The 214,057-nt window shown below is 64.3% G+C and carries 250 protein-coding genes, 2 tRNA genes, 1 other RNA gene, 2 pseudogenes and 1 riboswitch (1 of these 256 cut by a window edge); of the genes and pseudogenes, 129 read left to right on the top strand and 126 right to left on the bottom strand.

Annotated features, from left to right (window positions below):
- Window positions 1–9 precede the first annotated feature (9 nt).
- From KUL97_RS13705 to KUL97_RS04765, 3 genes are all read left to right on the top strand, one after another.
- Window positions 10–345, top strand: coding sequence for a hypothetical protein (locus KUL97_RS13705; protein ID WP_254896186.1), 336 nt, complete (start codon window positions 10–12; stop codon window positions 343–345).
- A complete protein-coding gene (locus KUL97_RS13700) occupies window positions 335–577 on the top strand; it encodes a hypothetical protein (RefSeq protein ID WP_254896185.1) in 243 nt (80 codons plus the stop codon). Before KUL97_RS13705 ends, KUL97_RS13700 begins: the two co-directional genes overlap by 11 nt.
- 204 nt (window positions 578–781) lie before the next feature.
- Window positions 782–973 carry a Nif11 family protein gene (locus tag KUL97_RS04765; RefSeq protein WP_217795819.1) on the top strand — a complete coding sequence of 64 codons (192 nt, stop codon included), beginning with the start codon at window positions 782–784 and terminating at the stop codon, window positions 971–973.
- Here KUL97_RS04765 and KUL97_RS04760 read toward each other — a convergent pair.
- Window positions 967–1,113: a hypothetical protein gene (locus tag KUL97_RS04760; protein ID WP_217795818.1), complete on the bottom strand. Its 147-nt coding sequence runs from the start codon at window positions 1,111–1,113 to the stop codon at window positions 967–969. The two genes, KUL97_RS04765 and KUL97_RS04760, sit on opposite strands and share 7 nt — an antisense overlap.
- Before the next feature lie 25 nt (window positions 1,114–1,138).
- On the opposite strand from KUL97_RS04760, the gene KUL97_RS13695 reads away from it, so the two are divergent.
- Both KUL97_RS13695 and KUL97_RS04750 read left to right on the top strand, forming a co-directional pair.
- Window positions 1,139–1,909, top strand: coding sequence for a hypothetical protein (locus tag KUL97_RS13695; RefSeq protein WP_254896184.1), 771 nt, complete (start codon window positions 1,139–1,141; stop codon window positions 1,907–1,909).
- Window positions 1,906–2,835, top strand: coding sequence for a carbon-nitrogen hydrolase family protein (locus KUL97_RS04750; RefSeq protein ID WP_217795817.1), 930 nt, complete (start codon window positions 1,906–1,908; stop codon window positions 2,833–2,835). Before KUL97_RS13695 ends, KUL97_RS04750 begins: the two co-directional genes overlap by 4 nt.
- Window position 2,836: 1 nt before the next feature.
- Here the strand turns inward: KUL97_RS04750 and KUL97_RS04745 are convergent, their stop codons facing one another.
- Window positions 2,837–3,040, bottom strand: a complete 204-nt coding sequence (locus tag KUL97_RS04745) for a hypothetical protein (RefSeq protein ID WP_217795816.1) — start codon at window positions 3,038–3,040, stop codon at window positions 2,837–2,839.
- A 548-nt stretch (window positions 3,041–3,588) separates the two neighbouring features.
- Between KUL97_RS04745 and KUL97_RS04740 the strand changes: the two genes are divergently transcribed.
- A complete protein-coding gene (locus KUL97_RS04740) occupies window positions 3,589–3,909 on the top strand; it encodes a hypothetical protein (protein WP_217795815.1) in 321 nt (106 codons plus the stop codon).
- On the opposite strand, the gene KUL97_RS04735 is transcribed toward KUL97_RS04740, so the two are convergent.
- Window positions 3,906–4,400, bottom strand: coding sequence for a hypothetical protein (locus tag KUL97_RS04735; RefSeq protein ID WP_217795814.1), 495 nt, complete (start codon window positions 4,398–4,400; stop codon window positions 3,906–3,908). The two genes, KUL97_RS04740 and KUL97_RS04735, sit on opposite strands and share 4 nt — an antisense overlap.
- Window positions 4,401–4,460: 60 nt before the next feature.
- Here KUL97_RS04735 and KUL97_RS04730 point away from each other — a divergent pair, with 60 nt between their 5' ends.
- A complete protein-coding gene (locus KUL97_RS04730; protein WP_217795813.1) occupies window positions 4,461–4,850 on the top strand; it encodes an MAPEG family protein in 390 nt (129 codons plus the stop codon).
- Window positions 4,851–5,012: 162 nt separating this feature from the next.
- On the opposite strand, the gene KUL97_RS04725 is transcribed toward KUL97_RS04730, so the two are convergent.
- The 4 genes from KUL97_RS04725 to KUL97_RS04710 are packed head-to-tail and all read right to left on the bottom strand — an operon-like array spanning window position 5,013 to window position 7,049.
- Window positions 5,013–6,368 (bottom strand): glycosyl hydrolase family 57, encoded by a 1,356-nt coding sequence (locus KUL97_RS04725; protein WP_217796036.1) that lies wholly within the window; start codon window positions 6,366–6,368, stop codon window positions 5,013–5,015.
- A gap of 47 nt (window positions 6,369–6,415) precedes the next feature.
- Window positions 6,416–6,589 (bottom strand): hypothetical protein, encoded by a 174-nt coding sequence (locus KUL97_RS04720; protein ID WP_217796074.1) that lies wholly within the window; start codon window positions 6,587–6,589, stop codon window positions 6,416–6,418.
- Window positions 6,590–6,618: 29 nt separating this feature from the next.
- Entirely contained in the window at window positions 6,619–6,816 is a 198-nt protein-coding gene (locus tag KUL97_RS04715) for a hypothetical protein (protein ID WP_217796073.1), read from the bottom strand.
- Window positions 6,813–7,049, bottom strand: a complete 237-nt coding sequence (locus tag KUL97_RS04710) for a hypothetical protein (RefSeq protein WP_217795812.1) — start codon at window positions 7,047–7,049, stop codon at window positions 6,813–6,815. Before KUL97_RS04710 ends, KUL97_RS04715 begins: the two co-directional genes overlap by 4 nt.
- 86 nt (window positions 7,050–7,135) lie before the next feature.
- On the opposite strand from KUL97_RS04710, the gene KUL97_RS04705 reads away from it, so the two are divergent.
- Window positions 7,136–7,825, top strand: a complete 690-nt coding sequence (locus KUL97_RS04705; RefSeq protein ID WP_217795811.1) for a superoxide dismutase — start codon at window positions 7,136–7,138, stop codon at window positions 7,823–7,825.
- Entirely contained in the window at window positions 7,822–8,040 is a 219-nt protein-coding gene (locus KUL97_RS04700) for a hypothetical protein (RefSeq protein ID WP_217795810.1), read from the top strand. The genes KUL97_RS04705 and KUL97_RS04700 overlap by 4 nt, the downstream gene beginning before the upstream one ends.
- 5 nt (window positions 8,041–8,045) lie before the next feature.
- On the opposite strand, the gene KUL97_RS04695 is transcribed toward KUL97_RS04700, so the two are convergent.
- Together KUL97_RS04695 and KUL97_RS04690 are read right to left on the bottom strand one after the other, a co-directional pair.
- Entirely contained in the window at window positions 8,046–8,270 is a 225-nt protein-coding gene (locus tag KUL97_RS04695) for a hypothetical protein (RefSeq protein WP_217795809.1), read from the bottom strand.
- A 97-nt stretch (window positions 8,271–8,367) separates the two neighbouring features.
- Window positions 8,368–8,592 (bottom strand): hypothetical protein, encoded by a 225-nt coding sequence (locus KUL97_RS04690; protein ID WP_217795808.1) that lies wholly within the window; start codon window positions 8,590–8,592, stop codon window positions 8,368–8,370.
- Window positions 8,593–8,722: 130 nt separating this feature from the next.
- On the opposite strand from KUL97_RS04690, the gene KUL97_RS04685 reads away from it, so the two are divergent.
- The 7 genes from KUL97_RS04685 (at window position 8,723) to KUL97_RS04660 (ending at window position 11,524) form a co-directional block, all read left to right on the top strand.
- Complete coding sequence (locus KUL97_RS04685; protein ID WP_254896235.1) at window positions 8,723–8,914, top strand: hypothetical protein; 192 nt, start codon at window positions 8,723–8,725, stop codon at window positions 8,912–8,914.
- Between the two features lie 227 nt (window positions 8,915–9,141).
- The gene (locus KUL97_RS04680; protein ID WP_254896183.1) at window positions 9,142–9,528 is read left to right on the top strand and encodes a hypothetical protein; all 387 of its coding nucleotides are present in this window, start codon (window positions 9,142–9,144) and stop codon (window positions 9,526–9,528) included.
- Window positions 9,509–9,691, top strand: coding sequence for a cytochrome P450 (locus KUL97_RS13690; RefSeq protein WP_254896182.1), 183 nt, complete (start codon window positions 9,509–9,511; stop codon window positions 9,689–9,691). Before KUL97_RS04680 ends, KUL97_RS13690 begins: the two co-directional genes overlap by 20 nt.
- A 66-nt stretch (window positions 9,692–9,757) precedes the next feature.
- The gene (locus KUL97_RS04675; protein ID WP_217795807.1) at window positions 9,758–10,414 is read left to right on the top strand and encodes a L,D-transpeptidase; all 657 of its coding nucleotides are present in this window, start codon (window positions 9,758–9,760) and stop codon (window positions 10,412–10,414) included.
- 51 nt (window positions 10,415–10,465) lie between these two features.
- The gene (locus KUL97_RS04670; RefSeq protein ID WP_217795806.1) at window positions 10,466–10,768 is read left to right on the top strand and encodes a hypothetical protein; all 303 of its coding nucleotides are present in this window, start codon (window positions 10,466–10,468) and stop codon (window positions 10,766–10,768) included.
- Window positions 10,769–10,889: 121 nt separating this feature from the next.
- Entirely contained in the window at window positions 10,890–11,159 is a 270-nt protein-coding gene (locus KUL97_RS04665; RefSeq protein WP_217795805.1) for a hypothetical protein, read from the top strand.
- Complete coding sequence (locus KUL97_RS04660; RefSeq protein WP_217795804.1) at window positions 11,159–11,524, top strand: hypothetical protein; 366 nt, start codon at window positions 11,159–11,161, stop codon at window positions 11,522–11,524. The genes KUL97_RS04665 and KUL97_RS04660 overlap by 1 nt, the downstream gene beginning before the upstream one ends.
- Here KUL97_RS04660 and KUL97_RS04655 read toward each other — a convergent pair.
- The 3 genes from KUL97_RS04655 to KUL97_RS04645 form a co-directional block, all read right to left on the bottom strand.
- A complete protein-coding gene (locus KUL97_RS04655) occupies window positions 11,487–12,080 on the bottom strand; it encodes a PAP/fibrillin family protein (protein ID WP_217795803.1) in 594 nt (197 codons plus the stop codon). The two genes, KUL97_RS04660 and KUL97_RS04655, sit on opposite strands and share 38 nt — an antisense overlap.
- Window positions 12,077–12,751 carry a hypothetical protein gene (locus KUL97_RS04650; RefSeq protein ID WP_217795802.1) on the bottom strand — a complete coding sequence of 225 codons (675 nt, stop codon included), beginning with the start codon at window positions 12,749–12,751 and terminating at the stop codon, window positions 12,077–12,079. Before KUL97_RS04650 ends, KUL97_RS04655 begins: the two co-directional genes overlap by 4 nt.
- Window positions 12,752–12,881: 130 nt before the next feature.
- Window positions 12,882–13,142, bottom strand: a complete 261-nt coding sequence (locus KUL97_RS04645; RefSeq protein ID WP_217795801.1) for a hypothetical protein — start codon at window positions 13,140–13,142, stop codon at window positions 12,882–12,884.
- A gap of 122 nt (window positions 13,143–13,264) precedes the next feature.
- Here KUL97_RS04645 and KUL97_RS04640 point away from each other — a divergent pair, with 122 nt between their 5' ends.
- The gene (locus KUL97_RS04640; RefSeq protein ID WP_217795800.1) at window positions 13,265–13,708 is read left to right on the top strand and encodes a hypothetical protein; all 444 of its coding nucleotides are present in this window, start codon (window positions 13,265–13,267) and stop codon (window positions 13,706–13,708) included.
- Here the strand turns inward: KUL97_RS04640 and KUL97_RS04635 are convergent.
- The 4 genes from KUL97_RS04635 to KUL97_RS04620 all read right to left on the bottom strand — a co-directional run bounded on the left by KUL97_RS04635 (window position 13,665) and on the right by KUL97_RS04620 (window position 16,053).
- Window positions 13,665–14,240, bottom strand: a complete 576-nt coding sequence (locus KUL97_RS04635; RefSeq protein WP_254896181.1) for a thermonuclease family protein — start codon at window positions 14,238–14,240, stop codon at window positions 13,665–13,667. The two genes, KUL97_RS04640 and KUL97_RS04635, sit on opposite strands and share 44 nt — an antisense overlap.
- 11 nt (window positions 14,241–14,251) lie before the next feature.
- A complete protein-coding gene (locus tag KUL97_RS04630; RefSeq protein WP_368656087.1) occupies window positions 14,252–14,917 on the bottom strand; it encodes an HD domain-containing protein in 666 nt (221 codons plus the stop codon).
- The gene (locus KUL97_RS04625; RefSeq protein WP_217795798.1) at window positions 14,914–15,141 is read right to left on the bottom strand and encodes a hypothetical protein; all 228 of its coding nucleotides are present in this window, start codon (window positions 15,139–15,141) and stop codon (window positions 14,914–14,916) included. Before KUL97_RS04625 ends, KUL97_RS04630 begins: the two co-directional genes overlap by 4 nt.
- Before the next feature lie 462 nt (window positions 15,142–15,603).
- Complete coding sequence (locus KUL97_RS04620; RefSeq protein ID WP_217795797.1) at window positions 15,604–16,053, bottom strand: CopD family protein; 450 nt, start codon at window positions 16,051–16,053, stop codon at window positions 15,604–15,606.
- A 72-nt stretch (window positions 16,054–16,125) separates the two neighbouring features.
- On the opposite strand from KUL97_RS04620, the gene KUL97_RS04615 reads away from it, so the two are divergent.
- Entirely contained in the window at window positions 16,126–16,947 is an 822-nt protein-coding gene (locus KUL97_RS04615; protein WP_217795796.1) for an SDR family NAD(P)-dependent oxidoreductase, read from the top strand.
- Window positions 16,948–16,951: 4 nt separating this feature from the next.
- Here the strand turns inward: KUL97_RS04615 and KUL97_RS04610 are convergent, their stop codons facing one another.
- A complete protein-coding gene (locus KUL97_RS04610; protein WP_217795795.1) occupies window positions 16,952–18,622 on the bottom strand; it encodes a protein adenylyltransferase SelO family protein in 1,671 nt (556 codons plus the stop codon).
- A 248-nt stretch (window positions 18,623–18,870) separates the two neighbouring features.
- Between KUL97_RS04610 and KUL97_RS04605 the strand changes: the two genes are divergently transcribed.
- On the top strand, window positions 18,871–19,209 hold the full coding sequence (locus tag KUL97_RS04605; RefSeq protein WP_217796033.1) for a phenylpyruvate tautomerase MIF-related protein: 339 nt from the start codon (window positions 18,871–18,873) through the stop codon (window positions 19,207–19,209).
- 6 nt (window positions 19,210–19,215) lie between these two features.
- Here KUL97_RS04605 and KUL97_RS04600 read toward each other — a convergent pair whose 3' ends face one another.
- The 3 genes from KUL97_RS04600 to KUL97_RS04590 form a co-directional block, all read right to left on the bottom strand.
- Window positions 19,216–21,606 (bottom strand): glycogen/starch/alpha-glucan phosphorylase, encoded by a 2,391-nt coding sequence (locus KUL97_RS04600; RefSeq protein WP_254896179.1) that lies wholly within the window; start codon window positions 21,604–21,606, stop codon window positions 19,216–19,218.
- Window positions 21,607–21,702: 96 nt separating this feature from the next.
- A complete protein-coding gene (locus KUL97_RS04595) occupies window positions 21,703–21,891 on the bottom strand; it encodes a hypothetical protein (protein WP_217795793.1) in 189 nt (62 codons plus the stop codon).
- Window positions 21,892–22,035: 144 nt separating this feature from the next.
- Window positions 22,036–22,275: a hypothetical protein gene (locus KUL97_RS04590; RefSeq protein ID WP_217795792.1), complete on the bottom strand. Its 240-nt coding sequence runs from the start codon at window positions 22,273–22,275 to the stop codon at window positions 22,036–22,038.
- A gap of 182 nt (window positions 22,276–22,457) precedes the next feature.
- On the opposite strand from KUL97_RS04590, the gene KUL97_RS04585 reads away from it, so the two are divergent.
- Window positions 22,458–24,626: a glutamine synthetase III gene (locus tag KUL97_RS04585; RefSeq protein WP_217795791.1), complete on the top strand. Its 2,169-nt coding sequence runs from the start codon at window positions 22,458–22,460 to the stop codon at window positions 24,624–24,626.
- A gap of 31 nt (window positions 24,627–24,657) precedes the next feature.
- Window positions 24,658–25,056, top strand: a complete 399-nt coding sequence (locus KUL97_RS04580; RefSeq protein ID WP_217795790.1) for a tellurite resistance TerB family protein — start codon at window positions 24,658–24,660, stop codon at window positions 25,054–25,056.
- 9 nt (window positions 25,057–25,065) lie between these two features.
- Here the strand turns inward: KUL97_RS04580 and KUL97_RS04575 are convergent, their stop codons facing one another.
- The 3 genes from KUL97_RS04575 to KUL97_RS04565 all read right to left on the bottom strand — a co-directional run bounded on the left by KUL97_RS04575 (window position 25,066) and on the right by KUL97_RS04565 (window position 26,138).
- A complete protein-coding gene (locus tag KUL97_RS04575; protein ID WP_217795789.1) occupies window positions 25,066–25,248 on the bottom strand; it encodes a hypothetical protein in 183 nt (60 codons plus the stop codon).
- An 87-nt stretch (window positions 25,249–25,335) separates the two neighbouring features.
- Entirely contained in the window at window positions 25,336–25,620 is a 285-nt protein-coding gene (locus tag KUL97_RS04570) for a 2Fe-2S iron-sulfur cluster-binding protein (protein WP_217795788.1), read from the bottom strand.
- Window positions 25,621–25,775: 155 nt separating this feature from the next.
- Window positions 25,776–26,138: an AbrB family transcriptional regulator gene (locus KUL97_RS04565; RefSeq protein ID WP_217795787.1), complete on the bottom strand. Its 363-nt coding sequence runs from the start codon at window positions 26,136–26,138 to the stop codon at window positions 25,776–25,778.
- Between the two features lie 73 nt (window positions 26,139–26,211).
- Between KUL97_RS04565 and KUL97_RS04560 the strand changes: the two genes are divergently transcribed.
- A complete protein-coding gene (locus KUL97_RS04560) occupies window positions 26,212–26,373 on the top strand; it encodes a hypothetical protein (protein ID WP_217795786.1) in 162 nt (53 codons plus the stop codon).
- Between the two features lie 4 nt (window positions 26,374–26,377).
- Here KUL97_RS04560 and KUL97_RS04555 read toward each other — a convergent pair whose 3' ends face one another.
- Window positions 26,378–26,845 carry a nucleoside 2-deoxyribosyltransferase gene (locus KUL97_RS04555; RefSeq protein ID WP_217795785.1) on the bottom strand — a complete coding sequence of 156 codons (468 nt, stop codon included), beginning with the start codon at window positions 26,843–26,845 and terminating at the stop codon, window positions 26,378–26,380.
- On the bottom strand, window positions 26,845–27,228 hold the full coding sequence (locus tag KUL97_RS04550; protein ID WP_217795784.1) for a phosphoribosyltransferase: 384 nt from the start codon (window positions 27,226–27,228) through the stop codon (window positions 26,845–26,847). Before KUL97_RS04550 ends, KUL97_RS04555 begins: the two co-directional genes overlap by 1 nt.
- Before the next feature lie 97 nt (window positions 27,229–27,325).
- Between KUL97_RS04550 and KUL97_RS04545 the strand changes: the two genes are divergently transcribed.
- Complete coding sequence (locus KUL97_RS04545; RefSeq protein ID WP_217795783.1) at window positions 27,326–29,014, top strand: SulP family inorganic anion transporter; 1,689 nt, start codon at window positions 27,326–27,328, stop codon at window positions 29,012–29,014.
- A gap of 353 nt (window positions 29,015–29,367) precedes the next feature.
- Here KUL97_RS04545 and KUL97_RS04540 read toward each other — a convergent pair whose 3' ends face one another.
- The 5 genes from KUL97_RS04540 to KUL97_RS04520 all read right to left on the bottom strand — a co-directional run bounded on the left by KUL97_RS04540 (window position 29,368) and on the right by KUL97_RS04520 (window position 35,239).
- The gene (locus KUL97_RS04540) at window positions 29,368–29,772 is read right to left on the bottom strand and encodes a YccF domain-containing protein (protein WP_217795782.1); all 405 of its coding nucleotides are present in this window, start codon (window positions 29,770–29,772) and stop codon (window positions 29,368–29,370) included.
- A 16-nt stretch (window positions 29,773–29,788) separates the two neighbouring features.
- On the bottom strand, window positions 29,789–29,980 hold the full coding sequence (locus KUL97_RS04535; RefSeq protein WP_217795781.1) for a hypothetical protein: 192 nt from the start codon (window positions 29,978–29,980) through the stop codon (window positions 29,789–29,791).
- Window positions 29,981–30,060: 80 nt separating this feature from the next.
- A complete protein-coding gene (locus KUL97_RS04530; RefSeq protein WP_217795780.1) occupies window positions 30,061–32,547 on the bottom strand; it encodes a ligase-associated DNA damage response DEXH box helicase in 2,487 nt (828 codons plus the stop codon).
- Window positions 32,544–34,190 (bottom strand): ATP-dependent DNA ligase, encoded by a 1,647-nt coding sequence (locus KUL97_RS04525; protein WP_217795779.1) that lies wholly within the window; start codon window positions 34,188–34,190, stop codon window positions 32,544–32,546. Before KUL97_RS04525 ends, KUL97_RS04530 begins: the two co-directional genes overlap by 4 nt.
- A complete protein-coding gene (locus KUL97_RS04520; protein ID WP_217795778.1) occupies window positions 34,190–35,239 on the bottom strand; it encodes a ligase-associated DNA damage response exonuclease in 1,050 nt (349 codons plus the stop codon). Before KUL97_RS04520 ends, KUL97_RS04525 begins: the two co-directional genes overlap by 1 nt.
- 121 nt (window positions 35,240–35,360) lie before the next feature.
- Between KUL97_RS04520 and KUL97_RS04515 the strand changes: the two genes are divergently transcribed.
- Window positions 35,361–36,443, top strand: coding sequence for a class I fructose-bisphosphate aldolase (locus KUL97_RS04515; protein ID WP_217795777.1), 1,083 nt, complete (start codon window positions 35,361–35,363; stop codon window positions 36,441–36,443).
- Here the strand turns inward: KUL97_RS04515 and nadA are convergent.
- The gene (nadA, locus tag KUL97_RS04510; protein WP_217795776.1) at window positions 36,440–37,408 is read right to left on the bottom strand and encodes a quinolinate synthase NadA; all 969 of its coding nucleotides are present in this window, start codon (window positions 37,406–37,408) and stop codon (window positions 36,440–36,442) included. The two genes, KUL97_RS04515 and nadA, sit on opposite strands and share 4 nt — an antisense overlap.
- Window positions 37,409–37,425: 17 nt before the next feature.
- On the opposite strand from nadA, the gene KUL97_RS04505 reads away from it, so the two are divergent.
- The 3 genes from KUL97_RS04505 to KUL97_RS04495 all read left to right on the top strand — a co-directional run bounded on the left by KUL97_RS04505 (window position 37,426) and on the right by KUL97_RS04495 (window position 40,529).
- Window positions 37,426–38,316 carry a TIGR04168 family protein gene (locus tag KUL97_RS04505; RefSeq protein WP_217795775.1) on the top strand — a complete coding sequence of 297 codons (891 nt, stop codon included), beginning with the start codon at window positions 37,426–37,428 and terminating at the stop codon, window positions 38,314–38,316.
- Window positions 38,310–39,395 (top strand): hypothetical protein, encoded by a 1,086-nt coding sequence (locus tag KUL97_RS04500; protein WP_217795774.1) that lies wholly within the window; start codon window positions 38,310–38,312, stop codon window positions 39,393–39,395. Before KUL97_RS04505 ends, KUL97_RS04500 begins: the two co-directional genes overlap by 7 nt.
- 327 nt (window positions 39,396–39,722) lie before the next feature.
- Complete coding sequence (locus tag KUL97_RS04495; protein WP_217796032.1) at window positions 39,723–40,529, top strand: glycoside hydrolase family 104 protein; 807 nt, start codon at window positions 39,723–39,725, stop codon at window positions 40,527–40,529.
- Here KUL97_RS04495 and KUL97_RS04490 read toward each other — a convergent pair whose 3' ends face one another.
- On the bottom strand, window positions 40,530–41,336 hold the full coding sequence (locus KUL97_RS04490) for a TPM domain-containing protein (protein ID WP_217795773.1): 807 nt from the start codon (window positions 41,334–41,336) through the stop codon (window positions 40,530–40,532).
- 48 nt (window positions 41,337–41,384) lie between these two features.
- On the opposite strand from KUL97_RS04490, the gene KUL97_RS04485 reads away from it, so the two are divergent.
- Window positions 41,385–42,575 (top strand): class I SAM-dependent methyltransferase, encoded by a 1,191-nt coding sequence (locus KUL97_RS04485; protein ID WP_368656086.1) that lies wholly within the window; start codon window positions 41,385–41,387, stop codon window positions 42,573–42,575.
- Between the two features lie 41 nt (window positions 42,576–42,616).
- Here the strand turns inward: KUL97_RS04485 and aroB are convergent, their stop codons facing one another.
- Window positions 42,617–43,735, bottom strand: coding sequence for a 3-dehydroquinate synthase (aroB, locus tag KUL97_RS04480; protein WP_217795772.1), 1,119 nt, complete (start codon window positions 43,733–43,735; stop codon window positions 42,617–42,619).
- 25 nt (window positions 43,736–43,760) lie between these two features.
- The gene (gene recQ, locus KUL97_RS04475) at window positions 43,761–45,602 is read right to left on the bottom strand and encodes a DNA helicase RecQ (RefSeq protein WP_217795771.1); all 1,842 of its coding nucleotides are present in this window, start codon (window positions 45,600–45,602) and stop codon (window positions 43,761–43,763) included.
- A gap of 57 nt (window positions 45,603–45,659) precedes the next feature.
- Between recQ and KUL97_RS04470 the strand changes: the two genes are divergently transcribed.
- From KUL97_RS04470 to KUL97_RS13870, 5 genes and pseudogenes are all read left to right on the top strand, one after another.
- Window positions 45,660–46,583: a carbohydrate ABC transporter permease gene (locus tag KUL97_RS04470; protein ID WP_217795770.1), complete on the top strand. Its 924-nt coding sequence runs from the start codon at window positions 45,660–45,662 to the stop codon at window positions 46,581–46,583.
- Between the two features lie 61 nt (window positions 46,584–46,644).
- Window positions 46,645–47,916, top strand: coding sequence for a 5-(carboxyamino)imidazole ribonucleotide synthase (locus KUL97_RS04465; protein WP_217795769.1), 1,272 nt, complete (start codon window positions 46,645–46,647; stop codon window positions 47,914–47,916).
- A gap of 6 nt (window positions 47,917–47,922) precedes the next feature.
- Window positions 47,923–48,105: non-coding RNA, 6S RNA (gene ssrS, locus KUL97_RS04460), on the top strand.
- 397 nt (window positions 48,106–48,502) lie between these two features.
- Window positions 48,503–49,045 (top strand): reprolysin-like metallopeptidase, encoded by a 543-nt coding sequence (locus KUL97_RS04455; RefSeq protein WP_217795768.1) that lies wholly within the window; start codon window positions 48,503–48,505, stop codon window positions 49,043–49,045.
- Window positions 49,046–49,214: 169 nt separating this feature from the next.
- Window positions 49,215–49,340: pseudogene (locus KUL97_RS13870) on the top strand (excalibur calcium-binding domain-containing protein); the annotation flags it as partial.
- Window positions 49,341–49,565: 225 nt separating this feature from the next.
- Here the strand turns inward: KUL97_RS13870 and KUL97_RS04445 are convergent.
- The 8 genes and pseudogenes from KUL97_RS04445 to KUL97_RS04410 form a co-directional block, all read right to left on the bottom strand.
- A complete protein-coding gene (locus tag KUL97_RS04445) occupies window positions 49,566–50,504 on the bottom strand; it encodes an IS481 family transposase (RefSeq protein ID WP_217795767.1) in 939 nt (312 codons plus the stop codon).
- Between the two features lie 458 nt (window positions 50,505–50,962).
- Window positions 50,963–51,133 carry a hypothetical protein gene (locus tag KUL97_RS04440; protein WP_217795765.1) on the bottom strand — a complete coding sequence of 57 codons (171 nt, stop codon included), beginning with the start codon at window positions 51,131–51,133 and terminating at the stop codon, window positions 50,963–50,965.
- Between the two features lie 458 nt (window positions 51,134–51,591).
- Window positions 51,592–51,846 carry a Nif11-like leader peptide family natural product precursor gene (locus KUL97_RS04435; protein WP_217795763.1) on the bottom strand — a complete coding sequence of 85 codons (255 nt, stop codon included), beginning with the start codon at window positions 51,844–51,846 and terminating at the stop codon, window positions 51,592–51,594.
- A gap of 209 nt (window positions 51,847–52,055) precedes the next feature.
- Window positions 52,056–52,217, bottom strand: a pseudogene (locus KUL97_RS04430) (Nif11-like leader peptide family RiPP precursor); the annotation flags it as partial.
- 290 nt (window positions 52,218–52,507) lie between these two features.
- On the bottom strand, window positions 52,508–52,780 hold the full coding sequence (locus KUL97_RS04425; protein ID WP_217795762.1) for a Nif11-like leader peptide family RiPP precursor: 273 nt from the start codon (window positions 52,778–52,780) through the stop codon (window positions 52,508–52,510).
- A gap of 176 nt (window positions 52,781–52,956) precedes the next feature.
- Window positions 52,957–53,919, bottom strand: coding sequence for a tyrosine-type recombinase/integrase (locus KUL97_RS04420; protein WP_254896178.1), 963 nt, complete (start codon window positions 53,917–53,919; stop codon window positions 52,957–52,959).
- Window positions 53,877–54,251: a hypothetical protein gene (locus KUL97_RS04415; RefSeq protein WP_217795760.1), complete on the bottom strand. Its 375-nt coding sequence runs from the start codon at window positions 54,249–54,251 to the stop codon at window positions 53,877–53,879. The genes KUL97_RS04420 and KUL97_RS04415 overlap by 43 nt, the downstream gene beginning before the upstream one ends.
- 132 nt (window positions 54,252–54,383) lie before the next feature.
- Window positions 54,384–54,662, bottom strand: a complete 279-nt coding sequence (locus tag KUL97_RS04410) for a hypothetical protein (RefSeq protein ID WP_217795759.1) — start codon at window positions 54,660–54,662, stop codon at window positions 54,384–54,386.
- Between the two features lie 42 nt (window positions 54,663–54,704).
- Between KUL97_RS04410 and KUL97_RS04405 the strand changes: the two genes are divergently transcribed.
- Window positions 54,705–55,553 carry a sulfotransferase domain-containing protein gene (locus tag KUL97_RS04405; RefSeq protein ID WP_217795758.1) on the top strand — a complete coding sequence of 283 codons (849 nt, stop codon included), beginning with the start codon at window positions 54,705–54,707 and terminating at the stop codon, window positions 55,551–55,553.
- 12 nt (window positions 55,554–55,565) lie between these two features.
- On the opposite strand, the gene KUL97_RS04400 is transcribed toward KUL97_RS04405, so the two are convergent.
- Window positions 55,566–55,844, bottom strand: a complete 279-nt coding sequence (locus KUL97_RS04400; protein ID WP_217795757.1) for a DUF2103 domain-containing protein — start codon at window positions 55,842–55,844, stop codon at window positions 55,566–55,568.
- Window positions 55,845–55,888: 44 nt separating this feature from the next.
- Here KUL97_RS04400 and KUL97_RS04395 point away from each other — a divergent pair, with 44 nt between their 5' ends.
- Window positions 55,889–56,134 carry a hypothetical protein gene (locus KUL97_RS04395; protein WP_254896177.1) on the top strand — a complete coding sequence of 82 codons (246 nt, stop codon included), beginning with the start codon at window positions 55,889–55,891 and terminating at the stop codon, window positions 56,132–56,134.
- Here the strand turns inward: KUL97_RS04395 and clpS are convergent.
- Window positions 56,131–56,412 carry an ATP-dependent Clp protease adapter ClpS gene (gene clpS / locus KUL97_RS04390; protein ID WP_217795756.1) on the bottom strand — a complete coding sequence of 94 codons (282 nt, stop codon included), beginning with the start codon at window positions 56,410–56,412 and terminating at the stop codon, window positions 56,131–56,133. The two genes, KUL97_RS04395 and clpS, sit on opposite strands and share 4 nt — an antisense overlap.
- A gap of 76 nt (window positions 56,413–56,488) precedes the next feature.
- Here clpS and petN point away from each other — a divergent pair, with 76 nt between their 5' ends.
- From petN to KUL97_RS04370, 4 genes are all read left to right on the top strand, one after another.
- Window positions 56,489–56,590 carry a cytochrome b6-f complex subunit PetN gene (gene petN, locus KUL97_RS04385; protein ID WP_217795755.1) on the top strand — a complete coding sequence of 34 codons (102 nt, stop codon included), beginning with the start codon at window positions 56,489–56,491 and terminating at the stop codon, window positions 56,588–56,590.
- 2 nt (window positions 56,591–56,592) lie between these two features.
- Entirely contained in the window at window positions 56,593–56,781 is a 189-nt protein-coding gene (locus tag KUL97_RS04380) for a hypothetical protein (RefSeq protein ID WP_217796072.1), read from the top strand.
- 170 nt (window positions 56,782–56,951) lie between these two features.
- A complete protein-coding gene (locus KUL97_RS04375) occupies window positions 56,952–58,025 on the top strand; it encodes a CofH family radical SAM protein (RefSeq protein ID WP_368656103.1) in 1,074 nt (357 codons plus the stop codon).
- Window positions 58,016–59,296 (top strand): hypothetical protein, encoded by a 1,281-nt coding sequence (locus KUL97_RS04370; RefSeq protein WP_217795752.1) that lies wholly within the window; start codon window positions 58,016–58,018, stop codon window positions 59,294–59,296. The genes KUL97_RS04375 and KUL97_RS04370 overlap by 10 nt, the downstream gene beginning before the upstream one ends.
- Here KUL97_RS04370 and psb29 read toward each other — a convergent pair.
- Complete coding sequence (gene psb29 / locus KUL97_RS04365; protein WP_217795750.1) at window positions 59,289–59,963, bottom strand: photosystem II biogenesis protein Psp29; 675 nt, start codon at window positions 59,961–59,963, stop codon at window positions 59,289–59,291. The two genes, KUL97_RS04370 and psb29, sit on opposite strands and share 8 nt — an antisense overlap.
- Window positions 59,964–60,062: 99 nt before the next feature.
- Between psb29 and clpP the strand changes: the two genes are divergently transcribed.
- Window positions 60,063–60,653, top strand: coding sequence for an ATP-dependent Clp endopeptidase proteolytic subunit ClpP (gene clpP, locus KUL97_RS04360; RefSeq protein ID WP_217795749.1), 591 nt, complete (start codon window positions 60,063–60,065; stop codon window positions 60,651–60,653).
- Between the two features lie 70 nt (window positions 60,654–60,723).
- Window positions 60,724–60,852: a DUF2256 domain-containing protein gene (locus KUL97_RS04355; RefSeq protein WP_217796029.1), complete on the top strand. Its 129-nt coding sequence runs from the start codon at window positions 60,724–60,726 to the stop codon at window positions 60,850–60,852.
- Window positions 60,853–60,855: 3 nt separating this feature from the next.
- Here the strand turns inward: KUL97_RS04355 and KUL97_RS04350 are convergent, their stop codons facing one another.
- From KUL97_RS04350 to pyk, 5 genes are all read right to left on the bottom strand, one after another.
- The gene (locus KUL97_RS04350) at window positions 60,856–62,427 is read right to left on the bottom strand and encodes an amidase (RefSeq protein ID WP_217795748.1); all 1,572 of its coding nucleotides are present in this window, start codon (window positions 62,425–62,427) and stop codon (window positions 60,856–60,858) included.
- 115 nt (window positions 62,428–62,542) lie between these two features.
- A complete protein-coding gene (gene ftsH, locus KUL97_RS04345) occupies window positions 62,543–64,501 on the bottom strand; it encodes an ATP-dependent zinc metalloprotease FtsH (RefSeq protein WP_217795747.1) in 1,959 nt (652 codons plus the stop codon).
- Between the two features lie 86 nt (window positions 64,502–64,587).
- The gene (locus KUL97_RS04340) at window positions 64,588–64,896 is read right to left on the bottom strand and encodes a DUF1830 domain-containing protein (RefSeq protein ID WP_217795746.1); all 309 of its coding nucleotides are present in this window, start codon (window positions 64,894–64,896) and stop codon (window positions 64,588–64,590) included.
- A gap of 130 nt (window positions 64,897–65,026) precedes the next feature.
- A complete protein-coding gene (locus KUL97_RS04335; RefSeq protein ID WP_217795745.1) occupies window positions 65,027–66,256 on the bottom strand; it encodes an ABC transporter permease in 1,230 nt (409 codons plus the stop codon).
- Window positions 66,257–66,300: 44 nt separating this feature from the next.
- Entirely contained in the window at window positions 66,301–67,758 is a 1,458-nt protein-coding gene (gene pyk / locus KUL97_RS04330; protein ID WP_217795744.1) for a pyruvate kinase, read from the bottom strand.
- A 60-nt stretch (window positions 67,759–67,818) separates the two neighbouring features.
- On the opposite strand from pyk, the gene KUL97_RS04325 reads away from it, so the two are divergent.
- Both KUL97_RS04325 and KUL97_RS04320 read left to right on the top strand, forming a co-directional pair.
- Window positions 67,819–68,148: a nucleoside triphosphate pyrophosphohydrolase family protein gene (locus KUL97_RS04325; RefSeq protein ID WP_010308843.1), complete on the top strand. Its 330-nt coding sequence runs from the start codon at window positions 67,819–67,821 to the stop codon at window positions 68,146–68,148.
- Between the two features lie 38 nt (window positions 68,149–68,186).
- Complete coding sequence (locus KUL97_RS04320; protein ID WP_368656102.1) at window positions 68,187–68,678, top strand: hypothetical protein; 492 nt, start codon at window positions 68,187–68,189, stop codon at window positions 68,676–68,678.
- On the opposite strand, the gene KUL97_RS04315 is transcribed toward KUL97_RS04320, so the two are convergent.
- The 3 genes from KUL97_RS04315 to ilvA form a co-directional block, all read right to left on the bottom strand.
- Complete coding sequence (locus KUL97_RS04315; protein WP_217795743.1) at window positions 68,672–68,962, bottom strand: YggT family protein; 291 nt, start codon at window positions 68,960–68,962, stop codon at window positions 68,672–68,674. The genes KUL97_RS04320 and KUL97_RS04315 overlap by 7 nt on opposite strands.
- A gap of 67 nt (window positions 68,963–69,029) precedes the next feature.
- Window positions 69,030–69,599 carry an SMC-Scp complex subunit ScpB gene (gene scpB, locus KUL97_RS04310; RefSeq protein ID WP_217795742.1) on the bottom strand — a complete coding sequence of 190 codons (570 nt, stop codon included), beginning with the start codon at window positions 69,597–69,599 and terminating at the stop codon, window positions 69,030–69,032.
- 24 nt (window positions 69,600–69,623) lie between these two features.
- Entirely contained in the window at window positions 69,624–71,207 is a 1,584-nt protein-coding gene (ilvA, locus tag KUL97_RS04305) for a threonine ammonia-lyase, biosynthetic (protein ID WP_217795741.1), read from the bottom strand.
- A 118-nt stretch (window positions 71,208–71,325) separates the two neighbouring features.
- Here ilvA and dxs point away from each other — a divergent pair, with 118 nt between their 5' ends.
- Both dxs and KUL97_RS04295 read left to right on the top strand, forming a co-directional pair.
- Complete coding sequence (gene dxs / locus KUL97_RS04300; RefSeq protein ID WP_217795740.1) at window positions 71,326–73,233, top strand: 1-deoxy-D-xylulose-5-phosphate synthase; 1,908 nt, start codon at window positions 71,326–71,328, stop codon at window positions 73,231–73,233.
- Window positions 73,226–74,422, top strand: coding sequence for an NAD(P)/FAD-dependent oxidoreductase (locus KUL97_RS04295; RefSeq protein ID WP_217795739.1), 1,197 nt, complete (start codon window positions 73,226–73,228; stop codon window positions 74,420–74,422). Before dxs ends, KUL97_RS04295 begins: the two co-directional genes overlap by 8 nt.
- A 4-nt stretch (window positions 74,423–74,426) precedes the next feature.
- Here KUL97_RS04295 and psaK read toward each other — a convergent pair whose 3' ends face one another.
- The 14 genes from psaK to KUL97_RS04225 all read right to left on the bottom strand — a co-directional run bounded on the left by psaK (window position 74,427) and on the right by KUL97_RS04225 (window position 84,302).
- Window positions 74,427–74,684 (bottom strand): photosystem I reaction center subunit PsaK, encoded by a 258-nt coding sequence (gene psaK / locus KUL97_RS04290; protein WP_217795738.1) that lies wholly within the window; start codon window positions 74,682–74,684, stop codon window positions 74,427–74,429.
- Window positions 74,685–74,764: 80 nt separating this feature from the next.
- A complete protein-coding gene (locus KUL97_RS04285) occupies window positions 74,765–75,094 on the bottom strand; it encodes a DUF3593 domain-containing protein (RefSeq protein ID WP_217795737.1) in 330 nt (109 codons plus the stop codon).
- Entirely contained in the window at window positions 75,091–75,384 is a 294-nt protein-coding gene (locus KUL97_RS04280; protein WP_217795736.1) for a DUF2499 domain-containing protein, read from the bottom strand. The genes KUL97_RS04285 and KUL97_RS04280 overlap by 4 nt, the downstream gene beginning before the upstream one ends.
- Before the next feature lie 22 nt (window positions 75,385–75,406).
- Entirely contained in the window at window positions 75,407–75,592 is a 186-nt protein-coding gene (locus KUL97_RS04275) for a hypothetical protein (RefSeq protein WP_217795735.1), read from the bottom strand.
- 80 nt (window positions 75,593–75,672) lie between these two features.
- Window positions 75,673–76,212 (bottom strand): DOMON-like domain-containing protein, encoded by a 540-nt coding sequence (locus KUL97_RS04270; protein WP_217795734.1) that lies wholly within the window; start codon window positions 76,210–76,212, stop codon window positions 75,673–75,675.
- On the bottom strand, window positions 76,190–77,320 hold the full coding sequence (locus tag KUL97_RS04265) for a phosphotransferase enzyme family protein (RefSeq protein WP_217795733.1): 1,131 nt from the start codon (window positions 77,318–77,320) through the stop codon (window positions 76,190–76,192). The genes KUL97_RS04270 and KUL97_RS04265 overlap by 23 nt, the downstream gene beginning before the upstream one ends.
- A 105-nt stretch (window positions 77,321–77,425) precedes the next feature.
- A complete protein-coding gene (locus tag KUL97_RS04260; RefSeq protein WP_217795732.1) occupies window positions 77,426–77,683 on the bottom strand; it encodes a DUF3136 domain-containing protein in 258 nt (85 codons plus the stop codon).
- A 103-nt stretch (window positions 77,684–77,786) separates the two neighbouring features.
- On the bottom strand, window positions 77,787–79,514 hold the full coding sequence (locus tag KUL97_RS04255) for a ShlB/FhaC/HecB family hemolysin secretion/activation protein (protein ID WP_217795731.1): 1,728 nt from the start codon (window positions 79,512–79,514) through the stop codon (window positions 77,787–77,789).
- Window positions 79,511–79,759 (bottom strand): hypothetical protein, encoded by a 249-nt coding sequence (locus tag KUL97_RS04250; RefSeq protein ID WP_217795730.1) that lies wholly within the window; start codon window positions 79,757–79,759, stop codon window positions 79,511–79,513. Before KUL97_RS04250 ends, KUL97_RS04255 begins: the two co-directional genes overlap by 4 nt.
- 105 nt (window positions 79,760–79,864) lie before the next feature.
- Window positions 79,865–80,668 (bottom strand): ABC transporter permease, encoded by an 804-nt coding sequence (locus KUL97_RS04245; protein ID WP_217795729.1) that lies wholly within the window; start codon window positions 80,666–80,668, stop codon window positions 79,865–79,867.
- Window positions 80,665–81,456, bottom strand: coding sequence for an ABC-2 family transporter protein (locus KUL97_RS04240; protein ID WP_217795728.1), 792 nt, complete (start codon window positions 81,454–81,456; stop codon window positions 80,665–80,667). The genes KUL97_RS04245 and KUL97_RS04240 overlap by 4 nt, the downstream gene beginning before the upstream one ends.
- A gap of 1 nt (window position 81,457) precedes the next feature.
- The gene (locus KUL97_RS04235) at window positions 81,458–82,432 is read right to left on the bottom strand and encodes an ATP-binding cassette domain-containing protein (protein ID WP_217796027.1); all 975 of its coding nucleotides are present in this window, start codon (window positions 82,430–82,432) and stop codon (window positions 81,458–81,460) included.
- A gap of 5 nt (window positions 82,433–82,437) precedes the next feature.
- Window positions 82,438–82,794 (bottom strand): hypothetical protein, encoded by a 357-nt coding sequence (locus KUL97_RS04230; RefSeq protein ID WP_217795727.1) that lies wholly within the window; start codon window positions 82,792–82,794, stop codon window positions 82,438–82,440.
- Between the two features lie 20 nt (window positions 82,795–82,814).
- Complete coding sequence (locus KUL97_RS04225; RefSeq protein WP_217795726.1) at window positions 82,815–84,302, bottom strand: bifunctional orotidine-5'-phosphate decarboxylase/orotate phosphoribosyltransferase; 1,488 nt, start codon at window positions 84,300–84,302, stop codon at window positions 82,815–82,817.
- A 172-nt stretch (window positions 84,303–84,474) separates the two neighbouring features.
- On the opposite strand from KUL97_RS04225, the gene KUL97_RS04220 reads away from it, so the two are divergent.
- Entirely contained in the window at window positions 84,475–84,633 is a 159-nt protein-coding gene (locus tag KUL97_RS04220) for a hypothetical protein (protein WP_217795725.1), read from the top strand.
- A 6-nt stretch (window positions 84,634–84,639) separates the two neighbouring features.
- Window positions 84,640–85,449, top strand: a complete 810-nt coding sequence (locus KUL97_RS04215) for a glutathione S-transferase family protein (RefSeq protein ID WP_217795724.1) — start codon at window positions 84,640–84,642, stop codon at window positions 85,447–85,449.
- Here the strand turns inward: KUL97_RS04215 and KUL97_RS04210 are convergent.
- The 6 genes from KUL97_RS04210 to KUL97_RS04185 all read right to left on the bottom strand — a co-directional run bounded on the left by KUL97_RS04210 (window position 85,439) and on the right by KUL97_RS04185 (window position 88,954).
- A complete protein-coding gene (locus tag KUL97_RS04210) occupies window positions 85,439–86,557 on the bottom strand; it encodes a zinc peptidase (protein ID WP_254896176.1) in 1,119 nt (372 codons plus the stop codon). The two genes, KUL97_RS04215 and KUL97_RS04210, sit on opposite strands and share 11 nt — an antisense overlap.
- A 26-nt stretch (window positions 86,558–86,583) precedes the next feature.
- Entirely contained in the window at window positions 86,584–87,159 is a 576-nt protein-coding gene (locus KUL97_RS04205; RefSeq protein ID WP_217795723.1) for a rhomboid family intramembrane serine protease, read from the bottom strand.
- Entirely contained in the window at window positions 87,152–87,721 is a 570-nt protein-coding gene (locus tag KUL97_RS04200) for a hypothetical protein (RefSeq protein ID WP_217795722.1), read from the bottom strand. The genes KUL97_RS04205 and KUL97_RS04200 overlap by 8 nt, the downstream gene beginning before the upstream one ends.
- Entirely contained in the window at window positions 87,714–88,286 is a 573-nt protein-coding gene (locus tag KUL97_RS04195; RefSeq protein WP_217795720.1) for a DUF296 domain-containing protein, read from the bottom strand. The genes KUL97_RS04200 and KUL97_RS04195 overlap by 8 nt, the downstream gene beginning before the upstream one ends.
- A 6-nt stretch (window positions 88,287–88,292) precedes the next feature.
- Window positions 88,293–88,451 (bottom strand): hypothetical protein, encoded by a 159-nt coding sequence (locus KUL97_RS04190; protein ID WP_217795719.1) that lies wholly within the window; start codon window positions 88,449–88,451, stop codon window positions 88,293–88,295.
- Window positions 88,452–88,717: 266 nt separating this feature from the next.
- A complete protein-coding gene (locus KUL97_RS04185; RefSeq protein WP_217795718.1) occupies window positions 88,718–88,954 on the bottom strand; it encodes a hypothetical protein in 237 nt (78 codons plus the stop codon).
- Between the two features lie 136 nt (window positions 88,955–89,090).
- Here KUL97_RS04185 and KUL97_RS04180 point away from each other — a divergent pair, with 136 nt between their 5' ends.
- From KUL97_RS04180 to KUL97_RS04130, 11 genes are all read left to right on the top strand, one after another.
- Window positions 89,091–89,681 carry a hypothetical protein gene (locus tag KUL97_RS04180; RefSeq protein WP_217795717.1) on the top strand — a complete coding sequence of 197 codons (591 nt, stop codon included), beginning with the start codon at window positions 89,091–89,093 and terminating at the stop codon, window positions 89,679–89,681.
- An 86-nt stretch (window positions 89,682–89,767) separates the two neighbouring features.
- A complete protein-coding gene (locus KUL97_RS04175) occupies window positions 89,768–90,181 on the top strand; it encodes a hypothetical protein (protein WP_217795716.1) in 414 nt (137 codons plus the stop codon).
- Entirely contained in the window at window positions 90,178–90,648 is a 471-nt protein-coding gene (locus KUL97_RS04170; protein ID WP_217795715.1) for a hypothetical protein, read from the top strand. The genes KUL97_RS04175 and KUL97_RS04170 overlap by 4 nt, the downstream gene beginning before the upstream one ends.
- Entirely contained in the window at window positions 90,645–90,821 is a 177-nt protein-coding gene (locus KUL97_RS04165; RefSeq protein WP_217795714.1) for a hypothetical protein, read from the top strand. The genes KUL97_RS04170 and KUL97_RS04165 overlap by 4 nt, the downstream gene beginning before the upstream one ends.
- A gap of 25 nt (window positions 90,822–90,846) precedes the next feature.
- A complete protein-coding gene (locus KUL97_RS04160) occupies window positions 90,847–92,361 on the top strand; it encodes an alpha/beta fold hydrolase (RefSeq protein WP_217795713.1) in 1,515 nt (504 codons plus the stop codon).
- A 156-nt stretch (window positions 92,362–92,517) separates the two neighbouring features.
- Window positions 92,518–93,318, top strand: coding sequence for a PAS domain S-box protein (locus KUL97_RS04155; RefSeq protein WP_217795712.1), 801 nt, complete (start codon window positions 92,518–92,520; stop codon window positions 93,316–93,318).
- Window positions 93,319–93,412: 94 nt separating this feature from the next.
- Window positions 93,413–93,580 (top strand): hypothetical protein, encoded by a 168-nt coding sequence (locus KUL97_RS04150; protein ID WP_217795711.1) that lies wholly within the window; start codon window positions 93,413–93,415, stop codon window positions 93,578–93,580.
- Window positions 93,581–93,713: 133 nt separating this feature from the next.
- A complete protein-coding gene (locus KUL97_RS04145) occupies window positions 93,714–93,863 on the top strand; it encodes a hypothetical protein (protein ID WP_217795710.1) in 150 nt (49 codons plus the stop codon).
- Between the two features lie 45 nt (window positions 93,864–93,908).
- A complete protein-coding gene (gene csaB / locus KUL97_RS04140; RefSeq protein WP_368656085.1) occupies window positions 93,909–94,952 on the top strand; it encodes a polysaccharide pyruvyl transferase CsaB in 1,044 nt (347 codons plus the stop codon).
- 75 nt (window positions 94,953–95,027) lie between these two features.
- Complete coding sequence (locus tag KUL97_RS04135; protein ID WP_217795708.1) at window positions 95,028–95,207, top strand: hypothetical protein; 180 nt, start codon at window positions 95,028–95,030, stop codon at window positions 95,205–95,207.
- A 5-nt stretch (window positions 95,208–95,212) separates the two neighbouring features.
- Entirely contained in the window at window positions 95,213–95,803 is a 591-nt protein-coding gene (locus KUL97_RS04130; RefSeq protein ID WP_217795707.1) for a C39 family peptidase, read from the top strand.
- On the opposite strand, the gene KUL97_RS04125 is transcribed toward KUL97_RS04130, so the two are convergent.
- Genes KUL97_RS04125 through KUL97_RS04115 form a run of 3 tightly spaced genes read right to left on the bottom strand, consistent with a single transcriptional unit; the run spans window position 95,769 to window position 97,690 of the window.
- Window positions 95,769–96,341 carry a peroxiredoxin gene (locus KUL97_RS04125; RefSeq protein WP_217795706.1) on the bottom strand — a complete coding sequence of 191 codons (573 nt, stop codon included), beginning with the start codon at window positions 96,339–96,341 and terminating at the stop codon, window positions 95,769–95,771. The genes KUL97_RS04130 and KUL97_RS04125 overlap by 35 nt on opposite strands.
- Before the next feature lie 23 nt (window positions 96,342–96,364).
- Complete coding sequence (gene rpmB, locus KUL97_RS04120; protein WP_010308706.1) at window positions 96,365–96,601, bottom strand: 50S ribosomal protein L28; 237 nt, start codon at window positions 96,599–96,601, stop codon at window positions 96,365–96,367.
- A 60-nt stretch (window positions 96,602–96,661) separates the two neighbouring features.
- The gene (locus KUL97_RS04115; RefSeq protein WP_217795705.1) at window positions 96,662–97,690 is read right to left on the bottom strand and encodes a mechanosensitive ion channel family protein; all 1,029 of its coding nucleotides are present in this window, start codon (window positions 97,688–97,690) and stop codon (window positions 96,662–96,664) included.
- Between the two features lie 86 nt (window positions 97,691–97,776).
- On the opposite strand from KUL97_RS04115, the gene glpK reads away from it, so the two are divergent.
- Entirely contained in the window at window positions 97,777–99,291 is a 1,515-nt protein-coding gene (gene glpK / locus KUL97_RS04110; RefSeq protein ID WP_217795704.1) for a glycerol kinase GlpK, read from the top strand.
- Entirely contained in the window at window positions 99,278–100,816 is a 1,539-nt protein-coding gene (locus KUL97_RS04105) for a glycerol-3-phosphate dehydrogenase/oxidase (RefSeq protein ID WP_254896175.1), read from the top strand. Before glpK ends, KUL97_RS04105 begins: the two co-directional genes overlap by 14 nt.
- On the opposite strand, the gene KUL97_RS04100 is transcribed toward KUL97_RS04105, so the two are convergent.
- Both KUL97_RS04100 and stpA read right to left on the bottom strand, forming a co-directional pair.
- On the bottom strand, window positions 100,723–102,459 hold the full coding sequence (locus KUL97_RS04100) for an alpha-amylase family protein (protein ID WP_217795702.1): 1,737 nt from the start codon (window positions 102,457–102,459) through the stop codon (window positions 100,723–100,725). The genes KUL97_RS04105 and KUL97_RS04100 overlap by 94 nt on opposite strands.
- A 70-nt stretch (window positions 102,460–102,529) precedes the next feature.
- Window positions 102,530–103,732: a glucosylglycerol 3-phosphatase gene (gene stpA / locus KUL97_RS04095; RefSeq protein WP_217795701.1), complete on the bottom strand. Its 1,203-nt coding sequence runs from the start codon at window positions 103,730–103,732 to the stop codon at window positions 102,530–102,532.
- A 65-nt stretch (window positions 103,733–103,797) separates the two neighbouring features.
- Between stpA and KUL97_RS04090 the strand changes: the two genes are divergently transcribed.
- Window positions 103,798–105,345, top strand: coding sequence for a hypothetical protein (locus tag KUL97_RS04090; RefSeq protein ID WP_217796025.1), 1,548 nt, complete (start codon window positions 103,798–103,800; stop codon window positions 105,343–105,345).
- Here the strand turns inward: KUL97_RS04090 and KUL97_RS04085 are convergent.
- The 12 genes from KUL97_RS04085 to KUL97_RS04030 all read right to left on the bottom strand — a co-directional run bounded on the left by KUL97_RS04085 (window position 105,326) and on the right by KUL97_RS04030 (window position 116,671).
- Window positions 105,326–106,366, bottom strand: coding sequence for an ABC transporter ATP-binding protein (locus KUL97_RS04085; protein ID WP_217795700.1), 1,041 nt, complete (start codon window positions 106,364–106,366; stop codon window positions 105,326–105,328). The two genes, KUL97_RS04090 and KUL97_RS04085, sit on opposite strands and share 20 nt — an antisense overlap.
- Window positions 106,363–107,160 (bottom strand): carbohydrate ABC transporter permease, encoded by a 798-nt coding sequence (locus tag KUL97_RS04080; protein WP_217795699.1) that lies wholly within the window; start codon window positions 107,158–107,160, stop codon window positions 106,363–106,365. The genes KUL97_RS04085 and KUL97_RS04080 overlap by 4 nt, the downstream gene beginning before the upstream one ends.
- Window positions 107,160–108,035 carry a carbohydrate ABC transporter permease gene (locus KUL97_RS04075; RefSeq protein WP_217795698.1) on the bottom strand — a complete coding sequence of 292 codons (876 nt, stop codon included), beginning with the start codon at window positions 108,033–108,035 and terminating at the stop codon, window positions 107,160–107,162. The genes KUL97_RS04080 and KUL97_RS04075 overlap by 1 nt, the downstream gene beginning before the upstream one ends.
- On the bottom strand, window positions 108,035–109,288 hold the full coding sequence (locus KUL97_RS04070; protein WP_217795697.1) for an ABC transporter substrate-binding protein: 1,254 nt from the start codon (window positions 109,286–109,288) through the stop codon (window positions 108,035–108,037). The genes KUL97_RS04075 and KUL97_RS04070 overlap by 1 nt, the downstream gene beginning before the upstream one ends.
- The gene (ggpS, locus tag KUL97_RS04065; protein WP_217795696.1) at window positions 109,288–110,787 is read right to left on the bottom strand and encodes a glucosylglycerol-phosphate synthase; all 1,500 of its coding nucleotides are present in this window, start codon (window positions 110,785–110,787) and stop codon (window positions 109,288–109,290) included. Before ggpS ends, KUL97_RS04070 begins: the two co-directional genes overlap by 1 nt.
- A 170-nt stretch (window positions 110,788–110,957) precedes the next feature.
- A complete protein-coding gene (htpG, locus tag KUL97_RS04060; RefSeq protein ID WP_217796024.1) occupies window positions 110,958–112,865 on the bottom strand; it encodes a molecular chaperone HtpG in 1,908 nt (635 codons plus the stop codon).
- Between the two features lie 82 nt (window positions 112,866–112,947).
- A complete protein-coding gene (locus KUL97_RS04055) occupies window positions 112,948–113,136 on the bottom strand; it encodes a hypothetical protein (RefSeq protein WP_217795695.1) in 189 nt (62 codons plus the stop codon).
- Entirely contained in the window at window positions 113,129–113,932 is an 804-nt protein-coding gene (locus KUL97_RS04050; RefSeq protein ID WP_217795694.1) for a DUF3598 family protein, read from the bottom strand. The genes KUL97_RS04055 and KUL97_RS04050 overlap by 8 nt, the downstream gene beginning before the upstream one ends.
- A 14-nt stretch (window positions 113,933–113,946) precedes the next feature.
- Window positions 113,947–114,171 carry a ferredoxin family protein gene (locus KUL97_RS04045; protein ID WP_217795693.1) on the bottom strand — a complete coding sequence of 75 codons (225 nt, stop codon included), beginning with the start codon at window positions 114,169–114,171 and terminating at the stop codon, window positions 113,947–113,949.
- 26 nt (window positions 114,172–114,197) lie between these two features.
- Window positions 114,198–115,376 carry an ATP phosphoribosyltransferase regulatory subunit gene (locus KUL97_RS04040; RefSeq protein ID WP_217795692.1) on the bottom strand — a complete coding sequence of 393 codons (1,179 nt, stop codon included), beginning with the start codon at window positions 115,374–115,376 and terminating at the stop codon, window positions 114,198–114,200.
- A gap of 30 nt (window positions 115,377–115,406) precedes the next feature.
- Window positions 115,407–116,309 carry an inositol monophosphatase family protein gene (locus tag KUL97_RS04035; RefSeq protein ID WP_217795691.1) on the bottom strand — a complete coding sequence of 301 codons (903 nt, stop codon included), beginning with the start codon at window positions 116,307–116,309 and terminating at the stop codon, window positions 115,407–115,409.
- Window positions 116,306–116,671, bottom strand: coding sequence for a 2Fe-2S iron-sulfur cluster-binding protein (locus KUL97_RS04030; protein ID WP_217795690.1), 366 nt, complete (start codon window positions 116,669–116,671; stop codon window positions 116,306–116,308). The genes KUL97_RS04035 and KUL97_RS04030 overlap by 4 nt, the downstream gene beginning before the upstream one ends.
- 96 nt (window positions 116,672–116,767) lie before the next feature.
- Between KUL97_RS04030 and KUL97_RS04025 the strand changes: the two genes are divergently transcribed.
- Window positions 116,768–116,854, top strand: a tRNA-Ser gene (locus tag KUL97_RS04025).
- Between the two features lie 77 nt (window positions 116,855–116,931).
- Here the strand turns inward: KUL97_RS04025 and pstB are convergent.
- Genes pstB through pstC form a run of 3 tightly spaced genes read right to left on the bottom strand, consistent with a single transcriptional unit; the run spans window position 116,932 to window position 119,604 of the window.
- Window positions 116,932–117,726, bottom strand: a complete 795-nt coding sequence (gene pstB, locus KUL97_RS04020; RefSeq protein WP_217795689.1) for a phosphate ABC transporter ATP-binding protein PstB — start codon at window positions 117,724–117,726, stop codon at window positions 116,932–116,934.
- Window positions 117,727–117,763: 37 nt separating this feature from the next.
- Entirely contained in the window at window positions 117,764–118,645 is an 882-nt protein-coding gene (gene pstA, locus KUL97_RS04015) for a phosphate ABC transporter permease PstA (protein ID WP_217795688.1), read from the bottom strand.
- 5 nt (window positions 118,646–118,650) lie between these two features.
- Window positions 118,651–119,604, bottom strand: a complete 954-nt coding sequence (pstC, locus tag KUL97_RS04010) for a phosphate ABC transporter permease subunit PstC (protein WP_217795687.1) — start codon at window positions 119,602–119,604, stop codon at window positions 118,651–118,653.
- A 91-nt stretch (window positions 119,605–119,695) separates the two neighbouring features.
- Between pstC and dnaK the strand changes: the two genes are divergently transcribed.
- From dnaK to murQ, 4 genes are read left to right on the top strand one after another with little or no spacing between them, the layout of a single operon-like run.
- A complete protein-coding gene (dnaK, locus tag KUL97_RS04005) occupies window positions 119,696–122,041 on the top strand; it encodes a molecular chaperone DnaK (RefSeq protein WP_217795686.1) in 2,346 nt (781 codons plus the stop codon).
- 5 nt (window positions 122,042–122,046) lie between these two features.
- Entirely contained in the window at window positions 122,047–122,988 is a 942-nt protein-coding gene (locus KUL97_RS04000; protein ID WP_368656084.1) for a DnaJ domain-containing protein, read from the top strand.
- A 48-nt stretch (window positions 122,989–123,036) separates the two neighbouring features.
- A complete protein-coding gene (locus tag KUL97_RS03995; protein ID WP_217795685.1) occupies window positions 123,037–123,459 on the top strand; it encodes a DUF3110 domain-containing protein in 423 nt (140 codons plus the stop codon).
- Window positions 123,456–124,367: an N-acetylmuramic acid 6-phosphate etherase gene (gene murQ, locus KUL97_RS03990; RefSeq protein ID WP_217795684.1), complete on the top strand. Its 912-nt coding sequence runs from the start codon at window positions 123,456–123,458 to the stop codon at window positions 124,365–124,367. Before KUL97_RS03995 ends, murQ begins: the two co-directional genes overlap by 4 nt.
- Here the strand turns inward: murQ and KUL97_RS03985 are convergent.
- Complete coding sequence (locus tag KUL97_RS03985; RefSeq protein WP_217795683.1) at window positions 124,353–125,264, bottom strand: S-methyl-5'-thioadenosine phosphorylase; 912 nt, start codon at window positions 125,262–125,264, stop codon at window positions 124,353–124,355. The two genes, murQ and KUL97_RS03985, sit on opposite strands and share 15 nt — an antisense overlap.
- Before the next feature lie 68 nt (window positions 125,265–125,332).
- On the opposite strand from KUL97_RS03985, the gene KUL97_RS03980 reads away from it, so the two are divergent.
- Entirely contained in the window at window positions 125,333–125,773 is a 441-nt protein-coding gene (locus KUL97_RS03980) for a peptidylprolyl isomerase (RefSeq protein ID WP_217795682.1), read from the top strand.
- A 20-nt stretch (window positions 125,774–125,793) separates the two neighbouring features.
- Here the strand turns inward: KUL97_RS03980 and ribBA are convergent, their stop codons facing one another.
- The gene (gene ribBA, locus KUL97_RS03975; protein WP_303246107.1) at window positions 125,794–127,491 is read right to left on the bottom strand and encodes a bifunctional 3,4-dihydroxy-2-butanone-4-phosphate synthase/GTP cyclohydrolase II; all 1,698 of its coding nucleotides are present in this window, start codon (window positions 127,489–127,491) and stop codon (window positions 125,794–125,796) included.
- Between the two features lie 6 nt (window positions 127,492–127,497).
- On the opposite strand from ribBA, the gene argC reads away from it, so the two are divergent.
- On the top strand, window positions 127,498–128,562 hold the full coding sequence (gene argC, locus KUL97_RS03970; RefSeq protein WP_217795681.1) for an N-acetyl-gamma-glutamyl-phosphate reductase: 1,065 nt from the start codon (window positions 127,498–127,500) through the stop codon (window positions 128,560–128,562).
- On the opposite strand, the gene purN is transcribed toward argC, so the two are convergent.
- A complete protein-coding gene (gene purN / locus KUL97_RS03965) occupies window positions 128,559–129,119 on the bottom strand; it encodes a phosphoribosylglycinamide formyltransferase (protein WP_254896174.1) in 561 nt (186 codons plus the stop codon). The two genes, argC and purN, sit on opposite strands and share 4 nt — an antisense overlap.
- Window positions 129,120–129,227: 108 nt before the next feature.
- Here purN and KUL97_RS03960 point away from each other — a divergent pair, with 108 nt between their 5' ends.
- The 3 genes from KUL97_RS03960 to KUL97_RS03950 are packed head-to-tail and all read left to right on the top strand — an operon-like array spanning window position 129,228 to window position 132,175.
- Window positions 129,228–129,584 carry a DUF1257 domain-containing protein gene (locus KUL97_RS03960; protein ID WP_217795680.1) on the top strand — a complete coding sequence of 119 codons (357 nt, stop codon included), beginning with the start codon at window positions 129,228–129,230 and terminating at the stop codon, window positions 129,582–129,584.
- An 8-nt stretch (window positions 129,585–129,592) separates the two neighbouring features.
- Window positions 129,593–131,332 carry a PDZ domain-containing protein gene (locus KUL97_RS03955; protein ID WP_217795679.1) on the top strand — a complete coding sequence of 580 codons (1,740 nt, stop codon included), beginning with the start codon at window positions 129,593–129,595 and terminating at the stop codon, window positions 131,330–131,332.
- Window positions 131,333–131,371: 39 nt separating this feature from the next.
- Window positions 131,372–132,175: an N-acetylmuramoyl-L-alanine amidase gene (locus KUL97_RS03950; RefSeq protein WP_217795678.1), complete on the top strand. Its 804-nt coding sequence runs from the start codon at window positions 131,372–131,374 to the stop codon at window positions 132,173–132,175.
- Window positions 132,176–132,201: 26 nt separating this feature from the next.
- On the opposite strand, the gene KUL97_RS03945 is transcribed toward KUL97_RS03950, so the two are convergent.
- Window positions 132,202–132,939, bottom strand: a complete 738-nt coding sequence (locus KUL97_RS03945) for a helicase DnaB (RefSeq protein ID WP_217795677.1) — start codon at window positions 132,937–132,939, stop codon at window positions 132,202–132,204.
- Window positions 132,940–133,193: 254 nt separating this feature from the next.
- Between KUL97_RS03945 and KUL97_RS03940 the strand changes: the two genes are divergently transcribed.
- The gene (locus KUL97_RS03940) at window positions 133,194–134,798 is read left to right on the top strand and encodes a glucose-6-phosphate isomerase (RefSeq protein WP_217795676.1); all 1,605 of its coding nucleotides are present in this window, start codon (window positions 133,194–133,196) and stop codon (window positions 134,796–134,798) included.
- A gap of 9 nt (window positions 134,799–134,807) precedes the next feature.
- On the opposite strand, the gene leuS is transcribed toward KUL97_RS03940, so the two are convergent.
- On the bottom strand, window positions 134,808–137,453 hold the full coding sequence (gene leuS, locus KUL97_RS03935) for a leucine--tRNA ligase (RefSeq protein WP_217795675.1): 2,646 nt from the start codon (window positions 137,451–137,453) through the stop codon (window positions 134,808–134,810).
- 48 nt (window positions 137,454–137,501) lie between these two features.
- Entirely contained in the window at window positions 137,502–137,729 is a 228-nt protein-coding gene (locus KUL97_RS03930; protein WP_254896173.1) for a hypothetical protein, read from the bottom strand.
- 56 nt (window positions 137,730–137,785) lie between these two features.
- Between KUL97_RS03930 and dapF the strand changes: the two genes are divergently transcribed.
- The 5 genes from dapF to KUL97_RS03905 are packed head-to-tail and all read left to right on the top strand — an operon-like array spanning window position 137,786 to window position 142,692.
- A complete protein-coding gene (gene dapF / locus KUL97_RS03925; RefSeq protein ID WP_217795673.1) occupies window positions 137,786–138,970 on the top strand; it encodes a diaminopimelate epimerase in 1,185 nt (394 codons plus the stop codon).
- Window positions 138,971–138,974: 4 nt separating this feature from the next.
- Complete coding sequence (locus tag KUL97_RS03920; RefSeq protein ID WP_217795672.1) at window positions 138,975–140,171, top strand: cysteine desulfurase family protein; 1,197 nt, start codon at window positions 138,975–138,977, stop codon at window positions 140,169–140,171.
- 24 nt (window positions 140,172–140,195) lie between these two features.
- Window positions 140,196–140,831, top strand: a complete 636-nt coding sequence (locus KUL97_RS03915) for a DUF1995 family protein (protein WP_217795671.1) — start codon at window positions 140,196–140,198, stop codon at window positions 140,829–140,831.
- A 51-nt stretch (window positions 140,832–140,882) separates the two neighbouring features.
- On the top strand, window positions 140,883–141,395 hold the full coding sequence (locus KUL97_RS03910) for a DUF4330 domain-containing protein (protein WP_217795670.1): 513 nt from the start codon (window positions 140,883–140,885) through the stop codon (window positions 141,393–141,395).
- 1 nt (window position 141,396) lies between these two features.
- Window positions 141,397–142,692, top strand: a complete 1,296-nt coding sequence (locus KUL97_RS03905) for a D-alanyl-D-alanine carboxypeptidase (protein ID WP_217795669.1) — start codon at window positions 141,397–141,399, stop codon at window positions 142,690–142,692.
- On the opposite strand, the gene KUL97_RS03900 is transcribed toward KUL97_RS03905, so the two are convergent.
- Both KUL97_RS03900 and coaD read right to left on the bottom strand, forming a co-directional pair.
- On the bottom strand, window positions 142,689–143,627 hold the full coding sequence (locus tag KUL97_RS03900) for a hypothetical protein (RefSeq protein WP_217795668.1): 939 nt from the start codon (window positions 143,625–143,627) through the stop codon (window positions 142,689–142,691). The genes KUL97_RS03905 and KUL97_RS03900 overlap by 4 nt on opposite strands.
- A gap of 9 nt (window positions 143,628–143,636) precedes the next feature.
- On the bottom strand, window positions 143,637–144,122 hold the full coding sequence (gene coaD / locus KUL97_RS03895) for a pantetheine-phosphate adenylyltransferase (RefSeq protein WP_217795667.1): 486 nt from the start codon (window positions 144,120–144,122) through the stop codon (window positions 143,637–143,639).
- Window positions 144,123–144,230: 108 nt separating this feature from the next.
- Between coaD and KUL97_RS03890 the strand changes: the two genes are divergently transcribed.
- Genes KUL97_RS03890 through KUL97_RS03855 form a run of 8 tightly spaced genes read left to right on the top strand, consistent with a single transcriptional unit; the run spans window position 144,231 to window position 150,680 of the window.
- On the top strand, window positions 144,231–144,713 hold the full coding sequence (locus tag KUL97_RS03890) for a flavin reductase family protein (RefSeq protein ID WP_217795666.1): 483 nt from the start codon (window positions 144,231–144,233) through the stop codon (window positions 144,711–144,713).
- Window positions 144,714–144,723: 10 nt separating this feature from the next.
- Window positions 144,724–146,757 carry an excinuclease ABC subunit UvrC gene (gene uvrC, locus KUL97_RS03885; protein WP_217795665.1) on the top strand — a complete coding sequence of 678 codons (2,034 nt, stop codon included), beginning with the start codon at window positions 144,724–144,726 and terminating at the stop codon, window positions 146,755–146,757.
- Window positions 146,758–146,774: 17 nt separating this feature from the next.
- Entirely contained in the window at window positions 146,775–147,065 is a 291-nt protein-coding gene (locus KUL97_RS03880; protein ID WP_217796020.1) for a hypothetical protein, read from the top strand.
- Window positions 147,062–148,612 (top strand): cryptochrome/photolyase family protein, encoded by a 1,551-nt coding sequence (locus KUL97_RS03875; protein WP_217795664.1) that lies wholly within the window; start codon window positions 147,062–147,064, stop codon window positions 148,610–148,612. Before KUL97_RS03880 ends, KUL97_RS03875 begins: the two co-directional genes overlap by 4 nt.
- 48 nt (window positions 148,613–148,660) lie before the next feature.
- On the top strand, window positions 148,661–148,894 hold the full coding sequence (locus KUL97_RS03870; protein ID WP_217795663.1) for a DUF2811 domain-containing protein: 234 nt from the start codon (window positions 148,661–148,663) through the stop codon (window positions 148,892–148,894).
- A complete protein-coding gene (gene hemJ, locus KUL97_RS03865) occupies window positions 148,891–149,484 on the top strand; it encodes a protoporphyrinogen oxidase HemJ (RefSeq protein WP_217795662.1) in 594 nt (197 codons plus the stop codon). The genes KUL97_RS03870 and hemJ overlap by 4 nt, the downstream gene beginning before the upstream one ends.
- A 3-nt stretch (window positions 149,485–149,487) precedes the next feature.
- Window positions 149,488–150,138, top strand: a complete 651-nt coding sequence (locus KUL97_RS03860; protein WP_217795661.1) for a PHP domain-containing protein — start codon at window positions 149,488–149,490, stop codon at window positions 150,136–150,138.
- A 26-nt stretch (window positions 150,139–150,164) separates the two neighbouring features.
- Window positions 150,165–150,680 (top strand): hypothetical protein, encoded by a 516-nt coding sequence (locus tag KUL97_RS03855; protein ID WP_217795660.1) that lies wholly within the window; start codon window positions 150,165–150,167, stop codon window positions 150,678–150,680.
- A gap of 4 nt (window positions 150,681–150,684) precedes the next feature.
- On the opposite strand, the gene cobN is transcribed toward KUL97_RS03855, so the two are convergent.
- Window positions 150,685–154,407, bottom strand: coding sequence for a cobaltochelatase subunit CobN (gene cobN, locus KUL97_RS03850; protein ID WP_217795659.1), 3,723 nt, complete (start codon window positions 154,405–154,407; stop codon window positions 150,685–150,687).
- 92 nt (window positions 154,408–154,499) lie between these two features.
- Between cobN and KUL97_RS03845 the strand changes: the two genes are divergently transcribed.
- Genes KUL97_RS03845 through KUL97_RS03835 form a run of 3 tightly spaced genes read left to right on the top strand, consistent with a single transcriptional unit; the run spans window position 154,500 to window position 159,391 of the window.
- Window positions 154,500–155,417 (top strand): branched-chain amino acid transaminase, encoded by a 918-nt coding sequence (locus tag KUL97_RS03845; protein ID WP_010308501.1) that lies wholly within the window; start codon window positions 154,500–154,502, stop codon window positions 155,415–155,417.
- A complete protein-coding gene (gene metH / locus KUL97_RS03840) occupies window positions 155,417–159,058 on the top strand; it encodes a methionine synthase (protein WP_217795658.1) in 3,642 nt (1,213 codons plus the stop codon). The genes KUL97_RS03845 and metH overlap by 1 nt, the downstream gene beginning before the upstream one ends.
- 57 nt (window positions 159,059–159,115) lie before the next feature.
- On the top strand, window positions 159,116–159,391 hold the full coding sequence (locus tag KUL97_RS03835; RefSeq protein WP_217795657.1) for a DUF4090 family protein: 276 nt from the start codon (window positions 159,116–159,118) through the stop codon (window positions 159,389–159,391).
- A gap of 55 nt (window positions 159,392–159,446) precedes the next feature.
- On the opposite strand, the gene KUL97_RS03830 is transcribed toward KUL97_RS03835, so the two are convergent.
- Window positions 159,447–159,674, bottom strand: coding sequence for a hypothetical protein (locus KUL97_RS03830; protein ID WP_217795656.1), 228 nt, complete (start codon window positions 159,672–159,674; stop codon window positions 159,447–159,449).
- A 187-nt stretch (window positions 159,675–159,861) separates the two neighbouring features.
- Here KUL97_RS03830 and KUL97_RS03825 point away from each other — a divergent pair, with 187 nt between their 5' ends.
- From KUL97_RS03825 to KUL97_RS03800, 6 genes are all read left to right on the top strand, one after another.
- Window positions 159,862–160,176: a DUF2237 family protein gene (locus KUL97_RS03825; RefSeq protein WP_368656101.1), complete on the top strand. Its 315-nt coding sequence runs from the start codon at window positions 159,862–159,864 to the stop codon at window positions 160,174–160,176.
- A gap of 7 nt (window positions 160,177–160,183) precedes the next feature.
- A complete protein-coding gene (locus tag KUL97_RS03820; protein ID WP_217795655.1) occupies window positions 160,184–161,110 on the top strand; it encodes an NAD(P)H-dependent glycerol-3-phosphate dehydrogenase in 927 nt (308 codons plus the stop codon).
- Window positions 161,110–161,991 carry a PhzF family phenazine biosynthesis protein gene (locus KUL97_RS03815; RefSeq protein WP_217795654.1) on the top strand — a complete coding sequence of 294 codons (882 nt, stop codon included), beginning with the start codon at window positions 161,110–161,112 and terminating at the stop codon, window positions 161,989–161,991. Before KUL97_RS03820 ends, KUL97_RS03815 begins: the two co-directional genes overlap by 1 nt.
- Window positions 161,988–162,947, top strand: a complete 960-nt coding sequence (locus KUL97_RS03810; protein ID WP_217796018.1) for a SpoIID/LytB domain-containing protein — start codon at window positions 161,988–161,990, stop codon at window positions 162,945–162,947. Before KUL97_RS03815 ends, KUL97_RS03810 begins: the two co-directional genes overlap by 4 nt.
- Entirely contained in the window at window positions 162,947–163,774 is an 828-nt protein-coding gene (locus tag KUL97_RS03805; RefSeq protein ID WP_217795653.1) for an ATP adenylyltransferase, read from the top strand. Before KUL97_RS03810 ends, KUL97_RS03805 begins: the two co-directional genes overlap by 1 nt.
- A 75-nt stretch (window positions 163,775–163,849) precedes the next feature.
- Window positions 163,850–164,515, top strand: coding sequence for a sigma-70 family RNA polymerase sigma factor (locus tag KUL97_RS03800; RefSeq protein ID WP_217795652.1), 666 nt, complete (start codon window positions 163,850–163,852; stop codon window positions 164,513–164,515).
- On the opposite strand, the gene KUL97_RS03795 is transcribed toward KUL97_RS03800, so the two are convergent.
- Entirely contained in the window at window positions 164,472–164,654 is a 183-nt protein-coding gene (locus tag KUL97_RS03795; RefSeq protein WP_217795651.1) for a sigma factor SigF, read from the bottom strand. The two genes, KUL97_RS03800 and KUL97_RS03795, sit on opposite strands and share 44 nt — an antisense overlap.
- Window positions 164,655–164,860: 206 nt before the next feature.
- On the opposite strand from KUL97_RS03795, the gene KUL97_RS03790 reads away from it, so the two are divergent.
- Window positions 164,861–166,465 carry a DUF3370 family protein gene (locus KUL97_RS03790; protein WP_217795650.1) on the top strand — a complete coding sequence of 535 codons (1,605 nt, stop codon included), beginning with the start codon at window positions 164,861–164,863 and terminating at the stop codon, window positions 166,463–166,465.
- 430 nt (window positions 166,466–166,895) lie between these two features.
- Entirely contained in the window at window positions 166,896–167,570 is a 675-nt protein-coding gene (locus KUL97_RS13685) for a J domain-containing protein (RefSeq protein ID WP_254896170.1), read from the top strand.
- 1,075 nt (window positions 167,571–168,645) lie between these two features.
- On the opposite strand, the gene KUL97_RS03780 is transcribed toward KUL97_RS13685, so the two are convergent.
- Entirely contained in the window at window positions 168,646–169,140 is a 495-nt protein-coding gene (locus KUL97_RS03780) for an allophycocyanin subunit alpha-B (protein WP_217795648.1), read from the bottom strand.
- Between the two features lie 111 nt (window positions 169,141–169,251).
- Here KUL97_RS03780 and rlmD point away from each other — a divergent pair, with 111 nt between their 5' ends.
- Window positions 169,252–170,616 carry a 23S rRNA (uracil(1939)-C(5))-methyltransferase RlmD gene (gene rlmD / locus KUL97_RS03775; protein ID WP_217795647.1) on the top strand — a complete coding sequence of 455 codons (1,365 nt, stop codon included), beginning with the start codon at window positions 169,252–169,254 and terminating at the stop codon, window positions 170,614–170,616.
- Window positions 170,617–170,627: 11 nt separating this feature from the next.
- Here the strand turns inward: rlmD and pheT are convergent, their stop codons facing one another.
- Window positions 170,628–173,090, bottom strand: coding sequence for a phenylalanine--tRNA ligase subunit beta (pheT, locus tag KUL97_RS03770; RefSeq protein WP_217795646.1), 2,463 nt, complete (start codon window positions 173,088–173,090; stop codon window positions 170,628–170,630).
- A 117-nt stretch (window positions 173,091–173,207) separates the two neighbouring features.
- On the opposite strand from pheT, the gene rpmG reads away from it, so the two are divergent.
- From rpmG to KUL97_RS03735, 7 genes are all read left to right on the top strand, one after another.
- Complete coding sequence (gene rpmG, locus KUL97_RS03765; RefSeq protein ID WP_217795645.1) at window positions 173,208–173,402, top strand: 50S ribosomal protein L33; 195 nt, start codon at window positions 173,208–173,210, stop codon at window positions 173,400–173,402.
- Between the two features lie 65 nt (window positions 173,403–173,467).
- Entirely contained in the window at window positions 173,468–173,689 is a 222-nt protein-coding gene (rpsR, locus tag KUL97_RS03760) for a 30S ribosomal protein S18 (RefSeq protein WP_010308434.1), read from the top strand.
- Window positions 173,690–173,732: 43 nt separating this feature from the next.
- Window positions 173,733–175,733 carry an RNB domain-containing ribonuclease gene (locus KUL97_RS03755; RefSeq protein ID WP_368656083.1) on the top strand — a complete coding sequence of 667 codons (2,001 nt, stop codon included), beginning with the start codon at window positions 173,733–173,735 and terminating at the stop codon, window positions 175,731–175,733.
- A gap of 387 nt (window positions 175,734–176,120) precedes the next feature.
- Window positions 176,121–176,702 (top strand): response regulator transcription factor, encoded by a 582-nt coding sequence (locus KUL97_RS03750; RefSeq protein WP_217795644.1) that lies wholly within the window; start codon window positions 176,121–176,123, stop codon window positions 176,700–176,702.
- The gene (locus KUL97_RS03745; protein WP_217795643.1) at window positions 176,695–177,321 is read left to right on the top strand and encodes a VTT domain-containing protein; all 627 of its coding nucleotides are present in this window, start codon (window positions 176,695–176,697) and stop codon (window positions 177,319–177,321) included. Before KUL97_RS03750 ends, KUL97_RS03745 begins: the two co-directional genes overlap by 8 nt.
- Window positions 177,322–177,410: 89 nt before the next feature.
- A complete protein-coding gene (locus tag KUL97_RS03740; protein ID WP_217795642.1) occupies window positions 177,411–178,124 on the top strand; it encodes a hypothetical protein in 714 nt (237 codons plus the stop codon).
- Between the two features lie 186 nt (window positions 178,125–178,310).
- Window positions 178,311–178,913 (top strand): thioredoxin domain-containing protein, encoded by a 603-nt coding sequence (locus KUL97_RS03735; RefSeq protein ID WP_217795641.1) that lies wholly within the window; start codon window positions 178,311–178,313, stop codon window positions 178,911–178,913.
- Window positions 178,914–178,917: 4 nt separating this feature from the next.
- Here KUL97_RS03735 and KUL97_RS03730 read toward each other — a convergent pair whose 3' ends face one another.
- Window positions 178,918–179,715, bottom strand: a complete 798-nt coding sequence (locus KUL97_RS03730) for a hypothetical protein (RefSeq protein WP_217795640.1) — start codon at window positions 179,713–179,715, stop codon at window positions 178,918–178,920.
- A gap of 320 nt (window positions 179,716–180,035) precedes the next feature.
- Between KUL97_RS03730 and KUL97_RS03725 the strand changes: the two genes are divergently transcribed.
- Complete coding sequence (locus KUL97_RS03725) at window positions 180,036–182,468, top strand: sulfatase-like hydrolase/transferase (RefSeq protein WP_217795639.1); 2,433 nt, start codon at window positions 180,036–180,038, stop codon at window positions 182,466–182,468.
- A 36-nt stretch (window positions 182,469–182,504) separates the two neighbouring features.
- Complete coding sequence (locus KUL97_RS03720; protein WP_217795638.1) at window positions 182,505–182,819, top strand: Nif11 family protein; 315 nt, start codon at window positions 182,505–182,507, stop codon at window positions 182,817–182,819.
- A 54-nt stretch (window positions 182,820–182,873) separates the two neighbouring features.
- Here the strand turns inward: KUL97_RS03720 and KUL97_RS03715 are convergent, their stop codons facing one another.
- On the bottom strand, window positions 182,874–184,679 hold the full coding sequence (locus KUL97_RS03715) for an FAD-dependent oxidoreductase (protein WP_217795637.1): 1,806 nt from the start codon (window positions 184,677–184,679) through the stop codon (window positions 182,874–182,876).
- A 78-nt stretch (window positions 184,680–184,757) separates the two neighbouring features.
- Here KUL97_RS03715 and KUL97_RS03710 point away from each other — a divergent pair, with 78 nt between their 5' ends.
- Window positions 184,758–186,326, top strand: coding sequence for a methionine--tRNA ligase (locus tag KUL97_RS03710; protein WP_217795636.1), 1,569 nt, complete (start codon window positions 184,758–184,760; stop codon window positions 186,324–186,326).
- A gap of 10 nt (window positions 186,327–186,336) precedes the next feature.
- Window positions 186,337–187,506 (top strand): LPS export ABC transporter periplasmic protein LptC, encoded by a 1,170-nt coding sequence (lptC, locus tag KUL97_RS03705; RefSeq protein WP_368656082.1) that lies wholly within the window; start codon window positions 186,337–186,339, stop codon window positions 187,504–187,506.
- On the opposite strand, the gene KUL97_RS03700 is transcribed toward lptC, so the two are convergent.
- Complete coding sequence (locus KUL97_RS03700; RefSeq protein WP_217795635.1) at window positions 187,439–188,101, bottom strand: cofactor assembly of complex C subunit B; 663 nt, start codon at window positions 188,099–188,101, stop codon at window positions 187,439–187,441. The genes lptC and KUL97_RS03700 overlap by 68 nt on opposite strands.
- Before the next feature lie 103 nt (window positions 188,102–188,204).
- On the opposite strand from KUL97_RS03700, the gene KUL97_RS03695 reads away from it, so the two are divergent.
- From KUL97_RS03695 to KUL97_RS03650, 10 genes are all read left to right on the top strand, one after another.
- On the top strand, window positions 188,205–188,639 hold the full coding sequence (locus tag KUL97_RS03695; RefSeq protein WP_217795634.1) for a hypothetical protein: 435 nt from the start codon (window positions 188,205–188,207) through the stop codon (window positions 188,637–188,639).
- A gap of 33 nt (window positions 188,640–188,672) precedes the next feature.
- Window positions 188,673–189,356, top strand: coding sequence for a photosystem II repair protein Psb32 (locus KUL97_RS03690; protein WP_217795633.1), 684 nt, complete (start codon window positions 188,673–188,675; stop codon window positions 189,354–189,356).
- A gap of 7 nt (window positions 189,357–189,363) precedes the next feature.
- Window positions 189,364–190,503, top strand: a complete 1,140-nt coding sequence (pxcA, locus tag KUL97_RS03685) for a proton extrusion protein PcxA (protein WP_217795632.1) — start codon at window positions 189,364–189,366, stop codon at window positions 190,501–190,503.
- Window positions 190,493–191,080, top strand: a complete 588-nt coding sequence (locus KUL97_RS03680) for a bifunctional adenosylcobinamide kinase/adenosylcobinamide-phosphate guanylyltransferase (RefSeq protein ID WP_217795631.1) — start codon at window positions 190,493–190,495, stop codon at window positions 191,078–191,080. The genes pxcA and KUL97_RS03680 overlap by 11 nt, the downstream gene beginning before the upstream one ends.
- Window positions 191,081–191,082: 2 nt before the next feature.
- Entirely contained in the window at window positions 191,083–191,553 is a 471-nt protein-coding gene (locus tag KUL97_RS03675; protein WP_217795630.1) for a tRNA (cytidine(34)-2'-O)-methyltransferase, read from the top strand.
- 310 nt (window positions 191,554–191,863) lie between these two features.
- Window positions 191,864–192,730 (top strand): peptidoglycan DD-metalloendopeptidase family protein, encoded by an 867-nt coding sequence (locus KUL97_RS03670; RefSeq protein WP_368656081.1) that lies wholly within the window; start codon window positions 191,864–191,866, stop codon window positions 192,728–192,730.
- Window positions 192,731–192,784: 54 nt separating this feature from the next.
- Window positions 192,785–192,858 (top strand) — tRNA-Met (locus tag KUL97_RS03665).
- Between the two features lie 443 nt (window positions 192,859–193,301).
- A complete protein-coding gene (locus KUL97_RS03660) occupies window positions 193,302–193,580 on the top strand; it encodes an RNA-binding protein (protein ID WP_217795628.1) in 279 nt (92 codons plus the stop codon).
- 350 nt (window positions 193,581–193,930) lie between these two features.
- Window positions 193,931–195,334 carry an alanine/glycine:cation symporter family protein gene (locus tag KUL97_RS03655; RefSeq protein ID WP_217795627.1) on the top strand — a complete coding sequence of 468 codons (1,404 nt, stop codon included), beginning with the start codon at window positions 193,931–193,933 and terminating at the stop codon, window positions 195,332–195,334.
- 95 nt (window positions 195,335–195,429) lie between these two features.
- The gene (locus tag KUL97_RS03650; RefSeq protein WP_217795626.1) at window positions 195,430–195,840 is read left to right on the top strand and encodes a hypothetical protein; all 411 of its coding nucleotides are present in this window, start codon (window positions 195,430–195,432) and stop codon (window positions 195,838–195,840) included.
- On the opposite strand, the gene KUL97_RS03645 is transcribed toward KUL97_RS03650, so the two are convergent.
- Window positions 195,837–196,013: a hypothetical protein gene (locus KUL97_RS03645; RefSeq protein WP_217796071.1), complete on the bottom strand. Its 177-nt coding sequence runs from the start codon at window positions 196,011–196,013 to the stop codon at window positions 195,837–195,839. The genes KUL97_RS03650 and KUL97_RS03645 overlap by 4 nt on opposite strands.
- A 178-nt stretch (window positions 196,014–196,191) precedes the next feature.
- Here KUL97_RS03645 and KUL97_RS03640 point away from each other — a divergent pair, with 178 nt between their 5' ends.
- Both KUL97_RS03640 and KUL97_RS03635 read left to right on the top strand, forming a co-directional pair.
- Window positions 196,192–196,374 carry a hypothetical protein gene (locus KUL97_RS03640; RefSeq protein ID WP_217796015.1) on the top strand — a complete coding sequence of 61 codons (183 nt, stop codon included), beginning with the start codon at window positions 196,192–196,194 and terminating at the stop codon, window positions 196,372–196,374.
- 135 nt (window positions 196,375–196,509) lie between these two features.
- Window positions 196,510–196,683, top strand: a complete 174-nt coding sequence (locus KUL97_RS03635) for a hypothetical protein (protein ID WP_217795625.1) — start codon at window positions 196,510–196,512, stop codon at window positions 196,681–196,683.
- A 79-nt stretch (window positions 196,684–196,762) separates the two neighbouring features.
- Here KUL97_RS03635 and KUL97_RS03630 read toward each other — a convergent pair whose 3' ends face one another.
- Entirely contained in the window at window positions 196,763–196,864 is a 102-nt protein-coding gene (locus KUL97_RS03630) for a DUF4278 domain-containing protein (RefSeq protein WP_217795624.1), read from the bottom strand.
- Window positions 196,865–196,996: 132 nt separating this feature from the next.
- The gene (locus tag KUL97_RS03625; RefSeq protein ID WP_368656080.1) at window positions 196,997–198,715 is read right to left on the bottom strand and encodes an NAD-dependent malic enzyme; all 1,719 of its coding nucleotides are present in this window, start codon (window positions 198,713–198,715) and stop codon (window positions 196,997–196,999) included.
- 125 nt (window positions 198,716–198,840) lie between these two features.
- Here KUL97_RS03625 and KUL97_RS03620 point away from each other — a divergent pair, with 125 nt between their 5' ends.
- Window positions 198,841–199,089: a hypothetical protein gene (locus KUL97_RS03620; protein ID WP_217795623.1), complete on the top strand. Its 249-nt coding sequence runs from the start codon at window positions 198,841–198,843 to the stop codon at window positions 199,087–199,089.
- On the opposite strand, the gene KUL97_RS03615 is transcribed toward KUL97_RS03620, so the two are convergent.
- Window positions 199,086–199,319, bottom strand: coding sequence for a DUF2811 domain-containing protein (locus KUL97_RS03615; protein ID WP_254896167.1), 234 nt, complete (start codon window positions 199,317–199,319; stop codon window positions 199,086–199,088). The two genes, KUL97_RS03620 and KUL97_RS03615, sit on opposite strands and share 4 nt — an antisense overlap.
- A gap of 454 nt (window positions 199,320–199,773) precedes the next feature.
- On the opposite strand from KUL97_RS03615, the gene KUL97_RS03610 reads away from it, so the two are divergent.
- On the top strand, window positions 199,774–200,916 hold the full coding sequence (locus tag KUL97_RS03610; RefSeq protein WP_217795622.1) for a fatty acid desaturase: 1,143 nt from the start codon (window positions 199,774–199,776) through the stop codon (window positions 200,914–200,916).
- A gap of 14 nt (window positions 200,917–200,930) precedes the next feature.
- Here KUL97_RS03610 and KUL97_RS03605 read toward each other — a convergent pair whose 3' ends face one another.
- Both KUL97_RS03605 and KUL97_RS03600 read right to left on the bottom strand, forming a co-directional pair.
- Window positions 200,931–201,236 carry a hypothetical protein gene (locus KUL97_RS03605; RefSeq protein WP_217795621.1) on the bottom strand — a complete coding sequence of 102 codons (306 nt, stop codon included), beginning with the start codon at window positions 201,234–201,236 and terminating at the stop codon, window positions 200,931–200,933.
- 55 nt (window positions 201,237–201,291) lie between these two features.
- Entirely contained in the window at window positions 201,292–201,528 is a 237-nt protein-coding gene (locus KUL97_RS03600) for a hypothetical protein (protein WP_217795620.1), read from the bottom strand.
- Between the two features lie 111 nt (window positions 201,529–201,639).
- Between KUL97_RS03600 and KUL97_RS03595 the strand changes: the two genes are divergently transcribed.
- Window positions 201,640–202,065 carry a hypothetical protein gene (locus KUL97_RS03595; RefSeq protein ID WP_217795619.1) on the top strand — a complete coding sequence of 142 codons (426 nt, stop codon included), beginning with the start codon at window positions 201,640–201,642 and terminating at the stop codon, window positions 202,063–202,065.
- 32 nt (window positions 202,066–202,097) lie between these two features.
- Complete coding sequence (locus tag KUL97_RS03590) at window positions 202,098–202,376, top strand: DUF427 domain-containing protein (RefSeq protein WP_217795618.1); 279 nt, start codon at window positions 202,098–202,100, stop codon at window positions 202,374–202,376.
- Window positions 202,377–202,397: 21 nt separating this feature from the next.
- Here the strand turns inward: KUL97_RS03590 and KUL97_RS03585 are convergent, their stop codons facing one another.
- On the bottom strand, window positions 202,398–202,712 hold the full coding sequence (locus tag KUL97_RS03585; protein WP_217796070.1) for a hypothetical protein: 315 nt from the start codon (window positions 202,710–202,712) through the stop codon (window positions 202,398–202,400).
- A 152-nt stretch (window positions 202,713–202,864) separates the two neighbouring features.
- On the opposite strand from KUL97_RS03585, the gene KUL97_RS03580 reads away from it, so the two are divergent.
- Window positions 202,865–203,455 carry a peroxiredoxin gene (locus tag KUL97_RS03580; RefSeq protein WP_217795617.1) on the top strand — a complete coding sequence of 197 codons (591 nt, stop codon included), beginning with the start codon at window positions 202,865–202,867 and terminating at the stop codon, window positions 203,453–203,455.
- Between the two features lie 56 nt (window positions 203,456–203,511).
- Here the strand turns inward: KUL97_RS03580 and KUL97_RS03575 are convergent, their stop codons facing one another.
- The 3 genes from KUL97_RS03575 to purS are packed head-to-tail and all read right to left on the bottom strand — an operon-like array spanning window position 203,512 to window position 205,422.
- Window positions 203,512–204,489: an LD-carboxypeptidase gene (locus KUL97_RS03575; protein WP_217795616.1), complete on the bottom strand. Its 978-nt coding sequence runs from the start codon at window positions 204,487–204,489 to the stop codon at window positions 203,512–203,514.
- A gap of 7 nt (window positions 204,490–204,496) precedes the next feature.
- Window positions 204,497–205,150, bottom strand: a complete 654-nt coding sequence (gene purQ, locus KUL97_RS03570) for a phosphoribosylformylglycinamidine synthase subunit PurQ (RefSeq protein WP_217795615.1) — start codon at window positions 205,148–205,150, stop codon at window positions 204,497–204,499.
- 2 nt (window positions 205,151–205,152) lie between these two features.
- On the bottom strand, window positions 205,153–205,422 hold the full coding sequence (purS, locus tag KUL97_RS03565; RefSeq protein ID WP_217795614.1) for a phosphoribosylformylglycinamidine synthase subunit PurS: 270 nt from the start codon (window positions 205,420–205,422) through the stop codon (window positions 205,153–205,155).
- A 94-nt stretch (window positions 205,423–205,516) separates the two neighbouring features.
- Between purS and KUL97_RS03560 the strand changes: the two genes are divergently transcribed.
- Window positions 205,517–205,867, top strand: coding sequence for a hypothetical protein (locus tag KUL97_RS03560; protein WP_217795613.1), 351 nt, complete (start codon window positions 205,517–205,519; stop codon window positions 205,865–205,867).
- On the opposite strand, the gene cobW is transcribed toward KUL97_RS03560, so the two are convergent.
- The 3 genes from cobW to KUL97_RS03545 all read right to left on the bottom strand — a co-directional run bounded on the left by cobW (window position 205,864) and on the right by KUL97_RS03545 (window position 208,231).
- Window positions 205,864–206,931 (bottom strand): cobalamin biosynthesis protein CobW, encoded by a 1,068-nt coding sequence (gene cobW, locus KUL97_RS03555; protein ID WP_217795612.1) that lies wholly within the window; start codon window positions 206,929–206,931, stop codon window positions 205,864–205,866. The two genes, KUL97_RS03560 and cobW, sit on opposite strands and share 4 nt — an antisense overlap.
- A 1-nt stretch (window position 206,932) precedes the next feature.
- Window positions 206,933–207,508, bottom strand: a complete 576-nt coding sequence (locus tag KUL97_RS03550) for a HupE/UreJ family protein (protein WP_254896166.1) — start codon at window positions 207,506–207,508, stop codon at window positions 206,933–206,935.
- 38 nt (window positions 207,509–207,546) lie between these two features.
- A riboswitch (cobalamin riboswitch) is annotated at window positions 207,547–207,700 on the bottom strand.
- A gap of 18 nt (window positions 207,701–207,718) precedes the next feature.
- Complete coding sequence (locus KUL97_RS03545) at window positions 207,719–208,231, bottom strand: pentapeptide repeat-containing protein (RefSeq protein WP_217795610.1); 513 nt, start codon at window positions 208,229–208,231, stop codon at window positions 207,719–207,721.
- A gap of 55 nt (window positions 208,232–208,286) precedes the next feature.
- Here KUL97_RS03545 and upp point away from each other — a divergent pair, with 55 nt between their 5' ends.
- The 3 genes from upp to ilvD are packed head-to-tail and all read left to right on the top strand — an operon-like array spanning window position 208,287 to window position 211,028.
- Window positions 208,287–208,958 (top strand): uracil phosphoribosyltransferase, encoded by a 672-nt coding sequence (gene upp / locus KUL97_RS03540; protein ID WP_217795609.1) that lies wholly within the window; start codon window positions 208,287–208,289, stop codon window positions 208,956–208,958.
- Window positions 208,959–208,984: 26 nt separating this feature from the next.
- Window positions 208,985–209,281 (top strand): hypothetical protein, encoded by a 297-nt coding sequence (locus tag KUL97_RS03535; protein WP_217795608.1) that lies wholly within the window; start codon window positions 208,985–208,987, stop codon window positions 209,279–209,281.
- Between the two features lie 58 nt (window positions 209,282–209,339).
- Window positions 209,340–211,028, top strand: a complete 1,689-nt coding sequence (gene ilvD / locus KUL97_RS03530; RefSeq protein WP_217795607.1) for a dihydroxy-acid dehydratase — start codon at window positions 209,340–209,342, stop codon at window positions 211,026–211,028.
- Window positions 211,029–211,030: 2 nt separating this feature from the next.
- Here ilvD and KUL97_RS03525 read toward each other — a convergent pair whose 3' ends face one another.
- The 4 genes in view from KUL97_RS03525 to gndA are tightly spaced (at most 34 nt apart) and all read right to left on the bottom strand, a layout consistent with a single transcriptional unit that may run on beyond the window.
- Window positions 211,031–211,462 (bottom strand): hypothetical protein, encoded by a 432-nt coding sequence (locus tag KUL97_RS03525; RefSeq protein ID WP_217796012.1) that lies wholly within the window; start codon window positions 211,460–211,462, stop codon window positions 211,031–211,033.
- 34 nt (window positions 211,463–211,496) lie between these two features.
- Complete coding sequence (locus KUL97_RS03520; protein ID WP_217795606.1) at window positions 211,497–212,048, bottom strand: CIA30 family protein; 552 nt, start codon at window positions 212,046–212,048, stop codon at window positions 211,497–211,499.
- The gene (gene pgl / locus KUL97_RS03515) at window positions 212,048–212,770 is read right to left on the bottom strand and encodes a 6-phosphogluconolactonase (protein WP_217795605.1); all 723 of its coding nucleotides are present in this window, start codon (window positions 212,768–212,770) and stop codon (window positions 212,048–212,050) included. The genes KUL97_RS03520 and pgl overlap by 1 nt, the downstream gene beginning before the upstream one ends.
- Window positions 212,771–212,774: 4 nt before the next feature.
- Window positions 212,775–214,057, bottom strand: the 3' portion of a protein-coding gene (gene gndA / locus KUL97_RS03510) for an NADP-dependent phosphogluconate dehydrogenase (protein WP_217796011.1). Its footprint extends 133 nt past the window's final position; the window shows 1,283 of its 1,416 coding nt (coding positions 134–1,416); the start codon falls outside the window, past its right edge — the gene reads right to left on this strand; the stop codon is at window positions 212,775–212,777.

The raw sequence follows: 214,057 nt of genomic DNA, 5'->3' as shown, positions 1-214,057 counted from the left end.
GGCACCGCCGTGTTCCGATCCCGTTTTCTTCAGGCTGTTCCTGCTCTTGCCCTGGGCCTCGGCCTCCAGGCTCAGGCCGCCCCCACAGTTCAGGTGCTCAACGGCAACATCACGCAGGCTGAAGTGGTCGCTGCCCAGAACGGCTGGTGTCAGGGGCTGCTGAAGATCAGCGCTGCCTATGCCAGTGGCGGTTTCAGCAAGGCCAAAGCCACGGCGGAGGCCGTGATCGATCAGGGCTATGCCTATCAATTCGGCCCTGTGGCGTTCAAGCCCACCCTGGCGTCTGGATCGCAAAACCTTCCGCGCGACCCGCGCTGGAGCCCTGGCCTATTTCGTGGGTGGTGATCCAGCCTTCCCGAACGACAAAGGCTTTGCGATCAAGCCCTGGCGCTCCTGCGAGGTCACCAACCAGGTGATCCAGCTCAATGGCAGCTATGCCAACACCATGGGCAATGTGAGCTTCACCGATGCGGCTGGTAAAACCACCACAGTGGATAAGACCTGGGCCTTCATGAAGGAGCCCGATGGCTCGATCCGGATCGTGCTGCACCACTCGTCGCTGCCCTTCGGAAGCTGAGCATTTGTGCCCATGCATCCCTTGAGTGGCTGCGTCTAAGACGGGGGCAGACCCGACGAGACCGCTTGTCCAATCAGGTCTTCAGGGGCAAGGGGGCGCACACCAAGCCCCCTTCTTCATGCCAGCTTTCGGCTTGTGTGTTCTGCGGAACCTGGCGCACCCCGCTGGGGCTTGGCATGGTGAGAGACCCAGGGATTGCTTCCCATGAGCTGGTCTGAGCTGGAGCGGCTGGTCTGCGATGCCGAGGCCGACGCCGCCATGCGGCGCGCGCTCAAGCACTGCCGTTCGCGCAAGGAGCTGATCCTGGCCGCACGCCGTTTGGGCTACCGGATCACCCGGATCGATCTCCAGCGGGCCTGGCAGGAACACCAGCAGCTCGAGCAGGAAGCTCAGTAGGGCAGGGTGAAGCCCGACTGCATGTTCTTGACGTCGAGCATCACCCACGTGAGCCACACCAGCAGCCCAATCACGCCCGACACCGCTGCGACTTTCCCCGCAGCACGAAGGACCAGTTCAAGCAGGCTGATTTCTTTCACGGGCGGCTGCGCTCACCTGCTCACTATGGGTGGCGCGGCGCTGGTTTGCGGCATCACAGCTCTGTGGGGCAGCGCGCTGCCGGTTGCTGCGGAACCCTGGAAAACCTGCTGGTTCAACGACCAGCCCATGGGCTGCCGGGATCGGCACCATGCGGATGGCAGCCTCACGATCGAATGGAGCGATGGTCTGGCGATGACCTACACGCTCGTGCGGGAGGGCGTGCCTCGCTCCACCCTGCGGGATTCCCTGGGCGGCCTGTGGCAGCGGGAGGTGCTGGTGCAGGGCAATGCCGTGTTCACCCACGCGCACAACGGCAATCGGATCATGGTGCCCTTGCGAGCGGATGCGGCGCTGGAGTGTCCGGCGGCCGTGCGAGCCCAGGTGGATCAGCTCTATCGCTGGCAGCTCGCGCGGCAGGAGCAATCAGGTCCGGTGGCGATGGCCAGCCAGCGTGAGCGGTTCACGCCCCAGCTGTTTTCGCTGCTGGAGCGGGCCTATGCCCTCACGCCAGCGGATGGGCGCTTTGTGGATTTCGATCCCTTCAGTGGCACCCAGGTGAACACCTTTGGGGCCACCCTCCAGGGCTGCAGCCCTGATCATGAGGGCCGCCTGATGGCTCGGGTGTCTGTGCAGGCTGGATTGAGGGGCCGCACGGCGGAGCCGCAGCAGCAGCTGGATGTTGTCTTCCGCTCAACGTCGAATGAGGGTTGGCGTATTGCCGACATCGTCTACATGCGGGAGCCATCCTTTCGGCTTTCCACATACCTGAGGGACCTCTTGGAAGAACGGCCATGAGCACCGTCGCGTCGGGGTTGCCTCTTGCTCTGGTGCAGCTTTGTGCCACGGAGGATCCAGCGCTGAATCGCCGCCAGACCGAGGCCTGGCTGGAGCGGGCTGTGCTAGACGCTCCCGGAGGCGTGCGGCCGCGGGTGCTGATGCTGCCCGAGGTGTGGAATGCGCCCTATGCAGTGGATCGCTTCGCCGCCTTTGCCGAGCCGATCCCGGAGCCTGGCGCCGACCTCACGCAGGGGCCTTCGCCTTCGTTGGCCATGGTGGCGAGCCTGGCCCGTCGCCATGGCGTGGCGGTGATCGCCGGTTCGATTCCGGAGCAGGGCGACGCCGGGCGTGTGTACAACACCGCCACGCTGATCGATCCCCGTGGTGTGCTTCTGGCGAAGCACCGCAAGGTGCATTTGTTTGATGTGGATGTGCCCGGCGGGATCTGCTTTCGCGAATCCGACAGCCTCACGGCCGGGGAATCCCTCACCGTGCTCAGCGGTGCCGGCGATCCCCTTGGCACCGGTCTGCTGGAGCCTCCCAACCTCGGCCTGCTGATCTGTTACGACATCCGCTTCCCTGAGCTGGCGTTGCTGATGCAGCAGCGCCACGGCTGCACTGTGTTGGCTTGTCCCGCTGCGTTCAACACCACCACCGGTCCGCGGCACTGGCATCTGGTGATGCGGGCCCGTGCCATCGATACCCAGTGCTTTGTGCTCGCTTGCTCCAGTGCCAGGCCCCAGGGAGAGGGCTATCCCAGCTACGGCCATTCGCTGGTGGTGGATCCCTGGGGAGCGGTGATTGCCGAAGCCGGTGAAGGGGAGCAAGTGCTCCACGCGCAGCTGGATCTGAGCCAGGTGGGGCTGGCACGCCAGGCCATTCCCACCGGCCTGCAGCGCCGGCGCGACCTGTATCAGCTGCGTGAGGCTGAAGGCCCCACCTGAGTTACTCCTTGGCCCAGCGCTGCTCACAGCGGCTGGAGCACTTCATCTCACCTTCCGGGTAGTTGAAGCCGGCCTTGCGGGCGTTCTTCTCCACTTCCCCCGGGTTGGAGCCGCTGAAGGTGCGGGTTGTTTTGGCTTCGGCGGCCAGAGGCATCAGTAGCAACAGAGCCCCAGTGAGGGTGGTGACCAGGTAGATCCGGCGCATCAGTTGCATGCGAACTGCCGCTCAGTCTGCTGCTCCCATGAAGGTCGCTTCATGAACCCTGATTGCGTTGGGTGAAGAGCGATGTCGATGCTGCTCCACCCATTGCCAGCGCCCACACGCCGGTTCATCGTGTGCTCATCGGGATTCGGAGGCGCCATTGATGGACGACACCCCCCCTGAGCATCAGATAGGAGCGCGCTGACGATCCGGCCCCTGCTCCAACACTCTCAACGGATCTCTGATGTCCCCCGTGCGCAACCCGTGCGCCGTCCACCGCACCGCCTGAGGTGCCCCGGACTCAGTGGGACGTCCCCCTAGACACCTGGCCCCAGGTGCCAGCGCCGGCAGCTCCGCCCCACAACCAAAGAGTTCACGCCTTGATCCCTTGATCAAGGTTGTTCAAGAGCATCACGATGGCAACGCTGGCCCCAATTCGCGGGCAGATCAGCTGAGCAGGCAAACGCCCGGGGCCTTCCGCTCCGGGCTTTGTTGTGTTTCCGGGCACTTTGTCCTAGGGGTTTGGGCCTGGCAGCAACGAGTGGTTGGCGATGGGATCTGGGCGCGCCGGATGGCTTCGTCCGTTATTGCTGCTGCCCCTCCTGTGGCCTGCGCCAGGGGCCGCGCAGCACATGGCGGCCTATGGCCAGCTGGCGCAGCAGTGTCGTGACTCGGGTTCTCCCGCTTCGTGCCGCGCGGCTCTGGAGCACTCCCACCGGCTCAAGAACTGGGCGGAAGCGAGCAAGCGCTGGCGCTGCTACACCGCCGTGCTCGGAGCAGAAGCGGAGATGATCGCTGCCACGCTTACGGCTGATCACCAGAAGGATTCGTCGGATGCTCTCTTGGAGATGCGGCAGGTGTGCGGGCGTTAGCGCGCCCCAAGCGCCGTTGGTTTGATCTCGCCACTTTCCATGAGGCAAGCGTTCTGCCAACCCACCTGTAATGGCACATTGGGACAGGCGGAATCGTGAGCTGCGGCCACCGTGTCGGTGCCCCAGCGCAGGGAACCGTTGCGGGAGAACAGACCGGTTCTGGGGCATTTGTTGCCTTTGCCCGCTAGTTCTGGGTCGTGGCCATCTGAGCTCAGCACCATGCGGGTCAGCATTCCGCCGCGGGGTGAATCGCAGATCACGCGGGTGCAGTAGCCGGCACCTGAGTAGGCATGACCCGCCGGACAAGCATTAAGACTGAGCTTCGTTGGGCTTTCGGCACCCTTTTGCTGCATTTGGATGCATCCGGAGTAATCACGGGCATCCATACAGAGCTTGTGCAGCTCGGGATCAACATTGGCGAACGCTGGAACGGCAGTCGATGCGAGAACTGTTGAGCTGAGCAGGAAGGCTTTCCCCACGGCGGCGGCCATGTCGTTGCGTTGGGCTGACCCTAGCTGCTGCTATCACTGGCCTCTTGAGTTCTTTCCTAGATGAGCGTTCCTGCATTGCCCGCGGTGGTGAGCCTTGCGGCGTTGATCACCTATCAGGGCACGGCCATGGCCGTAGGTCAGGCGCGGGTGAAGCACAAGGTGATGCCGCCGGCCACCTCCGGCCCGGAGCCGTTTGAGTGCGCTCTGCGGGTGCAACAGAACACCCTTGAGCAGTTGGTGTTCTTCCTGCCGGTGTTCTGGCTGGCTGCTCTGATGGGCAACGAAACCTGGGCTTGCCTGCTCGGGTTTATCTGGGTGGGTGGTCGCGTGGCCTATGGCGTGGGGTACAGGCTGGCACCGGGCAAGCGCGGCCCAGGCTTTGGCATCAGCTTCCTGAGCTCGATCGCCCTGCTGGTGATGGCGATCGTGGGAGCGTTCAGCCAGGGATAAGGCGCATCAGGCTTGCTGCCGTGGCCAGCTGACGCAGGGGAATGCCGAACAGCAGGCTCACAAAGTCGATGGCAACGGTGGCGACCACTGAGGCATGAAGCGTTCCTTAGAAGTGTAACGAAAGATTGCGCACGGCGTCCTGGGGCTGTGGGCGCCTGGGGATCAGGCCGGTTGTGCGTACGGCTGTTCGATCAGTGCCAGTCCACTGGCGTAGAGCTCCTTGGCGTACTCGGTCCAGGTGCCCTGGCCCCAGTAGCGGAAGCAGCTGGTTTCCAGCAACAGCAGATGCAAGAGCGCGTTCTGATAGGCGGGGCTGCAGGTCACGCTGGGGTCGTTGGCGACCGCGGTATCAAAGCGTTGGTGAAACCGGGCGCTCAGCTCTTGCATCGGCTCCAGCACGTTGGTGTAGCCCTCCACCCAACTGATGTCGTTGGTCCAGGACGACCCATCAAGGACTACAGCGTTGCTTGATTCCGCCGCGGTCTGGGCCCAGAAGGCGTGTTGGCCAGCGGCCTGAATCGGGCTGAAATCCGTCTCCGTTACACCGCTGGCAGCGAGTGCATCGAGGTATTCACTGCCGTTGATGGCGGTGGTGCGGGAATCGGCTGTGTCGCGCAGGCGCTGATAGCTCTGGATGAAGGCTGGCGGGAATTCGTTCATCATCACGCCGCCGTTTTCACCATCGGCGATCTGGGCGACCACGGGTGGAATCGTGGTGCCTCCAAGCGGAACGGGATTCAACCCCAGCGCTTCATAGAAAGGCTGCATCTGCCCCACCAGCTTGGTATCGGAGCCCTGGGTTTTGATCAGTGCCGTGATCTCGGCGCGCTCCCCACTGCGATTGATGGCCACGAGCTGATGGGGCACCAGGCAGTCTGCGTGGCTCAGCCCGGATCCATCGGGGTGCTCCACGCTGTGTTCCTGCACCAGCAGCCAGCGGTAACCCGCCTGCTTCAGGGCCATCACCAAGGCGTAGAGCACATCGGGATCGTTGGGCAGGTGCATCTCCGGTAGGGAGAAACCACGAACCCGTTGCAGGGCCGCATCACCAAAGAGAGCGGCAAAGTGATGCTGCCAGGCCTGGATCTGCAGCGCGACATCCGCCACCGGCGTGGAGCTGGCCACGGCGTGGCCCCAGAAGCTGCCGAGCCACTCCACATGGGTTTGCATCGTGGCGTCGCAGGCAAGAAAGCGCAGCGCATCGAGGATGTCGCGCCGATTCATCTGCTCGAAGCCCCAGAGCAGGGTGCCGGAGTAATCGAGCATGATCCGCGGGTTGCAGCCTTCGCTGATTAGTTGCGGGATCAAATCCGCCATGCGGCGGTAGCACTGGGCAAAGGGTTCGGCGTTGTGGTTATCGCCTTCTCCGGGGTGCTCCAGCATGTACTGGAGATGGCTGATCAGTTCACCCCCGGCACCAGCGGGAATGGTGGGCTGGTGCATGTGCAGCGCGCAGCAGAAGCAGGCGTGCACCTCGCGGAGGCTTGTCGCTGGGTGGGGCGGCGCTGCCTGCGCCATCAGGGCGCGCAGATGAGCTTCGCGCCCGGCAATCGGGGGCAGCGGATTCAGCGCTTCACGGTTGTCCAGATCCACCAGGCAATCACTCCCACGATCACCCAGGGCAGCAAGGCCCGCAACAACACCAGGGCGCCGATCACCGCCAACGCCGACACCGCAACGCGACGCGTGAGCGCTTTGGCGTCGTCCGTCATGTATTTCCAGCGAGGAACGAGCGGCATGGGTGGCGTTCAGCGTTGTTGGGTTCTAGCTAAGAGCGCCGGCGGCGATTGGCCTTGCGTGTGCCGCCATAGCGGTAGCCGGGCTGCGCGCGCAGGGTGGGCCAGCACAGCGGGCACACCAGTTGCCATTGGGGCGCCAACGCCGACCTCACCCGGTAGTGGATCGGACCCAGGGCCTGGCAGCGGTCGCAGCGGAGGCCCTCAAGAGCAGGGCGGGCCTGGCTCATCCGCGCTTCTGGCTGGCGGCATAGAGCACGGCACCCCCGGCCACCACGGTGAGCAGGCCGGTGCTGATCAGGAAGCCCGTGAGCATCAACAGCCCCAGCAGGGATCCAAGCAGCGACATCTTCACGCGCAGCAGCTTCGATTTGATCAGCATCACCAACAGCAGCATCACGGTGGCCTTCAGGCCGGCGATCCGGGCTGCACTGATCGGGCAGAAGGGATTGAAGAGGAGCATGGCCGCCATGGCTGGATCCCCACTCTGTCGAAGCCGGCAGCGGGTTGCGTGAAGCTGCCAGGCTGGGCTGATCTGATGGTGGATGGATGAAGCGCGCGCTGATCAACGGCCTGGCGGCATTGGTGATCCTGCTGGGCTTGGCGCTGCCTGCCTGGGCTGAATTCACGCTGCCGCCCTTGCCTTACGCCCCGGATGCACTGGAGCCGGCGATCGATGCCACCACGATGACGATCCACCACGACCGCCATCACGGCGCCTACGTGGCCAACCTCAATGGCCAGATCAAGGCCAACCCGCAGCTTGCCAAGCTGAGCCTGGATGCCCTCCAGGGCCAGATCTCTCGCTTCCCCGTGGCGGTGCGCAACAACGGCGGCGGGCACTGGAACCACAGCCAGTTCTGGGCGGTGATGGCGCCTCCGGGTGAAGGCGGTGAGCCCTCCGCTGAGCTGCTCGCAGCGATTGAGGCCAGTTTTGGCTCGCTCCAGGCCATGCAAACGCAGTTCAGCCAGGCGGCAGCCAGCCGCTTCGGCTCGGGCTGGGCTTGGTTGATCCGCACGCCGGAGGGTGGCCTGGCGATCACCAGCACCGCCAACCAGGACAACCCGCTGATGGACCTGGCGGAGATCGAGCGCGGCACGCCTCTGATCGGCCTGGATGTGTGGGAGCACGCCTACTACCTCAACTACCAGAACCGCCGGCCCGACTACATCACGGCGTGGTGGGATCTGGTGAACTGGAACGAGGTGAACCGCCGCTTCAGCGCGACCGCAGCATGACCACCAATCTTCAGGCCATCGGCTTTCTGCTCACCTGGGTGCTGGGCTGGGGGATCGGTGGCTCCTTGATTGATGCGGGCTTGATCCAGGCCGGCGTGTATTCGCTCGAAACCGGGCAACTCGGCACTGCCACCACCTTTGTGTTGTGGACGCTGCTCTGGGGCGGCGGCGGCGTTTGGTTGTACCGCTACTGGACGAAGCCTGACGCCAGCTGAACGGCTCAGTTGGGCAGGTTGCAGATCAGCTGCGTGGGGAGCCGGCAGGTGCGCCAGTCGCCATTGGCGGCGCACACCTCAACGCCGATGAGCTGTTGCTGCGGTTCGGCGCAGATCTGTTGCAGCCACGTCACCGCATCAGTGATCGCCTCATCGAGGCTGGAATAGCAATCATCGAGCTGCTGATGGGGCTCAAAGCAGGCATCAATCAGCCGATAAATCCGATCCATCGCACCCCCGGTCTTCTCTTGAAACGACACCCTGATGCAAGTTGGGCAGATCTAACGGTGTTCAATCCAACTGTTTTAAGGATTGCTTCAGCAATCTTCAGGCCGGCGGGAAGCTGAAGCGCTCCACGGTGCGGGCATCGGCTGTGAGGGCCTCAGCGCCGGAGCTGGTTTCGACGATTGAGAGGCCCCGCACCGTGCCGTCTGCGAGGAACCAACGGTCGTTCTGCAGGGCCTGGAACACCTCACGGGCCTGCTCCAAGCTGGGAAAGCTGCCCACATTGGCGCTGCCCCAAGCGTCGTGGCTGAGCACGGAATAGGTCATGGGATGCATCCTGACAGCTTTTCAGCATCTGCTTAGGGTGCATCGAGTTGCCTGATTACCGGTGAGCTCGCTCCGTATTGCCGCAGCCATCACCCTCGCGGGTGCACCGTTGTTGAGTGCCGGTGCAGCCATGGCGCAGAACCGGATTCCCAAGCTGCCTGGCTATGACCAGTGCCCGCTCGGCTACGTGAACGACCTCAAGCAGAGCTGCTATTCGCCGATCTACTACCAGGTGCAGCCCACAGACGGGAAGGCCTGCCCCTCAGGCTGGATGAACATCGGCGCTGGGTACTGCAAGAAAAAGACCCTCGGCATCTTCTGATCCAGCCAGATTGGGATCCACGCGGGCCAGCCGCTCGAGGATGGTGTGGAGGTCCAGCTCGGAGAGCTCTCCGCTGGGGGTCCACTTCATGCAGGTGGATCCCAGGCAGGTTCGGTTGGATCTGGGCTGGGCGGTCTGAGGCAGGTCATCGCCTTGTCCTCGTGTCCTGATGGTTGCAGTCTCCTGTGAGTCGCACGGCGGCCACTACCCCATTTAGGGTCAGTGCCATGGCTGGTGAACCCGAGGGCCTGAGTGGGCGGCCGCTGCCAAACAGTGGCGCTGTCAGCGGGGTGCTGGAGGCGTTGGCCTTCTTCCGCGATGCCGATTTCGCGCTCACGCGCTTTGAGCCGCTCGGCGATGTGTTTGAAACCAAGTTGCTGGGCCAGCAGCTGGTGTTCATCCGCGGTGAGCGGGCGATCAGCGATCTGTTCAGCCAGAGCGACGGCACCGAGGGCTGGTGGCCGGAGAGTGTGCGGCAGCTGCTGGGGAGCCGTTCGCTGGCCAATCGCAACGGCGCCGACCACCGCGCCCGGCGCCGGTTGGTGGGGCAGCTGTTTTCAGCGGCACCTGGAACCCGATCACGGGCTCACGCTGTTGCCCTTCGGCGGCGGTGAACGGGTGTGCCTAGGTAAAGCCCTGGCGGAACTGGAGATCCGTTTGATGGCGGTGGGCTTGCTGCAGCAGGTTGCGCTGCAGCTGGTTCCGGATCAAGACCTCAGCCTGGCGCTGATCCCCAGCCCGAGCCCGCGGGATGGCTTGTTGGTGACAGCGTCGTAGTGCTGTCATGGCGGGGGCGCTTTTGGCCACGTGCCGGCATCATGGGCGCGACGCTGCCAAGCCCTGATGCGCCGACTCTCGTCTTTAGGCCTGGTGGGTCTGGCCTTGGTGGTGAGCAGCTGCACCTCGAGCAAGCCCGAGAAGCCAGGGCCCAAGCCCCTATCTGGGCCGGTCCGGATCGAGCTCGATCTGAAGGACCCCTCCAAAAGTTTTGGCGTGTTGCCCTTGGGCAACGACCGCACCATCTTCAAGGTGGGGTACGGACGGCTTGGCGTGACCTGCGCCGGTAGCCGCTTTGAAGAGGGCTACACGCCCCTGGGCACGTTCAAGGTGAATGCGATTCTCAGCAACAATCGCTTTGAAATGGATCCGGCGCTGATCAAGCAATCCGGCAAGAGCGAAGCGGAGCTGAAGGCATCACTGTTCAAGAGCATGAACGCGATCGACTTCAGCGGTGATGGCGAAGTGGGTGAATACGGCATCGGCTATGTGAGCCTTGCGCCGGTGAACAGCGTGAAGCAGCCGTTCAAGTTCAACACTTACGACGGCAAGTTCCGCTGGTACAGCTTCGCCATCCACGGCAGCAACAATGATCAGCGCATTGGCCAGAAGGTGACGGGCGGCTGCGTGAATGTGGCCGAGCCTGTGCTCAATAGCTTGCTCAGCTCGGTGAAGCTGGGCGATGAGGTGGTGGTCAGCGCCAATGGGCCCTGCACGCCCTGAGTTGCCGTGGCGCTGGTCTGGATTCAGCATGGACGCAGGAGCTTCGGATTGATGGACGACGCACTGCAGGCTCTCGTGGCGGATCTCGGCAGCGGCAATGTGCTCGATGCCGAGATGCTCGAGGGTTGCGCGGTGGAGCCCCACGAACTCGATGAGATGGATGAACACCAGGCGGCGATCGTGGCCGCCCATGTGTTCGAGCAGCTGTTTGATCACGAGGTGTCTCAGCAGTTTGGGGAAAGCGCCGATCCTGAGGAAGGCAGCTGGAGCGGAACGGTGGATGGCTTCCTGTTTGTGATTGAGCGCGACGCTGCCGGTGATCTGGTGCTCGACTTCACTCCTGCCGGGCAGTAGTCACGCCAAGACCTTGAGCGGAGGATCCCAAGCCCCCGGAGGAGCTCCGTTAGCTGATGACAAGAGGGTGCGTGGATGCGAGGAGAGCGCCAGAGTGCGCGCAGTTGCAGCACCCACGGCCATGGCTGATCACGACGGACGCAAGCTCACCGTGCGCGAGATGATCAATGCCCATCTGTTCCCGGTGCTGGCTCTGATTGCCACCGCCAGCTCTGTGTCGATCGCGCTGTCGCTTGGGCCGATCGCTGGTGAATCCTCGCGCTGGAACAAGTGCTACAACGCGAGCCTGGGTTGGTTGGAGCGCAACATCCCCAACCTGCCGGAGGCTGAGCGGCCCGCCTTGGCTGTGAATTACTGCAATGGCGGCTTGGCCAACAAGCGCGAAGAGTGATGAGCGACGACGACTTTCTGGCGGCGCTGTCGGCGGTGGATGCCGGCTTTGCCGATCACCCCAGCTGGCAGCAGGTGAAGCAGCTCGCCGCGCTTCACCCGTGGACCCTCGGTTCGCAGTCGCTCACACCTGGGCAGCAATCGGTGCTGGCGTTCTGGCGGATCTTTTCCCGCGACGATCAGGGCCGATCCGCGGCGCCGATGCCGGGCGAGGGCACGGCGGAGCAGATTCTGCAGAGCCTCTCTGATTTCCAGGAAGACTTTGAGACGGCCGTGCTCACGAACACTGATTTCGACCTGACTTCAATAGAGCAGGTGTTCGCCTCGCTCAGTTCTGGGGCGTCAGCAGCAGATCCGCCAGGTTGAGATCCTGGCGGCGTGTGAGTGCAAACACGGTGCCGGCATTGCCGCGGCAGACGCGCAGGTTTGCGTCGAGCACGGTGATGTCGAGCCAGGCAGGGAAGCTCTGGTTCACGCTGCGCAGCCATTGCAATCGGTTGGAGCCAAGGGCTGGCCCGAGCCAGCCCCCGCGGCGAAAGCGCACCTCCACCCGCTGGCTCGGTGACTGCTCCGCCTGCACCACCGCGATGGAGGCCTCCACGGCGATGCCGGCCACGGCTGCGAGCGGGCCCCCCAGCCGCAACAGGTTCATCCCGCGCCCCTGCGATGGCGAGAGGCACTGCAGGTTTTCGAGCCAGGGTGCCACCGCCAGATAGGGCTGGCTGCTGCTGCTCCAGCGCAGTTCCCATACTCCTTCCAGCTGCTGCAGTGCTTCCGGCCTGGAGAGATCGGCCGGTTGCGCCTGCTCAAGAGCGTCGATCAGAGCCCGGATGCGATCCCCATGGCGATTGGCACTACCGCGGGGTTCTTGTTGCAGCAGCTGCAGCAGTTCCAGGCGTTGTTGCTCAGGGGCCTCGCTCATGCGTTGGCAAACACCGTCTGCAATGCCTCCACCGTGAGGGCCACATCGGCTTGGGTGTCGACCGTGAACAGGCTCCAGGTGGCCATCGGCTCCGGCTGGCTGTGGGCCTGGGGCCATTCGATGCGCTGCCCGCCGTAGGTGAGGCCAACGCAGGTGAGGCTGGCGTCGTCGGCCAGGAGACTCCAGAGCAGGGTGAGCTGGCTGCGCTCGTAGTGGCTCGGTGCTTTGGGTTGGGCTTCCGCCGCCACCATGCCTGGCTTCAGGGTGAGGGTCAGTGCTCGCTCCCAGCTGAGAAAGGAGCCGTCGTGGGTGGGATAAAACCAGCAGGTTTCGTTGCTGGCGTCGATCAGGGGGAAGCGATCGAGGCAGTGGAAGCGATCGGAGTCGGCCGCCCGCTGATACACCCCGATGGCATTGCTGCGCGGGTCGAACTGAGGCACCACTGCATCGCAGATCATCCGGCGGCTTTGGCCGGCGTTCTGCGCATCAAGCTCGCCCTCCCAGGACAGCTGCGCCAGCTGATCAGCAGAGGTGCCCGCTGCGGTGAACAGGCGCAGGGCAAAGGCGCCGCCGGGCCCCTGGCGCTGGGCTTGCAACAGATCGTCCCAGCTGGCCTCCCCTTCTGGAAGGGAGGCGGATGGGGCGATCACAAACACCAGGGGATGGTTCATGCCGTCCACGATGGCGGAAGTTCATCCATGGCACCACGATCAGCGCTGAGGGGCTGGTTGTGGTGCACACCGATCGCCTGGGTCGGGTCTGCCCCATCTGCTCGTGCTCGCAGGCGGCGGGCAACCTTGTTCAGGCGCATGCGGCTCGCGCTGAGCGGCGCCGACCCAGGGGCTCAATCCAGTCGTTCAGCACTTGTCGGTGCCGGATGACGCGGCCGGGGATCCTGCAGCCCAGATTCACCTGCCCCTCATCGATCAGGCGGCCCAGGCGCAGGGCCACGGCTTCCTCGTGGCGGGCGAAGGAGCTCTGATGCCTGGCGATCCAGGCCATCTCGCCTTCTGTGATCACGCCGCTGACCAGCGACTCAAGGAAGACCTCTCCAACAGTCATGAGAGCCATGTAACGAATTCGTTACATCCTGCCGCGTTGCTCGGCGTGGTGCGGCACGAGCCGGTGGGTACAGAAGAACCGCCCGCAGTGAAACGATCGTTGGTGATGCGCACCAAGCCGCGATGAGCACCCCCGCCCCCGACTGGATGCCCGATGCTGCGAAAGGCACCTACCCCGGCTGGGTGCAGCGCAAGGCGGTCACGCTGGCCAAGCGTGATCAGAAGCGTGGCGGCGTGGGCAATGTGCAGCAGTACCGGCTGGCGATCCATGAAGCGGTGCTGGCCTCACAGGGGCACGACCACTGGACGGGCGAGTGGCTCGATTGGGAGCTGATCGGCACTTATGACAACCGCGACGCGGCGACGGGCAAGGGCGAGAGCAAGAAGCGCTACGCGATGCTCCCCACCATCGATCACCGCACCAACGAACCCGAACCCAACTTTGTGATCTGCGCCTGGCGCACCAATGACGCCAAGCACGACATGACACCGCAGGAGCTGTTGCAGTTCTGCTCGGCTGTTCTCAAGCACAGCCCGAATTGGGGTGATTCCAGCTCTGACGCCTGAGCTGGGAAGAAAGGGACCACCGCGCCGATCCTTTGACCCCCCGCCGGCGTGATGGTGCAGAGCTGCTTGCGCCCGGCTTTTTTTGGTTTGAGCGGAAGTCCCAAGGGCGTGTCAATCCACTGCTCACTCCCCAGATGCCCATGCGTTTGAGCCGCGCCTCCTTCTCCAGGCGGCTGTAGGTCTGCCGGTCGCAGCCCTGGATGTACTGCCAATAGACAAACGCTGCACCGGATGCCACCAGGGCCTGGTTGAGGTTCCGGCCGTTGCGGCTCAGCTCCGCCACGGAGCGCCCATAGCGATCGCTGGCCTTGATACGCAGCTCAACCGCTGTTCCCACTGGAGCCAGAGCTTGTAACTGGGCTCGGGCGCTGGCGCCATGGGGTGCCTGACTGGTCTCTGGCGCATCGATGCAGGCCAGGCGCACGTTGAGGATTCGGCTGCCTTCTCGCACGCGCAGACTGTCGCCGTCGCCGATGGAGATCACGATGGCCGTGCTGGTTTGGGCCAGTAGGGCAACGGCTGCCAGCGGCAAGGACAGGGGAATTACTCCTGCGTCCTGATGCGATCCGCATATCCCGCTGCCCATACAGCCGGTGCGAACCCCTCTGGCACGAGGCGCTGAAAGCTCTCCATCGCGAGGATTTCACTCACGGCTTCTCCCATCCGTTCCACCGAGCGGCTCTGAGGCAGCTGGCGTTTCAGCTGCTGGTGGATTCGCAGCAGATACCAGGCCGATCCCTCCAGCCCAGCGTTGAACTTGCTCCACATCGTCGGATCACGTCTCGCATCGAGCACCATGTCGCCGGCGTTGTGGGCTTTATCGGCGGCTGTCACCAACAGTGAGACCTCAGGCTTGTGCTTGAGGGAGGCGATGGTGCGGGTTTTGCGCAGTAGCCAAGGCTCCTTTTCGCCCGGTGGTGCGTTATCGCTGGTGTCGGTGCAATCGCGCACGATGTCGGCCACGGCTTCTCCAAAGCGTTCAGCGATGGAGGCATGGCTCTGGCCGGCGTCCTCAATGGCGTCGTGCAGCAGAGCGGCGATGGCTTGCTCTTCTGTGCCGCCGTCTTCCCACACCAGGGCGCTGACGCTGATCAGGTGGGAGATGTAGGGAACGGCTTTGCCCTTACGGCATTGGTCGCGGTGGAGCTCCTCGGCCCACAGCAGGGCTTCTCCGTAGCGGGCGCTGATCACCGGTGCTGAGGCGCTCACTGGCGCACCTTGCAATAACCGGCTCCGGCGTAGGAACTACCGCCCGGGCAGGTGGTGCCGTTCTTGGCAGGGAAGTACTGAACATTGCCGCGCACCTTGCAGTAGCCCGCGCCGGCGTAGCTGGTGCCGCCCGGGCAGGTGTTGCCGTTTTTGGCGGGAATCATCAGGGGATTGGCCTGCGCCAACAGCGCTGTTGCAGTGATGGTGGCCAGGAGAGGAAGCATCAATCGATCCTGAGATACTCATCATCCAAACAAGGCGCCCCGTAGGGGGCGCCTTAGCACCGGTTGCAAGGGTTCACCGCTGGCATCTCGCGGTCGTCTTGGTCGGGTGTCGGTGGGTTTCACGATTCACCTGTCTTGGGCCTGGCAGGCAAGGAAAGCGGTCACGTCTCTGCCGAGAAATGCTCGGGGCTTGACCTCAGCAGTTGTGATCGCGGCCCGGGTTATCCAGCCCAGGGGATCATCAATCCAGGCATCCAAAGTGGCGTATCGCTGTTGCTGCTACGGGGCGATGTTCGCGCCACATCACCGAGTTCACTGTGGGGTTCACGCATCGTCGGCGCACCTCCTTTGTTGGTGAAGGTGGGGTTGATCCCTTCCCTTCCCTCAACTTCAAAGTAATCAAACTGGTGGCCCTGTGGCAGGGCGTAGAGGTTCCTCTTTCCGTACTGCTGCAGAGCTGAATCAGCTCACTCCACCCACGCGAATCAGGCCGCCCACCACCACAAACGCGATCGCCAAGGCCGTGATGCCGCGGATATGCCAGGCCAGCCCGCTGAGGTTGCTGTCGCTGAGCTGCGGGATCAGGCGCAGGCGCGCATGCACCGCAAGGGCCGCGGTAGCAGCTAGCAACACGAGCTTGGTGCCAATCAAGATCCCGATCGGGTTGCTGGGATCGAACAAGCCCTGATAGTCGGGAAGGTAGATCCAGCCCATCCACAGGCCCGTGATCACCTGGATCGCCAAGGCCGTGAGGCCGAGGGGTTCAAACAGCTCTTCGAAGTCGCGGATGCGCTGGGCGTTCTGCTCCTTGAGTGCTCTGGGCAACACCCGCAGATCCAGCACCAGGTGCCCGCCGGTCCACACCGTGGCCGCCAGGGCATGCACGATCACCAGAACGGGAAAGATCGACATTGCCACAAGCACTGCTCCAGTGCAGCATCACCCGGCTTTCTTCGCCACAGTGCAGCCGTCGCTTGCAATCCGATGGCTGACGCCCGCCGCAGTGTGTTGATCACCGGTGCCTCCAGCGGCATCGGCTTGGCCACGGCACATCGCCTGATCGATCAGGGCTGGCGGGTGATGGCGGCAGCGCGCCGGGTTGAGGCGATGGAACCGCTGCGCAGCCGCGGCGCTGAGATCTTCACCCTCGATTTGGTCGACCCGAGCTCCCGCGAGGCGCTCGCGCACGCCATCAACGATCGCGTTGGCGCGCTCGATGCGCTGGTGAACAACGCCGGCTATGGCGATGTGGGCCCGGTGGAAACCATGGAGCTCGATCGGGCCCGGGCGATGTTTGAGGTGAATGTGTTCGGCCTGGTCGGTCTCACCCAGCTGCTGCTGCCGGCGATGCGCGAGCGGCGCCGCGGCTGCATCGTGAACCTCTCCTCCATCGCCGGCCGCTTCGTGACGCCCGGAGCCGGTTGGTATGGCGCGAGCAAACATGCCGTGGAGGCGATCAGTGATGCCCTGCGCCTGGAGCTGCACCAGTTCGGCGTTCACGTGGTGCTGGTAGAGCCCGGCTTGATCCGCACGGGGTTTGAGGGCGTTACCGCGGATGCCATGCAGCGCGAAGGGCTTCACCCTGTTTGGGGTTCGATGATGCGCCGGGTTGCTGCGGGCTGGGCTGAGGGGTTCCGCAAGGGCTCAGAGCCTGAGGTGGTGGCTCGCACCATTGCAACGGCCCTGGAGGCTCGCGATCCCAATCCCCGCTACCGCTGCGGCAGCGAATCGGAGGCGGTGCTGGTGCAGCGCTTCATGCCCACGCGCTTGTGGGATTCCCTGGTGCGCTCGCGCATGCTCGGCTGACGCCTCACGACGAGCAGCTGTAGTGCGACACCCCGCCGGCGTTGAAGAACTCCCGTGGCTTGAGCTGGTCGTAGCGCGCCGCTAGCTCCGCCGCTGGGGTGGAGTAGGGATCGCCGAACAGGGTTTGCAGCTCGCGGATCAGGCTGAAGTCGCCCGTGGCAGCTTGCTCATAGGCCGGGGCGATCAGCCATTCACGCCAGGTGATCGCGGGGTTTACGCGCTGCATGGCGGTGGATGTCTCCTCCGGGTTGCCGATCTGCGCGCGCCAGCGCTGCAGCCAGCCCATCCAGCGCTGATCGACATCCTCTTCGCTTGGCACATAAAAGCTCGGCTTGAGCGCTTCCACGCTCTCGGGGATCGCTGAGAGCCGGCGGAAAAAGATGGTGTAGTCGGCCCGCGAACCCACCAGCAGCTGCAGCAGCTCCTGGATCAGCTCGGGGTGGTAGCTGGGGAGGCCGAGCTTGGCGGTCCACATCGTCTCCAGCGCCTCAGCCATTGCCTCGGCAAAGCCGGCCTGGATGGCATCCAGCTCTTCCAGGGCTGCGTTGTCGCCGTCCAGCAACGGCCGCAGTGATTTCACGAACATGCCGTAATTCACTTCAGCCGCCGCCGGCTGGTTGAAGAAGCAGAAGTGCTCGCCGCCGCCGGTCCACGGCTGGAAGCGCGGATCGAACAGTTCGCAGAAGCCGAAGGGGCCGTAGTCGAGCGTGGTGCCGCCGGCGGCGCAGTTGTCGCTGTTGAAGTTGCCCTGGCAGTAGCCCACGCGCATCCAGTTCGCCACCAAAGCGGTGAGCCGCCCGCGGAACAGGCGCGCCAGCTCCAGCACCTGCGCGTTGAAGGGCAGGGCCGCATTGATCTGAACCCTGTAATTGCGCTCAATCAGATGCGCCGTGATCATCTGCAGCTCGCGCAGGGCGCCGGCATGGGCGTTGCTGCGCGCCCGCCGGGCAAACAACTCCAGCTGCCCCACCCGCAGAAACGACGGCGCCACCCGCGTGGTGATCGCCGCTGGGTTGTTCACCATCACGTCGGGATCAAACGAGCGCGATCCCTCGCTGTACCAGGGCCGCCGCACCCCTTCGGCGCGCGACATGTAGAGCGTGAGTGAGCGGGAGGTGGGCACCCCAAGCGCGTGCATCAATTCCTGCGCCAGAAACTCGCGCACGCTCGAGCGCAGCACGGCTCGGCCATCGGCGCCGCGGCAGTAGGGCGTGGGCCCACCGCCTTTGAGCTGCATCTCCCAGCGCCTGCCTTCAAACAGCCCTTCGAAAATCGAGATGGCGCGTCCATCGCCGTAGCCATTGCCGGTGCCGAAGGGGCACTGCTGGGTGTATTCGGTGCCGTAGATCGAGAGGGCGTAGCCCGTCGCCCAGCCGAAGGGGCGCATCGGCCCCGTTGCCACCGTGCTGTCGCCTGAAAACAGCCTGCGGAAGCAGGCATCGTGGGCGAGCGCATCGCTGAGCCCAAGCTCATCGAAGAGCACTTGGCTGTGGGCCACGTACTCCGCTTCAGGCAGCGGCGTGGGCGTGACCGGCACGTAATGCCCGGATCTCACCTGCCGCGGCTGATGGTCGTTGCCATCGTTTGTGGCATCCGGATCAGCGTTGAGAGCCTCCAGCAGCGAATAATCGGCCCGCTCGGCGAATTCAGCGAAGCTGCTGATACTGGCTGCCATGGCTTGGGCGTTTCACGCTGGGCCCATCATGGTTGTGCTCACCAACAGAACGCCCCCGGCTGGGTGGCCGAGGGCGTTCCGGAGCAGCCGGGCAAGGGAGAGTGGCGCTCAGAGCGGCGCGGTGTTCAGGGCGCCTGAATCGATCCTGCATCGATGGGCCGTGGGCGGCCAGCTTGCGCAACGAATGCTCACGGAATCGCATGCCCTCTGCACCCGTGGCACCATGCGGCCAGAGCTTCTCGATCGCTGTGCCCCTGATCAATCTGCGCACCTCGCTCCCGGAGATTGCCAACGCCACGGAGCTGCTGCAGGAGCTCTCCTCCACCCTGGCGCAGCAGACCGGTAAGCCGGAGATGTATGTGATGACGCTCCTCGAAACCGGCGTGTCGATGACCTTTGGCGGTGGCACCGACCCCAGCGCCTATGTAGAGATCAAGTCGATCGGATCATTGCGTCCGCCGGCGATGAGTGCCGCCTTCTGTGAGCTGATCAGTGCCCGCACCGGCATCCCAGCCGATCGCATCTATATCCAATTCGAGGATGTGGCCGCCGGCAGCTGGGGCTGGGACGGCCGCACCTTCGGCTGATCGCCCTCAGCCGCTTGTGGCGGTGTTGATCGAGAGCGGCCGCAGATTCCAGATGCGCTCGGCGTAGTCCTGAATCGAGCGGTCGCTGCTGAAGTAGCCGCAGCGCATCGTGTTGGTGATCGAGGCCCTGGCCCAGTCGTCTGGGTTGCGCCAACCCGCATCCACGGCGTTCTGGGCGCGGCTGTAATCGGCCGCATCCGCCATCACCAGAAATGGATCCGTTTGCGTGAGGTTGTTCAGCAGAGGCTGGAACAGGCTCCGGTCGCCTTCGCTGAAGTGGCCGGAGGCGATCAACGCCAGGGCCTCCCGCAGATTCCCGTTCTGCTCCAGCCAAGGCCAGGGGTGATACCCCTTCGCCTTGAGCTCGTGCACCTGTTCGGCCGTGTGCCCGAACAGGTAGAAGTTGTTGTCGCCAACCTTCTCGCGGATTTCCACATTGGCGCCATCCAACGTGCCGATGGTCACGGCACCGTTCAGGGCCATCTTCATGTTGCCGGTGCCAGAGGCTTCCTTACCCGCCGTGGAGATTTGCTCAGAGAGATCCACCGCCGGGTAGGTGAGTTGCCCCAGGCTCACGCTGAAGTTGGGCAGGAACACCACCCGTAGGCGTCCGCCCATGGCCGGATCCATGTTCACCATCTCCGCAATCCCCACGATCAGGCGGATGATCAACTTCGCCATCGCATAACCCGGAGCCGCCTTGCCTCCGAAGATCACGGTGCGCGGCGGCAGATCTTCACCGGCCCGCAGGCGTAGGTAGCGCTGCACCACCTCGAGCGCCGCCAGATGTTGGCGCTTGTATTCGTGGATCCGCTTCACCTGCACATCAAACAGGGAGGTGTGATCCACCAGTACGCCCAGCTCCTGATGGATGTGCTCCGCCAACCGCTGTTTGGCCTGGCCGCGCATCTGCTGCCAACGCTCCAGGAAGCCGCCATCGCTGAGCAGGGGCTCCAGCCGTTCCAGCTGATTCAGATCACGGCGCCAGTCGCTGCCGATCGAGTCGTCGAGCAGCTGGGAGAGGAAGGGATTGGCCACGGCCAGCCAGCGGCGCGGAGTCACGCCATTGGTCACGTTGGTGAAGCGCTCGGGCCACAGCCGGGCGAAATCCGCCAGCACCTGATCGCGCAGCAGTTGGCTGTGCAATTCCGCCACGCCGTTGGTGTGGTGGCAGCCCACCACGGCAAGGTGCGCCATCCGCACGCGCCGTTTGCTGCCTTCTTCAATCAACGACACCTTCGAGAGCACCTCCGGTTGGCCGGGGTAGCGCAGCCGCACCATGCGCAGGAAGCGGGCGTTGATCTCGTAAATGATCTGCAGCTGACGCGGCAGCAGTTGCTCAAACAGCTCTACCCCCCAGGTTTCCAGGGCTTCCGGCAGCAGGGTGTGGTTGGTGTAGCTGAGGCTGGCGGTGGTGATGGCCCAGGCTTGATCCCAGTCCAACCCTTCCTGATCGATCAACAGGCGCATCAGTTCCGCCACGGCGATGGCGGGGTGGGTGTCGTTGAGCTGCACCGCGAACTTGCGATGGAACTCGCTCACCGGCAGGCCTTGCTTCTTGAGGATGCGCAGCATGTCCTGCAGGGAGCACGATACGAAAAAGATCTGCTGGCTCAGCCGCAGGCGTTTGCCCTGCTCAAACTCATCATTGGGGTAGAGCACCTTGCTGAGGGTTTCGCTCTGCACCTTCGCCAGCACCGCCCGGGTGTAATCGCCGGCATTGAAGGAGGCAAAGTCGAACGCTTCCGGTGCCATGGCCGACCACAGTCGCAGCGTGTTGGCCGTGCGAACGCCATACCCGGTGATCGGCGTGTCGTGGGCGATGCCCAGCACCGTCTGCGATCCGATCTGAACCGGATAACACCATTCCGGCCGGATCACCTCCCAGGGATTGCCTTGCGACAGCCAGGCATCGGTGCTCTCCTGCTGGCCCTGATGGTTGATGCTCTGGCGAAAGATCCCGAACTCGTAGCGGATTCCGTAGCCAATGGCGGGCAGCTCCAGGCTGGCCAGGGATTCCTGAAAGCAGGCGGCCAGCCGTCCGAGGCCGCCATTGCCCAGCCCAGGCTCCGGCTCACAGCGGATCAACGCGCCCAAATCGAGGCCCAGGGCCGCGCAGGCCTCCTCCGCCTCTCGGCGCATGCCGAGATTCACCAGGTTGTTATCGAGGTGGGGCCCCAGCAGGTATTCCGCGGAGAGATACGCCGCTGTGCGCACGCCGGCGTTGGTGTAGGCCTCGGCGGTGTCCACCCAGTTCTGCAGCAGGCGATCGCGCACAGCCAGCGACAACGCCATGTAGTAATCGTGCTCGCTTGCCAGGGTGGGCGACTTCGCCTGGCTGTAAAACAAATGGCGGCGAATCTGATCCGCCAAACACCCCTGGGTTGCAACCGTCATCCCGATCTCCTCCGAGCCCATCGCATCACGTGATGGCTCCACTGGAACGGAACACGGCGGTGCGTGCGGTGTGAATCCGCACAAAAACACAGCTTGTTATGGAGGTGGTTCGGTTCCTCTTAAGCAGTGGTGCGGCTGATCAATCGATCCCGCGGGCACCAGATCTGTCGTGAGCTTGAGCTCCACATCCACCACACGATGGGCGTGGCCGGCGATGGCTGTGCGTGAGCGTGCAGCGGTCACCGCGCGAATCCGGCTGCGGAATAAACCGCGGGCCACAGGCATCCATCCGTTCTGCCGATGTTCCTCCAGGCGATACATGAATCAGGGCGAACTGTGTCCACCCTGGCCGCGCTGGGGATGCGTTCAAGAATCCTTAATGCCTCACTTGGGATCGATCAACCGTTGTTCACGCAGGTTGCTGCAGCTTCATGGTGCCAACACCCGTGACCATCCGTAGCTGCTGAGGTAAATGGAGAACGCCTGGGCATCCGCCAACGACCGCAGCGAAACCTGTTCGACCACTTTGCGCTCGCCATTGTGCTGCTGCACTTCATGGCAGGCCTTGAACAGCAGATTGGCGGCTTGGTAGATCACCCACTGGCCCCGATAGGGGGTTTGCTTGTGGATCAGGGTTGCAATCGCGGGATCCTTGTACAGCAGAGCCATGATGTGTTGCCGAAGATACCGAATGCTGGGGTTCGGTTGATGGGTTTCAGCATTCCTTGGAAGCTCGATTCCGCTGTGTGCCGATCGCTACAGAGGTTGATCTTTCTGGTTTTCTGGTAGCGATTGATGCTTGGGAGGGGCCCCTCTGGCCCGTTAGGTGGTGTCACGTGCATCACATATTCATGCCCAGTCAGCCGCGTCTTCAGGCACTCGACACCATCCTGGGTCGCCCGCCGGCACCGGTTTCCGCGCCTGCTCCGCTGGAGGAGCTCTGGGCCAGTGATGTGTTCAGCCTGGAGGCGATGAAGTCGGCACTCCCCAAGCCGGTGTTCAAGTCGCTGCAGCGCACCATCACCCATGGCGGCAAGCTCGACACCTCGGTGGCGGATGTGGTGGCGCAGGCGATGAAGGCCTGGGCCACACGCAGAGGCGCTCTCTACTACGCCCACGTTTTTTATCCGCTCACCAACCTCACCGCTGAAAAGCACGATGGATTCATTGCCCCCCAGGGCGATGGCTCGGTGATCAGTGAATTCACGGGCAAGCTCCTGGTGCAGGGCGAGCCGGATGGTTCCTCCTTCCCCAATGGCGGCATCCGCTCCACCTTTGAGGCCCGTGGCTACACGGCCTGGGATGTGACCAGCCCGGCCTACCTGATGCAGACGCCGAATGGCATCACGCTCTGCATCCCCACCGTGTTCGTGTCGTGGACCGGTGAGGCGCTCGATAAGAAAACCCCCCTGCTGCGCTCCAATGCGGCGATGGATCGCCAGGCGCGGCGCCTCCTCACGCTGCTGGGCGAAACCGAGATCGCCCGTGTGAATTCCAGCTGCGGTGCTGAGCAGGAGTATTTCCTGGTGGATTCCGCCTTCACGGCGTTGCGCCCCGATCTGCAGTTAGCGGGCCGAACCCTGTTCGGTGCACCCCCTGCCAAGGGTCAGCAATTCGATGACCACTACTTCGGTGCCATTCCTGAACGGGTGCAGGTGTTCATGCAGGCGGTGGAGCATCAGCTTTACCGCCTGGGGATTCCCGCCAAAACGCGCCACAACGAAGTGGCTCCGGGGCAATTTGAAATTGCGCCCTTCCACGAGGCGGCCAATGTGGCCACCGATCACCAGCAGCTGATCATGACCGTGCTCAAGGCCACGGCTAAGCAGCACGGGTTCACCTGCCTGTTGCATGAAAAGCCCTTTGCCGGTGTGAACGGCAGTGGCAAGCATGTGAATTGGTCGATCGGCAACAGCACCCAGGGCAACCTGCTCGATCCCGGCAGTACACCTCACGAGAACCTTCAATTCCTGCTGTTCTGTGGGGCAGTGATCCGGGGCGTGCATTGCTATGGCCCGCTGATGCGCGCTGCCATCGCCACCGCCAGCAACGATCACCGCCTCGGTGCCAATGAAGCCCCGCCGGCCATCATTTCGGTGTATCTCGGCAGCCAGCTCGAGGACGTGTTCCAGCAAATCCGCAGCGGCAGCCTGCAGGGTTCCGCCAAGGCGGCCTTGATGTCACTGGGGGTTGACACCCTGCCCGAGCTCAATAAGGACCCCGGCGATCGCAACCGCACCTCGCCCTTTGCCTTCACGGGCAATCGTTTTGAATTCAGGGCGGTGGGCTCTGGCCAGTCGGTGGCGGGCCCGCTAGTGGTGCTCAACACGATCCTGGCCGATTCGATCGAATGGATTGCTGACCAGCTGGAGCAGCTGTTGCACACCGGATTGCCGCTCGAAGAAGCAGCCTTTGCCGTGCTGAAGCAAACCATGGAAGCCCATGGCGCTGTGGTGTTCGGCGGTGATGGCTATTCAGCCGAGTGGCATCGCATTGCCGTGGAGGAGCGGGGGCTGGAAAACCTGCGCACCAGCGCCGATGCTTTGCCGGTGTTGAAGCGGCCGGCGATCCGCGAGCTGTTCGAGCGCACCGGTGTGTTGTCGCCTGTTGAACTGGAGAGCCGGTTTGAGGTGTATGCCGAGCAATACATCCTCGCCATTGAGGTAGAAGCCAAATTGGTGCTGCGCATTGCCAGAACCCAGATCTATCCGGCGGTGATGGCCGCTTTAGAGCAGCTCGCGCAATCAATCGCCTCCCAGGAAGCCCTGGGCTTGCCGGTTGATCGCAGCCAGGTTGAGCAGATCGCGCAGCTCTGCCAGCAGTTGCTCAGCAGCTGCCAGGCCCTGGAATCCGATCTGGCCGCTGCGGGTGGGGATGTGGATGCTCACCTCCGCCACTGCGCCGATGCCCTGCTTCCTCGCATGGGCGCGGTGCGCTCGGCTGTGGACGCCCTTGAGCTCCTGGTGGATGACGCGCTCTGGCCGTTGCCCACTTACCAGGAGCTGTTGTTCCAGCGCTGAGCGCTGTTTCTGTTGTTCTGTTGTGATGCCGATGGAGCCCTCCACCGCCTTTGCTGCGATTGCCCTCGCGGCCGTGTTCTGGGATGGCCGCCTCACCATGGCGGGATCCCGGGCGCTGCGCCATTCCCTCGACTATCGCAAGCCCTTCAACAGTTACGACGACGCCACGATGGTGGCCCTGATGGACACGCTGGTGGCTGAGCTCCGCCTCAAGGGGGCTCAGCACATGATGGTGGAGGCAGCCGAAGTGCTGAAGCCTGATCAGCGGATGACGGCCTTCGCGGTTGCCGCTGAGATCATGCGCTCAGATGGCCGCTATGAGCAGGATGAACTCAACATCCTCAACCACCTCGCCAGCGTGCTTCATCTCAGTGATGACTACACCTTTGAGGTGATGCGGGTGATGGATGCGCTCCACTCCGATCTTTGAGGGAGCGCATCACCAGCAGGTGGTGACGTAGTGCACCAGGTCGCCGCTCAGGGGGCGCCGGCCTCGGATGGCCGCCGCCTGTTGCCCTTCGGCGGTGGCTTGGCTGAACTGGGCCATGGCTGCAGGCGGCTGCACACCTTGTGCTTCGAGCCCCGGCTGGGGCTCTTGGTTGGTGGCGCTGGGCTGAACCATGGGTGTTCTTCACTGGCTCGACCCTATGGATCAGACCAGCCGCCCTCAGGTGACAATCGCTACAGAAATCGGTGCGCGCTGGTCTGGTCAGATCAGTTCTTCTTCTGCATTGGGGCGGATCGTGCAGTCGCTGGTGGGGTAGCTCACGCACAGCAGGGCGTAGCCCTGGCTGATCTGCTCATCATCGAGATACGACTGATCCTGTTGATCCACGCTGCCGGATAGCAACTTGCCTGCGCAGGTGCTGCAGGCGCCGGCTCGGCAGGAGTAGGGCAGGTCAATGCCCTGCTCATCGGCGGCATCAAGGATATAGGCGTCGTCAGCGCATCTGAAGCTTTCGCCGCTTTCCAGGGTGATGGTGTAGGTGGCCATGGTGCGAGGAGCTTTGTCTTGGCTTCATGCTGAGTCGCCTGCACCCACCCTGATGTGCTTGGTACTACAGCCTCGCGGGCTTGCTGGAACGCGGCCAACAAAAAAGCCCCGGCAATCACCGGGGCTTGGTTGGAGCTGAGGGCCGATCTCGGCAATCACTCCTCTTCGGTGGCGCCAGCGGGGATCAGCTTGATTTGCTTGCGACCCAGTTTGATTTCAAACTCGTCGCCCGGCTTGAGGTCGAGCATGGCGGTGTAAGCCTTGCCGATCAGCAGGTTGCCGTTGCCTTGCACAGTGGCGGTGTAGCTCAGCTTGCGACCGCCTTTGCCGCGGCCCACGCCATCGTTGCCGAGGCTGAGACCTTTGGCTTCCAGAAGAGCTTCGTAGAAGGCGGTGAAGTTCAGACGCTCGCCACCATCATTTTTGGTGCTCACATAGCCGCAGCTGCGCACCAGGTCGGATTTGGACACGTCGCCAAGTTCTTTAACCTTGGCCAGCAGATCAGAGCCGGTGAGCATGGATCAGAATTGAATCAATCCAACAATAACGCTCAGCCGGTTCAGCGCCATCCCCTTACCCCGGATCTTTGTCATGTTTCTGATCGCCTGCCTCTCGATCCTGCCGCTGCTCCTGATCGCCTACTACACGATTCAACGCACCGTGGGTCATCACAGCCGCCAGGAAACCCGCCACATGATTCAGGACATGGTGGTGGAGGCCATGAACAAGCACGACCAAGACTTCGACGATTGACGCCTTAGCGGCTGCTGATCCAGCGCATCAGCGCTTTGGAGGGATCGCTCAAGTCGTCGATCGAGCCATAGAGCCAGTCCTGCCATCCCTGTTGCGGCAGACCACTGAACACCATCAGGTTGAGGGGGTAGTCCTCGGAATCACTGCAGCGGCGGAAGTCGTCGCGGTAGAGAAACACCGGCTTGCCCAGGGCAATCGCTGCCCCCAGCTCCAGCATCACCCCTTCATCCGGTGGTGTGCCATTCACGATGGCGAGCAGGGCATCCGCATCGCGCACATCCTGCAGATCGGCCTGGGCCACCCGCCAGGCCCAGCCTGGCTGCGCTAGATCCACCTGGCCATTGCGGCTGAAGGGTTCCCATACCTCCACGCCGATCTGCTCCAAGGCGGTGATGAAATCCGGCAACAGCCGTGCCCGCCAATGGGGCGAAAAGCCATAGGGCGAGGCCAGGTAAAGGCTGGGGCGTCGCATCAGCGAGAAGCGCGATAGAGCTGTTCATCGGCCGCTGCAGCTGCAGCGTTTTCCCAAGGAAACACAATCCATTCGCGCGAGTCGGTCACCTCCACCGCCTGCCACCACTGCGGCTGGGCTTTGCTCACCCACACCACCGTTGTGCAGCCCGCCAGCTCTCGATAGGGAGCCAGAGTGAGTCCCGTTTCATACACGTCGTCCACCAGCAGACACCCCGGTTCCGGCGCGCTCAGCAGCGGTAGCTCCAGCCTGTGACTGAGGCACACCGCCAGCACCAGCCCGCCGCGGGGAATGCCGTGGATGCCGCTGAAGTTCTGTCCATGGCAGCGGTCGGCGATCGCGGCCACCGCTTGATCGAACTCGTGCCAGCTCAGGGTGCGCATCGCTTGTTTATTCGCCGTCGCACTCTCGCAACAGCGGCGTGGCCCTTGTTGCACCGATGGAGGCGATTGGTCACCGTGTGACCAACAGCAGCTGTTCATGCGCTCTCCGTTTCGCGAACCACCGCAGCGGCGCATCTGGCGCCTCAGCAGCACCTGGAGCCGTGGTTGGTTGAACCATTGGCGTGGTGATCTCGCCGGTGGTGTCACTACTGCTGTGGTGGCGCTTCCTCTGGCGATGGCCTTCGGGGTGACCTCCGGAGTGGGCGCTATTGCTGGTTTATACGGCGCGATTGTGCTCGGCTTCCTGGCGGCTCCCTTCGGTGGCACACCAGCGCAGGTGTCGGGTCCCACCGGGCCGATGACCGTGATCATGGCCGGGATCATCACGGCGATGGTGGGCCGTTATGGCCCGGAGAGCGGGCTGGCGATGGCCTTCACCGTGGTGCTCGTGGCCGGTGCGTTGCAGGTGCTGTTTGGCCTGCTGCGCCTGGGGCAATACATCGTGCAGATGCCCTACTCCGTGGTCTCGGGCTTCATGTCGGGCATCGGCGCCATCGTGGTGCTCCTGCAGCTGCCCGTGCTGCTGGGCCTGGATCTGAGTGGTTCGATCCCCACGATTCTTGGGGCGTTGCCAGCGGAACTGCATCACGTCAATGGCCTGGCGCTGCTGGTGGGCGGGCTCACCTTCGCGCTGGTGCATTGGTATCCGCGGCGTTGGAGCCACTGGCTGCCTGCTCCGCTGGCGGGCCTGCTGCTGGTCACGGCCCTCAGCACGTTGCTTCCGCCGGATGCCTTGCCGCGACTGGGGCCGATTCCACAGGGATTGCCCACGCTGCGCTGGCCGCAGCTGCGCCTGGATGACCTTCGCCTCCTGGGCGGCTATGCGATCACCCTGGCGGTGCTGGGTTCGATCGATTCGCTGCTCACCTCTCTGGTGGCGGACAACATCACCCGCACGCAACACCGCTCCGATCGCGAGCTGGTGGGGCAGGGCATCGGCAACATGGCCTGCGCTCTCGTGGGTGGTCTGCCCGGCGCCGGCGCCACCATGCGCACCGTTACCAACGTCCAGGCCGGCGGCCGCACCCCCCTTTCGGGCATGGTGCACGCCGTGGTGCTGCTGGCGGTCACCCTCGGCGCTGGACCGCTCGCCTCGGTGATTCCCCTGGCGGTGCTCGGAGGAATCCTGCTGCACGTGGGCCTCGAGATCATCGACTGGAACTTCCTGCGCCGTGCCCCGCGTCTCTCCTGGAAAGCCACGGGCCTGATGTGGCTGGTGCTGGTGCTCACCGTGTTCTGGGACCTGGTGACGGCGGTGGTGATCGGTGTGTCGATCGCCAACATGGTCACGATCAAGGACCAGGCCGATGCCCTGCAGCGCGCCAGCCGGCGGGTGGCTGGCGGCGACGACCTGAGTGCCCTCAGCCTGCGCGAGCAGGCGTTGTTGCAGCAGGCCGGCAGTGGTGCGGTGCTGCTCAGCCTGGAAGGGCCCCTGAGCTTTGGTGCCAGCCGTTATCTCACCCAGTTGCTCACTGACAGTGATGTGTACGCCTGTCTTGTGCTGGATCTCACGGCTGTGAGCCACCTCGGCGTGACGGCCTCCCTGGCCATCGATGCCCTTTGCCGCGATGCCTCGCAGCAGGGCCGCCGCGTGTTGATCGTGACTCCCCAGCCCCTTTACCGGGAGCGTCTCACGCGCTTCGGGGTGAACCGGTTCGAAGGTGTGAACTTCTGCCCTAGCCGCCTGGTTGCCCTGGAGCAGGCTGGCTCTCGCGCCAATACATGAGGTCGTTGGCACGGTGCAGGCCTGTCACGGTCTGGCAAACACCTTCACGGGTGCACACCCGGTAATAGCCGCCCTCGAGGGCTTCGATCGTGGATCCCCGTGGTGTGCGGACCACCAGCCGTTTGTTTGCCTCGCCCATCGCGCCACCTCCTGTTCCACCTCTAGCCCAGCCGGGGCCTTGCGCTGAGCACCACGAGGCTGAGATGGGCGACCGCGCGACCAACCGACAACACGGCCAGACCGATGCAGAGCGGGCAGTGCAGAACACTCATGGGGCCAGCATTGATGAGATCGCCCGGGTTGGCGTGAAACCTGTGGAAAGTTCACCGGCCGCGTGGCCGTGTCTGAACCGGTCAGCGGCGCGTCGGAACCACGGTCATGCCCACCGGTGCCAGGGCGATCAGCGCCAGCTTGATGTGCTGAATGCCAAAGGGGATGCCAATGATCGTGACGAAGCAGGCCAGGGCCGATGCCAGATGCCCGATCGCCAGCCACCAGCCGGCCACCAGAAACCACACCACATTGCCCAGCAGGCCCAACGCTCCTGTGCCCAGATCACCGCGGCCATGAAGCTCGCGCCGGTTCACGGCCTCCTGCCCAAATGGCCACAGGGCAAAGGAGCCGATCACAAAGCAGCTGCGCGCCCAGGGCAATCCCACGATCGTGATCGCGCACACCAGGCCTGCCAGCCACCAGCCAAGCGCCATCACCAGGCCGCCCAGCACCACCCAGAGAACGTTCAAAAGGGCGCTGATCATGGCGACGACGTTGTGTTCAGGCGGCCTCCCGGTGTTCTAGATCAGCCAATAGATCAGCCAACGGTGCGGCGAAGCTGGGGTTGCTGGTGCGGCGCAGGGGCCAGCGGCGCAGCCACACGTGATCGCTGTCGGGATCCACGTTCAGCACTTGATAGGTGCCGCTGGGCCGCGAGCGCAGGCTCACGAAACTGCCGGGTTGGATCGTCATCCCCGTTCCCCTGGACTCATGCATCCAATCAGGCGATGCAGCCCGTTGTAAGGATTTGTGTCGAGCTGCTGACGGCTGGCTCAAGCCTCGGCACGGGTGGCTTCTGCAATCAAGCGCTGCACCCGATCCAGCAGCGATTCATTGCTCAGGCGGCTGTTCAGCCGTTCAACCAGCAGTGGGAACGCCAGCGGCCCTGGCCGAGCGATCCGTTCCACCCGCCAGGTGCTGCCGGCCAGGCGTTCGAGCGCTGAACGCAGCCGGTGCTGCTCCAGCTGCTCATCGAGCACTTCCCGCCGCGCCTGCTCCAGCAGCAGGCTGCCCGGCTCATGCTTTTGAAACACGTCAAACAACAAGGCGGCACTGATCTGCAGCTGGCCGCCGGTTTTGTTCTGGCCGGGCATCGCCTGGCTGATCAGCCCGCTCACCTGGGCAATGGCCCGAAAGCGGCGCCGGCAGAGTTCAGAGAAGTTCAGCGCCTGCTCGAGATCCGATTCGAGGTGCTCGAGATCGAGCAAGTCGTCGCCGTGGAGATCGAGCAACGCTTCAAAGGGGTACGTCTTCGGGGCCAGCAGTTCAAAGCCGTAGTCGTTCACCGACACCGTGATCGTGCTGGCTTGATGCCGCGCCAGGCGCCAGGCCCAGAGAAAGCCGATGCCCTCATGCACAAACCGCCCTTCAAAGGGATACACAAACAGGTGGCTGCCCTCGCGGCTGCGGCACAGCTCCACGAGCAATTGATCGCTGCGGGGTAGCCCGGAGAGGTTGGCCTGGCGCTCCAGCAGCGGCTCCAGCGCTTGCAGTTCCGGTGTGTCGAGCCGGGCCTCGCCGGCCAGGGCCTGCGCACAGCGATCCACCTCGTCGCGCAGGTGGCGGCTCAGTAGATCGGAGAGGGCCATCTGGCCCCCGGCCCAGGCGGGCACCGTGGCGCTTTTTTTGCTGGTGGCTTTCACCTGGGCTGTCATCTCCCGCAGCCTTACGAATTCCAGCTGGCGGCCGGCGAAGAAGAACACATCGCCGGGTTTGAGCCGCCCGATGAAGGCCTCCTCCACGTGGCCGATCACCGCTCCACGCACAAACCGCACGGTCACCGAGCGATCTGCGGTGATCGTGCCGATGTTGAAGCGATGCAGGCGCGCGATCGTTTTGTCGAGCACCCGGTAGCGCCAGGGCTCCCCCTCGGCGGCTGGTTCGTCGCTGTCGAGCCTGCAGCGCACAAGCTTGCGGTAGCGGGGATAGGCCGTCAGGCATTCGCCGCCGTGCTCGAGAAAGGCCAGGCACCACTGCCATTGCGCGTCGCTGAGCTGGCGGAAGCTCCAGCTCTGGCGCACGGTGGCCAGCTCCTGCTGCGGAATGAAGCCTGCCCCGCAGGCCAGGCTGGTGAGGTGCTGCAGCAAGACATCGAGCGGCAGTTGGGGCGGACGCCGGTGCTCCACCAAGCCGTTCTCCAGCCCCCGGCGCATGGCGCTCACCTCTAGCAATTCGAGGGCGTTGGTTGGCATGAACAGCACCTGGGACGTGCCGCCGGGGCAGTGGGCGCTGCGGCCGGCCCGTTGCAGCAGCCGGGCCAGATTTTTGGCGCTGCCGATCTGCACCACCCGCTCCACAGGCTGAAAATCCACCCCCAGATCCAGGGAACTGGTGCACACCACCCAGCGCAGCTCTCCGGCTTTCACCCGGGCTTCGATGGCCTCGCGCTCGGCCCGATCGATGGCGCTGTGGTGCAGCGCCAAGGCCCCATCCATCTCTGGGCAGGCAAAGCGCAAACACTGATGCCAGCGTTCTGCCTGGTTGCGGGTGTTGGTGAACAGCAGGGTGCTCACCCCCGGCTCCAGCCCCGCCACCAGCTCCTCATACATGCGCAGCCCCAGGTGCCCGCCCCAGGGGAACCCATCAATCGACTCGGGCAGAAGGGAGCGGATCGCGGTGGCGCGCTCGATGCTTGCGGTGATGATCCGCGGCGCTGCAGCGCCGGCGCCCACGGCGGCCTGGGCCGCCTCCTCGAGGTTGCCGATGGTGGCGCTGATCGCCCAGGTGCGCAGCTGGGGCCGCTGCCGCCGCAACCAGCTCAGGCAGAGCTCCGTTTGCGTGCCGCGTTTGCTGCCCATGAGCTCGTGCCATTCATCGAGCACCACCGCCTGCAAGCGCGCAAACAGCTCCGGTGCCTTGGCATTAGCCAGCAGCACGCTTAGGGATTCCGGCGTGGTGATCAGGATTTCGGGTGGTTTGCGCAGTTGCTTGCTGCGTTCGTGGGTGCTGGTGTCGCCATTGCGGATCGCCACCCGCAGGGGCCAGCCCATGGCACTGATTGGCTGCTCGATCGCCAGGGCAAGATCGCGGCTCAAGGCCCGCAGCGGCGTGATCACCAGGAGCTGCAATCCGCCGGGCGCCGCCAGCATCTCGGCGATCGGGCCCATCACAGCCGCATAGGTTTTGCCGGAGCCGGTGGGCACCTGCAACAGGCCGCTGTCGCCATCGAGGTAGGCGTCCCAGCTCTGGCGTTGAAACGCCATCGGCGTCCAGCCCTGCTGCGCAAACCAGGCTTCGATCGGTGCCAGCGGCGCGCTCATGCCTGCTGCTCCATCAGCGCCCGGGCACTGGCCAGGGAGTCGGCCTCGGCGGCGGGCTTATCGCGGCGCCAGCGGCTGATGCGCGGGAAGCGCACGGCGAAACCGCATTTGTGGCGCTTGGAGGGTTGGATGCCTTCAAAGGCCAGCTCAAACACCTGGAGCGGCTCCACGGCCCGCACGGGGCCGAACCGCTCGGTGGTGTGGGCTCGGATCCAGCGATCCAGCTCCTTGATCTCGGCGTTGTCGAGGCCGGAGTAGGCCTTGGCGAAGGTCACCAACGCACCGTCGCCGTTCCAGAGGCCAAAGCTGTAGTCGGTGTAGAGGTTGGCGCGCTTGCCGCTACCGGCCTGGGCATAGAGCAGCACCGCATCCAGCCGCAGGGGCTCGAGCTTGTGTTTCCACCAGCTGCCCCGTTTGCGTCCCACCAGATAGGGCGAATCAAGCGCCTTCAGCATCAAGCCCTCCGCCCGGTGGGCGCGCGCCTGTTCACGCAGGGGCTCCAGCTCGCTCCAGCGGCTCAGCCGGTGCGCCGGCGACAAACGCAGCCGCTCGCGCACGCCGGCTTCGGCCTTGAGCACCCACTGCTCCAGCAGCTGCTCCAGCTGCCGTCGCCGCTGTTGCAGCGGTTGTTGGCGCTGGTCGACCCCCTGATGCTCCAGCAGGTCGTAGGCCACGAAGGCGGCAGGGCACTCGTTCTGCAGCGAACGGCTGGGTGATTTGCGCCCGAGTCGCCGCTGCAGGCTGGCGAAGGGTTCCGGCTGCTCGCTGCCGCTCTGCCACACGATCACCTCCCCATCGAGCGCCGTTCCCAGCGGCAACTGCTCCGCCAGGGCGATCAGTTCGGGGAAGGCCTCATTGATCAACTCCTCGCCCCGGCTCCACAGGCTGCATCCGCCGGCCCGGTGGATCAGCTGGCCGCGAATCCCATCCCATTTCCATTCCAGTTGCCAGCTCTCGGGGGAGGAGCTCTCCAACTGCCCTGGCTCCAGGGGGCTGGCCAGGAAAAACGGATAGGGCCGGGCGGCGAGGTCGTCGCCGTGCTCAGCGGGGGCCGTGAGGCTGGCGAAGCTGGCGGCGCTGGGTTCAAAGCCGCCCATCAGCCGATGGGCCACCAGGGCTTCCTCCAGATCGGCGCTGCGGGACAGAGCCCTGGTGACCAACCCTGTGGACACACCGACGCGGAAGCCACCGCTGAGCAGCTTGTTCACCAGCAGCAGGTGATCCCCTTCCAGCCCGCGCCAGCAAGCCTCCACCGCTGCAGCCTGCTCCTCGCCCTGTAACCCCGCCAACGCGGGCAGGGTGCTGGTCATCCAGTGGCTGAGGGTCTGCTGCGGTTGCCCAGCACCTCGGACACCCTCAGGGGGGTGTTGCTGCCAGAGCAGGGCCACGGTTTCCGCTGAATCCCCCACCTGAGCGTGGCAGGCCTCGAACAACCACTCCGGCAGTTGCGTGGCCGCCAGGCAGATCTCCCGCAAGCGCCGCCCGGTGATCAGCCGCCGCCGGCGTTTCCCCAGCAGCAGGGCCAGGGCCCAGGCCGCATCAGCTGGCTCGGCGCTGCGGAAATAGGTCTCCAGCGCGTCGAGCTTGGCACTGGTGCTGCCGGTGCCATCGAGCTGACGGAACAGGGCGGCGAACGGCTCCATCAGGCCTGCTCCTGAGGCGCCACCGCTGCGGTGTCGTCATCGTCGAAGCGCTCGGCTTCGAAATGCCCCTCGAGCGGTTCGGCGTTGATCCCCTCCACCTCGCGCAGATAGCGCGCCAACACCGCGCTCTGGCCGTGGGTCACGTACACCTGCTGCGCTTGGCTCTCGCCCACGCTTCGCAGCAGGCCGGCCCAATCGGCGTGATCGCTCATCACAAAGCCTTTGCCGTAGCCGCGCCGGCGCCGCGCTCCCCGCACGGCCATCCAGCCGCTCACGAAGCCGTTCTGGGCTTTGGCAAAACGGCCGAGTCCGCGGCTGCGGTGCGCTGCCGGCGGGGCGATCAGCAACCGCCCCGCCAGATCAGCACCCCGCTCCAGCTGGGCCAGGGGTCGGCTGGGCGGCATCGCCACGCCGGCCTCCAGATACGGCGCCATCAAACGCTCCACGGCGCCATGCAGCAGCACCTCATCGCGGACGCCGAGGCGATACAGCTCCGCCAGCACCCGCTGTGCCTTGCCGAAGGCGTAGCAGAACAGCACCGAGGGGCGATCCGGTGCGCTGCGCCACCACTGCAGGATCTCGGCGGCCACCGCTGCGCCGCTCTGCCAGCGGTAGATCGGGAGTCCGAAGGTGGCTTCGCTGATCATCACGTTGGCCTGCACCGGCTCGAAGGGTGCGCAGCTGGGATCAGCGCAGCGTTTGTAATCGCCGCTCACCAGCCAGCTTTCGCCGCCGGCTTCCAGGCGGATCTGGGCGCTGCCGAGCACGTGGCCGGCCGAATGAAACGACACGCGGGCATCGCCGATCCGGTGCAGCTGGCCGTAGTCCACAGGTAGGAGCTTGATCTCGGCGCCCAGGCGCTCCCGCAGGATTCCCTCGCTGCTCCCAATGGCCCAGTACTCACCGCAGCCCGGCCTGGCGTGATCGGCATGGGCGTGGGTGATCAGGGCGCGGGGCACCGGCCGCCAGGGATCGATCCAGGCCTTGGCCGCCGGGCAATAGAGCCCTTCAGGGCTGAGCTGCAACAGGCCGCCGGGGGCAAGGGGCATCGGCGGCGGGCGCAGGGCGTCAGCGCCCAAGTATCACCAGCCGTGCCGCGCCACTGCGGCGCCGGGTTGACGCCGCCTCCTCCCGTCCCTAGCCAAGGGTTGACACTGCTGGCCCGCCCCCATGGCCCTCAACGATTTCCGCGATGAGCTCGCCGCCACGGCGGCAGCCCTGGCGGCGCCGGGCACGGGCCTGCTGGCGGCCGATGAATCCACCGGCACGATCGGCAAACGCTTTGATGCCATCGGCCTGGAGAACACCGAGGAGCACCGCCGCGCCTATCGCAGCTTGCTGGCCACCACAGACGGCCTCAGCGAGCACATCTCCGGCGTGATCCTCTACGAGGAAACCCTCTTCCAGAACAGCACTGCTGAGGCCGGTGGCGGGCCGATCGTGGCGCTGTTTCAACAGCAGGGCATCGTTCCCGGCATCAAGGTGGATCAGGGGGTGGAACCCCTGGCCGGCGGAGTGGCCGGCGAAAGCTGGTGCACTGGCCTCAAGGGACTGGCGGAGCGGGCTGCTCGCTACTACGAACGCGGGGCCCGCTTCGCCAAATGGCGTGCGGTGCTGCAGATCAGTGGCAATGGCGCCCCCTCGGAGCTGGCGGTGCGCGAGAACGCCTGGGGCCTGGCTCGCTACGCCCGAACCGTGCAGGAGCAGGGTCTGGTGCCGATCGTGGAGCCCGAGATCCTGATGGATGGCGACCACGACATCACCACCACGGCCTCGGTGCAGGAATGGGTGTTGCGCACCACCTATGAAGCCCTGGCGGTGAATGGGGTGTTTCTCGAGGGCAGCCTGCTCAAGCCCTCGATGACCTGCGCCGGCGCCGCGTGCTCCCAGCAGCCCTCCGCCGAGGAGGTGGGCGCCTTCACCCTTCGCACCCTCAGCCGCACCGTGCCTGCCGCCGTGCCGGCGATTCTGTTTTTGAGCGGCGGCCTCAGTGAGGAAGATGCCAGCCTCTGCCTCAATGCCATCAATCAGGCCGCTGCCCAGAGCTACGTCCCCTGGCATCTGGGCTTTTCCTACGGCCGCGCTCTCCAGCACTCCTGCATCAAGCACTGGGGCGGGAAGGATCTGGCCGCTGGTCAGGCGGCGCTGCTGGCCCGCGCCCGTGCCAACGGCGCAGCCAGCCAAGGTCAATACGTGGCTGGATCGGAGCCGTCGGACGATGCCAGCCTGTTTGTGGCCAACTACAGCTACTAGCGGCTCATCGCCAGCATCTTTTCGATCGGTGCCAGCGCCCGCTGTCGCATCGCCTCATCCAGCTCGATCTGTGGCGCCATGTCGGTGAGGCATTGCCACAGCTTTTCCAGCGTGTTGAGGCGCATGTAGGGGCAGGCGTTGCAGCTGCAGCCGTCGGCACCCGGCACCTCATAGAACGCTTTGCCGGGCACGGCCTTGCGCATCTGATGCAGGATCCCGGGCTCGGTGAGCACGATGAAGCTGGTGGCTTCGCTGGCCTCCGAGCGGCGCAACAGGGCGCTGGTGGAGCCGATGAAATCAGCGTGATCGAGCAGGTGCTGCTGGCACTCCGGGTGAGCGAGCACCTCAGCTCCGGGGTGCTCGAGCTTCAATTGCAGCAGCGCCTGCTCGCTGAAGGTTTCATGCACGATGCAGCTGCCGGGCCAGAGGGTGAGCTCGCGGCCGCTCTGGCTCTGCACCCAACGGCCGAGGTTCTGATCCGGGGCAAACAGGATCGGCTGATCGGCGGGGAGCTGTTTCACCAGATCCACGGCGTTGCTGCTGGTGCAGATCAGGTCGCTTTGGGCCTTCACCGCCGCTGAGCAATTGATGTAGCTCACCACCAGGTGCTCGGGGTGCTCAGCGCGGAAGGCGGCGAAGGCATCGGCGGGGCAGGCATCGGCGAGGGTGCAGCCGGCCTCGAGATCCGGCAGCAGCACCGCTTTCTCCGGGCTGAGGATCTTGGCCACCTCCGCCATGAAATGCACGCCGCAGAACACGATCACGTCGGCGTCGGTGGCGGCGGCCTTGCGTGAGAGTTCGAGCGAATCGCCGATGAAATCAGCGATGTCTTGAATCTCAGGCTCCTGGTAGTAGTGCGCCAGGATCACGGCGTTGCGCTGCCGCTTTAGCTCGGCGATCGCCGCCGGCAGCTGCGCGTGGGGCGGGCAACCGCCGGTGGTGTTCTGGGCAGCCGCGAAAACCAAGGACCAGGCCCTACCTGATGCAGGATGGCGTGAGCCTAGGCATCCGTTTGGCCGAGCTCCGCATCGCCATCGCCGGAGATCTGCATGGGCAATGGGACGCGGTGGATGAACAGCTACTTGAGCAGCTCAGCCCCGATGCGCTGCTGGTGGTGGGCGATCTCAGTGATGGCCAGGTGCGGATCCCGGCACGGCTGGCCCAGTTGCCCCTGCCCCTGGCCTGCATCCTCGGCAACCACGACACCGGTCGCGATGCCAGTGGCCGCACGCTGCAGCGCCAGCTCGACGCCCTGGGAGATCGGCACTGCGGTTGGGATCTGCGTGAACTCCAGCCCCCGGGCCTCGCTGTGGTGGGTGGTCGCCCCGCCAGCGCCGGTGGCGGCTTTCACCTCAATCAAGCCGCCCAGGCCGTGTTTGGTCCCACCACCCTGCAAGAGTCCGCCGCGCGGATCAGTGCCGCGGCTCTGCGGGCCGATCCCAGCCTGCCGCTGATCCTGCTGGCCCATTGCGGACCCAGTGGTCTGGGCAGTGCTGCCGCTGATCCCTGCGGCCGTGATTGGAAAGCCCCGGCCTGCGATTGGGGGGATCAGGATCTCGCCCTGGCGATCGATCAGATCCGCCGCCATCGGCCCCTGCCCCTGGTGGTGTTCGGGCACATGCATCACAGGCTCAAGCGGGGCCAGGGAGAGCGGCTCAGCTACTGCGTGGATCGAGCCGGCACGGCCTACCTCAATACGGCCTTTGTGCCGCGCCATAGCCATGATGAGCAGGGCCAGCCCCTGCGCCATTTCAGTTGGGTGGTGTGGCGCGATGGGCAGCTTCAGGAGATCAGCCATCGCTGGTATGGCCCGGCTGGCGACCTGCGCTACCGCCAGACCCTGATGCGTGCCGCGGAGTTGCAGGCGTGCTGATTTACGCCTGCGTGAGCGGCCATGGCTTTGGCCATGGATCACGGGTGGCGGCGGTGCTCACGGCCTTGCATCAGCAGCGCCCCCACTGGCGCTTGGTGCTCTCCACCCCGCTGGCGCCGGCTTTTCTGCAGCTGGCGTTTGGGCCGGTGCCCTTTGAGCAGCGCCCCTGCCGCTGGGATGTGGGCGTGATCCAGGCGGATGCCCTCGGTGCCGATGCCGCGGCCACCCTGGCGGCTTTGGAGCAGCTCGAGCAGCGCCTCCCAGCTCAGCTTGAGGCCGAGCTGGCCTGGCTGCGGGCCCAGCGGGAGCCGGTGCTGGTGCTCGGCGATGTGGCGCCGGCTGCGGCATCCCTGGCTGCAGCTCTTGATGCACCGTTGGTGTGGATGGCCAACTTCGGCTGGGATGCGATCTACAGGCCCATGGGCGGGGCCTTCAGGGGCTGGGCCGATCGGGCGCTTAAGGCCTACCGGCGAGGGAACGCCCTGATTCGCTGCCCCTTCTCCATGCCGATGGATTGGGATGTGCCCGCCACTGCAGTGGGCCTCACACCAGGGCGGGCGCGCTTCGGGCCTGAGGGTCTGCGCGCTCGGCTGCAGCTCACGGCGCCCCGCGAGCAGTTGGTGTTGGTGGGCTTTGGCGGTCTGGGGTTGGCCTTGGCGCCTCAGCTGCTGCAGCGCTGGCCGAATCATCACTTTCTGGTGAGTGATGCCGCACTGGCGGCCGCGCCCAACGCCACGCTGATTCCCCCCGATCTGCGCCCTCTGGAGCTGATGCCGCTCTGTAGCCGCCTGCTCACCAAACCGGGCTACAGCACCTTCTGTGAGGCGCTCGCCGCTGGGATCGGCGTGCACCTGGTGCGACGAGAGGGTTTCGCGGAGGCGCCTGTACTGGAGGAGGCCCTGCAGCGGCATGGATGGCACCGCCTGCTCAGCCGTGAGCAGCTGGAGCAGGGCGATTGGCAACTCGATCAGCCGCTGCTGCAGCCCAGCGCACAGGCGTTGCCGGCCGATGGCGCCGACCAAGCAGCTGCTGTGATTTTGGCTACAGCGAGCCGCGCAAATGCAGCCGGCAATCGATAGGAACTGTGCGGCGAGTTGCCGTACAAAACTCAGTGCCTGAGGCTGATTTGAATCCGTTGAGCGGGTTCTTAATGATGGTAGACGCTTTTTGCGCTGGCACGAGTGAGCTTTCCTTGGTTTGGTTAGTGAGGCAAACTCACCGCATCAAATGCTAGTCGCACCAGCGAATTCTTTTCAGAAAGCTTCTGCCTGACTGGTTGTTTGGTGCTTTGCGTGCAATTCCTTGAATTGTCGCGTCTTGATCATCGATCAAGGGCTCCGCAACGGTCGTTGCTTTGTGGGTGTTAAGCGCCTGCGGGGCCTGTTGTTCACCACTTGATTCGTTTGCTGTTCACTTCATCTCGGGTTCGTGCCAAGCGCGTTGCGCTGATTGGCCTTGGCTTCTCCCTGCTTGGCGCCGCTGTCAGTGCGCCAGCTCGCGCTGAATCCCAGGGCCATGGTCTGGTTGCAGCCAGGCCCGCGCCCCCGCTTGAGCTGGGCCGCCCTCGCTCTCAGCTGGCCATGCTCAACGTGAGCGATGGACCATCGGCCCTGGATCGCTTCTTTCGCTATGCCCTCACGCCTGAGCGGCGTGCCCTGTTGAACACCATTCGCTACGCCGAAGGCACCTGGGCCCGCGGTCACGATGTGGGTTACCGGATCATGTTTGGTGGTGGCCTGATGCCCGGCCTCGACCGCCATCCGGATCGGGTTGTGTCCACCGGTCGCTACGCCAGTGCAGCGGCTGGCGCTTACCAATTCATGCCGTTCACCTGGGCTCTCGCCAGCCGCAGCCTCCGGCTGCAGGGCTTTGGCCCTGAAGTGCAGGATCAGGCAGCCCTGTTTCTGATTCAACGCCGTGGGGCGCTGCACCTGGCGGATCAGGGCATGTTCACCCCGCATCTGGCCGCCAAGCTGGCTCCGGAGTGGGCCTCGTTCCCCACCCTGGCTGGCCGGAGCTATTACGGCCAGCCGGTGAAGCGCTATGTCGCCCTGAAGGCCTTCTACGAAGCCAATCTGGCCGAATTGCGCGCCCTGGCTGGTGTCACCGCCCCGGTGGCTGAAGAGCCGGCCTGCGAGCCGGTGGATTCCCTGCGGTGCCGCCTGGAGAGGCTCGACCGCGTCGGCCCCCGCAGCGTGGCTCAGGGCGTGTGATCAGCTCTCACTGTCTTTGAGGCGCTGCTTGCCAACGGTGTTCTGAGCGATCAGGTAGGAGGCCACGATGGCGCCCACAAACCCGAGCGCGTTCCGCAGCAACGGCAGCAGGTCGGGCGTGCGGGTGATGATCGGTGCAATGCCAAACACGCCGAAGAGGATCACCCACAGGGGTGAGAGCAGCAGCACCCAGGCCCACTCCACCGTGTGTTCAGGCTTGCGGGGGTAGGCGGCGAAACCCACGATCACTCCGCCCAGAATGGAGGTGGCCAGGGTGAGCAGCCATTGCTCCTGGGGGAGGCCGGGCACCACCTGGCAGCCACCGATCTCAAGGCAGCCCTTCACCGTGTGCAGAGAATCGAGAATCGAGGCGTCCTGGCCGTGATCGCGCACGTAGTACACGTTGCCGAAGCGCGTCTGCAGCTCCACCCAGTAGGTGCGTGGCATCAGCGCGAAGAGCGCATCCCCCACGTTGAAGTTGAGCAGGTTGCCGCCGCGCTCATCAGCGATCAGCAGCAGGCTGCGCTCATCGAGCCCCCAGAAGTCCTTCACCGCAAGACCCGGCGTGCGGTCGTACTGGGTGAGCACCCGCAGCTTCCAGCCGCTCACGGCTTCGAAGTCATCGAGTTCGGCTTCCAGGGCGGCGCGCTGGTTGTCGGTGAGGATCTTCGCCAGATCGATCACCGGGGTGGGGTGATCGGGCAGCAGATCGGGGTTGTCGTAGGCGAGGGCCGGCGCGGCACCCAAGCCCAGCAGCAGCACCAGGCCGATCACCACTCCTGCGAGCCTGCTGATCACTCGATTCATGGCGCCTGCTTCAGTGGCGAGCATTCTCCCTCAACCTCTCGCCCCGTCGTGAGCCCTGCCGCCACGCCCTCGCACCCCGCTCCCGCCTGGCTGGAGCAGCGCCTGCGCGCGGCGGGTGGCTCGGTGCCGTTTCTCACCTACATGCAGTGGGCCCTCCACGATCCCGAGCACGGCGCCTACGGCGCGGGCCGGCTGCAGGTGGGCCCCCGCGGCGATTTCGCCACCTCCCCCTCCCTCGGCCCTGATTTCGCTGAACTGCTCGCTCCGCAGATCGCCCAATGGCTGGAGGCCCTGCCCGGCGCAGAACCCCTGGCCCTGGTGGAAGCCGGCCCCGGCGAGGGCGATCTGGCCCTGCAACTAGCTCAGGCCCTGCAGCGCCAGTGGCCCCAGCTGGCGGCGCGCACGGAGCTCGTGATGGTGGAGCCCAATGCCGGCATGGCCGCGCGTCAGCGGGCCCGACTGGCGGATGCACCCCTGCCCTGCCGCTGGCTAAGTTTCGAGCAGCTGGCGGAGCAGCCAGTGCGCGGCGTGCTGCTGGCCCATGAAGTGCTCGATGCCCTGGCGGTGGAGCGGATTGAGTGGGACGGCGCCCTCTGGCGCCGCCAGCGGGTGGCCCTGCACGAGGACCCTGCGGCAGGGCCCTCGCTGCGGCTCGAGCCCGGCGAACCCCTGGAGCCCCACGTGGCTGAGCAGCTCGAGCCCCTCGGGTTGGTGCCGGCCGGCGCGCAGCGCCAGAGCGGCTGGTGCACCGAGCTCCATCCCGGCCTTGGCCCCTGGCTGCAGCAGGCGGCCTCAGCCCTCAGCGATGGGGCGTTGCTGGTGATCGATTACGCCCATGAGGCCTGGCGCTACTACGGGCCCCAGCGCAGCAACGGCACCCTGATGGCTTACCGGCAGCAGCAGGCCAGCAACGATCCACTGCTCGAGCCGGGCCACTGGGATCTCACCGCCCACCTCTGCATCGAGAGCCTGGAGGCGGGCGCGGGTGCTTCCGGCTGGCGCAGCCTCGGCCACCGCCGCCAGGGTGAAGCACTGCTGGCGCTCGGGCTCGCGCAGCGCCTACACGGTCTGCAGCAGCAGAGCGGCGTACCCCTTGATGCGTTGCTCAGTCGGCGGGAGGCCATGCTGCGCCTCGTGGATCCTCATGCGTTGGGTGATTTCCGTTGGCTGGCTTTTCAGCGGCAGGGCTCGACATCGCCGCCGCCGGCCTTGTTTCTTCAGGACCCACCCATGGCTTGAGGAGATCGCCCGGGCGGTGCGTTCGATCAGCTGATGGCTGTTCAGCGGCAGCGCTCCAGGGCGGCGAGCACCTGCTCGCCGCTCACATCGCTGCGAATCTCCACCGTGCCGAGGCTGGTGGGCAGCACGAAGCGCACCGTGCCGTCGCGCACCTTCTTGTCGCCCTGCAGGCACGCAAGCACGGCCTCTGGCTCCAGCTCTGGCCAGCGCACCGGCAGGCCTGCGGCGGCGATCACCGCCCGCTGGCGCTGCTGATCCTCCGAACTCCACAGGCCCAGCTCCAGTGCCAGCTCTCCGGCGGCCACCATCCCGATCGCTACGGCTTCGCCGTGCAGGTAAGTGCCGTAGCCGCAGAGCGCTTCCACCACATGGCCCAGGGTGTGGCCGTAGTTGAGGATCGCCCGCAGCCCGCCCTCGCGCTCATCGGCGGCCACCACGCGGGCCTTGGCGGCTGCGGAGCGCTCCAGGACGCTCTGCAGCAGCTCGGCAGGCAGGCTGGCCATCGAGCTCAACCGCTCACCGGACGCCTCCAGCTCCTCAAACAGCGCGGCATCGCCGATCACGCCGTATTTGATCACTTCCGCCATGCCGGCCCGGAACTCGCGCTCCGGCAGGGTCTGCAGCGTGTCGGGGTCGATCAGCACCAGCCGCGGCTGGTGGAAGGCACCGATCAGGTTCTTGCCGCCGGGATGGTTCACCCCCGTTTTGCCGCCGATCGAGGCATCCACCATCGCCAGCAGCGTGGTGGGCACCTGCACCGCGGCGATACCCCGCAGCCAGGTGGCGGCGGCGAACCCCGCCATATCGCCCACCACACCGCCGCCCAGGGCCACGATCAGAGAGCCGCGCTCCAGCTTGCGCGCGAAGGCCGTGTCGTGGATCTGCGCCACGGTGGCCGGTGTTTTCTGATCCTCCCCGGCCTCAATGACCAGCACGCTGGCGTTGAAGCCCGCGGCCTCAAGACTGCGCAACGCCGTGGCGCCGTAGTGCTCGTTCACCACCGGGTTGGTGACCACCAGCACCTTGGTGCCGGCTTTGATGCCTTGCGCCCCGATTTGTGCCCCGAGCGTCTGCAGGGCTCCCTCGCCAATCACCACCGGATAGGGATTGGTGGAGAGCGCCACCTCGATGGTGCGGATCGCGGCGGCCGTGGCGCTCATGGAACAACGCTTCTGTCGCCTGAGGCTATCGGTCGCCAGCCGCTGCCAGCACGTCGAGGAGGGCCTCGCCGTAGCGCTCCAGCTTGGCGCTGCCGATGCCGCTCACCTCGCCGAGGGCTGCCAGGGAATGGGGTCGTGCAGCGGCCAGTTCCATCAGGGTGCGGTCGTGGAAGACCACATAAGGCGGAACCCCCTGGCTGCGGGCCTGTTCCCGTCGCCAGGTTTTCAACGCAGCAAACAGGGGATCGTCGGCACTCACTGGTGCCGCGGCGGCCCCGCCGCTGGAGGTTGCAGTCCGCCGGCGCTGCTCCTTGGCTGGTGGTGGCAGCACAAAGGCCAGCTCTTGTTCGCCCTTCAGCAGCGGTTGCACCAGCTCGGGTGGACCAAAGCACAACCCACCCTTGGCGTCCGCCGGTGAGATCAAGGCCCCCAGGCTCACCAGCTGGCGGAGCAGCGCCCGCCACTGGCCGCGGTCGAGCTCCTGGCCGATGCCGTACACGCTCAGCTGGTCGTGCCCCAGCGTGCGGATGCGTTCGGTGTTGCCGCCGAGCAGCACATCCACCACATGGGCGGCACCGAAGCGCTGGCCGGTGCGATACACCGCGGAGAGGGCTTTCTGGGCGGCCACGCGGCAGTCGCTGCGCTGTTGCGGCTCCAGGCAGCCATCGCAGTTGTTGCAGGGCTCGGCCAGGGTTTCGCCGAAGTGCCGCAGCAGCACCTGGCGCCGGCAGCCGCTGGCTTCGCTGAAGGCGATCAGGGCCTCGAGCTTGCCGTGCTCGATCCGTTTCTGCTCCTCACTGGCGCCCGAGTCGTCGATGAAGCGGCGCAGTTGCGGGATGTCGCCGGCGCCGTGGGCCATCCAGGCCACCGCCGGTAAACCATCGCGGCCGGCCCGCCCCGTCTCCTGGTAGTAGGCCTCCAGGCTCTTGGGCAGGTCGACGTGGGCCACGAAGCGCACATCGGGCTTGTCGATGCCCATGCCGAAGGCGATGGTGGCCACCACCACCACGCCACTGCCCAGGCGGAAGCGCTGCAGCGCCTGGCGCCGCGCCTCCGAATCCATGCCGGCGTGATAGCCGATCGCATCGAAGCCAGCGGCCTTCAGTTCGGCCGCGATGCGGTCAACCCGGCTGCGGGAGCGGGCGTACACGATCCCGGATTCGCCCTGGTGCTCCGCCAGGAACTGCAGCAACTGCGCGCTGCCGGTCTGTTTGTGGCGCAGGAGATAGCGGATGTTGGGTCGATCAAAGCTGGCCAGGAACACCTCGCCCTGCTGCAGCTGCAGCCGCTCGCGGATGTCGATCTGGGTGCGCGGATCGGCGGTGGCGGTGAGGGCCAGCCGCGGCACCTGAGGGAAGCGCTGCGCCAGCTGATCGAGTTGGCGGTATTCCGGGCGAAAGTCGTGCCCCCACTGCGACACGCAATGGGCTTCGTCGATGGCGAACAGCGCCAGGGGGGCGCTGCCCAGCCGCTCCAGCAGATCACCGCTCAGCAGCCGCTCCGGCGACACGTAAAGCAGATCCAACTGTTCCGCGCTGAGCTGGCGCCACACCTGCTGGCTGTCTTCGGCTTCCAGGCCGGAGTGCAGGGCGGCCGCCGCGATGCCCAGCTGCTGGAGAGCTTCCACCTGATCCTGCATCAGGGCGATCAGCGGCGAGATCACCACCGCAAGTCCTGATCTGCACAGCGCCGGCACCTGATAGCAGAGGGATTTTCCGCCGCCGGTGGGCATCAGCACCAGGCCGGATCCCCCGCCGATCACGTGGCGCACGATGGCCTCTTGCGGGCCGCGGAAGCGGGCATAGCCGAACACCCGTTGCAGCACCTCCAGCGGATCGCTGGTCCGCGGGGCCGGGCTGCTCAGCATGGGGCGACTGGCTGATCGGAAGAGATCTCCCACAATGGCGCGATCACGGCTGGCTGCATGGCTGAGCGTTCCCCCCGCACCGGTGCGTCTTCCACAACCGCCTGGGGCTTTCTGGCCCCGGGCTTGGTGTTGATCGGCTTATCGGTGCTGATTCCAGCCGCCATGGCCTTGGTGATGAGCTTCACCCAGAGCGGTCTGGATGTGAGTGAGCCGCTGCAGTTTGTGGGGTTGGCGAACATCCGCCGCCTGCTGAGCGACCCGATGTTTTTCAAGGTGCTCGGCACCACGCTGCTCTACTTGGTGGGTGTGGTGCCTCCGGTGGTGCTCGGCTCGCTGGCGCTGGCGGTGTTGGTGAACCGCCAGCTCCCCGGCATCCATTGGTTCAGGGCCGCCTTCTACACGCCGGTGCTGGTGTCGATCGTGGTGGCAGCGATTGCCTTCCGCTGGCTTTATGCCGAAACCGGACTGATTAACGGTTGGCTGAGCGCGCTCACGCGCGACGGCTGGCTGAGCGCCCTGTTCCCGGCTGGTTTTGAACCGATTGGCTTTCTCACCAATCCGCTACTGGCTCTCCCCTCGGTGATGGTGGTGACCCTCTGGAAAGGCCTCGGCTACTACATGGTGATCTTTCTGGCCGGACTTCAGGGCATCAGCGCGGACCTCTACGAAGCCGCCGAACTGGACGGCAGCGAAGGCTGGCGCAAACACCTCGACATCACCCTGCCGCTGCTGCGCCCCTACGTGACGCTGGTGGCGGTGATTTCCGCCATCGCGGCCACCAAAGTGTTTGAAGAGGTGTTCCTGATGACCCAGGGTGGCCCGGCCGATGCCACCAAAACCCTGGTGTACTACGTGTACGACCAGGCCTTCGCGGAGTTGGAGATCAGCTACGCCTGCACGGTGGGCCTGGCGCTGTTTGTGATCGTGTTGCTGCTCAGCCTGGTGCGCTTTGCCTTCGCCGGTGACAAAGGTTTCAGCTGAGGCCGCCAGCCACGGCCCCGTCCGTGTGGATGCGACATTGATCCATTGATCAATCGTGCGCATGGGCGCAGCCCCATCGATCGGAATCGTGGGCGGCGGGCAGCTGGCCTGGATGCTGGCTGAGGCTGCGCGTCGCCGCGGCGTGGAGTTGCATGTGCAGACCCCCGGCCCCCATGATCCGGCGGTGAGCCTGGCCACGTCGGTGATTCAGGCCGGTGTGCGGGATGTGGCGGCCACACAGCAATTGGCTTCGCGCTGCAGCGCGGTGAGCTTTGAGAACGAATGGGTCGACCTCGACGGCCTCGCACCCCTGGCTGCCGCCGGCGTGCGCTTTGTGCCGGATCTCGAGGCCCTGCGGCCGCTGGTGTGCAAGCGCAGTCAGCGGGAGCTCCTCAATCGCTTCAACCTCCCCTCACCGGCTTGGTTCCCGCTGGAGCGTGTGCACGAACCGCCGGAGCCCCCCGAGGCCGCTGCTGCTGGCGGTGGTGCAGCAGCAGCGTCGATCCAGGCAGCTGCGGTGGCATCACCCCAGCTGCCGCCTGGTTTTGCCTACCCATTGATGGCCAAGGCCGCCAGCGGTGGTTATGACGGCAAGGGCACCGCCGTGCTCCGCAGCGACGGCGATCTCGATGCCCTGCTGGCCCGGGTGGATCCCAGCAACTGGATTGTTGAGGAGTTCGTGAACTTCGAGCTGGAGCTGGCTGTGGTCGCGGCCCGTGACCAGTTCGGGGATGTGGTGTGCCTACCGGTGGTGCAAACCCATCAGTACCAACAGGTGTGCGACTGGGTGCTGGCGCCCTACGAGGCCCCCCACGCCCTGCAACAGGCCGTGCGCAACATGGCGGCGTCCCTGCTCACGGCCCTCAACTACGTGGGTGTGCTGTCGATGGAGCTGTTCTATGGGCCCCGCGGCTTGATGATCAACGAGCTGGCCCCGCGGACCCACAACTCAGGCCACTACTCCATTGAGGCCTGCGACCTCAGTCAGTTCGATTTGCAGCTTCTGGCGGTGGCAGGGGAGCAGCTCAGCGAACCTGCCCTTCAAAGCCCTGGTGCCTTGATGGTGAATCTGCTCGGTTTTGAGCACCGCCCTGCCGATGATCCTGCTGCGGCCTATGAAGCCCAACGCCAGGCGCTCTCGGCCCTGCCGAATGCTCATCTCCACTGGTACGGCAAGGCAGGCTCGTCCCTCGGCCGCAAGCTTGGCCACATCACGGTGTTGCTCCAGCAGTCGGATCCAGCGGCCCGGCGTCAGGAAGCGATGGCGCGGCTCGAGCAGGTGCGGCAGATCTGGCCGCTGCCGCAGCGTCCTGGGGCTGAGCAGTCGTCTTAGGATTTGCGCGGACTGCTGTGTTGGTGACTGCCTTCTACAGTTTTCTGATCTGACTCCCTTTTCGACTTGGGGCGTCTGTCGCGACAGTGCCGTAGACCGGCCTCGTAGCCGGAAACGAATCTTCGCTTTGACTCCCCTTCTGGTTTATCCAGGTCGGAATCTGGGGCAGAACGGCACAGCGGTTCACCCCCTGCAGCGCAATGAGTCTCGCAGAGTCAAGACTCAAGACTGGCTGACAGGTTGACTGACAATTTGACTGACAGTTTTTCCGGTTCGCTGGCTTCTGAGCCCGATGCCAGCGCTGCGGTCCTCAAGGTTGAGGAGAGCATGTGCAAGGCCATGCCCAGGCGGGCTAAGGCCGAACCACTCGCCTACTGACCACGCAAGGCACGCTCGCAGGGTCTGCTGTTCTGGCCTTTCTGGTGCATGCCTCTAGTGCACCCTTGGTACAGGACGACTCCTCCTTCCAGGCCTGCGCTCAAGCGGTTGTGAGGAATCAATAGTCTCTGAGCAACGCAAAATAGTTGCGTTAGCTGGATGCATTAATATCGCTTTCCTATAAACAACTGCCTTTGTGGGCTTAGTCATGTCGCTGCCTGTCGAAGCAATCATCTCCCCAGAGCCATGGGCGGAAGATTTAGCCACAAGGTCTGGAGAGGATGGGATTATCAACTATGCAATCATCTCAAAAGCGGGTCAGTATGCCCGAAATAACTACGGCGTTTCCTCCCCAGAGGCAGCTGGTATCCGATCAGTTTTTGCGGAGCTGGACACTCTCACTGGCGTCTCATTCGCCGAGAGCAGTCCCGAAGACGCGGATATTATTCTCTATTCAGTCAAGAAGTATAGAAACCGCAACTGGGTTGGCCTTACAGAAGACACCGGCGCACAGTATGTGGCTACATGGCAAGACTTTGCAGGCAAGCGCCTGACACCATTTGAAGTTTCAGTCATCAAGCACGAAATAGGGCACACACTGGGCCTAGATCATCCGTATGGCGACGGCTACTACGAAGGAGTGACCACACAAGACACGATCATGTCGTATAACGACACTAGGCCAGTTGCGACCAACTACTCCCCATTAGATGTGCAGGCGCTTCAACTCCTTTGGGGAGCACCAACCTAATCATTGACAGCTGGTTGGGTGCAAAAGGGAACACAGCAGGTGCCGAATGCGCTGAGGCCGGCTATGACCAAAGAACCTGCATACCAATCATGAAAGGCCCACTCGCAGCGACCGTTGCTCTGACCGTTCTGGTTTTTCGTCTGGCGCTGCCTGAGCGCAGAACTGCTCGTCGTTCCAGACCTGCACTCAAGCGGTTGCCTCGATGAAGGCCAGCAACACCAAGCTGGACCGGGATAAGGACGGCATCCCTTGTAAGTCGCTGTGCGGCAGCAACGGGGAAAATATGCCGAGATAACTGTTGACATCCACTCCCACAGGAGCTTCGTCCGGTTGCAGCCCTTTAGCTCTTCTGCCGGTATGGCGATGGTGCTCGCTCCTGGATATTTGGATTTAACCAGGGCAGCGGCTGCCTGAAAATCTGGAGCTGTCATCGTTTTCACTCGGCCAGCGCGGTGAACTAGTGAGAACACTGCGTAGTCGAGCACGGGACAGACGTATCTAGCTGTGTTTTCTCACCAGGTCATTCAGTAACCCGCAACAGTCTGAGCTGCTGAATGGGGGTGCGGCCAGCCAGGACCATATGACACCTGCGGCCGTTATGGATCGCCAGATAGCGCGGTAGCCAGTGGTTGCGCTCGGTTGAGGTCTGAAAGGCCATCGAGTACGCCCACTCCGCCAACAGGGTCTTGATGAAGCGCTCGGCTTTGCCGTTGGTTCGTGGGGTGTATGGCCTGGTGCGTTTCGGGATCAGGCCCAGTGCGCTGCAGGCTTCTCGCCAGGGTTTGGACCGGTAGGCGCTGCCGTTATCAGAGAGAACCCTCCTGCAGCTGATGCCCTGGCTATCGAACCAAGCCACGGCCCGCAGCAGAAAGCCCACTGTCGTCGCCTGCTTTTCATCCGCCAGCACCTCGACGTAAGCCAGTCGCGTGGCGTCGTCGATGGCCACATGGGCCTTCTCGTAACCAGCACCACGGGAGGAGCCCAGGCGGCGATCTCCGGTGATCCGGTGACCGACGCGCTCAAAGCGAGCGAGCTGTTTGGTGTCGACGTGGATCATGTCGCCTGGCCGTGCCCACTGATAGCGACGCACCGGCTCTGCAGGCTGCAAGTTCTTGAGCCGTCCAAGCCCTATGGCCTTGAGCACTCGGCCCACGGTGGAGAGCTGTTCCGCCAACACCCTGGCCACTCTTCTGAGCGTGCAGCGCTCATGGCGCAGGTCAATGGCGCGTTGCAGTTGCAGTGGATCGAGCGTCCGCCGCTGGGTGCGGCGAACACTGCGTCGATCCACCAGAGCCGAGGCATCGCCTGAGCGGTAATGAGCCAGCCACTTGTAGGCAGTGCGGACACTGATCCCCACCTGAGTAGCCAGGAAGTCCAGCCTTTCACCGTGATTAATATGTCGACTAAGTAACCGTTCCCGGCCGAGGGGTGTCAGCCGAGCACCCGGATGGGTATGCATGGGGTGTGAGCTCAGGCGACGGGGGTGACACACCGACCCTGACGAGCTCACACCCCTTTGTCAGCTGAACAACCTGGTGGGATTACACACCTAGACCCTTCCTCTGGTTCTTCAGCACCCAAGGCAAGCGCCTCTGCCTGATACCTGCTTCCATTTAAAGCCTCCCCTCCCCCTGGTAGCTACACGAGAAATGCCGGGGTACCCCATGGGGGTGTGCGGCCGTGATCCAGCGTTATATAAGGGTTAGGAAATTTTCGTTGTTTTCCTTGCCGACAGCCTGCTGCACCCACCAAGAAGCAAACGTTCAGTACCAAAAAAGTAATCTTGTTAGACCGCTCTATTAAAGCTATCAACAGCACCGCCTGAGGCACGTGCTTGGAGCAGGGATGCTCCGACCTGATGGCCTGAAGGTGTCAATTTACTTTTAGAGACTAATCCTTGTGATTTGGCAGGTCAGTTTAATCGAATAAATCTTCAAAAGGATCGCGCTTTAGCGATGCTATTGCTCTATCACGGGAAAACTTGTCATTGCCACCGGTCACAGCCTCCAGATCTTCTTCTTGAAGGTCATGGAGACCATCGTTAGGTTTATCGGCTTCGGCTTCAGCCTTGATTTGTTTTTCTGACATGTCAGGACGACTAAGCATTTCCAATTATAGCGCATTCTACTGCTTTCCCGGCACTTGGCTCAGCCTGTCTCCAGGCCGAGGATATATGGGCGATTGGATTGATTTCCGTGCCTGTAATCCTGGTGGCAAAGGAGCGGGGACTACCAAAGCAGCACCTTAAGCCCTATGCGTTTGACCTACGCGCCACTCAAATTCCCGAGGTGCTGCATCAGCTTGCGGTGAGATTTGGACGAGCTAATACCACTTGCGATAGCAATAGTGAAAAAATATCGGTCAGCTTCTTAAGGCTTGTGACAAGATGTTTAGTGCTTTCTGGGGTAAGCAGACAGGTAAGTTGGGTGAAAAAAACATAAAGTATGGCATTCCACTTGGGAGTCTCAATAGATGCTTGAAGAATAAAGTACCTGCAAACGGAGACGCTCTCGTGGCATAGTCCTACATTTCTACTTTTCTTTAATTCAGCCTTTGCCTAAGGTTAGTGGTACTGCAGAAAGTTCCATACTCGTTCTACGGTTTCCACCATTTACATCTTCAAGTTGTTCGTCCGAAAGTTCAGATTGAGCTTCCTGGAGTTCATCGGTTGAAATGCAAAAGCCTGCCTCCTTGGCAATCGCAACAACCGCATCAGGATCAGCCGCTGTTTTGAGCTTCTCCTGAAGCCCCGCATCAGCCTGGACCGCTTCTTGGAAGGCCTTGAGTTGTTCTTCTGACATCTGTGGCTAGGTTTGAGCCACATACCATTATGGACGAAATCTCTGCAATAGCCAGCAGGCGATGAAAAAACATCGTCACTGCTTGATTGACCACAATAGCGCCGGGTAAAAAGGGGCGTCTTTGGGAGTGATTGAAGAAATAAAACCCTAGAACGCAGGAAGGGATTTTCTGTGGACTAAAGGAAACAACCAAAATGTTGGCTTATGGCTCAAACATACCTGCCTTTAACAGGGTCATAAAAAGCAAACATTCCCCCGTTCACGCTTTCCAGCTCCTGATCTGAAACCTCCGCCTTAGTGTTCTTGAGATCCTCAGCGGATACCTCATATCCAGCAGCCTCAGCAATCGCAACAACAGCATTGGCGTCGCCAGCTGCTTTGGGCTTCTCCTTAAGACTAGTGTCCGCCTTGGACCTTCTCCAGAAATGCTTTGAGTTGTTCTTCTGACATGATCAACTGAGTAATGCTACCTTTTTAGCGGTGATCAGCAATGTTGTCAATAAACAATAAAAGTACGCTCAATGAGGATGATATAGTCGGGTGTAAAGTGTCGCCAAGTTCTTTGTAATACGGAAGAATAGATTAACAATCCCTGCGGTTAGAGGGGCTTTGAAATCTAGGATCCGAGGGGAGTTGGGCTAATGGAGAATAGGCCTGCAAATCAATCAAAAATACTGTGTCGGCCAGGATACTTGCTCAAGTCTACTCTTCCATATGCGTCCATTTCGTATGCTGTTCCGCCCGCCACGCCTTGTAGCTCTTCGTCTGGAATCTCTGCCTGGTCGCTCAGTAGCTCTTCTGCAGACAGTTCGAATCCAGCTGCCTTAGCAATCGCCACAACAGCTTCAGCATCGGCAGCTGCTTTGAGCTTATCCTGAAGACCCGCATCAGCCTTGACGGCTTCCAGGAAGGCCTTGAGCTGATCCTTAGACATGTCAATAGCGGATAACTGCTATCCATTATGACCCAACACGCCATAGATGTCACCAGTATTTGTATTATCTAATTCAAGCCGAGTAGCCACTGGTGGGGCCAGAGGAGGTATTCGTCTAGATCGAAATTGTCGGTGGCGTGGTTATGCTTCGATTTCCGAAGTATCTAAACATGTTCTTAGTGGATGATTTCTACAAATCTTTTCAGTTGTTCTGCTGTTGGTCTGACGTATCGCTGAGTCACCTTTGACGTTCCTGGGACCCTGTGACCAGTGATGTAGAACGCAAAATACGGGCTTACATTCGCTTCCGCCATCTGGGTCTCTATGATCCGTCTCAGGTCATGGCTGTTGAAGCCGTACTTATCTGGGAAGGTGTCTCCGTAGCGGTCTCCCCAGCTCTGCTCTGTTGCCTTGTATTGCTGTGACCAGATTGGTCCGTGTGGCATCTGATCCTTCGCTTTGGTCAGGAACGGAAGAAGCCTGGAGTGGATTGGCACATGCGCCTCTTGTCCGTTTTTCAGGCGTCTGATCCGTCCTTCTTGTTCGTACTCCACAAAGTGGATCAGGCCATTGGCCAGGTCGATGTCCCTTCCTCGCAGACCACACACAGCCTGCTTCCGACAGCCTGTAAACCTTTGTATTAAGTAGATCAGGTCCCCTGCTTCCATTGCCTTTGCGTCGGCTGCCTCTACCAGTTCTCGTGAGGGCAGTGATGTTTTGTTGCTCGCCTCTAGACCCCTTGCCAGGCCTTCCCAGATGTTGACTGCCACCCATTCGTGTCGCTTAGCCCAGTTCCAAAAGGCGCTCAGATCCCTGATGTCCTTTGCAACTGTCGATTGTTTGGCGGGCTTCCCGGTTCTGCTTGTCCTGGTCAGCAGGTGCTTTTTGTACTCGACCGCTAATTGCTTGGTGGCTCTGCTTGGGTATTCATCGTGCGACCATTCAACAAATTTCTTCAGTAGTGTTTCCCATCTTTTCTTGACTAGAGGTGTCACCCTTCCTGTGGTCAGTTCACGTTCCTGGGTCCATTCTTCCCAGTGGTGAAGACCTTCTCTGAGGGCTACTGCAGTCGCAAGTAGCCGCTCATCATCCTGCGTTAGGAGTGGTTCCCATGGTTTTGGGGATTCTCTTTTAACCAAACTCTCCTATCTATTTCAATTTCTAATGCTTCCTCCGCTGTCAGTAAGCCGTCATCTTCTCTGTTATCTGCCCTTGCATACGCTTGCTTCCATTCCTGAAATCTAGTCCTTAGATCAGCTGTCTCGGTTAGCTCTGCTTTGACTTTTGCTAACAGCTTGTTGGCCGCCACTTGCTCCTCGGCCAGGACGGTCTTGGCTGCCTCGAGCGTGTCAGCAGCCTTCTTCTGAATCGCTGCTTTCCCAATGATCTTCCGAAGCTTGTGAGGGACCGTGATGTTCAGGTAGTACCCCTTCCGGCCTTTGATCTGGATCAGCCCTGTGGGGAGCCCCATCCGCGAGTTGACTGACAAACTGACTGACAAAGCCCAGTTGTGGCAACCGAATTAAGCTGTGACAGGCTTCTTGCTGTCAGTCAGTTTATCCAGGTCGGAATCTGGCCAGAACGGCACAGCGGTTCACCCCCTTCATCCCATGGGTCCAGCGCCGAACAGTGCGTTGTAGGCCCCTGGATTGCTGCCCCACTCCCCTGCATCCAGTGACTCCAGCAGAGAGTGCTGGCTGATGCGGCCAGCGGCCAATCGTGTTGTTGGATCGCCGGCAGCGTTGCTGCTGAACATCCGAATGCGCCGGCCTTTCACTTTGAACCAACCGGTGATGTCATCCTGGTCACCGCTTGACCACTCGAGCCATCGCTTCGAGGTGCCATCCCGTTCCCAATCGCCGGTGATCGCGTACTGCTGCATGGATTGAGCGCTTTGGCTTCAGGCTAGGAACGCTGAATCCCTGTGCCAATCTCGCTGCAGCAGGGGTTGGGCTGGATGGATCGTTCCGTGCTGGTGCGGCCCCGTTGGCTGCGTGGGGCGTTGCGCAAGGGGCTCTATCCCTATTACTGGCTCACGGCGCCGCTGCGCCCGCTTCCTGCGGCCCTGATCATCGGCACGATGAAAGGGGGCACCAGCACCCTGAATGCCTGGTTGCGTCATCACCCGCAGGTGATGTTTTCAGCCATCAAGGAGGTGCATTACTTCAACGACCACTACGACCGCGGTGCGCGTTGGTATCGCACCTATTTCCCGCTTTGGGAACAGTGGTTGGGTGGCCGTTGTGCCCTGGAGGCCACACCCGCCTATCTGTATCGAGCGGCCGTGGTGATGCCGCGGATGCATGCCCTGGTGCCGGAGGCGCGGCTGATTGTGCTGCTGCGCAATCCAGTTTCTCGGGCGATCTCCCATTACGGGCATCAGGTGCAGCGCGGTGTGGAGCCTCGCTCCCCAGAGGAGGCTCTGATGTGCCCCGATCCGCCGGCCAAGGGCAAGCCCAACCACTACAAGCGCCGGGGGCTTTACGCCGAGCAGATCGCGCAGGTGCTGCAGCACTATCCACGCGAGCAGCTGCTGGTGTTGCGCAGCGAAGACTTTTTTGCCCAGCCCGCGGAGGCCTACGCCCGCGTGCAGGCCTTCCTGGGCCTTGAAGAACAGCCTTTGCCGCCGCTGTCGTCTGTGGAGAACGTGGGGCGAGCCAAGACGCCCATCCCTGCGGAGGTGCGTGAGCACTTGCGGGAGTTCTACCGGGTGCCCAATCAGCAGCTCAAGGCGCTCCTGCCATCCTTCCCGATCTGGACGGAGGAGGCCTGAACGGCCCAGGGCTCAGCGCTTCAGGGCCTCACCGATGCGCTCTTCCAGGGCCTCGGCGTTCAAGCCCGTGACCACAAACACCTCCTGGGCGCTGCTACCCCGCCGCGCCACCAGCTTCCAGCCCCCCGTGATCGGCGTGGACACCCGCAGCCGCAGCTCCGGTGACCGGCCTTTCACCCGCGCGATGACGGCTGGAGTGATCGTGTCGATGGCCGGATCCAGCACCAGCCGCTTCAGCAGTGGGATCAGCCCTTCCAGGTAGGTGCTGTGGGTGATCACCAGCCGGCCCATCGCTGCCGCATGTGGTCGTCAACCCTAGGGATTCCTGCTAAACCATGAATCCCTTTTGGGTTGCCATGGCCGTGCGGGCTCAGCCTGAGATGCGCGAGGTGCTGCGGCGAGAACTGTTGCGGGAGCTGGGTTCTCCCTCGCAGGTGATCAGTCTTGAGCAGCGCGGTGATCGCCACGTACGCGGGGTGGCGGTGTGTTCCGGGCGGGTGCTGAGTTTTGTGCTCGACGCCCAGTCGCAGCGTCTGCGCACCCGCCCCCTCTTTGATCTGCTGCTGCGCAGCCGCGCTTAGCCCCTCTCGAGCGGCGCCATCGTGAGCCCTTCGGCTCCGAGTTGCTGGTGATACAGCTCGGCCTGTTCGAGCGGGCCGCTCCACACGAGGGCCGCCCCCTGGCCGTCGATCTGATGGGCCAGCGCCCAGGCGCGATCCGCCGTAATGGCGGGGATGTAGCGCACCAAGACCTCCACCACGTGCTGGAAGGTGTTGTGGTCGTCGTCGAGCACGATCACGCGGCCATTCGGGTAGGGGACTTCAACCCGCTGCTTCTCCCGTACCGCCTGCTGTGCCATCTGATCACAAGCCGTTCTGTGCCCTCAGTTTGGCGCCCGGCGCTGGTTACACTCCAACTACATTCGCAACAGCTCCATGCTGATCACCGTGGGTTGGGCCGCGCTCTGCGCCACATTCACCTTCTCGATCGCCATGGTGGTGTGGGGTCGTAACGGCGACGGTTCGATCAACTTCTGAACGTGAGCGACGTTGTTGTTGCTGGCCTCACGCTCAACAACGTGCTGGCCATCCTGGCGGCCTCCCTGCTGGTGTTCGTGAGTGGAGGGGTGATCTATCTCTCCACGGTCGAGTGGCGTGATCGTCGTCGGCGTCAACAGCCTGTGGCAGCCCCTAGCAAGCCCCGCACCAAATCCAAGGCCCTGCGGTGATCGCTCCACAGGAGTGGTTGGACCCCTGGGCCTGGCGTATGGCGGAGCAGGTTCTCCCCGCTCCTTTGCCGCCAGAGCTCCCTTTACAGGGCCATCCACCCCATTGGAGCGATGCGCTCCAATGTGAGCTCTCGGTTCAGCTCAGTCTCGATCCAGTCAGTGCCAGCAGCATGGGCCTGGCTGATCGTCTCCTGGCTGTGCCGCCATCAGAAGCACTGCGTCAGCAGGCGGATCGGTTGCGTCAGGAGCTGGTGGGGGAGACGGTGACCTACGTGGTGAACCGCAACCTCAATTTCACCAACCACTGTCTGCAGCACTGCAGCTTCTGCGCCTTTCGCCGCGATCCCGGCGCGGCGGGGGCCTACTGGCATGGCTTCGACACCCTGCAGGAGCGGGCCGCCGCCGCCGCTCGGCTTGGGGCGACCGAGTTGTGCGTCCAGGGGGGCCTCAATCCTGATGCCCGCCTCGACGGTTCCACGCTTCGCTACTACCAGGGTCTGTTGCAGGCCCTGCAGGCAGCGGCTCCGGGGCTGCACCTGCATGCGTTTTCGCCGCAGGAGCTCCTCTTTATCGCTGAGCAGGATGCAGTGCCGCTTCAGGCGGTGATCGATGGACTGCGCGACGCCGGCCTCGGTTCGATTCCCGGCACTGCTGCGGAGGTGCTGGACGAGTCGGTGCGCGCCCGGTTGTGCCCCGAAAAGCTCAGTGCTCGCCAGTGGTGTGCTGTGGTGCTCCAGGTGCATCGCAGTGGGCTGCGCAGCACCGCCACCTTGATGGCAGGCCACATTGAATCCTCCCGCCAGCGCGCGGCCCATCTCCTCACCCTGGTGGCCCTGCAGCAGGTGGCCTGGCAGCATCACGGCGGTGGGTTCAGCGAGTTCGTGTTGCTCCCCTTCATCGGTGCGCAGGCGCCAGCGCCCTTGCGGCAGCGCGTGGGCCGCGATCAGCCTGATCTTGAGGAGATGCTGGCCCTTACGGCCCAGGCTCGCTTGCTGCTGGATCGCTGGATCGTGAACCACCAGCCCAGTTGGGTGAAGCTCACCCTGGCTGGGGCGACCGAAGCGCTGCGCTGGGGCTGCAACGACCTGGGCGGAACCCTGATGGAGGAGAGCATCACCAGTGCCGCCGGAGCTCTCGGTGGCACGGCCCAATCGGTGGAGGCTCTGCGCAGTGCCGCTGGTTCGCTTCAGCGCCCGGTGCGTCAGCGCACCACGCTCTACGGGGCAGGTCTGGCGTGCGTCTGAAGCCTTTCGCCCTGAAACCCCTGGCTCTGCGGGATCTGCCCTTGCGGGTCACCGCCCTCACCAGTGCGGCCCTGCTGCTGATTCCGGCTGCGCTGGTGCTGTTGGTGCCCCGCCGTTTGGCCAGCGGCCTCGATCGCCTCATGCCCGATGCAGCGCTGCTGCAGAGCTTTGCGGCACGGCCGGCGCAACCGGCTCCGGCCCTTTGGCAGCAACGGCTTGGGCCGGAGCTTGCCGAGCGCTACTGGCGCGCCCAGCGGCGCCTGTGGTGGCAGTTCTGGGGCCCTCACGCTGATGCCGGTGCCTACTTGGTGTTCTCGGCCACCCCCGGCGATCCCCTGCCGGCCGATGGGCTGCGGGTGGACGATCTGATCGTGGTCGCCCCGAGCCCCCTGGCCCGTCAGCTGCTCGAGCAGCAGCTCAAGCTGCGCCGCCGACCGCCGCGTGGCCTCGATCAGCGCTGCAGCCAGGCGCTGTTGCAGCAGGAGGCCGTGCATTGGAATCCAGCCGCTCTCGCCCAGATGCTTGGCCCCCTGGCGCCTCTGGCGATGACGCTCCAACTGGGCTGCATCACCCTCCGCAGCGACAACCGCGCCCTGCTCTGGCAAGGGGAAGCCGAAGCCAGCGCGGATGCGCTGGCGGCTGCGCCTGCTCGCTTAGCCGTGCCGTCGTTTGCCAAGGCTGCCGATCCGGTCCAACCCCTTGAGCTACGCGGTCAACGTCTCGAGCTGCTGCTGCGGGGGCTGCTGAGTACGGCCCTGCTGCGCAATGCCCTCGCGGAGCGCTACGGGCTGGGCCCCGAGCAGGTGCGCCGCCTCCAGAGTGCACCCTTCAGCCTTCAGCTCCAGGCTCAAGCGCAGGGGCCCTATCGAGCCGGCGTCCAGCTCTTGGTGCAACTGCCCGGCGAGCGCTCCCTCTGGGACCGCTGGCTCCGCGACCTCAGTGCTGCCCTCGAGCAGCAGGGCCTGAGCCGCTCGCAACCGGCAGCGGGTCTGAGCTTGTGGAGCCGTGAAGACGCCGCTGTGGTGGGGGGCTGGCGCTGGTTGGACGCTGATGCGCTTTTGCTCTTCCTCGGCCCCAACCCGAATCAGGCACCCAGGCTCACGGCGCTGCCAGGAGCTGACTGGGAGCTGCGGTTGCAACCCCAGGCGTTGGATCGATTGCAGTTGCTCCCGCCCGGGCTGCCCCTGGTGGTGAAACGCGCCTCTGAGCTGGTGCTACAGGGGCGCGGGTCGGGATCCACGGCCCTGAGTGGACGCCTGGAGATCAGGTAGCGCTGCCTTCAGCAGCCCGTTCACGGCGGCGGCGTTCGGCGGCCACCGTTTCTTCCATCAGCTCCACCGCCTGGCTCATCTTTTCGATGTTGCCGGCATAGAGGCTGATGTCCTTGTCCACCCGGTCTTTGATCAGGCCCATGGCCTCGCCGATCTCATGGGCAGCGCTGCGCAGTGCCTGGGGATCGAGGGCATCGGCCCCCTGGGCGCTCTGCAGGAGGCTCAGCAGACCAACGGCCACCAAGCGCGAGTAGTGGAAGTCGTCGCGCTGCACGCCCCGGAGCAGCGATCCGATCAGCTCAGGTGCGCCTTCCCCCTGGTTCGACAGCCAGCCCTTCACCTCGTCGAGGCTGTGGTGCCCCACCTGCTGGCGGGCCTGCTCGGCCTGGGCGCGCAGCGCGCTGCCATCGAAACCATTGGCGCTGCAGAGGGCCTGGAAGAGCGGCTCACGCTGGGCCTCGGGGCGGTAGCCCTTCGAGAAGCTGTCGAACACCTGGGTGAGCCCCACGGCGAACAGGCCATCGGCCTGAAAACCCTTCTGATGGCTGAGCAGATGCAGTTCCACCAGCAGCTCATCCACCAGGCGCCGGTAGAGGGGGGCGATCACATAGGGAAAAGCGCTGTGAAAGGCACGCTTGCTATCGGCAACAGTGAGGCCCACGCCCACGCTCTCATCACTTGAGGTGCTGGGACCCTAGCTCGCGAGGATCGCTGAACTCGGCTGAAGCTCAGTAGGATCCCGCCAGCTGCAACGCCCCCTGTGTCGATGATCCCGATCGTGATCGAAGAGTCGGGCCGGGGCGAGCGGGCGTTTGATATCTATTCTCGTCTGCTGCGCGAGCGGATCATCTTCCTGGGTGAGCCCGTCACGGCTGAATCCGCCAATCGGATCGTCGCCCAGCTTCTGTTCTTGGAAGCGGAAGACCCCGAGAAGGACATTTACCTCTACATCAACTCCCCCGGCGGCTCGGTTTACGACGGGCTTGGCATCTTCGACACGATGCAGCACATCAAGCCGGACGTGCACACCGTGTGTGTGGGCCTGGCCGCTTCGATGGGTGCCTTCCTGCTCTGCGCCGGCGCGAAGGGCAAGCGCAGCAGCCTTACCCATTCGCGGATCATGATCCACCAGCCCCTGGGCGGGGCCCGCGGCCAGGCCAGTGACATCCGCATCCAGGCCGACGAAATCCTTTACCTCAAGAAGAAGCTCAACCAGGAGCTTGCTGATCGCACCGGTCAGCCCCTGAGCCGCATCGAGGAAGACACCGACCGCGACTTCTTCATGTCTCCCGCTGAGGCCGCCGAGTACGGCCTGATCGACAAGGTGATCGACAAGCGCCCGGTGCGCGCTGTCTGATCCCTTCCGCTGATTCAGGCCCGTGGGCCGCAAGCGTGGTGGTTCCGCAGACAAACCAGGTGGCAAGGGTTTGCCGCCCAGCCTGCGGCCCAGCAAGGTCTGTCCGGTGTGCGGCAGGCCCTTTGCCTGGCGCAAGAAATGGGCAGCGGTGTGGGAGCAGGTGATCTACTGCTCCGACCGCTGCCGCAATCAACGCTGAGGCTCAGCTGCTGGTGAGGCTGGGGAAGCGATTGCCGGTGTAGAGCTGCGGCATGCCGCTGGCCAGGGCTGAACCCACCCGCATGCACACGGCGTCTTCATAGGTGGGCGCCACGATCTGAATGCTGGTAGGCATGTTCTGCGGATCCAGGCCCGTGGGCGCTGCCAGCACGGGGTTCCAATTGAGCAGGTTCCAGAGCGGTGTGAGCACCCAGCCAGCCAGGGGGTCGACTTCCACGCCATCCACCATCAGCTTGTCGCGGAAGGGGTCGAGATCAGCCGGCACTTCACTGGTGGTGAGGGTGGGCATGATCAGCGCCTGATAGCCGCTCTGGAACACCTGATCGTCCACGCGGCGATAGATCTCGGCCGACACCTGCGCTGCATGCCGCGCCTGTTCCGGTCCCATCGAGGTTGCCGCCAGCTCGGCGAAGTGACGGCCGTAGCTGGTGAGTTGATCCTTCTGGCTCACCAGATCCGCCATATCGGCCCCCTGAATGCCGGAGAGCAGTGCTTCCAGCAGCACCTTGCGGATGTCGTTGCCGTTCACACCGAGATCCAGATCCACCTTGGTGATCAAGGCCCCCTGGCGCTCCAGCACCGCCAGGGCGGCCTCGGTGTTGCGCCGCACGTTCTCGCTCACCCGCGCCCAGCCCTGATTGGGGGAGTACGCGATCCGCATGCCCTTGACCCCCGCGTAGCTGAGCGGCAGATCAAGCTTCGGGCGCAGGGAATTCATCACCCCTGGTGCCGGGCCGGAGATCACATTTTCCAGGCGGATCATGTCGGGCAGATCCCGTGCAATGGGTCCGAGCACGGAGGGAAGCAGGCTCACGTAGTTGGGCTCCACGGGCACCCGGCCGTAGGGCGGTTTGAAGCCCCAAAGGCCGTTGAAGGCCGAGGGGATCCGGATCGAACCCCCCATATCGGAACCGGTGGCGAGGGTGGTGAGTCCGGCTGCCAGCGCGGCGCCGCTGCCGCCTGATGAGCCCCCTACCGCGTACTGGAGATTCCAGGGATTGCGCGTCACGCCCCAGAGATCACTCCAAGTCACCCCGAGGAAATACATCTCCGGCACGGTGGTTTGCGCGTGCAGCACGGCACCGGCATCCAGCAGTTTCACCACGATCGGATCGTTCGTGGTCATCACCCGGTCGCGGAACACCTTGGAGCCGGCGGTCATGGGCCAGCCCTTCACCGCCATCTCATCCTTGAGGGCCACGGTGATGCCCTCGAGGGCACGGGGGTTGCCCTGCTGCCAGCGGCGCTCCGATTCCTTCGCCTGCGCCATCGCCTCCTTCGGATGGAGGTAGGTGAAGCAGTTCACAAGCTTGCCGCGCTGTTCGGTGAGCCGCAGCTGGGCTTGGAGCACCTCCACGGGCGAGAGCTTCTTCTGGCGGAACAGCTTCAGCTGTTCGCCGGCGCTCATGTACGCCAACTCCAGATCACGGCTCTGGCCGGCAGCGGCCGGTGCTGCGTTCAACCTGGAGGGCGACACCACGCCCATCGCTCCAGCCACGCCGAAGCCTGCTGTGGCTCCGAGCATCTGGAGGGCATTGCGGCGGCTGAGGTTCACGGCGGCGGCGTGCGCGTTGCTGCGCAGTTTGCTCAGCCTGCGGCGGCGCTGCTCGAGCTTGAAAGGCGTTGATGCAAAAAAAAGCCCGCGCAGGGCGCGGGCGGTGAGGCTTGGATCAGGCTTCAGCCTTGATCGGTGTGGCCTCGGCGGCTAGATCCGCTTCGCTGAGGAATGGTGAGAAACGCTCTTTCTCGGGGATGGCGGTGAACTCGCTCACGAGGGCGCGGAACTCATCGCCGTCGAGGCTTTCCTTCTCGATCAGCACATCCACCACGCGGTCCATGCAGGCGCGGTTCTCAGCCACGAGCTTCACGGTTTCCTCATAGCAGTTCTGCACGATCTGGCGTACGGCCAGATCGACGCGGGCGGCGGTGGCGTCAGAGCCATCGCTGCGGGTCATCAGGTCGCGGCCGAGGAACACCTCTTGGTTGCCGGCTTCGAGGGAAAGCTGGCCCACTTCGCTCATGCCGAAGCGGGTCACCATCTGGCGAGCGATCGAGGCCACCTGCTGGATGTCGCCGCCTGCACCGGTGGTGACTTCGGCGTGGCCGAACACCACGTCCTCCGCGGCCCGGCCGCCGAGGGCGCCCATGATCCGGGCGCGCAGCTGAGCGCGGCTCACCAGCATCTGCTCCTCATCCGGGGAGAACCAGGTGAGGCCCTGGGCCTGGCCGCGGGGGATCAGGGTGACCTTCTGCACGGGGTCGTGGGCCTTCACCAGGGTGCCAACCAGGGCGTGGCCCACTTCGTGGTAGGCGATCAGGCGCTTACTGCGGCCATCGGTGAGGGGCTTGCCCTCCATGCCGGCGATGATCCGGTCCACGGCATCGTCGATCTCGGCCAGGCCGGTGGCCTCTTTGCGGCGGCGCGCGGTGAGGATCGCGGCCTCATTGAGCAGGTTGGCCAGGTCGGCGCCGGAGAAGCCGGGGGTGCGGCGGGCGATGGCCTCGAGGCTCACGTCGTCGGCCAGCTTCTTGTCGCGGGAGTGCACCTTCAGCACTGAGAGGCGGCCCTTGATGTCGGGTACATCCACTTGCACCTGGCGGTCGAAACGGCCCGGACGCAGCAGGGCCGAATCGAGCACGTCGGCGCGGTTGGTGGCCGCAATGATGATGATGCCGCTGTTGCCCTCAAAGCCGTCCATTTCCGTGAGGAGCTGGTTGAGGGTCTGCTCGCGCTCGTCGTTACCGCCGCCTACACCGGCGCCGCGCTGACGGCCCACCGCATCGATCTCGTCGATGAAGATCAGACAGGGGCTGTTCTCCTTGGCGCGCTTGAACAAATCGCGCACGCGGCTGGCGCCCACGCCCACGAACATCTCCACAAATTCCGAACCGGAGAGGGAGAAGAAGGGCACGCCGGCTTCACCGGCAATCGCCTTGGCGAGCAGGGTTTTACCGGTGCCGGGAGGACCCACCAGCAGCACGCCTTTGGGGATCTTGGCGCCCACAGAGGTGAAGCGCTCAGGCGTTTTGAGGAAGGTCACCACTTCCTGGAGGTCTTGCTTGGCCTCTTCCACACCAGCCACGTCGTCGAACTTGACGCCGGTTTCGGCTTCCATCGCAAAGCGGGCCTTGGTTTTGCCGAACTGCATCGCCTGGCCGGGGCCGCCGGGCATGCCGTTACCGCGGCGGGCCAGGAACACCAGCACGCCGATCAACAGCAGCGGGAAGAGCAGGTTGCCCAGCAGGCCCAGCGCCGGAGGAGCCTGGCGGGGCGGATGAATATCGAAGCTGATGCCCTGCTCCTTGAGGTTGTTCACCAGCTCAGGAGCCAGGCCGGGGAGATCCACGCGCAGGCGCTGCACCCGGTTGTCGAGGTCGGGATCCACCGCTTCCACCACAGCGGTGCGGCCGCCATCAAAAATGTCGACGGCGGTGACCCGGCCGGCTTCCACGTAATCGAGGAAGCGGCCGTAGCTCATGCGGGCCACCGCAGCATTGCTCGGAGCCACGGTGGGGCCGCTGGGAGCGCTGAAGCGGTTGGCGCCGTTGCCAAGCACCTGCCAGCCGAGAAACAGGGCCACCCCGATGGGCAGCACCCAGAGGGCAATGGTGCGCCAGCGCTGATTCATAGCCGCCTCAGAAGCAGGTGGAGATGTTTACAAGTGTAAAGCGGCTCCTGCCGGGATCGGGATTCTCAGCCCCAATCGGCTCTCATTCAGGAGGCTTGCTGCCAATCCAGGGCCATGCCTGCGCTGTCCGCCATGGCGGCCGGTGCCGCGGGCTCGCTGGCGCTCTCCAGCCCGGAGAGGTCCACGCACAAGTCTTCAACCTCGATGCTTTCACGCAATTCAGCGCCCCCCAGGCTGTGGGTCCAGATCTGAACGATCGATTCCGGTGGAGCCAGAAAACTGAGCAGCTCGAACGGGAAGACCACCCGCTCGAGGAAGAACTCATCCGGGCCGATGCAGCGAACGATCACCATTCGATCGCTGCTGTTTCGGTAGCCACAGGTGAGCTGCGCCAAGGGAAGGATTGCCGAAAGGGAACCTTATGAAGCCATTCCCTGATCGGAGCGATGGTCGCAGTTGAAACCGTTTAGGGCGATCGAAGGCTTCTTTCGATTTTCTTTCTTATTGCCTCGCGGTCAGGGTTGCTTAAAGGCTGCGCAGAGCCGTGATCGGATCCAGCCGTGCGGCGCGCCTGGCCGGCAGTACCCCAAACACCAGGCCGATGGAGCCTGAGAGTCCCACGGTGATCAGCACGCTTGTGCCGCCGATCGCCGCAGGCAGGGGGGTGATCGCGGCGACAGCCGCGACGGCTGACAGGCCCAGGGCGCTGCCGATCACGCCGCCGAGGCTGGAGAGCACCAGGGCTTCCACCAGAAATTGAGCGAGCACATCGCTGCTGCGTGCACCGATGGCTTTGCGCAGCCCGATTTCGGAGGTGCGCTCACTCACCGACACCAACATGATGTTCATGATCCCGATGCCACCCACCAGCAGGGAGATCGCGCCGATCGCGCCCAGCATCAAGGTGAGGCCTCCGGTGATGGTGCCCACAATGGAGAGCGCATCTTTCTGAGAACGCACCGCGAAGTCGTCTTCCCGCAAAATGTTGTGCCGCTGGCGCAGCAGATTGGTGATCTGAAACTTCGCTGCGCCGGTGCTCGCTTCATCGCGGGCTTCCACGCTGATGAAGTTCAGGCTGACGCCATAGGTGGGATCGCGGCCTGAAAGCTTGCTCACCATGGTGGAGAGCGGGATGTAGGCGGCCTCGTCTTGGTTCTGGCCGAACACGGCACCCTTGGGCGCCATCACCCCGATCACCTCAAAGCTCTGATCACGGATGCGCAGCTGCTTGCCGATCGCCGATCCCATCGGCAGCAACTTGTCGCGCAGGTCCGGGCCGATCACCACCACGTTGCGCGCCCCATCCAGATCCCGCTGGTCGATGAAGCGCCCTTGGGCCACTTCAAAACGGCGCACGGTGAGGAAGTCGGGCGTGATGCCCGACACGGTGGCGCTGGAGCTCTTGGCCCCCGCCTGAAGCACGGCGCTGAGGGTGATCTGGGGCACCACCCGCTTCACCGAAGGCACCTGCTCGGCGATGGCCTCGGCGTCTTCGAGCACGAGGGTTTTGGGGAAATCGATGCCCTGGCGGCGGCTGTCGTTGTTGCCGGGCACCACAAACAGCACGTTGGCGCCGAGCGTGTTGAGCTGCCCCTCCGCCAGGTTCTGGGCTCCGCGGCCCACTCCCACCAGGGTGATCACTGAGGCATTGCCAATCACGATGCCGAGCATCGTGAGCAGGGAACGCAGGCGATTGGCCTTGAGGGTGGCCAGGGCCATCCCCACGGTTTCAGCCATCGCCAGTTTTGCGGCCATCGTGCTCAGCTCAGCGCTGCAGGATCACCATCCTGCAAGCCTGCTCAGAGAATTGCGGGGTCGAGCACCGTGCCTTTGCCCACGATGCTCACCTTCACCAGATCCGTGGAACCGCTCACATCGGCCACGGTGCCTGCGGTTTGGATCACCAGATCGCCATCGCGCAGCAGCGCTTGCTCGCTGGCGATCTCCATCGCGCGGTTGAAGCTGGCGGTGGCGTTCTCGGCGTCGTCCACCAGCAGGGGGTGCACACCCCACACCAACTGCAGCTGGGAGGCCACTTTGGTTTCGCTGGTGATCGCCAGGATCGGCGTGCTGGGCCGGAACTTGCTCACGTTGCGGGCCGTTGCACCGCTCTTGGTGAGGGGCAGGATGGCGGCCGCCTCGAGTTGCCGCGCAATCGAACTCACGGCGTGGCTGATCGCGTTGGGAATGGTGGAGGCCAGCTGGCCGTCGTTCTCGCGGCGCGGGTAATCGCGTTCGATGCGGCGTGCGATCTGACTCATGGTGGCAACCGCTTCCACCGGGTAATCACCCACGGCGCTCTCGTTCGAGAGCATCACCGCATCGGTGCCATCCAGGATCGCGTTGGCCACATCGCTCACCTCCGCGCGGGTGGGTCTGGGGCAGCTCACCATCGAATCCAGCATCTGGGTGGCGGTGATCACCGGAATGCCCAGGCCGTTGCACTTGCGGATCAGCTCCTTCTGCAGCAGCGGCACCTCCTCGGCGGGCATTTCCACGCCCAAGTCGCCGCGGGCCACCATCACCCCATCACACAGGGGCAGGATCGCGTCGATCTGATCGATCGCTTCGAATTTCTCGATCTTGGCCACCACCGGGGTGTTGTGGCCGTGGGACGCGATCAGGGCCTTGATCTCCTCCATGTCGGAGGGGTTGCGCACGAAGCTCAACGCCACCCAATCCACGTTCTGCTGCAGGCCGAAGGCCAGATCCGTGCGGTCCTTGTCCGTGAGGGCGCGGATCGAGAGCTGCACATCGGGGAAGTTCACCCCCTTGTTGTTGGAGAGCACCCCGCCCACGGTCACCGTGCAGTAGAGCGTTTGTTCGGCCTTGTCGACGCGATCGACCACCATCTCCACGCGGCCGTCGTCGAGCAGGATGCGGCTGCCGGAGACCACTTCATCCGCCAGCTTGTCGTAAGTGACGGTGGCGATCTCCTGGGTGCAGGCGACATCGCGGGAGGTGAGGGTGAAGGCATCACCTTTGGCCACGGTGATGGGCCCATCCTTGAAACGGCCGAGGCGGATTTTCGGGCCCTGCAGGTCTTGGAGGATGCCGATGTGCACCTGCATCTCCGCCGCCACCTGGCGAATGGTGCGGATGCGGGCGGCGTGCTCGCTGTGGTCGCCGTGGGAGAAATTGAGGCGGAACGTGGTGGCGCCCGCTTCAATCAGGCGGCGCAGCTGTTCCGGAGATTCGGTGGCAGGGCCGATGGTGGCCACGATCTTGGTGCGACGCGTGAGATCGGGCAGGGCCATTCGGCGGAGCCAAAGATGCCAGCGACCCTATCATCGGCGGTCGCCAGCCCTGTTCTGCCAATGGATCTCAATGCCTATCAGCAGGGTGCCCGCAGCACAGCCCGCTATCCCGACGTGGGCTCCAATCCCATCTACCCCACCCTTGGCTTGTGCGGTGAAGCCGGCGAGGTGGCCGACAAGGTGAAGAAGGTGCTGCGCGATCAGGGCGGCCAGTTCAGCCCGGAGGTGCGCGAGGCCCTCAAGCTCGAGCTGGGGGATGTGCTCTGGTATGTGGCCCAACTTTCCAGTGAGCTGGGCTTTGAGTTGGGGGAGATCGCCGAGGCCAATCTCAACAAGCTCGCGAGCCGCGCCGCCCGTAACGTGATCTCCGGCAGCGGCGACCATCGCTGATCGCGCCGTGCGTTGCCGGATTCTTTGCCTTGACGCTTGTGCTCCTCCGGCCCCTTCGCTCTCTGTTTGGTGCCGCTGCCGTGCTCTGGCTTGTGCTGGCTGTGGCCTGGGTGCAGCCGGCCTGGGCTGCCTCACTCAGCGTGAGCGAGGTGAGCCTGGAACCCTGTCCCAGCGCCGATATCGGAGCCCAACCGCAATTGCGCCGCCCCAGTGGTGCCAGCTGTTACGTGTTGCGGGGCACGGTGACCAACCCTGGACGCAAGCCGGTGGTCGATACCGATGTGTTCGCTCAGATCCTTGATGCCAGCGGCGAACCGGTGCTCCAGAACCGGTCCCGGGTGGGCTCCATTGGCGATGTGGCGCCAGGCGATTCAGCCTTTGCCTTGCGGCTGGCGGTGCCTGCCGGTACGCCGGGGCCGTTCACCTTCTCCAACGTGAAAGCGCGTGGATTCGCCGCGCCGGTACGCACCCGAGCTGGAGAATTCGACGACCTGCTGCCGCTGGAGCAGGCCGTGGCTGACGCTCAGTAGAAGCTGGGGTAGAAGAACCCCCGGCTCTGCTGCAGCAGGTTTTGAATCAGCTGCAGGGCCAGAAACGCCAGGATCGCCGAGAGATCGAGGCCACCCAGCGGCGGGATCAGCCCGCGGAAGGCATTCAGATAGGGATCGGTCACGGCACTCACCGTGGAGAGCACCGGATTGCCCCAATCCAGGTTGGGGAACCAGCTGAGCAGCACCCGCACCAGCAGGATCACCGTGTAAATCTCGATTGTTCTGGCGAGAATTCCAATCAGAACACCAACCAGTTCAGACATGAGAAGGAAGCGCCGTAGAACGAGTGTATGGAGCTGAGCTTCGAGCTGCTGGCCGGCTCAGGGGAGATCAGGCGGCCTGCTCCCAGTCGTCGTCGGTTGCGGCTGGTTCGGACCGCTTGGGTTTGAGCTCATCCGTTTTGATCGCAAACGTGCGGTGGAACTTCTCACTGAGGGTGAGCCAGTAGGAACGCCCTTCGCTTTGGCGCTTGCGTTCGATGAAGTTCTGAGCGAGCAGCTCTTTGATGTGGTCGTAGGCGCCTGAGCCCCGCAGCTCCACCAAATCCGATTGCAGGATCCGCTTCTTCAGAGCGATGGTGGCCAGGGTGCGCAGGGCGGCGGTGGACAGATCCACGGGCAGCAGGTTCTGCACCAGTTCTCCCAGGCCATCGCGGAGCTGCAGGCTGTAGCGCTGCCCCTCCTGCCGGATCTCGAGGGCGGTGTCGCGATGGGCGTAATCAGCCATCAGGGTGATCAGGCCCATCTCCACTGCATCTCGAGCCACCCCACTGATCTCGGCCAGTTCGCCGAGGGTCATCGAGCGGCCTTTCAGATAAAGGATGGCCTCCAGGCGGGCCGGCAGCGACAACTCAGCCGAGGGGGGCGCAGCGACCTGGGGGCCCTGGGTTGTGTCGTCCATCACGCCCCCAGCTGTGCTCGCAAGTTATCCCACGCCCACCGTGCCGGCCACTTCCCCCAGGAAGAGGCGGTAGGCGGGATTGTCGGTCTCATCCACGTATTGATAACCGAGGCCATCGAGGAAGGTCTGCCACTCGCCGGCCTCCTCGGGCGGCACCTGCACCCCCACCACGATGCGGCCCACGTCGGCGCCATGGTTGCGGTAGTGAAAGATGCTGATGTTCCAGTTGGGGTGAAGGCTGGTGAGGAAACGCATCAGCGCTCCTGGCCGCTCCGGGAATTCGAAGCGGTAGAGCAGTTCACGGGTGTGGCTGCAAGCCTCGGTGGCGGCTGCCGGCATCCGGCCTCCCACCATGTGGCGCAGGTGCAGCTTGGAGAGCTCATCGTTGGAGAGATCCAGGCAGGGGAACCCTGCGGCGTTGAGCCTCTGGATCAGGTCTTGTTCATCGCTGCTGCCGCTGGTTTGCACCCCCACAAAGATGTGAGCGCGGCTGGGATCGGCAAGGCGGTAGCTGAACTCGGTGAGGTTGCGGTTGCCCAGCAACGTGCAGAACTCCCGCAGGCTGCCGGCCCGTTCGGGGATCTCCACGGCCAGCATCGCCTCGCGGTCTTCACTGATTTCGGTGCGTTCGGCCACAAACCGCAGCCGATCGAAATTCATGTTGGCCCCGCAGGCCACCGCCACCAAGGTGCGCTCCTGCAGGCCGCGCCGGGCCACATCAGCTTTCATGCCGGCTACCGCCAGGGCGCCCGCCGGCTCCAGGATCGAGCGGGTGTCCTCAAATACGTCTTTGATGGCGGCGCAGATGGCATCGGTGTTCACCGTCACCATGGCGTCAACGTGGCGGCGGGCCAGGGCGAAGGTTTGCTCTCCCACTTCGCGCACGGCCACGCCGTCTGCGAACAAGCCCACCTGCTCGAGTTTCACCCGTTCCCCGAGGGCCAGGGAGCGGGTCATGGCGTCGGCATCTTCCGGCTCCACCCCGATCACCTCCACCTGAGGCCAGAGCGCTTTCACGTAGGCAGCGATCCCAGCGATCAGGCCGCCGCCGCCCACGGCGACGTAGATCGCATCGGGCGGCGCTGAGCACTGCCGCAGGATCTCCAGGCCGATCGTGCCCTGCCCGGCGATCACGTCGGGATCATCAAAGGGGTGAATGAAGCTGAGACCGCGCTCCTCCGCCAGTCGGTAGGCCTCGCTGCAGGCCGCGTCGTAGTTGTCGCCGTGCAGCACCACCTCGGCTCCGCGCGCCGCCACGGCCCGCACCTTCATCTCGGGTGTGGTGACCGGCATCACGATCACGGCGCGGCAGCCCAACCGTTGCGCTCCGAGCGCCACACCCTGGGCGTGGTTGCCGGCACTGGCGGCAATCACACCGCGCTCGAGCTCAGCCCGGCTGAGGCTCGCCATTTTGTTGTAGGCCCCCCGCAGCTTGAAGCTGAACACCGGCTGCAGGTCTTCCCGCTTGAGCAGCACAGTGTTGTTGAGGCGCCGCGAGAGGTTGGGAGCCGGATCGAGGGGCGATTCGATCGCCACGTCGTACACGCGCGCGCGCAGGATCCGCAACAGCATCGTCAGGTCACTGTCCTGGCTGGTGGTGTTGCTCATCGCTGCTTAACCGTTTCCCCAGTGTGACAAGCCTCTGCCAACGGCTTCGGTTTCGTGCTCTACGCCACCAAAGGCCTGAGTGCAGACCGTAGGCTGATCCCCAATCAAGGCCCAGGGCATGCATCTCAGCGAGCTGACGCATCCGAATCAGCTGCACGGACTGAGCACTGCAGAGCTCGAGGCGATCGCGCGTCAGATCCGTGAACGCCACCTTGAGGTGGTGAGCACCAGTGGCGGCCACCTCGGTCCGGGTCTGGGGGTGGTGGAACTCACCCTGGCGCTTTATCAAACCCTCGATCTCGACCACGATCGGGTGGTGTGGGACGTGGGCCACCAGGCCTATCCCCACAAGCTGATCACCGGTCGTTACAACGACTTCCACACCCTGCGCCAGAAGGATGGCGTGGCGGGTTATCTAAAGCGCTGCGAAAGCCCGTTTGACCACTTCGGTGCCGGCCATGCCAGCACTTCGATCTCAGCGGCCCTGGGCATGGCCCTGGCCCGTGATCAGCGCGGTGAGGATTTCAAATGCGTGGCGGTGATCGGGGATGGATCCCTCACCGGTGGCATGGCCCTTGAGGCGATCAATCACGCCGGCCACCTGCCCAACACCCGCCTGCTGGTGGTGCTCAACGACAACGACATGTCGATCAGCCCCCCGGTGGGGGCGCTGAGCACCCACCTCAACCGCATGCGGCACAGCAAGCCGTTGCAGTTTCTGCAGGACAACGCTGAGGAGGCGATCAAGCACCTTCCCTTCCTGCACGGTGAGCTGCCGCCTGAGCTCAAAAATCTCAAAGAGAGCATGAAGCGCCTGGCGGTGCCCAAGCTCGGTGCCGTGTTTGAGGAGCTGGGCTTCACCTACATGGGTCCCGTCGATGGTCACGACATCGCCGGGATGATCCAGGTGTTCCAACAGGCCCACGCCCATGAGGGCCCTGTGCTGGTGCACGTGGCTACCACCAAGGGCAAGGGCTATGCCTACGCCGAAGAAGACCAGGTGGGCTACCACGCCCAGAGCGCCTTTGATCTGGCCACCGGCAAGGCCTATCCCTCCAGTAAGCCCAAGCCCCCCAGTTACAGCAAGGTGTTTGGCCAGACGCTGGTGAAGCTGTGTGAGCAGGATCCGCGCGTGGTGGGCATTACGGCGGCAATGGCCACGGGCACCGGCCTCGATCTGCTCGAGAAGGCTCGCCCTCATCAATACTTTGACGTGGGCATCGCTGAGCAACACGCCGTGACCATGGCGGCTGGCATGGCCTGCGAAGGCCTGCGGCCGGTGTGTGCGATCTACAGCACCTTCCTGCAGCGCGCCTACGACCAACTCATCCACGACGTGGGCATTCAGAACCTGCCCGTGACCTTCGTGTTGGACCGCGCCGGCATCGTGGGCGCCGATGGACCCACCCACCAGGGCCAGTACGACATCAGCTACCTGCGCTGTGTGCCCAATTTCACGGTGATGGCACCGAAGGATGAGGCCGAGTTGCAGCGGATGATGGTGACCTGCCTCCAGCACAACGGCCCCACAGCCCTGCGCATCCCCCGCGGCGAGGGCGAAGGAGCTGCCCTGATGGAAGAAGGCTGGGAGCCTTTGGAGATCGGCCGCGGTGAACTACTCGCCGATGGCGACGACCTGTTGATCGTGGCTTACGGCGCCATGGTGTATCCCGCCATGGCCACGGCCGGTCTGCTGCAGGAGCAAGGCGTGCGCGCGGCCGTGATCAACGCCCGCTTCCTGCGTCCTCTGGATGAGGCGCTGATCCTGCCCATGGCCCGCCGGATCGGTCGGGTGGTGACCATGGAGGAAGGGTGCCTGCCCGGCGGTTTCGGCGCGGCCGTGGTGGAAACCCTCAACGATCACGACGTGCTGGTGCCGGTGCACCGCATCGGCATCCCCGACCAGCTGGTGGACCACGCCACCCCCGATCAGAGCAAGCAGGCCCTGGGGCTCACCCCGGCCCAGATGGCCGACAGCATTCTTAATCGCTTCGGATCCCTGCGCCGCCAGCCGGTGGGTGTCTGACCAGCAGACCTTTGAGGTATTGATCGCAGGCGCTGGGCCGGCGGGTTTGCTGTTGGCCCGCCGCCTGGCCCAGGCCGGTGTGTGTGTGGCAGTGGTGGATCCGCTGCTGGATCTCCATCAGGCCGCCTTCTCCAGTGCGGCACTCCCCCTCTCGGCGGTGAAGGAGTTTCAGCTGCCTGCTCAGGTTCAGGCGGCCCGATGGCATGGATGGCAGCTGCATGGGCCCGGCGACCAGCAGCGCCAGTGGATGGCGGATCACGATCTCGGCGCCGTGCTCGATTTCGGCGGCCTGCGCCAGTGGTTGGCGGACCAGGCCACGGCCGCAGGAGCGCACCTGCAGCTCGGCTGGGCGGTGCGCGGATGGTGCTCCGCCGCTTCCGGAGCCATCGCCAACCTGCGGGGGCCTGGCGGTCAGGAGCGCTCTGTGGCGTGCCGTTGGTTGGTGGATGCCACCGGCCAGCGGCGTGCCCTGCTGGGTGACCCCCCAGCGGAGTCCGGCGCACTGGTGGCCGGCTCCGGCGTGGAATGGTTGCTTCAGCTGCCGCTGCCGCAGTGGAACCAGTGGTCTGAACGGCTCAGTTTCATGCTGGGCAGGGCCTGGGTGCCCCAGGGCTATGGCTGGGTGTTCCCAATGCAGCCTGGCCAGCTCAAACTCGGCGTTTGTCGTTTGCACGACGCCAGCCGGCGGCAACCCCCGCTGCATCAGTTGCTCAGTCAGCTGCAGCTCCGCCTCCACCTGGCTGACGCACCCGTGCTCGATCGCCATGGCGGCTTGATCCGCAGCACGATCCGCCGGCGCGAGCCCCATCAACGTGGCCCGCTGCTCGGTCTTGGTGATGCGGTGAGTACCGGAAATCTGTTGGGCGGTGAAGGGATCCGCCATGCGATGGCCAGCAGCGAGGTGTTGGCGCCGCTGCTGCTGCAGGCTCTCGGTGGGCGGCCGGACGCGCTGCGGCGCTATCCGCTTCAGCTGCGCCGCCGCCTCGGCTGGCGTTGGTCGCTCAGTGGCCGCCTGGCGCGGCGCACCTGGCTGGGCCTCAACAGCTCGGCCGGCGATCAGCGGCTGGAGCGGCTGCTGGAGGGCCTGCAACAAAAAAGCAGTGCCGAAGAGCTCTCGGCACTGCTGTTTCACTATCGCTTCGAGCGCTACGGCTGGAAGGCGCTGCCCTATCTGTTGGGCTGGCGCTAGGGCTTCAGAGCACGCCGCGGGCAGCCAGGCCCAGGATCGCGCCCATGCCGAGCACGTGGCCGAAGGAGGTGGTGGCCAGCAGCGAGGCGTGGCTCATGCCGCCGAACATGGCGGAGTTGGGCAGCTGAGCACCTTCGTTGGGGTACTTGATGGTGGCCTTGCCGATGCCGATGGCAATCACGTTGGCAGCGATCATCACCAGGCCCACCTTGGGCGACCAGGACACGGATGCAGGGGCGATGGCCAGCAGGGGAGCGAGCATCGAATTCACGGGCGACGCTTCATCTTCCGAGCGGCACTGCCCTGGTGCACGCGTCGCTTAAGACTTGTTCACTGCCTGGTTCACGGTTCATCGTTGGACGGCAGCCGGCTGAAGCCCAGCAGCACCAGCACATTGCTCAGGGTGAGGAACAGCTCTGCCCCGCCATGGAGTGGATCCACATCCGCCAATTGCAGTCCGTAATTGCGTTCCGCCAGGATCGCCGCCGCGATGGTGACCAACACGAACAGCAGCGTGAGGCAGAAGCCCCAGAACGCGAGCCGTGGCATCCGGCCTGACCGCCAGCTCCACCACAGAAACGCCAGGTAGGGCAGCAGTGACAGGCCAAAAAACGGCGCTGGATCGATGGCCCCCAGGGCCTTGAGCAGGGCTGAAGCCGAGAGATCGCTCATCGGGCCCGCCGCATGAGGGTCCACGCTGCTCCGGCCATGGCCGTATTGCCCAGGGCGGTGCAGGCGGCCTGCAGCACCACGAGCCCCTGCAGTTCGGCGGCGTTATCGAAGAGGTGCCAGGTGCAAGCGGCCATGGCACTCACCAAGGCTGGCGTCATGGCCAGGGCTAACCAGCTCCATTCCGGTTCCTGCCGCCGTTCGCCCCAACGTTGGATCGCCAGCATCGCCAGGCCCCACTCCAGAACGGAGGCCACATGAATCCACCAAGTGGGCAGGGAGAGGGCGTGCATGCCCTCCTTCTACAGGCCCGCCTTACACGCTGTGGCTGCTGAACTGTTCAAACACGGTTTGCAGCAACCGGCTCATCTTGTTGTTGAGGGTGCAGCCCGGTGCGTTCTTCGACGCCAGCAGCAGCAAGGCGCAGGCATCCACCAGCTGCGCGGCTTCCTCGCCGCTGAGCTGGATCAGATGCTCATCGCCGCAGTGGGTAACGCGCAAGGAACCGGGTGTGGATGTATCGCACGCTACGGAGTGTGGAGCGGCTTGCCGAAAACTGAAGGTTCCTTTCCGCTTTGCCATCAGCCGCCGTTGGCTTCATGCCGTTGGAAGCTCTGCCGCAGATGGAAGTCGGCTTGTTCGCCCCGGTGCTGCCAGGCCCAGTAGCTGCAGCCGGTGTCGCGGTGATCCAGCACGGCGGTGAGTGAAAGTTCCAGGGCCTGATCCGCCGCGATCCAGCTGCTCAGATCCAACGCACAGGTCAGCTGCAGCTGCTCGCTGGTGCGCCGCAGCGTGTAGCGAAGCTCCTGTACAGCCCTCCATTCCTGCAAGTTGGCCCGGTAACCCGTGAGGGCATACACATTCCAGTGCCCATTGGGCGCCAGGTTCAGTTCCCGGTAGCCCTTCTCGCCGGGGAGGCCGATGAAGGCTTCAAAACAGGTGCTCTCCCAGAGGTTGTGCTGCCGCGCTGGTGCTCCCGTCGACGCGGGCATGCGCAACGCATCGGCTGGGCCGTTGAGCGCGTAGCGAAGGCTGAGGACTCCGCCCGCCCAGATCGCCTCTGCGGCCAGTTGGATCCCCCGCAGGTCGGGGTCGGGCTCAAACGGCTGCAGGGGCTGCATGGCGCTCCACCAGTGCTCTCAGCTGCGGCAACTGGTTTTCGATGCTGGCGCTGAGTTGGAACTGCACCAGAGCCCGCTGCAAATTGTGATCGGGGTAATCCGCCTTGAAGTAAGTGTCGCCCTGAAGGTGGTCGCAGAAGAAGCGCAAGCCCAGTTCAAAACTGATTAAGCGTGCGGCCTCTGGGATGTAGCCACGTTCCACCTCGCTCAGAAAGCTGCCCGCTACCCCCAGATACCCCTCCAGCAGGGCATCGGCCAGATCCAGATCAAACTGAACAGCCTCGAGCTGATCGGTTTCTTCACCCAGGCGGTTGCAACACGACCGCAGGCAGTCGCCGATGTCGTAGTGCACCAGTCCAGGCTTCACCGTGTCGAGGTCGATCAGGGCCACCGCTTGGCCGCTGCGGCAATCCAGCAACACGTTGTTGATCTTGGGGTCGCCATGGATCGGTCGCATGGGCAGATCCCCCCGCTGCTTGGCCCGCTCCAGGACATCGCAGGAGGCTTCGCGTTCACGGATGAAGGCGATGCAGCGCTCCCGGGCGGCATTGGGTTGGCGATCGGTTTGCACGAGCGCCCGGTGATACGCCTCGAGATAGGAGGGTGTGATGTGAAAGCCCTCCAAGGTGTCGGCCAGGGCAGCGGGGGGAAGATCGCTGATCAGCTGGTGAAACAGCCCTAGGCCAATCCCCAGTTCCCGCGCCTGCTCAGCCCCCTCCACCACATTCACACAGGTGCAATCGGGCACAAAGCTGATGGAGCGCCACACATGCCCTGCGCTGCAGCGATGCCAGCTCTGGCCGTTGGTCTTGGTGCGCAGCAGGCTGGGCAGTTGCCAGCGACGCTGTTGCAGCAGGGGATGCGTAGCTCCACTGCTCAGTTTTTGATCAATGTGCGACCCCAGCACCTCCAGGTTCTGCAGCACCAGCTCAGGCTGTTGGAACACGCGGGTGTTCAGGCACTGCAACACCGTGGATCCACTGGTGGACTGCACCAGATAGGTGTCATTGACATTGCCGTTGCCCAGGGGCTGCACCATCTGTACGCAGCCTTCGCCTTGAAAGACTTCCGCGATGGCGATCAGATCGTCCTGGGAGCGAGCTGGCAATGGACGAGACGGAGTCTCAGTTCAACTTGACAGTGAGCAGCCGCTGAAATGGCAGTCGGGGGTCAGTCAGTTGACCGGAGTGACGTGCAAGAGGGATGCCGTTGCTCAGCGGCTGACGGCGCTGCGCTCAAGATTTTCACCCTGCTCACGCTCGATCTCGCGACGCAACTGGTGGCGGATGTGATCCGGTGATTTGTATTGGCGTGGCAGGCAGTTGTGCAACGTCTCCAGACGGCTCCAACAGAGGGTTTTCTCAATATTGGCGGCGGGACGACCCTCAAGCAGCAGTTGTTTCAGGGCTTTGCGATACAGGAAGTATTTGGCCTCCAGTTCAGCGATGGTGAGTCCTTGGCTGTCGCTCATCGCAGGCCTGCCCGGGGGTTGCAGCCCCATCACCGTACGCGAGCTAAGGGCCCCCCCGGTCAAATGCATGTGGGCTGTAGCACTGAGCACAGCCATCCCCTCATCACAACCAGAGCTGCAGTCCAGCCCAGAGTTGAGGGGAGGGATCGCCCACTTCCAGATCGATGAAGCTGTTGGTCGCTGGATTGCCTCCGATCGGGAAGGCCGCCCGCAGGGCCACCAGCCAACTGCCGCTTCGTCCGAGATCGAAGCCAAAGCCAGCTCCAGCCAGGCCGTAGCTGTTGGGTTGGAGGGAGCCGGGGAAGGGCTGACGCCAGCGCTCTCCCCAGGCCAAATCTGCGAATCCGATCAGCGTCAACCACGGGCGAAGCCGCCAGTTCAGATCGAATTGGCTCACCAGACAGCTGCTGGAGGAATTTTCCCCAGGCGGATAGGCGCGCACGCCATTGGGCCAGCCCAGGCCGCACTGCTCGTAGCCCGAGAGGTTGGTGAAGGCCCATTGACCGAGCACCAACCAGCGGGCACTCCACGTTGAATTGAACCGTTGTTCGCGCACCAGGTTCAGATTGAGCGCTCCGTAGGTGCCCTGGAAGCGGGTGGTCAGCGCATCGAACCCCTTAAACGCGGGATTGCCATCCAGATTGAGGCTGCCCATCGATCCCCCCAGCACCCAGCTGGTCGATCCTTCACCCAGCCAGCGATCGCTGCTGCTGCCAATCAAGGCACCGCGCAGCACACCGCTGCGTTTGTCATCCACGTTCACGTGTTGCCGGTCATCGCGGAATTGCAGTCCTTCGCCGCTGAGGCGCACCCACAGGCTGCGTTCATCTCTGCGCCAGAGCGGTTGCAACAGGCTGATGGAGAGTCCGGCGGTGTCGCCGGTGTAGAGCGTGCTGCCGGTGTTCACCAGGCGATACCGCCCGGCGTTGGCCGTTGCGCTCAGCAGCAAGCCGTTGTCGCCCAGCGGCCAATCAACCCCAAGCTGCAGCGGTGCGGTTCCGGTGCCCTGGCCGCTGCCCCACCAGGAGGGATTCACCCACACCCGTTCGCCTTGGCCCAGGCGATTGGCGGCAGTCAACGTGGCCAGGGTGCGGAGGGTGCCGACATAGCGGTTGAGGTAGTTGTCCACCTCCAGCAGCGCACCGGTGCGGTTGAGATCACGGATCACGAGCACCAGGATTCGCCCCGCTCCACCGGAGTCGGATTCCAACCGCGCTCGAACGTCAACCCCCCAGAGATCATTGAGCTTCAGCAGGGCAGATTCGATCTTTCCCGGTCTGAGCTCCGATCCGAGGGGCACGGCACGGGTCACCATCCCAATGGCCAGGGCATCACTGAGGTGATGGGCTGGATCCGGGGCCACGGTCACCGCATCCAGCACCAGCGGCGTCACCAGAAGGATCAAGGCTCCCTCTTGGCGGTTGGCCTCGGCGATCGTGACGCTCACGGCACGATCGCGTTCCCAGTACCAGGTTTCGATCTCCAGCCGAATCGCGCTCAGCTGCTGATCGTTGATCGTTTGCCCCACCCAGCGCTGGAGCTGTTGTTGCAGCGCCTGCGCTTCGGGCAGGGTTGTGCTGAGCGCAAGCGTTTTGAGCTGCAGTGGGCTGCTCCAGGGGGTCTCCGGTCTGGGAGCCGCTTCGATCAGCGGTTGCTCACTGCGTTGGTCGTCGTCAACCTCGAGCAAGCGCAGCCGCAGTTGATCCTCCTGAAGGCGCTGTTGCAGGGCCTGGCTTGGGGTGATCTGGGCTCGTACGGAAGCGTGGTGACTGATCAGGGCAACCAGGGCCGACGCGGTCAGCCGCCATCCCCAGCGTTGCGCGGATCTCACACGCCGTTGATCCACTGCCGCCCGAGTGGCACCAGGGAGCGGCTCACTTCGTGCCATGGAAACGGCTCTGCGGCGTCCTGATCGCTGCAGCGCAGTTCATAGCCGATGCCCTCGTGCACATCCTGCAGGGCTTGCTCAAAGGGCATCTCCCGCAAGCTGGCGTAGGTGCGGGCGATGGCATTGATCTCGCCGGGGCTGCTCAGGCCCTGTAGGTAGCGATCGCGCAAGGCTTGGGGGCTATGCATGGCCTTTGGACCTCACTGGATCGCTGCCTGCAGGGTCGACCCACGGCTCTGAGCCTGCAAGCTCCGTTCATCTCCTTTCACACCAGCACCAGTTCGTCGATGGCGTCAGCTGGAGGCCGATGTGTAGTGCCGTAGGGCCAGCTTCCAGAACAACCGTGTGCCGATCAGGCTGAGGGCTGCTGCAACCAAGGAGCCGAAGGCCCATGGCCATGACCCCTGACCCAGGAGCGCTTCGGCCGGCACCGTGGTGAGAAAGGCCACTGGCAATACGAAGGTGAACAGCAGCCTGAGCGCAGGTGGATAGGCGCTGATCGGATAGCGACCGGCCACGAGCGTGTACCGCAGGACCTCGGTGGCATTCCAGATCTTCACGAACCAGATCGAGAGCCCTGCCAATAAAAACCAGAGGCTGTAAAGGATCACCGCCGCGGCGACCATCAGGGTTGCCGCCAGGATCACCGCTTCAGGCCTGATCGCTGCATCGCTGTGCATCACAGCCCAGCTGATCAACACCAACCCCGCAGCGATACCCGGCAGTCCCCAGGGGGAGAAGCTTCGGGTGGACAGCCAGAACTGACTGTCGATCGGTTTGAGCAGCACGAAATCGAGCGTTCCGTTTTGCACATGGTTCACGATGCGGCTGAGGTTGGGTTGCAAGACGGCGCTGGTGAAGCCATCGAGCAGGGTGTAGATCCCCACCACCACCAAGGCACTGTTCCAACTCCAGCCGCCCAGTTGCCGCGAGGGGCCCGCCAACAGATTGAGCACCAACAGGCTGCCGGCCAGATTGCCCAGCACTGCCAAAAGTTCCACCACAAGGTTGAGTTGGTATTCCAATTCGGCTTCGAGTGAGCTCGCCCAGAACCGCCGCAGGCTGCGGGCGTAGCGAAGCCAGCGCTGTTGACTCATGCGCCCATGGCTCCGTAGCGGCGGACACCCGCCCTCCAGAGCAGCATCAGCAGGGGATACAGCAGGAGGCTCCAGAGCGCCAGCTGCAGAAATCCAGGGCCGATCGCCACCGGCTCTCCCGCCAGAACCGCAGCGGGAAAGGCCACCATCGAGGGAAAGGGGGTGAGCCAGGCCAATTTCTGGATGGCGGGTGGATAGGTCTGCAGGGGAGCCACGAGCCCCGATAGAAACAGATAGGGAATCAGCAGCAGCCGATCGAGTGCAGCAGCCCGCTCACTCCAGAAACACAGCATGGCGATCACGCTTTGCAGCAGAAAACGCAGGATGAAGGCGGCTTGAATTGCTGCAATGCCGAGGATCAGCTCAAGGGCACTTGGCCACCACAGCAGCTTGGGCTGCGCCAAGGCCAACACCCCGAGCATGAGCCCCACGAATGGCAAGCGAGTGCATTGTTCGGCCACATGGGCAGCGAGATAGCGCCATAGCGGCTGCAGCGGTTGGAGCAATTGGGGGGAGAGCTTCCCCTGGAGTGCGTCGTCTTCAAACACGTGGATCATCCACACCACGCTGAATTGCCGCACCACAAAGGCTGCCAGGAAATAGTGAGCGAGGCTGGAGGAGCTCAGCCCAGCGGCGGCCGCACCATCCGAGCCCTGCCACACCGCGAGCATGATCAGGGGCAACACACCAGAGAGGGCCCACAGCGCAATCTCAGCTCGGTATTCGAGCATCAAGGCCATTTGGCTCGTGAGCAGGGCCCTGCCGATGCGTTGGATACGCCTCACCATCTCAGTTGGGTTGCGCGGTGAACAGCGCCCCGATCAACTCCTCAATCGGTGGATCATTCACCTCCAGATCCACGACCTCAAATTGCAACAGCAACTGGCTCACCTGCTGCGTGAGTTGGTCGCGCGGCACCAGCAGTCGCACATGATGGCCTTGATGCACCTCCACGGTGCCAAAGGCTTCCAAGGCGCTGCGCTCCTGCGGCTGACGCAGTTCCAGGCGCACCTGCCGGCAGGGGGCCAGGCGTGTGGTGAGGGCATCGAGGGGGCCGTCATGAAACAAGTGCCCCTGATGAATTAACAGCACCCGCTCACACAGGGCTGTGATGTCGCCCATGTAATGGCTGGTGAGAAGCACTGTGGCCCCATAACGCTGGTTGTAGTCGGCTAGAAACTCCCGCACCCGTGCCTGCGCATTCACATCCAGCCCGAGGGTGGGTTCATCCAGGAACAACACGGCCGGGCGATGCAGCAGGGCTGCCAGCAGTTCGGCCTTCATGCGTTGACCGAGCGACAGCTTCCGCACCGGGCGGTGCAATTCATCCCCCAGCTCCAGCATCTCTGCGAGGGTTTCAATGCGCCGCTTGGCTTCGATTGGGTCAATCCCATACACGGCTGCATTCACACGCAGGGAATCCATCGGTGGCAGATCCCACATCAATTGCTGCCGGTTGCCCATCACCAAGGTGATCTGCTGCAGGAAGTGCTCGCGGCGTTGCTGCGGCCGATAGCCGGCCACCTGTAGATGGCCGGCGCTGGGATGAATCAGGCCGCTCAACATCTTCAAGGTGGTGGTTTTACCAGCCCCATTGGCACCGAGAAAACCCACCATCTCACCCGGTTGAATGGCAAAACTCAGATCTCGCACAGCTTCAACGGGCCGCAGCTGCCGCCTGAGCAGGTGCCGCAGTGTGCCGGCCATGCCGGGCTGTTTATCGGCAACGTGAAAGGTTTTGGATAACCCTTCGGCTTCAATAATGGCGCTCACGGTGTCTGGCAGGCCTGGCGGAAACGCTCCAATTCGCTCGGCGCGGCTGCAGATGCCGAGCGTTGCCAGCGCTCGGCGTTGGCAACCTGTTCACAGGCCAGATCGTTTTCGCCGCGATTGAACAGATCCGCTGCTGCGACCAGGGCTCGGCTCACCTTGGCATTCGCTTCAGGCGGCACCGGGGTGTTGGGCGGTCGCGCGGGTTGTTGGGTTGGCGTGGTGCCGGGTTCTGGTTTCGGTTGCCGGGGCGCGCATCCCACCAGCCCCAGCATCAGGGCGGCCAGGAGCAGTGGGGCTCCTGCTCCTGGGGCCAAACGCGCAGGCCCTTGGGGCCGCTGGGAACACTCAGCCATCGCTCCATTCTGATGCGTTCTCAACCCAGCAGCGCCGCCTGGCTTGCATCCAGTCGTCCGGCTTTGAGCAACACCTGGGTGATGCGAGGAATATCGAGCACGGCGTGCACCCGGTAGCCCTGCTGTTCCAGTCGTTCACGGGCATGCCGATCCCGTTCACCACCGTGGTCGATGAACACCACCACATCCTTCACCACCAGGCCAGAGCTTTCGAGCTTGGCGATCCCTTCGAGCACGCTGCCGCCGGTGATCAAGATGTCGTCCACCACCACCACCTGATCGCCTTCGTTGAAGTCGCCTTCGATCAGTCGCCGCGCGCCGTGGGCCTTCACTTCCTTGCGCGGATAGATCAGAGGCTTGTGCAGAGCCAGCGACAATCCCGTCGCCGTGGGTAGCGATCCGTAGGGGATGCCGGCGATCCGATCGAACTGCAGCTGCTCGAGCAAACCGCTGTAGCCGTGCAACACCCGATGAAAGAGGTTGGGATCAGAAATGATCTGGCGCAGATCGATGTAGTAGTTGAACACCGCACCGGAGGCCTGCACATACTCGCCGAAGAGCAGGCAGCCGATGTCAAAGAGATCGACGATCAGCGCCTCCATCGCATCTCCAGCGGGGGATGCCTCCCCAACGTCTGGAGGGGGATCGGCCAGCCAGAGCTCACAGCTGTTGGCGGATTGCTCGGGTTGTTGCTCCAGCCACCGTTGGCGGCGCCGGTTGATCAACGCCTTGAGTGCCTCGGCCTGTTCGCTCAGGTCGTCATCCACCAGGAGGTTTTGCGGCAGGGGCAGCAACAAGCCATCGGCGGCGTCATTGAGACCAGCCTCCAGCAAGCCATCGAGCCGTTCCTCCTCGCTCCAGATGCTGCGCAACATCAGCACGCGCTCCGGCGCGGCCTGGCGCACCTGGGCCAACACGGCCGGGTCGCTGGTGCCCACTTCCAGCAGCAGTTGATCGGGCGTGCCCCAGAGCTGGCTTTCGCGCACGATCTGGAGAAACAGTGGATCGCTCTCGCTGGGGTGGTACTGAATCCGTTTGGCGGCTGGATTGGAACTGCGGCAGGTGATCACCACCGCCTTGTCGGCGTAGAGCAGAAACGGTGCGGCGATGTCTTGCCCGGCCATCGGCGAGAGGGTGACCGCATCCACCCCGAGATCCCTGAACAGGTAGTGGGCTAGGGCGGTGGAGGAATTCAGATCGCCATGCTTGGCGTCGATGATCAGCGGTAGATCGCGGGGCACCAGATCGCGCACCTCCAGCAGGAGCTCCAGCCCAAGGGGCCCCAAGGCCTGGTAGAAGCCCAAGCTGGCCTTGATCGCACAGACATGGGGGCTGGTGGCTTCCACCACCGCTTTGATCCAATGCCGGGCCTGGCTCAGGAAGGAGCGGTTGCCCATGCCATGCCGCAAGGCCCAGTTCTGCAACATCTCCGGATTGGGGTCGAGACCCGTCATCAGGAGCGACTGGCGCTCGGCGATGGCTTCAGTGAGTTGAACGAAGAAGCCCATCCGCCGGACTGCGGCATGGTTGTTGATAGGAGATCAGCCACCCCCAGCGGTGGATGTGGACACAGCTCGTAGCAAACCGGCGACAAGGCCCGGCGGGCAGGCTGTTGATCTGGCCCTGGCCCGTGGCCGTCATGGTCCCCGGCTGATGTGATCCGGTCGCTGAGCCCATCCTGTGAACCGAGAGCTCGATCAACGCTGCCTCGAACTGGCCCTGGCCGACTTGCTCGAGCTGCACCCCCACCAACGTCGCCGTGCCTTGGCTCAGTTCAGGGCCATCGATTCAGGCCTGGCCGACAAGCTCCAGCTGGAGCTGCTGCTGCATCTCGCCTAAACCATCATGTTGGAGCTGTTTCACGCCGCGCCCTCCTACTACTCGATGGTGGCGCGCCTGGCCCTCGCGGAAGCCGGGGTGTCCACCATCAGCCGGCTGATGGATATCCACCTGGCCAAGCAGCAGTTGAGCCCGGCTTACCGCCAGCTCAACCCGAAGATGACCGTTCCAACCTTGCGGGGATCCGGGCTACTGCTGACCGATAGCGCGCAGATCCTGGCCTACGCCGCTGAACACGCTTCGGTGCCGTGGGCTGATGCGGATCCCAGCCGGCGCGAGGCGATTCAACAAGCGGTGGCTGGCCACTACGCCCTCTCGATCGAAACGCTCACGTTCAGCAAACTGCTCTCAAGCCGGCCCTGGTTCAAACGGGTGATGGTGCCGATGCTCAGTGGGATCAACGCCAAATTGGAGCGCGAGGCCCAACACGCCCCGGATCAGGCCGCTGTGCTTGAGGCCAAAATCCAGGTGAATCGGGCGCGGTTGACGGTCTTTCGTGATCGGCCCGCTCCGCAGGTGCTGGCTGAACAACGGGAGCAGGTGTCGGCCTACCTGGCGTCGCTGCCGCCTGTGGTGGCCAGTGGTTGGTTGTTCGGCGGCGCGATCAGCAGCGCCGATGTGGTGCTGGCGGTGCTCACCTCGCGGCTGGCGATGGCGGGTGAGCTCAGCCTGCTGAACCGGAACGATCTCCAGGGATGGTGGCAGCGTTATCAGCAGCGCCCAGCCTTTGGCCAGGCCGACGTGTGGACACGCTTCCAACGGCGCCGCTTCCTGCAGGCAGCCCTGGACGCTCGCCACACCAGCTTCAACCCCTGAGCGCTTGTGCTGTTGCGCAGTCGCGTTCCAGAAGCACCGGAGCCTGGCCCTTGCCATCGCGGGCCACAGGTTGGGGATCAAAGGCGTCGTCGCTCACATCGAAGCGGCCCGTGCGGCAATCGAGCGTGAGCCGCCGTGCTGTGTAGCGACCATCGGCTCGCCCTTTGCCCTGCTGCGCCGCCATGCCGATGCATTGCTGCTGGTTTCCCCAGACGCAGCTCGCTGCTCCCAGCAAGCCTCCGATCAGGTTGGTGGCGATTTGTTGGTCGCGGTCGATTTCAAAGCGGCGCACCTCGTAACGCCTCCGCCCGAGTTGGCGATCCTCGGCGGACACCCGCAGTGGTCGGCTGAAGGTTTCGCTGGTGTCAACCCGCCACTCCCCCAGTTTCTGCCCCGCGCGCAGCTGGCTGCTCAGACCGCGGGTCAGGGCCTGAAAGCGATCTTTGGGATAGCCGTGGTGTTGGGCTGCCATCCGCTCGTAATCGCCCATCTCAAACATGAGATTGGCCGTCTGCGTGAAGTCGTCCACGTTGATGGCTCCCTGGTTGAGCATCCAGCCGAGGAACACACCGGTGCGCCAATCGGCCGCGAGTTCCTCCTGTTTCACCGTGAGTCCGAGGCCACCCTGGAACGGACCACGCCCCAGTTCGCGGTTCACGTGGTGCCCCCATTCATGGGCCAAAACGGCCAGGTCGAGCAGCAACAGCTCGCGATCTGTTTTGCCCTTGGCGCTGCGCACGCTGCTGCGCAGATTCAAGGCCATGGCCAACTCGCGGCTGGGCGGGCAGTAATAAGCCATGGGGTGGGCCACCTTCTTCACCCCACAGCCTTCGGCGCGATCGCCGGCCAGGAGCAATTTGGGCTGCTCTTGGCTGGCCCAGAAGCGGTGCAGGAGGTTGTGGGCTTCCCGCAGGTAACGCTCGCGCAGTTGTTTCGGTTCACCGGTTTGGCGCAGCTCCTCCAGCTGCTGGGCCTCGGCTCGGCTTGGGAGGGTTAATCCGGGCGGTGGACCCTGGCCTGGCGCCCAGGGCTGGCCAACGGCAGCGGCCTGGCTACTGAGCCATGCGATCAGCAGGGGCCTTAAGCAATGGCGGCTGAATCGGAACATGCCCGGTGAATTGGCGTGGCTGAGTTTTACCGCTGCTGGCCGGATGGTGGTGTGGGCTGACGTTGCACGGCCCAGGCCGCCAGCACGCCGCCCGCAAACCCACTCGCGTGGCCGATCCAGCTCACACCTGCTGGTGAAAACAAGGGAATCAGGCTGGGGAGTACGCCCCCGTAGCTCACCAGTGCGATCACCGACAGCAGCAGGGATAGCGGTTGTTTCTCCAACCATCCGATCACCAGCAGATATCCCAGGAGCCCGTACACCACCCCCGAGAGGCCATGACTGGCTCGGGGCCAGAACCACCACACCGGAAGAGCGCTGATCAACACACCCAGCCAGACGGCGACGTAGTCGCGGCGGCTTTTGGCCAGCACGAGCCACGACAGCGGCACGAACATCAGGCTGTTGGCCAGCAGGTGGCCAAAGCCGCCATGGCTGAAGGGGGCCGTGAGCACCCCGAGGACAGGGCCTCGCGGTGTCATCGGCAGATTCCATGAGCCGCGGAAGACGAGTTGATCGATCAGCTCCTGGCTCCAGGGGATGAGCAGGATCAGTGGCGGGATCAACAGATTGGTGCCGAGTTTGGCCAGTCGTTCACGCATGCTTGCCCTCCTTCAGGCTGAGTTGACAACGCAACACCGCCAGCGCTTCATCCGGTAATCCCAAAAAGCGGTCGAGCCAGGCTTCACCGGTGGGCTCGATCAAGGCGGCTCCTACCAGCACCCCTGGTTGGGAGGCCAAGAGCCGTTGCCCCTGGCGTTGGTGCCGCCGGCTTTGCATCGCTTCGGTGCTGAGCACCGTGTTCACCACGAGATCCGGTGCGGTGATCTGTACCCGCCCGCCGAGTGCAGCGCGAAAGCGAAAGCGTGCCTGGAACTCCAGCTCCAGCTCGCCGGTTGCGGCGATAAAGCGACCGCCTAACGCCACGGGATGGATCGCCACGGAGAGCCCTGGCGGCAGGGGCAGGCCCAGAAAGCGAGTGGAGCTGCCGTTGAGTGGGGGAATGGCCGTTTGTTCCGGCGAGAAGTGCAGCGTCAGCGCCTCAGCCGGGCCGCTTGCGCTGCAGCCCAGCGCCTGGCCACCGCTGGCGTCATAGAGGAACCGTGGATAGCGGCCGATCACCAACTCACAGCCTGCGAGGGTTGTGAGTTGACACTCAGCCATGGCGAAGGCTTTGGAGATCGCCCCGGGTTTGGAGGGCTGCCAGCTCGGGATACCCACCGATGGCGTGCCCGTCGATCCAGATTTGTGGCAGTGCCCCTGGAGCGGGTGCGACCAGTTCGTAAGCAATACCCAGCCCCTGTAGGAGCCGTTCGGTGCGGCGCGACCAAGCGCAGCCCTCGCGCAGGGCCACCTGCACCCGGGCAGCCGTTGGGGCTGCAGCGGGGCTAGGGACGCTGACCTGATCCAGGAAGCCCACCAACAGATCGGCCCCCTTCAGCACCACGCTGCCGTGCTCCAGGTGGCCGCCCCACACCTGGCAGCCCGGATCCGACAAGCTCAGGTGAAGGTGAACGCCCTGCGGAGACAGGGTGCCCTGCAGGGTGATGATTTCCAACTCGCCTTGCACCCGCGTGGGCTCATCCAGCCCGGGGCAGGCGAAACAGGCCTGGCGGAGGTTGCCCACCACGCTCAACACGAACCCTGAGGCTTGCTGCTCGCGTGCCAGCTGCTCCAGGCTCGCCCTCAGATCAGCGCCGGCCTCGAGGTGGAGGGGCAGTGCCCGCATGGCCGATCAGACGCTCAGAAGCTCCGAGGGTACCCACTGAGCCAGGCGCTGTTCGTGCCGCACCAGCTGGTAGCGGTTGAAGTCGCTGGGTTGACGGTGGTACCGACCCTTCAGCTCCTGCAATTCCTGGCGCATGGCATGGAGCACGGGATTGTTTTCGTTCAACGCAACCTGTCAGACCTTGAGAAAATCTTAAGACAGGTGATCCGGGTTTGTCTCGTTCAGGGCTCCGGGTTGGCTCTGGCGTTTGATCTCTTCACAGAGGAGTGCTCAGCGGGGCTCGCCGGCCTTGGCTTCAGTGCGGCCAGAGCAATTCCAGTGTGAGCGCCCCCGCGGCCGCCAGGCCGGACGCGATCAGAATCCGCGGCCACGCTTTGGCCAGCACCAGGAAGCCTGTTGGAATCACCGAGCAACCTCCAAGAGGAGTGCCCTCACTCCAGCATTGGCATGTTGTCGATTGCCGTGTTGTCGCGCACAGCCGGAGGTGAGGCCTGGGTGTTGGTGCGGCGTGGCGACGGCTCCATGGCCACCACGTCCACCCGGCAGGCAGGAAACAGCTCGCGTGCCGCCAGCTGCGCCTGAGCGTGGCTCTGGGCGTGCATCACCATCGTGGTGACCCCGGCGCAGCCGGTGTACACGTGCAGCTGACAGAGAAACGCCACAGTCATCACCGGTGGACGCTTCCCAGGTTGTCACAGCTCCGGCGTGATGGCTGCCCGCGCGCCTTGTTTGTGGCTGAGTGCTGCAAATGAATTGACAGCACTTTGGTGAATGTCTACGTATGTGTTGCGAGGATCCTTTCCCATGTTGAAACCTTTTGCAGTTGCCGCCGCCGCCGGCATCGTGTTCGCCGGCGCAGCGCAGGCCATTCCCCTCACGGCACGCACGGTGTGTGTGAATTGCCTGGGCCCGCGCTCTGATGTGCTGAATCCCCTTGATGGCACCAACGACACGCCGGTTCCCGGTGGTCTGATCGCCGGCTCCGGTTACAGCCAAGATGAGCTCCAGGCTGGTCTGTCGAAGTCGTACTCCGTGGATGTGGTCGCTGTCGCCGACTTCCTCTATAGCGACAAAGGTGTGCAGTTCCTCAGCGACAGCATCGGGCAGAACAACTACACCCCTTATTACAGCCAGCAGAAGGCGCTGGAATCTGTCCGCAGCGCCATCATCTTGGATTCCGTTGATGGTCAGCTGTCGGGTTTCGGGATGATGAACCTGCTGCCCGTGGATGAGCGCCTGCAGGGTGCGATGAACGTGTGCAACGTGGATGCCTCCAACACCCAGCGCAAAACATCGCTGCTCAGCTGGTATGTGAACACCCCGGCTTGCATCGCTGCTTACACCCAGGTGAGCGAGTCTGCAGCTCCTGCCGCTCCGGTTCGCGGCCTCTGGTGAGGTCTGGGCGAGACGGATCGCATCTCTGCCACCATCCAAAGCTCCGGCGCTGCCGGAGCTTTTTTTAGGTCTTGCCGCTTCAGCTGATGAGTCGTCTGCGTCATGGCATGCACCGCGCTGTTCTGGTGGGGGCGTCGCTGCTGCGGGATGCCGGCGCTGGCGTGCTCGATGCCGTGGCGGAGCTTTCGGCTTCCCAGGGGCATGCAGCCAACCTCGAGCGTGAACTCGAGCAGGCGCGTCAACACGGGCGCTGGCTCAGTGATGAGGAGCGCGCTGAGCTGCAGCTGCAAGGCCAGCGCCAGGCTCAGCGGCGACGCACGTTGTTGGTGCTGGCGGCGGCCTCGCTGTTGATTCCTCTGCTGTGGCCGTTGTTGCCCATCTGGATTGGTCTGCTCTGGTGGCCCGTCACAACCCGTCGGGTGCTGGTGGTGGTGGGGGCGGGAGCGGGCGCCACGATCGCCCTGTTGGTGCTGCTACTGGTTTGGCTGTTGCTTCGATGACCTCCCCAATCAGCCGCTCAGCCTTTCTGAATTGGTTCCATCCCGATCTGCTCGACGATCGGCTTCTGCACGGCTGCGCCCTCTGGCAGGTGATCACGGCCTTGGGCCTCCCCAGTGATGCCACGCCACCTCCCGCAAGCTGGCCCCTCAGCGAGGTGTTCTGGCTTGGTTTCGGCTTGGCGGTGAGCTCAGCCAGGGCCGATCAGCCGCGGCCTGCCGTGTTTCGGTTGGGACCTCGCTCCCTGCAGGCTCAGCTGTTTTGCCTTCTGGATCCCCTGCAAGCTGCCGCTGAAGCTGTGGATCCAGATCCCCTTGATCCGGAGCAGTGGCGCTTCTGGCTGGTGCCCTTGCATCAGCTGCATCCCCAGCGCCAGAGCATCGGCGTACCAGCTCTGCTCCGCGCCCATGGCGAGGGCCTTCACGCGGCGACTCTGCTCAGTGCCGTTCATGCGATGGTTCGCCCATGACAATCAACGCTGGCTTTCGGATCACGCGTGACGATGGCCTCAGCGACGGCATCGCGGGGTGTTGTTTTGCGTCGTACGACGAGGCTTACGCGGTCCTCGAGCGCTACTACGCCGACCTCTGCTGCTCCGATGATCGTGAGTACTACCGCATTGAGCCGATGGAGTCCCCTTAGCCTGATCGCCCACGCTGGCCTGGGGATGCATTGGTTGTTCCGTTCCGCTGCGGTGCTGGCGTGCATGGCTGGCACCTGTGGTCCGGCCCTGGCGCTTGACGAGGTGGTGGTGGAGCTCCCGCTGCTGGAAAACACGCTGAAGGTGAAGCTCAGTGAGTTGAAAACTCCTGAGGCTTTGATGCAGGGGAGCAGCGATCTGGCTGAGCTGGATCGTGCCAGCAACGGCGAACTGGGCCGCAATTTGCTCAAGTTCCTCAACCATCCGGTGCCGGTGAGCTTTCGCCAGCTGGTGGATAGCTCCACCGGTTCGCCGCTGCTGGAGCAGGTGCTGCTGCTGGTGTCCTCTTTTGGCACGGTGGAAGGCCACAGTCCGGATCTCAGTGGTGAAACCCTGAAGCAGGCCCTCGAGCAGGCCACCGCCCGGTCTTCTGACGGTCAGCCCACGCTGTTGCAGCTGATGGAAGCGATTCCCGGAGAGCGGGTTCGCCTCAACCTTTCGCAGGCCCAAGTGGTGCTGGCGCGGATGTTGCGCCACCGGCGCCGGGCTGAACGCTTGATGGCCTCCGCGCTGCCCGCACCCGCAGCCCCGGACGGCGTTGCCACCTCACCTGTTGCCGTTCAGCGCACCAAGCTGCCGGTGCGTCACCGATCCGAACCCCTGGAGCTGGTGGTGATGCGGCCAACCGACGGCGGCACGGGCCGCTTGGTGGTGATTTCCCATGGTCTTTGGGATAGCCCCCGCAATTTCGAAGGTTGGGGCCAACGCTTAGCCGCACAGGGTTACAGCGTGGTGTTGCCTCGCCACCCTGGGAGTGACAAGCATCAACAACATGAGGTGCTCTCCGGTCAGGCTCCACCTCCCTCCCCGGAGGAGCTGGCCCTGCGCGCTCAAGACATCACCGCGATCAACGATGCCGCGGCCCAAGGCCAGTTGAGCGCGTTGGCGGGTGTGAGTGCTGATCGCGTGGTGGTGATCGGTCACTCCTGGGGGGCGACCACCGCCCTGCAACTGGCCGGGCTCAAGCCCGAAGATCAGGCCCTGCGGGCGCGCTGCACCAACGTGGATGACCCTGAACGCAACCTCAGCTGGACGCTTCAGTGCAGTTGGCTCTCAGCGGTGAGCCAAGCGGCGGTGGATGACCCGCGCGTGATCGCCGTTGCGGCGGTGAGCCCTCCGGTGTCGTTGCTCTTCCCCAAGGGAGCGGCCCAACACATCACCGGCCGCGTGTTGCTGGTGAGCGGAACCCACGATTGGGTGGTCCCTCCCGACCCTGAAGCCGTCGAGCCCTTCTCCGAATCCAATCCCCGCGGCAATCAGTTGGTTCTGGTGCAAGGGGGTGATCACTTCAACCTGCGCCCGGGCCAATCAGCTGATGGCGGCCCGCTGGCGCCCTTGCTGGTGGAGTGGACGGATCGCTCGTTTGCCGCCGGGCCAGCGGTGAAGCCTGCCCCGGGTGCACCTCCTCTGTTGCCCCAGGGATCCTGGGGGAGCAGCGGCAAGCCGATGGCTGATGTGAGCGACCTGGTTCATGGCCGCTGAACCACCTGTAGGTATCCATCCCCATGGCCTGGTGCCACCGCGCTCGCTTTGCTGGCGCTGAAGCCTCCTCACACAGCCCGTCAGGGCTGTTTTTTATGGGAAAGCCAGCGCCTGTGCGTGGCTTCTGCTTAGCGTCAGTGCCCCTGTTGCTGCGGTGTGCGCCCGTATTTCCTGCTTGAACCGGGCGATGGGCTGCTGTTGTGTGGTCCCGACGGTTCCATCAGCCATGTGGATCGCACGGCCGCCCTTCGCCTCGGCATCAAGGACGGTCACTGGTGCGGCCAACCCCTGAAGCAGTGCTGGCCAGCCCTGGCCGAACTGATTGTTCAGGAGCGGGATCGCCTTATGGCTGGCCCCCGCGACCATGTGGTGGCCCTCGCCCAACCCACCCAGTTCGAACTGGCCACGCGCATTCGCCTCTTCCGCACCGATTGCGGGTTTGGAGTTGGGATCTTGCGGCGCCGCGCTCAGCGCCTGCACGAAGCCGATTCGGATGCTCCTGAAGACACCTACCGCCTTTTGCTGGAAGCGGTGCTCGACACTGCCCAGGATGCAGTGTTGGTGACGTTGGCGGAACCCCTGGACGTGCCGGGCCCGCTGATCGTGTTCGCCAACCAGTCGCTGTTGGATCAGACCGGCTACGGGCTTCATGAGGTATTGGGTCGTAGCCCGAGGCTCTTCCAAGGGCCCGACACCTGCCGGGAGGCGACCGGTCGCCTACGGCGAGCCATGGACCAATGGGAACCGTCGCGGATGCAGGTTCTCAACTACCGACGGGATGGATCGACCTGCTGGATTGATCTCAAGGTGGCGCCACTGGCGGATCCCAATGGATGGCACACCCATTGGGTGTCGGTGCAGCGGGATGTGAGCGATCGTGTAGCCCATGAGCAGAGGCTGGCCCAAGAGGCGCTGGCTCTGGCGGAGCGTCTGCACGCTGGAGCCCCGATCGCTTAGGCCTGCCCTGTGTGCCCGGTCACCGCGCCCTGCCGTGCAGGCTGCTTCCCACTTCGATGAGCTCGGCTGAGAGTGGAGGTGTGAGCGCCGTTCCATGACTCCCGCGACTCCCTGGCCTGTGGTTGTGACGGCCGAGCCGATGCACGCCAGCGATGTGTTGCCGCACGCCGAGATGGTGATCACCATTCCCTGTTCCAGGTTGGAGTTGGGGGCGGATGAGCCGCTTGGGCCAACCTGGCTTGAGCTGTTGGGCCAACGCTGAAGACAGCTGCCCAACGGGCACAGGATCGATTGTGATCTGGTTCGGCTGCGTTGCAGTGCAGAGGAAGCTGCAACAGCTCATGTCTGCCTCAGCGCCACCTCCCTGCTGGCTCCACCGGGGTTGCCGTATTCAGTTGATCGGCTACCCCCGCTGCGACGGTGCTTATCTGATTCAGCACTCGAGTGGCGCTGTTTTGGGTCGCACCGCCAGCCTCAGCGCCGCGCGCCTGTTGATCGACGAGCAGATTGCCCTGCTGCGCCAGCGCCTGGCTGCAGCGGCTTGAACCGCTGGGCTGGTGCCAAGCTGGACCGGATCTGAGCGGCCCCGTGTGACGACACCCGTGCTCCTGTGCGGCTACTACGGCGAGCACAACCTCGGGGATGACGCGCTGCTGGAGGCGTTGCTGGCCCAGCTGCCGCCCTCGTCTGTGCCGCTCGTCACCGCCTTTGATCAGGAGGAGATCAGCCGCCAGCACGGTGTGGCCAGCGTGAATCGGCGCAGCCTGTCGGCGGTGCTGTCGGCGTTACGCCGTTGCCGGGCCCTGGTGCTGGGCGGGGGCAGTTTGCTGCAGGATTCCACCAGTTTTCGCAGCCTGCTCTACTACGCCGCTTTGATCAGCGCGGCGCGGCTGCAGGGCAAACCGGTGTTGCTTTGGGCCCAGGGCTTGGGCCCCCTGCGTCGCCGCCGCAGCCGTGCCTTGGTGCGGTTGCTGCTGCCCATGGTGAGCGCCATCACCTGGCGTGATGCGTCTTCCGCCCAGTTGGCCCGGCAGTTGGGGGTGGCCGCCCCCCACGGGACGGATGCGGTGTGGAGCCTGCCGCGGCAGCACTGGCTGGGGCTCGGGGGCCCGATCGTGGTGTGCTGGCGGCCCACGCATCACCTGCAGGCGCAAGCCTGGTGCCCGTATCTGAGCGCCCTGGAGCAGCTGGCTGAGCAGACCCAGCGCGAGGTGATCTGGCTGCCCTTTCATCGCGATCAAGATCAGCACCTACTTGATCAGTTGCACCAGCAGGGGCTGATGGGTGAGGCCTTGCACCGGCGCAGCCGAGTGGTGCAGGCCAGCACGCCTGCGGAGGCGATGGCGCTGTTCCGCAGCGCCTCACTGGTGTTGGCGATGCGTTTGCATGCTCTGATCCTGGCTGCATTGGCGGGCAGTCCAGTGAGTGCCTTGAGTTACGACCCGAAGGTTCAGGCTTGCGCCACAGAGCTGGGCTGCGGTTGCCTGGATCTCGCCGACCGAGATGTTGACCCTGCCGTGGTGTTGGCTGCCTGGTTGGACGCCTTTGAGCACCCGCCTGCGTCGGCCTCGCTGCAAGCCATGGCGCAGTCCACCGCCCTGCATCGTGATCTGCTGCTGCAGCTGGAGCGCTGAGTGGCGGTATTTCTACCGATGGTGCAAGCGTGACGGGTTAGCGACCCTCTGGCCGTTGATGGCTGGGTGTTCAGCATGACCTCTCAACCGGTATTGATCGGTGCCCGAGGCGGCACGATCCATCAGCTCCATGCCAGTTCCGGGGAGCTGTTTCAGGTGTGTTTTCAAGGCACCTGCCTCTACTGCGACAGCCTGCATGTGGGCATGGCGCACCTGAATCGGATGGAGCGTGCTACCAGGAGGGAAGCGGCCTAGAGGCCATGACTCTCTCCACCGGGCAGCACCTGTTGCTGCCCGTGCACCAGTACTACGTGCAAACCGACAGCCGGATTCCCGGCCAGGCCTATCGCATGTGCTTTTCCAGCACCTGCGCCATGGCCGTGAAATTTCTGAGACCGGAGGCGTTGAAGGGCTCCAACGCCGACGACACCTATCTGCACACGCTGCGCCGCTACGGCGACACCACCTCAGCCCAGGCTCAGATCCAGGCCTGCGCCGATTACGGCGTGGCGGCCCAGTACCGAACCACTGGTGATCGGCAGCTGCTGGAGGCTGAATTGAAGGCTGGTTATCCGGTGGGTACTGGGTTTCTGCACCACGGGCCTTCGTCCGCACCGCGGGGCGGTGGCCACTGGATCCTGGCTGTGGGGTTCGAGCCCGGCGCCGGCATCTTCAATGACCCCTACGGCGAACTCGACAACGTGCGTGGCGGCTATGTGCGGGTGGGCTCAGGCGGCCACAACGTGGCCTACAGCTGGCGCCACTGGCTGCCCCGCTGGGAGGTGGAGGGCCCAGGCAGCGGCTGGTGCATGACCTTCAGGCGGACGGATGGTCTGCCGCCAGGATCTTGAGACTGCTCAGCACTTCCTGGCTGTGGCCGCTGGGCCGCACGGCCACCCAGATCTGGCGGAGCACCCCATCGGGATCGATCAAGAAGGTGTGGCGCTGCGAAAACGGAGCGATCCAACTGCCGTAGGCCTTGCTCACCTGCCCGCCGGGATCGGAGAGAAGCGGATAGGCCAGCGCCTCGCTCCCGCAGAACTCCGCGTGGGATTCGGCGCTGTCGGCACTCACGCCCACCACCTCGGCTCCGGCCTGGTGGAAGGCCGCCAGATCACGCTGAAAACCACGGGCCTCGATGGTGCAGCCCTCGGTGAAATCGCGCGGGTAGAAGTAGAGCACCAGCCAACGGCCGGCGAAGTCGGCCAGGCTTCGGTTCGCTTCGATGGCGCTTCCATCCGGACCTGGCACCACCCCATCCAGGTGAAAGGCCGGAGCCGGTTCCCCCCCGGTTGGCAGCACACCACCCAATGCAAAAGCCTGCCGGGACCAACCCAGCAGGCTCATGGAGGTGATGGCAAGCCCGCTCAGAACTTGGCGGCGCTGCATCTCATCTCTCAGTTCGTTGGAACTCAGATTTTGGCCAGGTTGATGCCCAGCTCTTTGGCGTAGGCACCGAGACCCTTCTTCTGGATGGTCTTGAGGGCGCGGGTGGACACGCGCAGCTTCACGAAGCGGTTGCCCTCAGCCCACCAGAGGCGGCGCTCCTGGAGGTTCACCTGCTGGAGCTTTTTGGTCCGCACGTGGGAGTGGGACACGGCCATGCCGTTGTTGGCGCGCTTGCCGGTGAGTTGGCAGACCCGGGACATGACCGACCTTCTGGGGAAATGTTGACGACGTGGCCCCATGGGAGCCAAGCAGCCACCTTATCAGTTGGTGGAAGGCTGGATCAGTTGAACGGTTCGGGTGGGGAAGGCGAACTCAATCTCCTCCTCGGCGAAGCGCCGCACGATCTCCAGGTTGATCCGCTGTTGCACGTTCATCGCCTGCAGAAAGTCTTTGCTGGGCACGAAATACACCAGTTCGAAATCGAGGCTGCTGTCGTTGAAGGCCACGAAATGGCACCGGTCAAACTGGGCGTCGCCACCGCTGTTCACGATCCCCTGCAGCAAGGCGGGGATTCGCGCCAGGGTGCTGTGGTCGGTGTCGTAGGTGACGCCCAACCGATAGATGAGGCGGCGGCGTTCCATCTCCCCGTAGTTCGCCACCACCGACGTGGTGAGGGAGCTGTTGCTCATCACGATCGCCTCGCCGTTGATGCTGCGTAGCCGCGTGCTGCGCACCCCCACGCGCTCCACCGTGGCCCAAACCGAGCCCACGTTGATGAACTGCCCGCTCACAAAGGGCTTGTCCAACAGGATCGTGATGTATTCGAAGAACTCAGCCACCGGTTCCCGCAGGGCCAGACCAGCACCGATGCCGCCGGCGCTGAGCAAGGCCCAGATCGCCGCCATCTGCACGCCGATGTTCTGCAGATAAAACACGGCGCCGATGGTCCACACCAGCGCGCGCATCAGGGGCGCCAGCGATCGAATCATCGTGGCAACGGCCTCCTCACTCTGCCGGCTGGCCCAGCTCCGCAGAAGCCGGATGCCGATGCGGTTCACCAGCCGCACCAACAACACCACCAGGATCAACTTGGCGAGTCCAAAGGCCACCTGATCCCCGGCAGCGCTGGTGGGAACGATCTGCCAGGCCAGGGCGGCGCTCAGCACCCAGCCGGCGGGAGGAATCGTGTCGCCCAGCACCTGCACGATGAAGTCGTCGGTGCCGGAGCGGGTCCGCCACACCACCCGCCCCGCCACCACGGTGACGACCCGAGCCAGAAGGATCGAGAGGAATCCTCCACCCACCAGGGTGAGTAGCGCGGGCAGAAGGGTGGTCGGCTCCAGAGGCATCGCTGGCGTGTTGTGTCCGTTCAGCCCACTGTCGCCTGACAGTTCCGGGCTAGCGGCCTAACTGTGTGGGGAAAGGGATCTGCTCGATGACAGAACCTCTGCTGCTGGCACTGGATCAGGGCACCAGCAGTTCGCGTGCCGTGGTGTTCAACCCCCAGGGTGAGCCCCTGGCTTCCGCTCAGGTGCCGTTGGCGATCCACTACCCGGCCGATGGCTGGGTGGAGCAGCAGGCGCAAGCGATCTGGGCGAGCCAGCTGCAGGCGATGCAGGAGCTCGAGCGGGCGCTCACTGACAGCCAACGCCGCGCTGTTTGCGCCTGCGGCGTCACCAACCAACGGGAAACCACGGTGCTCTGGCGGCGCAGCGATGGCGCTTCCCTGGGCCCGGTCCTGGTCTGGCAGGACCGCCGCACCAGTGAACTCTGCCGCCGCTGGCAGCAGCGCCCGGATGCAGCCGAGTGGCAGCAGCGCACCGGCCTGGTGCTCGATCCCTATTTCAGTGCCAGCAAGATTCGCTGGTTGCTCGATCACACGCCTGAGGCTGCGGCCACTCAGGCTGCGGGAGATCTCTGCGTCGGCACCGTCGACAGCTGGCTGCTCTGGCAGCTCAGCGGCAAGCAACTGCACGCCACTGACCACAGCAACGCCAGCCGTACGTTGCTCATGGATCTCGAGCAGCGCGTCTGGCTGCCGCAGGCCCTGGCCGCGGTGGGGCTCTCCAGCGATGAGCTGCCGCAGCTGCTGCCCAGTCGCGGCAGCTTCGCTTGCATCGCCCCCGGGCTGCCTTTCGCGGGCGTGCCGATCACGGCGGTGCTCGGCGATCAGCAAGCGGCCACCTATGGCCAGCTCTGCTTGTCACCAGGCCAGGCCAAGTGCACCTACGGCACCGGTGCATTTCTGGTGGTGGCCTGCGGCGATCAGCCCGTGCGGGCGGAAGGCGGGCTGCTCAGCACAGTGGGCTGGAGTGATGCCAGTGGCCGTACCACCTATTGCATTGAGGGCAGCCTGTTCAATGCCGGCACCGTGGTGCAGTGGCTGCGCGATGGGCTGGGACTGATCGAGTCGTCTGCCGAGATCGATGCCCTGGCTGCTTCGGTGCCCTCCGCTGGTGCGTTGATGCTGGTGCCGGCCTTCACCGGCTGGGGCTCGCCCCACTGGGATCCAAGCGCCCGCGGTTTGCTGATCGGCCTCACCCGCGACACCAGTGCCGCTCATCTGGCCCGCGCTGCCCTCAATGGAATCGCCTTGGCCGTGAGCACGTTGGTGGATACGGCCGAAGCCGCCTTGGGCCAGCCCCTGCAGGAGCTTGCGGTGGATGGCGGTGCCGCAGCCTCCAATGTGTTGATGCAGGCCCAGGCCGACAGCACGGCCCTGGCGGTGCGCCGTCCCGCCCATCTGGAATCCACCGCCCGGGGCGTGGCCCTGATGGCCGGGCAGGAGGTGGGCGTGGTGCGTGATCTCGATGCGATCCGCCAGCGCGTTGTGGCCAGCTCCAGCCGCTTTGAGCCCCAGTTGTCAGCCGCGGATCGTCAGCTCTGGCGCCGCCGCTGGCAGGAAGCCGTCCGTCGTTGTCTGCATTGGCATGGTGATGCAAACCTTTGACCTGGTGGTGATCGGCGCCGGCAGCAGCGGCGCTTGCCTCGCCCTCGAGGCTGTGCGGCGCGGTTTGAAGGTGGCCCTGCTCGAAGCGCACGATCCAGCCATCGGCACCAGCTCCCGCAGCACGAAGCTGCTGCATGGCGGTGTGCGTTACCTGGAGCTGGCCTTCAAGCGGGCCGATCCCGCGCAGCTGAAGCTGGTGCGCGAAGCGCTCGCCGAACGGCGCTATTGGATCGACCAGGCGCCTTATCTGGCCCGAGAACTGCGCATTGCGCTGCCGACGCGCCATGCCTTCGAGCAGCTCTACTACCGCCTGGGGCTGGGCATGTACGACCAGCTGGCTGGGGCCGCCAACCTGAAACCCACCCAGGGCCTCAACGCCGCGCAGCTTCAACAGCTGTTGCCGGGGCTCCAGCTGGAGCTGCATGGCGGGCTGCTCTACAGCGACGGCCAGTTCGATGACGCCCGCCTCAACCTGCTGCTGGTGCTTACCGCTCAAGCGGCTGGCGTTGTGGTGCAGCGCGACTGTTCGGTGGTGGGTTTCGAGCAGAGCAACGGCCGCCTGCAGGCGGCGATCAGTCAGGGCACAGACGGCCGTCAACAGCGCTGGGAGGCGCCGCGGATCGTGAATGCCACCGGCATCGCAGCTGATCGGCTCCGGCAGCTGGCTCAGCCCGATGCCCCGCCGCGGCTGCTGGTGAGCCGCGGTATGCACCTGGTGCTGCGTGCGTCGCTCTGTCCCGCTGGCGTGGGGCTGCTGATTCCGCACACCCGCGATGGCCGGGTGTTGTTTGTGCTTCCTTTTCTCGGCCGCACGCTGGTGGGCACCACCGACCAGGCCTGCCCAGCGGATGCGGCCACCCAGGTGACGCCGGAGGAAACCACCTACCTGGTGGAGCACCTGCAGCAGTGGTTTCCCGGCTTCAGCGCTAAGGCGATCAGCGCCAGCTGGGCCGGTGGGCGCCCCTTGATCCAACCGGCGGGCGGCGCCAGCAGCAGCCGCGTGGTGCGCGAACACGAGGTGGAACAACTCCCCTGCGGCCTGATCAGCCTGCTGGGCGGCAAATGGACCACCTGCCGCACCCTTGCTTTGGATGCTCTGCGCGTGATGGGCGGCCAAGGGAGCCAGGCTCAGCCCCTGCCCCTGCTGGGTGCTGCCGCCACGGCGGCGGAAACGGGCAGTGCTGTGCAACAGCTGCGCGCTCAACTGGTGGCTGAGCTGCCTGGTGGTGCCCAGCAGGCAGCTCATCTGATCGGCAGCTATGGGCTACGGGCGCGACAACTGCTGGATGAGGCTCCCGATCGCGCCGCCCTAGAGCCGCTCAGTGCCGTGGTGCCTGTGAGCGTGGCCGAGTGGCGCTTCAATCACCGCCATGAGCTGGCCCGCAGCAGCGATGACTTGCTGCAACGTCGCTCCCGCCTCGGTTTTCTGGATCAGGCCGAGGCGGAGCGGCTCACCGCTGCAGCATCTGGCCTGCTGGAGGAACTCAATTCCGCATCCCCGAGCAGCCACCAGCCGAATCCGTAGGCCGGCAGATACACAAACCACTCTCCTGTGGCCTCTGGAAAGTCACAACCCCAGAGCAGTTCACGCACCCGCTGCCCCTGCCACGGCTCCAGGTTCAGCTGGGTTGACGCGCCGGTTCCGCTCAGGTTGACGGCCACCAGCACGGTCATTTCCGGGCTTTGGCGCACGTAGCTCACCATGCTCGGGTGGCCGCTGGGCAGCATGTGGAAATCCCCGTGGCGCAGGGCCGGCAGGAGCTTGCGGCTCATCAACATGCGGCGATGCCAATTCAGCAGGGAGCCGTTCAGCGATTTCTGAACCTCCACATTCACCACGCGGTAGTCGTATCCCGGCGCGGTGATCGGCGGTAGCACCAGCAACGGATCCGCCGCGGAGGAAAATCCGCCGTTGCGATCCGGTGTCCAGGCCATCGGCGTGCGATTGGTATCGCGATCCCGCAGACCGGGCCAGTCGCCCATCCCCAGTTCATCGCCGTAATAGAGGCACGGCATGCCGGGCAGGCTGTACAGCAGGGCATGGAGCGCCATGTTGGGCCTGGGATCACCGTTGAGCAGGGGTGCCAGGCGGCGGTTGATGCCCCAGTTGAGCCAGTGCCCCTGAGCGGCGGGCAGGCCGTTGCGGATGCGATGGATCACCTCCTGCGGCACCAGGTGCCCATCGCCCAACCAGAGTTCATCGTGGTTGCGCAGTGGCAGGGCCCAGCCCCGGCCCACATCACGCTCGCTCAGCTCGTTGAGGAACTGCACCAGATGGGCCGCCTGGCCATACGACACCGCAGCGAACAGATGGGCGGTGAGCGCGAAGTTGAAGGCGGCGTGCAGCTCTCCCTCATCGAGGTAAGGCATCGCCTCATCCATCGGCTGAATCGCTTCCGCCAGCAGCAGCACCTCTGGCCGCCCGCGGCGACGGCTGCACGCCTGCACGCGGCTGCGCAGACGCTTCAGGAAGGCGTGGGTCTCCGGGAGCCCCTCACAACGGGTGTCCTCCCGTTCAAATAGAAATGGAATGGCATCGAGGCGGAAGCCATCCACACCGCGCTCGAGCCAGAACTCCACCACCTGGAGCATCGCCTCCTGCACGGCGGGGTTGTCGTAATTGAGATCGGGCTGGTGATGCAGAAAGCGATGCAGATAAAACTGCCCGGCCAAGGCATCCCATTGCCAGTTCGAGCGCTCGAAATGGCGGAACAGTACGGGCGCACTGCCGTAGCGCTCATCGCTGTCACTCCAGACGTAGTAGTTGCGCTCGGCGCTGCCAGGAGCTGCGAAGCGGGCCCGCTGGAACCAGGGATGCAGGTTGCTGGTGTGGTTCAACACCAGATCGAGGATCACCTTGAGCCCGTGGCCGTGGGCGGCCTCAATCAAGCGATGCAGCCCAGCCAAATCACCCAGTTCTGGGTGCACGTCGGTGAAATCCGTGATGTCGTAACCGCCGTCCCGCAACGGTGAGGGATAGATCGGTGTGAGCCAGATGGCGTCCACCCCCAGCCAGCGCAGATAGCTCAGACGGTTCTGGAGGCCCTGCAGATCACCGATGCCATCGCCGTTGGCATCGCTGAAGCTGCGGGGCATCAGCTGATAGATCACCGCACCGTCCCACCATGGCTGGGCGGTGGGTACCCCAGCGTCCGCATGAACCGCCATCGGCCTGACCTGCGCCTTCTTCAGACATAAGGCGGCCGGGCGGCGCTGTCAGCCCCCGGCCATCCTCCACTCAAACGTTTCGCTGTCGGCTGAGCTGCTCAAACCAGTCGCAATAGGCCGCGGGCCCGCCTGGCACAAGCACATTGAGCTGCAGTGGATCCTCTGGATCGGTGAGACCGCGCAAGTGGGGATCGCGATGGCTGGGCCGCTCCAGTTCCCCGCCACTGCTGTCCACCAGCATCACCCTGTTGGGCCGCCCATAGGCGTTGCCCAGCTGTTGCACCAGCGTGAGAAAACCACGGTCGCTACCGCCCCGTTGCCAGCCCCGGCCATCGGGTGTGGGTTCTGAGGTGATCGTGTCGCCCACGCCTGTGAGTGTTGGCATCAGCTCCGCTGGAATTCGCTCGACGCAGAGGGCCGTGAGCGCATCGAGATCCCGCGGCGCCGATCGCACATTGAACTCGTCTCCCAGCGGAGCCGAGCCGGTGCGGCGGCGCACATGCTCGTTGATCAGCACCAGCAGGCCTGCCTCCTTCACGGCGCCTTGCAGCATGAATTGAAAATCGGTGGTGCCGGACCGATCGGCGCAGGCCGGGCGCAGGCGTTCGCGGTTGCCCTCGAGCCCCAGATTGGGCGCTAGGTGAAGGAAGAAGCTGTTGCTTAGCCCTGCGCGTTCTGCTTGATGGAGCAGCTCGAGCAAGAGCTCCAGGCATTGCTCCTGGAGCTGCTGAATCCGCGGCAGATCGCCCTGCAGCTGCTTCACCACCAAATTGATGTTGGTGGTGGGGGAGACGGCGTTGTCGAGCACGATCCGATCCAGCAGCTGTTCGCGCTCTGCGCGAGTGCTGTGGGGCAAGGTCTGCTCCAGCAGCGGCGCCAGGCGGTCGCGCATCCGCAACGGCACGCTCTGCAGGAACTCCAGTTCGGCCTCGCTCACCCCCGGATGGCTCAGGACGCCATGCCGCGTTTGCAGTTGCACGCCACCGGCGGCCAGGCCCGGCAGATAGAGCCCTGCCTGTGCTGGATCGACCTCGGGTTGCAGCGCCTGCTCCACCAGTCGGTTCACGCCGCGGCGCCCGCCGTGTTCGCCGTTGGTGAGCACGCGGAAGCAGTCGCCTAGCCGCGCTGCAGCACGGATCGTCTGCGGTTGCAGCCTGCGGGTCAGCGGGTCGCGCACCAGCGGCATGCACACGCCATCGAGGTCCTGAACAAACAGCAGATCCTCCTCAGCCGTGAGTTCCAGCAGCAGTTCGTCCAGGCTGAGACGCGGCATCGGTGGGCGGCACCTGGGGGTACGGGTTGCTCCACCCTCCCATGCTTGTCGGTTCAGCCCGCAAGATGGAGGGGTGGTGTGCCTCCAACAGACTGGTTTTGCAGAACGGATTTTTTGAGCCCAACCTTGATCCCACACTGATCCGCGAGCGCTTGCTGGCGCTGGAGCAGGGAAAAGTGGGCTTCTACAGCGTTGGTCTGTATCCGGCTGCTCTGGCTTACAACTGCGCCATGCAGACCGATGGATCGCGGCTGCTGCTGGCTCCTCGCCCTGGTCGCCGGTTGCTGGGTGCCTTCTCGGAGCGAGATCTGGCGGGGATGGACCCCGAGCACATCGCCACGATGGAGCAGATGGGGAGCCACCTGCAGGGCACCAGCCGCGTGCCCAACACCCTGCGGGATCTGATCGAACGTTGCGATGTTGTGGTGCTGAGCGCCAACAGCAACCACGTCGAGGAAGATCTGCAGGAGTCGCTGGAACTGCGGCAGGTCCTGCGCCGTGAACATGTGGTGTTGGCCTGTCTGGCGGGATCGTTTTGCCACGATCCGATCACCAATGAGGCCTATGTCCTGTGCCAGAAGCAGCCCAACCTGGCCTTCTTCAGCGGCTTCCATCGCCATGGAGCCCTGCGGAACCCGCTCGATAGCTTCACCGCTAATTTCTGCCATCCCAATGCCCTCACGGCGTTATTAGGTGCACGCCTGCTGGATCGCCTGTCACCCAACATTCAAGTGTCGGCGGGAGTGCACAATATCGAGGGGCAATACATCAAGGCGGCCAAGAACATGGCCTCGATCTTCGCGGGGTTTGGTTACACCTACCACCGTGAGAATCCAGGTGTTCTGCCCACGCTGCTCACACTTCTGTTGGAGCAGTGCCTCGATCAGGCCGCCACGGTCTCAATGGCACGCAGCGACCGCCAGCGGCTGTATTACCGCCAGCCGATCGCGCTCACGGAGCTCGGTTACGGCGTGCAGCGCATTGAAGCGGCGCTGGTTCGCGATGGTGACATGGAAAAGGTGCGCGATCACACCTTCTCGCAGCTCACGGCGATGGTGGCGGATGTGCGCGGCAGCATGATGCTGCCCAGCACCGGCAGTCCCACCCGCAATTTTCAGGCCGGGGTGGTGCTGGCTGAGCGCATGCGCGACCTTGGCCGCTGCCCGGCCAGCCTGGAGGAATTCGAGCAGTGGTGTGAGCAGGCCGGTTTAGCGAAAGGTGGCCTGGAAGGTCTGCGCTCGCTGCGCTATTGGCCGCAGATCCTCCGCCAGTATTCGATTCCGATCCACGACGCCTCCCTCGGCAACTTGCTCTATATGGCGATCTTTGGTCGTCAGAGTTCCAAACAGACCGCTTTCGCGGTGATGACTGAAAGCCGCGAGCTGAGCAATTACTGCCAGGAATCGGTGCGCCCCACCCATAGCCGTCGTTATGCCGACGCTCTCCAGAATCTCGACAACCCAGCCGCCCTCGATTTGATGGTGAGCGCGGTGGTAGCCGATCTGGCCCGCCGCTCCGCTGGTGGCGACAGCTTTGTCGACGATGAATCGGTGAACAGCGACGATCTGCCGGCCTACCTGCAGGCGATGAACGTTATTGAGAACGTGTGGTGAGCGGCAGCAGCACTCCGCTCTCGCGCTCGAACCGTAGTTCTGCCTCCTGCCGCCAGCGCACCTGAACCGCATCGGCCACCGGGCCGGCATCACCGATCACCTTCAACGTGCCGTGGCCGGGGCAGTGCACGTGGGAGATCACGCGATCCCCCAGCCACTCTCGATGGCTGAGCTTCCCCTCCAGGGCCGACCAGCCCGCGCCGATCGCACTGCCTGCTGCGGCCAGCTGCAACCGCTCCGGCCTCAGGCCCAGCTGCAGTTCAGCCGTATCGATCAGATTGATTGTGGGATTGCCCAGGAAGCTCGCCACGAAGCGATTTGTGGGGGTGTTGTAGAGCTCCTCCGCGGTGCCGATCTGTTGCAGCTGCCCTGCACGCAGCACGGCGATGCGATCCGCCAGTCCCATCGCCTCATGCTGGTCGTGGGTCACATACACCACCGGCACCCCGGTGCTGCGCAACAGGGTGCGCAGTTCACCGCGCAGGTCTTCCCGCAGCTGAGCATCGAGATTGCTCATCGGCTCATCCAGCAGAAACAGGGCCGGTTTGCGCAGCAGGGCGCGTGCGAGAGCCACCCGCTGCCGCTGGCCACCGGAGAGGGCCGCCGGCCGGCGCGTGCGCAGCTCCTCCAGCTGCAACAGGGCCAGCACCTGATCAAGATCGCGGGCGATTTCAGCTTTCGGCACACCGCGCAGCTCCATGCCCAGGCTGAGATTGCGCTCCACGCTCAGATGCGGGAACAGGGCATAGCTCTGGAACACCATCGCCACTTGCCGCTGAGCCGGCGGGAGGTGGGTGATCGCCGCTCCACCGAGGCGGATCTCACCGGCGCTCACGGGGTCGAGGCCGGCGATCAGCCGCAGCGTGGTGCTTTTGCCGCAACCGCTGGGGCCCAGCAGAGCCAAGATCTCGCCAGGCGCCACCTCCAGGCTGAGCTGATCGAGCAGCGTTTGTTGCTGCACGCGGCGGCTGAGCCTGTGCAAGACCAGGCCTGCAGCCAGGGCGGGTGGGGTGGTGGTCATCCTTTGATCGCTCCCTGGGTGAGGCCGCTGATGATCTGCCGCTGGAACAGCAGCATCAGCAGGATCAGTGGGGTGCTTCCCAGCACGGTGGCGGCGGCGAAGGCGCCATAGGGAATGGTGTACACCGACGATCCGGCGATGCGGGCCATGGCTGGGGCAAGCGTGAGCAGATCGCTGCGGCTGAGCCAGGTGAGGGCGATTGGGTATTCGTTCCAGCAGAAGATGAAGATCAACAGGGCAGCGCTAGCGATCGCCGGGGCCATTAGCGGCAGCAGCACCCAGCGCAGGCGCTGCCAGAGGCCCATGCCCTCCATCACCGCTGCCTCCTCCAATTCCAGAGGCAGATCGCGGAATGAGGCCTGCAGCAGCAGGATCGCCAATGGCAGGCATAAACCTGCATAGGGAAGGCTCAGGGCCAACAGGTTGTTGGCCAGATGCCAGTCGCGTGCCACCTCCAGCAAGGCCAGGAACAGCAGCACCGCTGGGAACGCGGCGGCACCGGCCACCAGCAGCGATACACCGCGCGAGACCGTGCGGCCGATCCGGCTGAGGCCATAGGCACAGGGCACCGCCAGGGCCAGGGTGAGGGCGGTGCTGGTGGCCCCCACCACGGCACTGTTAACGAGATAGAGCAGAAACGGAGGCTCGCCCTGCAACAGGAGCTGGTAGTGGCTCAGGGTCCAGCCGGCCTGGCGACCCAGCCCTCCCGTGAGCGCTTCCGTGGGCCGCAGGGAGGTGTAGAGCTGCCAGAGCATGGGGCCCAAGCTCCAGATCAGCAGCACGAGGCGAGCCATCAGCGCACCCCTCCTGGCGTGGGTCGCGTGAGGCGAACGGCGCCTGCAGCGGCGGCCGCCACCAACAGCAGCACTGCAAATGAGCCGAGCATCACCGTGGCGCTGTAGCCGAAATCCAGGAAGCGCATCGCGTTGAGGTAGGCGTAGAGGGCCAGGCTTTCGGTGCTGCCGGCTGGTCCACCACCCGTGAGCACCTGGATCAAATCGAAGACCCCGAGGGCCTGGGCCAGGCGGAACAGCAGAGCGATCAGTAGATAGGGGGTGAGCAACGGCAAGGTGATGCGGCGCAGGCTCTGCCAGGGGCCGGCGCCCTCCAAGGCCGCTGCTTCATAGAGATCCGACGGAATCGTCTGCAGCCCTGCCAGCAGCAGCAGCGCTACGAATGGGGTGGTTTTCCAGGTGTCGGCCCACACCGCGGCCATCCAGGTGATCGCTGGATTGGAGAGAAAAGGAATCGGGCCCAGCCCAAGCCGGTTGCTGAGTTGATTGATCGGCCCGTAGGGATCGTTGAAGATCCAGCGCCAACCGAGGGCCATCACGGTGGTGGGCAGCGCCCAGGGCAACAGGCTGATGGTGCGCAGGGGCCCGCGACCCCGCAGAGGCTGATGCAGCAGCAAGGCCATGGCCAGTCCCAGCAGCATCTCGAGCCCCACAGATGCAGCGCTGAAGCGCAGCGTCTGCCAGGTGTCTTGCCAGAAGCGGGCATCGTTCCAGAGCCGCAGCCACTGCTCGGCACCGACCGGCCTGGGCTGAAGGCCGGTGAGCACCGTCTCGGCCTGGGTGCTGAGCCAGGCGTAGTGGAGCAGCGGTGCAGCAAACATCGCCACCAGCCAGAGCAGAGCCGGCGCCATGAGCAGCCAGAAGCGCCAGCGCATCACCCTGCTGCCCCCGCCGTAAGCAACAGTCGCTCGCTGTTGGTCTGCAGCTGCTGCATCGCCGGCGCCGGCTCCACAGCGCCGCTGAACACGGCGTTCACGTCGCGGTAGAGCAAATCACTCAGCTGGGCGTAGATGGGGGTGAGCGGTCGCAGCACGGCATCGCCCAGGGCGAGCTTCAGCTCGGCCAGCACTGGGTTGGTCGCTAACAGTTCGGGGTCGTTGAAGACGCTGACCCGCGTGGGGGTGTAACCCCACTGCAGATTCAGCTGCTTCTGCGCCTCCTCACTGGTGAGGAAGCGCAGCGCCTCCACAGCGGCCTGCTTGTGGCGAGAGCCCGCCAGCACGGCCAGCCCCCAGCTGCCCTGGGTGGCGGCGTGGGGTTCCCCGGGCTGACTCACCATCGTGGTGATGCCCACCTTGCCGCGCAGGGGCGACTCGGCCCGATTCAGTTCAGCCCAGGCATAGGGCCAGTTGCGCATGAACGCGGCATCCCCCGCCTGAAAGGCCTGCAGCGCCTCCGGTTCAGCCATGTTGGTCACCGTGGGCGGCGTGATGCCGGCCTCCACCAGATGGTTCAGCCAGGTGGTGGCCTCGATGGCCGCTGGGCTGCTCAGGTCGGGCTGGTTGTGATCCAGCCAGTGCCCCCCGAAGCCGCGCAGCATCTCCACCATCACGCAGCTCAGGCCTTCGTATTGCTTGCCTTCCCAGACGTACCCCCACGGCACCTCACCGCTGGCCTGAAGGCGCCGGCTGATCGCCTCGAGCTCCGCCGGTGTGCGCGGTGGGGCCTCCATCAGATCGGTGCGCCAGAACAGCAGGCCCATGTCCGCCACCAGTGGGAAGCGCCAGAGATGCCCGTTGAAGGCATTACCCAGCTCCGCCCCGGGAGCCAGATCGGCCAATGCATCGTCGCCCAGCCAGTGCTCCAGCGGCTCCAGCCAGCCCGCTGCTGCGTATTTCGGCGTCCAGGTGACGTCCATCAGCAGCAGGTCGTAGGGACTGCTTCCCAACAGCAGACTGCTGATCGCCAGATCCGATACCGCCTCGGTTTCCAGCGGTCCTCGGCTCACGCTCAGTTCAAGACCGGGATGCTCGCGGTTGAACGCCTTCACCAATTCTGTGGTGGCCTCAGCGAAGGGCGCCGGCATCAGCACAGTCACCCGCTCCACGGCAGTAGCGGCCAGGCCCCACAGCCCCAGCAACACGCTGGTGAGCATCACCAGCAGTACCAGTGGCCAGCGGCGCGCCATCAAGCGATGAGCGCCGGTTGCATCGGTTGGATGGCCCGCAGCTGTTCCTCAGCCCAGTTGTCCACGCTGAGGCGCTCCACCGCCTGCACCATCGAGGCCATACGGCTCGACTGCTGTTCAGGAGGCATCGCCAGGGCCGCTTCAATCGCCTCATCCATGCGGCGATGGGAATAGGGATTGGTGAGCACAGCACCCTTCATCACCACGGAGGCTCCAGTGAATTCGGAGAGCACAAGCGTGCCCCCCTTGCCTTTCCGAGCTGCGGCATATTCCTTAGCCACCAGATTCAGGCCATCGCGCAGTGGTGTGATCCAGCAGATGTCGGCGGAGGCAAACCAGGCCACCATTTCCTCGTAGGGAATGCGCTGGGTGGTGAGACGAATCGGCACCCAGTCGATGCGGCTGAATCGGCCGTTGATGCGGCCCACCATCTCCTCGATGCTGCGCTGGGTGTCTGTGTACACCTTCATCCCGGAATTGGCAGCCACGCAGGCAAGCACCAGCACCACCTCGCCGTGCAGATCAGGGCGCCGTTCCATCAGCCGTTCGTAGGCGAGGAGCAGTTCCTGATTGCCCTTGGTGTAGTCCACCCGGCTGGCGGAGAGGATCAAGCGGCGACCCCGCTTGCTGCCCTCCTCGATCTCGCTGATCAGCTGTTGCACGCCCGCGCTGTTGCGCAGGGTGGTGATCACCTCTGGACTGGTGCCCACCGGCGTGGACACCAGTTGCACGCGCCGTCCGCGGTACTCGATCCAAGGCGTGGCATCGGGTTGGGCGAGGGCGCTGCCGCAGGGCAGGAAGTGGGAGGCAACGGTGGTTTTCGGACCTTTCTCCACTGCGAGCAGACTGCTGGCGGCTCGGGCGAAGTTTTCGGCGTAGCGCGGGATGTGGAAGCCCACAGCATCACAGCTCAGCAGACTTTCGAGGATTTCCTCGCGCCAGGGCAGGATGCTGAACACATCACTGCTCGGGAAGGGTGTGTGGTGAAACAGGCTGATCTTGACGTCAGGCCGCAGCTCCCGGATGTAGCCGGGTGTGAGCCAGAGGTTGTAATCGTGAATCCAGATGGAAGCACCGGGTGCCGCTTCCTTGCAGGCCGCTTCAGCGAAGCGCCGGTTCACGTCTTGGAAGGTTTTCCAGTCGGCATTGTTCACCTCAAAGAAGCCGGGGAAGCTATGCAGAATCGGCCAGATCGATTCTTTTGAGGTCACGTGATAGAAGCTACCGATCTGCTGCTTGCGCAGGGGAATCCGGCGCAAGCGAATCGGCGGCGCACCATCCACCGACGCATCAACCGTGAGGGTTTCATCCTCCGCATCGGTCGCCGCGTCCTCGCGCCAGGCAATCCAGGTGCCGGAGGGCTGTGAGCGGAACAAATTGCGCAGCGTGGGGATGATCCCGTTTGGACTTTTCTGGTCCTGCCACTGACGCTGCCCTTCGGAGTCGATCACCTCATCAAAAGGTGAGCGGTGATAGACCAACACGAAGGAACTCGGCATGCTGCGCATTCAAGGGACTGCAGCTCATGGGGCCGTCGGACGCCGGTTGGCATCAGTGATCGGCCCTGGCCACCGTGCCGGTGTTCACCGGCACAACAGGGAAAGGTGGCCTGAGCGGGCTGTTTCCACCTTCCCCTGAAGCCCCGGGGATGTCAAATCGGGGAGCCGACCTAGAGCCCCCGATCCATCAACTGACCCATCAGATCGCAGCTGCGTTGCTGGAAGCCGGCGAGTTGATTCGGCTCCAGGCCGCCCACGGCCAGGCGTGCCATTTCATACACGTGACGGCTGAGGTCATCCGCCAGCTGTTGGCTGGGGGAGCTGGCGCCGCCACCGGTGATCACCGAGCCGGCGGAGAGCTTGAGCAGACCTTCCACCAGACGGTGCTTGCGGTTCACCAGCAGCACGTGGTGATCGGGCAGGCCGGGGAGGCGCTGCTCCATCAGGGCGCCCATGTCGTTGATGCGGCGCATCTGCTCCGGCAACAGGATCAGGGCGGCGGGGGCGTTGTCGCCCTTGAGGGCCTGCACCTGAATGGTCACCTTGTCATTGTTCAAGGCGCTCTTGAACAGGTCGCGCACCTTCTCCGAACTGTCTTTGCCGTCGGCATCGGCGAGTTCGCTCTCCTTCTCCTGCAGGGAGTCATCGAGTTCGCTGTCGACCCGCTGGAATTTCAGCTCTTCATGGCGATATTCCAGCCAAGGGATGAACTGGGTATCGATGAAGGTATCGGCCAAGAGCACCTCAGCGCCCTGCCCCTTCCAGAGGGCGAGGGCACCGGCCTGACCTGCCTCATCGGTGCAATAGAGGATGCGCTTGTCGTTGTCTGGGCTTAGGCGGGAGCGGTAGCCGGCCAGGGTGGTGAAGGCTTTGTTGTTCTCGCCGGGGATGGGGTCAGGGCTGTCGCCGTCGCCCGACGCCGCTGTGGTTCCAAACAACACCAGATCCGCCACCTGCTCGGCGAACTTGTCGTCTTCCATGGCGCCGATCTTGATGAAGGGGGCCAGGGATTCCCAGATCTCGGCGTAGCGCTTGGGCTCATCGCGGTGCAACTGCTTGAGCCGATCCGCCACCTTCTTGGCCACGAAACCGCCGATGGAGCGCACGCGCCGGTCGGTCTGCAGGGCTGAGCGGCTCACATTCAGCGGGATATCGGGCGAATCGATCACGCCCCGCAGGGGCAGCAGGTAGCGGGGCACCACCTCCTTGATCGAGTCGCTCACGAACACGTTGTTGCAGTAGAGCTTGATCTCGCCTTTCTCCCAGTCGGCGCGGCCGCTGAACTTCGGGAAATAGAGAATGCCCTGCAGGTTGTAGGGGTAGTCGGTGTTGAGGTGCACCCAGAGCAGCGGATCGCCCTGGAAGGGATAGAGGTAGCGGTAGAGCTCGATGTAGTCGTTGTCGGTGAGGTCGCGGGGGCTCTTGCGCCAGGGGGCTTCCCGCTTGTTCACGGTTTCACCCTCGAGCTGCACCTCCACCGGCATGAAGTCGCAGTAGGTGGTGATCAGCGTGCGGATGCGCGCCGGCTCGATGTACTCCTCTTCCTCATCCATGAGGTGCAGGATCACATCGGTTCCGGGTTCCGATCGCTCCGCCGCCTCAAGGCTGAAGTTGGGGGAGCCATCGCAGCTCCAACGCACCGCTTCACTGCCCTCGCGGGCCGACAGCGTGACCAGCTCCACCTGCTTGGCCACCATGAAGCTGGAGTAGAAGCCCAGGCCGAAGTGGCCAATGATGGCGTCGTCTTCCTGCTTGTACTTCTCGAGAAAATCTTCGGCGCTGGAGAAGGCCACCTGGTTGATGTAGCGCTTCACCTCATCGGCGCTCATGCCGATGCCGTTGTCGGAGATGGTGAGGGTCTTGGCTTCGCGGTCGATGCGGATTGAGATCTTGCCCTCGCTGCCCTCGCTGCAATCGCCGGCCATGGCCGCCATGCGGCGCTTGCTGATCGCATCCACGCCGTTGCTTACCAGCTCCCGCAGGAACACCTCATGGCCGCTGTAGACGGCCTTTTTGATGATCGGGAAGATGTTCTCGGTGTGGATCTGGATCTGGCCCTGTTCTGCCTGCAGCACCACAGCGTTCAACGCAACGTGGCACCAGATTCCTCTGGATCAGGGCAGCCCGCCAAGGGGGCGCGATGGGCAGGAAACCGACCCCTCAGCTGGGGGGGACGACGCGCCGTTCCACCTGAACAAACACCAGCCAGGCCACGCCGGCGGCGATGCCCCCAGTCCACTCGGAGCGGAGCAGTTCAATCAGCGACACGGTGCTGGCGGCGATGCGCAGGGCTCGAAGCCCGAAGCGGCCCAGCTGCTGCAGCCGATCCTGGTCGGTGGAGTCAGTCACGCGTGGCGATGATCTGGGTGGCTGAGGTCCAGGCGCCGCTGGCGTCGTAGCGGCGGATCAGCCGTTCGAGCCGATCGGGTGCGCTGAGCCAACCGGCCTCCACCGCAAAAGCGCTGCGGTGGTCCACATGGCGCGGGGTGAGGTGATACCCGCCATCCGCCATCCAGGTGAGCTGCAGCAGCGGATCGGTGTTGCCGGCCTCCACGCTCTCGCTCTGTCCCCCCAGGTTCGTTTGGATGTGCAGGCTGCCGGGTGTGGTGGCACTCACCTCGAAGCGGCAAGCGGCCTGGTCGGGTTCAGGCCAATCGGCCGTGATCGTGGCGGCCATGCCACTCCAGCTGCCGAGGAGTTGATCCGGCGTGAGGGCCGGGAGTTCCTGGGCGTTACTGCCAGCCCTGAATTCACGGATCAGCACAAGGTTGGCGAAGCCGCCGTCATCGTTGTGCAGCTGCACTAGGCGATGGCGGCGGTCGCCGCAGATGAAGCCGAACTCGCCGCCGAAGGGCGTGCCCGGCGCCACCTGCAGGCGGCCTTTGCAGAAGGTGCCGCTCTCGAAGAACACCACCTGCCGCCCGAGGTTGCGGTAGTCCTCGCTCATGTCGCGGCTGGGTTCGCCGTTCAGGTCGCCATCGGCGAAGCGCCGCAGGCGGAAGTGCACCAAGCGCTCGTCCTCGCCCTGCTCCAGCGTGAGGATGGAGGCTGTCGACTCCACCACGGCGCCGTTGGCGTCAAGGCTGGCGAAGCTGCCGCGCCACTCCCCCAGGTTGCGCAGAAAGTTGTCCCACTGACTCGACATGAGCAGACCCGTTCTCAGCCCACCCGCTGCAGATCCGGTTTCTCTTCAGGCACGATCGCTCCGGCCACAGGACACACCTGCAGGCAAATACCGCAGTCGATGCAGGTGTCGAAATCGATCCAGTAGAAGGCTGTGCCCTTGGCGTTGGCCCCACTGCCTGGGTTGATGCAGGCCACCGGGCAGGCATCCACGCAATCGGCCACCCCTTCGCAGATGTCGGTGACGATCGTGTGGGCCATTGGGCAGCGCTGCGAGTGCGCGGATCCTAGGAACCAACCCAGTGGCAGGCGGCGCAGCCGCGCTCTGCAGCGATCGCTTCGGCGGCGGAGCGGGTGGTGCAAGGGCTCTGCAGCAATTCAGCCCGGGTTCCCTCCCGGTGCAGGGCTTCCAGTTGATCGAGCGCTTCGCTCAGCTGGCTGGATGCGCTGTAGGCGACCAGCGTGGCGGCAGGGCGCTGGGGGGCACTGGCGTCGGTGCCGATCAGGTCGCGAATCGCCTCCACATCGAAGCTGAAGCCCATGCCGCCGGCTGCGCCGCCGAAGCGGGCCACCAGGGCGTCGTACCGCCCGCCGTTGGCCAGCGCTACCGGCGCCACCGAGCCTTGGCAGACCAGCTTCAGCACCAGCCCGTCGTAGAGGTCGAAATGGGGTTGGAAGCTTGGATCGAGCTGGAGCCTCACGCCTTGCTGCGATGCCACGTCGGCCACGCTGCTCAAGGTGCCCGCCAATTGCTCCAGAAGGCTGGAGGGGCCCAGCAGCTGCTCCAGTTGATAGAGCACCGCCTTGGTGTCACCCCGCAGCCGCAGGAGCTGTTGCAGACCCTGGCGCTGGTGACCGGGGAATTCCAGCTCCGCCAGGGCCAATGGATCGAAATTGATCAGGGCCTGCCGCGTGGCGAGACGCTGTTGCGCGGGCACTTGATCGAGCAGCGCACTGAGGATGCCGTGGTGGCCGAGCAGCAGCGTGGGTTGATGCGCCGCGGTGATCTGCAGTTGGCGCAAGCAGGCGAGCAACAGTCTCAGCAGCTCCGCATCCGCCACCAAGGCCTGACTGGCATCGGCACCCAGCAGTTCCACCCCGCTTTGCAAGCGCTCGTCTAAGCGGGGTTGGCCCACGTCGTTGAGGGCGCTGCGGAACACCGCACCACTGCTCCACAGGCGCAGGGGGCGCGGCCGGCTGGCGAGCCGTGTGCAGGCGGCCCGGGCGATCGAAGCGGTCATCTCCGGCCGCAGGCCCAGGGGCTCATCCGAAGCCAGCCGCACCAGGTCGCGATCGCGAATGCCACCACCGGCTTCGAGGGTTTCAAGCCGCTCCACCAGCGGTGGGGCGACTTCGGCATACCCCCAGCGCCGGTACACATCGGCGAGCTGGTCGCACAGCCAGCGGTTGCCATCCACCTCGCGCGGATTGAGATCCCTGGCGCCGGCAGCGGGTTGCAGGGCCATCGGATCAATGCGCTCAAACTGGGGCTGATCCTATGGAGCGGCCCTGTCGAGTTCCGGTGCACCAAAGCTGGCGCCGCTCAGCGGCTGGCAAGCGGCCAGTCCATCGATCAACGCTTGGCGCAAGCCGGGGCTGCAGGCGATCAAGCGCCCATCCGCCAGTCGAGCGGGGCTGCCGTCGTAGGCGCACACCACGCCCCCGGCCTGCTCCACAAGGGCAACGCCAGCCGCCAGGTCCCACGGAGACAAGCCGCGCTCCCAGTAGCCATCGAGGCGGCCGTCGGCCACAAACGCCAGATCCACGGCCGCCGCACCGCCCCGGCGGACGCCGCGGGTGCGGTGGGTAAACCAGGCGAATTCGGCGTAGTTGTTATCCAGACGCTCGTGCCGGTCGTAGGCAAAGCCGGTGACCAACAGGGAGCTGGCGAGGCTCGAGCACTGGCTCACCTGGATGCGGCTGCCGTTGCACCAGGCCCCGAGCCCTGGAGCGGCCCAATACAGCTGTTGCAGCGCCGGCACGGCCAAGGCCCCCAGCAGCGGCTGGCCGTTCCAGGTGAGGCCGATCGAGGTGCCGAAAAAGGGATAGCGGTGGGCGTAATTGGTGGTGCCATCGAGGGGATCCACGCACCACTCCAGGGCTGAGCCCTGGCCGGGCCGGCGTCCGCTCTCCTCGGCAAGCACCCCCAGCTCTGGCGTGTCGTGCTCCAGCACCTCCAGCACCGCCTGCTCGGCGGCCACATCAGCCTCGGTGACCAGATCCCCGGCGCGCCCCTTTTCGCGGATGGATTCCAAGCGGCCAAAGTGGTGCAGCAGTTGCGCCGCTCCCGCTTCTGCGGCTCGGCGGGCCACATCGGCGAGCTGTTCCAGCTCACCAGGCCTCAGCCCACTGGCTTCGGCGCTCTGATCCGAGAGCCGCTGCTGCTCAGGTGTGCTCATTCCTCCTCGAGGGGTAGGCCGGCACGCACCTTGCCACGGCCGAAGTGGCGGCCGAACTGCAGCTCGTACACCTCGTCTTCATCCTGGGTTTCCACCTCCAGCGGACCGGTGGCCCTGGCCACACACAACAGGCCGTATCCCTTGGCGCGAATCTCGCGCGACAGGCCCAGGGCTTCGCGCTGATCGATGGACCCCTCCAGCACGCGCACGGCGCAGGCGGTGCAGCAGCCGTTGCGGCAGCTGAAAGGCAGCGGTTCACCCTGCTGCTCGAAGCTGCGCAGGATGTACTCCCCTTCCGGCACGTCCAGGGCGATGGTGCGGTTCTCCTGGCGCCAGTGGACCGTGATGGGAAAGGTGCGCATAGCCGCAACCAGCGAACGACGTGGTGACTGCTACATTCTCAACGTTGCCCCGCGCAGCCGCGTCACCTGTTGACGCAGCAAAAGCCCCCCTCCCGCGGAGAGGTGGCCGAGTGGTCGAAGGCGCAGCACTGGAAATGCTGTATAGGGGCAACTCTATCGAGGGTTCGAATCCCTCCCTCTCCGTTTCTAAGGTCTTCGGACCAGCCGCCCCCAGGGCGGTTTTTTTATGTCGACAGCCAGCCTGGTCTCAATCTTTTGGATCAGCCGAACCGGCCGGTGACGTAATCCTGGGTGGCTTTTTGTTTGGGGGCGTTGAAGATCAGTTCGGTCTCGGCGAATTCCTCCAGGCAGCCCACCTTGCCGTCGCTGTCGGGATTGGGGGTGACGTTGAAAAAGCCGGTCATGTCGCTGACGCGGACCGCCTGCTGCATGTTGTGGGTCACGATCACAATCGTGTAGCTCTTCTTGAGCTCATGCATCATCTCCTCGATTTTCAACGTGGAGATCGGGTCGAGCGCTGAGCAGGGTTCATCCATCAGGATCACTTCCGGCTCGATCGCAATCGCCCGGGCAATGCACAGCCGCTGCTGCTGCCCGCCAGAGAGCGAATAGCCGCTCACCTTGAGCTTGTCTTTGGTTTCATCCCACAGGGCCGCTTTGCGCAGGGAGCGCTCCACCAATTCATCCATATCTCCTTTGAAACCATTGATGCGGGCGCCGAAGGCGATGTTTTCGTAGATGCTCTTCGGGAAGGGGTTCGGCTTCTGGAACACCATGCCAATGCGCCGCCGCACTTCCACCGGATCCACATCCCGGGCGTAGAGGTCTTGGTTGTCGAACAGCACGCGCCCCTTCAGGCTGCATCCCTCGATCAAGTCGTTCATGCGGTTGAGGGAGCGCAGCACCGTGCTCTTGCCACACCCGGATGGACCGATAAAGGCGGTGACCTTGCCGCGGGGCACCTCCATGTACACACCCCGCACAGCCACGTTGCTGCCGTAGCTGATGCTCACGTTCTCGAGGTTGAAGCAGGGGCTGGGGGTGGCAGGCGACATGGAAATCAGGGCTGGGAACAGGGGCGAATGGGTGAGCTCAGGTGTTGCTGAAGCGGCCCAGCCAACGGGCCAAAAGATTGGCCAGCAGGATCATCACCACCAACACAAACGACGACGCCCAGGCCAAAGCAATCTGGGCCTCATAGGGCATGATCGCGAAGTTGTAGATCAACACCGACATCGATGCGATCGGATTGAACAATCCTTCAGGCCAGAACGGTGAGAACAGGGCCGTGAAGATCAAGGGCGCTGTTTCACCAGCCGCCCGTGCAATGGCCAGTACCACGCCTGTGGCAATGGAGGAGAAGGCCGCCGGCAAGGTGACGCGGGTGATGGTGACAAAGCGCGAGGCGCCCACGCCCATGGCCCCCCAGCGCAGCTCCTGGGGCACCAGCTTCAGGGCTTCATCGGTGGTCTTGATCACCGTGGGCAACATCAACACGGCCAGGGCGATGCCGCCGGCCAGGGCGCTGTAGCTCTGGTTGAAAAACAGGCGCGTGCTCACGAGCAGGCCGTACACGAACACGCCACAGATGATCGATGGCACACCCGCCAGCACATTGGTTCCAAAGCGCACAAAGCGGGCAAACCAGCCGACTGAGGCGAATTCAGCCAGATACACGCCGGCTCCCACGCCCACGGGCACGGCAATCAGGGCTGCCACCAGGGTGACGATCAGGGTGCCGAGGATGGCATTGCCGATGCCACCGCCGTCCAGCCCCGGCGGCGGTGGCAGCTCGGTGAGCAGCTGCAGGGTGATCAAGGATCCACCCTTGAACAGCACGTAGGCGATCACCACGATCAGCGGCAGCACCGCCAGAGCGGTGAACAGAGCTGCTGTAGCGGTGAGCAGCTGATTCCAGCGGTTGCGCGCCAGGGAGGGCTGCAGGGTTAAGGAGCCGCGGTTGAAGGACGTCATCGGGCTCAGTATTTGAGGCTCAAACGGCGCACGATCACCTGGGCCAGGAGGTTCACCAGCAAGGTGAGCACCATCAGCACCAGGGCGGCGTACATCAGCGCTGAGACCTGCAGTCCATCGGCTTCACCGAATTGGTTGGCCAGCATCGAGGAGATCGTGTTGGCGGGTGCCAGCAGGCTGAAGCTGAAGTTGTTGGAGTTCCCGATCAGCATCGTGACCGCCATGGTTTCACCCATGGCCCGGCCCAGAGCCAGCATCACGCCGCCGGTGATGCCAGAAATCGCCGCCGGCAGGATTACATGGACGATCGCGCCCCAGCGGGTGGTGCCCACGCCGTAGGCCGCTTGCCGCAGCGTGAGCGGAACCTGTTGCAGGGAATCGCGGGAGATGGCCGTGATGATCGGCAGGATCATCACCACGAGGATCAACACCGCTGGCGCCATCCCTGGCCCTAGGGGAGTGGTGGAGAAGAAGGGCAGCCAGCCAAGCCATTGATGCAGGCTCTCGAGCCCTGGCCGTAGGAAGGGCTCCATCACAAAGATCCCCCAGAGCCCCAGCACCACCGAGGGGATCGCCGCCAGGAGCTCCACCATCACTCCAAGCACCTGGCGAATCGCCAGGGGAATGATGTTTTCCGTGAGGAAGATGGCCGTACCCACGCCGAGGGGAACGGCAATCGCCAGGGCCAGTAGGGAGCTGACCACCGTTCCATAGATGGCGGTGAAGGCGCCGTAGTGCTCCCCGATCGGATCCCAGTTGGACGTAGTTAGGAACGCGAGGCCAAAGCGACCGATCGCCTCCCGGGCGCCGCCGAGCACCGTGAACAAAATGCCCACCAACACGAGGCCAACCACCGACGCCAGCACCACCGCCAGCTTCTGGAAGCCACGATCGATCAGCAGTTCCCAGGGGGGACGCCGCCGCTGCGAAAAGAGTTCAGGGCGGGCACCCACAGCCATGGGGATCTTTACCTGACCCAAATCTAAAGGTCTGGCGCAGGGCCGTTAGCGTTGGGTCTTAGGCAACAATCCCTGGGGCGCAGTCAGTCAGTTGGCACGGATCGTTGGCATCGACCTGGGTACCACCAACTCGGTGGTGGCGGTGCTGGAGGGCGGCCGTCCGCAGGTGATCGCCAGCGCCGAGGGCGGCCGCACCACGCCATCGGTGGTGGGCTTCAGCAAAGACTCTGAATTGCTCGTGGGGCAGTTGGCGCGGCGCCAACTGGTGCTCAACCCACGCAACACCTTCGCCAATCTCAAGCGCTTCGTAGGCCGCCAGTGGGACGAACTGGACGAGAGCAGCCTTTCGGTGCCCTACACGGTGCGGGCCAACGACCAGGGCAATGTGCGGGTGGTTTGTCCTGCCACGGAGCGGGAGTACGCCCCGGAGGAGCTGGTGGCCAGCATCCTGCGCAAGCTCGTGGATGACGCCAGCACCTATCTGGGTGAACCGGTGGAGGCGGCGGTGATCACCGTTCCGGCGTATTTCAACGACGCCCAACGCCAAGCCACCCGCGATGCAGGCCGCCTGGCCGGCATCAGCGTGGAGCGGATTCTCAATGAGCCCACGGCGGCCGCCCTGGCCTACGGCTTCGATCGCAGCACCGTGAAGCGGGTGCTGGTGTTCGACCTGGGCGGCGGCACCTTTGATGTGTCGGTGCTGCGCATCGCCCAGGGGGTGTTCGATGTGAAGGCCACCAGCGGCGACACCCAACTGGGCGGCAACGATTGGGACCGCCGCATCGTGGACTGGCTGGCCGACCAGTTTCAGGCTGAGCACGGCGTTGATCTGCGCCGCGATCGCCAGGCCCTGCAGCGGCTCACCGAAGCCGCGGAGAAGGCCAAGATCGAGCTCAGCGGTGTGCAGAGCACGCCCATCTCCCTGCCCTTCATCGCCACGGCAGACGCAGGGCCGCTGCACATCGAAACCAGCCTCGAGCGGCGCACGTTTGAGGGCCTGTGTCCAGATCTGCTCGACCGCCTGCTCCGGCCGGTGCAGCGTGCCCTGCGTGATTCAGGGCTTGCCGCCGAAGACATCGACGACGTGGTGCTGGTGGGCGGCTCCACCCGCATGCCGATGGTGCAGGAGATGGTGCGCACCCTGATTCCGCTCGAGCCTTGCCAATCGGTGAATCCCGATGAGGTGGTGGCGATCGGCGCAGCCGTTCAAGCCGGGATCCTCACCGGTGAGCTTCGCGATCTGATGCTGAACGACGTCACGCCGCTCTCGCTCGGGTTGGAGACCATCGGCGGCGTGATGAAGGTGTTGATCCCGCGCAACACCTCCATCCCGGTGCGCAAGAGCGACGTGTTCAGCACCTCGGAAGCGAACCAAAGCTCCGTGGAGGTTCATGTGCTCCAGGGTGAGCGGCAGATGGCGGAGGGCAACAAAAGCCTCGGCCGCTTCCGCCTTTCCGGTATCCCACCAGCTCCACGGGGCGTTCCCCAGGTGCAGGTGTCGTTCGACATCGATGCCAACGGGCTGCTGCAGGTGTCGGCTACCGACCGCACCACCGGTCGCCAGCAGAGTGTGAGCATTCAGGGCGGTTCGAACCTCAGCGAAGACGAGATCAAGACCCTGATCGAGGAGGCCGAGCAGAAGGCCAGTGAAGACAGGCGCCGTAAGGCTGAGATCGATCGCCGCAACCGGGCGCAGACGCTGGTGGCCCAGGCGGAGCGTCGTCTGCGGGATGCGGCTTTGGAGTTGGGGCCCTACGGCGCTGAACGCCAGCAACGGGCTGTGGAAATCGCTGTGCGCGATGTGCAGGATCAGTTGTCGTCCGGTGACCTGGGCGATCTCGATTTGGCGGTGAGCCAGCTGCAGGAGGCGCTGTATGGCCTCAACCGCCGGTTGGCCAGTGAGCGCAAACAGGACAGCAGCCCTCTGCAGGGTCTCAAGAACACCCTGGGTTCCCTCAAGGACGAACTCTTTGCCGACGACGAGTGGGATGACTGGGATTCCCGGGGTCGTGGGCGTGATCCCTGGGCTGAACCCTCCTGGAGTGCTAGCCGCGGTGGCTGGGGTGCCGACGACTGGAGTCGCCCGGCTCCTGTGCCAACGCCTCGCTATGACGACCTGCGCGAACGCGATGGCTACGACCGAGAGCCATTGCGCTCGAACGCCGGCCCCTATGAACGTGACGCGATCGAACGCGACCCGTATGACCGCGACTCGTATGACCGCAACCAGTTCGACCGCAACCAGTTCGAACGCGACTCGTATGAACGCGACAACTACGACAGCCGCTACGACGACACCAGCAGGGTTGCTCGCGACTGGGAGCGCGACGTGCGAGGCGATCAACCGGCGGATCGATTCGACGAGCCTTCCAGGCCATCAGAGCGCCGTGCAGAGCGGCCTGCCCCATTCGAGGGGGATCCCTGGGCTGAGGATTGAGCCCAGTGAGCCGTGCCCCCTCTCAAACGACCGTGAACCATTGGGCGGTGCTGGGCTTGGATCCGGGCGCCGATTCCCAGGCGCTCAAACGGGCATTCCGCCAGCAGGCGCGCCGCTGGCATCCGGATCTCAACGGTAATGATCCCCACGCGGAGGAGCAGTTCAAGGCCGTTAACGAGGCCTACGCCGTTCTGAGTGATCCGCAGCGGCGGCAGCAATGGGAACAGGGGCTCGATACGAACGAGGCGGCTGCAGCCGGTCTCGATCTCTTTGCCCATGGTTTTCCCGACTTTCATGACTACGTCGAGGAGCTGTTCGGTGCTCCCCAGCGCCGATCGGCACCTGATCGCAGCCGCGAAGCGCCGGAGGAGGAGGCCTCCCAGGCTCCCCGTGGCCGTAGTGAGGTGACCGCGGCACCCCCGCCTCCGCCGCCTGTGGTGGCGAGCAGCGATTGCGAGTCGCTGGTGGAGCTCACGCCGGAGCAGGCTTTGCACGGGGAGCGGGTGGAGATTGATCTACCCGATGGCACCGGCGTGGAGGTGTGGACTCCGGCGATGGCGGGGGATGGTTGGCGCTTGCGGCTGTCCGGGGTGGCTCCTGGTGGGGCGGACCACTTTCTGCAGTTGCGGGTGCGCACGCCGGAAGGGCTGAGGATTGATGGGCTGCGGGTGCTGTACCAGCTGGACCTTTCCCCTGCTGAAGGGGCGTTGGGGTGTTCGGTGGTGGTGCCCACCCTGGATGGTCCGGTGCAGCTGCGCATTCCGCCTGGCTCCTCCAGCGGACGGCTGTTGCGCCTGCGGGGCCGTGGATTGCAGCAGGGGGATCAGCGTGGCGATCAGCTGGTGGAGGTGCGTTTGGTGGTGCCCTCGGCCCTCACCGAAGCGGAGGAGGCGTTGTATGCCCGACTGCAGCAGTTGGCGGCGGAACTTGATGGTGAACGGACCTGAGCCGACATTGGCGATCAGTGAGACACTGAAGCCAGCGTTTGCTCCACGATGTCGGTTCACGTCCTGCTGTTCGATGCCGGCAGCGACAACGAGGGGATTCATTCCCTCGAGCTCAATGGCACCACCGTGGTGCTGCTGTTTGAAGACCGCGACGATGCGGAGCGCTATGCCGGGCTGTTGGAAGCGCAGGATTTTCCCGCTCCAACCGTGGAAGCGATCGAGCGGCGCGAGATGGAGGAGTTCTGCAGCAGCGCCGGCTATGAGGCCCGCTTCGTGCCGGCCGGTTTCCTGCCGCAGTCCGCTGAAGACCGTCTGCTGATTGCGCCGCCCGAGAAAAACATGGACGTGACCTCCTGGCGGGATCAGGAGGAGGCCTCTGCGGAGCCGGCCGTGGCCGCTCCCGAAGACCCGATCAGCACCGGCAATGCCGAACTCGAAGATTTCCGCCGCCGCCTTGAGGGGCTGCTGTGAGCGGTGCCTTCGCCGATGTGCAACGGGGGCATTTGCTCACGGAGCAGGCCAACCCCCGCAGCGCCGATCTCGATGCTCTGAGCACCCAGGATCTGGTGGCTGTGTTTGTGGAGGAAGATCGCCGGCCCCAGGAGGCGGTGGCCGCTGCAGCTCCGGCCCTCAGCGCTGCGATCGATGCGATCGCTGAACGTCTTCGCGCCGGCGGCCGCCTCTTCTACCTCGGTGCTGGCACCTCCGGTCGCCTGGGGGTGCTCGATGCGGCGGAGTGCCCGCCGACGTTCTGCAGTCCGCCGGAGTTGGTGCAGGGTGTGCTCGCTGGCGGGGCGCCAGCGCTGCTTCGCAGCTCTGAGGGGCTGGAAGATCTGTTCGATGCAGGTTGTGACGACCTGATCGCTCGGGATTTCCAGGCCAGTGATGCGCTGGTGGGGATTGCGGCCGGCGGCACCACGCCCTACGTGCATGGCGGCCTCACCCATGCCCGTCGCCTCGGTGCTCTCGCCATTGCCATGGCCTGCGTACCGGCTGAGCAGGTGCCGATGCCCTGCGACATCGACATTCGCCTGCTCACGGGGCCCGAGGTGCTGACCGGGTCCACCCGCCTGAAGGCTGGAACCGCCACCAAGATGGCCCTCAACATCCTGAGCACAGGCGTGATGGTGCGCCTGGGCAAGGTCTACGGCAACCGCATGGTCGACGTGGCGGTGACCAACAGCAAGCTCGAGGACCGAGCGCTGCGGATCCTCTCCGATTTAGCCGATGTGGATCGAGATCAGGGCCGGCAGCTGCTGCAGCAGAGCAAGGGTTCGGTGAAGTTGGCGTTGTTGATGGCCCGTCAGGGCATCAGCCCCTCAGCAGCGCACACCCTGCTGGAGCGCAGCGGCGGCCAGCTCCGTTCAGCCCTCGAATGACCCCCAGTAGGGCTCGGTGAGCAGATTCAGGTTCCGTCGCGTCGCGCCGGGCACTTGATCGGCTGGCGTCATCAGGGCATCGCGCAAGGCGCTGTGGGCGGGGCTGGCGGGCCGCTGGACCGCGATCCGCTCAGCGGTGGTGCGCACGATCTGGGTGGCGAGCGCGGCGTTCGCCCGCAGATTGCCGATCACCATCTCCACCGTCACGCTGTCGTGTTCGGCATACCAGCAGTCGTAGTCGGTGGCCATGGCGAGGGTGGCGTAGGCAATCTCGGCCTCGCGTGCCAGGCGCGCCTCGGTGTGATTGGTCATGCCGATCACCGAGCAACCCCAACTGCGGTACAGATTTGATTCGGCTCGGGTCGAGAAGGCCGGCCCTTCCATGTTGAGGTAGGTGCCGCCGCGGTGCAGGGTGCGGCCCTCGGGCATCAAGCTGTCGGCGACATCGGCCAGCAGGCGGCTGAGGCTCGGGCAGAAGGGATCAGCGAGGGCCACATGAGCCACAGCACCCTCACCAAAGAAGCTCTTCGGTCGGTCGTGGGTGCGATCGATGAACTGATCCGGCACCACCATGTCCAGAGGCTTGATCTCCTCCTTCAGCGAGCCCACCGCCGAGGGAGAGAGAATCCAGCGCACCCCAAGGGAGCGCATCGCCCAGATGTTGGCCCGGTAGGGCACTTCACTGGGCAGATAGGTGTGATGGCGACCATGCCGCGCCAGGAACACCACCTCCATCCCCCCGAGCCGGCCCAGTCGCAGGCTGTCGGAAGGCTGGCCAAAGGGCGTATCGATCGTGAGTTCCTGCACGTCCTCCAGCCCCTCCATCGCGTAGAGGCCGCTCCCCCCCAGCACGCCCAGACGGGCCTCGGCAAGGTTCAGCGCTGCGGGAGAAGCCATGGAACGGTGTCGGCTGCAACTCTTCTACCGGAGCACCCATACTGAAACCGTCTGCACCTGTTTTCTCTGTGACCAAAGCCGTGATGGTGACCGACGCCGGCACGATCGAACTGGAGCTGTTCGAAGCCGACGCTCCCAACACTGTGGCCAACTTCGTGAAGCTGGCCAAGGACGGCTTCTATGACGGCCTGGCCTTTCACCGCGTGATCCCTGGCTTTATGGCCCAAGGCGGTTGCCCCAACAGCCGTGAAGGCGCCCGTGGCATGGCCGGCACCGGCGGCCCCGGCTATCAGATCGACTGCGAGATCAACAGCCAGAAGCACCAGGCTGGCACCCTCGCCATGGCCCACGCCGGACGCAACACCGGTGGCTCGCAGTTCTACATCTGCCACGAGGCGCAGCCTCACCTCGATGGCGTGCACACCGTGTTCGGCCACACCGGCAACATGGATGTGGTGCTGGCGCTCAAGAACGGCAGCCGCATCAACAGCGTCACCATCAGCGACTGATCGCCCTGGAGCTGAAGCCCTCAGCTCCAGCGCATCAGCGTGCCTGCATCCACCCGGAGCTGGGGGCGCTTGGCCTGCAGCTCCACCAGCGGGCGTCGCTCCGCTTCCAGGGTGTTACTGGGATGCACCGTGCGCTGGCTGTCGGGGGCCAGCAGCAGGCTGACGCTGCCCGTTTGAGGCCAGCCGGCCATGGTGTGCAACACCTGCGCCAGTTGCGCCGCATCGCCACTGGCCACCAACACCGCCAGATCAGGCTGATTGAGCAGCGCCAACACGCGGGAATGCTCCTCCAGCTCCAGTTCAAGATCGTGGGCCGTGCACCAGTCGCGCAGTTCCTGAAAGTGGGCCGCTTTGGCTTCGCTGCTGAGGTTCTCGTCCCCTGAGGTGGTCCAGGCCAGCACCGCCGCTGGTCCGCGGCCGGCGGGTGTGTCCATGAGATGGCCGAGTTTGACCTGTTTGGTTTGCAAGTAGGCGGCGTTGTGTTGGCTTGGATCCATCACCAGCGGCACGCGATCCTCCACCTGCAGCCCATAGCCGCCGAGGCCCGCGATCTTGCGGGGGTTGTTGGTGATCAGGCGCAGTCGGTGGACCCCCAGGTCGCTGAGGATTTGTGCCCCCACGCCGTAGTTGCGCAGATCAGCGGGGAAGCCGAGGCGCTCATTGGCTTCCACGGTGTCGAGGCCACCATCCTGCAGGGAATAGGCCCGCAGCTTGTTGATCAGGCCGATGCCGCGCCCTTCCTGCCGCAGATACACCACGACGCCTTCACCCGCCGCTTCGATCATCCGCAGCGCCGCCTCCAGTTGCGGCCGGCAGTCACAGCGCAGGGATCCGAAGGCATCACCCGTGAGGCACTCGCTGTGCACCCGCACCAGCACGGGACCTTCAGCCTGTTCGGGCTGACCTTTCACGATCGCCACGTGTTCGCTGCCATCGAGCTCGTTGCGAAAGCCGATCGCCCGGAACTGGCCAAAGGCACTGGGAAGGGTGGCTTCGGCCTGACGGCGCACAAAGCGCTCGGTGTCGAGGCGATAGCGGATCAGGTCGGCGATGTTGATCAGCCGCAACCCGTGCAGCCGCGCGTACTCGACGAGCTGCTGGAGTCGCGCCATGGAGCCATCGGCGTTCTGGATCTCGCAGATCACTCCAGCCGGATACAAACCGGAGAGCCGCGCCAGATCAACGGCCGCTTCGGTGTGGCCCGCCCGCTTGAGCACACCACCCTGTTTGGCCCGCAACGGAAAGATGTGCCCGGGGCGGCGCAGATCAGCCGGCCGTGTTTGCGGATGGATCGCCACCTGGATGGTGCGGGCCCGGTCTTCAGCCGAGATGCCCGTGCTCACTCCGTTTTCGGGGCCCGCATCCACGCTCACCGTGAAGGCCGTTTGGTTGCTGTCGGTGTTGCGATCCACCATCAACGGCAGGTCGAGGGCATCCAGCCGCTCGCCTTCCATCGCCAGGCAGATCAAGCCGCGGGCCTCGGTGGCCATGAAATTGATCTGCTCAGGTGTGGCGAACTGCGCCGCGCAGATCAGATCACCCTCGTTCTCTCGGTTTTCGTCATCCACCACCACCACCATTTCGCCATTGCGAATCGCCGCCAGGCCATCGGCGATGGTGTCGAACTGGAATGCGCTCTGGTTCAGGGGTGGAGGGCCCGCCGGGCCCGGGTTGCAGACACTTTTATAGAGCCCGGTACGATCTGGCGTTCCTGACATCCCGGCATGGCCAGCAAGCGCGTTGCGGTGATCGGCGCCTCCGGGTATGGCGGCTTGCAGACCCTGCGCCTGCTTCAGGGCCATCCGGAGCTGGAGGTGAGCTTCCTGGGCGGTGAGCGCAGCAGCGGCAAACGCTGGAGCGAGCTCACCCCCTTCCTGCCGCTGCCCGGTGACCCGGTGGTGCAAAGCCCCGATCCGGAAGCCATCGCCGCTGCTGCTGATTTCGCGGTGTTGAGCCTGCCTAATGGCCTGGCCTCCACCCTGGTGCCGCCCCTGCTGGAGCGGGGCGTGAAGGTGGTGGATCTCTCCGCCGACTATCGCTACAGCGCGCTCGAGACCTGGAAGGAGGTGTACGCCTCTGAAGCCCGTAGCTTCCCGCGCAACGACGTTGAGCTCTGCCGGGAGGCTGTGTATGGCCTGGTGGAGTGGGAATCCGAGCGCATCGCTGCAGCTCGGCTGGTGGCGGCGCCCGGCTGCTTCCCCACCGCCAGCCTGCTTGCGCTCACACCGCTGCTCAAGCAGGGCCTGATTGAAACCAGCGGCATCGTGATCGATGCCAAGACGGGCACCAGCGGCGGCGGCCGTGCGGCCAAGGAACACCTGCTGCTGGCGGAAGCGTCTGAAGGCGTGGCCCCCTACGGCGTGGTGGGCCATCGCCACACCAGTGAGATTGAACAGCTCTGCAGCCGTGCCTCAGGCCATGAGATCGCATTGCAGTTCACGCCGCACCTGATCCCGATGGTGCGCGGCTTGTTGGCCACGGTGTACGGCCGGCTGCGCGATCCCGGACTTACCGCTGAGGACCTCACCACCCTGCTGCAGGCGGCCTACCGCCATGCACCCTGCGTGCAGGTGCTCCCCGTGGGTACCTATCCCTCCACCAAGTGGGTGCGTCAGACCAACCGTGCCCTGCTGTCGGTTCAGGTGGATGGCCGAACCGGGCAGGTGATTGTGATGAGTGCCATCGACAACATGGTGAAGGGCCAGGCTGGGCAAGGGGTTCAGTGCCTGAATTTGATGGCGGGGCTGCCGGCCGAAACAGGCCTGCCCCTGCTGCCCTTCTATCCCTAGGGCAGCCCGAGGCGTTCGGCGGCCAGTTGCACCGCGAGGGGCAGGATCTGGTGCTCCTGGGCATGGATGCGTGCGGCCAGGCTCGCTGGCGAATCGGTGCTGAGCACCGGCACCGCTGCCTGCACAAGGATCGGCCCGGTATCCACCTCCAGACTCACCAGATGGGCCGTGCAGCCGCTGAGTTGCACCCCTGCGGCCAAGGCTTGTTCGATCGCCTTCGCGCCGCGGAAGCTCGGCAGCAGTGAGGGGTGGATATTCACCAGGCGCTGGGGGTAGGCATCGATCAGGGCCTGGGTCACGATCCGCATCCAGCCAGCCATCACCACCAGATCCACGGCAGCAGCTTGGAAGCTGGCGATCAGGGCCTGATCGAGGGCGTCGCGATTCGGGAACAGGCGGTGATCGTGGAGGGTGCAGGGAACGCCAAGTCGCGCGGCGCGCTGTTCCGCGCCGCAGCCGGGATTGTTCACCACCAACTGACACACGGTTGCCGCCAGCCGTCCGGTTTGGCAGGCCTGCACCAGCGCCTCAAAGTTGCTCCCCGAGCCCGAGGCCATCACCCCAAGGCGCAGGGGGCGCGCAGGATCAGGCTGGTGATCCGGTGGCAACGGCCACTGGATAGACCCGTTGGGCTCGCTAGGGTTCAGACGATCGGGTGTCGGGCCATGTCCCATCTCTCCATCCTGCCAACCGTCCTTCGTGATGAGGATGTGTTGCGCCAGGCGCTTGAGGATCTGGATCTCACGGTGATTCGCGGCGGTGAGCTTCGGGGCTTCGCCAATCAACGGGAAGCTGTTGCGTTGCGCGTGCAGTTGCCGGAGGGAATCTGGCTCGGTTGGCGGCAGGATGCCTCCGGCCAGCTGGCGCTGGTGGGTGATCTGCAGCAGCTCGGCCGCTCCCGCTCCCTGCAGCATTTGATCGGTGCCATTACCCGCCGTTACGCAGCCCGCCAGGCGCTGCGCAGCCTGGCCAGCGATCTGCCCTACGCCACGGCTGATCTCGCCCATGGTCTGAGCCGCTGACAGACACCGTGGTTCAGGTCCATCTCGATCTGAGCGAACCCCAGCGGCATCTGGTTTCGGTGCACATCCAGGTGCAGCCCCGCCTGGCGCGGATGCGGCTGGCGCTGCCGGGCTGGACCCCGGGGTCGTATCTGATCCGCGACTACGTGCGGCTTCTGGAGGGGTTGGACGCCGAGCAGGGCGGCCAGCCCCTGCCCCTTCAGCGCCTTGAACCCGCCGCATGGCTGCTGAACTGTGACCCCTCGGCTGGCCCCCTCAGCCTGCGCTACCGGGTGCTGGCCACGGACCTCACCGTGCGCACGTGCCACCTGGATCACGAACACGGCTTCCTGGCCCTGGCCGCTGTGGTGCTCGAGCTGGAAGGCGAGCGCTGGAGTTCCTATGCCCTCAGCTGCACCCTGCCGGAGGGATGGGAGGCCTTTGTTCCCCTCCCCATCGCCCAAGGCAGTTGGCAAGCCCGCAGCTTCGATCAGCTGCTCGATAGCCCGCTGGAGGCTGGGCCGCACCGGCCCCTCTCCTTTGTCGTGCATGGGGTGCCCCATCGGCTCGTGTGCTGGGCCGGAGCAGCGGGCGAGGAGGCCTGGCTGCTGGAGCGTCACCCGGAGCTGCTCGAGGATCTACGGAGGGTGTGCGAAGCCTGTTGCCGCCTGATGGGGGTGGAGCAGCCGCCCTCGCACGACTATCTCGTGATCCTCCATCTGGTGGATGAGGGCTATGGCGGGCTCGAGCACGACGAGAGCACAGTGCTCATCTACGGACGCCGCAATCTGGAGAAGCCCAATGGCTACCGCCGCTTCTTGCAGTTGGTGGCCCATGAGTATCTGCACCAATGGAATGTGCGGCGACTGCGGCCCGCTGAGCTCACGCCGATCGATTACCAACGGCCGCCTGTGGTGCCCAGCCTGTGGTTTGCCGAGGGGGTGACCAGCTACCTCGACCAATTCCTTCCCCTCAGCGCTGGTCTCACCCAGCCCGATGAGCTGCTCACCGACCTCGGCGACGATCTCAGCCGCTACCGCCTCACTCCAGGCCGCTTTGTGCAAAGCCTGCGTGAGAGCAGCCAGGAGGCTTGGGTGAAGCTCTACAAGGCCGATGCCTATTCGGCTGATTCCCAGGTCAGCTACTACCTCAAAGGGGCGGTGATCGCCCTGTGCCTCGATCTGCACCTGCGCCGCTGTGGTGGTTCGTTGCTGCTGGTGTTGCGCCAGCTCTGGCGCAGCCATGGCCGTTGGGGGCGTGGCTACAGCGAAGCAGACCTCATCACAGCCTTTGCCGCCGGTGCACCGGATCTGGCCACCCAGCTCCCGAGATGGCTGCAGGACCTCGACGATCCGGATCTCGATGGCTACCTATCGAGTGTGGGCTTGCATCTGGAGGCAGAGATGGCCAGCGTGCCGTGGGTGGGGCTGACGACGCGTCAGGAGAGCGGTGGCCTCACCGCTGCCCGCGTGGTGCGCGGTGGGCCGGCGGAGCAGGCCGGCGTGATGGTGGGTGATGAGTTGGTGGCCCTCGATCAGCAGCGTCTCAAGACACCAGAGGATTGGACGCAGGCGCTCACCAGCGAACGCAGCCAGACCCTGCTGATTACGCGGCGATCCCAGCTCCGCAGCCTCTGCCTCTGCCCGCTCGCCCCACAGGTGGAGCGTTACGTGCTCAAGCAGGTGCTTGATCCAAGCGCCGATCAACAGGAGGCCCAGCGCCGTTGGCTGCAGCAGCAGCCCTGCGCTGATCCTGCGGCGGTGGCCTAAGTGGTGCGCCCCTTCCCTGGACTCAAGCCAGCCCGGCCGATGGGATGGCCAGCAGCGGTGGCAGGAGCCACCGCTCTTCTGGCTCTGGCCGCTGCCGCTCTGCATCTGGTCCGTGAGCCGGTGCTGGTGCCGCTGCCTGAGGCTGTTCAGCGTGCGAAGACACCTGCACCTCCGCAGCAGGCGGCCTGGATCAGCCCGTTGGCCCGCCAGTGTTCCAGCCCAGACCGCGCCTTACGCGAACGCCTGCTGACCTTGCAGCGCAGCCTGCCTGGTGCCACCCGCCGCATCAGCATTGATCCAAGCAACTACGGCGAACGCACCGGCGTGGATGCCTACGGCAACACGGTGGACACCACCCCATCGCTGGTGGTGTTGCACGAAACCGTGTACGGCATCGGATCAGCCATCAACACCTTCACCACGCACCATCCCCATGACCACGACCAGGTCAGCTACCACGTGCTGATCGGTGAGGACGGGCAGGTGGTGCAAACCCTCGACCCGGCCAAACGGGCGTTTGGAGCCGGCTACTCCGCGTTCAAGGGCCGTTGGGATGTCACCAATCCCGCGATGGCCGGTTCAGTGAACAACTTCGCGCTGCATCTCAGCCTGGAAACCCCGCTGGATGGCGAGGACGCTGATGCGGGCCACAGCGGTTATTCCAGCCGTCAATACGACGCACTGGCCGTGGTGCTGGCGGATTGGATGCGGCGCTACCGCATCCCGTTCGACCACATCACCACGCACCGCCATGTCGACCTTGGCGCCGAGCGGGCCGACCCCCGCAGCTTCGATTGGTCGGCCCTGCAGCAGCGTCTGGCAGCGATCGGCGCCCTCTGTTGAACAGCCTCAGGTGACGCGCCTCAGCCTCAGATCAGAGAAGGAGCTGGCTTGCGTCGTTCTCCGAAGATCAGTCCATGCAGCTCAGGGTCCTGCATGTAGCGCAGGATCCGGGCCGGGTAATCGAGCTTGCCGTTGTGCAGGTAAGCCAGCGTGGCCACCGTTTTCGCCCGGCTGCGGTGCTGACTCACATCGAAGGTGGCGGCCGCTGGTTGGTCCAACAGCGTGAGCAAGCGTCCCATCTTGCCAGCGAGCAGTTCCACATTCCGCTCGGGATCGAGCAGTTGGTTGCGGGCTTCCGCCACTTCGGCAGGGGTGGCGTCTTCGCGCAGCAAGCCCTGCTTCACCATTTCGCTGAGGCCTAACTGGGCAGGACCATGGGTGCTGAACAGGCCTGAGTGGGCCGCCAGAGGAAGGTCTTCCCCTGGTTTGGCGTGCTGCATTTCGTCGAACAGGATCGCCGCCAGCAGCATTGGGTTGATGCCCGTGCGGTTGCTTTCGCGCCACACCACCGGCCGCAGCGACTCCAGACGCGTGACGGTGTGGCTGCGCAGGGGTGTGAGCTGATCGACGCCGCGGGTGAACAGTTGGGCCAGCTTGGGCTGCGGGCCGTGCACGCCAAAGCGACGCTGCAGTTCTTTCAGTTCTTCAGCGGTGAAGGTGGTGGGGTCGGCTTCGGGCTGCTCAGCGAGGCTCGATCGCTCGCGGATGGGGCTCGGGCCGCTGCGCAACCAGGCGCTGCTGTTGATGCTGCCCAAGCTGAGCATGGCCAAGCCAAGCGCCCCAGCGCACAGCGCGGTGCGGGTGCTGCGGTAGCGAAGGGGCTTGCCCAGAACTGTGTGCGTGTTAACCAAAGCTTACGAAGCCTGTCCAGATTCGCCGGGTCGGTCGTAGTTCGGTTGTGTGCTTGTCCACACAGTCGCGTTTCAGTCTCGAGTTTTCCTGGACTTCAGGCCGCAAAAGGGTTTGCCCGTGGGGATTTCACCGATAGGTTCCAAGGGCGCCTGCTTGCACCGGCTCGATGACACCCACCGCTTCCGCCCCCGGCGTTGACGCCCACAGCCAGTGGCAGCGGTTCTGCAGTCAGCTTTGGCATAACCCGAGCCTGGGCTTCTGGCTCGATGTGAGCCGCATGGGCCTGGATGAGGCTGTGCTCAGCAGTCTCAGGCCCCGCTTCAAGGAGGCCTTCCAGGCCATGCATGCGCTCGAGGGCGGCGCGATCGCCAACGCCGACGAGCAGCGGCAGGTGGGGCACTACTGGCTGCGCAATCCGCAGCTGGCTCCCGATCCCGCCAGCGGTCAGCACATCCAGGAGGAGATCGATCGCATCGAGTCCTTCGGCCGCGATGTGTTGAGCGGTGCCATCCAGCCCGCTGCTGGGGATCGCTTCACCGATGTGCTCTGGATCGGGATCGGCGGTTCAGGTCTGGGCCCCCTGCTAATGATTCGCGCGCTGCAGGATCCCGGCGCTGGCCTTCCCTTCCACTTTTTCGACAACGTCGATCCCGACGGCATGCGCCGCACCCTCGCCTCCCTGGGCGAGCGGCTGAAGACCACGCTGGTGATTGTGGTGAGCAAGTCGGGCGGCACGCCTGAACCCCACATCGGCATGCTCCAGGCCCGCCGCGCCGTTGAAGCGGCCGGTGGCACCTGGATTCGTCAGGCGGTTGCTGTGACCATGCTCGGCAGCCGCCTCGATCAGGAGGCCGAGCAGGGCGATTGGCTGGCCCGCTTCGACATGTTCGATTGGGTGGGCGGGCGCACCAGCATCACCAGTGCCGTGGGCCTGCTTCCCGGTGTGTTGATCGGCTCCGACATCCGCGCCTTCCTGGCGGGTGCCGCTGAGATGGATGCCGTCACCCGGGCCGCCACCAGCCTCGACACCAACCCCGCTGCGCTGCTGGCGGCGGCCTGGTTCCATGCCGGGGGTGGTCGGGGCCAGCGCGACATGGTGGTGCTTCCCTACCGGGACCGGCTGGAGGTCTTCAGCCGCTACCTGCAACAGCTGGTGATGGAGAGCCTCGGCAAGAAGCTCGATCGCCAGGGCAACGTGGTGCATCAAGGCATCGCTGTGTACGGCAACAAGGGCTCCACCGACCAGCACGCGTACGTGCAGCAGCTCCGCGACGGCGTGGATAACTACTTCGTGACCTTCATTGAGGTGCTCGAAGATCCCGGCGACATCCCCCCGCTGGAGGGTGAAAACCCCGGTGATTTCCTGGATGGTTTCCTGCAGGGCACCCGCTCAGCCCTCACCGAGGAGGGGCGCTTCAACCTGAGCATCACCATGCAGAAGCTCGATGCCCGCAGCCTTGGCGCTCTGATTGCGCTGTTCGAGCGGGCCGTGGGCTACTACGGCGAACTGGTGAACATCAACGCCTACCACCAGCCTGGCGTGGAAGCTGGCAAGAAAGCGGCGGCGGCGCTGCTTGATCTGCAGGCCCGCCTGGAGCAGGCGATGGGTCACAAGCGCGAGCACACCCTGGCGGAGCTGCAGCAGCTGATGGAACTGCCGTCACCCGAGCCGCTCTACTGGATCCTGCGCCACCTCTGCGCCAATCGCCGCCACATCGCTGCGCGCGGCGACTGGGGCCAGCCCGAAACGCTGGTGTTCACCCACGACTGAGGCCCGGCCTCAGGGCACCAGGTTCACGAGCTTTCCGGGCACCACGATCACGCGGCTGGGGGCTTTGCCTTCCAGCCACTTGGCGGCGATGTCGCTCTCGAGGGCCAGCTTCTCCAGGGTGGCCTTGTCGGCATCGGCGGGCACCTCGAGGTTGCCGCGCACCTTGCCCTTGATCTGGATCACCAGGGGCACGGTGTCGCGCACCAGGGCGCTGGCATCGGCTGAGGGCCAGCGCTGGGCGTGGATGCTGCTGCTGCCCAGGGCATCGCCGGCGTTGCGGCCGCCGAGCTTGAGCCAGAGCTCTTCGGCCAGGTGGGGCGCAAAGGGGGCCAGCAGGATCAGCAAGTTGCGCAGGGCCTCGCAGGCAATCACCTCACTGCTGCCCTCGAGGTGGGTGCCCATCGCGTTGCTGAGCTTCATCAGCTCTGAAACGGCGGTGTTGAACTGGTAATCGCCGTCGAGGTCGTCGCTGATCTCGGTGATGGCGGTGTGCACCGCTCGCCGGAGCTCTTGTTCTGCCTGGTTCAGTGATCCGGCGGCGATGGCCTTGGCCACCAGCTCGGGGCCACCGGCGCCCGCCGCCAGGCTCAGGCCGCGCTCAGAGGCGCCATCCACCAGGCGCCAGATCCGCTGCAGGAAGCGGAACTGCCCTTCCACATCGGCGTCGTCCCACTCGAGATCCTTCTCCGGCGGTGCTTTGAACAGGATGAACATCCGGGCGGTATCGGCGCCGTATTTGTCGATCACCACGGCCGGATCCACGCCGTTGTACTTCGACTTCGACATCTTTTCGTAGAACGTCTCCAGCACTTCTCCACTGGCTGGATCGCGGGGATCGGTGGGATCGGCCACATCGGCCGGTGCGATGTATTTGCCGGTGTGGGGGTTCTTGTAGGTGATGCCCTGCACCATGCCCTGGGTGAGCAGGCGCTGGAACGGTTCATCGAAGCTGAGCAGGCCCCGGTCGCGCAGCACCTTGGTGAAGAAGCGGGAGTAGAGCAGGTGCAAGATCGCGTGCTCGATGCCGCCCACGTACTGATCCACGGGCAGCCAGCTGTTCACCGCCTCTTTGCTGAAGGGCAGGTTGGTGTTTTTGGCGTCGCTGTAGCGCAGGTAGTACCAGCTGGAGCACATGAACGTGTCCATGGTGTCGGTTTCGCGCTTGGCGGGTTTGCCGCAGCAGGGGCAGCTCACGTTCACCCAGCTCTCCAGTTGGGCCAGGGGTGAACCGCCTTTGCCGCTGAAGGCCACATCGCGGGGCAGCTCCACCGGCAGCTGATCGGCGGGGACGGGCACCACGCCACAGCTGTCGCAGTGGATCACCGGGATCGGGCAACCCCAGTAGCGCTGGCGGGAGATCAGCCAGTCGCGCAGGCGGAATTGCACCTTCTCGCGGCCCCAGCCCTCGCTTTCGGCGGCCGCAGTGATCACTTGCTTGGCTTCGCCGCTGGGCAGGCCATCGAAACGGCCGGAGTGGATCAGCACACCGGCTTCGGTCCAGGCGCCGCCTTCGAAGGCGTGCTCATCGCTGCCTTCGGGAATGATCACCTGCTGCACCGGCAGTTCGTACTGGCGGGCGAACAGAAAATCGCGCTGGTCGTGGGCGGGCACACCCATCACAGCGCCGGTGCCGTACTCGGCGAGCACGTAGTCGGCGATCCAGATCGGAATCAACTCGCCGTTGGCGGGGTTGCGTACCTGGGCGCCAATCGGCACGCCGCGCTTGGGCTTGTCTTCGGCGGTGCGTTCCTGTTCGCTTTGACGCGACACCAGATCGCAGAACGCCTCCACGGCGATCTCCTGGTCAGCCGTAGTGAGCTGTGCCACCAGCGGATGCTCCGGTGCCAGCACCACATAGGAGGCGCCGAAGATCGTGTCGGGCCGGGTGGTGAACACGGTGATCCGCTCGTCCGTGTCGTTGCCCTTGGCATCCACCACGCTGAACTGCAGCTCGGCGCCGGTGCTGCGGCCAATCCAGTTGGCCTGCATCGTGCGCACCCGCTCCGGCCAGCCCTCGAGCTTGCTCAGGTCGTCGAGCAGTTGCTGGGCGTAATCGGTGATCTTGAGGAACCACTGGCGCAGCTTGCGCTTCTCCACCAGGGCGCCGGAGCGCCAGGAGCGGCCCTCGCTGTCCACCTGCTCATTGGCGAGCACGGTTTGATCAATGGGGTCCCAGTTGACCGTCGCGTCTTTTTGATACGCCAGCCCGGACTCGAGGAACTGAAGGAACAGCCACTGGGTCCAGCGGTAGTAATCGGCGTGGCAGGTGGCTACTTCGCGATCCCAATCGATGGAGAGGCCCAGCTGGTTGAGCTGCTCGCGCATCGAGGCGATGTTCTGGTCGGTCCAGGCGCCGGGATCCACGCCCCGCTCGATCGCCGCGTTTTCCGCCGGCAGGCCAAAGGCATCCCAGCCCATCGGGTGCAGCACCTTTTTGCCGCGCAGCCGCTGCACCCGCGCCACCACATCGGTGATCACGTAGTTGCGCACATGGCCCATGTGCAAGTTCCCCGAGGGATAGGGGAACATCGACAGGGCGTAGAAGGCGTCGTCGCCGGGCTTCAGCTCTGGCGTGTCATGCAGGCCGTTCTCTCGCCAGGCCCGTTGCCAGCCGGTTTCGATCGCCTGGGGTTGGTAGCGGCTGCTCTCGCTCACGGACGGGCTGGGGTGACAAGGGGCGATGGGGCGATGCTCCCACAGCCCTCAAAGCAGAGCGCGCAGCAGGGCGATGGCATGGCGATTCACCAGCATCAGCTCCCCGCCGCTGCTGGGGTCGAGGGCGAGGAAGTCGGCATCCACCCAGCGGGGCACACCTGTGAGGTTGGTGCCATCGAGCAGTTGCACCGCCAGGTTGGTGCGGTCGCGAATCCAGCTCTGCAGCTGGCGGATTCCAGGCTGGGAGGTGTCGAACGGCGCCGAGCGGTTCTCCATGCTGCTCCCCATAGGATTTGCCTCAACCTCATGCCTGCCCAGGCAGGCTGCCGCGCGTGTCGTCCCCCAGCAAGACCCCGTTCAGCTCGCTTCAGGCTGAACTGAGCTTCAGCAAATACCAGGGGCTGGGCAACGACTTCCTGATGCTCGATGGCCGCAGCGTCAGCGACCCGGATTTTGTGTTCGGGCTCACGCCTGAGCTGGTGATCGAGCTCTGCGATCGCCGCTTCGGCGTGGGCGGCGATGGCGTGATCCTGGCGCTGCCGCCCAACAACGGCGGTGAGCTGCGCATGCGCATCTTCAACGCCGATGGCACCGAGCCGGAGATGTGCGGCAACGGCATCCGCTGCCTGGCCCGCTTCCTCGCCGATCGCGATGGCGATGGCCCCGGCCGCACCTGGCAGATCGACACCCTCGCCGGCCGGATCGTGCCGGAGCTGCTGGCGGATGGAACGATCCGCGTGGACATGGGTGCGCCTTTTCTGGAGCCGGCCCAGGTGCCCACCACCTTGCCGGTGGGTGAAGCCGGTCTGCCCCAGGGCGAGCTGGAGATCGAGGGCGAGCGTTTTGCCGTGGCGGCGGCCGGCATGGGTAACCCCCATGTGGTGATCCCGGTGCCGGCGGTGGAGGAGATCGATCTGGAGCGCTTCGGCGGCCAGTTCGAGGTGCATCCCACCTTCCCGGCCAAAACCAACGTGCACTTTGTGGAGGTGATCGCGCCGGATCACCTGCTGATGCGGGTGTGGGAGCGGGGCGCCGGCCCCACCCTTGCCTGCGGCACCGGCGCCTGCGCCACCCTGGTGGCCAGCCACAGCCTCGGCCTGTGCGAGCGCCGCGCCCGGGTGGATCTGCCCGGCGGCCCGCTGCAGATCCATTGGGACGCCGCTAGCGGCAAGGTGTTCATGGATGGCCCGGCCGAGCATGTGTTCGATGGGCTGATCCCCGACCCGCGCGCGGTGGCGGACTCTCGCCGTCAGGCCGAGGCGGCGCGGATGCCTGCCTCAGCACCCGTGGCCACCACTCCGGCCAGCGCTCCCGCGGCAGCACCCGAAATCGATTGCGCCACGGTGTGCACCAACGGCTGCATTCGCCCGGAGAACTGCCCCAGTGCCGAGGCCCGCGCCCGCGTGGAAGCGCTACTCAACGGCAGTTCCCTCGATGATCTGGTGACGCTGGCCACCAATACCCTGGAATCCCGCACCCGCGCCCGCTTCGAGCGCGACAGCGGTCTCAGCGGCTGAGGCGATGCCGCACCAGCCCCTCAGCCACTATCTCGATTGCTGCGCCACCACACCGCTGGCGCCTGAGGTGGCCGAGAGGATGGCGATGGTGCAGGCCGAGGCGTGGGGGAATCCCTCCAGCCTGCACGGTTTTGGCCTGGCAGCGGCGGAACAGCTGGAGCGCTCCCGCCAGGGGCTGGCGGCGTTACTCGGCTGCCGCAGCGAACGGCTCGTGTTCACCTCAGGCGGCACGGAATCGATCCATCTGGCGCTGTTGGGCAGTGCACCTGCTCTTGAGGCCCAGGTGCAGGCTGGGGTGCGACCCCGGCTGGTGATCTCTGCCGTGGAGCATCCCGCCACAGCGGCGGCGGCCGTCGCCATGCAGCAGCGGGGTTGGGAGGTTGCTGCGGTGCCGGTGGATCGCGTGGGCGCGGTTGATCTGGAGGTGCTCGAACGGTTGCTGGCACCACCCACCCGGCTCGTGTCGCTGATTTGGGGCCAGAGCGAGGTGGGAACCCTGCAGCCTCTCCACACGATTGGCACGCTCTGCCGTGCCGCCGGTGTGCTGCTGCATGTGGATGCGGTCCAGGTGGTGGGTCACCTGCCCGTGCGGGTTGCGGACCTCCCGGTGGACCTGCTCAGCCTGGCGGCCCACAAGCTGCAGGGTCCCCGGGGCATCGGCGCCCTGGTGGTGCGGGATGGCGTGACGCTGCAGCCGTGCCAGGCCGGTGGTGGCCAGGAAGGCGGCGTGCGGGCCGGTACGGAGCCCGTGGCGCTGATCGCCGGCTTTGAGGCCGCGCTGCAGTTGGCTGCCGATCGGCTGTTAGCCCATGGCGGAGTGGATCCCACCGCTGCGCTGCGCGATCGCCTGGTTGAAGCCCTTCTTGAACGGCCTGGGGTCGAACTCAGTGGCCCGGATCCGCTGGCCAGTGACCAGCAAGGGCGCCTGCCACACCACCTCAGCGTGCTGGTGCGCTCTCGGGGTGGATCGTGGCTGAACGGTCGCCAACTGGTGCAAGCGCTCTGGCGGGAGGGTTGGGCCTGCAGCAGTGGTTCGGCCTGCAGCAGCAGTGGCTCCAGCGCCAGCGCTGTGCTTCTGGCCATGGGATATGACCCTGCGGCGGCGAGCGCCGGTCTGCGCATCAGCCTTGGTCCCTGGCATGGACCTGCGTTGCTCGAGCGGCTTCCTGCCGCCCTCGATCGCGCCCGAGCCACCCTTTAAGGTCGGCCGACTCGATCCACGCCCATGCTGCCCGCCGACCTGCGCCAAGCCGAAGTGGAGGCCCTGGCGGCCGTTCAGGCGGCGCTGGCGAGCCAGAGCAAGGGGCTGTGGACCGTGGAGTTCCGCTTTGAAGGGCTTCGGATTTTGCCTGTGGCCCTGCGTTTGCTGGCCGCGCTCACCCCGCAGCACCCGGAGGCACGGCTCTTGTTTCCCGATGCAGGTGCCACCGCGCTGGCGAAGCGCGATGCCCCCAACCAGGCCCCGCAGCTGCTCGGCCTCGGGGATCTGCTGCGGCTGCAACAGGCCGATGGGGGCAGTGAGGGCCTGGTGCTGCTGGCCGCTCCCACCCCGGCCGATTACGAGGAGGTGGAAGCACTCTGCGCCCAGCATCGCGGCTCGCTGGTGATGATCAATGGCCGGCTGGAGGACGCCGCCGTGGGCATCGGCACCGTCGCCCGGGAACGACGCAAAGGGTTTCTGGCGGAGTGGCAGGCCGCCTATGGCTTGATCCCGACCGCCGAGGGGGCGCTGCGGCGGGCCTATCCGGCCGACTGGCAGTTCTACCGGCGTGATGCCGATGGCTACCGCAGCGTTTGCAGCTTTGAACAAAGGCCCGACCGCGAGCAACAACTCGAGGCCCTGGAAGAGGCGGCCCGCTGAGCTTGTGCCCACCGGACACGCTCCTTATTGTTCGGTGTCTGCTGTTGCGCCATGGCTGAATCCTCCCGTCGTGTCTCCCTGGTGGATGCCGGAGCAGCAGCTGCTGTTCTGATGGCAGCGGCGGGTGTGATCTGGAGCCCCAAGCTGAGCGGCGCCGTGGCCCGGGCCACGGGCGGCCTGGTGCCCGTGACGGTGCTGGTGGATGTGCGCGGGGTGCCGGTGGCCAATCCAACGGGCTTGATCGAGGCTGCCCGCAGCGCCGGCAAGGTGGCGATCGTGATCCGCAACCAACCCCATGGCAGCGTGCCGGTGGAGCAGGTGATCCCGCTGCAGCGCCGCCTGGCTGCGGTGATGCCGAATGGCCAGGTTGTGAGTGCGCCTGATCCCAACCAGGATCAATTCCCGAGCCTGGATGCGCGCTTCGTGCTCAAGGGCGAGGGCCGCAAGGGTGCCGATGGGGTGGTGTTCGGCAACCAAAACCTGAAAATCGGCGCGCCGATTGAGCTGGAGGGCCGTGATTTTCGGGTGACGGGCTCTGTCACCGGACTCCAGGTGGGGGGTTGAGATGAACCGCCGACTGCTGCTTGCGGTGCTGTTGCCCCTCGGCATCAGCCTCCCCGTCCGTGCCCTCGATCTGCCGGCGGACGTGCCCACCGTGGCCGCCAGCAGTTTCCCCGCTGCACCACCGCCCGTCGGGCTGCCACAGCTGCAGCGGCAGGTGAGCTGCCCTGCCCTGCAGGAACGCATCACCTCCGTGGTGGGTGGTGAGGCCTGGGTGTGGAGCGTCACGGTGGCGGATGCCCAGGGCCGCCTCCTGGCGGATGTGAACGGCACACGACCGCGGATTCCAGCGTCGAACCAGAAGCTGATCAGCACGGCGATCGCCCTGGATCGTCTCGGCCCCGATTACCGGCTCACCACCCGGCTCTGGCGCCAGCCCGATGGCACCTTCCAGATCACCGGCGAAGGCGATCCCGATCTGGATCTGGCGCAGTTGCAGCGCTTCGCCAAGTTGGCCATGGGCTCTGGTGGCAGCAGCGGGCAAGGCAGCGCTCCGCTCACCATCCAGTTGGTGGAAGAGCCCAAGCAGCGCTGGTGGCCGCAAGGCTGGGAGTGGGCGGATCGGGCTGAGGCCTACGGCGCCCCAATCACCCGTTTGGCCCTCACCAGCAATGCGCTCGACATGGCGGTGGCGAATCCACCCAGCCGAATGCAGAAGCTGTTGGGGCAAGAGATCAAACGCCAGGGGGGCAGTGCGGCCATCCGCCTGGTGCCGGTGACCACCGCCAACACGGAGTCGGCCACGCTGTTGCACGAGGAGCGCTCTGTGGGTATGCACGGCCTGCTCAGCCTCGCCAACACCGACAGCCACAACTTCACCTCCGAAGTGCTGCTGCGCCAGGGCACCGGCAGCTGGGATCTCCCGCAGGCCCGTCAGCGGGCCATGCAGTGGCTCTCGGCCCAGGGCTTGCCGATGGCCGGTGTGTCGGTGGTGGATGGCAGCGGGCTCGATCGCGGCAATCGGGTTACCAGTCGTTTGCTGGCGGCCTTGCTTCTGCGGATGGCACAGCACCCTTATGCCAACAACTACTGGGCTTCGATGGCCATTGCAGGCCAGCGGGGCACGCTGCGCAGCCTGTGGCGCGGCAGTGAGCTTGATGGTCGCTTCCGCGGCAAAACAGGCACGATCACCGGGGTGCGCTCGATCACCGGTGTGCTGGAGACCCCAGATGGGGTGCGGTTTGTGAGCATGGTCTCGAACGGTGCTGGCTCACCCAACAGCACCATCGGCGCGATCCTGCGCCAAAGCCGGGTGGCGGGGCTGTGCCCGCCCCAAGCCGCCGTGCCCCAGCCGCTCTAGCGCTGGCCGGCTGCCCGCTTGATCCGCTCGGCGGCGCGGCGGGCCCGGCTGATCGGCACGGCCTGTTCTTCGCTGGATCGGGCCTGTTGCACCAGGGTGGAGGGGTCGACAGCCTGCAACCGCACCAGTTCGCGTCGGCCCGCTACCACCACCTGGCCCATGTCCTTGAGGCGGCCTTCCAGTTCAGTGAGCACCTGCTCCGCATAACGGTTGGCCCCCTCCTGAATCGTGGCGGCTTCCTGACGGCTGCGGCTGATGAGGGCCTCGCACTGCTGTTGGGTCTGTTGGCGGAATTGGAGGGCATCGTTCTGCACCCGCTCGGCCTCGGCCTGGCTGCTCTGCTGCACCCGCATTGCCTCGTGGCGGATCTTTTCCAGCTCCGCGAGGCTTTGCTGACGCGACTGCTCGTGCTGTTCAGCGAGTTGGCGCTTCAGTTCAAGCGCCTCCTGATCCAGTTGCTGCCGCCGCTGCAGTGCTTCCTGTTCCAGTTGCTGGCGCCGCTGGCTGAACTGCTGCTCCATCTGGGCCATGCGGGCCTGATGCTCTTGCTCAGCCTTGGCGAGTTGCTGCCGCGCCTGGGTGAGCAGCTGTTCCCCCTGCTGCCGCCCCTGCTCGCGCAGCTCAGCGCCCTGCCGCTCGGCTTCCTGGCGAATCGCCTGGCTGTTGATCAGTTGTTCGCGCTGGGCCCGGGCCTGCTGCAGCAGTTCATCGGCCTGTTGACGCGCTTGAGCGATGAAGTCATCCTTTTTGGCCACCAGCTCTTCAGCCTGGGCCAACTGCGGCGGCAGGGCTTCGCGCAGGGCATCCATCAGCTCGATGGCATCCTGCTCATTCACCAAACGGCCACCGCTGAACGGCACCCGGGTGCCATCGAGCACGATGTCCTCCAATTGATCGAGCTGGTCGAGCACGGAAGTGAGCTGTGCCTCAGCCATCAGATGCGATCAAGGGGATGACTGATTAAAAAGCCTCGCTAGGTCGTTCGCCACTCCTGTGGGCACCATGTGACCGACGCTGCCTCCGAATCGGGCCACTTCTTTCACCACCGAGCTGCTGAGGAAGCTGTGGCTGGTGGCGGTGGCGAGAAACAGCGTTTCCAGCTGGGGCGCCAAGCTTTTGTTGGTGTGCGCGATCTGCAGCTCGTACTCGAAATCGCTGAGCGCCCGTAACCCCCGCAGAATCACGCCGGCACCGCAGCGCTGGGCAAAGTCCACGGTGAGGCCATCAAAGGCGGCCACCTGCACATTGGCCAGGTGCTGGGTCGCTTGGCGGATCTGCTCGAGGCGCTCGTCCACGCTGAAGCAAGGATTCTTGCTGGGGTTGCGCAGCACCGCCACGGTGAGCGAGCGGAAGAGGAGGGAACCCCGCTCGATCACATCCAGGTGCCCCAGGGTGAGGGGATCGAAACTGCCGGGATAGAGGGCCTGCATGGCCCGATCCTATGGAGCGGCTCCCGATCGGGCGGTCATCCGGCCAGCCCGCTCCCCACAAGGGTTTCTAGAGTTCCACCACCAAGCAGTTCCCTGAGCACGTTGCCCATGGCCCTCAACGCCGACGCCAAGAAAACCCTGCTGCGCAAGATTCCCCATGGGGTGTTCATTTGCGGTGTGGCCGAAGGCGATGAGGTGAACGGGTTCACCGCCAGCTGGGTGACCCAGGGCTCCTTCGAGCCGCCGTTGGTGGTGATGGCAGTGCGCGCCGACAGCACCAGCAACGGCATGATCCAGCGCACCGGTCGCTTCTCGCTGAATGTGCTGGCAGCCGACCAGAAGGATCTGGCGGCGGTGTTTTTCAAACCGCAGAAGGGTGTTGGTGGTCGCTTCGATGCCGCTCCCTACCAACTGGGTGAGCTGGGACTGCCCGTGCTGAGTGATGCGCTGGGCGCTGTGGAATGCGAGCTGGTGGGTCAGGTGGCCCATGGCGATCACACCGTGTTTGTGGGTGAGGTGAAGAGCGCCGTGCTCCACCGCGATGAAGCCGCTCTGGAGTTGAGCAGCACCGGCTGGCAGTACGGCGGCTGAGCAGGGCCGCTTGAGCACCATCAAGCCGCTCCTGCAGGACCCGCCACGGCTGAAGGCGCGCCTGAAGGAGGTGCCCGCTGAGCCGGGTTGCTACCTGATGCGTGATGCGGAGGACCGGATCCTCTACATCGGCAAAGCGAAGGTGCTGCGCAATCGCGTGCGCAGCTACTTCCAAAGCGGCAGCGGCCACGGCCACTCGCCGCGCATTGCCTTGATGGTGCGTCAGGTGTGCGAGATCGAATTCATCGTGACCGACAGCGAGGCGGAGGCCCTGGCGCTCGAAGCCAACCTGATCAAAAATCACCAGCCGCACTTCAACGTGCTGCTGAAGGATGACAAGAAATATCCCTATCTCTGCATCACCTGGAGTGAGGCCTACCCGCGCATCTTCATTACGCGGCGGCGGCGGTTTCGCTCGCCTCTGGATCGGTTCTACGGGCCCTATGTGGATGTGGGCCTGCTGCGGCGCACGCTCGGTTTGGTGAAACGGGTGTTCCCACTGCGGCAACGCCCCCAGCCCTTGCATAAAGAGCGCACCTGCCTCAACTACGACATCGGTCGCTGCCCAGGCGTGTGCCAGGAAAAGATCAGCTCGGAGGATTACCACCGCACCCTGCGCCAGGTGGCGATGGTGTTTCAGGGACGCAACGACGAGCTGCTGCAGCTGTTGCAGGAGCAGATGGAGCGCTACGCCGAGCGGCTGGATTTCGAGAGCGCCGCGCGGGTGCGCGATCAGCTGCAGGGGATTGACACCCTCACCGCTGATCAAAAGATGAGCCTGGGCGACAGCTCCGTGAGTCGGGATGTGTTGGCCCTGGCGGCGGATGAGCGGGTGGCAGCGGTGCAGCTCTTCCAGATGCGCGCCGGCAAGCTCGTGGGACGCCTCGGTTTTACCGCTGATGCCATCGGCATGCCTGCTGCGGAAGAGGGAGCGGGTGGCGAGTTGCCACCGTCGCCGGAGCGGGCAGCAGCCCTTGGCCGCGTGTTGCAGACCGTGGTGGAGGAGCACTACAGCCAGGTGGAACCGGTGGAAATTCCACCGGAGCTGTTGCTGCAGGTGCCGTTGTCGCAACAAGAACTGATCGAAGCGTGGCTCTCGGAGTTGCGGGGGCGCAAAGTGAAGCTGGCGGTGCCGCAGCGTTCTCAGAAAGCAGACCTGATTGAACTGGTGACGCGTAACGCCAGCTACGAACTGGAACGGGCCCGGCGCGCTAGCGAACAGAACCTGCTGGCGACGGAGGATCTGGCTCAATTGCTCGACTTACCCAACCCACCCCGGCGGATCGAGGGCTACGACATCAGCCACATCCAAGGCAGTGATGCCGTGGCGTCCCAGGTGGTGTTCATCGATGGTCTTCCCGCCAAGCAGCACTACCGCAAATACAAGATTCAGAGCAGTTCGATCCGCGCTGGCCACTCCGACGACTTCATGGCCATGGCCGAGATCATGCGGCGCCGCTTTCGTCGCTGGGCCCAGGCCAAAGCGGAGGGAGCGGATCTACGGGAGTTGCGCCGGGCGGCGGGATCCGCTCTGCATACCGGTGGACTGAACGATTGGCCCGATGTGGTGATGATCGACGGAGGCAAGGGACAGCTCTCCGCCGTGATGGAGGCCCTGCGGGAGCTGAACCTCGACGAGGAGCTGGTGGTGTGCTCCCTGGCCAAGCAGCGCGAAGAGGTGTTTGTGCCAGGGGCTAAGCAGCCGCTGGAGAGCGAAGCGGATCAGCTCGGCGTGCAACTGCTGCTTCGTCTGCGCGATGAGGCCCACCGTTTTGCGGTGAGCTTCCACCGCCAGCAGCGAGGGGAACGGATGAAGCGCTCCCGCCTCTCGGATATCCCCGGCCTGGGCCCCAAACGGATCAAGGAGCTCCTCGCCCACTTCCGCTCCATCGACGCGATCCAGCTCGCCAGTGTGGAGAGCCTGGCTGCCGCACCCGGCATGGGCCCGGGCTTGGCGCGGGTGGTGTGGGACTACTTCCACCCGCAAGACCTGCCTGATGCGCAGGAGCAGGAGAATGAACAGGCGCTGGAGCTGGCTGGTTGAAAGGAATCCGCTCCTGCGTGTGGGCCGTGGCCTTGCTGCTGCTGCTGGCTCTGGGGAGCTGGCCCCTGCCCGCTGCCGCAGCGCCTGGACTCTGCGTTGGCCCGATCTGCGGTGATGAGATCACGCGCAGCGCCAAGCATCACTTCCAGCTGCGCATGCGCGTGAGTGATCAGCAGGGACACCGCGAGCGCCTCACCGTGGATTGCCGCACCGGTGGGCTCAGCCCTGCGGCTGGTCTGGTGGAGCGTGGCTATGCCGCTGCCGTGGCCCGTAAGGCCTGCCGGCTGGCGGGTGAGGCGCCGGCATGACCCTTGGTGTCTGGGTGTTGGGTGATCAGCTCAACACGGCTCAGGCCGCCCTGGCGGGCTGTGATCCGAGCAGCGCGCGCGTGTTGCTCGTGGAGAGCCGTTCTGTGGTGGAGCGGCGCGCTTATCACCGCCAGAAGCTGGTGTTGGTGTGGAGCGCCATGCGCCATTTCGCCGCGGAGCTGCGGGAGCTCGGCTGGCAGGTGGATTGCCTGGAAGCGGAGCGCTTCAGCACGGCCGTGAGTGCCTGGGTTGCAGAGCACGGGATCTCGGCGCTTCAACTGATGGAGCCCGCGGACCGTGGGTTTCGAATGGCGATCGAAGCCCTGGCGTTACCGATTCCGCTGCAGTGGATCGAGAGCAATGCGTTTCTGTGGAGCCGCGACGCCTTTGCAGCCTGGGCCCAGGGCTACAAGCAGCTGCGCCTGGAGTTGTTTTATCGGGAGAGCCGCCGCCGCTTCCAGGTGTTGATGGAGGGCGAGGGCAAAGCGGCGCAACCGCTCGGCGGGCAATGGAACTTCGATGCCGACAACCGCAAGGCACCCCCCAAGGGCTTGCAGGGCCCGGCGCCCCTGTGGTTTGAACCCGATGCGATCACCCAGGCGGTGATCGCCAAGGTGGAGCAGTTCGATCGCGAGCGCCAGGATGCAGGGCTGGAGCCTCTGCCGGGGGATCTCGAACCCTTTGGTTGGGCGGTGACGCGCCACCAGGCCCTGGCGGTGCTCGAGCACTTCATCGCCACCCGCCTGGCAGGTTTTGGGCCCTATCAAGACGCGATGGTGAGCGGCGAGCCCACGCTGTGGCATGCCTTGCTCTCCCCGTATCTGAACCTGGGTCTGCTGCATCCGCTCGAAGTGGTGCGGCGCCTGGAGCAGGCGGGACTCGAGCAACAGGTGCCTTTGGCCGGGCTGGAGGGGGTGATTCGCCAGATCCTGGGCTGGCGCGAGTACACCCATGGCCTCTACCACTGGTTCGGCAGCGACTACCCCAGGCTCAACCACTTCCAGGCCACGCTGCCGCTACCGGTGTGGTTTGAGCAGCTGGGTGGAAGCGGCATGCGCTGCCTCGACACGGTGTTCGCTGAGCTGCGGCACACGGGCTATGCCCACCACATCCAGCGGCTGATGGTGCTCGCCAACTACGGCCTGATCGCGGGCCTCGATCCCCAGGCGTTGACCGCCTGGTTCCACCGGATGTTCATCGATGGCCACGACTGGGTGATGCAGACCAACGTGATCGGCATGGGGCTGTTCGCTGATGGCGGCCGCCTGGCCAGCAAGCCCTATGCCGCGAGCGGCAACTACATCAAGCGGATGAGCACCTACTGCAAGGGCTGCCGCTACGACGTGAAGCAGCGCACTGGCCCCAAGGCCTGCCCGTTTAACAGCCTGTATTGGGATTTCCTTGATCGCCACGCCGAAAGCCTGCGCCGTAATCCGCGCATGGCACTGGTGATGAAGCAATTGGAGAAGCTGCCTGAGGCGGAGCTGGAGCAGATCCGCGCTGCGGCTCAGCAGCATCGTGACCAAATGGTTGCAACGGTTGCTTGACAGGCGCAGGACTGCAGCGGATCCTTGGCATCCACCAGATCTAGGTTCATGAGCCAGGGCTCCACCACCACTAGTGCCACCTCGCTGACGGTGCACGCCCTGGATGTGGAGCTCCCGCTCGACCTGGCCCGCGCTGTAGAGGGCTACGTGGCGCAGCGCCCTGGGCTTGATCCTGCCCGGCTGTTGCAGACCGCCCTGGCCCAGTTTTTGGTGCAGCAGGGCGGTGCCCGGCCGGAGGTGCGCGAGCTTTACCTTGATGGCCTGTTCGGCACCGGTCTGTGATCGCCCCCCTGGCCGCCCTTCCGCCTGAGGCCTACCTCTGGTTTAAGACCCTCCACATCGTGGGCGTGGTGGTGTGGTTTGCGGGGCTGTTTTATCTGGTGCGCCTGTTCATTTATCACCGCGAAGCCGAGGAGCTGGAACCGGCGCTGCGAGAGCCGTTTCAGGCCCAGTACGCCTTGATGGAAAAGCGCCTCGCCAACATCATCACCACCCCAGGGATGGTGGTGGCGGTCTCCATGGCGGTGGGCCTGCTGGTGAGTAATCCCGCCTGGCTGCATCAGGGTTGGATGCACGCCAAGCTGGCCTTCGTGGCAGCCCTCTTGGCTTATCACGCGTTCTGTTACCGGCTGATGGGTCAGCTCCAGGCGGGCACCTGTGGCTGGAGCCCCAAACAGCTGCGCGCCCTAAACGAGCTGCCCACTTTGCTGCTGGTGATCGTGGTGATGCTGGTGGTGTTCAAGAACCAGTTCCCCACCGGCGCCGCCAGCTGGTTCATCGTGGCCCTGGTGGTGTTCATGGCCGCCTCGATTCAGTTTTATGCCCGTTGGCGCCGGCTGCGGGCTGAGCGTGAAGCCGCCGCTGCGGTCTGAACCATGGACGTCCACCCCCTGCGACCGGTGCTTGAGCAGGTGGACGCCAACAGCTGTCCCGGCCGGCTCAATTTCCATTGCCACACCATTCACAGTGATGGCAGCATGCGGCCCGAACAGCTAGGTGCACAGGCCCTGAGCCTCGGGCTGGAGCATCTGGCGGTGACAGACCACCACAGCACGACAGCCTTTACGCCTCTGCACAACTGGTTTGCTCAGCGGGCCGATCAGGGCGCGTCTGTGCCCAAGCTGTGGCCGGGGGTGGAGATCAGCTGCCTTCTGGAGAGCTGCCTGGTGCACGTCCTCGCGCTCGGATTTACGCCAGGCGATCCAGCCCTGGAGCCCTACCGGCAAGGCCAGGCGCCGGTGGGGGAGGAACTCCAGGCCGCCACGGTGGTGCGCCGCATCCACGATGCGGGCGGTCTGGCCCTGTTGGCTCACCCCGGGCGTTATCGACTCAGCTTCCAGCGCTTGATTCCAGCTGCGGCAGCGCTTGGTTTTGATGGTGCCGAGGCCTATTACGACTACGCCATGCAGGCCCAGTGGCAGCCCACCCCCCACGTGTGCGATGCGATTGCTCGCTTGCTCGACAAACACGCACTTCTGCGAAGTTGCGGGACCGATACCCATGGCTTGGAGCTGAGTGGCCGCTAGGGTTCCCGCAGCATTCATCCCTGCCGATGGGCCTGTTTGATCGTCTGCTCGGTGGCAACAAGTCGGTGAGCGTGAGCGGCGAGGCCAAGCCCGCCAAGAAGGAAGAAGCGTTCTTCCTCGATGCCGACGCCTCCAGCAGCATGGGTGACGTGACGTTCATGCGTCGCTCCAACACCATCCGCCACACCTTCCCCGGTACCGCCAGCAGCCCCGGCGACAAGGAGCTGGTGGAGGAAGTGGCCTCCATGGAGATGCGCCGCGAAATGGCCACCCCTGGCCTCGGCGGTGTGGAAGAGAAGCAGGCCGAGATCAATCTCACCGGTGGCATCCCCAAACCGGTGAAGAAGACCTTCGCCGAGCAGATGAGCAAAGCGGAGCTCGACCAGCGCATGAAAGGTTCCGCCGTGGGCGTGAACACCCCTGGCCAGGCCAACCCCAAGCTGCAAAGCCCCCAAGAGGCCCAGCCTCAGATCGCCACCCAGCAACAGGCCAGCAAGCCCGGCGACATCGGCGCCTTCAAGGGTTGGGTGAAGGACCTCTGATCGCTTAGCGCTCCACCAGCGCTTCCGCTTCAAGCACCAGCTGGCGCAGCCGCTCCAGCTGGTTTTTTTGTGCCCCCTCCCAGAGGCCGCGGTGGTGGGCTTCCAGCAGTCGCTCGGCCATGTCGCGCAGAGCCCAGGGGTTAGCACCCTTCAGAAAATCCAACACAGCCGAGTCACCTAACCACTGCTCAGTAATGGCGCCATAGCTCCAGTCGGGCACCCGGCCGGTGCTGGCGTCGTAGGCAAACAGGTAATCGAGGCTGGCGGCCATTTCGAAGCCGCCCTTGTAGCCGTGCTGCTGCATCCCCTCGATCCAGCGGGGGTTGAGCACGCGCGAGCGCAGCACTTTGTCGAGCTCCCGCTCCACACGGTGCATCCGCGGCCGCTGGTGCCGGGAATGGTCGCCGAACCAGAGCTGTGGCGTCTGGCCAGACACGGCCTCCACCGCGGCCGCAAGGCCGCCCTGGAACTGGTAGTAGTCGTCGGAATCGAGCAGATCGTGCTCGCGGTTGTCCTGGTTGTGCAGCACCACCTGCACCCCCGCCAGCCGCTGCTCAAAGCCCGCGCGATCGGCGGCGATGCGCAGGCCGGGCCCCTGGCCATCGGCGCCGCCGAGGCCCTCGTAGCGCCAGCTGCTCCAGTTCAGGTAGGCCGCTGCTAGATCGGCCCGGCTCTCCCATTCGCCGCTGTCGATCAGGCCCTGCAGACCGGCGCCGTAGGCCCCCGGTGCCGAGCCATACACGCGCCAGGCGTGGCCGTCGCTCTGGGCTGCCGCCGCCAGGGGGTTGTCTTCGGCCGGTTCCTCGGCTGCCGCCACCAGCGCTGTGGCCCGGTTGAACCAGGCCACCAGCTGCGGGAAGGCATCGCGGAACAGGCCGGAGATGCGCAGGGTCACATCCACCCGCGGCCGGCCCAGCTGCCGCAGCGGGATCAGCTCCAGATCCACCAGCCGCCGGCTGGGGCCATCCCACACCGGCCGCACCCCCAGCAGCGCCAGGGCCTGGGCGATGTCTTCGCCGCCGTTGCGCATTGTGCTGGTGCCCCATACCGAGAGGGCCAGCTGCTGCAGCGGTTCGCCCTCCTGCATCAGGTGTTGATCGAGCAGCAGCTCAGCGCTGCGGCGGCCCAGATCCCAGGCGGCCTCGGTGGGCAGCCCGCGCAGATCCACGCTGTAGAAATTGCGGCCGGTGGGCAGTAGATCCGGCCGTCCGCGGGTGGGGGCGCCGGAGGGACCGGCGGCGATGCGTCCGCCGGCCACGGCCGTGAGGAAGGCCTCCTGTTCGGCCTGGCCGCAGCGCAGCAGGTTGGGCACCAGCCCGGTTTGCAGTCGTTGCAGTACGACCTGAGTGTGAGCGCCGGCCTCCGGTGGGGCCCCTGTGCCCTTGCCTTGGGCCTGGTCCAGCAGGGCGGTGCAGTGCTCCACGGCCCGGTGCTCCAGCCAGTCCACGGCGTCGCCCACGCGCCGGGGGTGCAGCACCCCGAGGGCTTGCAGCGCGCGCTGATCCTCGGGGCTCAACGCCGCTTCCTCAGGCTCGGCCCAGGGATCGAGTTCCAGCCTGAGATCGCGCGCGATCGCCTGGGTGAGGCCCGGGCCCTGCTCCTGCGGCGGGCGGGCCAAGCAGGCCAGCAGTTCCACCAGGGCCTCTGGATCCGGCAGCGCCCCAAAGCGATGCAGCCCCGTGCGCACCTGCGCCTCCTTCAGTTCGCAGAGGTAGCCATCGGCGGCATCGAGTGGATCGCCCTCGCCCTCCGCGCTGAGCAGATCGGGCAATTGCAGCTCCGCCAGCCGCTGCAGCACCCGGCTTCGCAGCCCTTCACTGCGGGCGCTGCCCAGCTGCATCGCCTCCCAGTACTCGTCGATCAGGGCTTCCAGCTCGCGCAGATCGCCGTGCAGGCCGGCGCGTCCTAGCGGTGGGGTGAGGTGATCGAGGATCACGGCCTGGGCGCGGCGCTTGGCCTGGGAGCCTTCGCCGGGGTCGTTCACGATGAAGGGATAGAGGTGGGGCATCGGCCCCAGCGCCCATTCGGGGAAGCAGTTGGCGGAGAGCCCCAGCCCCTTGCCCGGCAGCCACTCGAGGTTGCCGTGCTTGCCCACATGGCACACCAGCTGCACGCCGGCCTCCTGGCGCAGCCAGAGGTACTGGGCCAGATAGGCGTGGGGCGGCGGCAGATCGGGGCAGTGGTAGCTGAGGCTCGGGTCGCGGTCGTAGCCGCGCTCCGGCTGGATCAACACGATCACCTGCCCGAAGCGCAGCGCCTGGATCGGGAAGCCGGCGGGCTCCAGCGCCGGGTCGTTGGCCGGTGCACCCCAGCGCTGCTCCAGGCGGTCGCGCCCCTCCGCCGGCAGCTGGGCGTACCAGGCTTCGTAGGCGCTGAGGGGCAGGTGGGTGAGGGCTGGGCGGTGCAGGCTCTCGGGGTCGTTGCTGCGGCCGGCCAACAGCAGCTGGATCAGGGCATCGCCATCGGCGGGCAGGCCTTCGCTGCCGAGGTTGTGGCCGCTTTCGGCCAGCCAGTGCAACATCGCCGCCGCGCTGGCCGGGGTATCGAGCCCCACGCCGTTGGCCAGGCGGCTGTTGCGGGTGGGGTAGTTGGCCAGCACCAGCGCCAGGCGCCGCTCGGGCGCTGGTGTGCCTCGCAGCGCGCACCAGCGGGCCGCCAGCTGCGCCACCCAGGCGAGCCGTTCCGGTTCCGGGTCGTACTGCAGCAGGGCTGTGGCCAGGCGCGGGTCGGCTTCGCTCGCTTGTTTGAATGCCCCCACGCGGGTGGTGATCCGTCCATCCAGCTCCGGCAGGGCGATCTGCAGCGTGAGATCCAGGGGCGAGAGGCCCACGCTGCTCGTCTGCCAGCTCTCGCGGCTCTGGGTGCTGCAGAGCAGTTGCAGCACAGGCACGGCCAGGCCATCCCAGAGGGGCGCGCCGAGGCCCGCTTCGCTGAACTGCACCGAAGCGAAGGAGGTGGTGCAGAGCACCGTTTGCACCTGCTCGCGCTCAAACAGATCGCGCACGCCCTGCTGCACGGCTGGATCCCGCAGGCTGCTGATCCACAGCGCCCGCGGCGCCAGGCCCTGCTGCCGCAGTGCCGCCAGCAACGCCTCCGCCAGAGCCAGGTCGCCGGCCTGGAGCAGTGCACGGTAGAGCACCACACCCACCCGGTGGCCTGGCTCATCGCGCCAATCGTGCACCTGGGGATCGGCGAGCGCCTGCAGCGCCGGCAGCGCCGGCTCCACGCCATCGAGCAGAGCCGTGAGGCTGCGGAGCACCGCCTGCCAGTTGGCCTCGCCGCCCTCGCGCAGGCAGCGGCCGCAGGCGCGGGCCAGGTCTGCTGGGGCCGTGCCCAGCTCGAGCAGCGCCTCCTCCTCTTCAGCGGTCCCCGCCAGCACCAGCAGTTGGCGATCCAGGCGGGCTGTGGCCCAGGCGCGCAGTTGCTCGAGGCCGTAGCTCCAGTGACCGCGCCCGCCCAGCAGGCGCACAATCACCAGCTGCGTCTCCTCCAGGCTGGTGCGCAGGTAGTGGTCGAGCACCGCCGGGTGCTGCAGTGCCGCCAGGTTGAGTCCGCCGAGGCTGCGCCCGGGGCCGAGGGGCTGAGGCTCATGCGTGAGTAGGGCGGCCAGGGCGCTGAGGTCGGTGTCGGCACTGGTGAGCAACACGGCACTGGCGGCGGGTTGCTCGATGAACAGCACCCCGTCGGCCGGGCTGCTGCTGCCGGGAACGGCGGCGAGGCGATGCATCGCACCATCCTGACGGCGCCCTCGGCCCACACCCCGACCCCCGCCGATGAGAAGATCACTGGCAGCAGTGGCCGCCCCGCCCCACCGACTCCATGCATCAGTTCCTGCCCTACGCCTGGTTCGGTGGCAAGTGCGTTCCCTTTGCTGAGGCCACGCTCTCGGTGGCGACCCACGCGCTGCACTACGGCACGGGCGCCTTTGGTGGCATGCGTGCCCTACCCAACCCATCGGATCCCAACGAGATCCTGCTGTTCCGGGCCGATCGCCACGCCCGCCGGCTCAGCCAAAGTGCGCGGCTGCTGCTCACCGAGCTCAGCGAAGACACGATTCACAGCGCCATCCACCAGTTTCTGCAGGCCAACAAGCCCACCTGCCCGGTGTACCTGCGCCCGTTTGTGTACACCAGCGACCTGGGCATCGCCCCGCGCCTGCACAACATCGAGACCGACTTTCTGATCTACGGCCTCGAGCTCGGCGACTACCTCTCCCCAGAGGGCGTGAGCTGCCGCATCAGCTCCTGGACCCGCCAGGAAGACCGCTCCCTGCCCCTGCGCGGCAAGATCAGCGGCGCCTACATCACCAGCTCCCTGGCCAAAACCGAAGCGGTAAAGAGCGGCTTCGATGAAGCCCTGCTGCTCAACAGCCGCGGCAAGGTGAGCGAGGCCAGCGGCATGAACCTGTTCATCGTGCGCGATGGCGTGCTGATCACCCCCGGCGTGGACCAAGACATCCTCGAGGGCATCACCCGCGCCAGCGTGCTCGAACTCGCTAAGACCATGGGCATTCCCACCCTGGAGCGCCCGGTGGACAAGAGCGAGCTGTTTATCGCCGATGAGGTGTTCCTCAGCGGCACCGCCGCCAAGGTCACGCCGGTGCGCCGGGTGGAGAACACCGACCTGAGCAGTGAGCGTCCCGTGATGAACGCGATCCGCGATCGCATCACGGCGATCACCGAGGGCCGCGATCCCGCCTTCGATCACTGGGTCACCCGCGTGCGATTGAACGGTTGATGCTGGCCACCCAACGGATCGGTTTTCTCGAGCGTCTGCACAGCCCGGAGCATCCGGTGCTGGTGTTCGACGGCGCCACGGGTACCTCGCTGCAGCAGATGGATCTCACCGCCGAGGATTTCGGTGGCGCCGCCCTTGAAGGCTGCAACGAGAACCTCGTGTTCACCCGCCCCGATGCGGTGCAGGCGGTGCACCGGCAGTTTCTCGAGGTGGGCTGCGATGTGATCGAAACCGACACGTTCGGGGCGGCCTCAACCGTGCTGGCGGAATACGACCTGCAGGACCAGGCCTTCGCGCTCAACAAGCGCGCGGCCGAGCTGGCCCGCGAGATGGCCGATGCCTACAGCACCCCGGAGAAGCCGCGCTTTGTAGCCGGCTCCATGGGCCCCACCACCAAGCTGCCCACCCTGGGCCACATCGGCTTCGATGAACTGCGCGATGCCTTCGCCGAGCAGGCCGAGGGCCTGATCGCCGGCGATGTGGATCTGTTCATCGTCGAAACCTGCCAAGACGTGCTGCAGATCAAGGCAGCCCTGCAGGGGATCGAGCAGGCCTTCGCCAAAACCGGCCAGCGCCGGCCCTTGATGGTGAGCGTGACGATGGAAACCACCGGCACGATGCTGGTGGGCTCTGACATCGCCGCGGTGGTGGCGATCCTTGAGCCGTTCCCGATCGATGTGCTCGGGCTCAACTGCGCCACCGGCCCGGAGCAGATGAAGGAGCACGTGCGCTATCTGAGCGGGCACAGCCCCTTCGTGGTGAGCTGCATCCCCAACGCCGGCCTCCCCGAAAACATTGGCGGCGTGGCCCACTACCGGCTCACGCCGGTGGAGATGAAGATGCAGTTGATGCACTTCGTGGAAGATCTCGGCGTTCAGGTGATCGGTGGCTGCTGCGGCACCACCCCCGCCCACATCGGCGCCCTTGCGGAACTGGCGGCGGAGCTCAAGCCCGCCACGCGCCACGTGCGCACACCCGAGCTGCGCCAGAGGGCCGACGATCCGCGCCCGGCTCTCACCTACGAGCCGGCGGCCGCCTCGCTCTACGGCACCACGCCCTACCTGCAGGACAACTCCTTCCTGATCATTGGCGAGCGCCTCAATGCCAGCGGCAGCAAAAAGGTGCGCGATCTGCTCGCCGTTGAAGACTGGGATGGCCTGGTGGCCGTGGCCCGCGGTCAGGTGAAGGAAAACGCGCACGTGCTCGACGTGAATGTCGACTACGTGGGGCGCGACGGCGAGCGCGACATGCGCGAGCTGGTGAGCCGGCTGGTGACCAACGTGAACCTGCCGCTGATGCTCGATTCCACCGAGTGGCAGAAGATGGAGGCCGGCCTGAAGATGGCCGGTGGCAAGTGCATCCTCAACTCCACCAACTACGAAGACGGCGACGAACGCTTCTTCAAGGTGCTGGAGCTGGCACGCGATTACGGCGCCGGTGTGGTGGTGGGCACCATCGATGAGGAGGGCATGGCCCGCACGGCGGAGCGCAAGTTTGCGATCGCCCAGCGCGCCTATCGCGATGCCCTCGAATACGGCATCCCAGCCCACGAGATCTTCTACGACCCCCTCGCTCTACCCATCTCCACCGGCATCGAGGAAGACCGCGAGAATGGCCTGGCCACGGTGGAGGCGATCAGGATGATCCGCCAGAACCTGCCCGGAGTGCATGTGGTGCTCGGGGTGAGCAACGTGAGCTTTGGTCTGTCGCCGGCGGCGCGGATCGTGCTCAATTCCGTGTTCCTGCACGACTGCTGCGAAGCCGGCATGGATGCGGCGATCGTGAGCCCGGCCAAGATCCTGCCGCTGGTGAAGATCAGCGAGGAACACCAGCAGGTGTGCCGTGATCTGATCAACGACAACCGCCGTTTCGACAACGGCGTGTGCATCTACGACCCGCTCACCGAACTCACCAAGCTGTTCGAGGGGGTGAGCGCGAAAGAGGCGCGCGCCTCAGGTCCGCAGCTCAGCGATCTGCCGATTGAGGAGCGGCTCAAGCAGCACATCATTGATGGCGAGCGCATCGGTCTGGAAGACGCGCTCAAGATCGCGCTGGAGCGCTACAAGCCCCTGGAGATCATCAATACCTTCCTGCTCGATGGCATGAAGGTGGTGGGTGAGCTGTTCGGCTCCGGCCAGATGCAGCTGCCCTTCGTGCTGCAGAGCGCCGAAACGATGAAATCGGCCGTGGCCTTCCTCGAGCCGTTGATGGACAAGGTGGAAGGCGAGAGCTCCGCCAAGGCCAAGTTCCTGATCGCCACCGTGAAGGGCGATGTGCACGACATCGGCAAAAACCTGGTCGACATCATCCTCACCAACAACGGCTACGAGGTGATCAACCTCGGCATCAAGCAGCCGGTGGAGGCGATCATCGAGGCCCAGCACAAGCACCAGGCCGACTGCATCGCCATGAGCGGTCTGCTGGTGAAGTCGACCGCCTTCATGAAGGACAACCTGGCGGCCTTCAATGAGGCGGGCATCGACGTGCCGGTGATCCTCGGCGGTGCGGCGCTCACCCCGCGCTTCGTGAACAAGGACTGCCGCGAGGTGTACCAGGGCCAGGTGATCTACGGCCGCGATGCCTTCGCCGACCTGCGCTTCATGGATGCCTACGTGGCGGCCCGTGATGCTGAGCAGTGGGACAACGGGCGTGGCTTCCTCGCCGGCGCTCCCGAGGGCCTGGGGCTCGAGTCGGCCGTGGAGGCCGAGGCTGGGGGTGAACCGACCGGTGATGCCGCCGGAACAGCTCCCGAGGCCGTTGCCGCCAACGAATCGGCCGCCCCAGCTCCCGCCGAACCCAACGACCACCGCTCCGAGGCGGTTCCCGCCGAACCTGCGCTCACGCCTCCCTTCTGGGGCAGCCAAGTGCTCAGCGAAGCCGACATCCCTCTCGATCAGGTGTTCGCCTACCTCGATCGCAACGCCCTCTTTGCCGGCCAGTGGCAGCTGCGCAAGGCCCAGGGCCAATCGCGTGAGGAGTATGAGGCGATGCTCGCCGAGAAGGCCGAGCCGGTGCTGCAGCAGTGGATCTCGCGCTGCCTTGAGGAGCAGCTGCTCACGCCGCGGGTGGCCTACGGCTACTTCCCCTGCGGCCGCGAGGGCAACAGCGTGGTGGTGTTCGACCCAGAAGACCGCAACCGTGAGCTGGGTCGTTTCGCCCTGCCGCGCCAACGCTCCGGCAACCGCTACTGCATCGCCGATTTCTATCAGGATCTCGCCGATGGCCAGCCCAGCGATGTGCTGCCGATGCAGGCGGTGACCATGGGCGAGAAGGCCACGGCCTTCGCCCAGGAGCTGTTCAAGGGCGATCAGTACAGCGACTACCTCTATTTCCACGGCCTGGGCGTGCAGATGGCTGAAGCCCTGGCGGAGTGGGTGCATGCCCGCATCCGCAGTGAGCTGGGCTTCGCCGATCCGTCCGACATGCCCCTGCGCGACGTGCTCGCCCAGCGCTACCGCGGCAGCCGCTATTCCTTCGGCTACCCCGCCTGCCCCAACGTGGCCGATTCACGCCAGCAGCTGGACTGGCTGCACACCGACCGCATTGGTCTGTCGATGGATGAGAGCGATCAGCTCGAGCCCGAGCAGAGCACCACGGCCCTCGTGGCTCTGCACAGCCAGGCGCGTTACTTCTCCGCCTGAGAACCGTTCTGCCAGGGGACGGATCTAGGGTCGGCAGGCCCTAATTCCTTCCCCTGCATGGCTATTGCCGGACCCGGCGGCGTCGACGACGCGATCGCCGCAGGCCTCGATCTCGATGGCACCGCCATCCCCGCAGAGATGCTCAGCCTCTACAACGAGGTGATGGATCTGGAGAGCCAGCGCGCCCGCAGCGGCGTGAAGAAGTCGATGCGCAACCGCATCGTGAAAACCGGTTCCAAGCATTTCGACCAGCAAACCCTCGATGCGCGCCTCAAGGCCGCGGGCTGGGAGGGTTTGAAGGACAAGGAAGTCGCCTTTTTTTACGGCGCCTGATCAGAAGCACCCCTGCGGCGGATGGGGATCAGACCCATCCCCACGCCGTAGGGCCTCAGCTGCAGAGGTCTTCCAACGTTTCGATCACCTGGGCCTGAAACTCCTCGAGATCGGTGGAGTCGGAGAGATCAATCCCTTCACCAGCGGCGTTCTGAGCGAGCTCCTGGAAGTGGAAGGCACCTTCACCATTGGCCAGAAACTCGATTGCCGAGCTCTCGCCGCTCTCCTTGAAGGCATCGCACAGGGCCAGGAAGGCGCCGTCTTCGGTGAAGTCCCAGCTCATGTAGGGGGGTCTGCTGAATGACCTTTAACGCCTGCCCCCCAGGGTCCGTCAACTGTCTGATCGCGATTTGTGCCACTCCGTCGTCAGACTGCGGCGCACCAGAGCGTTGTTCAACCCTGTGTCCACCCCTGATTCAGCGGCCCTGAACGTGCTGGGGCAACCATTGGTGCTGTGCGGCTGCCAGCCCATGACCGGTTGGTATCGCGATGGCTTCTGCCGCACCGATGGCGCCGATCTGGGCCGCCACACCGTCTGCTGCGTGGTGGATGAGCGCTTTCTCTCGTACACCCGAGCCCAGGGCAACGACCTCAGCACCCCCATGCCCCAGTACGGCTTCCCAGGGCTGAAGCCTGGGGATCATTGGTGCGTCTGCGCCGGCCGGTGGCTGGAGGCCTACGACGACGGCATGGCACCGCCCGTGCGCCTGGACGCCTGTGAACAGAGCGCCCTTGAGGTGATTCCGCTCGAGCTGCTGCAGGAGCACGCCAGCCCTGCCGCATGATGGCGCGATGAGCCTGCGCATCGCGGTGATCGGTCTGGGGGCCTGGGGCTCCACCCTGGCGGGCCTGTTCCAGGAACAGGGCCACCAGGTGATGGGCTGGAGCCGCCGCGAGGGCGGTGATCCGGTCAGGCTTCTGGCCAATGCGGAGCTGGTGGTGATGGCCACGGCGCTGCAGGGGGTGCGGGAGCTGGCTGCTCGGCTGGGCCCCCATTGGCCAGCCGGTGTGCCCTTGCTGAGCTGCAGCAAGGGCATCGATCTCGATCAGCACTGCACCCCAAGCCAGTTGTGGCAGCAACAGATTCCGGATGTCCCCCTGGTGGTGCTCAGTGGCCCCAACCTGGCCACTGAACTGGCCGCTGGCCTACCAGCCGCCAGCGTGCTCGCCAGCCACGATCAGGCCCTGGCGGAGCAGCTGCAGCAGGCCCTCAGCTCGGATCGCCTGCGGCTATATACCAATGGCGATCCGGTGGGCACCGAAGTGGCCGGGGCCCTCAAGAACGTGATGGCGATCGCGGCTGGGGTTTGCGATGGCCTGGCGCTCGGGGCCAATGCCAAGGCCTCGCTGCTGTGCCGAGGCCTGGTGGAGATGGGGCTGGTGATTCAGGAACTGGGCGGTGAGGCCCCGAGCCTGTACGGCCTGGCGGGGCTTGGCGATCTGCTGGCCACCGCCAACAGCAGCTTGAGCCGCAACTACCGCTTCGGCCTGGCCCTGGCGGGAGGGCTTGACCGCGATGCGGCCCTTGCCCGGGTGGGCGCCACGGTGGAGGGGGCCCAGACGGCGCGCGCTGTGCTGGCCCTGGCCAAGTGCCATGGCTGGCACCTACCGATCTGCGAGCAGGTGGGGGCCTTGATGGCGGGAACGCTGGAGCCGGAAGCCGCCGTGCGCCGCCTGATGGGGCGCGGCCTGCGCCCTGAAGAGTTGGTATTCGCCTGATGAACACCCGCCCTGCCCTCCTGCTGGAAGCGTTCACCGATCAACCGTTGCAGGGCAACGGTGCTGCGGTGGTCTGGCTGGAGGAACCGGCCAGCGCCAGCTGGATGCAACGGCTGGCGGGCAGCTTCAAGCAGTCGGAAACCGCCTTTCTGCAGCGTGAGCCTGGTGGGCCCTGGCGGCTGCGCTGGTTCACACCCAGCTGCGAGGTGCCCCTCTGCGGCCACGCCACCCTGGCGGCCACCCTGGCCCTGGCCCACTGGGGTTGCCTGCAACCCGGTGAAACGCTTTCCCTGGCCAGCCGCAGTGGCGGGCTGCAGGTGGGACTCGATGGGGAACGGCCTGGTGCTGCTCACCTGCAGCTCCCCAGCGCTGGGATCGAGCCCTTGGCCGTTCCCAAGGAGCTGGAGGCCCTGCTCGGTCAGCGTATCGAGCGCTATTGGGGCTCCTCCCTGGGGTATCGCGTGGCGTTACTGGAGGCCGCCGCACCGTTGGCCTCGCTGCCTTGCCCTTCAGCGCAACTGCAGGGGCAAGACCGGATGGGTTTGGTGCTGATGCAAGCGCTTGATGGCCGAGGCCCTGAGCTGATGGGGGGGGCATGCGATTACCAGCTGCGCTTTTTTGCCCCGGGGCTCGGCATTGAGGAAGACCCGGTCACGGGTTCAGCCCATGCCCTGGTGGCCCCCTGGTGGATGGAGCAGCTGCAACGAAACCAGGTGCGCGGCTGGCAAGCCTCGGAGCGCCATGGTGGAATGCTGTGCGAGGCCGCCGGCCCTGGTTGGGTTCGGTTGACAGGCTCCGCTCAGCTCCTATGGGACGGACAGATCAACAGCTCCGGCGCTGGCTGCGATCCGGACGACTGGCGGCAGGCCGTGCGGCTGTGAACTGGCGCCGCTGGCTCGTGGGCGCCCCCGTGGGCCTTGGTGCCATGGGCCTGGGTTTCTGGGCCCAGGCAGTGCTGCCGAGCAGTTCAGGGGTGAATGGCCCCCTGCTGGAAGCGATGTTGGCGAGCCCGCCTCCCCACGCTGTTCCGAAGGCCTCCGCCCGCGACGATGTGCAAGGTGTGGCGGCGGAGCGGATGGGCCGAGAGGCGGGCAGCCTGGCGTTGGCTGAACCCGCCGAGGGCACACCCCTCGAGCTCGAGATCCGCGTGGCGGTGGTGCGTGACGCCCAACAGCTGCAGCTTTCAGCGACGGGGCCCTGGTGGTTGCGCGCGGCCGATGGTCGCGTGCTGCGCCAGGGCTCTGCCAGCGAAACCACGGGCTTGCAGAGCGCCGAGCCCCTGCCAGCGGAGCTCTGGCTGGAAACCAGTGGCGGCCACGCGGTGCAGGTGAATGGCCAGGCCTACGACGGGCGCTTGCGGTTGCTGCGCGATCCCGGCGGTTTCCTGGCGGTGAACCACCTGCCCCTTGAGGCCTATGTGGCTTCGGTGGTGGGGGCGGAGATGCCCAGCTCCTGGAACCTGGAAGCGCTCAAGGCCCAGGCCGTGGCCGCCCGCTCCTACGCCTTGGCCCACATGGCGCGCCCGGCGAGTCGCCATTGGCACCTGGGCAACACCACCCGCTGGCAGGCCTATCGCGGCCTCGCCAGCAGCCACGCACGCACGCGCCAAGCGGCGGCCGATACCCGCGGACTGATCCTCAGTTATCAAGGCGGCATCGTGGAGAGCCTCTACGCCGCCACCGGTGCGATCAGCCTCGAGGCCCATGGCCACCTGGGGGCCTCGATGAGCCAGCACGGGGCCCAGGAGCTGGCGAGCAACGGCCAGCTCTATAACCAGATCCTCGGCCACTACTACCGGGGCGCATCCCTGGCACGGCTGCGTCAGGGCGCGGGCTGATGGGGCGGTTTCTGGAGGCAGCTCTGGAGCGCTCACGCCAGGCAGAGCGCAGCGGGGCGCTCGTGCCCCTCCAGACCGAAGTGGTGCCACTGGGCGGTTGCGAGCCCTTTGTGCTGCGGCGACTGCTCTGCGACACACCGAAACATCTGCGCAGTGCAGGGCCCAAGCCCAATCCCTTTCTCCCCTGGGATCCGGAGCTGGAGGTGAGCTGCCTCAGCGACGAGCACGTGCTGATTCTCAACAAGTTCCCCGTGCAGCGGGGCCATGTGCTGCTCATCCCTCAGCGCTGGCAGCCGCAATCGGGCTGGCTCTCAGCGGCGGATTGGCAGGCTCTGGCAGCGGTGGAGGCTGACACCCCGGGCCTGTGGTTTTTCAATAGCTGCGCCGCCGCCGGGGCCAGCCAACCGCATCGGCATCTCCAGTTGTTGCCGCGTGAGCCCGCCGAGCCCAGTTGTCCGTTGGCCGCTGCCTGCGCGCAGCAACTGCGGGGCAGCCGCGACCCATGGCCCTGGCTCTACCGGCTGAGCCCACGCCTCCACAGCGGCACCGCCCAGGCGGCAGCGGAATTGGAGGAGCTTTACCAGCGTCACCAACGGGACTTGGGGCTGGGGGCGCCGGATCTGCACCCCCAGCCCCAGCAGCCCTACAACCTGATCCTGGAGCCCGCCTGGTTCATGACCGTGGTGCGCACTCGGGAGCATTGGGCTGGCATGAGCATCAATGCCCTGGGGTTCGCCGGCTGTTTGTTGATCACGCCAGAGTCCGACACAGCCTGGCTGCAACAGCATGGTCCCCTGGCGCTGCTCCAGGCGGTGGCCGGGCGTTGATGCAGGTTGCGTGGTTTCCCGGATGCGCGGGCTCGATGCCCGCCATTTGGCTGAAAGAGCCCAATCACCTAGGCCATGGCACGCCATCCAGCAGATCCGATCCGCACGCGCAACCGGCGGGTCGCTGAGCACCTGTTTCTGGTGCGCCGTGTGGCCAACCACTACGCGGCCTGCACGGCGGAGCGCCGCGATGACCTGCAACAAGTGGGTGCCTTGGGGCTCATCCGTGCAGCTGAGCGTTACGACAGCCAGAGTGCGGTGCCGTTTGCGGCGTTTGCACGACCCCATATCCGCGGGGCTGTGCTGCATTACCTGCGGGATGTCGCGCCATTGCTGCGGCTCTCGCGCCGGCTGCACGAACGCGCCTATCAACTCAACCGCCAGGGCACTCGGACGGCTGAACTGGACAGCCTGCGCTCTTGGCAAATGGTGCAGCTGTTGCCGCCCTGGCGTCTGCAGGCCACACAGGCCGCTGCCCGCGATGCTCTGGCTGATCAGCCCATGCCGCAACACCAGGGATCAGAGTCTGGGATTGAACCGCAGGACGCGCTCGCTGCCCTGGGACGGCTGGAGCGCCGCCAGAAGCAAGTGGTGGAAGCGGTGGTGCTGGAAGGCCAGACCCTGCGCGCGGTGGCTGAAAGGCTTGGCATCAGCGCGGCCACCGTGCACCGGTTGCTGCATCAGGCCCTGGCGGAGCTCAGGCGTCAGCTGAGTCCTGCATCTGGCGCTCAAGGGTGCTGATCGCGGCGTTGATCGCCGCCAGCTGACGCTCCAGCCCATCCCGCCAGAAGGTGAGGGTGTGGAGCTTGCGCTCCTGATGACGGCGGCGGCACTGCTGGGGGTTGGTGCTGTCTCCGCAGCCAAAGAATGGCGGGAACATGGGAAAATAAGGAGCAGTTGTTGTTCTAGCGGTCGACAGGGGCCGACCGCGGGAATGGATCGACGGGCCTGGATCGCCTCCGTTAAGAGGCCAGAACCTCTTGCTTTGACTGATTTTCATGCCGACAGAGCTAAAGCAATTCGGAACCCACGGCCACCTCTGGCTGTTCTGATCGCAGGGTGAGAGCAGTGGGACCCAGAGCTCCGATGAAGGTGTTGTTTCTGGCGCTGCTCGGCAGCGTGATCGTGGCGCCCGTTCCGTCTCAGGCCTATGTGGCGCTGATGGCCGGGCAATCGGCTCGCCCCTTGGGCGGCACGTTTAACAACGTGCCGGTGCTGCACTCCAACCAACCCGAAGAGGTGCTCGGCCCCGGGATCCTGGTGGACACCCGCCCTGGCTCAGCGATTGCAGCCGAGACCAACCAGCCACTGGCCAACGCCACCTACACCTTCAACGGTGAGTTCGGCCTGCACGTTCACCACAAATACGATCCGGCTGATCGCAGCCGTGTGCGTGGCGCCAATGGCCGCCGCGGTGAACTCACCCTGGCCACGATCCTGATCAACCCGGGCTCGCGCCCGGTGCACATCCGCTTCAAGAAAGGGGCGGTGCGCAACAGCTTCGAGGCGCCTTACCTCGCCAACAACCTGATGGGGGTGAAGCCCCTCGGCCCGCGCCCCTGGAACACTGGCCCTGGTGACGCCACCGCTGTGCAGATGCTGCGCGGTCAGCTCGACCGGAAACTCGAGGACGAGATCACGATCCCGCCCAACAGCCGCATTGTGTTGTTCAGCACAGCCCTACCGGCTCTGGGCATCGCCAACGGATTGCTGCGGGGCCGCAGTGATGGGCCTTTCCAGATGGCCGTGGTCGCCGCCCGTGATCCCCAAAGTGATGCCGACATCCTGGCAGTGCTCGACAGCAAACGCCTCGCGCCCGGCCGCATCTATCTGAGCCGGATTCGCCAGATCCAGGAGGGCATTGTGTTTTCGCGGGTGGGAGGCGTGGCCCTGGGCGATACATACACCGCCAGCCTCAGCCATGACCTCAGTCAAGGCTCTTTGCACGTCCCACTAACAAGCACTAATCGGCACCACTTTGGCACGCGTGAAGTTCAGGTGAACCAGTTGGCGGTACGGATGATCGATTCATCGCTCGACAACGTGGGCACCTATGGCGTTCTCTTCGATGTGCAGCTGAACCTGCAAGGTTCGGGTCCACATCAATTGGTCTTCAGTCATCCCACCCCCAATGGAAAGCAATTCACCGCCTTCCGTGGCTCAATTGGCATCGAAACCGATGAGGGCTACCGCGAGGTTCATGTGGGCATGCGCTCCGGTCAGAGCCTGCCGATTGCCTCGCTGAATCTCAAGCCGGGCCAAAACAACCCTGTGAAGGTGAGCCTGGTGTATCCGGCTGACGCCACACCCGGGCACCTGCTCAGCGTGGTGCCCGACCAGCAGCTCGCGCAGCTTCGCCAGCGGGAGCAGGTCCTGGCCGCCGCGCAGGCCACCAAGCCCAAGCCTGCACCGAGCGCACCCGCCGCGCCCGCCGCCCCAGCTGTTGCCAACGCCCCAGCTCCTGCTCCGGCGAAGCCGAAGCCCCGGGTCGCAGCCTCGAAGCCAAAGCCTCAGGCCCCTGCTGTGGTGGCGACCCCCGGATGGATGCAGCCACTGCCGCCCGTACCGAGCATGCAGGGGCTGCCCCCTGCGGTGATCACACCGACCCGGATGAGCCAGAGCCTGATGGAGCGCTACCAACAAGCGGTGCAGGCACAACAGCAGCTGATGAATTCCCTGATGGGCCGATAACCTCAGGGAGCATCAGCACCTGGGCGTGGGGGAGAGCGGATCCGACAAACGGCGCATCACCCTGGAACTCAGCGCTGATCTGCTGGGCTGGATCGATGGATTGAAGTCTCAGATGGGCTTCCGCAGCCGCGGACTCATCGTGGAACAGTTGCTCCGCGAGCTGGTTCCAGACCTCGATGATCGCTCGTCTCCAGGCGATGAGACGAGCGATCCGGAGCCACGTCCCACATCCGGTGATGACGCGGGCCTGCCGGCAGCTGAGGCGGGCGAGGGCGCGATGGTCTCGACCAGACCTGGCGAGCTCGACGAGAACACGGCCATTGTTCTCATTGGATCAGCACTTGTCCCAGCACAAGACCAGTGTCGCGTCGCGCCTAAGACAGCTGATGCCGCAACGCAGTCGACGAGCGGAGCTGTTGCTGGGATTCAGTTGCCCGGATTTGTGCGTAGGCAAGCCCAGGCGGTGAAGCGCAGCCTGGCTGAACAGGCCACCCCAAGTAGCGACGACCGCGCGAACGCCCTGGCCCTGATCCCATCCGACGCATTAGCCGAGGCGCTCCAACGCGCGCAACAGCATTGGCTGGAGATCTACGGAACACCCCCCAGCGAAGCCGCGCAGGATGCAGCGCTCACTTGGCTGGCTCGAGACATCTGGCCCCAGTCGGACCACAGCGATGGTCGCCCCTTCAGCTGGGGCCTGGCACAGCAGGTGTTGATGTCGTTTGCCCCCGGCTGGCTGGCGGGAGATCCAAGTCTTGACCGGGTGATCACCGCCGCCGGCATCTTGGAGGACCCCTTCGGGGCCAACAGCCTGGCGATGCGGGTCCCCACCTTGATCACGCGGTTCGTGCAACGACAACGCAGCCGACAGAAACGGCGCACGTCGTTTGATGCCATCGACCAATCGATGACCGTGCATGGCGCCCTGCGCCTGCTGCAACTACCCACCATCGCGGATCGGCCATACACGCTTAAGGAGATTCGCGAGGCCTATCGAGAACAGGCCCAGAGCCACCACCCCGATGCAGGGGGTTCCGCCGATGCGATGCGTCGCTTGAACGAGGCGTATCAGTTCCTCAAGGAGCGCTACCGGCAGGCCGCATAGCCTATCCCAGGCAAGTCTTGCTTTGGGTCCAGACTTTGTTTTCGACTGAGACTATTGAGACAGCCTCGGCTCCCGGTCAGTCGTCGACTTGATCAGCCATTCCCTGGGACGGCGCTGTTCTGTTGCACTGCCCTCGTGGGCAGTCGCCTCGACACGGTCTCGCGAGTCGTATTCGGAGTTCGCGGCTAGTCCCGTCATGGGCCCTATGCATGACAAATGAGACACTGGTCACAGGACGTGCGATCGATCGACAAAGCCGCATTCTGTTCACTTCTCAGATTTTCGTGATTTCTAGCTGCACGAGCGCAGTCAACCATTGCTCGTTCTTGCCATCCAAGGCTTGTTGATTTGTTCGAAACGACCTGAGCGCTTGCAAGGAGATCATCCACAGCCCTCCAGCGGCCATCGCCGGATTCAAAGCGTTCGCTGTCCATCGCCCGTACACCCGTGTCCAGTGGTCCTGGACCAAGCCAAAACCATTCGCCGGACTTGACTCCTGCGTCTGCGCACCTGCTGTATACACAGGTACGCCATTGGAAAACTCCCTGCATCGCGTTTTCGGGCAGTCGCAACGCGAGGGTCAGCGTGGATGTCAATACCAGATACGCCCTCTGGCGCTGGTTGGGTTTCGGGGCGCCTCTCACCCACTCCACACCAGGAAAGACTGGCATCGAGCAGAAGAAACCCTTGGCCTATCTCAGGGGAACTGGACTAGACCCAGCACGAGTCTAGTAGTGCAGTGAACTAAGGACTGGTGGATAAGTCTGTGTCGCCCTGGCTCCTGCGGATTGAGTGGGTCATGAATCCAGGCCTCTTCCTTCCGCCGTGTTTTGTGTGCAGCCGAGCCGGTGCATTGATCTGCGCAACTGTGCAAATCTGAAGATCAACGGATGTCCGGTATAAGACACAGGCTTGGACCCAGTGTGCGCCCGGTACTATCTCGCTGAGACTCGTCGATTTCGGTCAAGGGAACAGGCAGCGCCGCTTGATGGGCGTTCAGTTACAAAAAAGCCGGCAGTCGTGGCTGCCGGCTGAGCGCAAACACCAAATTGGGCTGGCCGACCAAACCCTGCGATCAGCAGGGTGTCTGCATCCCCTGGATCAGGAAGTCGAAGTAAGGAGCAGCGAGGGCTGCATCGTCGTTGTTGAGCAGAACCAGAGACGCTTCCTTGAGGCAGCGCATCGACTCCACCATGCCGGGCATGGGGACGCCGAGGCTGTTGTACATCTCGCGGGCGCCTTCGAGACCGATCTTCTGGATCATCTCGGTGCTGCCGGCCAGGACGCCGTAGGTGACCAGGCGCAGGTACCAGCCGAAATCACGCAGGCACTGGGCGCGTTGCTTTTGTCCGTAGGCATTTCCGCCGGGGGCCACATACTCGGGCTTGCGGCTGAACAGCTGCTTGGCGGCTTCGTCGACGATTTTTTTCTCGTTCTCGGTGAGCGCCTTCACCACAGACATGCGGCTGGCGCCAGTGGAGAGGAACTCCACCATCGAACGGAGCTCACCGCCGGTGGGATAGCGCAGTTGATCGTCGGCCTGCAGGATCAGATCGCGTACGACGCTCATCGAAACCACCTGGTGCCTCGCGATCTTATCGAGACTGAAGACCTGATCTCGGCTTTGAGGGCCAGGTGTTTACGCACCGATAGGGTCGAGTGATCAGGAAAGGGAATAACCATGCCCACGGCAACCGCCTTGAAGCTGGGCCAGACGTTTGAGCTGAGCATCGATGGGCTCGGCCATGAGGGGCAGGGGGTGGGCCGCTGGAACGAGTTGGTGGTGTTCGTGCCCGGTGCCCTGCCTGGTGAGCGCGTGGTGGCGCGGCTGCGGCGGCAGGCCAAGCGCCACCTGGAAGCCGAGCTGGTGGGCGTGGAGGAGCCGGCAGCGGAGCGGCGCAAGCCCGCCTGCATCCTCACGGACCGCTGCGGCGGCTGCTCGCTGCAGCACTGCGACGACACTGCCCAGGCGGAGCTCAAAACCGATCTGGTGCGCCAGGCGCTGCAGCGGCTCGGTCAGCTCCAGGTGGAGGTGTTGCCGATCTTCAGTGCCGCCAGCCCCCTGGGCTATCGCAACCGCGCCTTGATCCCGTTGGAGCGCACGCCGGAGGGCCAGTTGCGGGCTGGGTATTACCGGCGCGGCAGCCACAAGATCGTGAACATGAACCGCTGCCCGGTGCTCGATCCACGCATCGATGGGCTGATCGCGGCGCTCAAAGCCGATCTGGAAACCACGCGCTGGCCGGTGGATGTGAACCTGAGCAGCGGTGGCGGCCTGCGCCACTTGGCCCTGCGGGTGGGGCATCACAGCGGTGAGGTGTTGATCACGCTGGTGAGCAGCCACAACAACCTGCCTGGGCTGGAAGCGCTCGCCAACGAATGGATGCAGCGCTGGCCGGAGGTGGTGGGGGTGAATCTCAACATCCAGCCCAAAGCCAGCAATGTGGTGCTCGGCCCTGATACCCACCAGGTGGCGGGACGCTCCTGGCTGCTGGAGCGCTTTGCCGGCCAGGAACTGCGCATTGCCGCCGACACCTTCTTTCAGGTGAACACCGCCCAGGCCGAGCGGGTGGTGCCATTGCTCACGGCCTTCTTCAGTGAACCTCCGCAGAGCCAGGTGCTGGAGGCCTACAGCGGCATCGGCACCTTTTCACTGCCGTTGGCGGCGGCCGGGCTGGATGTGCTCGGGCTGGAGCTGCATCCGGGCTCGGTGGAGCAGGCGCGCGCCAATGCCGAGCGCAACCAGCTGCCCCGCGCCCGCTTTGAGCAGGCGGATGTAGCGGCCTCGCTGGCCGAACACCTCACCTGGGCTGAATCCCTGCTCGTGGACCCACCGCGTAAGGGCCTCACGCCCGAGGTGATGGAGGCGATTCTCCAGGCACCGCCGCGGCGCCTGGCCTACATCAGCTGCAACCCCGCCACCCTCGCGCGTGACCTGGGCCGCCTCACCAGCGAAGCCGGTTACCGGCTGCGGCCTGTGCATCCGGTGGATTTCTTCCCCCAGACGAGCCACGTGGAGTGCGTGGCCCTACTCGAGCGCGAGTAAAAGCAGCCCGCTCAGGCCCGCAGCTGGGCGCCGAACTGCTTCTCCAGGGCGGCGCGGATCTTGGCGTGGGCGGCATCCACATCCGCATCGGTGAGGGTGCGCTTGGCATCCCGGTAGCGCAGGCGGAAGGCCTGGCTGCAGCTGCCGGCGGCCACCTGTTCGCCTTCGTAGCGGTCCACCAGTTCGGCCTGCTCGAGCAGTGGCTTGCCGGCCTTGCGGATCGCCTGCAGCAACTGGCCGCTGGCGGTGCTGCTGGGCACCACCAGGGCCAGGTCGCGCTCGGAGGCGGGCACGGTGGCGAAGGGGGCGAAGGCCGGCTGCCAGCGGTTGCGGCGGGTGGCGGCGCTGAGCAGCTGGGGCACCTCCAGCTGGAACAGATAGGTGGCGGCGGGCAGGTCATAGCGCTCCGCCAGTTCCGGGTGCACCTGGCCGAACCAGCCGGTGGGGCGGCCTTCCACCACCACCTGAGCGGCGCGGCCGGGATGCAGCAGCGGCTCATCACTGAGGCGCCGGTCCTCCACGGGCAGCTTCAGGCTCTCGAGGGCCTGCTGCAGCACACCGCGGGCCTGGAAATAATCGAGGGCTTGTGGCTTACCGCTGCTGCTCCACAGCTCCGCCTGGCGGGCGCCGCAGATCACGCCGGCCAGCTGCAGGCGTTGCCCGCCGTCGTTGGCGGATGCATCAAACACATTGCCCAGCTCGAAGGCCCAGAAGCCGCTGCGGCCGGCCTGCAGGTTGCGTTGGGCAGCTGCCAGCAGTTCATCCACCAGGCTGTCGCGCAGGTGGCTGTAATCGGCCAGCAGGGGGTTGGCTAAAGCCACACGCTTGGCCGGATCCGCGCCGGGTCGTTCGGAAGCGGCAGGGCCGAGGGAGAGGCTGCAGGTTTCCTGAAGACCCGCGGCTGCGAGCATCCGGCGCAGACGGCGCTCGGCCTGCTGCTCGTCGCTGAGGCCGCCGGGCTCGATCGGGTCGGGCAGGTGGCTGGCAAAGCGGTCGTAGCCCACCAGGCGGGCCACTTCCTCGATCAGGTCCACCTCGCGCTGGAGGTCCATGGCGCGGGAGGGGGGCACCTGCACCTGCCAGCCCTCGTCGTCCGGGCTGAGGCTGCAGCCGAGGGCGGTGAGGATCTGCTCGATCTCGGCATCAGGCAGGTCGCTCTCGTTGCCCTCCGCATCCACCACGGGCCCGAGCAGGTTGTGCAGCGCATCGCTGCGCAGATTTAGGGCCGGGCGGGGCGCTTCCTGGCGTTCGTGGCACCAGCGACCATCCAGCTGGGCGCCGCAGAGCTCCTGGAGCAGCTTCACGGCCCGATCGGCGGCGGTTAGGGTCACCTCCCGCGGCAAACCCTTCTCAAAACGGCTGCTGGCATCGGTGCGCAGGCCCACGCTGCGGGCACTGCGGCGCACGGTTTGCGGGGCAAACATCGCCGCCTCCAGCCAGATGCTGGTGGTGGTGTCGTCCACACAGCTGTTGTCGCCACCGATCACACCGGCCAGGGCAACGGCCTGATCGGCGTAGCTCACCACCCAGGCTTCCTCGCTAAGGCTGTGCTCACTGCCATCGAGGGCCTTAAACGCCTCGCCGGAGCGGCCCCTGCGCAGATCCAGGCGGGCCGGATCGGCCTGGCCACCGCTGAGGGCCGCCAGCTTGGCGGCATCAAACGCATGCAGGGGTTGGCCGAACTCGAGCATCACCAGATTGGTGATGTCGACCACGTTGTTGATGGGACGCAGGCCGGCGCGCTCGAGGCGGTTCTGCAGCCACTGGGGCGAGGGCGCCACCGTGATGCCATTGAGGGCCGTGAGGCTGAACAGACCACCGGCTTCGATCCGCTCCTTCACGCCTGCATCCACCGGCAGCGGTTGGGCCGCCACGGCAGGGGCGGCGGCGGGCAGGGTGAGCGAAGCGCCGCTGAGGGCCGCCACTTCCCGGGCGATGCCCTGCATCGAGAGGCCATCGGGCCGGTTGGCGGTGATCGCCAGTTCGAGCACCTGGTCGTCCAGCCCGAACAGGGGGCCCACGGGGGTGCCCAGGGCCGGCACGCTCTCCAGGGCCTCATCGAGGATCACGATCCCATCGGAGCTGTCGGCCTGGCCGAGCTCGGAGAGGGAGCAGATCATGCCGCTGCTGGCCACGCCGCGCAGTTCGGCTGGTTTGATCGTGAGATCCACCGACGGTAGATACGAACCCACCGTGGCCACCGCCACATGAATGCCGGCGCGTACGTTTTTGGCACCGCACACGATCTGCAGCGGTTCGGCGGCGCCGATCGCCACCGTGCAAACGCTCAACTTGTCGGCGTTGGGATGCTGCTCGCGGCTCTGCACATGGCCCACCACCACACCGGCGGCACGGGCAGCGAGATCCTCAATCTCCTCCACTTCGAAGCCGGCCACCGAGAGGCGCTCCGCCAGCTCATCGGTGGGCAGATCACAGGCCACCAGCTCCCGCAGCCATTGGAGCGAGACCCGCATGTCAGAACCGTTCGCAATCGGCCGACTCTAAAGACCTGGCCTACAGGGAGAGGTCAGGCGACACGGTATGGTTGATCGCTGTTCAACACGCATCGCCCAAGCGAGGCAACGTCCTTTATGGCTAAGAACAAGGGCGTCCGGATCGTGATCACTCTCGAGTGCACCGAATGCCGGTCCAACCCCGCCAAGCGGTCTCCTGGTGTGTCCCGTTACACCACCCAGAAGAACCGCCGCAACACCACTGAACGGATCGAACTGAAGAAGTTCTGCCCGCACTGCAACCAGTCGACGGTCCACAAAGAGATCAAGTGATCTCGTCGGCTTCCACGTCTGCTGTGTAGTCAGCGCCTTCTGCCTTTTCTCTTCTCCGTTCAGCCATGGCTAGTTCCTTCTTCAAGAAACGCCTTTCGCCGATTAAGCCCGGCGATCCGATCGACTACAAGGATGTCGATCTGCTCAAGAAGTTCATCACCGAGCGCGGCAAAATCCTGCCCCGCCGTCTGACGGGCCTCACCGCCAAGCAGCAACGCGACCTCACCAATGCTGTGAAGCGCGCCCGCATCGTGGCCCTGCTGCCCTTCGTGAATCCCGAGGGCTGATCACCTGGCATCCGCGGCGTTCCATCCCGGCGATTTGGTCGGTGTGCAGGAGTCTCGCGGAGCCCAGCTCGCGGTTGTCGAAGCGATCCAAGGCAGCAAAGCTCGCCTGAGGATTGGCTTCGATGCCAAACAATCCGTGTTGCCCCAGCGTCAGCTGGAGCTCATTTGCCCCCTGTCCACCGGTGCCGACGCACCGCAGCGGTTGGGGGCTTCGCCTTGGAATCTCACGGCCGAATCACTCGCGCGAGCTGCTCTCAGCCGTCGCGCCTGGGGCGCAGCCTGGCTCCTGCTCCTGGAATCGGATGAGACGGTTGCGCTCGCCGACTTTGCTGATCTCGTGTGCGGTGGCACCGATCCAGCGCAGCTGGCGGTGTGCTGGCTGGAGCTGGTGGGCCCGCAGCAGTGGTTTCGCTTCAAGCAGGGGGAGATCCAAGCGCGCAGCGCCGCTGAACTGAAACCGCTGCGACGCGAGCGGCGTGTCAAACAGCTGGCCGAGCAGCGCGAGCAGGAATGGATTCAGCTGCTGCGCGCCCGCCAGCCTGTCCAGGCTGAAGCGCTGCCAGCTGAGCAGCAACGCCGGCTGGAGGCCCTGAAGCAGCTGGCGGCCAGCCATGTGGAGCTCGAGCAGCTCGACCCCCTGCTGCGCCAGAGCCTCAGTGCACTGCACCTGGGCCACGACCGCGGCGATCTGCGCCATCTGCTGGTGGACCTGGGCCAGTGGGACCGGCACCATCTCGTGTCGATGGGGGGCACCACCTGGAGCCTGGGCTTCAGCGCTGAGCTGGAGGCTGAAGCCGAGCGCCTGTTGGCGCTGAACGAGCAGGAGCTCCCCGGCGATGCGGAGCGGCTCGATCTCACCGGCCAACGCTGCGTCACGATTGACGACGACGACACCCGCGACATCGACGACGGCCTGGCGCTGGAGCGCCGCCCAGATGGCGGCTTGCGGCTGTGGATCCACGTAGCGGATCCAGGCCGTCTGGTGGAGCCGGAGTCGCCCCTGGATCTGGAAGCCCGCCGGCGCGGCAGCAGCCTCTATTTGGCCAGCGGCAATCTGCCCATGTTCCCGCTGGAGCTCACCACCGGCCCCTTCAGCCTGCGGGCCGGTGTGCGCAGTGCCGCCTGGAGCACCTGGGTGGATCTCGATGTCGAAGGCGACATCGCCGATTACGGCATCGTGCGCAGCTGGGTGAAACCCACCTTCCGGCTGAGTTACAGCGATGCCGATGATCTGATTGATCTGGCCCCGCCGGAGGAGCCCGATCTGGCCGATCTTGATCAGCTGCTCGATCGGCGCCGCCAGTGGCGGGTGCGCCAGGGCGCCTTGCTGATGGATCTGCCCGAAGGTCGCATCCGCAGCCGTGATGGTGAACCGGTGCTGGAGATCAGCGAACCGAGCCCGTCTCGGGCGATGGTGGCCGAGGCCATGATCCTGGCGGGTGCGCTTGCAGCCCGCTTCGGCGTGGAACATGGGGTGGCGCTGCCCTACCGCAGCCAGCTGCCGGCTGAACTGCCCCCGCAGGCGGAGCTCGATGCCCTGCCGGATGGAGCGGTGCGCTTTGCCGCGATCAAGCGCTGCCTGAGCCGGGGCCTGATGGGCACTCAGGCTGCTCCGCATTTCAGCCTGGGCCTGCCGGCCTACGCCCAGGCCACCTCCCCGATCCGCCGCTACGGCGATCTGGTGGTGCAACGCCAGATCCAGGCTCAGCTGAGCGGTGGCAGCCCCCTCAGTGAGGACGCGCTGCAGGAGCTGCTCAGCGGTTTCGATGGAGCAGTGCGCGAGGGCATCGGCATCTCCCGCGAAGACCAGCGCCACTGGCAGCAAGTGTGGTTCGAAACCCACAAGAGCAGCCAATGGCGCGCTGATTTCCTGCGCTGGCTGCGGCCCCAGGACCGGCTCGGCCTGGTGCGCATTGATGATCTGGCCCTGGACCTGGCGGCCGAATGCCCTCAGAACGCCCAGCCCGGCGAAGCGCTGCTGCTGCGGGTGCATCAGGTGGATTCGCTGCGGGATCAGCTGAGGCTGGTGGCGTCAGCCAGCTGATCCCACCAAACACGACACCACTCACCCACACAAAGAAAGCTGTTAAAGCGCTTACAATTCGGGCTCAATGATCGAGCAAAAAGCTCTGAGACCGCTATTAATGACGACTTGGCATCATCACGGTATCAAGATGCATGCATAAGCCTCAGATGCTGGATCATATCGATCATGCACACGCACAAGGTTCCCAACTAAGCAAGCGGCTAGTGTGATTAGCTCGTAGTTCCCAGCCGGTGCGTGTGCGCTAAAGGACCGCGTTTTCATCCAAGCGATGCTGAGTTCAGGCAACGAACGGCGACGGTGAATGGACTTCTAGAGCATTGGCCATTGGTTGGTGCATCCGGTTCCTGGCTTGAAGCGCACATGATGGCAAGGAGCACCTTGGCCATGGGTGATCAGCGCGTGCTCGGCACATGCATCGATGCAGACGAAGTTTATGACCTCCTGAAATCACAGACACGTCGCTGCCTCCTGATGATGGTCGATTCCATTGCTGTAGATCATGGGAAGGATTTGGTTGAGCGATTGAGACAGCTGGAGCCGCAACCATTGATCGTGCTGCTAGTAGACGATCTGAACTGGATTCGGGACAAGTACTACCCTCTAGAGAATGTAGACGCAGTCATCCATACCCATAGCTTTGGAACTGGTGCCTTGATCGATAGTCTTCACGCCTTGCAGAGAGGCACGAAATTTATCGATCCCGCGGTCATTGCTGCACTAAATCAGCAGAAGGCTGCCAATGTAATTCGCTTGACAAATCGTGAGCTCGATACATTGAGGGAGCTTGCCGATGGCCTAACCAATCGCCAGATCGGTGCGCGCCTCGGCGTCGCTGACACAACAGTACGCGACTACGTGAAGTCACTGATGACAAAACTAGACGCAAATACTCGAACCCAGGTCGTACGGCGAGCGTTAGAAGCCGGTTTACTTGATTACAACAGTGGAAAGCTAGACGTTGCCTGAACTTTCCCAGACAAGCGCCTTCACCTATGCACTCCTACTAGCTGGTGGAGTGAGCATGGGTCTGCCGATGGGTGCTGCAGTGGTCGCAGCTGGAGCTCTTTTTGGTGGCCTACGCGGCACAGCCATCGTGATTCTGGCCCAAGCCATCGGCCTGGCGATCAATTGGCACCTCTGTCGAACATGGTGTCGTGAGTGGCTGATGAGTCGGTTGGAACAACGCAATCGGGCCCGATGGCTGCTTGGATTGTCTCAACAATCCATCACCTTTCCAGTCCTGGTGCTGCTGCGTCTTGCACCACTGCCGATGACAGTGGTGAGTGCCTGTTGCGCCCTCTCCTCAACAGACTGGCAGCCCTACGCTCTGGCATCGACCACCCTGGTGCTTCGATTTAGCCTGATGGTCCATGTTGGTGCCCTGGGCGCTGACGCTGTGGAGGGGCACCTCTCGGCACTAACCACAGTGATGACAGCTGTTGCAGCATCAGCATTGCTGATGCTGGCATGGCTGAGCGGCAAGCGACTCAGGCGGCTGATTAGAACGAATCATCACTGGGCCGAACCCCTACGAAAGGAGGTACCGCAAAGGCGCTGTAAATCCAACAATAGATTGACCCAGTAAGCCAGCTCTCGCTCGCGTTCTCCATTGAGACATTGCGCTGTTGGGAGTTTGCGGCACCGGTCGCCAATCAACATCCATCAAGTTCCACCATGCGTCTGCCGAAGGTCCTTCTGGCCTCTATCGCCGGCCTTGCATTAGCTGCCACGGTGCAGCCCGCTTCCCATGCTCAGGCTACTTCGCCCAACAGGAAAGCCAACGAGGTCCTGAAGAATTTCCCGCTCATACCACTAAGAAATCAGAAGTATGCGCTGTGCGCTGGTGCAGTAACATTCAATTTTGATGGTATTACTTATGCTCGATGTGCCTTAAAGGATGGAAATAGTCTCGCTTTGAAGCATCCTTACAAGGGTGGGAATGCCGAGACAGTCAATAAAATCGGCAACGCTCCAGGCAACGGAAGTTTTCTGGTCAGCACCTACAGCCCTCCGAGCCCTGATGAGAATGCTCTTTACTCCTGTACGAGCAGTGGAGCTTATGCACAGTGCAACGGTGGTATTTGTTTCACCAACACCACGGGTAATGAGTTCCCAGGACTTGGTCGTCTTGCAAGCAATGAAATCATCTGCTCATGCCCCATCACTGTTGCAAAGGGCTATCATGTGACTGGACCTGCCCAGTGCCCGACAAGTCGTTCCGCCTACGACAAGATCTGCGGCAAAGGAAGTGAAAAAGCAGTCACGAAAGACGGTGCAAGCCTCTACATCGGCGCTGGGGGGCCTCCTGCAACCACTCTCGGCATGAATGCCTACTACGATAAGGTTTTCAAGACAACAAGCGGATCCAAGATCTGCGAACGTCCCTGAACTTGTCTCTTTAACATCCAAACAGCAACGATGATGACTCGAGTCTGCAACATGAACCTTTTGCTTCGGGTCTCATCGTGCTTTCTTTGGGGTGCGTCGCTCGCGGTGTACCCATTTGCTTCATATGCTCAGACGAAGCCATTAAAACCAACACAAGGCTTTGATCAGCAAGTAATTGACGTAATCATGCGTCATCCTGATGCACTGATTCGCTCAGTCGAGCTCTATCAAGAACGGAAGAAACAAGAAAGTGAGCTGAAAGTTCAGAAGCTGGCTAATGCGATGAAGACTGATTCTTCTCGTTATGTTTCTGCCTCTCCTATCTTTGGCAGCCGTTCTGCAAAGACTTATTTATATGTGTTTGCAGATTTCCAATGTCCATTCTGCGCCCAGGTAAGCGGCGTGTTGAGTAAGTTTATTGCAAGCACTCCGGATGTGGCGCTAGTATACAAGAATTATCCCATCGTTTCTATCCATCCCGAAGCGATGAATGCCGCTGCTGCAGCTTGGGCGGCGCAACAGCAAAGCGCCTTTTGGCCGTATCACGATATCCTCTATGCGAACCAATCCGAGATCAACGATGCACTCTTGATAACGGCCGCCAAGGAGCTAAAGCTTGATTTGGAACGATTTAATCGTGATCGTAAGAGTGAGGCAGCATTAGCATCAATTAAGTCCGACATGGAACTCGGCAATGCCCTTGGGATCTCTGGAACCCCATTTTTCGTCATGAATGGCGAGGTCTTCTCTGGAGCCGTGAATGCCGAATCCCTGAGGAGTCGTTTGTAGTTGATCACTGGTCAATCTCAAGGACAGTTTCTGGAGCGTCGCTCTGGGGCAGAGCAATGTCCCTTGCAACCGTAAAAACTATCAGAGAATCCTGAGGTATCTCTACAAGAGGTGGAAGCATCTTTGCAGGTTTGTCCATTAGGGCACCAAGAAGTTTGAGCCCGAAGTCAACACCTACAATTCCTAATATAAGGGGAGTAATGCTTTGTTGATCTGTCCTATAACCATCTTTGTCGTAGGAATAGCTATTAGCAACAGCGAGCCCTAGCAGTGTTGGTATCAACAAGGAATCCTGCCCCGCTTCGAAGGCTGTACTGATACGTGATTTGGGTTGTTCAATGTACTGTCCATAGTCCTCAGGTCTGATTTGGGCAGGCATGAGTCGTCCTTCTGTATCCAGATCAATATTGAGGCCGTGGTACACAATTTTGTCGACTGTGATGTAGTCCCCCCCATCTCTTTTCTCGATCATTGCAGTAATAATAGATCCAGCTGGCATCGCAACGTCGCCATTAGAATCATAAATCGGTATTGCGGAGAGCAAAGTAACCGGCATCCCATACTTTCGTTCTGGATCCAATACGATATCAAGGAGAACGCGGCCCACAATTGCAGTTCTCTTGGGTATCACCTGTCCATCTGCATAGAATGGTGATGGCTCTAGACGCAGTTCCGGCTCAGCGGTCGCTCCCAGAGGAATAAGGGACTGAATCAACAATATCGTTGTTATCAGGTTTAGCCTGCGTGCTGATCGCATCGTGGTGAAGCGGTTGACTGCGATTGGTGATTCGTCTCTGCTCATCACCCTCAAGACGAGCAATGTGAACGTCGTTCAATTGTAGATGAAGACTGACAGGCAGCAGCCCCATAACGGCGCACGTTAAGCTCATCATTAGCGACTCCTATGTCAGAGAAGCCACCCCCTACAAATGTATGTACCGCATAGTTTCAATCGTGTTTAGGGTTCAATTGAACCTGTTTCAATCTTGTCTCTGTATCACCCATCTATTGATGTCTTTGCTTTAGAAATTCGTTCGGCAGTACCGATTAGGGCGTCAGATCACGAAGCCCTGTCGTTTGAAATTCTCATTGACACAGCCATTCATTCAGAGGCTTCCTCCCATGTCACGCGTAAAGGCTAAGCAGCAAGCAACCACAACAGAGTCGAGCACGCAGCGTCCGAATGTTGTGATCTTTATCACTGACCAAGAACGCCCTACTGATTTGTGGATGCCGAAGGAGTGGGCGCAAGACAATTTACCAACGCGTAAGTTTCTTGAGCAAAATGGCCTCAGTTTTACAAATGCTTTTGCGAACACGAACATGTGTTCGTCGTCACGGGCATCCTTCTTTACGGGATTGTATCCAGCTCAACACGGTGTCGATAAACTATTAACGATCACCAATAACCCATTTATTCGAGACGAGACTCAATTAAGTCCAGACCTGTTTACCATCGGGGATTTACTCTCCGATGATTATGATGTCGTCTACAAGGGCAAGTGGCACGCTAGCAAGGGCCTGCTACGTACGATGGGTACTGAAGACCCAAGTGATGATCAAGAAGTTTATGTGGATATGACCCAATATGGGTTTACGGAGTGGGAGGGACCTGATGCCGGATCAGTTCCCTACCGCTACGGCGGCCCAGTGGCACATCCTGGGCAACCTAATCCTGAGGATTATCCCGAAGGCTACGATCAAGGGTTTACCGACCAAGCTGTTCGCTACATCAATGGTCGCTCAGCCTCTGGTTCAGATAAGCCATTTGCTCTCGTTGTTTCACTGGTTAATCCTCACGACCTGTTGATCTATCCCAGTCTCTACTCAACGCAGGAGATGCGGGATATATTGGGCATTGATGAGAATGCAGATCTTTCAACCCTAAATATTCCCACCACTGATGGTACAAATATCGATCTGGATGCATTCCCTATTCCGGATGAAGCTTTACTGTGGAGTGAGACATTTGGATATGATCTGAAGGATCTGCTTGGTCCAAGTGGGTTCCTGCCAGGAATGGACGAAAACCTTCTCCCCTATACCCCAGATGGCAAGGTTCCTAAGGATTACAACCTCAAGCCACATTTACAGATTGAGAATCTGCAGGGCATTAATAGCTACTTTCCTCCCACTGACTCTCCCAATAAACAGCTCGCTTACATCAACTTCTATCTGAATCTGATTCAGCGCGCTGACGAGCAGCAGTATCAGGTCATTCAAGCGCTAGAAGCTAACGGTTTCCTTGACAACACAGTAATCGTCAAGACCTCTGATCATGGCGAAATGGGCCTCGCCCATGGAGGTACTAGGCAAAAGGCCAATGTTGCATATCAGGAAGCTGTTGATGTACCCCTCCTTTGGTATGGTCCAGACATTCCAAAAGGGAAAAAGTCAGACGCCTTGGTCTCCCACGTCGACTTTCTGCCGACCCTGGCGGGCTATCTTGGGCTTGACTCAAAGGCCAAGGATCAAGGCCTGATGGGTGTTGATTACTCGGACGTTCTCAATGGTAAAAAGGCCGACGCTCAGAAATATACGCTCTTTACCTTTGACGATATCTATACATTGGGTGATCCAGCCAATCCATGGGTTCCCTCTTTCGTTGATGCGAACACTGCCTTCCCCTATAAGCGACTCACCACAGAAGAATTCCTCGCCAATGGGCAAGCGGGCTTTTATCCGCAGCCCAATCGCATTGTGATGATACAGAATAAAGACTTTAAACTTACTCGTTATTATAACGCAACTGATCCTGATAACTCTAAGCTCTATCAGGAAGAATTCTACGATCGTCGCAAGAACGGGGGCGATTACTACAAGCCCAGCAAGCAGCAGACAACGGATGTCTACAGTGGGGTTGATCCCATCACGGGTGAACGGGTTCTTCTCAGCTCCGACTTTCTGACGTCTGGAGATCCTCTCAAAGTCATTGATTCACTCCAGCTAACAAAAGTAAAGGGTTACAACTCAAAATTTGACCCCGCTCCGCTCGAGCTCGTCAATCTGTCTCCGTGGGCTGAAGAGCAACGCAATCAGCCAATTGCGACTCCAAAGCAGCAGAAAGCTTATCAGAAAATGAGCAAGATGCTCGATAAGGCTATTGATAAACGCTTACAACCTGCCAAATCGAGATTCAGCATCGCCGCTCCTGAGATTGTGAATGACAATGAAGGTATTCCAATCAGCCATTTGATCCCTTCGATCGATGGTGGCAACACAAACGATCTTGAAATTGCATTTACAACCCGTGCCAACCAGACCTATCGTCTCCAGTACCTCAACAATTCCGGAAACTGGGTTACTTTTGACGAAGGTATTAAGGGCACCAACGGGCCTGTCTATCGCTACGAGAAAGGACTACCGTCGTACATCACGGATTTTCAATCCCAAATCCGGATCTCGTGGACCGGTACCGATTTCATTGGTGGTGAGGACCTCGCTACGATCGGTATGGGCGGTAACGCGCTGCAACGGGACAATGCGAATGACCTATTGATCCAAAGTGGAGCAGATGCCTATGGCTTAGGTAGCACCTTTCCTGATCTGATGTAGTCTCCGCTTCCAGTTGTCCACCACAGCTTTCAGGCCATGAGCATCTCATCCGTTCGTGATTTTATTGCACACGCTCGCGCTAATGCTGACGTCTCGTCGCAGCTGGCCGAATGCTCACTTGAAAGCTGGGGTGACGCTCATACACCATTGGACGTTGATCATTTCAGAGTGATTGATGTCGCAAAACGTGCTGGCTTTGACATTGATCTCTCTGATCTCGTGAGCGCTCAATGTCATGAGCTGGATCATTTCTGGTCTTACGAGATGAACAATGCATTTGTTGCTCGACGGGCGATGTCGCGTATCCAGATGAATGTCAGTGGTCAGAAGCCTATCGGCTACTACTACTAATCAACTCTTTGAGTCAGCACCCATCGGTTCTGGGTGCTCATTGTGCACGCCTGCTCACAGATCTTGTGCCTGAGGCCACAACTTTTCCGCGCGGATCCAGCCTCCCGCTGTGTTCTTGAATCCTCGTACGCGAGCAGGTAACTGACTGGTGATCAACTTAAGCTGTTGATTCACATCTGGTTCCAAGGTAATCAGTTGCCAGAGGGCGCCACAAGCCTCTGTGAATTGATAGCCACCGTCTGCATCTGGAGAGATGATTCCGACGGTGTCCGGTCCCCTGGCTATTGGCGGAGCTGATCTCGGGCTGCACTCAGCCATTTGCGCCGCCTTCACATTTGTGAGCGCCTGTTGTTGCAGACCGGCCCATGTCGGGTCATGCCAGGGTGTTTGCCAGAGCGGCACGACTGCTGAGGGGGCTTTTTGATCGTTAATCAGTCGTTCCTGAATGACGCGTACAGGCACGTCTGAAGGCTGACGTTGCTGTTCGACCGCCAGTGCTGCTGCGATCCCTGCAGCCTGACCCACATTCAGGATCAACGGCTGCAGGCGGGTGGCACCATTGGCCATGTGGCTCGTGCTGAAGGCTTTATCAGCAGCGAGCAGGTTCTGGACCTCACCACTCACCAAGGCTCCATAGGGAATGGCGAAGGGAGTTCCTGTCCAGCGACCGCCCCATCGGCAACTTTTTGATGCCAACGGCCAGTCGGGTCCGGGGTAGTGGTGATCGTTGGCATAGTTACCCACAGCGATCGAATCCAGTTCACCTTCTGCATTCATGGGTAGGTGGGCGATCGATGCGCCTTCGCCCATCGGCAGCAAATCCTGTTCAATCACCGTGGTGCGACCCACTATGCGGCGCCCCTCCCGCCAATAGGGCATCGCCGCAAGCCAGGGAGTTGGACTGCCCGCTTCTGGTGGGAAGGCATGCCCCAGCGTGAGCCAGCCACCAGTGGCTTCGTTCAGAGCCTCTGCAAAGCGCAGGCTGTGTGCCTGCATCTCCGTATAGAGCTCAGCTTCCTGCCTGGAATCACCGCAGAAGGCCCGCTCCAGGCCCCAATGCCAATCGTTACCCTGCAAGGGCCAATTGAGCATCACCAAACCTCCGGGCAGGCGGCCGTAGGTGATGGTTCGCTCGAGTCCGAAGGTCTGGCAGGCCTCTTCAAATGGCGCCGGTAGTCGTGGGTGACCTTCCGCATCAATGCCGCTGGCCGGATCCGCTAGCAGCCGATCGCCCTGCAGCTGCCCCATCACCACCCAGGTGGGCGACTGCACGGGCTGCTCGCGGAAGAAGGCCTCCGTGTTGAGCCGCTCCTGGCTGGGGGCACTCGGTTCACCCCATTGTTCCTGGGGCTCCCAGCCCAGGCGGAACGGAGCCTCCGCCAGCGGTAGAAGATCGCCTCTGTCGCTGCCGTCGATCACCACCTCACAGCGCACGCGCCGCTGCTCGCCCGCGACCTCAACGCGCACCGCAGTGATCAGAGAACCCTCCCGCTCCACCGCCAGGAGCTGGCAACAGGGCCACCACAGCAGTTTTGGCTCGGCGCGCACCCAGTCCTGCAGGATCGCCTCGGCGGTGGTGGGCCGGTACCCGAAGCAACTCACCCAGTTGTGATCGAGCCCTTCAGGTTCGCGCCGCTCCAGTTCCCGCAGAAAGGCGCCCCAGAGGCCTGTTTGCCAGGGGGTGAGCTCATTGCCATCGGGGCAGCACACCCCGGCGGCACTCACCATTCCCCCTAACCAGCTTCCGGGCGTGAGAAGAAGCGTGGTGGCACCGCCTCGGGCTGCCTGAATCGCCGCTGCCGCACCGCCGGTGCCGCCCCCCCACACGAGCACGTCCACCGTGTCGATCGATGGGGTCATGGAGAGTGGTTTGCAAAGCGCTATGAGCCTCGCAGGAGAACCGTGAACGCGCGGGCCCCGCTCCGTAGGATCCGCCCGATGACTTACACCCTCACCACCCCGCTCTACTACGTCAACGACAAGCCGCACCTGGGCAGCGCCTACACCACGCTGGCCTGTGATGCATTGGCGCGGTTTCAGCGGCTGAAGGGGGAGCGGGTGCTGTTCATCACCGGCTGCGACGAGCACGGCCAAAAGATCCAACGCACCGCCGAGGCCGCTGGCCTCAGCCCCCAGGCCCATTGCGATGGCGTGAGCGCGCAATACAAGGAGCTGTGGGAGCGCTGGCAGATCAGTAACAACCGCCTGATCCGCACCACCGATCCGCGGCATCGCCAGATCGTGGAGCAGTTCTTTGCCCGGGTGGAAGCGAATGGCGACATCGTGGAAGGCCGCCAGCAGGGCTGGTATTGCGTGGCCTGTGAGGAATTCAAAGACGATCCCCACGACGCCCAAGCCCCCGAGTGCCCCACCCACAAGCGGCCGCTGGAGTGGCGCGATGAGCTCAATCTCTTTTTCCGGCTCTCGCGTTATCAGGAGCAGATCGAGGCGCTGATCGCCCAGCCAGGCTTTATCCAGCCCGCCAGCCGGCGCAAGGAGGTGGAGAACTTCGTGAAGCAGGGCCTTCGCGACTTCTCGATTTCGCGCGTGAACCTGCCCTGGGGGATCCCGGTGCCTGGCCATGAAGGCCACACTTTTTATGTGTGGTTCGACGCGCTGCTCGGCTACATCACCGCACTGCTGGAAGAGGGCGACGCCCCCGATCTCGAGACCGCCCTCAGCCGCGGCTGGCCCGCCTCGGTGCATGTAATCGGCAAAGACATCCTGCGCTTCCACGCCGTGTATTGGCCGGCGATGTTGCTCTCAGCCGGGTTGCCCCTTCCCGCCAAGGTGTTCGGCCATGGCTTCCTCACCCGCGAGGGCCAGAAGATGGGCAAATCCCTGGGCAATGTGCTCGATCCGGCCGAGCTGCTCGAGCGCTGCGGCCGCGATGCCGTGCGCTGGTATCTGCTGCGCGATATCCCCTTCGGCGACGACGGCGACTTTCAGCAGCAGCGCTTCACCGATCTGGTGAACAACGATCTGGCCAACACCATCGGCAACATGCTCAACCGCACCAGCTCGATGGCGCGGCGTTGGTTTGAGGAATGCGTGCCGCCAGCCACAAGCGCCACGGGTGCCGATCACCCCCTGGCCCAGGCGGCCGCGGGGGCTCGCAGCGTCGTGCTCGAGGGCCTGGAGCAGCTCGACTTCCGCAGCGCCGCCGAAGCAGCCCTGCAGCTGGCGATTGCCGCCAACGGCTTCCTCAATGAGCAGGCCCCCTGGAGCCGCATGAAGCAGGAGGGCACCCGTGATCAGGTGGCGGATGATCTCTATGCCGTGCTCGAAGCCGCGCGCATCACCGCCATGCTCTTAGCGCCCCTTTTGCCGGATCTCAGTGGGCGCATGCTTCTCCAGCTCGGCCAGAGCGTGCCGGATTCCAGCGCTGGCGCAGCCGCTGAGAGCAGCTGGGTGCAGCACTTGGAGTGGGGCGGCCTGCAGAGTGGCGCCCCCTTGCCAGAGCCGTCGCCCGTGATGGCCCGGCTCGAGCTCGACGCCCCTTTGTGAGCTGAGTCCTGTGAAACGTCTCGCAGGGGTAGGCATCGCGTTGCTGCTCGGCGGCTGCGCCGGCAGCAAACCGAAGGCGCCACCGCCGGCGGAGCCCTTTGTGTTCAAGGCGCTCGATCTTGAACAGCAGGATTCCAAAGGCCGGCCCGCCTGGGATCTGCGCAGCCCCGAAGCGCGCTACGACATCACCCGCCAGGTGGCCCAAACCCGGCAACCGCGCGGCACGATCTACAAGCGCGGCAAGCCCAACATCACCGTGAGTGCTCGCAGCGGCACGGTGATTGGCGATGGCCAGGCCATCCAGCTCGAGGGCGATGTGTTGATCACCCTGCTGGGCCCCAACCCGGTGCGCATCACGGGCCAGCAGGCTCGCTGGATTCCCTCCCGCGAATTGATGCTCATCGATCGCCAGCCGGTGGCGCTCGATCGCCGCTCCCGCATCAGCGCCCAGCTCGCCACCTACTACCTCGATCGCGACCTGATCGAGCTGCGGGGCCAGCCGGTGCTCGAGCAATGGGATGGCAAAGCCGCCAAGGCCGCCGGCGCCAACAAACCAGCGCCGTTGCGGGTGCAAACCGCCTTGGTGGATTGGCGCCCCGAGCAGGGGGATCTCCAAGCGCCGCAGCAGGTGCGCGGCCTTCGCAGCGACAAGGATGGCCAGCTCAACCTCACCGCCACCTCCCTCAAGGGCAATCTGCGCGAGGGCTACGTGGATTTGATGGCGCCCGTTCAAGTGCGCGATCCCAAGCGCAAGGGCTGGCTCAATGCCCAGCAAACGCGCTGGTTGATCAACGCTCAACAGCTCAGCAGCGATCAGCCCTTCCAGGGCGCCTTCAACAAACTGCAGGGGGAAGGCGATCAGTTCCAGGTGAACCTCGCCACCAGCACCGTGTTCATCCCGGCGGGGTGCAACCTGCGCCAGCCCGGTGAACAGCTCACGGCTCAGCGCTGCCAGTGGAACTGGCCCACCGGACGCTTCCAGGCTCAGGGGGATGTGGTGCTGCAGCGCAACACCTACAAGCAGATCACCCGCTCCAGCGAACTGCGCGGCTCGATCGGCAAAGACGGCACAGCCGTGTTCAGCTCACCTGGCGCCAAGGTGAACTCCCAATTCACCCTGCCGCCTCAGCAGAAGGGGGCGAAGCCGAAGCCGCGCTCCACTCCTGCAGTGCAGTTCTGAGCTTGAGGCTCCAGCCCTCCACCCAGGCCTCATCACTGCGGCTGAAGCAGCGCGGCGACCATCCCGCCACCAGCAACACACCGGCCTCACCGATCGGCTGCACGATCAGGGCGGGGATTCCTTCTGGCAGCGCCTGAAATTCAGCGCGGCCGGGGTAGAGCTTCAGGTTCACCAGGCCGATGGCCTTGCCGGTGCTCCAGGCCCGCTCGGTGATCACGCCAGGTTCAAATCCACCGGGCCCCAGCACGCCTCGTTGCAGCAGGGTTTGGCCTTGCCAGTGCAACAACACACTGGCCGCGGGCGTGGCGGTGAGCAGCATCTGGCTGCCCCAGGCCAGCTCCTGGCGCAACACTTCCGGCAACGCCTCCGTCAGCCGCAACCCCTGCTCCCCCTGCAGATCCACCCGCTCGGGTGCCACGGGAACGGCACGGGTCCACAGGATCGACACCAACATCAACCCCACCGCCAACAAACTGGCCAGCACGCCAGCTCGCTCCAGGGCAGGTGTGAGCGCAGGCGCCGTGACCTGATTGGCCACGCACAAAACCAAGCCGGCCACACCGGCACTGAGGCAGAGGCGAGCGGCGAGGCCCATCGCAGCAACGCTGGCAACCAACGCCCCGACCCTCTCACAAGCTGCTGGCACAGCGCGAAATCCGCGCTGCAATGCAGAGCGTGTCTGTTCTGCCCGTATGGCCATGGCTCAGCCCACCGGTTCGACGATCAGCAGCGCAGCAGAGGCCTTTGCGGCCGTGGCCCTGGCCGCTGTTGCCTGCGACGGCGAGCTCGCCAGCCTTGAGGCCCGCAGCCTGCGGCAGCAGTTGGAGTTTCGTCATCCTTACCGCGACTGGAGCGATGCGGCGATGGGCGACTTGCTAGATCGCTTGCTGCAGCTGTTGCGCGACAACGGTTGGCCGGAGCTGGTGCGCCAGGCGGCGCCGCTGTTGGACAACCAAGCGGCGGAAACAGCGCTGGCGGTGGCGGCGGCCCTCACCCAGGCCGATCACGTGGAATCCAGTGAGGAACAGAGCTTTCTTGCGAGCCTGAGCCAGGCCCTGACCCTCGATCCCGCCCGGGCCGCCCAGATTGTGGAGGTGGTGGCTGTGTTGAACCGCGACAGCCTGGCGAGCTGACGGCAGACTGTGGCGATCCATCCGACTGCATCCGTGGGGCCTCTGATTCGCGCGCGTCTGTCGGCAGCACTGTTGAGTGCTGCGCTGCTGTTCGCAGCCCTGGCCTGGCCAGGCGCTGCCTGGGCCACCGGCCTGGCTCAGTTTCCGGCCCAGCCACCGGCCAGCCACGTGCTCGATCAGGCCGATCTGCTCAGCCGCTCCGCCGATGCCGAACTGGATCGGCGCCTGCAGGAGTTTGGCGGTGATCGCATCGACGCACGATTGGTGACGTTGCGGCGCCTCGACTACGGCCTCAGCCTTGATGCCCTGGGCGAGCAGCTCCTGCAGAGCTGGAGCGCCGATGAACCGAATCGCTCGCTGTTGCTGTTGTTGATCGAATCGCAGAACAACAGCGCGGCGGTGGTGGCGTCTGCGGATCTGGAAGGACAGCTACCCAATGATCTGCTCTCGAGCACAGCGATCAGCACCATGGGGCTGCCCCTGCGGGAAGGAGCCCGCTATCGCCAGGCCAGCCTTGACGCCCTGGATCGCCTCGGTGTGGTGCTCAACGGCGGCGAAGATCCGGGCCCGCCGCAGCTGGCGGAGCGCATGCCGATCGAAACCAATATCCCCACCCGTGAAGAAACCCAATCGAGCAACGCCTTCCTGTGGGTTGTCGTGTTGCTGGTTGTCGGCACACTGGTGCCGATGATCACCTGGTGGGTCTTCTCCCGCTGAACCAGCCATGGGGTTGACCGACTGGATGGGCGCGTTTGATCGCGCCAGCAATAGCGACCTGAGCCTGAATCTGGAGCGCGCCTATGAGGCGGCTTTGTTGATTCAGAGCCTTGAGCTCGAGTACTACCACGACCGCCCTGTGCGGCCGGACCTCAAGCTCAGCATTCCCAAGCAGGCTCAGGCACAGATGTTGCGCCGCTTCCGGGCAGCCCTGGAGGTCTGCCAGGACACGCTGCCAACCCTGGTGAACCACCGCGGCGAGTTCGATAGCCAGGAACTCAGGCAGCTCCAGCTGATCCAATCGGTCACCTCGCGCTACCAGCGCCGCAGCGGCACCCCCAGCCTCTCGCGCACTCCAGAACTGCTGCCCCGCAGCCTCTTGGGGGTGTTTGATGGCGTGCGCCGCCAGCTCGACCCTGAAGCGGAAACCGCGCTGCTCGAAGGCTTCCGGCGCCGGCGCAGTTCCACCCTCGTGTCGCTGCGGATCTTCCTGCTGATGATCCTGGTGCCACTGATCGTGCAGCAGACCTCCCGCACGCTGGTGATCTCACCGCTGCTGGATCGCTATGCCCCGGAGATCCCATTCCTCAACTACACGAAACCGCACCTCCAGGAAAAGGCGGTGAACAAGCTGCGGATCTACCAGCAGGAGCTGGAGTTTGAGGCACTGCTGGAAGGCAAAACGCCTCCCACACCCGAACAGATCCAAACAGCGCTGATGGCGCGCGCCAACCAACTCAAGGACGATGCTGACCAAGAAAGCCTGGAAGCCACCAAGAATGTGCTGGCCGACCTGGCTGCACTGGTGGGCTTCGCGCTGGTGTGTGTACTCGGCCGCCGCGATCTCCAGGTGCTGCGCGGCTTCCTCGATGAGGCTGTTTACGGCCTGAGCGACAGCGCCAAAGCCTTCGCGATCATTCTGTTCACCGACATCTTCGTGGGCTTCCATAGCCCGGAGGGCTGGACGGTGCTCCTGGATGGCATCGCCCACCACCTGGGGCTGCCGGCGGAGGAGAACTTCATCCTCCTGTTCATCGCCACCTTCCCGGTGGTGCTGGCCACGATCTTCAAGTACTGGATCTTCCGCTACCTCAACCGCGTGTCTCCCTCCGCGGTGGCGACCCTGCGGGGCATGGATGGTGGTTGAGCCGCTGCCTGATCGCGGCCTGATTTTGATCAGTGGGCCCAGCCGGGGCGGGAAGAGCGGCTGGGCTGAGCATCTCGCTCAGACCTGGGCTGGCCCGGTGGCGTATCTGGCGACGGGGCAGGCGGCCGCTGCCGATCCAGCCTGGGCCGAGCGGGTGCGGCGGCATCAGGTGCGCCGGCCCGGCAGCTGGCAGGTGGCGGAGGTGGGCGCCGACCTGGTGGAACACCTGGAGGAGCGGGCAGCGGGGACGGCCAGAGAAACAGGCCCGCCGCGGCTGCTGTTGATCGATTCCCTCGGCACCTGGCTGGCCTGGCACCTGGAGGAGGATGCCGAGCTCTGGCGCCGCCGCTGCGGGCAGTTGCAGATTGCACTGGCTGCACAGCAGGCGCCGGTGCTGCTGGTGGTGGAGGAAACCGGTTGGGGGGTGGTGCCACCCACGGCGATCGGTGGACTGTTCCGCGACCGCCTCGGGGCGCTGCAGCAGCAGCTGATGGCCAGCTGCCACACAGCCTGGCTGGTGGTGGCCGGCCGGGCGCTCAACCTCACCGCCCTGGGCGTTCCCGTTCCTGCGGTCTGACCATGCCACGCCTGGTGCTGTTTCAACCGGAGATTCCGCCCAACACCGGCAACGTGGCGCGCACCTGTGCGGCCACCTGCACGGAACTGCATCTGGTGGAGCCGCTGGGATTTGAGATCAGCGATCGCACCCTCAAGCGCGCCGGTTTGGACTATTGGCCCTGGGTGGACCTGCATCGCCACGCCGATTGGGGCGCATTTCGCCTGGAGCAACAACGCCGAGGGGGGCGCCTGCTTGCCCTGAGCCGCCACGGCAGCCAGCCCTACACCGAGCTCCGGTATCAACCCGACGACTGGCTGCTGTTTGGCCAGGAAACCAGCGGGCTCCCTGCCGAGGTGGTGGCTGAGGCCGATGCCTGCCTCATGATCCCGATGGCGGGGGCCGTGGAGCACGGCGGCGGCGTGCGCAGTCTCAACCTGGCGACCGCCGCAGGCGTGGTGCTGTTCGAGGCCCTGCGGCAGATCGCCGGCTAGCACAGGCTTTTTTCGTTTGGTCAACCAAAAGAGTGACCACGACGACTTGCGCTGGTGTGTTCAAGCCGTTACTCTCGGCGCGGCTCGCGGATGTTGGCTTCTCCGTTGGGCTTTGACCTCTGGCCAAAACTGCATGAAGCCTTATCAATTCTTATTCACGACACTGGCGAGTACGAGCGCGATCGGCGCCGTCGGCACCATGGTCGGCCCCTCGATCGCTGATTCGCGTCCGCAATATTCCCCTCCCCTCTCCACTGCTCCTGCCACTGAGCAGCTTCTCGCCGCCCTTCCCAGTTCTGATCGCCTTTGGGTGAAGGTGCGCAGCGCGATCAGCATTGAAGAACTGGCCGCCAAGCTTGCTCAAGACGAGAGCAAGCTCGCCAAGCTCAACGACGTCAACGAAGACCATTCCTTCAGCAGCGGCGACTGGCTGGTTCTCCCCAGCCAAAGCAGCAAGCAGGCCAAGCAACTCGCCGCGATCGACACCAGCGAGTTGCGCCGTACCCCGCCGCTCGCCGCACCGCCTGAGCCTCAAGAGCCCGCGCGCATCAGGCTCGGTGACAGCCTCGCGAAGATCGCCAACCGTTACAACCTGAGCATCAGCGAGGTGCTGCGTCTCAACCCTGGCTTGCAGGCGGCCAAGCTCGTGGCTGGTACGCCGATCCGTGTGGCCAACTCCACACCGGGGCGCAGCCGCATGATCCTTGGCCTCAAGCCCACTGCCTCCGGTGGTTTGAGCTGGCCGGATCAGCCTGACTTCGGCTTCGGCGGCAATCCCGCCGCAGAGTTCGGCGACACCGCCTGGATTTGGCCCACCAAAGGCATCTTCACCTCTGGCTACGGCTGGCGTTGGGGTCGGATGCACAAGGGCATCGATGTGGCCAACAACGTGGGCACCCCGATCCTGGCCGCCCGCTCCGGCGAGGTGATCGTGGCTGGTTGGGACGATGGTGGCTACGGCTATCTGGTGGAACTTCGCCACGCCGATGGGTCCCGCAGCCGTTACGCCCACAACAGCCGCATCCTGGTGCGCGTGGGTCAGGTGGTGCCGCAAGGCACCGTGATCTCGCAGATGGGCAGCACAGGCCGCAGCACAGGCCCCCACCTGCACTTCGAGATCCTGCCTGCTGGCCGCGGAGCTGTGAACCCCCTGCAATTCCTGCCGGCCCGGGCCTGAAGCCCTGGCCCCACAGGGTTCCAGCCCCACGATCCTCTACAATCAAATCACCGCGGCTCGGTAGCTCAGCTGGTTAGAGCGTGGGATTCATAACCCCAAGGTCGGGAGTTCAAGTCTCCCCCGAGCCACTTTGAGCTGAACAGCTCTGTGCCCTGCTTCGGCGGGGCTTTTTGCTGTCTGGGACAGGGTTTCGGGAAGTCCACAGCTGCCATCAAGGCGAGCCATGAGCGATCGTTTGCGGGCGACGACGAAGCCCTGCGCTGAGTCGGCACCTTGCAATGAGAGCTTGCCTGGGTCGCTCAAGCCTTCATGTCGCCAGCGGCGCGGTATGGGCTCGGCATGCGCTCGTGCAGCAGCACCAGGCGTTGTCAACAGAGCATCGGTCGAATCTGGACAGTGTTTTTCCTTCTTGGATGAAAATTATCAGTGCTCTGCAGTAGGGTGAAACTGATTCAACGATCACTCTTCAGCAGGTTTCGACTCCAGGCGGCGTGTTCACAAGATTTCTCCACCCGGCCAGCAACTTTCTTCAGGGCCTTCAACGAATCGGCTTCATACCTTTAAGGCATTCATGACAATTTACGTCGGCAACCTTTCCTTCGATGCAGAAGTGGAGGACCTTCAGAGCCTTTTCGCCGAGTACGGCGCCGTGCGCAAGTGCAGTCTGCCGCTCGATCGCGACACTGGTCGTAAGCGTGGTTTCGCCTTCGTGGAGATGTCCAACACCGCTGATGAGCAGAAGGCCATCGACGACCTTCAGAACGTTGAGTGGATGGGCCGGATGATCCGGGTCAACATGGCCGAACCCCGCAGCGGTGGTTCAGGTGGTGGCGGCGGAAACCGTTGGTAACGCGTTCATCAAGCGACGGCGGCCTCCACCAGTTCTTCTCCCTCGGTGTGCAGGAACGCTCGGCTAGGCCTGCCTCGTCGCATTGGGATCAGCCCATTAACGACGCACAAGCGCCGCACATGCTCACCAGCATCCGCCATGCAGCCATGGCGAGCGCAACCTGATGGGCAGAGTGATCGGTGCGTGTCGATGGCCGCGAGCCTCCCTGTGGTGCTCCTCTCGATCGTGTTGCGCTGCACCCGAGCCAAGTTGATCGCACATCGCTACCAGGCGCTCACGAGCAGTGCCCTTAAGCACTGACATCCGGGTCACGGCGCGTCAGGGTGGAGCTGTTGTGCATGAGGCGCACCGTGCAGGCTCTGAACGAACTGCTCTGGGGGCGGGTGCTGATCGTGGCCCTGTTAGCGATCGGGCTGCTGCTCAGTGCCCGCACCCGCTGGGTTCAGTTGCGCTATTTCGGAGCGATGTTTGGCCTGCTCGGCAGCGCCTTTCAACAAGAGGGGAACCACCTCAGCTCCTTTCAGGCCTTGGTGCTCAGCGTGGCTGGGCGTGTTGGTGCCGGCAACATCGCGGGGGTTGCGGTCGCGATCAGCCTTGGAGGCCCTGGAGCTGTGTTCTGGATGTGGATCACCGGCCTGATCGGGATGGCCACAAGCTTTTTTGAATGCACCATTGCCCAGGTGTTCAAAACAGCCGAGGGGGATGGCAGCTACCGCGGCGGGCCCGCTTATTACATCGAACGGGGGATTGGCCTGCGGTGGATGGGTGTGCTGTTCTCCGTCTTGCTGTTGGCCACCTTTGGCCTTGGTTTTAATGCACTTCAGTCGTTCACGGTGGCCACCGCTGTGGCCGACACCTTTGGCATTCCAGAAGCCATCAGCGGCGCCGTGCTGATGGTGATCCTGGGTGTGATCATCTTCGGGGGCGTGAAACGTATCGCAGAGGTGGCCGAAGTTGTGGTGCCCTTCATGGCCATCGGCTACTTCCTGTTGGCGTTGGTGGTGCTGGCGATGAATGCCACTGAGATCCCCAGAGTGCTGGCAGAGATCTTCAGCAGTGCCTTTGGCCTGAGGCCAGCCATTGGTGGTGGGATCGGCGCTGCGGTGGTGTTTGGCGTGAAGCGAGGCCTGTTCTCCAACGAAGCAGGGCTAGGCAGTGCTCCCAACGTTGCAGCCGTGGCCTATGTGAAGCATCCGGTTGAGCAGGGAATCATTCAAGCCTTCAGCGTGTTCATCGACACGATCGTGCTCTGTAGCTGCACGGCTTTCCTGATCCTCGTCACCCCGCTCTATCAACCCGGTGCAAACAGCATGGGGGTCACCCTCACACAACAAGCACTGGGCTATACCCTCGGCTGGTGGGGGCAAGCCTTCATCACCGTGGCGCTGGTTCTCTTTGCGTTCACCTCAATCATCTACAATTATTACCTCGGTGAAAACGCACTGAATTATTTCAGTGATTCCAACCAAACGCTCTTCAATACGTTGCGGCTCACCACCCTCGTGTTGATCATCTGGGGAGCCAATCAAGATCTCGCCACCGTGTTCGGGTTTGCCGATCTCACCATGGGGCTTCTCGCATTGGTGAACCTCGTGGCTCTGGTGCTGCTGATGCCGCTGGGCCTGCGGGTGTTGAACGACTATGAGCAACAACGACTCGCTGGCGTGCAACCTCGCTTCAGCGCCGATGACCACGCCCATCTACGCCTCGATCCACTCAGCTGGCCCACCAAGACCACCGAGGCGATTGTGTGACGATCCGGTGACGCCAAGCCTCCTCCAGCTGCTGTGCGCTGGAGAGTTTGCTTAAGGTACGGCCTCTCATGGCCGCCAAGCCAACAAACACCAGCATGACGAACTGCGAAAAGCCACCAAAACTGGTGGCTGTTGGTATCGCTCCGCTGGGACTTGTGTCGATTGGCGTGGTGCCGATGGGAGTGGTGAGTATTGGTGTGGTGCCCATGGGCGTGTTCAGCCTGGGCGTGGTGGGAATGGGCGTGGTGAGCGCGTGTGTCGTCGGCATGGGCGTGGTGGTGGCGGGCCTCAACGCCATGGGCGTTTGGTCGTTCAGCCCAGGCAGCGGGCATGTGCACCCCAGCAGCAGCGCTGTCCAGGAACAGCTGCTGACTTACCCCAGCCAACAGATGGCCCTGGAGAAAGCACGCGCCCTCGGCTGCGAAGGCGTGCATGCGATGGGCGACCTGTGGATGCCCTGCTCAGAGCATCCAGCCACCCACCAGTTCCATCAGGGAAGTCGTTAGGCCTTCAGCTGCTCTTGGATCGCTTGGTTGGTGCTGGCTTTCTCACTGAACCAGGCCTTGAGTAGGTCCTTCGCCAGGGCACGCAGGGCTGCAGGGTCGTTTTGCGCATCAATATCCCGCTTGAGCCGCTCAACCTCAAAGGTTTGCGCCATGGTGAGCTCGATTGGGGCCATCGGATGGATGCGATGGGACAGCTGAAACCTATGGCGTTACAGGCTCTCCAACGTGACCTTGGCTACCAAATCCGCGCTCTGTCAGCAGCACAGAACCGTGACCGTTTGTGACACAACTGCCGCTGGCTCTCGCCCATCCACACCATCCGCTAGGACTGAACTCTGCGATCCGTTGATCATGCGCCTGAGTTGGAGTCAGCACCTGGCCGCAGCCAGAACACTCGAACTCGCAGGCCGCGAACAGACTGGGACTGCCCTTGCCTTGATGGGGATGGCACTGGTGATGCTGCTCCAGGATCTTGAGCGTGAGGGCGATCACAGCCGCCACAACACGTCAGCGGAGCACGATCACAGTTTCTGATCCAATTCATGAGCTGATCTGATTCGATCAGTTGTTGTTGCTGTTGATTTGCTCATATCGGGGGCAAGCGTAGTTGTCGCTACGAAGAATCAAAATCACGCCCATAGTGTTGGCAGCATCTTCACTGATCTCATCGTGTCGAGCACACAAGAACTCAGCGTGGGCCAACAATTTGAGGTGGAACGCTTCTCAAGGGCGATTGATGCCACAGCCGATCCCGAGCAACTGAAGGCTCTGGCAAAGCAACTGCTCCAGGCCTGGCACACCCAGAGGGCCGCCACCGAATGGGTGAAGTCCCAGGCGATCTAACGCCTCACCGCCGAGCCGCTCGGCATGAAAAAGCCCCGCCGAGGCGGGGCTTAGGAACGCGATCAAGCGCTCGGACTGATCACTTCTTGTAGGTCACGCCGCGGTAGAGGAGAACCGGGTGCTGTTGGGGAGCAGCTTGCTTGTTCTGCTCGTACTTCTGGCCGCGATAGGTGAGGGTCATGATGGTGATCCACAGGTAAGCCCAGGTCCCCGTTCCATGGCCTGGATCGAACTGCGCCCCGCGGATGCGGGGTGAACGTCTGGTAGCAGTTGCTACAGCAGAATCATCCACCCGGCTGGCCGCAGGTGTCGTTCATGCGGATACAGATGGCACCAATGGCTGGTAGATCGGGCTCCATTCAGCGGCATCGAGGCAGTGGATCGCCTCGTCGGGTGTGCGGGCAAACCGGGCGAGACCCGCTGCCACAGCCTCCATGGCAATCGCTTCCGCAACCACGCGGCCGATGCGCGGCGCCTCCGCCAGGGCTGGCATCAACGACTCTGCGGGCTGGCGGCTGGCCGGAATCTCCCGCGCCAAAGCATGCAATCCGGCATCAATCATTGCGTCGGTGATGCGCGTCACGCCGACGGCCACAGCTGCAAATCCCAACCCCGGGAACAGAAAGCAGTTGTTGCACTGGCCCACCACCCGTCCGTCCACAGGTGGGAACGGGCTGCCTGTTGCCACCAGCGCACGGCCATCGGTCCAGCGCCAAAGATCGGCAGGTGCGGCCTCCGCCAGGTGCGTTGGGTTGGAGAGCGGCAGAATGATCGGGCGCTCGCAAGCGCTTTGCATGCTGTGAACCACAGCCTGGCTGAAGGCTCCGGCCACGGTCGACGTTCCGATCAGCACGGTGGGCTTCACGGTATCGACCACGGTCTGCAGATCCACCACGCCATCAGGGTTTCGTGGCCAATCCACCAGCTCACGTGGATCACGCGCAAGCTCAAGGGCCGCTGGGCTCACCCCGGTGGTGGCATGGGTCACCAAACCCGTTCGATCAACGGCCCAGATGCGCTGCCGTGCCTCAGTCGCGGTTAACCCCTCCGACTGCAGCAGACGCAGCAGGCCATCGGCGATGCCGCAGCCAGCCGTGCCCGCCCCAAAGATCACGATCCGTTGATCCTGCAAGCGTTGACCAAGGCCCTGGCAGGCAGCCAGCACGGCTGCACTGGCCACACCACTGGTGCCTTGGATGTCGTCGTTGAAGCTGGGAAGAGTGTCGCGGTAGCGATCCAGGATCGTTTTCGCGGTGCTGCGGCCGAAATCTTCCCAGTGAAGGCAGGCGCCTGGGAAGACGTCCGACACCGCAGCCACAAATTCGTCCACAAACGCGTCGTAAGCCGCTCCTTGAAGGCGCGGTTGCCGCAGACCTGGATAGAGCGGGTCGTTGAGCAGGCTCTGCCTGTTGGTTCCCACATCGAGAACCACCGGCAACACGCTGTCGGGATCAAGCCCTGCGCAGAGTGTGTACACCGCAAGCTTGCCCTGGCAGATGTGAATGCCGCCAACGCCTTGATCGCCAATGCCAAGAATCCCTTCCGCGTCTGTCACCAACACCAAGCAAATCGCGCTATGGCTGGCAGCACGCAACACCGCCTCCACACGCCCTGCCTGAGCAGCATTCAGAAACAGGCCGTTCTGGGGTGTTCGATAGTTCTGGCTGAAGCGTTGAATCACCGCCCCAACCGTGGGGGTGTACACCACAGGCAGAACGGCCTCGAGGTGCTCCTTCAAAAAGGCGTAAAACAGCACCCAGTTGCTATGGCGTAGCCCATCGACATAGGCGAATCGCTCCAACGGCTGGGCGATGGCCTGAAACGCCTGCCAACAACGCTCCACCTGCTGAGCCAGGGTTTCATGTTGAGCCGGAAGCCAGCCCTCCAAGTCGAAGATGCGGCGCTCCTCGGCGCTAAAGCCCGTGCCCTTGTTGAGAGCGGGTTGCCGCAGCAGCGCCAGGCCTCGCAATGCCGTGTGCCTGGGTGCCTTGAGAGTGGGGAGCAGCACCATGGTGAGGGTCGTTTGCTGCACTCAAACGGATCAGCCCGTTGCCCATGGTCACCATGACGACCAACGGATTCGTGTTGGCGTGCCTCACGACACAGATGCCAGCCAGACGAATCAGCGAGGGTTTGCCGAGTGCAGCAGGTCTGGAGATGTCATCCCAAGCCCCACTCGCGCCGCTCGGGCAGCCCATCGCTAAGCGCTACCGCCTGATCAACGCCAGCTTCGAAGCTCATCCCCAGCTCGATGCCATTTACGACTCCCTGGAGGATGCCCTGAACGATGCAGCGGCTTGGCTGGCCTCCCAGGCCTCTGCCGCCCAAGCGGCCATCGGCGTCGACATGTGCACACGCTCCGGTGAATGGCGCACGGTGCGTCCACCGAAGCCCCTCACCGCTTAACGCGGGGCAACCTCGGGTTTGCGAAACAGCCCGTCGAGGTAGTGGCGCACAACCGGCTTGTCCTGGCAGCCCTGCTGAAACAGGAAGCCGGCCAAGGCTGATTGCATCAAGCGGTATTGATCCCACTGAGGGTGCTGCTCGATGAACCCGACCATGGATTCGAAGAGATCCGCCGGGAACTGGTTTTCCACACTCACGTGTTCCGGCATGTGGTCGGGAATCGCCTGCATCGCACCTCGCTCGCTCTGACCGCACCATCAGCGCACGGCGGGGCGCCAAGCGTCAAAGTCCGCAGCCCAGACAGGATCGCAGGGATCGAAAATCGAGATCCACAGCGCCGCAGTGGATGTGCCTGGGTGGATCCATGCATTTGAGGCGCCCTTCATGCTCCAGCGCGTGGATGTCAAGGGGAGAACCGTTTTCCCATTCTCGGCCGGAGTGCTCCGTCAGCCACAGGAGTCTCTCGAGAGACGGCTGTGGAAAAGCTGTGGAAAAGAGGGTTGCGGGTGTGGGCAGATTCGTTCTTCAGGCCTGCTGATCGGTCACCGGCCAGGCGCAAGCAATCGCGATCAGAGGCGGATCCGGCGCTGAAAGCCCCTTGACCGGCGGTGTTGAGCCCCACTCCCATAGAGTCTTAAGGAAAGATAAAGAGCGGTTCATGGCTTCCTTGGTGCAGGAGCGCGGTTGACGCCTCCTGTTGTGCTCGAAGCGCGCTCCCTGAGCGTTGCCGCTCCCAAAACCGCTTTGCGGTACCCCACGAAAACTGAGCTGCTGGCTTGCCTTCCAGCCGAGCTCACCCGCTTGGATCCATGGAAGGCCTGGGGCAGCCTCGCCTTATCGGTGGGTCTCTCAGCGTTGGCCTACGCCACGGGCACCCAGCTTCCACTCAGCTGGGCCGCGACACCGTTATGGCTGATCTACGCGCTGGTGACAGGAACCGTGGCGATGGGTTGCTGGGTGTTGGCCCATGAATGCGGCCACAACGCCTTCCATCCCAACCGCCGCATCGAGGCCGCAGTGGGGTTTGTGCTGCACAGTGTGCTGCTGGTGCCCTACTACAGCTGGGCCCGCAGCCATGCGGTGCACCATGCCCACTGCAACCACCTCGAGGGCGGAGAAACCCACGTACCGCCACGCCACAATTCCGTGTCCGGTCGAGCCACGGAACGCCTGCGGCAGCAGATGGGCATCAGCCTGTTCGGCTGGTTCAGCATCACGATTCACCTGCTTTTGGGTTGGCCCCTGTATCTGTTCGCTGGTGCCACCGGCGGGGAGGACTATGGCCGCCCCACCTCTCATTTCTGGAACGGGCCCAGCTTCCAACAGGGCGTGAAGCCACTGTTTCCCCGCAGCTTTCGCCGCTGGATGGTGCGCTCCAACATCGGCCTGGTGCTGATGCTCATCGCCCTGGCATCGGCGGCTGTGATGACCTCACCAGCCAGGGTGCTGTGTGTGTATGGCTTGCCCTATCTGGTGGTGAACGCCTGGCTGGTGATCTACACCTGGCTCCAGCACACCGATGTGGCGATCCCTCACTACAGCTCTGCGGAATGGACCTGGGCCAAAGGAGCCTTGCAAACGGTGGACCGGCCCTACGGCACCCTGCTCAACCTGCTGCACCACGGCATTGGCTCCACACACGTGTGCCATCACGTGAATTCCAGGATTCCGCACTACAACGCCTGGCGCGGCACCACCCTGCTCAAGCAGCACTATCCCGAGTTGGTGCGCTACGACCCCACGCCCATTCACCAAGCCCTTTGGCGGGTCGCCACCCGTTGCGGTGCCGTGCGCCAGAACCCCAGCGACGGCGCTTACTACTACTAAGAACAGAGCTGGGGTCAGTAGCCCTTGGCGGCGCAGTGGGCCACGCTTCCTTGCAGCGACGTCTGTAGATCGCTCCAATCGTTGGCGGGGAACACCGCTTCAAAGGCTTGGAGATTGGCGCTGAGGATGTTCAGGGCCTGACTGCGCAGGGAGCAGGCCTGGGGCTCGTTATTGGCTTCGATCGCCACGATGGCGTCGTCGAGCAAGCTCTGCAGTTGCTGCTGCTGGGCGATCACCTCGGGCGGGGGGGTGCCCTGGGCCAGAGCCGGACCAAGGCTGGAGGCACCGATCAGGGCCAGGGCCGACAACAGGCGACGCATGGGGGTTAAGCCATTGGGCTCCCATTGTCTGCTGCCACGGGAACGCAGAACGCGTTCACCACATCCAGTCGTCGGGAGAGGGGATGCCGTTTTCGCGCCGCACCCGCTCGAGGCGTGCCTGCTGCTTGGCCTGCTCTTCGGAGCGCGTGAGCCAGGGCCGCTTGCGCTCTCCGGAGCGCGCCAGATCCAAGGCCGATGGCAGGCGCACCACGGTCCATTCCGCCTGATCCATTGGAGCTGCAGGGGAAGGGGCGCGCAAGGTTGAGGTCCACAGCACGGGTACCGACACCATCAGCTCACAGCGCCGGGCAGACCGTCAAGACGTCCAGTTCAGACTGCGTCTCAGCTGTGTCGTGCCACGACTTCCCTTCGGCGCCATGCTGGGCCCAGCCGCATCCCATCCATGGTCCCCCGGCATGTTGTTCTGCTCGGCACTGTTGCCGCACTCGCTTTAGCACCCAAGGCACTCGCCAACCCCTCGCAACCGGTGCTGATCGATTGCGCTGGCCAAGGCGTCAGCCGCCCGAGTTCGATTCAGATCTCCTGCGCCGACGGCGGCATCATGGTGAGCGAGATCCGCTGGAGCCGCTGGGATGCCAACGGCGCCAAAGGCCAGGGAAACCTGGTGGTGAATAGCTGCATCTACAAAGGCGGCCCCAGCTGTGTGGAAGGGCAAACCATGAGCTACCCCGCCGCCCTGAACCTCACACGAGCCGCCAGCGGGGAAGGAATCACGGCCCTCACGGAGTTGAGATTGCGCTTCAGCGATCAGGGCCCGGCGGGACTGCGCACTGGCTCCTACCGCCTTGACAACCAACGGCGGCCTTGAGAGCTGCATGATGTGGCCTTTGCGGGTCGGCCATGCAAGCCAGCTGGAACGGAGTGGTGATCGCCAGCAGCGAGGACATCGTGACGGTGGAGGGCAACGCCTACTTCCCCGCTGAAAGCCTGGTGATGGAGCACTTCAAGCCCTCCGATCACCGCAGCACCTGCGGCTGGAAAGGCGAGGCCCACTACTACGACGTGTTGGTGAACGGCGCCGTGAACAGCAACGCGGCCTGGTTTTACCCCGAACCCAAATCCGCCGCCGCGGAGATCAAGGGACGCATCGCCTTCTGGCGCGGTGTGAGCGTGGCCTGAGGGGTCTGTGACCTGAGCGCTCTACTCAAACGGCTCGATCAACACCGGCACGGTGACGATCGGGTCAAAGCTGTTGGCGGGGGTGACCGGCACCGGCGCCGGCACGGGGGCCGAACGGCGACGGGCCCCTCCACGATCCCGGTCGCGGTCACGATCACGGCCCCGATCGCTCCCCCCGTCTTGGCTGCTGGAGGCAGCGCTGCCGCCACCTCGACGCGACGACGCGCCACTCGAGCGGGTGATCGGCTGCTCCTTCAGGTCGCTGCGCACTTGATTGAGCAGTTTGTAGTGGTTGGTGCTGCTGTATTTGCGCAACAACGTGGGATCCCAGCTCATCTAGGGGATGGTGCGGTTCGTAGGACGAGCCTAGGCGGCCCCAGTCACGCCAGAAAGCGTGATAACTTGTCACAGCGACAACTGGAAGTCGATCCGCTTACGGGTTTCCTCGAGCGGTCCTTCCCGCGTCCCAACCACACTCTTGCGTACCTATGTCCAGGCTCGTCGGTCTGCAGGCTCCCGATTTCACCGCCACCGCTGTGGTGGATCAGGAATTCAAGGAGGTGACCCTCTCCTCCTACCGCGGCAAGTACGTGGTGCTGTTCTTCTACCCCCTCGACTTCACCTTCGTGTGCCCCACGGAGATCACCGCCTTCTCCGATCGCTACAGCGAGTTCTCCAGCCGCAACTGTGAAGTGCTGGGCGTGTCGGTGGACAGCCAGTTCTCCCACCTGGCCTGGATCCAGACCGACCGTAAGAACGGCGGCATCGGCGACATCGCCTACCCCCTGGTGGCCGACCTGAAGAAGGACATCGCCCGCGCCTACGAGGTGCTCGACGAGGAGGCCGGTGTGGCCCTGCGTGGTCTGTTCATCATCGATCCCGATGGTGTGATCATGCAGAGCACCATCAACAACCTGCCCGTGGGCCGCAGCGTTGATGAAACCCTGCGTTTGCTGCAGGCCTTCCAGCACATCCGCAACAACCCCGACGAGGTGTGCCCCGCCAACTGGACCCCCGGCGAGAAGACCATGAACCCCGACCCCGTGAAGAGCAAGGAGTTCTTCGCCGCCGTCAACTGAGTTTAGGTCAGTCGATTGGCTCAGGGGCCCTACGGGGCCCCTTTTTTGTGGGTGGATCAGGTGCGCCGCAGCCGCAGCTGGCCGGAACGCCCATCCAGCTCCGCCAGCTGACCGATGGGTAAGGCCAAGTTTGGGCGGCCATGACCGACCGGAAGATCCCGCACCAGCGGCACCCCCAGGGGCACCAGCCGCTCCAGCAGGATCTCCTCCATCGAGAAATCGCCAGGGAGCACGTCGTCTTCCGCCCAGCTGAATCGGCCGAGACCGATCCCTGCCACGCCATCCAGCAAGCCGCTGGTGCGCCATTGGGTGAGCTGGCGATCAATCCGATACGGCGCCTCGCCCGTGTCTTCCAACACAACGATCGCCCCCTTCAGTGGCGGCAACCAAGGCGTGCCGATCAGGCTGGTGGCAATGGTGAGGTTGGTCACCACCAACGGTCCTACGGCGAGCCCCCCCTGCACGCCCGTGCCCTGCAGCGGGGCCACCGGGCGGTGCTCCAGCAAATCCACAAGCCGCTGCCACGGCGCTGGATCGGCGCCAAACCAGGCATGAACCCCCCCTTGGCTGCCGGCTGCCCACTGGGCCAGCAGCAAGGCCGAGCAATCGGAGAAGCCCACACACCAGCGCGGCTGCGGCGGAATGCGCCAGCCCTGCTCAAGCACACGCGCACTGCCCCAGCCAGCACCCACATAAAACAGGGCATCCAGCTGAGGATCGAGCCAAGCCTCACGCCAAGCCGCCTCGCGCTGCCGATCGGAGCCGGCAAACCAACGCCAGCGTTGCTGCAGAGCCGCTGGACGCACCAGCTCCCAGCCCTGCGCTGAGCATCGCCGGCTCAGCTGATCCAGCCATGGATCGGCGGGCTCGAGCCAGGTGCCCGGTGCCAAGGCCGCAATCCGGCTGCCTGGCTTGAGGGCAGGCGGGAGCTGGCCTACTTGCGCGACGCCTGAGGCGCGTGAACGTGACCCGAGCGCTCCAAAGGTGCCACCGGCCAGCGCCAGCCCCGCCTGCAGCAGCTGGCGGCGCCGCATCGCTGGCTCAGCCGATCAGGCTGGCCAACAAGCGCCGCCCATCCACGCCGCCGGTGGCTGGATCGCAGGCCCGCTCCGGATGGGGCATCAGCCCGAGCACATTCCCTTTGGCATTGGTGAGACCCGCCACATCAGCCACCGAGCCATTCGGATTGCTGCAATAACGGAGCACCACCTGGCCGCCATCCTCCAGCTGCTGGAGCAGCTCGGCATCAGCCTGATAACGGCCCTCACCGTGGGCGATCGGGAAGTTCACCACTTCGCCGCTGCTATACCCCTGCAGCCACGCACACGAACCGGGTTCCACCCGCAGCTCGGTGGGCTCACAAAGGAAATGGAGCTTCTGGTTGCGCGTGAGTGCGCCGGGCAGCAAGCCCATTTCCGTGAGCACCTGAAAGCCGTTGCAGATCCCGAGAACCCGGCCGCCGCGCTCGGCAAACGCCGCCACCTCCTGCAACACCGGTGCAAAACGGGCGATGGCTCCGCAGCGCAGGTAATCGCCGTAGCTGAAGCCGCCGGGAATCACCACTGCATCCAGGCCGCTGAGGTCGCGTTCCTCATGCCAGAGAAAACGCGTGGGAATGCCCAGGCAGCCTTCGGCAGCCCATTGCACATCCCGGTCGCAGTTCGAACCGGGGAACACCACAACACCGAGGCTCATCGTCAGGCTCCTGCGCTGCTGTCGTCCTTGAGTTCGAGGGTCCAGTTCTCGATCACCGGATTGGCCAGCAGCCGATCGCTGAGCAACTCCAGCTGGGCGCGCGCGGTTTGAGCGTCTGGCGCCTCCAGTTCCACCTCCACGGCCTTGCCGATGCGCAGCTTGCTCACCCCATCCACACCCAAACGTGCTGCCGCAGCTCGGGTGGCCTCCCCGGCGGGATCGAGCACCGACGGCCTGAGGGACACCAACACGCGAGCGGAGAAGAGCGGCACCTGAGCTCCACGAGGATTGTTAAATCTTGGCAGGCCGGCTGCCACACCCCCTTGTGCATGGTCACGGTGGAGGTATGTCTCGCCTGGTCGGCCCGTGCTGCATCGCCGCCCAACCCAGCACTCCTGCCTTGGCTGGCTGGCCGCAGGCTTGATGCTGCCCGGCCTGGCGCTCGCGGCCCACGCCGAACCCAAGATCAGCCTGCCGGTGGAATGCCAGCTCGCGCAGGGCCCCTGGCAACCCTGCACGCTCACGATCGAGCAGGTGGGTGAGCACTGGTGGCTGCAGGTGGGCTCTCAAACCCTCGTGTTCCGCAGCAATGGCCGCGGTGAGATCACCCTGCGTGATCCAGCCGGTGCCACCAGAACCGTGCAGCCGATGTGGACCGCCCAGCGGGCCCTCTGCTGGGACGGTGTGTGCACCAAGGGGGATTTCCCCCTGGATTAAGCCAAAAGCGCCTGCTCCAGGGCCGCACCATCCACCGCCAGGCCCAAGGCCACCAGCTCGAGCCCGTCGGTGTCGGGCCGTTCTGCCGGCGCCTGGCTGTCAAACCAGCACTCCAGCCGTGGACCCACGGCCTGAATCTGCAGCGGATGACGTTTTCCAGGCAACCAGGCGCGGCCCTTCAACCGCAAGAGCTGCTGCACGCGGATCTGCGCCTGGAGCGCCTGCTCGAGCAGGGAGCGCTCGAAGGGGCCATCGAGGCGCACCACGGCCGATTGCATCGCCACGTGGCTGTGGTCGTGATGCGCGTGGTGATGGTCGTCGTGGTCGTGCTCGTGGTCGTGGTCATGCGGTTCGTGGTCCGCGTGCGCGTCGCGCTCCAGGCCCAACAGCAGCGCCGCCGGCACCTCGCCGCGTTGCATCGGCAGCACCGACACACCGGGGCGCGCCTTGGCCGCGATCTGGGTGGTGAGCGCGGCGATTTGATCGGGCTGCAGGCGATCGGCGCGGCTCAGCAGCACCAGGTCGGCCGCATCGAGCTGATCGTGAAAGAGCTGCTCAATCGTGCTCAGGTGATCGAGGTTGTGATCAGCCAAGCGCTGGGCCTCCAGGGCGCTGGGATCGCCCACCACGCTGCCGGCAGCGAGGGCCTCACCATCCACCACCGTGATGACCCCGCTGACGCGGGTGCGGGTGCGGATCTCGGGCCAACCGAAGGCCTGCACCAGGGGAACGGGCAAGGCGAGGCCGCTGGTTTCCACCACGATGCCGTCGAGCTGATCGGCCCGCTGCAGCAGCACTTGCATCGTGGGCAGGAATTCATCCTGCACGGTGCAGCACAGGCAACCGTTGGCCAGCTCCACCACGCGGCCATCGAGCTCCTCCTCCGGGCAGAAGCCGCAGCTGCGGATCAGATCACCATCGATCCCCACCTCGCCGAATTCATTCACGAGCACCGCCAGGCGCAGGCCGCTGGTGAGCAACAGCTGCCGCAACAACGTGGATTTACCGGCGCCAAGAAAGCCGGTCACCACGGTGACCGGCAGGCGTTGATTGGTTGCAGCCATCTCAGGCGACCAGGGCCGTCCAGCTGAAGGCGGCACCGATGCCGATCAGTGCACCCGCCAACAGGGTGCGGGTCTGCCCGTGGAGCTGTTGGGCAAGGCCGCGCAGGCTGAGCAGCGCCACCAGCAACACGGCGCCCTGGCTCAGCAACAAGCCCAGCAGATAGGTGGCGATGGGCGTGGCCTCCCAACCGATCACCGAACCGCTGAGCACGTAGCCATGCAGGGCGAAGGCGGGGAGCAGCAGGGCCTGGGGCAGGCGCCCCAGCACCACCAACCCTTCCACCACCAGGGTGAGCGACACCAACAGCTCAGCGCCAGGCAGGCCTGGCCAGATGAGGCCCAGGGCACTACCGCTGAGCCCCACGGCGAGCAAGGTGAGCATCCAGCGGCCGGAGCGTTGCAGACCCACCAGGGCGAGCGCCACCAGAAACAGCAGGTGATCGGGGCCCAGCAGGGGATGAGCCAAACCGCTGATCAACCCGGTGAAGGCGTTCGGCACCAGGTGCATGGCCTCCATCGGGTGGTGGGCCAGGGCGGGGCCGGCCACCAGCAAAGCCAGGGCGCCGGCAACCGGCATCAAGCGCTGAAACATGTCTGAGCCTGATCCGCGTCAGGGTTGAGGGAGGAAGAACCGGCGGGCGTTCTGACTGCGAACCAGGCCCAGGAGCCGGTTCGATCACAGCTGCGGGACAGCGCCGGATTCGCACCGGTCTTTCCCCGTTTCCTCTTCGGGCTGATCCCCCGAAGAACCGACGCCATCAATGTAATGGGTGTGTTCGCTGGAAGCTCAGCGGCAGTTGAGGCTGTCGCGGGTGCTCACACCGGTGCGGGCATTGGTGCCGCTGGCCCGCTCGCAGAGCGCCTTTTGCTGGGGCAGATCGAGCACCGCATCGGTGAAATCGGCCCCATTGATCACCGCGCCGGCAAATTTGCTGTTCATCAACATGGCGTTGCGCAGCACCGCATCGCTGAGATCCGCGTTGTCGAAGCGGCTGGCGAAGGCCACCGCGTCTTCCAGATCGGCGGCACGCAGATTGGACCCTTGAAGGTTGGCGGTGTTGAACACGGCACCGCGCAGGTCGCTCTCGCTGAAATCAAAGCCTTCGAGATTGGCCTTGAGGAACTCCTGCTGCTGCAGGTTGCGGCCATGCATGTCGGGCTGGAGGTCTTGCAGGCTGCGCTGCCCGCGCAATTCAGGAGCCGTGATGGCCGCGGCGCTCTGGCACCACAGCACCAACGGGAGCAACAACACCAAGGCCGCCCGCAGCGCAGTAGCCAGGAAGCGAGGGAGCGGCAGCACGGCAGCACTACGTTGGGCAGCCAAGTTATTGCAGGCAACCGCCGCAGCGCGATCGATGAGCAAGACCCTGCGAGTGGTGGTTCCGCCCCATCCCCTGATCGGCCACTGGCTCACCCTGCTGCGCGATCAGCAAACCCCGCAGGCGCTCTTCAACACCGCCATGGCGGAACTGGGCCGGTGGCTCACCTACGAGGCGATGCGCGATTGGATCCCCTACCAACGCGTGCAGGTGCAAACGCCACTGGCGACAACCGAAGGCACGGTGGTGGATAGCGCGGTGCCGATGTTGGCGGTCCCGATGCTGCGCGGCGGGCTCACGCTCTGGGAAGGAGCCCGCCCGGTGGTGCCCAGTGCAGCTGTGGCCCATGTGGGCGTGAGCTATGGCGATGGCTCAGCGCCAGCAGCCCTCTGGTGCAACACCCTGCCTGACGTGATCCCGGCGCGGGCCGGCGTGTTGGTGTTCGCGCCGCAGGTGGCACGGGGCGACAGTGTGTTGCGGGTGCTCGAGCAGCTCGATCAGCGCGGTGTGGGCGGCCAACGCTTGCGGGTGATCACGGCGCTGGCGGCCAGCCCGGGACTCAAGCAATTGGGCGAGCGCTACGAAGACCTCACCATCTACACCGCCTGCATCGATGCGGAGCTCGATGGCGATGGCCGCATCCTGCCTGGCTTCGGTGACGCGGAACAACGGCTCTATGGCCTTGGCCAGACGAACTTCGTAGGCTGAGGCCACAGCATTCAGGCAACGCCACGATGGCCAACCGAGACAGCGGTTCCAGCTCCCTGGGCACCCTGCTGGCCGGCGCCCTGATCGGTGCAGCCGGCCTGGGCTGGTGGCTGCTCTCTGAAGCGGAGCGCCGCCGCGACCAGCAGCGCCAGACCCGCAGCCTGCGGCTCAATCGCCTCTCCTGGAACGACGACGAAGCGGTGGATCCCCAGAGCAGCCAGCGCCCCCTGCGGGAGACCGAGCTCCAAGACAAAGTGCACGAACTCAACCAGGCGATCGAGGATGTGCGCCGCCAGCTGGAAAGCATGAGCACCCAGAACTGAGCCAGGCCGGGCAGGGCCGGGCTGCTCGGTAGGTTGCTGCTACGACACTGCCGCAGCCATGCTTCGCTCCGCCGCGATCACCCAGGGCATCCAGCGCTCCCCCAACCGGGCCATGCTTCGGGCGGTGGGCTTCGGCGACGGCGACTTCAACAAGCCGATCATCGGCATCGCCAACGGCTACAGCACGATCACACCCTGCAACCTTGGCCTGAACGATCTGGCCCGTCGGGCTGAAGAGGCCGCCCATCAGGCCGGCGCGATGCCGCAGATGTTCGGCACGATCACGGTGAGTGATGGCATCTCGATGGGCACCGAGGGAATGAAGTATTCCCTGGTGAGCCGTGAGGTGATCGCCGATTCGATCGAAACGGCCGTGAACGGCCAGAGCATGGATGCGCTGCTGGCGATCGGCGGCTGCGACAAGAACATGCCCGGCGCCATGCTCGCCATGGCCCGCATGAACGTTCCCTCGATCTTTGTGTACGGGGGCACGATCAAACCGGGCAAGCTCGGCGCCTGCGACCTCACCGTGGTGAGCGCTTTCGAGGCGGTGGGTCAGTACAGCGGCGGCAAGATCGATGAGCAGGAGCTCACGGCGATCGAGAAAAACGCCTGCCCTGGCGCCGGCAGCTGCGGCGGCATGTTCACCGCCAACACGATGAGCGCAGCCTTTGAGGTGCTGGGCCTGAGCCTGCCCTACAGCTCCACCATGGCTGCCGAGGATCCGGAGAAGGCTGACAGCGCCGCCCGCAGCGCCGAGGTACTGGCTGAGGCGATCAAGGCCAACATCCGCCCCCGCGATCTGCTCACCCGCGAAGCGTTTGAAAACGCCATCAGCGTGATCATGGCCGTGGGCGGCTCCACCAACTCGGTGTTGCACCTGCTGGCCGTGGCCCGCACCGCCGGCGTGAATCTCTCGATTGACGACTTCGAGACAATCCGCCAGCGCGTGCCGGTGATCTGCGACCTCAAGCCCAGCGGCCGCTACGTGACGGTGGATCTGCACCAGGCCGGCGGCATCCCGCAGGTGATGAAGCTCCTGCTCGATGCGGGTCTACTGCACGGCGACTGCAAAACCATCGAAGGCAAAACCCTCAAGCAGGTGCTCGCTGATGTGCCCTCCGAGCCCCCGGCCGGGCAAGACGTGATCCGCCCGCTGAGCAACCCGCTCTACGCCAAGGGGCACCTGGCGATCCTCAAAGGCAACCTGGCCGAAGAAGGCGCCGTGGCCAAGATCAGCGGCGTGAAGAACCCGGTGATCACAGGCCCCGCCCGCGTGTTTGAAAGCGAGGAAACTTGCCTGGCCGCCATCCTCGACAAGCAGATCAATCCTGGGGATGTGGTGGTGGTGCGCAACGAGGGCCCCGTGGGTGGCCCCGGCATGCGCGAGATGCTCAGCCCCACCGCCGCGATCGTGGGCCAGGGCCTGCTCGATTCCGTGGCCCTGATCACCGATGGCCGCTTCTCCGGTGGCTCCTTCGGGCTGGTGATCGGGCACATCGCCCCTGAAGCTGCCGTGGGCGGCACGATCGGCCTGGTGCAAGAAGGCGACAGCATCACGGTGGATGCCAACCAGCTGTTGATTCAGCTCAACGTGGATGAGGCCGAGCTCGCCGCACGCCGCGCCGCCTGGACCAAGCCTGAACCGCGCTACCGCACCGGAGTACTGGGCAAATACGCCCGCTTGGTGAGTTCCAGCAGCAAGGGTGCCGTCACCGATCAGGCCGAACTCACGGCGAATCGCTGAGCTCAGCGCAAGCGCTCGTCGACATCCACCAACAACGCCCGGATCCGCCGGCAGAGCGCTTCAAGAGCAGCACCCTCGCTGGGCCTGTCGCAGCGCTCACCCGTGGCGGCCTGCATCCACACCGGATGGCTCCCATGCCAGAGCAATGGAGCCTGCTCATCGCTCACCAGGCTGAGCATCAAATGGAGATCGTCTCCACTGCGGTAGATCTCCAGCTCGAGATCGCGTTCAGAGCTGCGCTCACCGCCTGCAGTGCGTGCCTCGATCAGCACCACACAATCACTGCAATCGCCGATGGTGGAGGGCGGCTCACCGCTGAACCGCAGGGCGTGGCGATAGGGCTTCAGACAAAGATCGGCCGCCTTGGCCAGTGCCACCAGAAACGGATCAAGGCTTGCTTCGGCATCTTCCGGGTCAAACAACCCAAGGTCCATCGGCTCTTCAGCGTGAGACATCAGGCTGAACTCCTTAAACAACGGCACGGATCGAGCGGATGAGCAGCTGGAGCTCCCCAGGCCTGAAGCCCGGGTTCCGGCCGCCCATGTCGCCAAACTTGGAATGGAGGATCTGCAGCCGGGTCACACCCGAAGGATCGAAACGCACGGGCAAACCCACCGGCGTGGCGCGCACGCTCGGCGTGAGCCGGTTGAACGGGATCACCACCGTGGAGGTGCCACTCGGCCGCGTGGAAAACTCCGCCACCCAGCGCAACCCACCGGGGATCAGCTCCGTGAGACCAGCCACACCATCGCGGCAAGCCATCGCCAGCTTGTAGCGGCGTCCATCGCCATCAAGCTCCAACTCCAGGGCGCCATAGGGCGAAAGATCCAGCGGCGGCTCAAACACCGGCGAACGGCAGCTGACGAAGCCGCCGCCCTCGGGCTCCACAAAAGCCTGCAGCAGCAGCCCCTCAGAACTGGCCTGCACCGCTCCCTGGCTGCGGCCGCCCATGATCGTGTCGTTGAGGGCCTGCCAGCCGGCAAAGCCATCGCCGGAGGCGATGGGAAGCGGTGAAAACATCAGGGTTGTTGAGCTGCCTCAGTGTCTGCCAGCACGAGCACCGGTGCCTGCGGTTGCACCAGTTTGGCGGGCGTGCGCTGTGGCTGCTCCGCCGGATCCAGCAAGCGCTGCAGCGCCTGGCGCTTGCTGGCACCACTCACCAGAAAAATCACCTGCCGCGCCGCGCTGAGCACGGGGGCCGTGAGGCTGATGCGCTCCAGGCCTTTGCCGGCACCGATCGTCACCAGTCGGGTGCGCTCCTCGGTGGCGGCAGTGCCGGGAAACAGCGAAGCGGTATGGCCGTCATCGCCGAGGCCGAGCAGCATCACATCAAACACTGGCGGATCTCCGGGGCAGAGATCACGCACATAGGCCTCAAACGCATCCACCGAAGCCGCCGGTGTTGCGAGCTCGGTTGGCACCGGATGGAAGCGGGCATCCGCGCCAGGGCCACCTGCCGCCAGCAACGTCTCGCGCAGCATGCGGGCATTGCTGGCGGGATCGGTTGCCGGCACCCAGCGCTCATCCCCGAGCACCACATCCACGCGGTTCCAGGGGAGATGTTCCTGGTTGAGCACGCGGTACGCGGCCGCGGGTGTGGTGCCGCCCGAGAGAGCGATGTGGGCGCGATCGCGCTCATCGAGGGCGAGATCGAGCAACGAAGCAATGCGCTCGGCGCACATGCGGGCCAGCTGGGTGGCATCTGCGGCCACCTCCAGCTTGTAGGTCGGGGATGCCGTCATCGGCTCACATCCACTCGGTGTGGAAGGTGCCGGGCTGGTCAACGCGCTCGTAGGTGTGGGAGCCGAAGCAGTCGCGCATGGCCTGCACCAGGTTCTGGGGCAAACGGCCAGTGAAGTAGCTGTCGATGTAATCGAGCGAGCTGCTCAAGCAAGGCACGGGGATGCCAGCGGCAGCGGCACCGGCCACCACCTGGCGCAGGCCGCCGATCCGGCGCTTGATCTGATCGGCAAACCAGGGATCCACCATCAGGTTGGGCAGATCAGCCTTGGCGGTGTAGGCGTTCTGGATGCGCTGGAGCAGGCGGGCGCGGATGATGCAGCCACCCTTCCAGATCTGGCCGATGGCCGACATGTCGAGGTTGTAGTTGTGCAGCTTCGACGCCTCCTGCAGCAGGGCCATGCCCTGGGCATAGCTGGCGATGCAGGCGAGCACGCAGGCATCCATCAGCGGTGCCATCGCATCGGCGGGGCTGCCGAGATCCATGGCCCGGGAGGCCGGCGGGGGCAGCAGCGATTCAGCGGCCAGCCGTTCGGCCCGCATCGAGCTCACCACCCGGGCATTGAGGGCCGCGTAAATGGTGGGCACCGAGACGCCCATCTCCAGGGCGCTGACCACGGTCCACAGGCCGGTGCCCTTCTGGCCGGCGGCATCCACGATCTTCTCCACCAGATCAGCGCCATCAGCGGGATCTTTGGTGCGCAGGCAGATCTCCGTGATCTCCACCAGGAACGACGACAACTCCTCGGTGGCGTTCCACTGCTTCAGCACATCGGCCATCGCCTCGCCGTTCATGCCGGCGCTGCGCTTCATCAGGTCGTAGGCCTCGGCCAGGATCTGCTCGATGCCGTATTCAATGCCGTTGTGCACGGTCTTCACGAAATGGCCGGCACCACCAGGACCGATGTAGGTGACGCAGGGGCCGTCCTCGACCTGGGCCGCCATCTTGCGCACGAGGCTCTCGATCGCGTCGTAGGCGGCCTTGGTGCCACCCGGCATCATGCTCGGGCCCTCCAGGGCACCCTTGGCGCCGCCGGAGACGCCCATGCCGATGTAGCCGAAGCTCTTGCTCTCGAGTTCAGACACACGGCGCTCGGTGTCGGTATAGAGCGAGTTGCCGCCGTCAATCAGCAGATCGCCTTCCTCCAGCAGCGGAGAGATCTGCTGAATCATGGCGTCGATCGGATCGCCCGCCTTGATCATCATCAGGATGCGGCGCGGGCGCTGCAGCTTGCCCACGAAATCCTCGAGGGAGGTGGCGCCAATGATCTGCTTACCGGCCCCGCGGC

Origin of the sequence: Synechococcus sp. HK05 (genome assembly GCF_019104765.1) — a bacterium.
Lineage (GTDB): Bacteria > Cyanobacteriota > Cyanobacteriia > PCC-6307 > Cyanobiaceae > Vulcanococcus.
The sequence above is the reverse complement of the archived record's forward strand: the minus strand, read 5'-3'. Positions and strand labels throughout refer to the sequence as shown.

Coding starts and splice junctions, on each gene's coding strand:
- KUL97_RS04765 (WP_217795819.1), top strand. CDS start 782: ATGAGCTGGTCTGAGCTGGAGCGGCTGGTCTGCGATGCCGAGGCCGAC.
- KUL97_RS13695 (WP_254896184.1), top strand. CDS start 1,139: ATGGGTGGCGCGGCGCTGGTTTGCGGCATCACAGCTCTGTGGGGCAGC.
- KUL97_RS04750 (WP_217795817.1), top strand. CDS start 1,906: ATGAGCACCGTCGCGTCGGGGTTGCCTCTTGCTCTGGTGCAGCTTTGT.
- KUL97_RS04745 (WP_217795816.1), bottom strand. CDS start 3,040: ATGCGCCGGATCTACCTGGTCACCACCCTCACTGGGGCTCTGTTGCTA.
- KUL97_RS04740 (WP_217795815.1), top strand. CDS start 3,589: ATGGGATCTGGGCGCGCCGGATGGCTTCGTCCGTTATTGCTGCTGCCC.
- KUL97_RS04735 (WP_217795814.1), bottom strand. CDS start 4,400: ATGGCCGCCGCCGTGGGGAAAGCCTTCCTGCTCAGCTCAACAGTTCTC.
- KUL97_RS04730 (WP_217795813.1), top strand. CDS start 4,461: ATGAGCGTTCCTGCATTGCCCGCGGTGGTGAGCCTTGCGGCGTTGATC.
- KUL97_RS04725 (WP_217796036.1), bottom strand. CDS start 6,368: ATGGCGCAGGCAGCGCCGCCCCACCCAGCGACAAGCCTCCGCGAGGTG.
- KUL97_RS04720 (WP_217796074.1), bottom strand. CDS start 6,589: ATGCCGCTCGTTCCTCGCTGGAAATACATGACGGACGACGCCAAAGCG.
- KUL97_RS04715 (WP_217796073.1), bottom strand. CDS start 6,816: ATGAGCCAGGCCCGCCCTGCTCTTGAGGGCCTCCGCTGCGACCGCTGC.
- KUL97_RS04710 (WP_217795812.1), bottom strand. CDS start 7,049: ATGCTCCTCTTCAATCCCTTCTGCCCGATCAGTGCAGCCCGGATCGCC.
- KUL97_RS04705 (WP_217795811.1), top strand. CDS start 7,136: ATGAAGCGCGCGCTGATCAACGGCCTGGCGGCATTGGTGATCCTGCTG.
- KUL97_RS04700 (WP_217795810.1), top strand. CDS start 7,822: ATGACCACCAATCTTCAGGCCATCGGCTTTCTGCTCACCTGGGTGCTG.
- KUL97_RS04695 (WP_217795809.1), bottom strand. CDS start 8,270: ATGGATCGGATTTATCGGCTGATTGATGCCTGCTTTGAGCCCCATCAG.
- KUL97_RS04690 (WP_217795808.1), bottom strand. CDS start 8,592: ATGACCTATTCCGTGCTCAGCCACGACGCTTGGGGCAGCGCCAATGTG.
- KUL97_RS04685 (WP_254896235.1), top strand. CDS start 8,723: ATGGCGCAGAACCGGATTCCCAAGCTGCCTGGCTATGACCAGTGCCCG.
- KUL97_RS04680 (WP_254896183.1), top strand. CDS start 9,142: ATGGCTGGTGAACCCGAGGGCCTGAGTGGGCGGCCGCTGCCAAACAGT.
- KUL97_RS04675 (WP_217795807.1), top strand. CDS start 9,758: ATGCGCCGACTCTCGTCTTTAGGCCTGGTGGGTCTGGCCTTGGTGGTG.
- KUL97_RS04670 (WP_217795806.1), top strand. CDS start 10,466: ATGGACGACGCACTGCAGGCTCTCGTGGCGGATCTCGGCAGCGGCAAT.
- KUL97_RS04665 (WP_217795805.1), top strand. CDS start 10,890: ATGGCTGATCACGACGGACGCAAGCTCACCGTGCGCGAGATGATCAAT.
- KUL97_RS04660 (WP_217795804.1), top strand. CDS start 11,159: ATGAGCGACGACGACTTTCTGGCGGCGCTGTCGGCGGTGGATGCCGGC.
- KUL97_RS04655 (WP_217795803.1), bottom strand. CDS start 12,080: ATGAGCGAGGCCCCTGAGCAACAACGCCTGGAACTGCTGCAGCTGCTG.
- KUL97_RS04650 (WP_217795802.1), bottom strand. CDS start 12,751: ATGAACCATCCCCTGGTGTTTGTGATCGCCCCATCCGCCTCCCTTCCA.
- KUL97_RS04645 (WP_217795801.1), bottom strand. CDS start 13,142: ATGACTGTTGGAGAGGTCTTCCTTGAGTCGCTGGTCAGCGGCGTGATC.
- KUL97_RS04640 (WP_217795800.1), top strand. CDS start 13,265: ATGAGCACCCCCGCCCCCGACTGGATGCCCGATGCTGCGAAAGGCACC.
- KUL97_RS04625 (WP_217795798.1), bottom strand. CDS start 15,141: ATGCTTCCTCTCCTGGCCACCATCACTGCAACAGCGCTGTTGGCGCAG.
- KUL97_RS04620 (WP_217795797.1), bottom strand. CDS start 16,053: ATGTCGATCTTTCCCGTTCTGGTGATCGTGCATGCCCTGGCGGCCACG.
- KUL97_RS04615 (WP_217795796.1), top strand. CDS start 16,126: ATGGCTGACGCCCGCCGCAGTGTGTTGATCACCGGTGCCTCCAGCGGC.
- KUL97_RS04610 (WP_217795795.1), bottom strand. CDS start 18,622: ATGGCAGCCAGTATCAGCAGCTTCGCTGAATTCGCCGAGCGGGCCGAT.
- KUL97_RS04600 (WP_254896179.1), bottom strand. CDS start 21,606: ATGACGGTTGCAACCCAGGGGTGTTTGGCGGATCAGATTCGCCGCCAT.
- KUL97_RS04595 (WP_217795793.1), bottom strand. CDS start 21,891: ATGCCTGTGGCCCGCGGTTTATTCCGCAGCCGGATTCGCGCGGTGACC.
- KUL97_RS04590 (WP_217795792.1), bottom strand. CDS start 22,275: ATGGCTCTGCTGTACAAGGATCCCGCGATTGCAACCCTGATCCACAAG.
- KUL97_RS04585 (WP_217795791.1), top strand. CDS start 22,458: ATGCCCAGTCAGCCGCGTCTTCAGGCACTCGACACCATCCTGGGTCGC.
- KUL97_RS04580 (WP_217795790.1), top strand. CDS start 24,658: ATGGAGCCCTCCACCGCCTTTGCTGCGATTGCCCTCGCGGCCGTGTTC.
- KUL97_RS04575 (WP_217795789.1), bottom strand. CDS start 25,248: ATGGTTCAGCCCAGCGCCACCAACCAAGAGCCCCAGCCGGGGCTCGAA.
- KUL97_RS04570 (WP_217795788.1), bottom strand. CDS start 25,620: ATGGCCACCTACACCATCACCCTGGAAAGCGGCGAAAGCTTCAGATGC.
- KUL97_RS04565 (WP_217795787.1), bottom strand. CDS start 26,138: ATGCTCACCGGCTCTGATCTGCTGGCCAAGGTTAAAGAACTTGGCGAC.
- KUL97_RS04560 (WP_217795786.1), top strand. CDS start 26,212: ATGTTTCTGATCGCCTGCCTCTCGATCCTGCCGCTGCTCCTGATCGCC.
- KUL97_RS04555 (WP_217795785.1), bottom strand. CDS start 26,845: ATGCGACGCCCCAGCCTTTACCTGGCCTCGCCCTATGGCTTTTCGCCC.
- KUL97_RS04550 (WP_217795784.1), bottom strand. CDS start 27,228: ATGCGCACCCTGAGCTGGCACGAGTTCGATCAAGCGGTGGCCGCGATC.
- KUL97_RS04545 (WP_217795783.1), top strand. CDS start 27,326: ATGCGCTCTCCGTTTCGCGAACCACCGCAGCGGCGCATCTGGCGCCTC.
- KUL97_RS04540 (WP_217795782.1), bottom strand. CDS start 29,772: ATGATCAGCGCCCTTTTGAACGTTCTCTGGGTGGTGCTGGGCGGCCTG.
- KUL97_RS04535 (WP_217795781.1), bottom strand. CDS start 29,980: ATGACGATCCAACCCGGCAGTTTCGTGAGCCTGCGCTCGCGGCCCAGC.
- KUL97_RS04530 (WP_217795780.1), bottom strand. CDS start 32,547: ATGAGCGCGCCGCTGGCACCGATCGAAGCCTGGTTTGCGCAGCAGGGC.
- KUL97_RS04525 (WP_217795779.1), bottom strand. CDS start 34,190: ATGGAGCCGTTCGCCGCCCTGTTCCGTCAGCTCGATGGCACCGGCAGC.
- KUL97_RS04520 (WP_217795778.1), bottom strand. CDS start 35,239: ATGCCCCTTGCCCCCGGCGGCCTGTTGCAGCTCAGCCCTGAAGGGCTC.
- KUL97_RS04515 (WP_217795777.1), top strand. CDS start 35,361: ATGGCCCTCAACGATTTCCGCGATGAGCTCGCCGCCACGGCGGCAGCC.
- KUL97_RS04505 (WP_217795775.1), top strand. CDS start 37,426: ATGCAGGATGGCGTGAGCCTAGGCATCCGTTTGGCCGAGCTCCGCATC.
- KUL97_RS04490 (WP_217795773.1), bottom strand. CDS start 41,336: ATGAATCGAGTGATCAGCAGGCTCGCAGGAGTGGTGATCGGCCTGGTG.
- aroB (WP_217795772.1), bottom strand. CDS start 43,735: ATGAGCGCCACGGCCGCCGCGATCCGCACCATCGAGGTGGCGCTCTCC.
- recQ (WP_217795771.1), bottom strand. CDS start 45,602: ATGCTGAGCAGCCCGGCCCCGCGGACCAGCGATCCGCTGGAGGTGCTG.
- KUL97_RS04470 (WP_217795770.1), top strand. CDS start 45,660: ATGGCTGAGCGTTCCCCCCGCACCGGTGCGTCTTCCACAACCGCCTGG.
- KUL97_RS04465 (WP_217795769.1), top strand. CDS start 46,645: ATGGGCGCAGCCCCATCGATCGGAATCGTGGGCGGCGGGCAGCTGGCC.
- KUL97_RS04455 (WP_217795768.1), top strand. CDS start 48,503: ATGTCGCTGCCTGTCGAAGCAATCATCTCCCCAGAGCCATGGGCGGAA.
- KUL97_RS04445 (WP_217795767.1), bottom strand. CDS start 50,504: ATGCATACCCATCCGGGTGCTCGGCTGACACCCCTCGGCCGGGAACGG.
- KUL97_RS04440 (WP_217795765.1), bottom strand. CDS start 51,133: ATGTCAGAAAAACAAATCAAGGCTGAAGCCGAAGCCGATAAACCTAAC.
- KUL97_RS04435 (WP_217795763.1), bottom strand. CDS start 51,846: ATGTCAGAAGAACAACTCAAGGCCTTCCAAGAAGCGGTCCAGGCTGAT.
- KUL97_RS04425 (WP_217795762.1), bottom strand. CDS start 52,780: ATGTCTAAGGATCAGCTCAAGGCCTTCCTGGAAGCCGTCAAGGCTGAT.
- KUL97_RS04415 (WP_217795760.1), bottom strand. CDS start 54,251: ATGGGGCTCCCCACAGGGCTGATCCAGATCAAAGGCCGGAAGGGGTAC.
- KUL97_RS04410 (WP_217795759.1), bottom strand. CDS start 54,662: ATGCAGCAGTACGCGATCACCGGCGATTGGGAACGGGATGGCACCTCG.
- KUL97_RS04400 (WP_217795757.1), bottom strand. CDS start 55,844: ATGGGCCGGCTGGTGATCACCCACAGCACCTACCTGGAAGGGCTGATC.
- KUL97_RS04395 (WP_254896177.1), top strand. CDS start 55,889: ATGAATCCCTTTTGGGTTGCCATGGCCGTGCGGGCTCAGCCTGAGATG.
- clpS (WP_217795756.1), bottom strand. CDS start 56,412: ATGGCACAGCAGGCGGTACGGGAGAAGCAGCGGGTTGAAGTCCCCTAC.
- petN (WP_217795755.1), top strand. CDS start 56,489: ATGCTGATCACCGTGGGTTGGGCCGCGCTCTGCGCCACATTCACCTTC.
- KUL97_RS04375 (WP_368656103.1), top strand. CDS start 56,952: ATGGGCCTGGCTGATCGTCTCCTGGCTGTGCCGCCATCAGAAGCACTG.
- clpP (WP_217795749.1), top strand. CDS start 60,063: ATGATCCCGATCGTGATCGAAGAGTCGGGCCGGGGCGAGCGGGCGTTT.
- ftsH (WP_217795747.1), bottom strand. CDS start 64,501: ATGAATCAGCGCTGGCGCACCATTGCCCTCTGGGTGCTGCCCATCGGG.
- KUL97_RS04335 (WP_217795745.1), bottom strand. CDS start 66,256: ATGGCCGCAAAACTGGCGATGGCTGAAACCGTGGGGATGGCCCTGGCC.
- pyk (WP_217795744.1), bottom strand. CDS start 67,758: ATGGCCCTGCCCGATCTCACGCGTCGCACCAAGATCGTGGCCACCATC.
- KUL97_RS04325 (WP_010308843.1), top strand. CDS start 67,819: ATGGATCTCAATGCCTATCAGCAGGGTGCCCGCAGCACAGCCCGCTAT.
- KUL97_RS04315 (WP_217795743.1), bottom strand. CDS start 68,962: ATGTCTGAACTGGTTGGTGTTCTGATTGGAATTCTCGCCAGAACAATC.
- scpB (WP_217795742.1), bottom strand. CDS start 69,599: ATGGACGACACAACCCAGGGCCCCCAGGTCGCTGCGCCCCCCTCGGCT.
- ilvA (WP_217795741.1), bottom strand. CDS start 71,207: ATGAGCAACACCACCAGCCAGGACAGTGACCTGACGATGCTGTTGCGG.
- dxs (WP_217795740.1), top strand. CDS start 71,326: ATGCATCTCAGCGAGCTGACGCATCCGAATCAGCTGCACGGACTGAGC.
- psaK (WP_217795738.1), bottom strand. CDS start 74,684: ATGCTCGCTCCCCTGCTGGCCATCGCCCCTGCATCCGTGTCCTGGTCG.
- KUL97_RS04285 (WP_217795737.1), bottom strand. CDS start 75,094: ATGAGCGATCTCTCGGCTTCAGCCCTGCTCAAGGCCCTGGGGGCCATC.
- KUL97_RS04280 (WP_217795736.1), bottom strand. CDS start 75,384: ATGCACGCCCTCTCCCTGCCCACTTGGTGGATTCATGTGGCCTCCGTT.
- KUL97_RS04270 (WP_217795734.1), bottom strand. CDS start 76,212: ATGCAGCCCCTGCAGCCGTTTGAGCCCGACCCCGACCTGCGGGGGATC.
- KUL97_RS04260 (WP_217795732.1), bottom strand. CDS start 77,683: ATGAGCGACAGCCAAGGACTCACCATCGCTGAACTGGAGGCCAAATAC.
- KUL97_RS04250 (WP_217795730.1), bottom strand. CDS start 79,759: ATGCATAGCCCCCAAGCCTTGCGCGATCGCTACCTACAGGGCCTGAGC.
- KUL97_RS04245 (WP_217795729.1), bottom strand. CDS start 80,668: ATGAGTCAACAGCGCTGGCTTCGCTACGCCCGCAGCCTGCGGCGGTTC.
- KUL97_RS04240 (WP_217795728.1), bottom strand. CDS start 81,456: ATGGTGAGGCGTATCCAACGCATCGGCAGGGCCCTGCTCACGAGCCAA.
- KUL97_RS04230 (WP_217795727.1), bottom strand. CDS start 82,794: ATGGCTGAGTGTTCCCAGCGGCCCCAAGGGCCTGCGCGTTTGGCCCCA.
- KUL97_RS04225 (WP_217795726.1), bottom strand. CDS start 84,302: ATGGGCTTCTTCGTTCAACTCACTGAAGCCATCGCCGAGCGCCAGTCG.
- KUL97_RS04215 (WP_217795724.1), top strand. CDS start 84,640: ATGTTGGAGCTGTTTCACGCCGCGCCCTCCTACTACTCGATGGTGGCG.
- KUL97_RS04210 (WP_254896176.1), bottom strand. CDS start 86,557: ATGTTCCGATTCAGCCGCCATTGCTTAAGGCCCCTGCTGATCGCATGG.
- KUL97_RS04205 (WP_217795723.1), bottom strand. CDS start 87,159: ATGCGTGAACGACTGGCCAAACTCGGCACCAATCTGTTGATCCCGCCA.
- KUL97_RS04200 (WP_217795722.1), bottom strand. CDS start 87,721: ATGGCTGAGTGTCAACTCACAACCCTCGCAGGCTGTGAGTTGGTGATC.
- KUL97_RS04195 (WP_217795720.1), bottom strand. CDS start 88,286: ATGCGGGCACTGCCCCTCCACCTCGAGGCCGGCGCTGATCTGAGGGCG.
- KUL97_RS04185 (WP_217795718.1), bottom strand. CDS start 88,954: ATGACTGTGGCGTTTCTCTGTCAGCTGCACGTGTACACCGGCTGCGCC.
- KUL97_RS04180 (WP_217795717.1), top strand. CDS start 89,091: ATGTTGAAACCTTTTGCAGTTGCCGCCGCCGCCGGCATCGTGTTCGCC.
- KUL97_RS04175 (WP_217795716.1), top strand. CDS start 89,768: ATGAGTCGTCTGCGTCATGGCATGCACCGCGCTGTTCTGGTGGGGGCG.
- KUL97_RS04170 (WP_217795715.1), top strand. CDS start 90,178: ATGACCTCCCCAATCAGCCGCTCAGCCTTTCTGAATTGGTTCCATCCC.
- KUL97_RS04165 (WP_217795714.1), top strand. CDS start 90,645: ATGACAATCAACGCTGGCTTTCGGATCACGCGTGACGATGGCCTCAGC.
- KUL97_RS04160 (WP_217795713.1), top strand. CDS start 90,847: ATGCATTGGTTGTTCCGTTCCGCTGCGGTGCTGGCGTGCATGGCTGGC.
- KUL97_RS04150 (WP_217795711.1), top strand. CDS start 93,413: ATGACTCCCGCGACTCCCTGGCCTGTGGTTGTGACGGCCGAGCCGATG.
- KUL97_RS04135 (WP_217795708.1), top strand. CDS start 95,028: ATGACCTCTCAACCGGTATTGATCGGTGCCCGAGGCGGCACGATCCAT.
- KUL97_RS04130 (WP_217795707.1), top strand. CDS start 95,213: ATGACTCTCTCCACCGGGCAGCACCTGTTGCTGCCCGTGCACCAGTAC.
- KUL97_RS04125 (WP_217795706.1), bottom strand. CDS start 96,341: ATGCAGCGCCGCCAAGTTCTGAGCGGGCTTGCCATCACCTCCATGAGC.
- rpmB (WP_010308706.1), bottom strand. CDS start 96,601: ATGTCCCGGGTCTGCCAACTCACCGGCAAGCGCGCCAACAACGGCATG.
- KUL97_RS04115 (WP_217795705.1), bottom strand. CDS start 97,690: ATGCCTCTGGAGCCGACCACCCTTCTGCCCGCGCTACTCACCCTGGTG.
- glpK (WP_217795704.1), top strand. CDS start 97,777: ATGACAGAACCTCTGCTGCTGGCACTGGATCAGGGCACCAGCAGTTCG.
- KUL97_RS04105 (WP_254896175.1), top strand. CDS start 99,278: ATGCAAACCTTTGACCTGGTGGTGATCGGCGCCGGCAGCAGCGGCGCT.
- KUL97_RS04100 (WP_217795702.1), bottom strand. CDS start 102,459: ATGGCGGTTCATGCGGACGCTGGGGTACCCACCGCCCAGCCATGGTGG.
- stpA (WP_217795701.1), bottom strand. CDS start 103,732: ATGCCGCGTCTCAGCCTGGACGAACTGCTGCTGGAACTCACGGCTGAG.
- KUL97_RS04090 (WP_217796025.1), top strand. CDS start 103,798: ATGGAGGGGTGGTGTGCCTCCAACAGACTGGTTTTGCAGAACGGATTT.
- KUL97_RS04085 (WP_217795700.1), bottom strand. CDS start 106,366: ATGACCACCACCCCACCCGCCCTGGCTGCAGGCCTGGTCTTGCACAGG.
- KUL97_RS04080 (WP_217795699.1), bottom strand. CDS start 107,160: ATGGCTCGCCTCGTGCTGCTGATCTGGAGCTTGGGCCCCATGCTCTGG.
- KUL97_RS04075 (WP_217795698.1), bottom strand. CDS start 108,035: ATGCGCTGGCGCTTCTGGCTGCTCATGGCGCCGGCTCTGCTCTGGCTG.
- KUL97_RS04070 (WP_217795697.1), bottom strand. CDS start 109,288: ATGGCGCGCCGCTGGCCACTGGTACTGCTGGTGATGCTCACCAGCGTG.
- ggpS (WP_217795696.1), bottom strand. CDS start 110,787: ATGCCGAGTTCCTTCGTGTTGGTCTATCACCGCTCACCTTTTGATGAG.
- KUL97_RS04050 (WP_217795694.1), bottom strand. CDS start 113,932: ATGTCGAGTCAGTGGGACAACTTTCTGCGCAACCTGGGGGAGTGGCGC.
- KUL97_RS04045 (WP_217795693.1), bottom strand. CDS start 114,171: ATGGCCCACACGATCGTCACCGACATCTGCGAAGGGGTGGCCGATTGC.
- KUL97_RS04040 (WP_217795692.1), bottom strand. CDS start 115,376: ATGGCCCTGCAACCCGCTGCCGGCGCCAGGGATCTCAATCCGCGCGAG.
- KUL97_RS04035 (WP_217795691.1), bottom strand. CDS start 116,309: ATGAGCACACCTGAGCAGCAGCGGCTCTCGGATCAGAGCGCCGAAGCC.
- KUL97_RS04030 (WP_217795690.1), bottom strand. CDS start 116,671: ATGCGCACCTTTCCCATCACGGTCCACTGGCGCCAGGAGAACCGCACC.
- pstB (WP_217795689.1), bottom strand. CDS start 117,726: ATGTCGCCTGCCACCCCCAGCCCCTGCTTCAACCTCGAGAACGTGAGC.
- pstA (WP_217795688.1), bottom strand. CDS start 118,645: ATGACGTCCTTCAACCGCGGCTCCTTAACCCTGCAGCCCTCCCTGGCG.
- pstC (WP_217795687.1), bottom strand. CDS start 119,604: ATGGCTGTGGGTGCCCGCCCTGAACTCTTTTCGCAGCGGCGGCGTCCC.
- KUL97_RS03995 (WP_217795685.1), top strand. CDS start 123,037: ATGTCGGTTCACGTCCTGCTGTTCGATGCCGGCAGCGACAACGAGGGG.
- KUL97_RS03985 (WP_217795683.1), bottom strand. CDS start 125,264: ATGGCTTCTCCCGCAGCGCTGAACCTTGCCGAGGCCCGTCTGGGCGTG.
- ribBA (WP_303246107.1), bottom strand. CDS start 127,491: ATGTCAGGAACGCCAGATCGTACCGGGCTCTATAAAAGTGTCTGCAAC.
- argC (WP_217795681.1), top strand. CDS start 127,498: ATGGCCAGCAAGCGCGTTGCGGTGATCGGCGCCTCCGGGTATGGCGGC.
- purN (WP_254896174.1), bottom strand. CDS start 129,119: ATGGCCTCGGGCTCGGGGAGCAACTTTGAGGCGCTGGTGCAGGCCTGC.
- KUL97_RS03960 (WP_217795680.1), top strand. CDS start 129,228: ATGTCCCATCTCTCCATCCTGCCAACCGTCCTTCGTGATGAGGATGTG.
- KUL97_RS03950 (WP_217795678.1), top strand. CDS start 131,372: ATGGGATGGCCAGCAGCGGTGGCAGGAGCCACCGCTCTTCTGGCTCTG.
- KUL97_RS03945 (WP_217795677.1), bottom strand. CDS start 132,939: ATGCTCAGCTTGGGCAGCATCAACAGCAGCGCCTGGTTGCGCAGCGGC.
- KUL97_RS03940 (WP_217795676.1), top strand. CDS start 133,194: ATGACACCCACCGCTTCCGCCCCCGGCGTTGACGCCCACAGCCAGTGG.
- KUL97_RS03930 (WP_254896173.1), bottom strand. CDS start 137,729: ATGGAGAACCGCTCGGCGCCGTTCGACACCTCCCAGCCTGGAATCCGC.
- KUL97_RS03920 (WP_217795672.1), top strand. CDS start 138,975: ATGCCGCACCAGCCCCTCAGCCACTATCTCGATTGCTGCGCCACCACA.
- KUL97_RS03915 (WP_217795671.1), top strand. CDS start 140,196: ATGCTGCCCGCCGACCTGCGCCAAGCCGAAGTGGAGGCCCTGGCGGCC.
- KUL97_RS03910 (WP_217795670.1), top strand. CDS start 140,883: ATGGCTGAATCCTCCCGTCGTGTCTCCCTGGTGGATGCCGGAGCAGCA.
- KUL97_RS03905 (WP_217795669.1), top strand. CDS start 141,397: ATGAACCGCCGACTGCTGCTTGCGGTGCTGTTGCCCCTCGGCATCAGC.
- KUL97_RS03900 (WP_217795668.1), bottom strand. CDS start 143,627: ATGGCTGAGGCACAGCTCACTTCCGTGCTCGACCAGCTCGATCAATTG.
- coaD (WP_217795667.1), bottom strand. CDS start 144,122: ATGCAGGCCCTCTATCCCGGCAGTTTCGATCCCCTCACCCTGGGGCAC.
- KUL97_RS03890 (WP_217795666.1), top strand. CDS start 144,231: ATGGCCCTCAACGCCGACGCCAAGAAAACCCTGCTGCGCAAGATTCCC.
- KUL97_RS03875 (WP_217795664.1), top strand. CDS start 147,062: ATGACCCTTGGTGTCTGGGTGTTGGGTGATCAGCTCAACACGGCTCAG.
- KUL97_RS03870 (WP_217795663.1), top strand. CDS start 148,661: ATGAGCCAGGGCTCCACCACCACTAGTGCCACCTCGCTGACGGTGCAC.
- KUL97_RS03860 (WP_217795661.1), top strand. CDS start 149,488: ATGGACGTCCACCCCCTGCGACCGGTGCTTGAGCAGGTGGACGCCAAC.
- KUL97_RS03855 (WP_217795660.1), top strand. CDS start 150,165: ATGGGCCTGTTTGATCGTCTGCTCGGTGGCAACAAGTCGGTGAGCGTG.
- cobN (WP_217795659.1), bottom strand. CDS start 154,407: ATGCATCGCCTCGCCGCCGTTCCCGGCAGCAGCAGCCCGGCCGACGGG.
- KUL97_RS03845 (WP_010308501.1), top strand. CDS start 154,500: ATGCATCAGTTCCTGCCCTACGCCTGGTTCGGTGGCAAGTGCGTTCCC.
- metH (WP_217795658.1), top strand. CDS start 155,417: ATGCTGGCCACCCAACGGATCGGTTTTCTCGAGCGTCTGCACAGCCCG.
- KUL97_RS03835 (WP_217795657.1), top strand. CDS start 159,116: ATGGCTATTGCCGGACCCGGCGGCGTCGACGACGCGATCGCCGCAGGC.
- KUL97_RS03830 (WP_217795656.1), bottom strand. CDS start 159,674: ATGAGCTGGGACTTCACCGAAGACGGCGCCTTCCTGGCCCTGTGCGAT.
- KUL97_RS03825 (WP_368656101.1), top strand. CDS start 159,862: ATGACCGGTTGGTATCGCGATGGCTTCTGCCGCACCGATGGCGCCGAT.
- KUL97_RS03820 (WP_217795655.1), top strand. CDS start 160,184: ATGAGCCTGCGCATCGCGGTGATCGGTCTGGGGGCCTGGGGCTCCACC.
- KUL97_RS03815 (WP_217795654.1), top strand. CDS start 161,110: ATGAACACCCGCCCTGCCCTCCTGCTGGAAGCGTTCACCGATCAACCG.
- KUL97_RS03805 (WP_217795653.1), top strand. CDS start 162,947: ATGGGGCGGTTTCTGGAGGCAGCTCTGGAGCGCTCACGCCAGGCAGAG.
- KUL97_RS03800 (WP_217795652.1), top strand. CDS start 163,850: ATGGCACGCCATCCAGCAGATCCGATCCGCACGCGCAACCGGCGGGTC.
- KUL97_RS03795 (WP_217795651.1), bottom strand. CDS start 164,654: ATGTTCCCGCCATTCTTTGGCTGCGGAGACAGCACCAACCCCCAGCAG.
- KUL97_RS03790 (WP_217795650.1), top strand. CDS start 164,861: ATGAAGGTGTTGTTTCTGGCGCTGCTCGGCAGCGTGATCGTGGCGCCC.
- KUL97_RS03780 (WP_217795648.1), bottom strand. CDS start 169,140: ATGAGCGTCGTACGCGATCTGATCCTGCAGGCCGACGATCAACTGCGC.
- rlmD (WP_217795647.1), top strand. CDS start 169,252: ATGCCCACGGCAACCGCCTTGAAGCTGGGCCAGACGTTTGAGCTGAGC.
- pheT (WP_217795646.1), bottom strand. CDS start 173,090: ATGCGGGTCTCGCTCCAATGGCTGCGGGAGCTGGTGGCCTGTGATCTG.
- rpmG (WP_217795645.1), top strand. CDS start 173,208: ATGGCTAAGAACAAGGGCGTCCGGATCGTGATCACTCTCGAGTGCACC.
- rpsR (WP_010308434.1), top strand. CDS start 173,468: ATGGCTAGTTCCTTCTTCAAGAAACGCCTTTCGCCGATTAAGCCCGGC.
- KUL97_RS03750 (WP_217795644.1), top strand. CDS start 176,121: ATGGGTGATCAGCGCGTGCTCGGCACATGCATCGATGCAGACGAAGTT.
- KUL97_RS03740 (WP_217795642.1), top strand. CDS start 177,411: ATGCGTCTGCCGAAGGTCCTTCTGGCCTCTATCGCCGGCCTTGCATTA.
- KUL97_RS03735 (WP_217795641.1), top strand. CDS start 178,311: ATGCGTCATCCTGATGCACTGATTCGCTCAGTCGAGCTCTATCAAGAA.
- KUL97_RS03730 (WP_217795640.1), bottom strand. CDS start 179,715: ATGAGCAGAGACGAATCACCAATCGCAGTCAACCGCTTCACCACGATG.
- KUL97_RS03725 (WP_217795639.1), top strand. CDS start 180,036: ATGTCACGCGTAAAGGCTAAGCAGCAAGCAACCACAACAGAGTCGAGC.
- KUL97_RS03720 (WP_217795638.1), top strand. CDS start 182,505: ATGAGCATCTCATCCGTTCGTGATTTTATTGCACACGCTCGCGCTAAT.
- KUL97_RS03715 (WP_217795637.1), bottom strand. CDS start 184,679: ATGACCCCATCGATCGACACGGTGGACGTGCTCGTGTGGGGGGGCGGC.
- KUL97_RS03710 (WP_217795636.1), top strand. CDS start 184,758: ATGACTTACACCCTCACCACCCCGCTCTACTACGTCAACGACAAGCCG.
- KUL97_RS03700 (WP_217795635.1), bottom strand. CDS start 188,101: ATGGGCCTCGCCGCTCGCCTCTGCCTCAGTGCCGGTGTGGCCGGCTTG.
- KUL97_RS03695 (WP_217795634.1), top strand. CDS start 188,205: ATGGCTCAGCCCACCGGTTCGACGATCAGCAGCGCAGCAGAGGCCTTT.
- pxcA (WP_217795632.1), top strand. CDS start 189,364: ATGGGGTTGACCGACTGGATGGGCGCGTTTGATCGCGCCAGCAATAGC.
- KUL97_RS03680 (WP_217795631.1), top strand. CDS start 190,493: ATGGTGGTTGAGCCGCTGCCTGATCGCGGCCTGATTTTGATCAGTGGG.
- KUL97_RS03675 (WP_217795630.1), top strand. CDS start 191,083: ATGCCACGCCTGGTGCTGTTTCAACCGGAGATTCCGCCCAACACCGGC.
- KUL97_RS03660 (WP_217795628.1), top strand. CDS start 193,302: ATGACAATTTACGTCGGCAACCTTTCCTTCGATGCAGAAGTGGAGGAC.
- KUL97_RS03650 (WP_217795626.1), top strand. CDS start 195,430: ATGACGAACTGCGAAAAGCCACCAAAACTGGTGGCTGTTGGTATCGCT.
- KUL97_RS03645 (WP_217796071.1), bottom strand. CDS start 196,013: ATGGCCCCAATCGAGCTCACCATGGCGCAAACCTTTGAGGTTGAGCGG.
- KUL97_RS03640 (WP_217796015.1), top strand. CDS start 196,192: ATGCGCCTGAGTTGGAGTCAGCACCTGGCCGCAGCCAGAACACTCGAA.
- KUL97_RS03630 (WP_217795624.1), bottom strand. CDS start 196,864: ATGACCCTCACCTATCGCGGCCAGAAGTACGAGCAGAACAAGCAAGCT.
- KUL97_RS03620 (WP_217795623.1), top strand. CDS start 198,841: ATGTCATCCCAAGCCCCACTCGCGCCGCTCGGGCAGCCCATCGCTAAG.
- KUL97_RS03615 (WP_254896167.1), bottom strand. CDS start 199,319: ATGCAGGCGATTCCCGACCACATGCCGGAACACGTGAGTGTGGAAAAC.
- KUL97_RS03605 (WP_217795621.1), bottom strand. CDS start 201,236: ATGCGTCGCCTGTTGTCGGCCCTGGCCCTGATCGGTGCCTCCAGCCTT.
- KUL97_RS03600 (WP_217795620.1), bottom strand. CDS start 201,528: ATGGTGTCGGTACCCGTGCTGTGGACCTCAACCTTGCGCGCCCCTTCC.
- KUL97_RS03595 (WP_217795619.1), top strand. CDS start 201,640: ATGGTCCCCCGGCATGTTGTTCTGCTCGGCACTGTTGCCGCACTCGCT.
- KUL97_RS03590 (WP_217795618.1), top strand. CDS start 202,098: ATGCAAGCCAGCTGGAACGGAGTGGTGATCGCCAGCAGCGAGGACATC.
- KUL97_RS03585 (WP_217796070.1), bottom strand. CDS start 202,712: ATGAGCTGGGATCCCACGTTGTTGCGCAAATACAGCAGCACCAACCAC.
- KUL97_RS03580 (WP_217795617.1), top strand. CDS start 202,865: ATGTCCAGGCTCGTCGGTCTGCAGGCTCCCGATTTCACCGCCACCGCT.
- KUL97_RS03575 (WP_217795616.1), bottom strand. CDS start 204,489: ATGCGGCGCCGCCAGCTGCTGCAGGCGGGGCTGGCGCTGGCCGGTGGC.
- purQ (WP_217795615.1), bottom strand. CDS start 205,150: ATGAGCCTCGGTGTTGTGGTGTTCCCCGGTTCGAACTGCGACCGGGAT.
- cobW (WP_217795612.1), bottom strand. CDS start 206,931: ATGGCTGCAACCAATCAACGCCTGCCGGTCACCGTGGTGACCGGCTTT.
- KUL97_RS03550 (WP_254896166.1), bottom strand. CDS start 207,508: ATGCCGGTTGCCGGCGCCCTGGCTTTGCTGGTGGCCGGCCCCGCCCTG.
- upp (WP_217795609.1), top strand. CDS start 208,287: ATGAGCAAGACCCTGCGAGTGGTGGTTCCGCCCCATCCCCTGATCGGC.
- KUL97_RS03535 (WP_217795608.1), top strand. CDS start 208,985: ATGGCCAACCGAGACAGCGGTTCCAGCTCCCTGGGCACCCTGCTGGCC.
- ilvD (WP_217795607.1), top strand. CDS start 209,340: ATGCTTCGCTCCGCCGCGATCACCCAGGGCATCCAGCGCTCCCCCAAC.
- KUL97_RS03525 (WP_217796012.1), bottom strand. CDS start 211,462: ATGGACCTTGGGTTGTTTGACCCGGAAGATGCCGAAGCAAGCCTTGAT.
- KUL97_RS03520 (WP_217795606.1), bottom strand. CDS start 212,048: ATGTTTTCACCGCTTCCCATCGCCTCCGGCGATGGCTTTGCCGGCTGG.
- pgl (WP_217795605.1), bottom strand. CDS start 212,770: ATGACGGCATCCCCGACCTACAAGCTGGAGGTGGCCGCAGATGCCACC.